At 61.6% G+C, this 228,988-nt stretch carries 208 protein-coding genes, 1 tRNA gene, 2 pseudogenes and 1 riboswitch (2 of these 212 running past the window's edge); of the genes and pseudogenes, 100 read left to right on the top strand and 111 right to left on the bottom strand.

Going from position 1 to position 228,988, the window contains the following annotated elements; genetic code table 11:
* A protein-coding gene (locus U5A08_RS27725; RefSeq protein ID WP_321849370.1) for an Hpt domain-containing protein crosses the window boundary here: on the top strand, positions 1-3,325 show its 3' portion. The gene continues 2,495 nt to the left of window position 1, outside the view; only the last 3,325 of its 5,820 coding nucleotides appear in the window; the start codon falls outside the window, past its left edge; its stop codon occupies positions 3,323-3,325.
* A complete protein-coding gene (locus tag U5A08_RS27720) occupies positions 3,318-3,773 on the top strand; it encodes a chemotaxis protein CheW (protein ID WP_247403045.1) in 456 nt (151 codons plus the stop codon). The genes U5A08_RS27725 and U5A08_RS27720 overlap by 8 nt, the downstream gene beginning before the upstream one ends.
* 141 nt (positions 3,774-3,914) lie before the next feature.
* Here U5A08_RS27720 and U5A08_RS27715 read toward each other — a convergent pair whose 3' ends face one another.
* Entirely contained in the window at positions 3,915-4,208 is a 294-nt protein-coding gene (locus tag U5A08_RS27715; RefSeq protein ID WP_321852290.1) for a HigA family addiction module antitoxin, read from the bottom strand.
* Positions 4,209-4,684: 476 nt separating this feature from the next.
* Here U5A08_RS27715 and U5A08_RS27710 point away from each other — a divergent pair, with 476 nt between their 5' ends.
* Together U5A08_RS27710 and U5A08_RS29995 are read left to right on the top strand one after the other, a co-directional pair.
* Positions 4,685-5,101, top strand: coding sequence for a hypothetical protein (locus U5A08_RS27710; RefSeq protein ID WP_321849368.1), 417 nt, complete (start codon positions 4,685-4,687; stop codon positions 5,099-5,101).
* 56 nt (positions 5,102-5,157) lie between these two features.
* Positions 5,158-5,259 (top strand): annotated as a pseudogene (locus U5A08_RS29995) (DUF6124 family protein); the annotation flags it as partial.
* Positions 5,260-5,432: 173 nt separating this feature from the next.
* On the opposite strand, the gene U5A08_RS27705 reads toward U5A08_RS29995, so the two are convergent.
* Positions 5,433-5,651 (bottom strand): hypothetical protein, encoded by a 219-nt coding sequence (locus tag U5A08_RS27705; protein WP_253399899.1) that lies wholly within the window; start codon positions 5,649-5,651, stop codon positions 5,433-5,435.
* 103 nt (positions 5,652-5,754) lie between these two features.
* Here U5A08_RS27705 and U5A08_RS27700 point away from each other — a divergent pair, with 103 nt between their 5' ends.
* The 11 genes from U5A08_RS27700 (at position 5,755) to madM (ending at position 13,935) form a co-directional block, all read left to right on the top strand.
* Positions 5,755-6,195 carry a group II truncated hemoglobin gene (locus tag U5A08_RS27700; protein WP_321849366.1) on the top strand — a complete coding sequence of 147 codons (441 nt, stop codon included), beginning with the start codon at positions 5,755-5,757 and terminating at the stop codon, positions 6,193-6,195.
* A 42-nt stretch (positions 6,196-6,237) separates the two neighbouring features.
* Positions 6,238-6,618: a rhodanese-like domain-containing protein gene (locus U5A08_RS27695; RefSeq protein WP_321852289.1), complete on the top strand. Its 381-nt coding sequence runs from the start codon at positions 6,238-6,240 to the stop codon at positions 6,616-6,618.
* A 164-nt stretch (positions 6,619-6,782) separates the two neighbouring features.
* Positions 6,783-8,453, top strand: coding sequence for a malonate decarboxylase subunit alpha (mdcA, locus tag U5A08_RS27690; protein WP_321849365.1), 1,671 nt, complete (start codon positions 6,783-6,785; stop codon positions 8,451-8,453).
* Positions 8,454-9,302 (top strand): triphosphoribosyl-dephospho-CoA synthase, encoded by an 849-nt coding sequence (locus tag U5A08_RS27685; protein WP_321849364.1) that lies wholly within the window; start codon positions 8,454-8,456, stop codon positions 9,300-9,302.
* Entirely contained in the window at positions 9,302-9,601 is a 300-nt protein-coding gene (locus U5A08_RS27680) for a malonate decarboxylase subunit delta (protein WP_253399891.1), read from the top strand. The genes U5A08_RS27685 and U5A08_RS27680 overlap by 1 nt, the downstream gene beginning before the upstream one ends.
* Positions 9,594-10,436, top strand: coding sequence for a biotin-independent malonate decarboxylase subunit beta (locus tag U5A08_RS27675; RefSeq protein WP_321849363.1), 843 nt, complete (start codon positions 9,594-9,596; stop codon positions 10,434-10,436). Before U5A08_RS27680 ends, U5A08_RS27675 begins: the two co-directional genes overlap by 8 nt.
* A complete protein-coding gene (mdcE, locus tag U5A08_RS27670) occupies positions 10,433-11,203 on the top strand; it encodes a biotin-independent malonate decarboxylase subunit gamma (protein ID WP_321849361.1) in 771 nt (256 codons plus the stop codon). Before U5A08_RS27675 ends, mdcE begins: the two co-directional genes overlap by 4 nt.
* The gene (locus tag U5A08_RS27665; RefSeq protein ID WP_321849359.1) at positions 11,197-11,793 is read left to right on the top strand and encodes a malonate decarboxylase holo-ACP synthase; all 597 of its coding nucleotides are present in this window, start codon (positions 11,197-11,199) and stop codon (positions 11,791-11,793) included. The genes mdcE and U5A08_RS27665 overlap by 7 nt, the downstream gene beginning before the upstream one ends.
* Complete coding sequence (gene mdcH / locus U5A08_RS27660) at positions 11,790-12,689, top strand: malonate decarboxylase subunit epsilon (protein ID WP_321849356.1); 900 nt, start codon at positions 11,790-11,792, stop codon at positions 12,687-12,689. Before U5A08_RS27665 ends, mdcH begins: the two co-directional genes overlap by 4 nt.
* 66 nt (positions 12,690-12,755) lie before the next feature.
* Positions 12,756-13,169, top strand: a complete 414-nt coding sequence (gene madL, locus U5A08_RS27655) for a malonate transporter subunit MadL (protein WP_064454526.1) — start codon at positions 12,756-12,758, stop codon at positions 13,167-13,169.
* A gap of 1 nt (position 13,170) precedes the next feature.
* Positions 13,171-13,935, top strand: a complete 765-nt coding sequence (gene madM / locus U5A08_RS27650; protein WP_253399880.1) for a malonate transporter subunit MadM — start codon at positions 13,171-13,173, stop codon at positions 13,933-13,935.
* A gap of 105 nt (positions 13,936-14,040) precedes the next feature.
* Here madM and U5A08_RS27645 read toward each other — a convergent pair whose 3' ends face one another.
* Positions 14,041-14,961 carry a LysR family transcriptional regulator gene (locus U5A08_RS27645; RefSeq protein WP_253399878.1) on the bottom strand — a complete coding sequence of 307 codons (921 nt, stop codon included), beginning with the start codon at positions 14,959-14,961 and terminating at the stop codon, positions 14,041-14,043.
* A gap of 144 nt (positions 14,962-15,105) precedes the next feature.
* On the opposite strand from U5A08_RS27645, the gene trhA reads away from it, so the two are divergent.
* Entirely contained in the window at positions 15,106-15,723 is a 618-nt protein-coding gene (gene trhA / locus U5A08_RS27640) for a PAQR family membrane homeostasis protein TrhA (RefSeq protein ID WP_253399876.1), read from the top strand.
* Between the two features lie 126 nt (positions 15,724-15,849).
* On the opposite strand, the gene U5A08_RS27635 is transcribed toward trhA, so the two are convergent.
* A complete protein-coding gene (locus U5A08_RS27635; RefSeq protein WP_253399874.1) occupies positions 15,850-16,752 on the bottom strand; it encodes a LysR family transcriptional regulator in 903 nt (300 codons plus the stop codon).
* Between the two features lie 107 nt (positions 16,753-16,859).
* Here U5A08_RS27635 and U5A08_RS27630 point away from each other — a divergent pair, with 107 nt between their 5' ends.
* A complete protein-coding gene (locus tag U5A08_RS27630) occupies positions 16,860-18,101 on the top strand; it encodes a D-amino acid dehydrogenase (RefSeq protein WP_321849350.1) in 1,242 nt (413 codons plus the stop codon).
* 34 nt (positions 18,102-18,135) lie between these two features.
* Positions 18,136-19,038 carry a transporter substrate-binding domain-containing protein gene (locus tag U5A08_RS27625; protein WP_253399872.1) on the top strand — a complete coding sequence of 301 codons (903 nt, stop codon included), beginning with the start codon at positions 18,136-18,138 and terminating at the stop codon, positions 19,036-19,038.
* An 18-nt stretch (positions 19,039-19,056) separates the two neighbouring features.
* Here U5A08_RS27625 and U5A08_RS27620 read toward each other — a convergent pair whose 3' ends face one another.
* Positions 19,057-19,776: a 16S rRNA (uracil(1498)-N(3))-methyltransferase gene (locus U5A08_RS27620; RefSeq protein ID WP_321849348.1), complete on the bottom strand. Its 720-nt coding sequence runs from the start codon at positions 19,774-19,776 to the stop codon at positions 19,057-19,059.
* Between the two features lie 39 nt (positions 19,777-19,815).
* A complete protein-coding gene (locus U5A08_RS27615) occupies positions 19,816-21,222 on the bottom strand; it encodes an adenosylmethionine--8-amino-7-oxononanoate transaminase (RefSeq protein ID WP_321849346.1) in 1,407 nt (468 codons plus the stop codon).
* Positions 21,223-21,492: 270 nt separating this feature from the next.
* Between U5A08_RS27615 and U5A08_RS27610 the strand changes: the two genes are divergently transcribed.
* On the top strand, positions 21,493-22,044 hold the full coding sequence (locus U5A08_RS27610) for a cytochrome b (RefSeq protein ID WP_253399869.1): 552 nt from the start codon (positions 21,493-21,495) through the stop codon (positions 22,042-22,044).
* A 32-nt stretch (positions 22,045-22,076) separates the two neighbouring features.
* Positions 22,077-22,673: a YceI family protein gene (locus tag U5A08_RS27605; RefSeq protein ID WP_247407210.1), complete on the top strand. Its 597-nt coding sequence runs from the start codon at positions 22,077-22,079 to the stop codon at positions 22,671-22,673.
* Between the two features lie 67 nt (positions 22,674-22,740).
* Here the strand turns inward: U5A08_RS27605 and rhlE2 are convergent, their stop codons facing one another.
* The 4 genes from rhlE2 to ahcY form a co-directional block, all read right to left on the bottom strand.
* Positions 22,741-24,633, bottom strand: coding sequence for an RNA helicase RhlE2 (rhlE2, locus tag U5A08_RS27600; RefSeq protein WP_321849344.1), 1,893 nt, complete (start codon positions 24,631-24,633; stop codon positions 22,741-22,743).
* A 222-nt stretch (positions 24,634-24,855) separates the two neighbouring features.
* Complete coding sequence (locus tag U5A08_RS27595; protein WP_321849343.1) at positions 24,856-25,659, bottom strand: substrate-binding periplasmic protein; 804 nt, start codon at positions 25,657-25,659, stop codon at positions 24,856-24,858.
* 232 nt (positions 25,660-25,891) lie between these two features.
* Entirely contained in the window at positions 25,892-26,737 is an 846-nt protein-coding gene (gene metF, locus U5A08_RS27590) for a methylenetetrahydrofolate reductase [NAD(P)H] (RefSeq protein ID WP_253399864.1), read from the bottom strand.
* 172 nt (positions 26,738-26,909) lie between these two features.
* Positions 26,910-28,319 (bottom strand): adenosylhomocysteinase, encoded by a 1,410-nt coding sequence (gene ahcY, locus U5A08_RS27585; RefSeq protein WP_253399863.1) that lies wholly within the window; start codon positions 28,317-28,319, stop codon positions 26,910-26,912.
* A gap of 21 nt (positions 28,320-28,340) precedes the next feature.
* Positions 28,341-28,447, bottom strand: a riboswitch (S-adenosyl-L-homocysteine riboswitch).
* Between the two features lie 198 nt (positions 28,448-28,645).
* Here ahcY and U5A08_RS27580 point away from each other — a divergent pair.
* From U5A08_RS27580 to U5A08_RS27565, 4 genes are all read left to right on the top strand, one after another.
* Positions 28,646-29,050 carry an acyl-CoA thioesterase gene (locus U5A08_RS27580; RefSeq protein ID WP_282598561.1) on the top strand — a complete coding sequence of 135 codons (405 nt, stop codon included), beginning with the start codon at positions 28,646-28,648 and terminating at the stop codon, positions 29,048-29,050.
* Between the two features lie 98 nt (positions 29,051-29,148).
* Positions 29,149-31,083 carry a patatin-like phospholipase family protein gene (locus tag U5A08_RS27575; protein WP_321849342.1) on the top strand — a complete coding sequence of 645 codons (1,935 nt, stop codon included), beginning with the start codon at positions 29,149-29,151 and terminating at the stop codon, positions 31,081-31,083.
* 71 nt (positions 31,084-31,154) lie between these two features.
* Complete coding sequence (locus U5A08_RS27570; RefSeq protein WP_253399861.1) at positions 31,155-32,042, top strand: formate/nitrite transporter family protein; 888 nt, start codon at positions 31,155-31,157, stop codon at positions 32,040-32,042.
* Between the two features lie 160 nt (positions 32,043-32,202).
* On the top strand, positions 32,203-32,589 hold the full coding sequence (locus U5A08_RS27565; protein WP_253399860.1) for an MAPEG family protein: 387 nt from the start codon (positions 32,203-32,205) through the stop codon (positions 32,587-32,589).
* Between the two features lie 53 nt (positions 32,590-32,642).
* On the opposite strand, the gene mltA is transcribed toward U5A08_RS27565, so the two are convergent.
* Complete coding sequence (gene mltA, locus U5A08_RS27560; protein ID WP_253399859.1) at positions 32,643-33,827, bottom strand: murein transglycosylase A; 1,185 nt, start codon at positions 33,825-33,827, stop codon at positions 32,643-32,645.
* Between the two features lie 130 nt (positions 33,828-33,957).
* Here mltA and U5A08_RS27555 point away from each other — a divergent pair, with 130 nt between their 5' ends.
* Positions 33,958-34,407 (top strand): c-type cytochrome, encoded by a 450-nt coding sequence (locus U5A08_RS27555; RefSeq protein WP_247398960.1) that lies wholly within the window; start codon positions 33,958-33,960, stop codon positions 34,405-34,407.
* A gap of 5 nt (positions 34,408-34,412) precedes the next feature.
* On the opposite strand, the gene U5A08_RS27550 is transcribed toward U5A08_RS27555, so the two are convergent.
* The 5 genes from U5A08_RS27550 to U5A08_RS27530 form a co-directional block, all read right to left on the bottom strand.
* A complete protein-coding gene (locus tag U5A08_RS27550; protein ID WP_253399856.1) occupies positions 34,413-34,808 on the bottom strand; it encodes a DUF1090 domain-containing protein in 396 nt (131 codons plus the stop codon).
* A 39-nt stretch (positions 34,809-34,847) separates the two neighbouring features.
* Positions 34,848-36,509: an NAD-dependent DNA ligase LigB gene (ligB, locus tag U5A08_RS27545; RefSeq protein WP_321849339.1), complete on the bottom strand. Its 1,662-nt coding sequence runs from the start codon at positions 36,507-36,509 to the stop codon at positions 34,848-34,850.
* A 99-nt stretch (positions 36,510-36,608) separates the two neighbouring features.
* On the bottom strand, positions 36,609-36,959 hold the full coding sequence (locus tag U5A08_RS27540) for a DUF1090 family protein (RefSeq protein ID WP_253399854.1): 351 nt from the start codon (positions 36,957-36,959) through the stop codon (positions 36,609-36,611).
* Between the two features lie 219 nt (positions 36,960-37,178).
* Complete coding sequence (metK, locus tag U5A08_RS27535) at positions 37,179-38,369, bottom strand: methionine adenosyltransferase (RefSeq protein ID WP_321849338.1); 1,191 nt, start codon at positions 38,367-38,369, stop codon at positions 37,179-37,181.
* Between the two features lie 19 nt (positions 38,370-38,388).
* Complete coding sequence (locus U5A08_RS27530) at positions 38,389-39,384, bottom strand: ArsR/SmtB family transcription factor (RefSeq protein ID WP_253399853.1); 996 nt, start codon at positions 39,382-39,384, stop codon at positions 38,389-38,391.
* A 259-nt stretch (positions 39,385-39,643) separates the two neighbouring features.
* On the opposite strand from U5A08_RS27530, the gene tkt reads away from it, so the two are divergent.
* The 6 genes from tkt (at position 39,644) to fba (ending at position 46,106) form a co-directional block, all read left to right on the top strand.
* On the top strand, positions 39,644-41,641 hold the full coding sequence (tkt, locus tag U5A08_RS27525) for a transketolase (protein WP_321849337.1): 1,998 nt from the start codon (positions 39,644-39,646) through the stop codon (positions 41,639-41,641).
* Between the two features lie 209 nt (positions 41,642-41,850).
* Positions 41,851-42,906, top strand: coding sequence for an erythrose-4-phosphate dehydrogenase (gene epd, locus U5A08_RS27520; protein WP_253399851.1), 1,056 nt, complete (start codon positions 41,851-41,853; stop codon positions 42,904-42,906).
* 27 nt (positions 42,907-42,933) lie between these two features.
* A complete protein-coding gene (locus tag U5A08_RS27515) occupies positions 42,934-44,097 on the top strand; it encodes a phosphoglycerate kinase (RefSeq protein WP_253399850.1) in 1,164 nt (387 codons plus the stop codon).
* 26 nt (positions 44,098-44,123) lie between these two features.
* Positions 44,124-44,351, top strand: coding sequence for a hypothetical protein (locus tag U5A08_RS27510; RefSeq protein WP_253399849.1), 228 nt, complete (start codon positions 44,124-44,126; stop codon positions 44,349-44,351).
* 60 nt (positions 44,352-44,411) lie between these two features.
* On the top strand, positions 44,412-44,744 hold the full coding sequence (locus tag U5A08_RS27505) for an MliC family protein (protein ID WP_321849334.1): 333 nt from the start codon (positions 44,412-44,414) through the stop codon (positions 44,742-44,744).
* A gap of 297 nt (positions 44,745-45,041) precedes the next feature.
* Entirely contained in the window at positions 45,042-46,106 is a 1,065-nt protein-coding gene (fba, locus tag U5A08_RS27500; RefSeq protein ID WP_247404048.1) for a class II fructose-bisphosphate aldolase, read from the top strand.
* 238 nt (positions 46,107-46,344) lie between these two features.
* Here fba and U5A08_RS27495 read toward each other — a convergent pair whose 3' ends face one another.
* A complete protein-coding gene (locus U5A08_RS27495) occupies positions 46,345-47,010 on the bottom strand; it encodes a polysaccharide lyase family 7 protein (protein ID WP_253399845.1) in 666 nt (221 codons plus the stop codon).
* Positions 47,011-47,322: 312 nt separating this feature from the next.
* Here U5A08_RS27495 and U5A08_RS27490 point away from each other — a divergent pair, with 312 nt between their 5' ends.
* Genes U5A08_RS27490 through U5A08_RS27480 form a run of 3 tightly spaced genes read left to right on the top strand, consistent with a single transcriptional unit; the run spans position 47,323 to position 50,288 of the window.
* Positions 47,323-49,428, top strand: coding sequence for a putative bifunctional diguanylate cyclase/phosphodiesterase (locus tag U5A08_RS27490; RefSeq protein ID WP_321849332.1), 2,106 nt, complete (start codon positions 47,323-47,325; stop codon positions 49,426-49,428).
* Positions 49,429-49,471: 43 nt separating this feature from the next.
* Positions 49,472-49,972 (top strand): M48 metallopeptidase family protein, encoded by a 501-nt coding sequence (locus U5A08_RS27485; protein ID WP_010207148.1) that lies wholly within the window; start codon positions 49,472-49,474, stop codon positions 49,970-49,972.
* A gap of 19 nt (positions 49,973-49,991) precedes the next feature.
* A complete protein-coding gene (locus U5A08_RS27480) occupies positions 49,992-50,288 on the top strand; it encodes a winged helix-turn-helix domain-containing protein (protein ID WP_247404038.1) in 297 nt (98 codons plus the stop codon).
* A 115-nt stretch (positions 50,289-50,403) separates the two neighbouring features.
* Here U5A08_RS27480 and U5A08_RS27475 read toward each other — a convergent pair whose 3' ends face one another.
* A complete protein-coding gene (locus U5A08_RS27475) occupies positions 50,404-50,856 on the bottom strand; it encodes a GNAT family N-acetyltransferase (RefSeq protein ID WP_253399841.1) in 453 nt (150 codons plus the stop codon).
* Between the two features lie 202 nt (positions 50,857-51,058).
* Between U5A08_RS27475 and U5A08_RS27470 the strand changes: the two genes are divergently transcribed.
* Positions 51,059-51,796 (top strand): substrate-binding periplasmic protein, encoded by a 738-nt coding sequence (locus U5A08_RS27470; RefSeq protein ID WP_253399839.1) that lies wholly within the window; start codon positions 51,059-51,061, stop codon positions 51,794-51,796.
* A 4-nt stretch (positions 51,797-51,800) separates the two neighbouring features.
* Here the strand turns inward: U5A08_RS27470 and yccS are convergent, their stop codons facing one another.
* From yccS to betI, 10 genes are all read right to left on the bottom strand, one after another.
* Entirely contained in the window at positions 51,801-53,984 is a 2,184-nt protein-coding gene (gene yccS, locus U5A08_RS27465) for a YccS family putative transporter (RefSeq protein WP_253399837.1), read from the bottom strand.
* A 162-nt stretch (positions 53,985-54,146) separates the two neighbouring features.
* On the bottom strand, positions 54,147-55,325 hold the full coding sequence (locus U5A08_RS27460) for a BaiN/RdsA family NAD(P)/FAD-dependent oxidoreductase (protein ID WP_321849329.1): 1,179 nt from the start codon (positions 55,323-55,325) through the stop codon (positions 54,147-54,149).
* Between the two features lie 97 nt (positions 55,326-55,422).
* Positions 55,423-56,760, bottom strand: coding sequence for an ATP-dependent RNA helicase DbpA (gene dbpA / locus U5A08_RS27455; RefSeq protein WP_321852288.1), 1,338 nt, complete (start codon positions 56,758-56,760; stop codon positions 55,423-55,425).
* Between the two features lie 130 nt (positions 56,761-56,890).
* Positions 56,891-58,318 (bottom strand): multidrug transporter subunit MdtD, encoded by a 1,428-nt coding sequence (gene mdtD / locus U5A08_RS27450; protein ID WP_253399833.1) that lies wholly within the window; start codon positions 58,316-58,318, stop codon positions 56,891-56,893.
* 35 nt (positions 58,319-58,353) lie between these two features.
* On the bottom strand, positions 58,354-59,244 hold the full coding sequence (locus tag U5A08_RS27445) for an alpha/beta fold hydrolase (RefSeq protein WP_321849327.1): 891 nt from the start codon (positions 59,242-59,244) through the stop codon (positions 58,354-58,356).
* Positions 59,245-59,484: 240 nt separating this feature from the next.
* Positions 59,485-60,801: a TldD/PmbA family protein gene (locus U5A08_RS27440; RefSeq protein WP_321849326.1), complete on the bottom strand. Its 1,317-nt coding sequence runs from the start codon at positions 60,799-60,801 to the stop codon at positions 59,485-59,487.
* Complete coding sequence (locus U5A08_RS27435; protein ID WP_321849324.1) at positions 60,801-62,243, bottom strand: TldD/PmbA family protein; 1,443 nt, start codon at positions 62,241-62,243, stop codon at positions 60,801-60,803. The genes U5A08_RS27440 and U5A08_RS27435 overlap by 1 nt, the downstream gene beginning before the upstream one ends.
* 203 nt (positions 62,244-62,446) lie before the next feature.
* Positions 62,447-64,150: a choline dehydrogenase gene (gene betA, locus U5A08_RS27430; protein ID WP_321849323.1), complete on the bottom strand. Its 1,704-nt coding sequence runs from the start codon at positions 64,148-64,150 to the stop codon at positions 62,447-62,449.
* A 142-nt stretch (positions 64,151-64,292) separates the two neighbouring features.
* Positions 64,293-65,765: a betaine-aldehyde dehydrogenase gene (gene betB, locus U5A08_RS27425; protein ID WP_253399823.1), complete on the bottom strand. Its 1,473-nt coding sequence runs from the start codon at positions 65,763-65,765 to the stop codon at positions 64,293-64,295.
* A gap of 110 nt (positions 65,766-65,875) precedes the next feature.
* Positions 65,876-66,469: a transcriptional regulator BetI gene (gene betI, locus U5A08_RS27420; RefSeq protein ID WP_253399821.1), complete on the bottom strand. Its 594-nt coding sequence runs from the start codon at positions 66,467-66,469 to the stop codon at positions 65,876-65,878.
* Positions 66,470-66,859: 390 nt separating this feature from the next.
* On the opposite strand from betI, the gene U5A08_RS27415 reads away from it, so the two are divergent.
* The gene (locus U5A08_RS27415) at positions 66,860-68,794 is read left to right on the top strand and encodes a BCCT family transporter (RefSeq protein WP_253400450.1); all 1,935 of its coding nucleotides are present in this window, start codon (positions 66,860-66,862) and stop codon (positions 68,792-68,794) included.
* 174 nt (positions 68,795-68,968) lie between these two features.
* Here U5A08_RS27415 and choV read toward each other — a convergent pair whose 3' ends face one another.
* The 3 genes from choV to U5A08_RS27400 all read right to left on the bottom strand — a co-directional run bounded on the left by choV (position 68,969) and on the right by U5A08_RS27400 (position 72,009).
* Positions 68,969-70,147 carry a choline ABC transporter ATP-binding protein gene (gene choV, locus U5A08_RS27410; RefSeq protein ID WP_321849320.1) on the bottom strand — a complete coding sequence of 393 codons (1,179 nt, stop codon included), beginning with the start codon at positions 70,145-70,147 and terminating at the stop codon, positions 68,969-68,971.
* On the bottom strand, positions 70,144-70,992 hold the full coding sequence (gene choW, locus U5A08_RS27405) for a choline ABC transporter permease subunit (protein WP_247397755.1): 849 nt from the start codon (positions 70,990-70,992) through the stop codon (positions 70,144-70,146). Before choW ends, choV begins: the two co-directional genes overlap by 4 nt.
* Positions 70,993-71,061: 69 nt before the next feature.
* A complete protein-coding gene (locus U5A08_RS27400; protein WP_247397752.1) occupies positions 71,062-72,009 on the bottom strand; it encodes a choline ABC transporter substrate-binding protein in 948 nt (315 codons plus the stop codon).
* A 424-nt stretch (positions 72,010-72,433) separates the two neighbouring features.
* On the opposite strand from U5A08_RS27400, the gene U5A08_RS27395 reads away from it, so the two are divergent.
* Positions 72,434-73,810, top strand: a complete 1,377-nt coding sequence (locus U5A08_RS27395) for an L-serine ammonia-lyase (protein WP_253399816.1) — start codon at positions 72,434-72,436, stop codon at positions 73,808-73,810.
* Between the two features lie 501 nt (positions 73,811-74,311).
* Positions 74,312-75,415 carry a choline metabolism transcriptional regulator GbdR gene (gene gbdR / locus U5A08_RS27390; protein ID WP_017844931.1) on the top strand — a complete coding sequence of 368 codons (1,104 nt, stop codon included), beginning with the start codon at positions 74,312-74,314 and terminating at the stop codon, positions 75,413-75,415.
* A 93-nt stretch (positions 75,416-75,508) separates the two neighbouring features.
* On the opposite strand, the gene U5A08_RS27385 is transcribed toward gbdR, so the two are convergent.
* Entirely contained in the window at positions 75,509-75,772 is a 264-nt protein-coding gene (locus U5A08_RS27385) for a hypothetical protein (protein ID WP_247397743.1), read from the bottom strand.
* 307 nt (positions 75,773-76,079) lie between these two features.
* Between U5A08_RS27385 and U5A08_RS27380 the strand changes: the two genes are divergently transcribed.
* On the top strand, positions 76,080-77,369 hold the full coding sequence (locus U5A08_RS27380; RefSeq protein WP_253399814.1) for an AAA family ATPase: 1,290 nt from the start codon (positions 76,080-76,082) through the stop codon (positions 77,367-77,369).
* On the top strand, positions 77,366-77,971 hold the full coding sequence (locus tag U5A08_RS27375) for a hypothetical protein (protein WP_321849318.1): 606 nt from the start codon (positions 77,366-77,368) through the stop codon (positions 77,969-77,971). The genes U5A08_RS27380 and U5A08_RS27375 overlap by 4 nt, the downstream gene beginning before the upstream one ends.
* A 73-nt stretch (positions 77,972-78,044) precedes the next feature.
* On the opposite strand, the gene U5A08_RS27370 is transcribed toward U5A08_RS27375, so the two are convergent.
* From U5A08_RS27370 to U5A08_RS27355, 4 genes are all read right to left on the bottom strand, one after another.
* A complete protein-coding gene (locus U5A08_RS27370) occupies positions 78,045-78,521 on the bottom strand; it encodes a thioesterase family protein (protein ID WP_321849317.1) in 477 nt (158 codons plus the stop codon).
* A gap of 13 nt (positions 78,522-78,534) precedes the next feature.
* On the bottom strand, positions 78,535-79,500 hold the full coding sequence (locus U5A08_RS27365; RefSeq protein WP_321849316.1) for an L-carnitine dehydrogenase: 966 nt from the start codon (positions 79,498-79,500) through the stop codon (positions 78,535-78,537).
* Positions 79,501-79,585: 85 nt separating this feature from the next.
* Entirely contained in the window at positions 79,586-80,473 is an 888-nt protein-coding gene (cdhC, locus tag U5A08_RS27360) for a 3-dehydrocarnitine:acetyl-CoA trimethylamine transferase CdhC (protein ID WP_253399806.1), read from the bottom strand.
* Positions 80,474-80,561: 88 nt separating this feature from the next.
* Positions 80,562-81,506 carry a choline ABC transporter substrate-binding protein gene (locus U5A08_RS27355; RefSeq protein ID WP_321849315.1) on the bottom strand — a complete coding sequence of 315 codons (945 nt, stop codon included), beginning with the start codon at positions 81,504-81,506 and terminating at the stop codon, positions 80,562-80,564.
* A 193-nt stretch (positions 81,507-81,699) separates the two neighbouring features.
* On the opposite strand from U5A08_RS27355, the gene U5A08_RS27350 reads away from it, so the two are divergent.
* Positions 81,700-82,644: a GlxA family transcriptional regulator gene (locus tag U5A08_RS27350; protein ID WP_321849314.1), complete on the top strand. Its 945-nt coding sequence runs from the start codon at positions 81,700-81,702 to the stop codon at positions 82,642-82,644.
* A gap of 75 nt (positions 82,645-82,719) precedes the next feature.
* Here the strand turns inward: U5A08_RS27350 and U5A08_RS27345 are convergent, their stop codons facing one another.
* Together U5A08_RS27345 and U5A08_RS27340 are read right to left on the bottom strand one after the other, a co-directional pair.
* On the bottom strand, positions 82,720-83,136 hold the full coding sequence (locus U5A08_RS27345) for a DUF3010 family protein (protein WP_321849312.1): 417 nt from the start codon (positions 83,134-83,136) through the stop codon (positions 82,720-82,722).
* Positions 83,137-83,177: 41 nt separating this feature from the next.
* A complete protein-coding gene (locus U5A08_RS27340) occupies positions 83,178-83,579 on the bottom strand; it encodes a lysozyme inhibitor LprI family protein (protein WP_247403253.1) in 402 nt (133 codons plus the stop codon).
* Positions 83,580-83,798: 219 nt separating this feature from the next.
* Between U5A08_RS27340 and U5A08_RS27335 the strand changes: the two genes are divergently transcribed.
* The 6 genes from U5A08_RS27335 (at position 83,799) to etfB (ending at position 91,558) form a co-directional block, all read left to right on the top strand.
* Positions 83,799-84,776 carry a dipeptidase gene (locus U5A08_RS27335; RefSeq protein WP_017849539.1) on the top strand — a complete coding sequence of 326 codons (978 nt, stop codon included), beginning with the start codon at positions 83,799-83,801 and terminating at the stop codon, positions 84,774-84,776.
* A 51-nt stretch (positions 84,777-84,827) separates the two neighbouring features.
* Complete coding sequence (locus tag U5A08_RS27330; RefSeq protein WP_027606002.1) at positions 84,828-85,358, top strand: DUF5943 domain-containing protein; 531 nt, start codon at positions 84,828-84,830, stop codon at positions 85,356-85,358.
* A 16-nt stretch (positions 85,359-85,374) separates the two neighbouring features.
* Positions 85,375-87,435, top strand: a complete 2,061-nt coding sequence (dgcA, locus tag U5A08_RS27325; protein WP_177029888.1) for a dimethylglycine demethylation protein DgcA — start codon at positions 85,375-85,377, stop codon at positions 87,433-87,435.
* A 173-nt stretch (positions 87,436-87,608) separates the two neighbouring features.
* Complete coding sequence (dgcB, locus tag U5A08_RS27320; protein ID WP_321849302.1) at positions 87,609-89,552, top strand: dimethylglycine demethylation protein DgcB; 1,944 nt, start codon at positions 87,609-87,611, stop codon at positions 89,550-89,552.
* The gene (gene etfA / locus U5A08_RS27315) at positions 89,552-90,772 is read left to right on the top strand and encodes an electron transfer flavoprotein subunit alpha (protein ID WP_321849300.1); all 1,221 of its coding nucleotides are present in this window, start codon (positions 89,552-89,554) and stop codon (positions 90,770-90,772) included. The genes dgcB and etfA overlap by 1 nt, the downstream gene beginning before the upstream one ends.
* 15 nt (positions 90,773-90,787) lie before the next feature.
* Positions 90,788-91,558: an electron transfer flavoprotein subunit beta gene (gene etfB / locus U5A08_RS27310; protein WP_321849299.1), complete on the top strand. Its 771-nt coding sequence runs from the start codon at positions 90,788-90,790 to the stop codon at positions 91,556-91,558.
* A 138-nt stretch (positions 91,559-91,696) separates the two neighbouring features.
* Here the strand turns inward: etfB and U5A08_RS27305 are convergent, their stop codons facing one another.
* The 14 genes from U5A08_RS27305 to gbcA form a co-directional block, all read right to left on the bottom strand.
* Positions 91,697-93,628: a secretin GspD/PilQ domain-containing protein gene (locus U5A08_RS27305; protein WP_321849298.1), complete on the bottom strand. Its 1,932-nt coding sequence runs from the start codon at positions 93,626-93,628 to the stop codon at positions 91,697-91,699.
* 18 nt (positions 93,629-93,646) lie between these two features.
* The gene (locus U5A08_RS27300) at positions 93,647-94,135 is read right to left on the bottom strand and encodes a hypothetical protein (protein ID WP_253399795.1); all 489 of its coding nucleotides are present in this window, start codon (positions 94,133-94,135) and stop codon (positions 93,647-93,649) included.
* Positions 94,132-94,668, bottom strand: coding sequence for a hypothetical protein (locus tag U5A08_RS27295; RefSeq protein WP_321849295.1), 537 nt, complete (start codon positions 94,666-94,668; stop codon positions 94,132-94,134). The genes U5A08_RS27300 and U5A08_RS27295 overlap by 4 nt, the downstream gene beginning before the upstream one ends.
* A gap of 6 nt (positions 94,669-94,674) precedes the next feature.
* The gene (locus tag U5A08_RS27290) at positions 94,675-95,232 is read right to left on the bottom strand and encodes a hypothetical protein (protein ID WP_321849294.1); all 558 of its coding nucleotides are present in this window, start codon (positions 95,230-95,232) and stop codon (positions 94,675-94,677) included.
* Positions 95,229-95,954, bottom strand: a complete 726-nt coding sequence (locus U5A08_RS27285) for a hypothetical protein (RefSeq protein ID WP_321849292.1) — start codon at positions 95,952-95,954, stop codon at positions 95,229-95,231. The genes U5A08_RS27290 and U5A08_RS27285 overlap by 4 nt, the downstream gene beginning before the upstream one ends.
* The gene (locus tag U5A08_RS27280; RefSeq protein ID WP_253399790.1) at positions 95,935-97,572 is read right to left on the bottom strand and encodes a GspE/PulE family protein; all 1,638 of its coding nucleotides are present in this window, start codon (positions 97,570-97,572) and stop codon (positions 95,935-95,937) included. Before U5A08_RS27280 ends, U5A08_RS27285 begins: the two co-directional genes overlap by 20 nt.
* Before the next feature lie 4 nt (positions 97,573-97,576).
* Positions 97,577-98,761, bottom strand: coding sequence for a type II secretion system F family protein (locus U5A08_RS27275; RefSeq protein WP_253399789.1), 1,185 nt, complete (start codon positions 98,759-98,761; stop codon positions 97,577-97,579).
* Entirely contained in the window at positions 98,758-99,222 is a 465-nt protein-coding gene (locus U5A08_RS27270; protein ID WP_321849285.1) for a transglycosylase SLT domain-containing protein, read from the bottom strand. Before U5A08_RS27270 ends, U5A08_RS27275 begins: the two co-directional genes overlap by 4 nt.
* Positions 99,223-99,228: 6 nt before the next feature.
* Positions 99,229-99,663, bottom strand: a complete 435-nt coding sequence (gspG, locus tag U5A08_RS27265; protein ID WP_253399786.1) for a type II secretion system major pseudopilin GspG — start codon at positions 99,661-99,663, stop codon at positions 99,229-99,231.
* Between the two features lie 219 nt (positions 99,664-99,882).
* On the bottom strand, positions 99,883-101,409 hold the full coding sequence (locus tag U5A08_RS27260) for a lytic polysaccharide monooxygenase (RefSeq protein WP_321849283.1): 1,527 nt from the start codon (positions 101,407-101,409) through the stop codon (positions 99,883-99,885).
* A 72-nt stretch (positions 101,410-101,481) separates the two neighbouring features.
* Positions 101,482-101,988, bottom strand: a complete 507-nt coding sequence (locus tag U5A08_RS27255; protein ID WP_321849281.1) for a pilus assembly FimT family protein — start codon at positions 101,986-101,988, stop codon at positions 101,482-101,484.
* The gene (locus tag U5A08_RS27250) at positions 101,975-102,355 is read right to left on the bottom strand and encodes a type II secretion system protein (RefSeq protein ID WP_253399783.1); all 381 of its coding nucleotides are present in this window, start codon (positions 102,353-102,355) and stop codon (positions 101,975-101,977) included. The genes U5A08_RS27255 and U5A08_RS27250 overlap by 14 nt, the downstream gene beginning before the upstream one ends.
* Positions 102,330-102,824 carry a prepilin-type N-terminal cleavage/methylation domain-containing protein gene (locus U5A08_RS27245; protein ID WP_253399782.1) on the bottom strand — a complete coding sequence of 165 codons (495 nt, stop codon included), beginning with the start codon at positions 102,822-102,824 and terminating at the stop codon, positions 102,330-102,332. The genes U5A08_RS27250 and U5A08_RS27245 overlap by 26 nt, the downstream gene beginning before the upstream one ends.
* Positions 102,825-103,611: 787 nt before the next feature.
* Positions 103,612-104,904: a glycine betaine monooxygenase oxygenase subunit gene (gene gbcA / locus U5A08_RS27240; RefSeq protein WP_321849276.1), complete on the bottom strand. Its 1,293-nt coding sequence runs from the start codon at positions 104,902-104,904 to the stop codon at positions 103,612-103,614.
* A 283-nt stretch (positions 104,905-105,187) separates the two neighbouring features.
* On the opposite strand from gbcA, the gene gbcB reads away from it, so the two are divergent.
* Positions 105,188-106,288, top strand: a complete 1,101-nt coding sequence (gbcB, locus tag U5A08_RS27235) for a glycine betaine monooxygenase reductase subunit (protein ID WP_247403715.1) — start codon at positions 105,188-105,190, stop codon at positions 106,286-106,288.
* Between the two features lie 35 nt (positions 106,289-106,323).
* Here gbcB and U5A08_RS27230 read toward each other — a convergent pair whose 3' ends face one another.
* A complete protein-coding gene (locus U5A08_RS27230; RefSeq protein ID WP_321849274.1) occupies positions 106,324-107,139 on the bottom strand; it encodes a nitrilase-related carbon-nitrogen hydrolase in 816 nt (271 codons plus the stop codon).
* Positions 107,136-108,587, bottom strand: a complete 1,452-nt coding sequence (locus U5A08_RS27225; protein ID WP_373423803.1) for a purine-cytosine permease family protein — start codon at positions 108,585-108,587, stop codon at positions 107,136-107,138. Before U5A08_RS27225 ends, U5A08_RS27230 begins: the two co-directional genes overlap by 4 nt.
* A gap of 272 nt (positions 108,588-108,859) precedes the next feature.
* On the opposite strand from U5A08_RS27225, the gene U5A08_RS27220 reads away from it, so the two are divergent.
* Positions 108,860-110,677: a flavin monoamine oxidase family protein gene (locus tag U5A08_RS27220; RefSeq protein WP_321849273.1), complete on the top strand. Its 1,818-nt coding sequence runs from the start codon at positions 108,860-108,862 to the stop codon at positions 110,675-110,677.
* A gap of 60 nt (positions 110,678-110,737) precedes the next feature.
* On the opposite strand, the gene U5A08_RS27215 is transcribed toward U5A08_RS27220, so the two are convergent.
* Positions 110,738-111,778 carry a threonine aldolase family protein gene (locus tag U5A08_RS27215; RefSeq protein WP_247403718.1) on the bottom strand — a complete coding sequence of 347 codons (1,041 nt, stop codon included), beginning with the start codon at positions 111,776-111,778 and terminating at the stop codon, positions 110,738-110,740.
* A gap of 90 nt (positions 111,779-111,868) precedes the next feature.
* On the opposite strand from U5A08_RS27215, the gene U5A08_RS27210 reads away from it, so the two are divergent.
* The 8 genes from U5A08_RS27210 (at position 111,869) to fdhA (ending at position 121,863) form a co-directional block, all read left to right on the top strand.
* On the top strand, positions 111,869-112,597 hold the full coding sequence (locus U5A08_RS27210) for a TraX family protein (protein WP_321849272.1): 729 nt from the start codon (positions 111,869-111,871) through the stop codon (positions 112,595-112,597).
* A 237-nt stretch (positions 112,598-112,834) separates the two neighbouring features.
* Positions 112,835-114,088, top strand: a complete 1,254-nt coding sequence (gene glyA, locus U5A08_RS27205) for a serine hydroxymethyltransferase (RefSeq protein WP_321849271.1) — start codon at positions 112,835-112,837, stop codon at positions 114,086-114,088.
* Between the two features lie 22 nt (positions 114,089-114,110).
* Positions 114,111-115,361 (top strand): sarcosine oxidase subunit beta, encoded by a 1,251-nt coding sequence (locus U5A08_RS27200; RefSeq protein WP_247403725.1) that lies wholly within the window; start codon positions 114,111-114,113, stop codon positions 115,359-115,361.
* 15 nt (positions 115,362-115,376) lie between these two features.
* Positions 115,377-115,679 carry a sarcosine oxidase subunit delta gene (locus U5A08_RS27195; RefSeq protein ID WP_253399774.1) on the top strand — a complete coding sequence of 101 codons (303 nt, stop codon included), beginning with the start codon at positions 115,377-115,379 and terminating at the stop codon, positions 115,677-115,679.
* The gene (locus U5A08_RS27190; RefSeq protein WP_321849265.1) at positions 115,676-118,693 is read left to right on the top strand and encodes a sarcosine oxidase subunit alpha; all 3,018 of its coding nucleotides are present in this window, start codon (positions 115,676-115,678) and stop codon (positions 118,691-118,693) included. Before U5A08_RS27195 ends, U5A08_RS27190 begins: the two co-directional genes overlap by 4 nt.
* 122 nt (positions 118,694-118,815) lie before the next feature.
* Positions 118,816-119,448: a sarcosine oxidase subunit gamma gene (locus U5A08_RS27185; protein WP_321849262.1), complete on the top strand. Its 633-nt coding sequence runs from the start codon at positions 118,816-118,818 to the stop codon at positions 119,446-119,448.
* A gap of 171 nt (positions 119,449-119,619) precedes the next feature.
* The gene (purU, locus tag U5A08_RS27180) at positions 119,620-120,477 is read left to right on the top strand and encodes a formyltetrahydrofolate deformylase (RefSeq protein ID WP_321849260.1); all 858 of its coding nucleotides are present in this window, start codon (positions 119,620-119,622) and stop codon (positions 120,475-120,477) included.
* A gap of 186 nt (positions 120,478-120,663) precedes the next feature.
* Positions 120,664-121,863 carry a formaldehyde dehydrogenase, glutathione-independent gene (gene fdhA, locus U5A08_RS27175; RefSeq protein WP_017847873.1) on the top strand — a complete coding sequence of 400 codons (1,200 nt, stop codon included), beginning with the start codon at positions 120,664-120,666 and terminating at the stop codon, positions 121,861-121,863.
* Positions 121,864-121,909: 46 nt separating this feature from the next.
* On the opposite strand, the gene U5A08_RS27170 is transcribed toward fdhA, so the two are convergent.
* Both U5A08_RS27170 and U5A08_RS27165 read right to left on the bottom strand, forming a co-directional pair.
* A complete protein-coding gene (locus U5A08_RS27170) occupies positions 121,910-122,326 on the bottom strand; it encodes a hypothetical protein (RefSeq protein WP_321849258.1) in 417 nt (138 codons plus the stop codon).
* Positions 122,327-123,001: 675 nt separating this feature from the next.
* Positions 123,002-123,460, bottom strand: coding sequence for an anti-sigma factor domain-containing protein (locus U5A08_RS27165; RefSeq protein WP_321849257.1), 459 nt, complete (start codon positions 123,458-123,460; stop codon positions 123,002-123,004).
* Positions 123,461-123,596: 136 nt separating this feature from the next.
* Between U5A08_RS27165 and U5A08_RS27160 the strand changes: the two genes are divergently transcribed.
* The gene (locus tag U5A08_RS27160) at positions 123,597-124,169 is read left to right on the top strand and encodes a DUF2780 domain-containing protein (protein ID WP_321849255.1); all 573 of its coding nucleotides are present in this window, start codon (positions 123,597-123,599) and stop codon (positions 124,167-124,169) included.
* A gap of 66 nt (positions 124,170-124,235) precedes the next feature.
* On the opposite strand, the gene U5A08_RS27155 is transcribed toward U5A08_RS27160, so the two are convergent.
* Both U5A08_RS27155 and U5A08_RS27150 read right to left on the bottom strand, forming a co-directional pair.
* Positions 124,236-124,712 carry a hypothetical protein gene (locus U5A08_RS27155; RefSeq protein WP_321849254.1) on the bottom strand — a complete coding sequence of 159 codons (477 nt, stop codon included), beginning with the start codon at positions 124,710-124,712 and terminating at the stop codon, positions 124,236-124,238.
* Between the two features lie 102 nt (positions 124,713-124,814).
* Entirely contained in the window at positions 124,815-125,708 is an 894-nt protein-coding gene (locus tag U5A08_RS27150; protein WP_321849253.1) for a 1-acylglycerol-3-phosphate O-acyltransferase, YihG family, read from the bottom strand.
* A 172-nt stretch (positions 125,709-125,880) separates the two neighbouring features.
* Here U5A08_RS27150 and rloA2 point away from each other — a divergent pair, with 172 nt between their 5' ends.
* From rloA2 to creD, 4 genes are read left to right on the top strand one after another with little or no spacing between them, the layout of a single operon-like run.
* Positions 125,881-126,381, top strand: coding sequence for a retropepsin-like aspartic peptidase RloA2 (gene rloA2, locus U5A08_RS27145; protein WP_253399759.1), 501 nt, complete (start codon positions 125,881-125,883; stop codon positions 126,379-126,381).
* Positions 126,382-126,390: 9 nt separating this feature from the next.
* The gene (gene creB / locus U5A08_RS27140) at positions 126,391-127,059 is read left to right on the top strand and encodes a two-component system response regulator CreB (protein WP_253399757.1); all 669 of its coding nucleotides are present in this window, start codon (positions 126,391-126,393) and stop codon (positions 127,057-127,059) included.
* Positions 127,059-128,498, top strand: a complete 1,440-nt coding sequence (creC, locus tag U5A08_RS27135) for a two-component system sensor histidine kinase CreC (protein WP_321849252.1) — start codon at positions 127,059-127,061, stop codon at positions 128,496-128,498. Before creB ends, creC begins: the two co-directional genes overlap by 1 nt.
* Before the next feature lie 51 nt (positions 128,499-128,549).
* Entirely contained in the window at positions 128,550-129,923 is a 1,374-nt protein-coding gene (creD, locus tag U5A08_RS27130) for a cell envelope integrity protein CreD (RefSeq protein WP_321849251.1), read from the top strand.
* An 84-nt stretch (positions 129,924-130,007) separates the two neighbouring features.
* On the opposite strand, the gene U5A08_RS27125 is transcribed toward creD, so the two are convergent.
* From U5A08_RS27125 to U5A08_RS27090, 8 genes are all read right to left on the bottom strand, one after another.
* Positions 130,008-130,637, bottom strand: coding sequence for a glutathione S-transferase (locus tag U5A08_RS27125; protein WP_321849250.1), 630 nt, complete (start codon positions 130,635-130,637; stop codon positions 130,008-130,010).
* Between the two features lie 157 nt (positions 130,638-130,794).
* Positions 130,795-130,977 (bottom strand): hypothetical protein, encoded by a 183-nt coding sequence (locus U5A08_RS27120; protein WP_253399749.1) that lies wholly within the window; start codon positions 130,975-130,977, stop codon positions 130,795-130,797.
* Positions 130,974-132,077 (bottom strand): PepSY-associated TM helix domain-containing protein, encoded by a 1,104-nt coding sequence (locus tag U5A08_RS27115; protein WP_253399747.1) that lies wholly within the window; start codon positions 132,075-132,077, stop codon positions 130,974-130,976. The genes U5A08_RS27120 and U5A08_RS27115 overlap by 4 nt, the downstream gene beginning before the upstream one ends.
* A 61-nt stretch (positions 132,078-132,138) precedes the next feature.
* Complete coding sequence (locus tag U5A08_RS27110; protein ID WP_321849248.1) at positions 132,139-134,565, bottom strand: TonB-dependent siderophore receptor; 2,427 nt, start codon at positions 134,563-134,565, stop codon at positions 132,139-132,141.
* 228 nt (positions 134,566-134,793) lie between these two features.
* Entirely contained in the window at positions 134,794-135,762 is a 969-nt protein-coding gene (locus U5A08_RS27105; RefSeq protein WP_321849247.1) for a FecR family protein, read from the bottom strand.
* Positions 135,759-136,277, bottom strand: a complete 519-nt coding sequence (locus U5A08_RS27100; RefSeq protein WP_253399741.1) for an RNA polymerase sigma factor — start codon at positions 136,275-136,277, stop codon at positions 135,759-135,761. The genes U5A08_RS27105 and U5A08_RS27100 overlap by 4 nt, the downstream gene beginning before the upstream one ends.
* A 97-nt stretch (positions 136,278-136,374) precedes the next feature.
* Positions 136,375-137,082: a 3'-5' exonuclease gene (locus U5A08_RS27095; protein WP_321849245.1), complete on the bottom strand. Its 708-nt coding sequence runs from the start codon at positions 137,080-137,082 to the stop codon at positions 136,375-136,377.
* Positions 137,079-139,001, bottom strand: coding sequence for a DUF294 nucleotidyltransferase-like domain-containing protein (locus U5A08_RS27090; RefSeq protein WP_321849243.1), 1,923 nt, complete (start codon positions 138,999-139,001; stop codon positions 137,079-137,081). The genes U5A08_RS27095 and U5A08_RS27090 overlap by 4 nt, the downstream gene beginning before the upstream one ends.
* Before the next feature lie 247 nt (positions 139,002-139,248).
* On the opposite strand from U5A08_RS27090, the gene U5A08_RS27085 reads away from it, so the two are divergent.
* On the top strand, positions 139,249-139,695 hold the full coding sequence (locus U5A08_RS27085) for a response regulator (RefSeq protein ID WP_321849242.1): 447 nt from the start codon (positions 139,249-139,251) through the stop codon (positions 139,693-139,695).
* Between the two features lie 156 nt (positions 139,696-139,851).
* Here U5A08_RS27085 and U5A08_RS27080 read toward each other — a convergent pair whose 3' ends face one another.
* Entirely contained in the window at positions 139,852-142,029 is a 2,178-nt protein-coding gene (locus U5A08_RS27080; RefSeq protein ID WP_253399736.1) for a malate synthase G, read from the bottom strand.
* Between the two features lie 389 nt (positions 142,030-142,418).
* Here U5A08_RS27080 and U5A08_RS27075 point away from each other — a divergent pair, with 389 nt between their 5' ends.
* Positions 142,419-142,937 carry a glycine cleavage system transcriptional repressor gene (locus tag U5A08_RS27075; protein WP_253399735.1) on the top strand — a complete coding sequence of 173 codons (519 nt, stop codon included), beginning with the start codon at positions 142,419-142,421 and terminating at the stop codon, positions 142,935-142,937.
* 222 nt (positions 142,938-143,159) lie between these two features.
* On the opposite strand, the gene rarD is transcribed toward U5A08_RS27075, so the two are convergent.
* From rarD to U5A08_RS27050, 5 genes are all read right to left on the bottom strand, one after another.
* Positions 143,160-144,044 (bottom strand): EamA family transporter RarD, encoded by an 885-nt coding sequence (gene rarD / locus U5A08_RS27070; RefSeq protein WP_321849240.1) that lies wholly within the window; start codon positions 144,042-144,044, stop codon positions 143,160-143,162.
* Positions 144,045-144,162: 118 nt separating this feature from the next.
* Positions 144,163-145,137, bottom strand: a complete 975-nt coding sequence (locus U5A08_RS27065) for a serine/threonine protein kinase (RefSeq protein WP_247403165.1) — start codon at positions 145,135-145,137, stop codon at positions 144,163-144,165.
* A gap of 168 nt (positions 145,138-145,305) precedes the next feature.
* Positions 145,306-147,204 (bottom strand): PhoX family protein, encoded by a 1,899-nt coding sequence (locus U5A08_RS27060; RefSeq protein ID WP_321849238.1) that lies wholly within the window; start codon positions 147,202-147,204, stop codon positions 145,306-145,308.
* Positions 147,205-147,294: 90 nt separating this feature from the next.
* On the bottom strand, positions 147,295-148,059 hold the full coding sequence (locus U5A08_RS27055; protein ID WP_321849236.1) for a TOBE domain-containing protein: 765 nt from the start codon (positions 148,057-148,059) through the stop codon (positions 147,295-147,297).
* Positions 148,060-148,117: 58 nt separating this feature from the next.
* On the bottom strand, positions 148,118-148,855 hold the full coding sequence (locus U5A08_RS27050; RefSeq protein WP_321849234.1) for a ComFC family protein: 738 nt from the start codon (positions 148,853-148,855) through the stop codon (positions 148,118-148,120).
* Between the two features lie 92 nt (positions 148,856-148,947).
* Here U5A08_RS27050 and bioB point away from each other — a divergent pair, with 92 nt between their 5' ends.
* From bioB to U5A08_RS27000, 10 genes are all read left to right on the top strand, one after another.
* Positions 148,948-150,003 (top strand): biotin synthase BioB, encoded by a 1,056-nt coding sequence (gene bioB / locus U5A08_RS27045; protein ID WP_247408151.1) that lies wholly within the window; start codon positions 148,948-148,950, stop codon positions 150,001-150,003.
* A 133-nt stretch (positions 150,004-150,136) separates the two neighbouring features.
* Positions 150,137-151,318, top strand: coding sequence for an 8-amino-7-oxononanoate synthase (gene bioF, locus U5A08_RS27040; protein ID WP_321849232.1), 1,182 nt, complete (start codon positions 150,137-150,139; stop codon positions 151,316-151,318).
* Entirely contained in the window at positions 151,311-152,042 is a 732-nt protein-coding gene (locus U5A08_RS27035; RefSeq protein WP_321849231.1) for an alpha/beta fold hydrolase, read from the top strand. The genes bioF and U5A08_RS27035 overlap by 8 nt, the downstream gene beginning before the upstream one ends.
* The gene (gene bioC, locus U5A08_RS27030) at positions 152,035-152,847 is read left to right on the top strand and encodes a malonyl-ACP O-methyltransferase BioC (RefSeq protein WP_321849230.1); all 813 of its coding nucleotides are present in this window, start codon (positions 152,035-152,037) and stop codon (positions 152,845-152,847) included. The genes U5A08_RS27035 and bioC overlap by 8 nt, the downstream gene beginning before the upstream one ends.
* Positions 152,844-153,524, top strand: a complete 681-nt coding sequence (gene bioD, locus U5A08_RS27025; protein ID WP_321849228.1) for a dethiobiotin synthase — start codon at positions 152,844-152,846, stop codon at positions 153,522-153,524. Before bioC ends, bioD begins: the two co-directional genes overlap by 4 nt.
* Positions 153,525-153,628: 104 nt before the next feature.
* On the top strand, positions 153,629-153,910 hold the full coding sequence (locus tag U5A08_RS27020; RefSeq protein ID WP_321849226.1) for a pyrroloquinoline quinone biosynthesis protein PqqE: 282 nt from the start codon (positions 153,629-153,631) through the stop codon (positions 153,908-153,910).
* 249 nt (positions 153,911-154,159) lie between these two features.
* Positions 154,160-155,965, top strand: coding sequence for a phenylacyl-CoA dehydrogenase (locus U5A08_RS27015; protein WP_321849225.1), 1,806 nt, complete (start codon positions 154,160-154,162; stop codon positions 155,963-155,965).
* A 204-nt stretch (positions 155,966-156,169) separates the two neighbouring features.
* On the top strand, positions 156,170-157,459 hold the full coding sequence (locus U5A08_RS27010; RefSeq protein ID WP_253399723.1) for a GGDEF domain-containing protein: 1,290 nt from the start codon (positions 156,170-156,172) through the stop codon (positions 157,457-157,459).
* A gap of 90 nt (positions 157,460-157,549) precedes the next feature.
* Entirely contained in the window at positions 157,550-159,319 is a 1,770-nt protein-coding gene (locus tag U5A08_RS27005; RefSeq protein ID WP_321849224.1) for an acyl-CoA dehydrogenase C-terminal domain-containing protein, read from the top strand.
* Between the two features lie 122 nt (positions 159,320-159,441).
* Positions 159,442-161,220 (top strand): acyl-CoA dehydrogenase C-terminal domain-containing protein, encoded by a 1,779-nt coding sequence (locus tag U5A08_RS27000; RefSeq protein WP_321849222.1) that lies wholly within the window; start codon positions 159,442-159,444, stop codon positions 161,218-161,220.
* Between the two features lie 226 nt (positions 161,221-161,446).
* Here the strand turns inward: U5A08_RS27000 and U5A08_RS26995 are convergent, their stop codons facing one another.
* Positions 161,447-162,346, bottom strand: a complete 900-nt coding sequence (locus U5A08_RS26995) for a LysR family transcriptional regulator (protein WP_321849220.1) — start codon at positions 162,344-162,346, stop codon at positions 161,447-161,449.
* Between the two features lie 209 nt (positions 162,347-162,555).
* Between U5A08_RS26995 and U5A08_RS26990 the strand changes: the two genes are divergently transcribed.
* Together U5A08_RS26990 and U5A08_RS26985 are read left to right on the top strand one after the other, a co-directional pair.
* Positions 162,556-163,824 carry an aspartate aminotransferase family protein gene (locus U5A08_RS26990; RefSeq protein ID WP_253399719.1) on the top strand — a complete coding sequence of 423 codons (1,269 nt, stop codon included), beginning with the start codon at positions 162,556-162,558 and terminating at the stop codon, positions 163,822-163,824.
* A gap of 182 nt (positions 163,825-164,006) precedes the next feature.
* Positions 164,007-164,165 (top strand): YqaE/Pmp3 family membrane protein, encoded by a 159-nt coding sequence (locus U5A08_RS26985; RefSeq protein ID WP_010207008.1) that lies wholly within the window; start codon positions 164,007-164,009, stop codon positions 164,163-164,165.
* A gap of 5 nt (positions 164,166-164,170) precedes the next feature.
* Here U5A08_RS26985 and pqqE read toward each other — a convergent pair whose 3' ends face one another.
* The 9 genes from pqqE to U5A08_RS26940 form a co-directional block, all read right to left on the bottom strand.
* On the bottom strand, positions 164,171-165,301 hold the full coding sequence (gene pqqE, locus U5A08_RS26980; protein ID WP_282598688.1) for a pyrroloquinoline quinone biosynthesis protein PqqE: 1,131 nt from the start codon (positions 165,299-165,301) through the stop codon (positions 164,171-164,173).
* A complete protein-coding gene (gene pqqD / locus U5A08_RS26975) occupies positions 165,294-165,569 on the bottom strand; it encodes a pyrroloquinoline quinone biosynthesis peptide chaperone PqqD (protein ID WP_253399718.1) in 276 nt (91 codons plus the stop codon). Before pqqD ends, pqqE begins: the two co-directional genes overlap by 8 nt.
* Complete coding sequence (gene pqqC, locus U5A08_RS26970) at positions 165,566-166,318, bottom strand: pyrroloquinoline-quinone synthase PqqC (protein ID WP_253399716.1); 753 nt, start codon at positions 166,316-166,318, stop codon at positions 165,566-165,568. Before pqqC ends, pqqD begins: the two co-directional genes overlap by 4 nt.
* Positions 166,319-166,423: 105 nt before the next feature.
* Positions 166,424-167,335, bottom strand: a complete 912-nt coding sequence (gene pqqB, locus U5A08_RS26965) for a pyrroloquinoline quinone biosynthesis protein PqqB (RefSeq protein WP_253399713.1) — start codon at positions 167,333-167,335, stop codon at positions 166,424-166,426.
* A gap of 71 nt (positions 167,336-167,406) precedes the next feature.
* Positions 167,407-167,481 carry a pyrroloquinoline quinone precursor peptide PqqA gene (gene pqqA, locus U5A08_RS26960; protein ID WP_003194766.1) on the bottom strand — a complete coding sequence of 25 codons (75 nt, stop codon included), beginning with the start codon at positions 167,479-167,481 and terminating at the stop codon, positions 167,407-167,409.
* 159 nt (positions 167,482-167,640) lie between these two features.
* Entirely contained in the window at positions 167,641-170,031 is a 2,391-nt protein-coding gene (pqqF, locus tag U5A08_RS26955; protein ID WP_321849217.1) for a pyrroloquinoline quinone biosynthesis protein PqqF, read from the bottom strand.
* Positions 170,032-170,079: 48 nt separating this feature from the next.
* Positions 170,080-170,874: a carbon-nitrogen hydrolase family protein gene (locus U5A08_RS26950; protein WP_321849216.1), complete on the bottom strand. Its 795-nt coding sequence runs from the start codon at positions 170,872-170,874 to the stop codon at positions 170,080-170,082.
* Between the two features lie 11 nt (positions 170,875-170,885).
* Entirely contained in the window at positions 170,886-172,568 is a 1,683-nt protein-coding gene (locus U5A08_RS26945) for a flavin monoamine oxidase family protein (RefSeq protein ID WP_253400449.1), read from the bottom strand.
* A gap of 165 nt (positions 172,569-172,733) precedes the next feature.
* Complete coding sequence (locus tag U5A08_RS26940) at positions 172,734-173,180, bottom strand: Lrp/AsnC family transcriptional regulator (protein WP_253399706.1); 447 nt, start codon at positions 173,178-173,180, stop codon at positions 172,734-172,736.
* A gap of 184 nt (positions 173,181-173,364) precedes the next feature.
* Between U5A08_RS26940 and U5A08_RS26935 the strand changes: the two are divergent.
* Positions 173,365-173,766: pseudogene (locus U5A08_RS26935) on the top strand (type II toxin-antitoxin system HicB family antitoxin).
* A gap of 220 nt (positions 173,767-173,986) precedes the next feature.
* Here U5A08_RS26935 and U5A08_RS26930 read toward each other — a convergent pair.
* From U5A08_RS26930 to rpsU, 6 genes are all read right to left on the bottom strand, one after another.
* Positions 173,987-174,880, bottom strand: a complete 894-nt coding sequence (locus U5A08_RS26930; protein WP_321849214.1) for a hypothetical protein — start codon at positions 174,878-174,880, stop codon at positions 173,987-173,989.
* 367 nt (positions 174,881-175,247) lie between these two features.
* A tRNA-Ile gene (locus U5A08_RS26925) sits at positions 175,248-175,324 on the bottom strand.
* A gap of 15 nt (positions 175,325-175,339) precedes the next feature.
* On the bottom strand, positions 175,340-179,083 hold the full coding sequence (locus U5A08_RS26920; protein ID WP_321849213.1) for an EAL domain-containing protein: 3,744 nt from the start codon (positions 179,081-179,083) through the stop codon (positions 175,340-175,342).
* A gap of 135 nt (positions 179,084-179,218) precedes the next feature.
* The gene (gene rpoD, locus U5A08_RS26915; RefSeq protein WP_321849212.1) at positions 179,219-181,069 is read right to left on the bottom strand and encodes an RNA polymerase sigma factor RpoD; all 1,851 of its coding nucleotides are present in this window, start codon (positions 181,067-181,069) and stop codon (positions 179,219-179,221) included.
* Between the two features lie 67 nt (positions 181,070-181,136).
* Complete coding sequence (gene dnaG, locus U5A08_RS26910) at positions 181,137-183,107, bottom strand: DNA primase (protein WP_253399672.1); 1,971 nt, start codon at positions 183,105-183,107, stop codon at positions 181,137-181,139.
* A gap of 448 nt (positions 183,108-183,555) precedes the next feature.
* Positions 183,556-183,771, bottom strand: a complete 216-nt coding sequence (gene rpsU / locus U5A08_RS26905) for a 30S ribosomal protein S21 (RefSeq protein ID WP_002551877.1) — start codon at positions 183,769-183,771, stop codon at positions 183,556-183,558.
* 203 nt (positions 183,772-183,974) lie between these two features.
* On the opposite strand from rpsU, the gene tsaD reads away from it, so the two are divergent.
* Positions 183,975-185,000 (top strand): tRNA (adenosine(37)-N6)-threonylcarbamoyltransferase complex transferase subunit TsaD, encoded by a 1,026-nt coding sequence (gene tsaD, locus U5A08_RS26900; RefSeq protein ID WP_247395853.1) that lies wholly within the window; start codon positions 183,975-183,977, stop codon positions 184,998-185,000.
* A 33-nt stretch (positions 185,001-185,033) separates the two neighbouring features.
* On the opposite strand, the gene plsY is transcribed toward tsaD, so the two are convergent.
* Positions 185,034-185,603 carry a glycerol-3-phosphate 1-O-acyltransferase PlsY gene (gene plsY, locus U5A08_RS26895; RefSeq protein WP_247395852.1) on the bottom strand — a complete coding sequence of 190 codons (570 nt, stop codon included), beginning with the start codon at positions 185,601-185,603 and terminating at the stop codon, positions 185,034-185,036.
* 72 nt (positions 185,604-185,675) lie between these two features.
* Here plsY and folB point away from each other — a divergent pair, with 72 nt between their 5' ends.
* Positions 185,676-186,029 carry a dihydroneopterin aldolase gene (folB, locus tag U5A08_RS26890; RefSeq protein WP_321849210.1) on the top strand — a complete coding sequence of 118 codons (354 nt, stop codon included), beginning with the start codon at positions 185,676-185,678 and terminating at the stop codon, positions 186,027-186,029.
* Positions 186,020-186,538 (top strand): 2-amino-4-hydroxy-6-hydroxymethyldihydropteridine diphosphokinase, encoded by a 519-nt coding sequence (folK, locus tag U5A08_RS26885; RefSeq protein ID WP_253399670.1) that lies wholly within the window; start codon positions 186,020-186,022, stop codon positions 186,536-186,538. The genes folB and folK overlap by 10 nt, the downstream gene beginning before the upstream one ends.
* Here folK and U5A08_RS26880 read toward each other — a convergent pair.
* The 11 genes from U5A08_RS26880 to U5A08_RS26830 all read right to left on the bottom strand — a co-directional run bounded on the left by U5A08_RS26880 (position 186,533) and on the right by U5A08_RS26830 (position 200,568).
* Positions 186,533-187,762, bottom strand: a complete 1,230-nt coding sequence (locus U5A08_RS26880) for a multifunctional CCA addition/repair protein (RefSeq protein ID WP_321849209.1) — start codon at positions 187,760-187,762, stop codon at positions 186,533-186,535. The two genes, folK and U5A08_RS26880, sit on opposite strands and share 6 nt — an antisense overlap.
* 63 nt (positions 187,763-187,825) lie before the next feature.
* Entirely contained in the window at positions 187,826-189,388 is a 1,563-nt protein-coding gene (locus tag U5A08_RS26875) for a SpoVR family protein (RefSeq protein ID WP_321849208.1), read from the bottom strand.
* Entirely contained in the window at positions 189,385-190,656 is a 1,272-nt protein-coding gene (locus tag U5A08_RS26870) for a YeaH/YhbH family protein (RefSeq protein ID WP_247395848.1), read from the bottom strand. The genes U5A08_RS26875 and U5A08_RS26870 overlap by 4 nt, the downstream gene beginning before the upstream one ends.
* A gap of 113 nt (positions 190,657-190,769) precedes the next feature.
* Complete coding sequence (locus tag U5A08_RS26865) at positions 190,770-192,692, bottom strand: PrkA family serine protein kinase (protein WP_321849206.1); 1,923 nt, start codon at positions 192,690-192,692, stop codon at positions 190,770-190,772.
* Positions 192,693-192,977: 285 nt separating this feature from the next.
* Positions 192,978-193,307, bottom strand: a complete 330-nt coding sequence (gene glpE, locus U5A08_RS26860; RefSeq protein WP_253399662.1) for a thiosulfate sulfurtransferase GlpE — start codon at positions 193,305-193,307, stop codon at positions 192,978-192,980.
* A 33-nt stretch (positions 193,308-193,340) separates the two neighbouring features.
* Positions 193,341-194,192: a symmetrical bis(5'-nucleosyl)-tetraphosphatase gene (locus tag U5A08_RS26855; protein ID WP_253399660.1), complete on the bottom strand. Its 852-nt coding sequence runs from the start codon at positions 194,190-194,192 to the stop codon at positions 193,341-193,343.
* Positions 194,192-194,572, bottom strand: a complete 381-nt coding sequence (gene apaG / locus U5A08_RS26850) for a Co2+/Mg2+ efflux facilitator ApaG/CorD (protein ID WP_253399658.1) — start codon at positions 194,570-194,572, stop codon at positions 194,192-194,194. The genes U5A08_RS26855 and apaG overlap by 1 nt, the downstream gene beginning before the upstream one ends.
* Positions 194,573-194,680: 108 nt before the next feature.
* Positions 194,681-195,493, bottom strand: coding sequence for a 16S rRNA (adenine(1518)-N(6)/adenine(1519)-N(6))-dimethyltransferase RsmA (gene rsmA / locus U5A08_RS26845; RefSeq protein ID WP_017847810.1), 813 nt, complete (start codon positions 195,491-195,493; stop codon positions 194,681-194,683).
* The gene (gene pdxA / locus U5A08_RS26840) at positions 195,490-196,479 is read right to left on the bottom strand and encodes a 4-hydroxythreonine-4-phosphate dehydrogenase PdxA (RefSeq protein WP_253399656.1); all 990 of its coding nucleotides are present in this window, start codon (positions 196,477-196,479) and stop codon (positions 195,490-195,492) included. The genes rsmA and pdxA overlap by 4 nt, the downstream gene beginning before the upstream one ends.
* Positions 196,476-197,816, bottom strand: a complete 1,341-nt coding sequence (locus U5A08_RS26835; RefSeq protein WP_321849203.1) for a peptidylprolyl isomerase — start codon at positions 197,814-197,816, stop codon at positions 196,476-196,478. Before U5A08_RS26835 ends, pdxA begins: the two co-directional genes overlap by 4 nt.
* Positions 197,791-200,568, bottom strand: coding sequence for an LPS-assembly protein LptD (locus tag U5A08_RS26830; RefSeq protein WP_321849202.1), 2,778 nt, complete (start codon positions 200,566-200,568; stop codon positions 197,791-197,793). The genes U5A08_RS26835 and U5A08_RS26830 overlap by 26 nt, the downstream gene beginning before the upstream one ends.
* Before the next feature lie 130 nt (positions 200,569-200,698).
* Here U5A08_RS26830 and U5A08_RS26825 point away from each other — a divergent pair, with 130 nt between their 5' ends.
* Genes U5A08_RS26825 through U5A08_RS26815 form a run of 3 tightly spaced genes read left to right on the top strand, consistent with a single transcriptional unit; the run spans position 200,699 to position 203,165 of the window.
* Entirely contained in the window at positions 200,699-201,724 is a 1,026-nt protein-coding gene (locus U5A08_RS26825) for an aminoglycoside phosphotransferase family protein (RefSeq protein ID WP_321849201.1), read from the top strand.
* Positions 201,721-202,395: an N-acetylmuramate alpha-1-phosphate uridylyltransferase MurU gene (gene murU / locus U5A08_RS26820; RefSeq protein WP_321849200.1), complete on the top strand. Its 675-nt coding sequence runs from the start codon at positions 201,721-201,723 to the stop codon at positions 202,393-202,395. Before U5A08_RS26825 ends, murU begins: the two co-directional genes overlap by 4 nt.
* 2 nt (positions 202,396-202,397) lie before the next feature.
* Positions 202,398-203,165: a TerB family tellurite resistance protein gene (locus tag U5A08_RS26815; RefSeq protein WP_321849199.1), complete on the top strand. Its 768-nt coding sequence runs from the start codon at positions 202,398-202,400 to the stop codon at positions 203,163-203,165.
* 22 nt (positions 203,166-203,187) lie between these two features.
* Here U5A08_RS26815 and U5A08_RS26810 read toward each other — a convergent pair whose 3' ends face one another.
* Positions 203,188-204,162 carry an alpha/beta hydrolase family protein gene (locus tag U5A08_RS26810; RefSeq protein WP_321849197.1) on the bottom strand — a complete coding sequence of 325 codons (975 nt, stop codon included), beginning with the start codon at positions 204,160-204,162 and terminating at the stop codon, positions 203,188-203,190.
* A gap of 77 nt (positions 204,163-204,239) precedes the next feature.
* Between U5A08_RS26810 and U5A08_RS26805 the strand changes: the two genes are divergently transcribed.
* The 14 genes from U5A08_RS26805 (at position 204,240) to U5A08_RS26740 (ending at position 219,289) form a co-directional block, all read left to right on the top strand.
* Positions 204,240-206,234: a sensor histidine kinase gene (locus U5A08_RS26805; RefSeq protein WP_321849196.1), complete on the top strand. Its 1,995-nt coding sequence runs from the start codon at positions 204,240-204,242 to the stop codon at positions 206,232-206,234.
* A gap of 18 nt (positions 206,235-206,252) precedes the next feature.
* Complete coding sequence (locus U5A08_RS26800) at positions 206,253-206,882, top strand: response regulator (RefSeq protein WP_017847801.1); 630 nt, start codon at positions 206,253-206,255, stop codon at positions 206,880-206,882.
* Between the two features lie 225 nt (positions 206,883-207,107).
* A complete protein-coding gene (locus U5A08_RS26795) occupies positions 207,108-208,220 on the top strand; it encodes an ABC transporter ATP-binding protein (RefSeq protein WP_253399630.1) in 1,113 nt (370 codons plus the stop codon).
* Between the two features lie 44 nt (positions 208,221-208,264).
* Entirely contained in the window at positions 208,265-209,305 is a 1,041-nt protein-coding gene (locus U5A08_RS26790) for an ABC transporter substrate-binding protein (protein ID WP_253399628.1), read from the top strand.
* Positions 209,306-209,454: 149 nt separating this feature from the next.
* A complete protein-coding gene (locus U5A08_RS26785) occupies positions 209,455-210,702 on the top strand; it encodes an ABC transporter permease (RefSeq protein ID WP_247401713.1) in 1,248 nt (415 codons plus the stop codon).
* A 12-nt stretch (positions 210,703-210,714) separates the two neighbouring features.
* Positions 210,715-211,539, top strand: coding sequence for an ABC transporter permease (locus U5A08_RS26780; protein WP_253399620.1), 825 nt, complete (start codon positions 210,715-210,717; stop codon positions 211,537-211,539).
* A gap of 122 nt (positions 211,540-211,661) precedes the next feature.
* Positions 211,662-212,810: an iron-containing alcohol dehydrogenase gene (locus U5A08_RS26775; RefSeq protein ID WP_321849194.1), complete on the top strand. Its 1,149-nt coding sequence runs from the start codon at positions 211,662-211,664 to the stop codon at positions 212,808-212,810.
* An 84-nt stretch (positions 212,811-212,894) separates the two neighbouring features.
* Positions 212,895-213,569 (top strand): ribulose-phosphate 3-epimerase, encoded by a 675-nt coding sequence (gene rpe, locus U5A08_RS26770; protein WP_321849191.1) that lies wholly within the window; start codon positions 212,895-212,897, stop codon positions 213,567-213,569.
* On the top strand, positions 213,566-214,384 hold the full coding sequence (locus U5A08_RS26765) for a phosphoglycolate phosphatase (protein ID WP_321849190.1): 819 nt from the start codon (positions 213,566-213,568) through the stop codon (positions 214,382-214,384). The genes rpe and U5A08_RS26765 overlap by 4 nt, the downstream gene beginning before the upstream one ends.
* A gap of 70 nt (positions 214,385-214,454) precedes the next feature.
* Positions 214,455-215,936 carry an anthranilate synthase component I gene (trpE, locus tag U5A08_RS26760; protein ID WP_247401718.1) on the top strand — a complete coding sequence of 494 codons (1,482 nt, stop codon included), beginning with the start codon at positions 214,455-214,457 and terminating at the stop codon, positions 215,934-215,936.
* 20 nt (positions 215,937-215,956) lie between these two features.
* Complete coding sequence (locus U5A08_RS26755) at positions 215,957-216,550, top strand: aminodeoxychorismate/anthranilate synthase component II (protein ID WP_253399604.1); 594 nt, start codon at positions 215,957-215,959, stop codon at positions 216,548-216,550.
* A 9-nt stretch (positions 216,551-216,559) separates the two neighbouring features.
* Entirely contained in the window at positions 216,560-217,609 is a 1,050-nt protein-coding gene (gene trpD / locus U5A08_RS26750) for an anthranilate phosphoribosyltransferase (protein WP_247401722.1), read from the top strand.
* On the top strand, positions 217,606-218,442 hold the full coding sequence (trpC, locus tag U5A08_RS26745; RefSeq protein ID WP_253399601.1) for an indole-3-glycerol phosphate synthase TrpC: 837 nt from the start codon (positions 217,606-217,608) through the stop codon (positions 218,440-218,442). The genes trpD and trpC overlap by 4 nt, the downstream gene beginning before the upstream one ends.
* A 151-nt stretch (positions 218,443-218,593) precedes the next feature.
* Positions 218,594-219,289, top strand: coding sequence for a lipoate--protein ligase family protein (locus U5A08_RS26740; protein WP_253399599.1), 696 nt, complete (start codon positions 218,594-218,596; stop codon positions 219,287-219,289).
* Here U5A08_RS26740 and crp read toward each other — a convergent pair.
* The gene (gene crp / locus U5A08_RS26735) at positions 219,286-219,930 is read right to left on the bottom strand and encodes a cAMP-activated global transcriptional regulator CRP (protein WP_321849186.1); all 645 of its coding nucleotides are present in this window, start codon (positions 219,928-219,930) and stop codon (positions 219,286-219,288) included. The genes U5A08_RS26740 and crp overlap by 4 nt on opposite strands.
* Before the next feature lie 248 nt (positions 219,931-220,178).
* On the opposite strand from crp, the gene U5A08_RS26730 reads away from it, so the two are divergent.
* Positions 220,179-220,601, top strand: a complete 423-nt coding sequence (locus U5A08_RS26730; RefSeq protein ID WP_005792019.1) for an OsmC family protein — start codon at positions 220,179-220,181, stop codon at positions 220,599-220,601.
* Positions 220,602-220,659: 58 nt separating this feature from the next.
* On the opposite strand, the gene coq7 is transcribed toward U5A08_RS26730, so the two are convergent.
* The 6 genes from coq7 to hemJ form a co-directional block, all read right to left on the bottom strand.
* On the bottom strand, positions 220,660-221,307 hold the full coding sequence (gene coq7 / locus U5A08_RS26725; protein ID WP_253399591.1) for a 2-polyprenyl-3-methyl-6-methoxy-1,4-benzoquinone monooxygenase: 648 nt from the start codon (positions 221,305-221,307) through the stop codon (positions 220,660-220,662).
* A gap of 117 nt (positions 221,308-221,424) precedes the next feature.
* Positions 221,425-221,763 carry a histidine triad nucleotide-binding protein gene (locus U5A08_RS26720; protein ID WP_010568016.1) on the bottom strand — a complete coding sequence of 113 codons (339 nt, stop codon included), beginning with the start codon at positions 221,761-221,763 and terminating at the stop codon, positions 221,425-221,427.
* Positions 221,764-221,809: 46 nt separating this feature from the next.
* Entirely contained in the window at positions 221,810-222,598 is a 789-nt protein-coding gene (locus tag U5A08_RS26715) for an SDR family NAD(P)-dependent oxidoreductase (protein ID WP_247406554.1), read from the bottom strand.
* A 63-nt stretch (positions 222,599-222,661) separates the two neighbouring features.
* Complete coding sequence (locus tag U5A08_RS26710; protein WP_321849181.1) at positions 222,662-223,612, bottom strand: DUF805 domain-containing protein; 951 nt, start codon at positions 223,610-223,612, stop codon at positions 222,662-222,664.
* A 73-nt stretch (positions 223,613-223,685) separates the two neighbouring features.
* Positions 223,686-224,648, bottom strand: coding sequence for an NAD(P)H-dependent flavin oxidoreductase (locus U5A08_RS26705; RefSeq protein ID WP_321849180.1), 963 nt, complete (start codon positions 224,646-224,648; stop codon positions 223,686-223,688).
* A gap of 24 nt (positions 224,649-224,672) precedes the next feature.
* Positions 224,673-225,101 (bottom strand): protoporphyrinogen oxidase HemJ, encoded by a 429-nt coding sequence (gene hemJ, locus U5A08_RS26700; protein WP_321849179.1) that lies wholly within the window; start codon positions 225,099-225,101, stop codon positions 224,673-224,675.
* 136 nt (positions 225,102-225,237) lie between these two features.
* Between hemJ and argC the strand changes: the two genes are divergently transcribed.
* Together argC and erpA are read left to right on the top strand one after the other, a co-directional pair.
* Positions 225,238-226,272, top strand: coding sequence for an N-acetyl-gamma-glutamyl-phosphate reductase (argC, locus tag U5A08_RS26695; protein WP_247405766.1), 1,035 nt, complete (start codon positions 225,238-225,240; stop codon positions 226,270-226,272).
* Positions 226,273-226,425: 153 nt separating this feature from the next.
* A complete protein-coding gene (gene erpA, locus U5A08_RS26690; protein WP_007906865.1) occupies positions 226,426-226,776 on the top strand; it encodes an iron-sulfur cluster insertion protein ErpA in 351 nt (116 codons plus the stop codon).
* Between the two features lie 78 nt (positions 226,777-226,854).
* Here erpA and U5A08_RS26685 read toward each other — a convergent pair whose 3' ends face one another.
* On the bottom strand, positions 226,855-227,946 hold the full coding sequence (locus tag U5A08_RS26685; RefSeq protein ID WP_321849177.1) for an anhydro-N-acetylmuramic acid kinase: 1,092 nt from the start codon (positions 227,944-227,946) through the stop codon (positions 226,855-226,857).
* Between the two features lie 3 nt (positions 227,947-227,949).
* A protein-coding gene (locus tag U5A08_RS26680) for a peptidoglycan DD-metalloendopeptidase family protein (RefSeq protein WP_321849176.1) crosses the window boundary here: on the bottom strand, positions 227,950-228,988 show its 3' portion. Its footprint extends 380 nt past the window's final position; the window shows 1,039 of its 1,419 coding nt (coding positions 381-1,419); the start codon falls outside the window, past its right edge — the gene reads right to left on this strand; its stop codon occupies positions 227,950-227,952.

Genomic DNA, 228,988 nt, shown 5'->3' with positions numbered 1-228,988 from the left:
GCTGGAGGCCGAGGATCTGTTCCAACGTGGCTTGCGCCAGTTGAACGGCGACCCGCTGGTACCGATCAAAGGTGCCGCCGACCTGATCGACCGCACCCAAAGCCTGCTCGATCATCAGCTTCAAGCCCAGCTCGACGCGCCGAGCACCGGCCTGCGGATCAAGCGTGATCCGCACCTGATCACCAACTTCCTGGCCCAGGGCATGGACATTCTGCTCGACGCCGAAAGCCTGCTGCGCCGCTGGCAACAACACCCTGGCGAACGCCAGGAACTGACCGCGTTGCTGGATGAATTGACCACGCTAGGGCAGGGCGCGCACCTCGCCGACCTGCACGCCATCGACGAACTCTGCGAAGCCTTGCTTGACCTGTACGGCGCCGTGGAAGAAAGCAGCCTGGCGGTCAGCGAGCAGTTTTTCCAGGAGGCCGAACAGGCCCACGAAGCGCTGATCAACATGCTCGACGAACTGGCTGCCGGCCAGGAAATCAGCCCGGCCCCGGCGCGCATGCAAGCCTTGCGCGAGCTGCTGGATGGCGCCCTCGACCCGTCCGCCACCGGCCTGATCAAAAGCGACGGCAGCCGTGCGCTGAGCATCTCCGAACTGGGCGCCGCGACGGCCCGGCTGGACCGGCACGCGGTGGTGGATGATGAGATCGTCGAGATCTTCCTCGAAGAAGCCGTGGATATCCTCGACAGCGCCGGGCAGTCCCTCAAACGCTGGCTGCTGGAACCCGAGGGCGTGGCGCCGTTAACCTCGTTGCAGCGCGACATGCACACCCTCAAGGGCGGCGCACGTATGGCCGAGATCGGGCCTGTTGGCGACCTGGCCTACGAGCTGGAAGGCCTTTACGAAGGCCTGGTGGACCGCCGCTACAGCTATTCCCATGAGCTGTCCCAGGTGCTGATGGCCAGCCATGAGCACTTGGCGTTGCAGTTGGACCAACTGCAACAGCATCAGCCGTTGAGCGACTCTAGCGAATTGATCGCCAGCGTCCGGGGATTGCGCCACAGCAGCCCGCCCGCGGCGCAGGCCGCTGCTGCGCAGACTTTGGGCATCGACCCGGAATTGCTGGATATCTTCCTCGAAGAAGCCGCCGACATTCTCGACAGCTCGGGGGCGGCGTTGCTGCGCTGGCAAGCTGAGCCCAACAACCGCCAGGAAGTCGAAACCCTGCTGCGCGACCTGCACACCCTCAAGGGCGGTGCGCGCATGGTCGAGATCGGCCCGATCGGCGATCTGGCCCATGAGCTGGAGTTTCTCTACGAAGGCTTGTCCTCCGGTTTGCTCGTGGCGTCCCCCGAGTTGTTCGCCTTGCTGCAAGGCTGTCACGACCGCCTGGCGCAAATGATCGACGCGGTGGCGGCGGGCTTGCCGGTGGGTTCGGTGGACAAACTCATCGAGCGCATCAAAAGCCTGGTCCACCCGAGCAAAGAGCCGGTGGTGCCGGTGGCATTAGTGACGGGCAAGGCCGAAACAGCCAGCGACCCGACCGCCGACATGGTGAAAATCTCCGCCGACCTGCTGGACGATCTGGTTAACCTGGCCGGCGAAACCTCGATCTTCCGTGGCCGGATCGAACAGCAGGTCAACGACGCGCAGGTTGCCCTCAACGAGATGGAGACCACCCTCGAGCGCATGCGCGACCAACTGCGCCGGCTCGACACCGAAACCCAGGGCCGCCTCTTCAGCCGTCAGCAGGCCGAAGCCGAGCGCCTGGACTACGAAGAATTCGACCCGCTGGAAATGGACCGCCATTCACAGTTGCAGCAACTGTCCCGCGCACTGTTCGAGTCCGCCTCCGACGTGCTCGACCTCAAGGAAACCCTTGAGCGCCGCAACCAGGATGCGCACGACCTGTTGCAGCAACAGGCGCGCATCAACACCGAATTGCAGGAAGGCCTGATGCGCACGCGCATGGTGCCCTTTGAACGCATGCTGCCGCGCCTCAAGCGCATCGTGCGCCAGGTCGCCCAGGAGTTGGGTAAGGACGTGGAATTCGTGGTCGGCAACGCCGAGGGCGAGATGGACCGCAACGTGCTGGAACGCATGGTCGCGCCGCTGGAACATATGCTGCGCAACGCCGTCGATCACGGCCTGGAATCCCGCGAGGCGCGGCTGCTGGCCGGCAAACCCGAGAAGGGCCGGGTCACCCTGGACCTGACCCACGAAGGCGGCGATATCGTCTTCGATCTGCGCGACGACGGCGCCGGCGTGCCCCTTGAGGCGGTGCGGCGCAAGGCGATCAAGCGCGGCTTGCTCGCTCCGGATCAAGAGATCAGCGACCGCGACGTGTTGCAGTTCATCCTGCAGCCGGGGTTCTCCACGGCGGAAAAGATCACCCAGATTTCCGGGCGTGGCGTGGGCATGGACGTGGTGCATGAAGAAGTGCGCCAGCTCGGCGGCTCGATGTCGATCGATTCGACGTCGGGGGCGGGCGTGCATTTTCGTATTCGCCTGCCGTTCACCGTTTCGGTCAACCGCGCGCTGATGGTGCAGTGCGCGGACGATCAATACGCGATCCCGCTCAACACCATCGAAGGCCTGGTGCGCGTGCTGCCCCATGAGCTGGAAGGGCACTATCAACTGGACCCGCCGCGGTATGAATACGCCGGCCAGCGCTATGAGCTGTTTTACCTCGGCGACCTGCTGCACACCGTCGCCCGCCCGAAACTGCTGGGCCTGTACCAGCCGTTGCCGGTGCTGCTGGTGCAGTACAACGAACGGCACGTGGCGGTGCAGGTGGACAGCATGGCGGGCACCCGGGAGATCGTGGTCAAGGGCTTGGGGCCGCAGTTTGCCGGGGTGAAGGGGCTCTCCGGGGCGACCATTCTCGGCGATGGCCGGGTGGTCTTGATCATCGACCTGCTCGCCCACATCCGCGCCCGGCAACCGGCGTTGCCGGCCCAGGTGGTGGACGTCCCGCTGCTGCTCAACGTCCCGCTGAAAAAGCGCCCGCTGCTGGTGCTGGTGGTGGACGACTCGGTCACCGTGCGCAAAGTCACCAGCCGCCTGCTCGAACGCAACGGCATGAACGTGCTCACCGCCAAAGACGGTATCGACGCCATGGCCGTGCTGGAAGAACACACCCCGGACCTGATGCTGCTGGACATCGAAATGCCGCGCATGGACGGTTTCGAAGTGGCCATCCGGGTGCGCAACGACCCACGGCTGATGCGCCTGCCGATCATCATGATCACCTCCCGCACCGGCCAGAAACACCGCGACCGCGCCATGGCCATCGGCGTCAACGACTACCTCGGCAAGCCGTATCAGGAGTCGGTGCTGCTGGAAAGTATCGCCTATTGGAGCCAGTCCCATGCTTGATCACCGCACCAGCCAACTCACCGGCCTGCTCCTGCCCCTGGCCGACCGCCACTTGGTGCTGCCCAACGTCGCCATCGCTGAACTGATCGACTTCCAGCGCGGCGAACCGGCCAGCGACGCACCGCCCTGGTATCTGCGGCAAGTGACCTGGCGGGACCGGCAATTGCCGCTGATCAGCTTCGAAGCAGCCTGCGGCGAAGCCAGCGTGACCGGCGAGCGTTCGCGCATCGTCGTGCTGAACGCCCTGGGCGGGCGGCCGTCATTGAAGTTCATTGCGATGGTGATCCAGGGGATTCCACGTTCATACAAGCTCGATAGCCAGTTGAGTTATGTGGATGTGCCACTGTGCGCGTTGGAGCTGGCGGCGGTGCAAGTGGGGGAACATGTGGCGAAGGTGCCGGATTTGATGGGGTTAGAAGCGCTGCTGGTCGAGGCTGGGCTGGCCTGAACATAAGCCTTGCGATGATCCCAATGTGGGAGGGGGCTTGCCCCCAATGGCGGTGTGTCAGTCTCAGTATCTGTAACTGAGCCACTGCCATCGGGGGCAAGCCCCCTCCCACACAGGTTAGCGCTCGTCTTCAGAGCTCAATCAAATTACCGGTTGCTCCCGATGCTCGGCCTGCCACAAGTCGCAGGCACTTTGCATCGATAACCAAAGCTGCGCGGTGCTCACGCCGGCTCGTTCCAACCTGACGGCCAGATCCGGACTGACCGGGGCATGACCATGCAATATCCTTGAGAACGTCTCACGGGCGAAGCCAAGGCGTCGTGCCATTTCGGTGATTGTGATGCCCAGGGCGGGGACCACGTCCTCAAGCAGAATTTCACCTGGGTGAGGGGGGTATGCATACCCATATCGAAACCTCTTGTCTGCCCGTGGCAAGATTCGGACGGAAAAGGCTAGAGAGGCGAGTTCCGAGCAACAACCTGAAAGACCTGTCGGAATATTCTGTGTGATGGGCCTGCTAACTACAGACAAGCCTGCTCATCACAGAAAGCTGTTTTGTCTTGAGTGTTGTGGGTGGCCTTCGGATTCTTCCTGCAAGACTTTGCGCCCTGCATGAACGTGTCGCGTGCGCTTTTCCAACCTTGTGAATGCGTTCCCAAACAGCGACTGATCACTCCCTTTTGGGAACCACTATTTAAAAGACACCACCGAACAAATGTGGGAGGGGGCTTGCCCCCGATGGCGGTGTGTCAGTCTCAGCCTCTGTAACTGAACCACCGCCATCGGGAGTAAGCTTCTGTCGGAATGGGATGTTGTTTATATAGGCAATTTCTTTACTTTGATTGGGCAGGTTTTCTGGCCTGAGTGGGATGCTAATTTCAGCGCCCCTCACTGCCAACAAGGACCGGCACATGGCCGTACCGTTAATGCCGCACCTCATGCGCGTTCTGTGCAATGGTCTACTCACTGTCTGCCTGATCTATATCGCGGGCAGTTGGATCATGTCGCCCGGGACACCGGATCTGGATGAGGTGGTGTTGAAACATTCCTTGGGCAACGGCACCTCGATCTACGGCGCACGGGATGGGCAGGGTGGTGCGACGGTGGGCTTTTCCTACAGGTACTACGTTCATAAGGACCTGGGGAGTGATCAGGAAATACTCACAGCGTTGGTGTCGGCTCATCCATTTCTGAAAACCAAAGAACCCGATGTGCAAGTAAGTGAGCATGAGGGCGTGCTTCGGTTGGATATTCAGGGGGGCGTGTATGAGTACAACAGCTACGCCCTCGAAGGTCTTGGAGCGGTCAAGGTGGTGATGGCGTTGTGATGAGCCAGCGTTCGGATTCTTCCTGCAATATTTTGCGCCCTGCATGAACGTGTCGCTCGCAGCGCGCAATCATGCTCGGAATCCAGCAAATGGCGGCGTTGGGGCAGCTGCTGGTCGACGGAGCGCTGGAGCAAGTCAGCCCTTCTCCAGCATCGTGAAGCGTTCCCAAACAGCGACTGATCACTCCCTTTTGGGAACCACTATTTAAAAGACACCACCGAACAAATGTGGGAGGGGGCTTGCCCCCGATGGCGGTGTGTCAGTCTCAGTATCTGTAACTGAGCCACTGCCATCGGGGCAAGCCCCCTCCCACACAGGTTAGCGCTCGTCTTCAGAGCTCAATCAATCCGCGCAAAACGCTCAATGACCGGTTGCTCTGGATGCTCAGCCCGACCCCTGACTGCCAACCACTGCCGTCATCGCCGATTGGCAGAGTATGTAGCTGCCAACGCATCTGCCATCTTCCTGCTCGAATATTTAAGTATTTGTTATCAATCAATAAAAAACACATTTCCGCTCTTGGCATGGCGCGTGCTAACTGCCTGGTCATGGCCCGTTCCGATAAGCGACGGCGGCGTCATCTGCCAATGGCAGTGCTGGGTGACGCATGCGCTTGCCGGCGGGATAAAGTTCCAACATTGAGTGCTGACGATATGACTGAACTATTGAGTACCGCACATAAGAACACCACCAGTACTTATCTCCAGTTAGGGGGAGAGGCGGGTATCCATAAACTGGTCGACCGTTTTTACGAACTGATGGAGGTGCTGGCCGAGGCGCGAATAGTGCGTCAGATGCACCCTCCGAGTCTCGCCGGCAGCGCCGACAGTCTATTCAAGTTCCTGAGTGGCTGGCTTGGCGGCCCGCCACTGTTCCATCAGGAACGTGGCCACCCTCGTTTGCGCATGCGACATGCGCCTTTTGCAGTCAGTGTTGTCGAGCGCGACGAATGGATGCTGTGCATGCGTCAGGCAATCAACGAGCAGGTGGATGACGCAGCCCTGAATGCGAAGCTGCAGCGCATGTTTTCCGAGATGGCAGACCACATGATTAATACCGATGGGCGCCGCGCAGGTGTTGCGGCGCCGCTTTGAACGTCGGGCCACTCTCCCAACTGGACGCTCCCAAATACCATGATTAAAACTGCCCACGATCTTGTAGTAGATGCTAAAGCCCGTATCGAAGAAGTTGCCATCGAAGACGTTGACCTGGCTATCCAGAATGCGGATGTACTGATTGATGTACGTGAAGCCGACGAGTATGCCGCAGGTCATATATCGGGCGCTGTGCATGCTTCGCGCGGAATGCTGGAATTTAAACTGACCAACGATACCGCGCTCAGTTCGCGAGACCTCAAGGTCGTGCTGTACTGCAAAACAGGTGGTCGCGCTGCGCTCGCGGCTGTATCGCTGCTTGATATGGGCTACCTGCACGTAACATCGATCACCGGAGGGTTCGACGCATGGGTGAGTGCGAAAAAGCCGATTGTGGTTCCGCATTTACCTCGCTTCGAGTAGCACCGTGGGCTGCTTTGGGGGGCATGTTGCTCCCCATTAGGCTTAACCCCGTGTTTGTTGCCGATTCATTACTCCAGCCGTAACGATCCGCCGCCCAGCTTGATTGATGCCCCCCTGAATCACTCCTAAGGTACAGCCCACGACAGCAAACCCGTGGAGCGACCATGACAACAATAATTACCCCCGACTCGCGCTGGACGCGGCGGCGCGATGAAAAGCAGCGGCGGCTCGGGCTGGTCAAGCAGTACGCGGATGGGGCCGTGCTGCCCAGCGACAAAATCGTCGAGGCCCTCGAAGCCCTGATCCTCCCCGGCGACCGCGTGGTGCTGGAAGGCAATAACCAGAAGCAGGCGGATTTCCTCTCGCGCTCCCTGGCCAAGACCGACCCGGCCAAGCTCCACGATTTGCACATGATCATGCCCAGTGTCGGCCGGTCCGAGCACCTGGATCTGTTTGAGAAGGGCATCGCACGCAAGCTCGACTTCTCCTTCGCCGGCACCCAATCCCTGCGCATCAGCCAGTTGCTGGAAGACGGCCTGCTGGAAATCGGCGCGATCCACACCTACATCGAACTCTATGCCCGGCTGGTGGTGGACCTGATCCCGAACGTCGTGCTCTCCGCCGGGTTCATGGCCGACCGCGCCGGTAACATCTACACCGGCGCCAGTACCGAAGACACCCCGGCGTTGATCGAACCCGCCGCGTTCAGCGACGGCATCGTCATCGTGCAGGTCAATCAGTTGGTGGACGACGTCACCGATTTGCCCCGCGTCGACATCCCGGCCAGTTGGGTCGACTTCGTGGTGGTGGCCGACAAGCCGTTCTACATCGAACCGCTGTTCACCCGCGACCCGCGCCACATCAAGCCGGTGCATGTGCTGATGGCGATGATGGCGATCCGTGGCATCTACGAAAAGCACAACGTGCAGTCGCTCAACCACGGCATCGGTTTCAACACTGCCGCCATCGAATTGATCCTGCCCACCTACGGCGAATCCCTGGGCCTGAAGGGCAAGATCTGCCGCAACTGGACCCTCAACCCGCACCCCACGCTGATTCCCGCCATCGAAAGCGGCTGGGTGCAAAGCGTGCATTGTTTCGGCACCGAGCTGGGCATGGAGAATTACATCGCCGCCCGCCCGGATGTGTTCTTCACCGGCCGCGACGGTTCCATGCGCTCCAACCGGATGTTCTGCCAACTCGCCGGCCAATACGCGGTGGACCTGTTTATCGGCGCCACCCTGCAAGTGGACGGCGACGGGCATTCCTCCACGGTCACCCGTGGCCGCCTCGCCGGGTTTGGCGGCGCGCCGAACATGGGCCACGACCCGCGCGGTCGCCGCCATGGCACCCCGGCTTGGCTCGATATGCGTCACGAGGACGCCCCCGAAGCACTCTTGGAGCGCGGCAAAAAGCTCGTGGTGCAAATGGTCGAGACGTTCCAGGAAGGCGGCAAACCGACCTTCGTCAACACCCTTGACGCGGTGGAAGTGGCGCGCAAAAGCGGCATGCCCCTGGCGCCGATCATGATCTACGGCGACGACGTCACCCACTTGCTCACCGAAGAAGGCATCGCCTACCTGTACAAGGCGCGCTCCCTGGAAGAGCGCCAGGCGATGATCGCCGCCGTCGCCGGGGTGACCGCCATCGGCCTGCGCCATAACCCCAAGGACACCGCACGCATGCGCCGTGAAGGCCTGATTGCCTTGCCCGAAGACCTCGGCATCCGCCGCACCGACGCCACCCGCGAGTTGTTGGCCGCCAAGAGCGTGGCTGATCTGGTGGAGTGGTCCGGTGGTTTGTACAACCCGCCCTCCAAGTTCAGGAGCTGGTAAATGCGCGCCCTCAAACTGCACGAACTCAGCCTCGCCGAACGCCTGGCGGACCTGGCCGTCGACGCGCTGATCGACGAAGCCGACCTGTCGCCCAAACCGGCCCTGGTGGACCGCCGTGGCAACGGCGCCCACCGCGACTTGCACCTGGGCCTGATGCACGCCTCGGCGCTGTCCTTGTGGCCGATGTTCAAGACAATGGCCGAAGCCGCCCTCGACATCGGCGAAGTCGGCTTGCCCCTGCGCGAAGCCCTCGGCCGCATCGGTCGCGACGGTGAGCAGGCGATGCTTGTCACCACCCACGGTGTGAACACCCATCGCGGTGCGATCTGGGCCATCGGCTTACTCACCGCCGCAGCGGCACTGGAGCGGCAATCCTGCAGCCCGAATGCCGTGACCTTAAACGCGGCAAAACTGGCCCTGCTCAACGATCGCCATGCCCCGCAACCCATGAGCCACGGCGCGCAGGTGGCGCAACGTTACGGCGCACGCGGTGCGCGTGAAGAAGCCCAACTGGGTTTCCCTTCGGTGCTGCAACGCGGCCTGCCGCAACTGCACAAAAGCCGCCAGCAACAGGCCGGTGAGCAGAACGCACGCCTGGATGCGTTGCTCGCGATCATGACCGACCTGGCCGACACCTGCGTGCTCTACCGCGCCGGCACTGCGGGCCTGCACGCCATGCAACACGGCGCGCAAGCGGTGCTCGACGCCGGCGGCAGCGCGACCCTTGCGGGGCGCCGCCACCTGCACGAACTCGATCAACAGCTATTGGCCCTGAATGCCTCCCCCGGTGGTGCCGCCGACCTGTTGGCCGCCTGCCTGTTTATCGACCGCCTCGACGGAGCGTTTTGATGGAAACTTTATCCTTTGAATTCCCCGCCGGGCAGCCGCCCAAAGGTCGCGCGCTGGTGGGGTGTGTCGGTTCGGGCGACCTCGAAGTGCTGCTGGAACCGGGCACGCCCGGCATCCTGACCATTCAGGTGCAGACCTCGGTGAATGGCGCCGAACAACGCTGGCAGCACCTGTTCGAGCGGATCTTTCTGGAGCAGACGCCGCCAGCCTTGCACATTGATATCCACGACTTCGGCGCCACCCCCGGCGTGGTGCGTCTGCGCCTGGAGCAGGGCTTCGAGGAGATCGGCCATGACTGACTTGCTCAGCAAACACAGCTTCGTCGAACTGGGCGCACGGCAGCGGGCCAAGGCCTTGTTGGACGCGGGCTCTTACCGTGAACTGATCGACCCGTTTCAGCGAGTCATGTCGCCCTGGCTCGGCCGTCAGGGCGTGGTGCCCCAGGCCGACGACGGTGTGGTGATCGCCAAAGGCAACATCGCCGGCAAGCCGGTGGTGATCGCCGCGATCGAAGGCAACTTCCAGGGCGGCAGCCTCGGTGAAGTCGGCGGCGCAAAAATCGCCGGCGCCCTTGAGCTGGCGGCCGAAGACAACCGCAACGGCATCCCGACCTGCGCCGTGCTGCTGCTGGAAACCGGCGGCGTGCGCCTGCAGGAAGCCAACCTGGGCCTGGCGGCGATTGCCGATATTCACGCCGCGATTGTCGATCTGCGCCAGTATCAGCCGGTGATCGCTGTGGTGGCGGGCAGCGTCGGTTGCTTTGGCGGCATGTCCATCGCCGCCGGGCTGTGCAGCTATCTGCTGGTGACCCGCGAAGCGCGCCTGGGCCTGAACGGTCCGCAGGTGATCGAGCAGGAAGCCGGCCTGGACGAATACGATTCGCGCGACCGGCCCTTTATCTGGAGCCTGACCGGCGGCGAGCAACGCTTCAACAGCGGCTTGGCCGACCGTTACGTGGCAGACGATGTCGAGCAGATTCAGCAGACTGTCAGCGCGTTGTTGCAGCTCGGCTTGCCCGCCCAACAACGCAGCCGCCGCGCCGACTTCTACCTGGCACGCCTGGCTGAACTGGACGCCGAACCGCAAATCGACCCGGCGACGGTTCGCGATCTGTATCAGGGAGAACGCTCATGAGAGGTTTGCAGTGGTTCAACGCATTGAGTGCCGGCGCCCAACCCGTGGAAGGGTTGCCGAACTCGCTGAAAGTCGCCGATGGCGTATTGGGTGAACACCAGGTGCGCTTTATCGCCGTGGTCCCCGACGCGCAAAACCGCTTCCCCCGCGCACGCAACGGCGAAGTCGGCTTGCTCGAAGGCTGGGGCTTGGCCAAAGCCGTGGATGAAGCCATCGCGACGGGCGACAAACGCCCACTGATCGCCATCGTCGATGTGCCGAGCCAAGCCTACGGCCGTCGCGAAGAAGCCCTCGGCATCCATCAAGCCCTGGCGGCTGCCGTCGACAGCTACGCCCGCGCCCGTCTGGCCGGGCACCCGGTGATCGGGTTGTTGGTGGGCAAGGCCATGTCCGGTGCGTTCCTCGCCCACGGTTACCAGGCCAATCGCTTGATCGCCCTGCGCGACCCCGGCGTGATGGTGCACGCCATGGGCAAGGCCTCGGCGGCGCGGGTGACCCTGCGCAGCGTCGAAGAGCTCGAAGCCCTGGCCGCCAGCGTGCCGCCGATGGCCTATGACATCGACAGTTATGCCAGCCTCGGTTTGCTCTGGGAGACCCTGTCGGTCAGCCAGATTGAACAGCCGACGAAGGACGATGTGGCGCGGGTCAGCGATTGCCTGGTCAATGCGATCAAGGATGTCGATGGCCGTGATTTGAGCGGTCGCCTCGGCGCCACCAACCGTGCTGCCTCCAGCCATGTCCGCCAACTGCTGCGGGCGCAATGGTGAACGCTCACGACTTGCTCTGGGGCATGACCCCGGCGCATGCCCCTGCCGATGCGCCGGCCTGGGTGCTGGCGGCGCTCGGTGCCGGGCAGCCGGTGGTGGTTCGCCGCGCCATTGCGCAACCGGGTCATGTGGCGGTCGGCGTGCGTGGGCGTTTGCGCGAGCAGCGTTTCGCCGCCGAAATGCCGCTGGCGCTGGTGCAACGGCGGGTGATGCCGGAAGCGTTGCGCGAGGTGATCTCGCCACGCGATTTACCGGCATTGCGCGCCCTCGCTCAACTGCGGCCAGTGCTGGCGCAGAAGGACTGGGGCGTCAGCGGCAGTGCGGGTTTTGAATTGGCCACGGGCATTGAAGCGCTGCATGACAGCAGCGATCTGGATTTGATCCTGCGTACCCCAGAGCCGCTTGAACGACGCGACGCCGGGGACTTGCTGGCGATCCTGGACGCGGCAGCCTGCGTTGTGGACCTGCAACTGCAAACCCCGTTTGGCGCCGTCGCCTTGCGCGAATGGGCGGGCTCATCACGCCGCGTGCTGCTCAAAGCCGCCAGCGGTGCGCATCTGGTGATTGATCCTTGGCAGGCGCTGATATGAGCAGCCTGCTGGTGTTTCCGGGGCAGGGCGCGCAACGCCCCGGCATGCTTGAGCATGTGCCCGCGCCGGTGCTGGACGAAGCCAGCGCGGCCTTGGGTGAAGACGTTCGCCAACTCGATTCGGCGCGGGCCTTGGCCAGTACCCGCGCCGTGCAGTTGTGTCTGTTGATCGCGGGCGTGGCCCATGCGCGTCTGCTGGAGCGCACGCCGGATTATGTGGCGGGCTTGTCCATCGGCGCTTACCCGGCGGCGGTCATTGCCGGAGCCCTGGACTTTGCCGACGCGGTCAGACTGGTCAGCCTGCGTGGCGAATTGATGCAGCAGGCTTATCCACAGGGCTACGGCATGACCGCCCTGATCGGCCCGGACTTATCCACTGTCGAAACCCTGCTGGCCGAAATCCATCGCCCCGAAACCCCGGTGTATCTGGCCAATATCAACGCCGATAACCAGACGGTGATCGCCGGCAGCGATGAAGCGATGCAGCGCGTCGCCCAGCGCGTCAAAGGCAACGGCATCGCCAAGCGTCTGGCCGTCAGCGTGCCGTCCCATTGCGCGCTGCTGCAGCGGTCGGCCCAGACGCTGGCTGAGGCGTTTGTCACGCTCAAGGCTCCGCGCATCACCTACCTGAGCAGCACACGGGCGCGGCCGATCCGCGACCCTGCGCAGTTGCGCGACGACCTGGCCTTCAACATGTGCCGCGTCGTCGACTGGCGCGGCACCGTGCAAAGCGCCTATGAGCGCGGCGTGCGCCTGCAAATCGAACTGCCCCCCGGCGCCGTACTCACCGGCTTGTCACGCCGCGTGTTCGAACAAGGCACGGTGATCGCCTGCGAAGGTGCGCGCCTGGACACCTTGCAGGCCCTGCTGGAAGAGGAGGACCGCCGCCACCGATAAAGCACTACCCAAGGCTTTCGAAGCACAACAACAAAAATTCGATCGAGCACTTTGAGGACAACAATAATGATTATTTACGGTGTGGCATTGCTGGCGATCTGCACGCTCGCGGGCGTGATCATGGGTGACATGCTTGGCGTATTGCTCGGCGTTAAATCCAACGTGGGCGGGGTGGGTATCGCGATGATCCTGCTGATCTGCGCGCGGCTGTGGATGCAAAAACGCGGCGGTATGACCAAGGACTGCGAAATGGGCGTCGGCTTCTGGGGCGCCATGTACATCCCTGTGGTAGTGGCGATGGCCGCGCAACAAAACGTGGTCACCGCCCTGCACGGCGGCCCGGTCGCGGTGCTCGCGGCCATCGGTTCGGTGGTGGTGTGTGGATGCACCATCGCGTTGATCAGCCGCACGCACAAGGGCGAACCGTTGCCCGATGAAGAGCCGCTGATCACGCCGACACCTGTCGTGGGAGGCCGCTGATATGTGGGATCTCATCGAAAAAGGCTTGGAGCATAACGGTCTGGTCACTGCATTTGCCTTCGTGGGCGTGGTGATGTGGATTTCTGTGGTGCTGTCCAAGCGTCTGACGTTCGGGCGCGTTCACGGCTCGGCGATTGCCATCGTGATCGGCCTGGTGCTGGCCTGGGTTGGCGGCACCATGACCGGCGGGCAAAAAGGCCTGGCGGATCTATCGCTGTTCTCCGGCATCGGCCTGATGGGCGGCGCGATGCTGCGCGACTTCGCCATCGTTGCCACTGCGTTTGAAGTGCAAGCCACCGAAGCGCGCAAGGCCGGGATGATCGGTGTGATTGCGCTGCTGCTGGGCACGATCCTGCCGTTTATCGTCGGTGCGAGCCTGGCCTGGGTGTTTGGTTATCGCGATGCAATCAGCATGACCACCATTGGCGCTGGCGCCGTGACGTACATCGTCGGCCCGGTGACCGGCGCGGCGATTGGCGCGACCTCGGATGTGATGGCGCTGTCGATCGCCACCGGCCTGATCAAGGCGATTCTGGTGATGGTCGGCACACCGGTCGCGGCGCGTTGGATGGGGTTGGATAACCCGCGTTCGGCGATGGTGTTCGGTGGGCTGGCCGGTACGGTGAGTGGCGTGACGGCAGGGCTGGCGGCGACGGATCGGCGCCTGGTGCCGTATGGCGCGCTGACCGCGACGTTCCACACCGGGCTTGGGTGTTTGCTCGGGCCTTCGTTGCTGTACTTTATTGTGCGTGGGTTGGTCGGCTGACTTTGGGATTTGCGGTGATTGGTCTGGCGCTATCGGGGGCAAGCCCCCTCCCACATTTGGAATGCATTTCAATGTGGGAGGGGGCTTGCCCCCGATAGCGGTCTGTCAGACTGTCACCTGCCGGTTGGCATACATCCGACACTCCGCCAACAACGCCAGCAAATTCGGGTCGCGCTCCTTGGCCTTCAAGAACACCACCCCGATATGCTGCTGCAATCGATACCTGGGTTGCAGCGGTATCAGCTTCACGCGGTTCTCATACACCGCCGCAATCCTTCCCGGCAGCAGCGCATAACCCACCCCCGAACTGACCATGCTCAGCAGCGTGAAGATGTCATTGACCTGCATCGCCACCTTCGGTTCGAACCCCGCTTGCTTGAACACGCGGTTGCCATCCTGATGAGTGGCGAAGCCCTGGGTGAGGGTGATGAACGTGGCATCGCGCACGTCGGCCAGGTCGATTTGCTGCTCGCGGTCGAAGGGCGAATCGGCGGGCGTGGCGAGGAAGATGTCGTCGGAGAACAGCGCAATCTGCGCACAGTCGGGATCGTTGGCCTGTTCGTCGAGGGAGATGAGGATCGCGTCGACTTCCATGTTTTTGAGCTTGTACAGCAGGTCGAAGTTGGAGCCGAGGATCAGGTCGATGTTGAGTTCGCTGCGGCGGATTTTCAGGCCCATGATCAGTTGCGGCACGGTTTTCACCGTCAGCGAATACAGCGAGCCGAGCTTGAAGCGTTCGGCGGAGAAGCCGGCGGCTTCGCGGGTCAGACGCACGCTGTCGATCACGTCGGCTATCAGTTTTTGCGCGCGTTCTTCGAGCACGTAGGCGCTTTCCAGCGGGGTGAGGTTGCGGCCTTCATGCTTGAACAGCGGGCAGCGCAGGGCGTTTTCCAGGGAATGGATGGCGCGGTGTACGCTGACGTTGCTGGTTTGCAGCTCGGCGGCGGCGCGGGCCAGGTTGCCGGTGCGCATGAACGCCAGGAAGATTTCCAGCTTTTTGAGGGTGAACTCTTCGTCGATCAGCATGGCCGTGGCTCTTGTTCGAATACGGCCGATTGTGCCCGCAAAACCGCGCGGCGTCGCCGGAACGTCATAAGGCCCTTGCACTCTTATGCGCAAGGCGGGACGCTTGTCAGGCAGCGGTTAACGGTTACAGGGGGTCAGTGACAGATGTACCACGGGGAACGATTCAACGCCTGGAGCCATTTGCTCGGCGCAGTCGCGGCGTGTGTGGGCGCCGTGTGGATGTTGGTGGTGGCGAGCCTGGATGGCAGCCCCTGGAAGATCGTCAGCGTGGCAATTTATGGCTTTACGCTGATGGTGCTGTACAGCGCGTCGACGGTGTATCACAGCGTGCAGGGGCGGCGAAAAGCGATCATGCAGAAGGTCGATCACTTTTCGATCTACCTGTTGATCGCCGGCAGTTACACGCCGTTTTGCCTGGTCAGTTTAAGAGGACCGTGGGGCTGGACGCTGTTCGGGATCGTGTGGGGGCTGGCGGTGATCGGCATTCTGCAGGAGATCAAGCCGCGTTCCGAGGCGCGGATTCTGTCGATCGTGATCTACGCGGTGATGGGTTGGATCGTGCTGGTGGCGGTCAAGCCGCTGATTGCCGCGCTGGGCACGGCGGGGTTTATCTGGCTGGCGGCGGGCGGCGTGTTGTACACCGTTGGCATCATCTTTTTTGCCCTGGAGGATCGCCTGCGGCATTCCCATGGGATCTGGCATTTGTTTGTGATCGGCGGCAGTTTGCTGCATTTCGTGGCGATCATGCACTACGTGCTCTAACGGGCAACGCGGTCTAAAAAATGTGGGAGGGGGCTTGCCCCCGATGGCGGTGTGTCAGTTGGCAAATAAGCTGGCTGAACCACCGCCATCGGGGGCAAGCCCCCTCCCACATGGTCCTCGGTGTTCTCACAGGCGTTCGAGCAGCTCCCGTGCACGCTCACCGAAGATCTGCAGCAGGTTGGCCAGCATGTGCGGCGGCGGTTCGTTGGCGCGGGTCAGGGCGTACAGGGTGATCGGCAGCGGCGGCGTGAGCGTGCGGATGCGGGTGGTCGCCGTCGACGCGCCGAGGGCGGTGAAGGGGTCGATGACGGTCAGGCCGGCGCCGGATTCGACCATCGCGCGGGCCAGGGCGTAGGTCTGCACCGAGAGGCTCACCCGTGGCGGCGGGTCGACTTTTTCCAGGTAGCTGTCGAGCTTTGCCGCCAAGGGGTCGGCGCTGGACAGGCCAATCAACGGCGCTCCCGCCAGTTCCGCCAACGGCAGCGGCTTGCGGGTTTGCGCCTCGGTCCAATAGCCCTTGGACGCCAACGCGACCAAGGCTCCGTTGGCCAGCACTTGGGTCGTGAGCCCCGGGTGGCCGGCGAAGTTGAGGGTCAGCGCCAGGTCGATTTCGCGCATCAACAGCTTCTGCACCAACTCGCGGCTATGGTCGCTGGACAGCTCGCAGGCAATGTCCGGGTAAGCGCGTTGCCACTGCAGAATCGCCGGTGGCAGCAACGACAGCGCCAGCGCCGGGATCGCACCGATCCGCACACTTTGCGCAGGCGCACGGCGCAGACTCTTGGCCAGGCGCCTTACGCCTTGCAGGCTTTCGCTGACTTTCTCGACTTCGTGTTCCAACGCCAGGGCTTCCGGCGTGGGCTGCAATTTGCCGCGCACGCGCAGAAACAGCGGGAAGCCCAGTTGCAACTCGGCGTGCTGCAACACTTTGCTCACCGCCGGTTGCGAGACATGCAGCAATTGCGCAGCGGCGCTGATGGAGCCGGTCTGACGGATGGCCTGGAAGATTTCGATATGACGCAAGCGCATGGCGAGTCCATAACCTTTGTTTATAGGTGGCCCATCTTTATTCATTGTCGCTGGCCTGTCACCTGCCCCTACGCTTGAGCCCTCTTATTCAACGGCGAGGAGCGGGAATGGCCAGGCAGGTTTGTATCATCGGTGGTGGGGTCATCGGCCTGACGAGCGCCTACGCGCTGGTGCGCGCCGGGCATGACGTGACGCTGATCGACGCGCGCGACACCTTGGGCTGCGAAACCAGTTTCGCCAACGGTGGGCAGTTGTCGTATCGCTACGTCGCGCCGTTGGCCGATGCCGGGGTGCCGCTGCAAGCGCTTGGCTGGCTGCTGCGCGGTGATTCGCCATTGAAGCTGCGCCCGCGCCTCGACCCGCAGCAATGGCGCTGGATGGCGGCTTTCCTCGGCGCCTGCCGGGGTTCGGTGAACCAGCGCAATGCCGCCCACTTGCTGCGTTTGGCGTCGCTGAGCCAGGCCACCTTGCAGCAATGGCGCGAGGATGACCGCCTGGACGGTTTCGACTGGCGGCGTAACGGCAAGCTGGTGACGTTTCGCAACGCCGAGACCTTCGAGCATGCGCGTCGCAAGGTCACGGACATCCTGCAACAGCAGGTGCTCTCGGCTGCCGACTGCGCCCGCCTGGAGCCGGCGCTGGCGAGCGGTGGGTTTGTCGGCGGGATCTACACGCCGAACGAGGAAGTGGCCGATTGTCACGCTTTCTGCCAACGCCTGGCGGCGCGGTTGCAAGCGTCGGGGCGTTGCCGCTTCTTGCTGGGGCGCAAGGTCACCGCGATTCGGCATGGCGCCGGTGCGGTGCAGGCGATCGAGTTGGGTGAGGATGTGATGCCGGTCGAGCAACTGGTCCTTGCCGCCGGGCATCGCAGCGCTGGGTTGGGGTTGCCGGGGTTATCGCTGCCGCTGTATCCGCTCAAGGGCTACAGCCTGAGCGTGCCGATTGGCGCGCAGCATCGGGCGCCGAATGTGAGCATCACCGACTACGATCACAAGATTGTGTACGCCCGGATTGGCGAGCAATTGCGGGTGGCGGCGATGGTCGATATCGTCGGCTTCGACGCCGGCCTTGAGCCTAAGCGGCTCGCGTTGATCAAACGCCAGGCGGTCGAGACACTCCCCCTGGCTGGCGACTATGCCCACGCGGTCGAATGGGCCGGTATGCGTCCCGCCACGCCGACCGGGGTGCCGCTGATCGGCGCCAGCGTGTATCGCAACCTGTGGCTGAACCTGGGCCATGGCGCGCTCGGTTTTACCTTGGCCTGCGGCAGCGGCCAACTGCTGGCCGAACTGATCGGCGAGCACGTTCCATCGATAGATATGCAGGGCCTGGCGCCTCGCGCCGCTTGAATCGTCATCACCCGAGAACCAACGGAGAATAACAATGAAAAAAATCCTGTTGACCGCCTGCACCCTGGGGCTTTTGTTCGGCACACCGGTTCAGGCGACAGACGCCGCACTGGACGGCACGTTGAGCAAGATCGCCAGCGCCAGGTCCATTACCTTGGGTTATCGCGATGCATCGGTGCCGTTTTCCTACGTGGGCGACCAGAGCGGCAAGCCCATGGGCTATTCGGTGGACCTGGCCAACAAGATTGTCGAACGCATCCAGCAGAAAACCGGGGGGGCGAACCTCGCGGTGAAGTACACCCTGGTGACCTCCCAAACCCGCATCCCGCTGGTGCAGAACGGCACCGTCGACCTGGAGTGCGGCTCTACCGGGGTGACCGCCGAGCGGCAGAAGCAGGTGGCGTTTTCCTACGGGTTTATCTACGTGAAAGGGCAACTGCTGACGGCGAAAGACAGCGGCATCCAAGGCTTCGCCGACCTCAAGGGCAAGAACGTGGTGACGACCGCCGGCACCACCAACGAACGCTTTCTCAAAAGTTACAACGCCGAGCACAACGGCAACCTGTCGGTGATCAGCGCCAAGGACCACGGCGAAGCCTTCAAGATGCTTGAGACCGGCCGCGCAGCCGCGTTCTATATGGACGATGCGTTGCTCTACGGTGAGCGCGCCAAGGCCAAGGATCCGCATCGTTGGGTGGTGGTGGGCGAGGAGCAGTCGCGGGAGATCTACAGTTGCATGGTGCGCAAGGACGATCCGCAGTTTCTCGCGGTGGTCAACGACACCTTGGGCGATCTGTACCGCACCGGCGAGATCGATGGGATTTACCGGCGCTGGTTTGAACAGCCGATCCCACCGAAGGGCCTGAACCTGGAGTTTCCGATGAGCGCCGAGTTGAAGGCGATCTTTGCTACGCCAGTGAGCGATCCGGTGGAATAAACCCTCTCCTCGGGTTGGTCAGAAGTCGCCCCACAGTTGTTGGGCGACCGACAGCGCGACGACCGGTGCGGTTTCGGTGCGCAACACGCGCGGGCCGAGGCGGGCGGCATGGAAGCCGGCGCCTTGGGCGGTGTCGATTTCAGGATCGGTCAAGCCGCCCTCGGGGCCGATCAGAAAGGCCAGGCTCGACGGCTTGGCATGGCTGATCATCGGCTCGGCGACCGGGTGCAGCACCAGCTTCAGGTCCGCCTCGGTCTGCTTCAGCCAATCGGCGAGTAACAGCGGCGGGTGAATCACCGGCACCGTCGAACGCCCGCATTGCTCGCAGGCACTGATCGCCACCTGGCGCCAGTGCAGCAGGCGTTTGTCGGCGCGTTCGTCCTTGAGGCGCACTTCGCAGCGCTCGCTGAAAATCGGCGTGATGGCGTTGACGCCCAGTTCGGTGGCTTTCTGGATCGCCCAATCCATCCGCTCGCCCCGGGACAGGCCCTGGCCGAGGTGAATGTGCAGCGGCGATTCGGTCTGCCCGGCGAATTGCTCGGTCAGTTGCACGCTGACGCGTTTTTTTCCGACCTCCAGCAACGTGCCGCGAAATTCCTGGCCGGAACCGTCGAACAGTTGCACGGCATCGCCTTCGCCCATGCGCAGCACGCGGCTGATGTAATGCGCCTGGGCTTCAGGCAATTCGTGATCGCCGAGGCTCAGCGGGGTGTCGGTGAAAAAGCGGGACAGTCTCATGTCTGTTCTCTGGAAAAAATACAACGCTTGAAGGGCAAATCAACCTGGATCGCGAAAGCCTGGGTGGAAGTCTTTGGGCACGGCAACGCTCACCTTGCTGTTGGTGGCGATATCGATCCCTTCGCTGGCCACTTCCGCCAAAAAGTCGATCTGCTCCGGCGTAATCACATACGGCGGCAGGAAATACACCACGCTGCCCAACGGCCGCAGCAGCGCACCGCGCTCCAGGGCGTGTTCGAACACCTTCAGGCCACGGCGTTCCTGCCACGGATAGGCGGTTTTGGTGGCTTTGTCCTGGACCATCTCGATGGCCAGCACCATACCGGTCTGGCGCACTTCCGACACGTGGGGGTGGTCCACCAGGTGTGCGGTGGCCGTGGCCATGCGCTGGGCCAGGGCCTTGTTGTTTTCGATGACGTTGTCTTCTTCGAAAATATCCAGGGTCGCCAGGGCCGCCGCGCACGCCAGCGGGTTGCCGGTGTAGCTGTGGGAATGCAGGAAGGCGCGCAGGGTGTTGTAGTCGTCGTAGAAGGCGCTGTAGACGTCTTCGGTAGTGACCACCGCCGCCAGCGGCAGGTAGCCGCCGGTGAGGGCTTTGGATAGGCACAGGAAGTCCGGGCGGATGCCGGCCTGTTCACAGGCGAACATGCTGCCGGTGCGGCCGAAACCCACCGCGATTTCGTCATGGATCAGGTGTACGCCGTAGCGGTCGCAGGCTTCGCGCAGCAGCTTGAGGTACACCGGGTGGTACATGCGCATGCCGCCGGCGCCCTGGATCAGCGGTTCGACGATCACGGCGGCGACCGTGTCGTGGTTGTCGGCGAGGGTCTGTTCCATGGCCAGGAACATGTTGCGCGAGTGTTCTTCCCAGCTCATGCCCTCGGGGCGCAGGTAGCAATCCGGGCTCGGTACTTTGATGGTGTCGAGCAGCAGCGCTTTGTAGGTTTCGGTGAACAGCGGCACGTCGCCCACCGACATCGCGGCGATGGTTTCGCCGTGGTAGCTGTTGGTCAGGGTGACGAAGCGCTTTTTGTTCGGCAGGCCACGGTTGAGCCAATAGTGAAAGCTCATCTTCAACGCGACTTCGATGCATGACGAGCCGTTATCGGCGTAGAAGCACCGGGTCAGGCCTGCGGGCGTCATCGCCACCAGGCGCTCGGACAGTTCGATCACCGGCTGGTGGCTGAAGCCGGCGAGGATCACGTGTTCCAGTTGGTCGACCTGGTCTTTGATGCGCTGGTTGATGCGCGGGTTGGCGTGGCCGAATACGTTGACCCACCAGGAGCTGACGGCGTCGAGGTAGCGCTTGCCTTCGAAGTCTTCCAGCCATACGCCTTCACCCCGCTTGATCGGGATCAGCGGCAGTTGCTGGTGGTCTTTCATCTGGGTGCAGGGATGCCACAGCACCGCGAGGTCGCGTTGCATCCACTGGTTGTTCAAGCCCATCGTCTATCTCCTCGAAGCGGTCCTGCATCTTCGCAGGCGAAACAATCGCGCAAGCCTATGCAATGGAGGCCCGTGTCACAAGCCATTGTGGGGAATTCGCGGTAAACATAGGACGGACTGTCACGTTTCTTGGGAATAGTCTTAATCCCTCGTTAACGTATCGTGCCTAGGCTTATGATCATATTTCTCGATATTTCAAAGCAAAAATTTGCGCTTTAATTCGATAGGTAAATCGTTAGTCTTGGGCACAGTTCTTACGGGATTAAGTACATGCAGCTACGTAACTCACCAGCCCGCTACGGCTGGGTCAGCATGGTGTTGCACTGGGGCGTGGCCCTGGTGGTGTTTGGTCTGTTCGCCCTGGGCTTGTGGATGGTCGGTCTCGACTACTACAGCACGTGGCGCAAAGACGCGCCGGACCTGCACAAAAGCATCGGCATTACGCTGTTCGCGGTGATGCTGGTGCGTATTGTCTGGCGCCTGATCAGCCCGGCGCCGCCGGCGCTGGCCAGCTACAGCCGCCTGACGCGAATCGGTGCTGCCTTTGGCCATGCGTTCCTTTATGTCGGCTTGTTTGCCGTGATGATTGCCGGTTACCTGATTTCCACCGCAGACGGTGTGGGTATCCCGGTGTTTGGCCTGTTTGAGATTCCTGCTTTGGTTTCCGGTTTGCCGGACCAGGCAGACACCGCAGGCGTGGTGCATCTGTACCTCGCCTGGGTGCTGGTGGTTTTCGCCGGCTTGCATGGCGTAGCCGCGTTGAAACACCACTTTATCGATCGTGATGCGACCCTCACGCGAATGCTGGGGCGCAAAGCCTGATGTTCAACCTCGACTCACAAGGAATAGAAAGCATGTTGAAAAAGACACTCGCCGCTCTGGCAATCGGTTCTGCTCTGCTGTCCGCAGGTCAGGTGATGGCCGCTGACTATGTTGTCGACAAAGAAGGCCAGCACGCCTTCGTCGATTTCAAGATCAGCCACTTGGGCTACAGCTTCATCACCGGTACGTTCAAGGACCTGGACGGCAAGTTCAGCTTCGATGCCGCCAAGCCTGAAGACAGCAAGATTGAGTTCAACGTCCGTACCGCCAGCGTGTTCACCAACCACGCCGAACGTGACAAGCACATCTCCAGCAAAGACTTCCTGGACGTTGGCAAGTTTGCCGATGCCAAGTTCGTCTCCACCAGTGTTAAAACCACCGGTAAAAATGCTGCGGGCCAAGTCACTGCCGACGTGACCGGCGACCTGACCTTTCACGGCGTGACCAAACCGATCGTTGTCAAGGCCACCTTCCTGGGTGAAGGCAAAGATCCATGGGGCGGCTACCGTGCCGGTTTTGAAGGCACCACCAGCTTCAATCGCCAGGACTTCGGCAAGCAGATGGACCTGGGCCCAGCGTCCAACAATGTTGAGCTGTACGTGACGTTTGAAGGTGTGAAAGCGAAGTAATTTTCGCCCGCTACACAAAAATGCCCCGGATCTCACGATCCGGGGCATTTTTTTGGCGCTTTGAAAATCAGCGGTTGCGGGTCAGCAGCGCTGGTTTTTCACCACGAGGACGGCCTGGCAACTGATCCAGCTGCTCGGGTGTCGGGAAGCGGTCGGCTTTCGACTCCTTGTGGATGATTTTCGGTGCCGGGCCGCCGCGCGGGTTTTGCACCGCTGGCTCGGACAACTGTGGCTGGTCGTCACGGGCTGGGCGGCGGTTGTTGCTGCGCGAGTCTTCGCGACGCGCCTGACCATCACGCGGTGCGCCGTTACGCGGGCCGCTGCGCTTGGCCGGTGGCGTACCGGTGGTGCCGCCGCTGCTGTTGCGCGGGCCGTTCTGGCGCGCGCCCTGTGGCTGGCCGCCACGGGGTGCGCCAGTGCCAGCGCCCGGAGCCGGAGCGCCTGGACGACGGCCGCGACCCTGGGCCGGTTTGGCCTGGGGCACGTAGTCGACGCGGTTACCGAAGTTATCCACATCGTCGTCGAGGAACTCGTCCGGCGCGCGGTCGGCGCTGGCGCGTGGGGTCTGGCTTGGCTGGCTCGGCTGACGCTGTTCGCGGGCCGGGGTGCCTTCACGGGGTTTCTGCTCGCGGGCCGGGCGTTCGCCACGGCCGTTGGTTGGCGCTTTTTCCTTGCCGCCCTTGTCCTTGCCCTTGTCGCGACGACCACCGCCACCACCGCCGTTCGGGCCATCGCCCTTCGGACCGCGTGGGTTGCGCGGGTTACGCACGTCCGGACGCTCCCGCACTTCAGGCTTCTCGGCCTCAACGGCGCTGGAATCGAAGCCCATCAGGTTGCCGTCGGCGATTTTCTGCTTGGTCATGCGTTCGATGCTTTTCAGCAGTTTTTCTTCGTCCGGCGCTACCAGGGAAATGGCTTCGCCCGAACGACCGGCGCGGCCGGTACGGCCGATACGGTGTACATAGTCTTCGTCGACGTTGGGCAGCTCGAAGTTGACCACGTGTGGCAGTTGGTCGATATCCAGGCCGCGTGCGGCGATATCGGTGGCCACCATGATGCGTACTTCACCGGCCTTGAAGTCGGCCAGCGCTTTGGTGCGCGCGTTCTGGCTCTTGTTGCCGTGGATGGCGACGGCGGTGAGGCCGTGCTTGTCCAGGTACTCGGCCAGGCGGTTGGCGCCGTGCTTGGTGCGGGTGAACACCAGCACCTGTTCCCAGGCACCGGCGGTGATCAGGTGCGCCAGCAGCGAACGTTTGTGGCTGGCGGCCAGGCGGAACACGCGTTGCTCGATACGCTCGACCGTGGTGTTCGGCGGCGTGACTTCGATGCGTTCCGGGTTGTGCAGCAACTTGCCGGCCAGGGCCGTGATGTCGTTGGAGAACGTTGCCGAGAACAGCAGGTTCTGACGTTTGGCCGGCAGGCGGGCGAGGACCTTTTTCACGTCATGGACAAAGCCCATGTCGAGCATGCGGTCGGCTTCGTCCAGCACGAGGATTTCTACGTGGGACAAATCGACGCTGCCTTGGCCGCACAGGTCGAGCAGACGACCCGGGCAGGCGACGAGGACGTCAACGCCACGGGACATGGCCTGAACCTGTGGGTTCATGCCGACGCCGCCGAAGATGCAGGCGCTGACGAACTTCAGGTCGCGGGCATACAGCTTGAAGCTGTCATGCACTTGGGCGGCGAGTTCGCGGGTTGGGGTCAGGACCAGTACGCGCGGTTGGCGCGGGCCATGACGCTGGGACTTGTCCGGGTGACCGTTGGGGAACAACCGCTCCAGAATCGGGAGGGCGAAGCCGCCGGTTTTACCAGTACCTGTCTGAGCCGCAACCATCAGGTCGCGACCTTGCAACACGGCGGGAATGGCCCGCTGTTGCACCGGAGTAGGCTCGGTATAGCCCGCTGCCTCGATGGCGCGGACTAAAGCCTCGGAGAGACCGAGGGAAGCAAAGGACATGAGTAATCCTGTTCTAGTTAGGGCTTGGCCCAAAGGGATAATCTTGCCGGGCGTGAATGGCGCTTAGGGGAGCGCAATCCCGTCCGGTCCTGCTGCGTCTGGCGGGCACTCCACCGGCTCGCGCGGGCTTGAAAGCTGCGCAGTAGCGGGGTTGGGTGCCTTTTTCAAGACCTCAGCGGCCGGGCGTAAGCCTAGCGGGAAGGCCGCAGTATAACAGAGCAATCACGGCGCGCTGCTTTCCTGCTGCTCAACGGTGCGTTCAGGCAGTGTAATCGGCACAGCTGCGGTTTGAATACCACCATATTTGGCGCTCAAGGCGGTGTACGCCGGCTCGTGCTTGAAACGCTTGAGTTCAGCGGCAAAGCGCTGCACCAGCAGGTCCATGCCTGCGCCACGGCGCACCGCGAGGAACTGCTGCTGGCGGCTGATCACGACGGGCGCCTGGCTGACCTTGCCTTCCAGGCCCAATGCCTTGATCACATGCTGAGCGACCCTGCGGTCAGTCACCAGCAGATCGATGCGGCCAAGCATCAATTTGCCGAAGTTCGCTTCATGAGTCGGCGCCGGCTCGCGATGGAACAGGCTGGATTCGCTGAATTGCGCGCCATACAGGTAGCCCGGCGAGGTGCCGACGGTCAGGTTGCGCAGCTCGTCGAGGGTCTGGACCGGGTGGGGCCGCTCATTGGCGTAGAACAGCACGAACTCCACTTCCGACAGCGGTTCGCTGGGGTACAGCAGCAGGGCATCGCGCTCATGGCTGTGGAAAATATCCAGCGCGCCGTCGGCGTGGCCTTGTTCGAGCATGTTCAGGCAGCGTTTCCATGGCAGGAATTGCCATTCCACATCGACGCCCAGGCGCTGGAACACGATCACCGTGGTTTCATAGTCCAGCCCGCGCATGGTGCCGTTGTCGTCGTACACATAGGGCGCCCACGGCTCGGTGACAATGCGCAGTTTCTCGCCGTAAGCGGCCAGGCTCAGGCAAGTGAAAAGTGTCGCGGTCAACAGCTTGAAAATCACGGGCATGGCCTGAGGTTACGACGCTCCTGGGTTAAAGAGAAGCTCTGGCACGGTGATTCCCGCATCTTGGAAACCTTATCGTGGTAGTAACTGCCGAGCGCCAGCGGGGCTGCGCCAGGGATGACGACGTTCCTGATTCTGCTGCGCCTTTTTGTCGCCACATTGTGGTGCAGTGTGAAGCATGTAAAACGACAAAGGCCCTCGTAGAGACGAGGGCCTTGGCACCGCCGGACAAGCGTTAGCGTGGCAGCTTCAGGTTGTTCCAGATGGCAAGGCTAGGTTCAGCCTGGTTCAGGGTATAGAAGTGCAACCCTGGCGCGCCACCTTGCAACAATTGTTCGCACATCTCACTGATAACCTGTTCGCCGAACGCCTGGATGCTTTTGACGTCGTCGCCATAGGCTTCCAGTTGTTTGCGCACCCAGCGTGGGATCTCAGCACCGCAGGCGTCGGAGAAGCGCGCCAGCTTGCTGTAGTTGGTGATCGGCATGATGCCCGGCACGATCGGGATGTTCACACCCAAGGCCCGTACACGCTCGACGAAGTAGAAGTAGCTGTCGGCGTTGAAGAAGTATTGGGTGATTGCACTGTCAGCGCCGGCGTTGGCCTTGCGCACGAAGTTCTGCAAATCGTCTTCGAAGTTGCGCGCCTGTGGGTGCATCTCCGGGTAAGCGGCCACTTCGATGTGGAAGTGATCGCCGCTTTCTTCGCGGATGAAGCTCACCAGGTCGTTGGCGTAGCGCAGCTCACCGCTGGCGATGCCCATGCCGGATGGCAAGTCACCGCGCAGGGCGACGATGCGCTTGATCCCGGCGGCCTTGTATTGGGTCAGCAGGGCGCGCAGGTCGGCCTTGCTGTCGCCCACGCACGACAAGTGCGGCGCGGCGGGAATTTTGACTTCGCTTTCCAGCTGCAACACGGTGTTGATCGTGCGGTCACGGGTCGAACCGCCGGCGCCGTAAGTGCAGGAGAAGAAGTCGGGGTGGTAGCTGGCCAACTGCTTGGCAGTCGCCATCAGTTTTTCATGCCCAGCATCGGTCTTGGTCGGGAAGAACTCGAAGCTGTAGCGACGGTCTTGGGACATGGTAATACCCTTGGAAACTCAGAAGCCGACTGTGCAACCCACCTGCCCTGTAGGAGCGAGCTTGCTCGCGAAGAACGTCAACGATAACGCGTCAAACAGGCTGTACGCGGTGCCCTTGGGTTTTTCGCGAGCAAGCTCGCTCCTACAGGTTAGAGCAGGTGGAGCTGGTTACTTAGTAGCGGTAAGCGTGCGGCTTGAACGGACCTTCGACGGTCACGCCGATGTAGTCGGCCTGGGTCTTGGTCAGTTGAGTCACCACGCCGCCGAAGCCGCGGACCATTTCCAGGGCCACTTCTTCGTCGAGTTTCTTCGGCAGCACTTCCACGGTCAGGCGCTCGGCTTTCTGGGCCGGCGACAGGTCGGCGTATTTCTGGCCGAACAGGAAGATCTGCGCCAGTACCTGGTTGGCGAACGAGCCATCCATGATGCGGCTTGGGTGGCCAGTGGCGTTACCCAGGTTCACCAGGCGGCCTTCGGCTAGCAGGATCAGGTAGTCGTCGTTCTGCGGGTCGAAATCGCCCGAGCCGGTACGGTGAACCTTGTGGACCTGTGGCTTCACTTCTTCCCATGCCCAGTTCTTGCGCATGAAAGCGGTGTCGATTTCATTGTCGAAGTGACCGATGTTGCACACCACGGCGCGCTTTTTCAGGGCCTTGAGCATGTTGGCATCGCAGACATTCACGTTACCGGTGGTGGTCACGATCAGGTCGATCTTGCCCAGCAGGGCCTTGTCGATGCTCGCTTCGCTGCCATCGTTGATGCCATCGATGAACGGCGAAACCACTTCGAAACCGTCCATGCAGGCTTGCATGGCGCAGATCGGGTCAACTTCGGAGACCTTGACGATCATGCCTTCCTGACGCAGGGACTGGGACGAACCCTTGCCCACGTCACCGTAGCCGATCACCAGGGCTTGCTTGCCCGACAGCAGGTGGTCGGTACCGCGCTTGATGGCATCGTTCAGGCTGTGACGGCAGCCGTACTTGTTGTCGTTCTTGCTCTTGGTCACCGAGTCGTTGACGTTGATGGCCGGGATTTTCAGCTCGCCCTTGGCCAGCATGTCCAGCAGGCGGTGTACGCCGGTGGTGGTTTCTTCGGTCACGCCGTGGACGCGGTCGAGGATCTGCGGGTACTTCTTGTGCAGCAACTCGGTCAGGTCGCCGCCGTCGTCGAGGATCATGTTGGCATCCCATGGCGCGCCATCTTTCAGGATGGTTTGCTCCAGGCACCACTCGTACTCTGCTTCGGTCTCGCCTTTCCAGGCGAATACCGGGATACCGGCGGCAGCGATGGCGGCGGCGGCCTGGTCTTGTGTCGAGAAGATGTTGCAGGACGACCAGCGCACTTCGGCACCCAGGGCAACCAGGGTTTCGATCAGCACGGCAGTCTGGATGGTCATGTGGATGCAGCCGAGAATCTTCGCGCCCTTGAGCGGTTGCTCAGCGGCGTACTTGCTGCGCAGGCCCATCAGGGCAGGCATTTCGGATTCGGCGATAAAGGTTTCGCGACGGCCCCAGGCAGCGAGGGACATGTCGGCGACTTTGTAGTCGTTGAAATCTGCAGGCGTAATTACAGCGCTCATGAAGAGCCTCCATTCGTAGTGTGCGAATGGGCGCCGTTGTGCGTTTAGTATCAGGCCAGGGTAACCAGGCCGGACAACGCCCCATCCGAGCCTGACAGGTTGAACCTGCTGCAGCGCCCCTCGGACAGGTGGCGGGAGAACGGTATCAACCGAAGATGACCGTTTTGAAGCGGGGGCGATTATAGCTGTGTACGCGGCACTTCCCAAGCCTTTCTGTCGGCGGGATGAAGATCTCGCATGGGGTTGATAGGCAATAGCGCATAGAGCTTGAGCCCGGGCTCTGCCATTATGTTGCCCATCATTCGGCAAGACGTTTTGGAGTGACCATGAACTTCCACACCCGCAAATGGGTAAAACCTGAAGACCTCAACCCCAACGGCACCCTGTTCGGTGGCAGCCTGCTGCGCTGGATCGACGAGGAAGCGGCCATTTACGCGATTGTTCAATTGGGCAACCAGCGGGTGGTGACCAAGTACATCTCCGAAATCAACTTCGTCAGCGCCTCGCGCCAGGGCGACATCATCGAGCTGGGCATCACCGCCACCGATTTCGGCCGCACCTCCATCACCCTGACCTGTGAAGTGCGCAACAAGATCACCCGCAAAAGCATCCTGACTGTGGAAAAAATGGTCTTCGTCAACCTCGGCGAAGACGGTTTGCCCGCGCCGCACGGCCGGACCGAGATCAAGTACGTGAAGGACCAGTTCAAGGAAGACAACCTCCCTGCGTAACCGCTCACCGGATTGATTGCTTTACCAAATCATTCCAGGTGGATCTTTCTCAGGCGTTCTCATCACTCAGGACTACATCCTGTATTGAGAGCCTGTGTATGAAAGTGTCCTCCAATCCGGCTGCCCATCAGGTGCAGCCGCCTTCGCTTCAGTCATCGCAATCCTCCCTCAGCCAAGGCGTCAACACACCCTTGGTTGAGGGGGTGGGGCCACGCAAGCTGAGCCTTTCGCGTCACAGTAACGGCCAGGTGGACGTGGTGTTGTCGCCGCCACCGCCCAGCCATCTGGTGCTCAGCGGCGGAGGTGCCAAAGGCATTGCCTATCCGGGAATGGTCCAGGCGCTGGAGGACAGCGGGAAGCTGCAAGGTATCCAGGTTATTTCCGGCTCATCCGCTGGCGCGATCTCTGCCACGTTGCTCGCCAGCGGCATGAACGCCGAGGCCTTCGGCACGCTATCGAACCGCATCGACCTGCCGAGCCTGTTGAATAGCGACAACCCGTTGACGGCCTGGCTGCAAGAGGCCAGTTCCCGTCTGGGCAAACTCATCGGGCGCTTGCCAGGCCCGGCGGGCAATATCTCCCAATTGTTGCTGAGCGTGATGCCGCGCCTGCAAACCGAGGCGCAGCCCCTGGAGCAATTGCTGCGCAACGAGTCACGCGAATCGATCCTCGCCCATATCGCCGCCACGCCAAGGGCGACCCGGCCTGACGAAGTCATGAAAATCGCTGACCGGCTCAGCGCCGGCGGGGCGCCGACGTTTCGCGATCTTGAGGTGTTGAACCGACACATCCCGGCGATCAAGCCACTGAATATCACCGGCACCGGAATGTTCGACGGTCGCCCGCAACTGGTGACGTTCAACGCCAGCCTGACCCCGGACATGGACATCGCCCGCGCCGCGCACATTTCGGCGTCGTTGCCGGTGCTTTTCAAGCGCCCTACCGAGCAGGGGCATGCCTTCCAGGAAACCGCCGAAGCCACTGCGTTCCAGGACGGTGGCTTGCTGCTCAATACGCCTGCCCCCGGGGTGATCGAGCCCTCGTTTGCAGAAAGCCCGTTGAGCCAGCACGAGTCTCTGATCGTCAAATTTGAAGCCGAAGACGCTGCAACGCCGAAAAAAAGCGGCGGTTTTTTCAGCAGCCTCGTCGACAAGCTGACCGGAACGCCCCATGCGTCCGCCGAGGCTTATCAAAATGAGCGGCTCAAGGCGTTTGCCGAGCAGACCGTGGTCCTGCCGCTGAAGACGGATAAGGGGGACTTTCGCGGCACGCTCAACGGCACCGTGAATTTCACCATGAGCGCGGAGGACAAGCAGCATCTGCAGGCACAGGCACGCAAAACCGTGGCGGCGCATTTGGAACAACGCGACACGGTGCGCGAGCGTCACACGTTTGCCTCATTGGATGACGCGGTGCTGGCGATGGACGATGCGATGTTGGCCAGTGTGCAGGAAACCTTGCAGAAAGAGCCGGCTGCGGCGGCGGTATTGATGTTCAGAAAGAGCGCGCAACAAGCATTGCAAACCCTGGACCGTGCCATTGCCAAGGTGAACCAGGCCCACGACACCCTGATCTTCACGCCAGAGCTGTCTGCCGCGCTGCGTAACCTGGATGCGCTCGCCAGCCGGCCTGAGCACGTCGAGTGGCTGGGGCGGCGCCTGAATGCAGCCGGGCAGCGCAATTTCCAGCAGTTGTTGCAGGTGGCGGCCAAGCAGGCGTCGGGCGCCGCGCCGATGTCCAAGGTCATGGCCAGTGCGGTCGCCGAAATGAAGCGGCGCGACATCGCGGTAAAGGCCGAAAACTTCACCCGCGAGGTCATCTACCCATCGCTGTACCGACCCGGCCAGACCGACGCCAACGTCGAGCTGCTGCAACGCGCTGCAGCGGATTTGGCCAAGGCGAGCACCCCCGCAGAGTTCAACCGGGTGCTCGACGGTATCATCGAGCGCTATGGTGCGCGCAACAAACCCTGGTCAAAACCGTTCCGCTCGACCACGGTGGAGATGGCCAAAGCCTGGCGCATACCGGTTTAGTTGCCACGCCACTGAACAGCCATTGCTCCAGCCTGTCGTAGCTACAGACACCTCTTGGACTCTGGAACATCATGGACACGAACGACGACGGCAAAACCCCCAACCTGTCGAAGGAAGAGCAGCACGACGTCGACAAGAACCAGCCGCCCCGTGCGGCTGTGCTGCATGAAATCATCCGCACCCAGGGCGATCAGGAGCTGGAGCGCACGGTGGCGGCATTGTGGTGGTCGGCGCTGGCGGCGGGCCTGACTATGGGCCTGTCACTGATGGGCATGGGCCTGCTCAACTCGCGCCTGCCGGACGGTGAAGGGTTCAAAGTCATCGCTAGCTTCGGCTATTGCGCGGGCTTTTTGGCGGTGATTCTCGCGCGCCAGCAGTTGTTCACTGAAAACACCCTGACCGCAGTGCTGCCGGTGATGAGCAAACCGACCCTGAATAACGCCGGGCGTCTTCTGCGACTGTGGACGGTGGTGTTGGTGGGTAACCTGTGCGGCACTTTGCTGGTGGCCTATGTGATGCTGCACCTGCCGATCTTCGATACCAAGACCGACCTGGCCTTCCTTGAAATTGGACGCAAAGTCATGGAAAACGACCCCGGTCAGATGTTCGCCAAGGGCATCGTTTCCGGCTGGATGATCGCCACCATGGTGTGGATGATCCCGTCGATGGAAAGCGCCAAGATCTGGATCATCATCCTGATCACCTACCTGATGGCGCTGGGGGATTTCACCCACATCGTGGTCGGTTCGGCGGAAGTGTCTTACCTGGTATTTGCCGGTGAACTGCCATGGAAGGATTTCTGGCTGATATTCGCCGGGCCGACCCTGGCCGGCAATATCATTGGCGGGAGCTGTATCTTTGCGCTGATCAGCCACGCGCAGATCCGCAGCGAAAGCAGCCTGCCGGGCAAGGCTACAGCGGACCCGAGGCATCCGCAGCGGATCAATAAGGATCAGTGAACGGAGGCGCTACCGTCGCCGACCGGGGTGTGCGTATTGATGAGCTACGCTTTGGTGCTTTGGGCCATGCCGTTGGGCCAATCGCCTGTGGATGCGGGCTGACCAGCATGTTCGTGATAAAACGCTAGCCGTCTTGATAAAACCAAAAAAGGAATGAGTGATGACTGTCGCTTTCTGGTGTGTATTGATCGCAATCTTTCTGCCCTACCTGTGTACAGGTGTGGCCAAATTCAGCGGCGGCAAGTTCGGGCCACGGCAGAACCATGACCCGCGTGCCTTCCTCGATACCCTGGAAGGCTTCGCCAAACGTGCCCACAACGCGCAGCTCAACAGCTTTGAAGTGACCCCGGCGTTTGCTGCCGCCGTGATCATCGCGCACCTGGCGGGCAACGCCGAACTGGTCACGATCAATGTCCTCGCGGTGTTGTTTATCACCAGTCGCCTGCTGTACATCATCTGTTACCTGGCGGACTGGGCCATCCTGCGCTCGCTGGTGTGGGCGGTGGGCATGGCGCTGATTGCGAGTTTCTTCTTCGTCTCGATCTAACGCCTGTCGCCGTGTGGGAGCCGGCTTGCTCCCACATTGTCGATCAGCGTCGGTCAGGTGCCGGCTGGGGCATCCGGCACCTGGGGTAATACGGCGCCCTTGGGCCACAACATCCAGATCTGCCCCTGTTGCTTCATATTCCCTGCCAGTTCGCCTGCTGCTTCCCCTGTGCCCCAGAACAAGTCCGCGCGCACTTCGCCGGTGATTGCGCCGCCGGTATCCTGCGCGGCGACAGGGCGCACGATCGGTGCGCCATCCGGGCGTGTGGTCGACAGCCACAACAGGCTGCCCAGCGGAATCACCTTGCGATCCACCGCTACGCTGTAGCCGGCGGTCAGCGGCACGTTCAGCGAGCCGCGTGGGCCTTCGTTGCTGTCGGGGCGGGCGCTGAAGAACACGTAGCTGGGGTTGCTCGCCAGCAATTCCGGAATGCGCTGTGGATGCGCCTTGGCCCAGGCGCTGATGGCGCCCATGGTCACGTCTTCTTTCTTCAGCTCGCCTTGTTCCACCAGCCAGCGGCCGATAGGGCGGTAGGGGTAGCCGTTCTGGTCGCCGTAGCCGATGCGCAGTTGGCGCCCGCCTGCCAGTTGAATTCGGCCCGAACCCTGGATCTGCAGGAATTGCAGGTCCATCGGGTCGGTCAGCCAGGCGATCGGCTTGGCGCTGGAACCTTGGCCGTTGATCGTGCTGGCGTCGTCATAGGGCTTGAGCACACGACCTTCCAGGCGGCCGCGCAGGCGCTTGCCCTTGAGTTCCGGGTAGATGCTTTCGAGGTTGACGATGATCAGGTCGTCCGGCACACCGTACACCGGCACATGGGCGGTAGGGGTTTCGGTCAGGCTGCCGGGGTAGACCGGCTCGTAGTAGCCGGTGATCAGGCCGTTCGGTGTGTTGTCGGCCGAGCGCAGGCCGAATACGTCCAGGCGCTCCTTGAGAAAACCGCGAACCGCCGCCGCATCCCCTGGCACTGCAGTTGCCGCCGCGCAGGTCGCGCCCCACACCGGGTCGGCCTTGAGGCGTTGGCAGGCGCTGCGCCAGGATTCAAACCCGGCCAGCAGTTCGCTATCGGACACCGCCGGCAGCGCTTCCCACGGAGCGCTCACATAGGTGGCCACCGCATGGGGTTTGATAGTTTCATCTTTGTGCGCATCCTTGCCCACATCGCAGCCGGCCAGCACTGCGATCATCGGTAGAGCCCACGCCAGACGGCGGCTCCAGGGTTTCAAAGCGATATTCATACAAGCAATTCCTGAAGCGATTGCCCGCGCGCCGACGCGTTTGGGCAACCCTTATCGTTAATAGGGCTATTGGTCTTTACGGGTGGGGCGAGGATACTGGCCGCCGTTTTCCCGTGACCTCGAAGCCACCATGACTTTTAAAAAACTGACTGTTGTACTGCTCGCCTGCCTGGCGCTGTCCGCCTGTGGCGGCGTTGATCCGAATTCGCCCCTGGGCCAGCGCAAGGCGATCTTCAAGCAAATGCTCAAGACCGGCGAAGACCTGGGTGGCATGTTGCGTGGACGTATCCCGTTCGACGGCGCGAAGTTCGCCGAAGGCGCGGTCAAGCTCGATGCGTTGTCCCATGAGCCGTGGAAGCATTTTCCGAGCGTGCGTGAGGAAGACCACACCAGCGCCAAGGACGACGTCTGGCAAAAACAGGCGCAATTCCAGCAACTGGCCCGCGACCTCGAAGCGGCCACCGGTGAATTGGTGATCGCAAGTCAGGTGCAGCCCTACAAGGCCAGTAACCTTACGCCTGCGGTGCAGAAAGTCGAAGATGCCTGCAGCGCCTGCCATAAGCAGTTCCGGGACCACTGACCGGTTTACTGGTCGAGTTCTTCCACCGCATCCTGCAGTGCTTTGCGCGACTCGGCCAGTTTGTCCTTACGTTTGTTGATCTTGTCCGCGTCGCCCTTTTTCATCGCCTTGTCGAGGTCGGCCTGACGGCGGCTGACGTCGTGCTTGGCGTCGAGTACCTTGTTTTCGCGCTCCTTTTTCAAGGCGGCGTCGGTGCAGTTGGTCGTGACTTCACTTAGGGCTTTTTCCAGGCCGGCCTGTTGTGCGCTGTCGCCATGGGCCTTGGCCTGTTCGATCTGGGTGCTGATGGCCTGGCGCTTGGCGGCGCAGCCGGTCAGTGGGGTTGCTTCTTCGGCTGCCAGCAGCGGCGTCGCCATGAAACATGCGACGGTCAGCAGGGCAAAAGGGGCTAAAAATTTCATAGGGAGCTCCAAAGTCGCAATCTAGTGGCCGGGTCAGGTTCAAAACCCGTCAATCCCAGCCACGCGTAGTGTCTCAGCCAACGCCTGGATCTGCGGGTCGCGAAAAAAAGCGCTCAGTTGCGCCGCGCGTCCCGGGCCGATGCCATCCAGGGCCAGCCAGGCTTGGGTGTCCTTGGCAACCAGCGCCTGCCAGTCGCCTTCCAGGTTATTGCGTGCCGCGGGTGGCACGCCCAGGGCTTTGAGCCATTGAGCAAAAGGCCGTTGCCGTGCGCTGCGAATACTGTCGAGCACCCGCGCACGGCTGCGATCGCCGAAGCCTTCAATGTTAGCAAGCTCTGCCGCATCCAGGGTCAACCAATCGAGGAAGCCTGCGATTAGACCGGCCTGGATCAATACGTTCCACGTCTCCCGGCCCATATGCGGCAGGCCCAGGCCCTGGTTGCCGCTCAACCAGGTCAGGCGGGCCAGCAACTGTTCTTCACAGCCGGGGTCCAGTTGCCAGCAACTCAGGGCGTGAAAGTCCCGGGCGTTGGGGACTTGGATGTCGACTCTGGTCTCGTTGCGCAGGACCACCTCGTCCAATCGCGGAATGACCTGGCCGGCGAGGCTGATGGAAACCTGGTCGCCGGGGCGGATATCCAATGTTTTCCAGCGTTGCAGGGAGCCGGTGCTGACGCGGCTGATCTGCCTGTCGTCCAGCCGCACCGGTTCGAGTTCCAGGACAGGCGTGATGCGCCCGGTGCGGCCGATGTTGAACTGCACCTTGCGTACCAGCGCCAGGGCGTTTGCTGCGGGATATTTCCAGGCGACCGCCCAGTAAGGCGCGCTGACCTGCCAGCGCTTGGCGGGTGCGCGGGTGGCCTGGTGCAGCACGACGCCATCACTGGCAAACGGCAGTGGGTGGTTGTACCAGTAGGTGCGCCAGCGGGCGGCGTCGGTGATGTTCTGGATGGGTTGGCTGTAGCGTTGGCTGTCGGTGAAGCCCCAGCCTGCCAGGGTGGCCAGGCGCTCGGTAAAGTCTGCCGGGCCATCGGGCCAGGCCCAGACAAACAGACCGATCCCGGCCGCCTCGGCGTCGTTCAATTGTCGACGGTTCATCAGGCCGGCCACCTTGCTGCGCGCATTAAGCCCGCCGAGCGTCGATTGCACGTGGTCGTCGAGACGCCAGTAAAGCTCACCTTGCAGCACAAGGTCGATGGGTTCCGGCAGTTGCTGGACGATGCCGGGGATATTTTTCGCGGAGGCAGACCAATCCTGGCCGAGCAGGCCGTCGCCCCGACTGATCACTTGGCGCAAGCGCCCCTGGCGGTAGACCAGGGTCACGGCGACACCATCGACCTTGGGCTGAATCCAGACGTCTTGGCGAGCCCGGAGCCATTCGCCGACGGCGTGTTCGTCGAGCAATTTTTCCAGGCCCGTATGGGCCACCGGGTGTGGCGAGGTGCCTCGTGAGCTGGCCAACGGCTTGTCAGCCAGCGCAGCCGGTTGGGGAAAGCACCGGTGCCAGTGAGCCAGGCGTTGGCGGGCCTGGTCGTAGAGTTCGTCGCTGATGGGCGAATGGCCGAGCCGGTGGTAGTTGTCATCCCAGAGACTGATTTGCCGGGCCAGCGGGCCGATCTGCGCGCGCGCATCATCGGGGCACTCTTCAGCCCCGGCCAGCCCGGTTAGAACACTGAGTAAAAGAACAATCAGCAGGCGCATCGGGAGCATCCTTGCTCGGTAAGGGGCGTTCAGCCTAAGGGATCTTCGCGCCCACAAAAAAGCCCCGACCGGTCGGGGCTTTTTACCGGGTGTTTCTGCTTACTTGAACAGACCACCCAAGGCTTTCACGGCATCGTTGTTTTCTGTCTTGGCCTGCTGCTTTTGCTGCTTGGCATCAACGTTGGCCTGGGACTCGGCGAGTTTGTTACAGCCTTTGTTGACCTGCTCCAGGGCGGCTTCGAAGGCCTTCACTTTCAAGGTGTCGTTTTTGGCATTGGCCGCATCGATCTTGGTTTGCAGGTCTTTGGCTTGCTGTTGGCAGTCGCCGGAGTTACCGCCACCGAGTTGGGAGCTCAGTGCGCCACTCAGTGCGCTCAGGTCGGCGGCATTTACCGGCAGGGCGAACAGGCTGAGCAGCAGGGCGGTAGGGGCGAGCGTGGAAATGCGCATGAAAACCTCAATGTTCGATTGCCTGCGCGTTGATGAGTCCCGGGCTGGCGCAGTGCAATATCCAGAATTAGGTGGAGGGCCCGGGAGGGCGCGGATTCTAGTGGGCCATTATTTGGCCTGCAAGGTTTGGATCCAAAAAATCTGAAGAACGACGCGAATCACGCGGCAATAAAAAGCCCCACCGGGCGAACCCGGCAGGGCTGTGGCTACCGCAAGCGATTACAGGCCGGCAGCGATACGCAGGTCGTCGGCGCGGTCGGTTTTTTCCCAGGTGAACGTGGTGAAGGTGTCGTCGCCGACAGTCTTCTGCGCCGGGGTACGGCCGAAGTGGCCGTAGGCCGCGGTTTCCTGGTACATCGGGTGCAGCAGGTCGAGCATGGTGGTGATTGCGTAAGGGCGCAGGTCGAAGATCTCACGCACCAGCTTGACGATCTTGTCATCGCTGATCTTGCCGGTGCCGAAGGTGTTCAGCGAGATCGACGTAGGCTGGGCCACGCCGATGGCGTAGGACACCTGAATCTCGCAACGCTCGGCCAGGCCGGCGGCGACGATGTTCTTGGCCACGTAACGACCGGCGTAGGCCGCCGAACGGTCAACCTTGGATGGATCTTTACCGGAGAACGCGCCACCGCCGTGACGGGCCATGCCGCCGTAGCTGTCGACGATGATCTTGCGCCCGGTCAGGCCGCAGTCGCCCACCGGGCCACCAATGATGAATTGGCCGGTCGGGTTGATGTGGAATTGGGTGTCCTTGCTCAGCAGTTCAGCCGGCAGCACGTGCTTGACGATCAGCTCCATCACGCCTTCGCGCAGGTCGGCGTAGGAAACGTCCGGGTTGTGCTGGGTCGACAGCACGACAGCATCGATGCCGACCACTTTGCCGCCTTCATAACGGCAGGTGACCTGGGACTTGGCGTCCGGCCGCAGCCACGGCAGCAGGCCGGATTTACGCGCTTCGGCCTGGCGCTTTACCAGCTGGTGCGAGAAGGTAATCGGGGCCGGCATCAGCACGTCGGTTTCGTTGCTGGCATAGCCGAACATCAGGCCCTGGTCGCCGGCGCCCTGGTCTTCTGGCTTGGCGCGGTCGACACCCTGGTTGATGTCCGGGGACTGCTTGCCGATGATGTTCATCACGCCGCAGGTCGCGCCGTCAAAGCCGACGTTGGAGCTGTTGTAGCCGATGTTGGTGATCACCTCACGGACGATATGCTCCAGGTCGACCCAGGCCGTGGTGGTGACTTCGCCGGCGATGATCGCCACGCCCGTTTTCACCAGAGTCTCGCACGCCACACGGGCGAACTTGTCTTCAGCAATGATGGCGTCCAGCACCGCATCAGAAATCTGGTCGGCGATTTTGTCCGGATGCCCTTCAGACACGGACTCGGAGGTGAAAAGGGAGTATTCGCTCATCTCGATGTTTTCCTGATATTTACCGATGGTGAGTGTCGCCAGCCGGTCGCTGAAAATGGCGGACCTGGATCTGGAAACCATTACGTAAACCTACATAGAGGCTTTCCCCGGGAACGAGTCCCGCAGCGGTGGCCCAACGGGCCAGATCGTCCTGTTCAAAACCCAACCAGAGATCACCGCAGGCCTCCCTGGCCCAATTCTGGTTGTGGCTGCATAAATCTGTAACCAGCAGGCTACCGCCGGGTTGCAGCAAATTCGCCATCTGCTTGAGGGCGTCGGCGGGGGCCGCGAAATGGTGCAGGACCATGTTCAGCACCACGCAATCGGCCCGCAGGCTGGTGTCATTCAGGGCGTCGGCCAACTGCAGGCTGACGTTGCCCAGGGCCTCGCGCTCGCACAACTGGCGCGCCAGTTCGAGCATCGCCGGGCTGTTGTCCAGCGCCGTGACCTGTTGAAAACGGCGCGCCAGTTCCGGCAAAAAGCCGCCATCCCCTGGCCCGACTTCCAGGGCGGTCGCTTCATGACTGAAGCTCAGCTTGTCCAGTAGCGCCAGTACACTTTCGCGATATTGGGGCAAACCGGCGATCAGGTCCTGCTGGGCGCGAAACTTTTCGGCAACCCGTGAGAAAAAGTCCTGGCTGGCCGCTGCGCGCTGCCCATGCACCTGGCCGATGCGCGACTGCACGTCGCTGGGCAGACTCAAGTTGTCCACTTCTTCCAGCAGCGCGCTGTGCAGCTTGCCGCCGAGCAGCTCGGTATGGGGCAGGGCGCGGCGGTAAAAAATTGCATTGCCTTCGCGACGGGTGGCCACCAGGTCGGCCTGGGCCAGGACCTTCAAGTGATGGCTCATGCCCGACTGGCCAATGGCGAAGATCTGCGCCAGTTCCAGCACGCCGAAGGAGTCGTTGGCCAGCGCCCGCAGTACGTTCAGGCGCAACGGATCGCCAGCGGCCTTGCATAAGGCAGCCAGTTCATCGCCATCGTCGGGACGCAGGGAGGGCATGGGTAGGTTCATAAGGCCAGCAGTCTAGTGATGGGTGGAAATCATCGCAAGGTCAATATCAAAAAGTTTTGATATTGCTCGATAAGTGGCGGTTATAAGCGAGCGCTATCCTCCTTAGACGAAGTGGCGGCCGAGTTCTGCAGGCGATTGCCGGGCAAACCGCAGGAAAAACACCCTCAAGTGACTATCTGTCATTGCCCGCAGGCGGTGGCTGAGGGAAAATGCCGGTCCTTTTTTCCGTTTCTTTTATTCAACCCTCAGGAGAACAGCGATGCCCAGCCGTCGTGAGCGTGCCAACGCCATTCGTGCCCTCAGCATGGATGCCGTGCAAAAAGCCAACAGCGGCCATCCCGGTGCCCCGATGGGCATGGCGGATATCGCCGAGGTCCTTTGGCGTGACTACCTGAAACACAACCCGAGCAACCCATCGTTCGCCGACCGTGACCGCTTCGTGCTGTCCAACGGCCATGGCTCGATGCTGATCTACTCGCTGCTGCACCTGACCGGCTACGATCTCACCATCGACGATCTGAAAAACTTCCGCCAGTTGCACAGCCGCACCCCGGGTCACCCGGAATTCGGCTACACCCCAGGCGTCGAGACCACCACCGGTCCCCTGGGCCAAGGCCTGGCCAACGCCGTCGGTTTCGCGCTGGCTGAAAAAGTCCTGGGCGCGCAGTTCAACCGCCCCGGCCACGACATCGTCGACCACCACACCTACGTATTCCTGGGTGATGGCTGCATGATGGAAGGCATTTCCCACGAGGTCGCCTCCCTGGCCGGCACCCTGGGCCTGGGCAAGCTGATTGCCTTCTACGACGACAACGGCATCTCCATCGACGGCGAAGTCGAAGGCTGGTTCACCGACGACACCCCTAAGCGTTTCGAAGCCTACAACTGGCAAGTGATCCGCAACGTCGACGGCCACGACCCGGAAGAAATCAAGACCGCCATCGACACCGCCCGCAAGAGCGAGCAGCCGACCCTGATCTGCTGCAAGACCACCATCGGTTTCGGCTCGCCGAACAAGCAAGGTAAAGAAGACTGCCACGGCGCCCCACTGGGTGACGCGGAAATCGCCCTGACCCGTGAAGCGCTGAAGTGGAACTACGGCCCGTTCGAAATCCCGGCCGACATCTACGCCGAATGGGATGCCAAGGAACAAGGCCTGGCCACCGAAGCTGAGTGGGACCAGCGTTTCGCCGCCTACTCCGCCGAATTCCCGGAGCTTGCCAATGAGCTGGTACGTCGCCTCGCCGGTGACCTGCCTGCCGACTTCTCGGAAAAAGCCTCGGCCTACATCGCCGAAGTCGCGGCCAAGGGCGAGACGATCGCCAGCCGTAAAGCCAGCCAGAACACCCTGAACGCCTTTGGCCCGCTGCTGCCTGAGTTCCTCGGCGGTTCGGCCGACCTGGCCGGTTCCAACCTGACCCTGTGGAAAGGTTGCAAAGGTGTTTCCGCCGAAGACGCCAGCGGCAACTACATGTACTACGGCGTGCGCGAATTCGGCATGAGCGCGATCATGAACGGCGTGTCCCTGCACGGCGGCCTGGTGCCTTACGGCGCGACCTTCCTGATGTTCATGGAATACGCGCGCAACGCCGTGCGCATGGCCGCGCTGATGAAGAAACGCGTGATCCACGTGTACACCCACGACTCCATCGGCCTGGGCGAAGACGGCCCGACCCACCAGCCGGTCGAGCAACTGACCAGCCTGCGTACCACGCCGAACCTGGATTGCTGGCGCCCAGCCGACGCGGTCGAATCCGCCGTGGCCTGGAAACACGCGATCGAGCGCAAGGACGGCCCTTCGGCGCTGATCTTCTCGCGGCAGAACCTGCAACATCAGGTGCGCACCGACGCGCAGATCGCCGACATCAGCCGCGGTGGCTACGTGCTCAAGGACTGCATCGGCGAGCCGGAGCTGATCCTGATCTCCACCGGTTCCGAAGTCGGCCTGACCGTTCAGGCCTACGACAAACTGACTGCCCAAGGCCGTAACGTGCGCGTGGTGTCCATGCCCTGCACCAGCGTGTTTGAAGCTCAGGACGCGGACTACAAGCAATCGGTATTGCCGTTGCAGGTCAGTGCGCGTATCGCCATCGAAGCGGCCCACGCCGACTACTGGTACAAGTACGTGGGCCTGGAAGGCCGCGTGATCGGCATGACCACCTACGGTGAGTCGGCGCCGGCGCCAGCCTTGTTCGAAGAGTTCGGTTTCACCCTGGAAAACATCCTGGGTCAGGCTGAAGAGCTGCTGGAAGACTAAAAGCGCGAACGCGGTGGCCAACTGGCTGCTGCACACAGATGTGCGGTGGCGACTGCCCATCGCACCCACTGTAGGAGCGAGCTTGCTCGCGAAGAACGAGAGAGCGCCGCGTCAAACCAGAGACGCTGCGTTATCGTTGACGATCTTCGCGAGCAAGCTCGCTCCTACATTGGTTAGATGGTTTGTGTCGCCCACACTGCGAGAACCCCATGCCCCAACCGCGTCCCTACAAAGTTGCACTCAACGGCTACGGCCGCATTGGTCGTTGCGTCTTGCGTGCTCTGTTCGAGCGAGGGCCGGCGGCCGGGTTTGAGATTGTTGCGATCAACGATTTGGCCGACATGGCCAGCATCGAATACCTGACACGCTTTGACTCCACCCACGGCCGGTTCCCCGGCGAAGTGCGGGTCGACGGCGATTGTCTGCATATCAATGGCGACTGCGTGAAAGTGTTGCGCAGTGCCACCCCCGAGGGCATCGACTGGGCGGCGCTGGGCGTCGACCTGGTGTTGGAATGCTCCGGTGCCTATAACACCCGTGCCGACGGCCAGCGTTTTCTCGACGCCGGCGCACCCCGCGTGCTGTTTTCCCAGCCGATGGCCAGCGAGGCGGATGTCGACGCCACCATCGTCTACGGCATCAACCAGGATTGCCTGACCGGCGCTGAGCGGCTGGTGTCCAACGCCTCCTGCACCACCAACTGCAGCGTGCCGCTGTTGCGCCTGCTGGATCAGGCGATCGGCGTGGACTACGTGTCGATTACCACCATCCACTCGGCCATGAACGACCAGCCGGTGATCGACGCTTATCACCACGAAGACCTGCGCCGCACGCGTTCGGCGTTTCAGTCGGTGATTCCGGTGTCCACTGGTCTGGCGCGCGGCATCGAACGACTGTTGCCGGAACTTGCCGGGAGAATTCAGGCCAAAGCCGTGCGGGTGCCGACGGTGAACGTGTCCTGTCTGGACATCACCATGCAAACCGTCAGCGACACCGATGCGGTGGAGGTCAACCGGATTCTGCGCGACGCCGCCGCCAGCGGCCCGCTCAAAGGCTTGTTGGCCTACACTGAATTGCCTCACGCCAGTTGTGATTTCAACCATGACCCGCATTCGGCGATTGTCGATGCAAGCCAGACCCGCGTTTCCGGCCCGAGGCTGGTAAACATCCTGGCCTGGTTCGACAACGAATGGGGGTTTGCCAACCGAATGCTGGACGTCGCAGAGCACTATCTGCACATAGCCTCCCCAAAATCCGTTCTCTAATTCAAAGACTCTCAGGAATTGCCACCCATGACCGTGTTGAAGATGACCGACCTCGATCTGCAAGGTAAACGCGTACTGATCCGCGAAGACCTCAACGTCCCAGTCAAGGACGGTGTTGTCACCAGCGATGCGCGAATCCTGGCCTCGCTGCCGACCATCAAGCTGGCCCTGGAAAAAGGTGCGGCCGTGATGGTTTGCTCCCACCTGGGTCGTCCGACCGAAGGTGAGTTCTCGGCTGAAAACAGCCTCAAGCCTGTGGCCGATTACCTGAGCAAGGCCCTGGGCCGCGACGTGCCGCTGGTAGCTGACTACCTGGGCGGCGTCGACGTGAAGGCCGGCGACATCGTGCTGTTCGAAAACGTGCGCTTCAACAAGGGCGAGAAAAAGAACAGTGACGAACTGGCCCAGCAATACGCCGCCCTGTGCGACGTGTTCGTGATGGACGCTTTCGGCACCGCTCACCGTGCCGAAGGCTCGACCCACGGCGTGGCCAAGTTCGCCAAGGTCGCGGCTGCTGGCCCGTTGCTGGCTGCCGAGCTGGAAGCACTGGGCAAGGCCCTGGGTGCGCCGGCCCAGCCAATGGCGGCCATCGTGGCCGGCTCCAAAGTCTCCACCAAGCTGGACGTGCTCAACAGCCTGAGCCAGATCTGCAACCAACTGATCGTCGGCGGCGGCATTGCCAACACGTTCCTGGCCGCAGCCGGCCACCCGGTGGGCAAGTCGCTGTACGAGCCGGACCTGCTGGACACCGCGCGTGCCATCGCCGCCAAGGTCAGCGTGCCGCTGCCGGTGGACGTGGTCGTGGCCAAGGAATTCGCCGAAAGCGCCGAAGCCACGGTCAAACTCATCGATGACGTAGAGGCCGATGACATGATCCTGGACATCGGCCCGCAAACCGCGGCCAACTTCGCAGAGCTGCTGAAAGCCTCCCGGACCATCCTGTGGAACGGCCCGGTCGGCGTGTTCGAGTTCGACCAGTTCGGCAACGGCACCAAAGTGCTGGCCAAGGCCATCGCCGAAAGCTCGGCATTCTCCATCGCCGGCGGCGGCGACACCCTGGCGGCCATCGATAAATATGGCGTTGCTGACCAGATCTCCTACATTTCCACCGGTGGCGGCGCGTTCCTCGAATTTGTCGAAGGCAAAGTCCTGCCTGCCGTTGAAGTCCTGGAAAGCCGAGCCAAAGGCTGAGGCAGATCAGGAAAAGGAGCATTCCCATGATCAAGTCGTTGGCACTGGTGATCGCAGCGGGCCTGTTGGCCGGCTGCGGCAGCACGCCGAGCGCGGCGCCGGCGCCTGGAAAAGCGCTGCCTGCGCAGAAAAAAAACTGCTACCAGGCCGATTGGCAAGCCGAGACCATGCCGGTGATCAACAAGCGCATGGGCAACGAACGGCTGGAGAAATACGACTCTGCGCCCAACGGTCAGGAACAGGGTTGCCCTTGACGGGTCTGATCAACTAACCGACAGCAACGCAGCCCTTGGGCCTGCGTGCGAGGATTGGCAATGAAAGGCGTTTTCGCCCTGGCAGCACTGGCCCTACTGGCCGGTTGCAGCAGCATGAACATGTTCAACAAGGCAGAGCCTGCTGACAAATGGACGACCTGGACCTGCGACAGCAAGGCCGAGGTCAACTGGCGCTTTGCCAACCCGGCCCACACCGAAGTGGACGTCCGCCTCGGCGGCTCGCCCCAGGTTTACCGCCTCAAGCAGGACGTGGCGGCGTCGGGTGTGCTGTACAGCAACGACCAGTTGGCGTTTCACACAAAAGGTGAGGAAGGCCTGGTTTACTGGGTGGCCACTGACGATCTGATCGGGCGTGGCTGCAAAGCCCAGTAAACAGAACACGGTCTCAAAATTAATGAGACCAAAATGTGGGAGGGGGCTTGCCCCCGATAGCGGTGGGTCAGCCCCCCGCGATGTCGACAGGTAAACCGCCATCGCGGGCAAGTCGAATCGTCGCACCGCCCCTCCCACATTGATCCGGTTCCAAAGTGATACAAGCGGTGAACCGGATAGTGAAAAAACGATTCAGCAAGCCAGGCATGCAAAGCCTGACCGGCAATAACTTGAATAGCAGCCGCCGCTACGGCAGGCTTGCACGATTAACGACCCTCGACCGGGAGAGACAACACAATGGCACTTATCAGCATGCGTCAAATGCTGGACCACGCAGCCGAGTTCGGCTATGGCGTCCCAGCTTTTAACGTCAACAACCTTGAGCAGATGCGCGCCATCATGGAAGCCGCTGACAAGACCGACTCCCCAGTGATCGTCCAGGCCTCGGCCGGTGCGCGCAAATATGCTGGCGCCCCGTTCCTGCGTCATCTGATCCTCGCCGCGATCGAAGAATTCCCGCACATCCCGGTGTGCATGCACCAGGACCACGGCACCAGCCCGGACGTGTGCCAGCGCTCCATCCAACTGGGCTTCAGCTCGGTGATGATGGACGGTTCCCTCGGCGAAGACGGCAAGACCCCGACCGACTACGAATACAACGTGCGCGTCACCCAACAAACCGTGGCCCTGGCTCACGCCTGCGGCGTATCGGTTGAAGGCGAGCTGGGTTGCCTGGGTTCCCTGGAAACCGGCATGGCCGGTGAAGAAGACGGCATCGGCGCCGAAGGCGTGCTGGATCACAGCCAGATGCTGACCGATCCGGAAGAAGCTGCCGACTTCGTCAAGAAGACCCAGGTCGACGCCCTGGCCATCGCCATCGGCACCAGCCACGGCGCCTACAAGTTCACCAAGCCACCGACCGGCGACGTGTTGGCCATCGACCGCATCAAGGAAATCCACAAGCGCATCCCCAACACCCACCTGGTGATGCACGGTTCTTCCTCGGTGCCGCAAGAATGGCTGGCGATCATCAACCAGTACGGCGGCGACATCAAAGAAACCTACGGCGTGCCGGTTGAAGAAATCGTCGAAGGCATCAAGTACGGCGTGCGCAAGGTCAACATCGACACCGACCTGCGCCTGGCGTCCACCGGCGCGATGCGTCGCCTGATGGCCACCAACCCGAGCGAATTCGACCCACGTAAATTCTTCGGCGCCACCGTGACGGCGATGCGCGATGTGTGTATCGCACGTTATGAAGCGTTTGGTACTGCGGGCAATGCTTCGAAGATCAAGCCGATCTCGTTGGAAGCGATGTACCAGCGGTATTTGAAAGGTGAGTTGAACGCCAAGGTAAACTGAGCCTCAGGCGTTTAAAAAAGAAGCCCGCAGCGATGCGGGCTTCTTTTTGGCTGGGATTTGATCCGCTTGCAGGTCGCGCTCGGCGAATCGTGTAGGACGAGCCCTTAACCCTCAGTCGACGCAGGACACATGTGGGAGCCGGGCTTGCCCGCGATGGCGGACTGTCAGCCCGCCCATTCGGTCACTGACCCACCGCCATCGCGGACAACGCCGACTTAAAGATCAACCAAGCCTGCGTTCACTCGTGATCGATATCCAGCTTGGCAAACGTCACCCGTGCGCCTTCCTTGCTGTCGCCACTGTTGTCCTGCACATACGTCCCCGCCTTGAAATACAGCAGCTTGCTGCCCCATGCCGCGCCAATGCGTTCGTTCCACTCATCGTCGGCGGCGTACACGCTGAGCAAGCCGGCTTTATTGAGGTTGATGGTGTACGTAAAGCTCTTCTCCAGCGGCACATTGGAGGCGACGATGATCACCCGGCTTTCATCCTCGTCCGGGCGCATGCGGACCTTGGCGACGATGTTGCCGGTCTGGGTTTTTTCCTTGAACTGGTATTCCAGCTTGATCAGCGGTTTTTGGCTGTCATAGGCGTGGATCTGGCCGATGACGATTTTCCCGGAGGAGGGCACCTGATTGACGGTCAATGTGGCGCGTAGATAATTGTCGGCTTCGGGGTAGGTCCAGTTGCGCAGGCGACCATCGGCGTAGGTTTCGCGCAGTTCGCTGCGGGGGTAAATGGCGTTTTCGGTGCGGGTGCCGGTGACGGGTGTCCAGAATTGCACGTTGCTGCCTTCGGCCTGGAAATATTGGTCGTTGAAACCATTCATCAGCTTTGGGGTGTCGATCGTCGTGGGGGGCGAGCCGACCGGAATGCTTAGGTTCCAGGTGGAAAGATCAATCATGGCGTAGGCCTTTTTGCAGATAGGTGTAGGCTTTGGCCCTTGGGCCAGACAGCATCTTTATAGGCGGTAGCCCACCGCTTGTTAATCAATGACTGGCAAGTTATTGGCGCCAAAGGAATGTCAAAAAGCCATGTTCCGCATGAAACGTGGGCTGTAGAGGTTGACCGTTAGTCGGCTTACCAGTTTTTGGCGCAATGATGGCACCCGCGTCACTTCTGATTTTTGGGAACCAAGGCTAGAGTGAGACCTCAGTGCTTGCCTGGTTTTTCTGTCAGAACTGACCGGTGCGGCACCTTAAGGAAGAGACGTAGCATGGAATGCGCTCCACACCCAGGCGATGGTGGTTCGGTTCTTCTGGTGGTCGATGACTACCCGGAAAACCTGATCAGCATGCGTGCCCTTTTGCAGCGTGATGACTGGCAGGTGGTGACCGCCGGTTCCGGCCTGGAGGCTCTGGAGCTGTTGCTCCAGCACGAAGTCGACTTGGTGCTGCTCGACGTAATGATGCCCGGCATGGACGGTTTTGAAGTCGCCCGCCTGATGCGCGGCAGCCAGCGCACGCGCATGACACCGATCATCTTTCTGAGCGCCAATGCGCAATCGCCGGCCGCCGTGCTGGAGGGGTATGCCAGCGGTGCCATCGACTACATGTTCAAACCCTTCGACCCGCATATTCTCAAGCCCAAGGTTCAGGCGTTGCTGGAGCACCAGCGCAATCGCCGGGCCTTGCAGCGCCTGAGCCATGACCTGGAATCCGCCCGCGCCTTCAACGCCTCGGTGCTGGATAACGCCGCCGAAGGCATCCTGGTGGTCAGCGAGGCGGGCGTGATCGAGTACGCCAACCCGGCGATTTCGCGTCTGCTCAATGCCACGCTCCATGAACTCAAAGGCCAGGACTTCCTGGGTTTCCTGCAAAAACCCCATGTGCCGGCCTGGCTTGAGTCGCAGATGTGCGCCAGTTACCGCTGCGGCGAAACCTGGCGCTTGCACGATGCGATCTTGCGCACCGGACGTGGTCAGCAGGTGCCGGTGGCGCTGTCCTGTGCGCCATTGCCTACCGAGCGAAAGGCCATGGTGGTGACCGTGTTGGACATGTCCGAAGTTCGCCATTTGCATCAACAACTGGAATTCCAGGCGGTGACCGACCCGCTGACCGGCTTGTTGAACCGCCGTGGTTTTTACCAGGCGGTGGAAAACTCGCTGCTGCGCAGTGATCGGACCGAGCAGTCCTTGGTCTTGCTGTACCTGGACCTCGACGGCTTCAAGCGGGTCAACGATTCGCTGGGGCATGACGCCGGTGATCGGGTGCTGCGCTGGGTCTCGGAACAGTTGCAGAGTTGCCTGCGTTCCTACGACATTCTCGGACGCATGGGCGGGGATGAGTTCACGGCGTTGCTGGAGCTGGAGTTCCCCGAGCAGGCAGCGAAGATTGCCGAGAAACTGATCGAGCGCGTGTCTGTTGGCCAGCAGGTTGACGGTTTGGAGGTGATGCTCGGGGTCAGCATCGGCATCGCGACTTTCCCGGATTGCGGCTCGGACTTGAGTGGCCTGTTGCGTGCGGCTGACATCGCCATGTATGAAGCCAAGCGTGCGGGGCGTCAGCAATATCGCTATTACGATCAGGAAATGAACGGCCGTGCGCGCTCGCGTCTGATGCTCGAAGACAGCGTGCGCAGCGCCATCCAGAACAAGGATTTCACCCTGGTGTACCAGCCCCAGGTGTCCCTGGAGGACGGCCATCTGCGCGGCGTCGAGGCATTGTTGCGCTGGCAGCACCCGAGTGTCGGCGATGTACCGCCGGGGCTGTTTTTGCCGCTGCTGGAAGAGGCGCGGCTGATCAGTCAGTTGAGCGCCTGGATCTACCACCAGGTCGCTTCCCAGCGCCAAGCGTGGCAAGCCGCGTTCGAGGATGAGCTGGTGTTGAGCGTGAGCCTGAGCGGCAGCCAGTTCAACATGCCCAACCTGGCGAGCCAACTGCAGCAGGTGCTCGACCGACATGGGTTGCAGGGGCGCCAGTTGGAAGTGGAAATCGGTGAGGACAGCCTGATGCATAACCTCGAAGAGTCCGCCAAGCAGCTCAAGTTGCTGCGCGCGGTTGGGGTGCGCATCGCCCTGGATGACTTCGGTTCCGGCCACTGTTCCCTGGCCCACCTGCGCGACCTGGAGTTCGACACGCTCAAGCTCGACCGCCAATTGATCGCGTGCCTGCCCGACTCGGCGCGGGATGCGGCGATGGCCCGCAGCATTATCGAGTTGTGCGGGCATTTCGGCGTGCTGGTGGTCGCCGAGGGCGTAGAGACGCAGGAGCAAGCCCAGTGGCTCAAGGCCAATGGTTGCGCGTTTGTCCAGGGACCGTGGGCGGCGCAGCCGTTGATGGCCGAGGCGGTGGTCGACTGGTCGCGCGCCCGTTCCGGTTGAATTCGCTACACTGGCGCCCATTCGAACCCTGTTGCAGACCTCAATGACCGCACTGAAATACCTCCAGGCTTACCCCGCAGCCCTCCAGGAGCAAGTGCGCCAACTGATCGCCAAGGACCAGTTGGGCGCCTACCTGGAACAGCGTTACCCCGAACGTCACGCCGTGCAGAGCGATAAAGCCCTGTACGCCTACGCGCTGGCTTTGAAGCAGGAGCACCTGCGCAACGCGCCGGCCATCGACAAAGTGCTGTTCGATAACCGCCTCGATCTGACCCACCGCGCCCTCGGCCTGCACACCACGATCTCGCGGGTTCAGGGCGGCAATCTGAAGTCCAAGAAAGAAATCCGCATTGCCGCGCTGTTCAAGGAGGCTGCCCCGGAGTTTCTGCGCATGATCGTGGTACACGAGCTGGCGCACTTCAAGGAATCGGACCACAACAAAGCGTTCTACAAACTCTGTGAATACATGATGCCGGGCTACCATCAGGTGGAATTCGACCTGCGTGTGTACCTCACGTATCGCGATCTGCAGGGCAAACCCTGACTTTCCAAGGCGGTTGACCATGGATGTGAGCAAGACCAAAAGCAGCTTCTACCGCCGCCTGTACGTGGCGTATTTGATCGACAGCCAGCAGGCCAGCAGCGTGCCGGCGCTGACCGAGGTGACGGGCATGCCCCGGCGCACCGCGCAGGACACGATTGCGGCGTTGGCGGATCTGGATATCGTCTGCGAGTTTGAGCAGGAAGACGGCGCGCGCAATCATGCGGGGCATTATCGGATTCGCGATTGGGGCGCGATTGATCGGGGGTGGATCGAGGCGAATCTTGCGTCGATCAAACAGGTATTGGGTTATCCCTGAGGCTTGGCGGTCGCTGGGCTGACGCTATCGCGAGCAAGCCCGCGCCCACATTTAACCGCGTACACCGTTTGGAATGCGCGCGAATGTGGCGGCGGGCTTGCTCGCGATGGAGCCGTCAGGCGCGCCGCATGCCGATGTGGGGAATATCGTCTTCAAGGTATTGCTCGCCCGCCACCAAAAAACCATACCGCGCGTAATAACCCTGCAGATGCGCCTGGGCTGACAGAAAGATCGGCGTCTCTGGCCAGATATCGTCGATCTGCTTGAGCGCTTCTTCCATCATCAGATGCCCCAGCCCGGTGCCGCGAGCCATCGGTGCCACGATCACCCGGCCAATCACCACATCCCCGGCCTGGGTCTCCGGGTCCAGCAGGCGCAGGTAGGCCACCAGTTCATCGTCTTTCCAGGCCATCAGGTGGTGGGTATCGCCTTGCAGGTCCTGCCCGTCGATGTCCTGATAGAGGCACTTTTGCTCGACGACGAAGACCTCGCTGCGCAGGCGCAGAATGGCGTACAGCTGTTCCTTGCCCAGCTCGGTGTGATGTTTGCAGACCCATTCGACTGTCATAGTGCGGTTCTCTTGGAAGTGTCTGTCCCGGATAGTAAGCGCGGTAGGTACTTCTGTCTAAATCAGCTATTTTTGTCAGTGACGTCAATCTGCCATCATTGTGTGCATTCAGCGTCGGGTTCTTTGTGTAATCTGAGCTACTGTTAGATCCTCAGGCACTGCCTGAGTCAAGGCCACCACCTGCCCGCCAAGGATTTTAAGCATGCCGCGATTCTCTCGTGCCGTTGCTTTGATTGGAATGTTGTTGATGGCCCAGCCGGCGTTCGCGCAGCGTCTGCGCCTGGTGGCGGATGCCTGGCCGCCCTTTACCGATGCCACCTTGATCAATGGCGGGCTGGCTACCGATATTGTCAGTACGGCCTTGGCCCGCGCCGGTTATGCCAGTGATTTCGAGCAGGTGCCCTGGGCCCGCGCGTTGATGGGCGTCGGCGATGGGCGCTACGACGTGTTGGTCAACGCCTGGTATGACGACGCGCGCACGCATCTGGGGCAGTTTTCCGCTGGATACCTGATCAACCGCTTGGTGTTTATCAAGCGCCGCGACGATCCCATCGAGTTCCAGAACCTTGAGCAATTGCACGACTACCCCATCGCCGTGGTGCGCGGGTATGCGTATTCAGCGGCGTTTGACCAAGACCCCCAGTTACAGAAAATCCCGGTGCATAACTTCGCCATGGCGGTGCGCATGCTCGTCGCGCGTCGGGTACGCCTGACGGTGGAGGACGAATATGTCGCCCGCTATTACCTGGCACAGGAGTCGGCGCGGGTGCGTAACTCGGTGGAGTTTTTGCCGCAGCCGTTGAGTGAAAACAGCCTGCATATTCTGGTCAGCCTGAAGAACCCCGAGCATGAGCAGATCGTTGCCAGCTTTGACCGCGAGATTGCCAAGATGAAGACCGATGGCAGCTACGCGCGGTTGATGAAGCAGCACGGGATGTAGGCGCCTACTCCGCGCTGGTGTCTTTGATCAGGTGCGCCGCCAGGGTGCGCAATGGCCCCAACTGCCGGCAAATCAACGCCAGTTGCGTCTGCACCAAACGCTGTCCTTCATCGATCTCATCGGGCATCTGTTCCAGCTCGGCGGCCAACGCTTCCTCGGCATCGCTCTGAATCGCGATCGGCTGTTTACTGGCCAGCCCCGTGGCGATTTCGTCGATGCTCGCCGCCAGGGTTTTCCCCGCGCCGTCGATCAAGTGCTCGCGCACGTCGGCCGGCAGTTGGGTTTCGCGGTGCGCGCCGAGCCCCGACAGGTAGCTGAGCAAGGTGTGGGACAGCACCAGGAAGCGGAAGCCCACATCGGCTTCCTTTCGGAAGTGCCCCGGCTCCATCAGCATATTCGCCAGGGTGGTGGACAGCGCCGCATCGGCGTTGTGTGCATTGCGTCGGGCCAGGCGATAGGCGAGGTCGTCGCGTTTGCCGGCGGCGTATTGCTGCATGATCTGGCGCAGGTAGATGCTGTTGCAGGTCAGGGTGTTGGCCAGCACTTTGTTCAGGCGCCGGCCTTGCCAGTCCGGCAGGAACAGGAACACGGTCAGGCCGGCAATCACGCTGCCGATCAAGGTGTCGAACAACCGTGGCAGGAACAGCCCGTAGCCATCGCCCACCTGATTGAAGCAGAACAGCACCATCAAGGTGATTGCCGCCGTGGCCAGGGTGTAGCGGGTGGTGCGGTTGATAAAGAACACCAGGCCTGCGGCGATGGCGAACATCGATTGCACCAGGGCGCTGGGGAACAGGTCGAACAGTGCCCAGGCCACGGTGAGGCCGATGGCTGTGCCGATGATCCGCTGGCCGAGCTTGCGCCGGGTGGCGCCGTAGTTGGGCTGGCAGACGAACAGGGTGGTGAGGATGATCCAGTAGCCCTGGGAGGCGTGGATCGCGTGCAGGGTGCCATAGCCGATGGTTAACGCCAGGGCCAGGCGTAAGGCGTGGCGGAACAGCAGCGAGGTCGGCGTGAGTTGGGTGCGCAGGCGCGTCCACATTTCTTTAAGGTTGCGCGGGGCGCGATCGAGCAGGTTGCTGTCAGTGGCGTCGGCCAGCGCGTCAGGGTTGCTGGCGTCGCCCAGCAGGCGGTCGAGGGTCGACAGGTTGGCCGCCAGCGCACGCAAGGAACGCAGCAGGCCGCGCCAGGCCGGGTTGCTCTGGATGCGCAGGTGTTCCATGGACGCGTTCAGGTCGCCCAGGGCTTCGGCGAAGCTGGCGTCATAGATGAACGGCTGGCGCAGTTGGATCGACTCGGCCAGGGCCTCGCAAGCCTTGCCTTGCTGGCGCAGCAGGCGCTGGCAGCGGAATAGCACATCGCTATGGAAGAAGGCCTCGGCCAGGGCGTTGTAGGGGTAGTGGGACGAACTGGCGCGTTCGTGGATGTCCTGGGCCAGGAAGTACAGCTTGAGGTAACGACTGACCTTCGAGCCCGGCCGCCCATTGCCGACGCGGTGCAGGATGATTTCCTTCGCCGCATTCAGTGCGGCCACCACCCGGCCGTTTTGCTGGGCCAGCTCCAGGCGTCGCGCCTCCACGTTCAACTGGCGGATCGGCTCGAACAGCGACGATTTGAGCTTGAGGTAATGCCCCAATTCGCGAAACAACCGCGCCAGGCTTTGCTGCACCGGCTGGTTGGAAAACAGCACCTGCCACAGCACCGACAGCGCCCCGTACCAGGCGGCCCCGGCCACCAGCAGCAGCGGTTCATGCCAGAAATCCGTGACGGCGCCGCCGCGCTGGTCCACGCCGATCATGGTGTAGACCGACAGGATCAAGGTGGCCGAAGCAATCGCGCCATACCGTTCGCCAAGGGCGCCGAGCATGGTCAGGCCAAAACTCGCCAGGGCCAGGGCGACCGCAAAGGCCCACGGGTAGGGGAACAGCAGCTCCACCGACAGCGCGGCAATGCTGAAACACACCAGCGTCACCGCCAGGGCATTGAGGCGGCCTTGCCAACTGTCGTCGGTCTCGGCCAGGGCGCTGGCGATAATTCCCAGGAACAGCGGGATCAGCAGCGTCATTTCATCTTGGTACCAGCACAGCGCCATGCTGCCGGTGAGGGCGATGAAGACCCGAACGCTGTAACTGAATTTATCCAGCGCCCACAGGCGCCGCATGGAGTGGTTGAACGAGGTCGATGACATGAAGGCTGGAGTCTTCCGGGACGATGCCGCTAAATTGAGCTATCAGGGACGCTGCGGCAAGGGTGGTGATCACATCACTGCACAAAATTTCTCACTGGCACACCGAAAATCAAAATGTGGGAGGGGGCTTGCCCCCTCCCACATTTTGACCGAGTACATCCTTCAGGCATATTGCGCGGCGGCGTAGCCGGAAGCCCAGGCCCACTGGAAGTTGAAACCACCGAGGTGGCCGGTCACATCCAGTACTTCACCGATAAAGTACAAGCCCGGGCTTTTCAGCGATTCCATGGTCTTGGACGACACTTCTCGCGTATCCACGCCGCCCAGCGTCACTTCGGCGGTGCGATAGCCCTCGGTGCCTGCCGGGACCAGTTGCCAGCTCGCCAGTTTTTGCGCGATGTCGGCCAGTTCGGCGTGGGTGTACTGCTTCATCGGCTTGGACACGAACCAGGTGTCCGCCAGCAGGTTGGCCATCTTCTTGGTGAAGATCTCACCCAGCAGGGTTTTCAGCTCGCTGTTGGGGCGCTCGGCCTGTTGCTGTTGCAGCCAGGCGTGGGCGTCGTGGTCGGGCAGCAGGTTGATCTCGACCGTGTCACCGGATTCCCAATAGGAGGAAATCTGCAAAATCGCCGGCCCGCTCAGGCCGCGATGGGTAAACAGGAGGTTCTCGCGAAAGCTCTGGCCGTTGCAGTTGACCAGGCAGTCCACCGAGGTGCCGGACAACTCGCCGCACAAATCCTTGAGCTGGTCGGTGATGGTGAACGGCACCAGCCCGGCGCGCGTCGGCAACAGTTCGTGGCCGAACTGCCTGGCCACCTGATAACCAAAACCGGTTGCGCCCAGCGTCGGAATCGACAAACCGCCGGTGGCGATCACCAGGGACTCGCAGCGCAGCTCGCCCAACGTGGTCTGCAACTGGTAGCCACTGTCGAGCTTGGCAATCTCTTGAATCGAAGTGTCCAGGTGCAGGCTCACGCCGGTCTGGATGCACTCATCGAGCAGCATGCCGAGGATGTCGCTGGATTTGTTATCGCAGAACAACTGGCCGAGTTTCTTCTCGTGGTACGGCACGCCGTGCTTGGCCACCAGCCCGATGAAATCCCATTGGGTGTAACGGGCCAGGGCGGACTTGCAGAAGTGCGGGTTGTGCGAGAGGAAATTGGCCGGCTCGGTGTACATATTGGTGAAATTGCAGCGGCCACCGCCGGACATCAGGATCTTCTTGCCGGCCTTGTTCGCGTGGTCGATCAGCATCACCTTGCGCCCACGCCCGGCGGCGGTCAGAGCGCACATCAAGCCTGCGGCGCCGGCGCCAATGATCACAACTTCGGTCGAGCGCAAAACGGTGTCCTCATACATGTTCTGATTTGAAATACAGTCAAATGTGGGAGGGGGCTTGCCCCCTCCCACATTGGATCTCCATGGGATGGGCGATCGTTTACAGGATCCGCACGCGCAACGAACGGCCCTTGATCTTGCCGTCATTCAAACGCTGCAGCGCCTGCTTGGCGACGCCGCGTTCCACGGCGACGAAGGCCTGGAAATCAAAGATCGCGATCTTGCCGACCTGGGCGCCGGGGATGCCGGCGTCACCGGTCAGTGCGCCGAGGATGTCGCCCGGGCGTACCTTGTCTTTACGGCCGGCGGCGATGCACAGGGTGCTCATCTGCGGCAGCAGCGGGCCACCGCTCTGCGGCTTGAGGTTGTCCAACTGGTCCCAGTTCAGCGGCGATTTCTGCAACTGCTCGATGGCTTGGGCACGGTGTGCTTCAGACGGCGCCACCAGGCTGATAGCGATCCCGGTCTCACCGGCACGGCCGGTGCGGCCGACGCGGTGGATGTGGATTTCCGAGTCGCGGGCCAGTTCGACGTTGATCACCATGTCCAGCGAATCGATGTCCAGGCCGCGGGCGGCAACGTCGGTGGCGACCAGTACCGAGGTGCTGCGGTTGGCGAACATCGCCAGCACCTGGTCACGGTCACGCTGTTCCAGGTCGCCATGCAGGCCGACGGCGGAGATGCCCTTGGAGGTCAGGTGATCGACGGTTTCCTGCACTTGCTGCTTGGTGAAGCAGAACGCCACGCACGAGGCCGGGCGGAAGTGCGCGAGGACTTTGGTGACGGCCTCCATGCGTTCTTCCGGCGAGATCTCGTAGAAACGCTGCTCGATCTGGTCATCGGAGTGGAAGGCTTCGGCCTTCACTTGCTGCGGCGCGCGCATGAATTTGGAGGCCAACTGCTTGATGCTCACCGGGTAGGTGGCCGAGAACAGCAGGGTCTGGCGGCGGGCCGGGGTCTTGCTGATGATGTCTTCGATGGCGTCGTAGAAACCCATGTCGAGCATGCGGTCGGCTTCGTCGAGGATCAGCGTGTTCAAGCCGTCGAGCACCAGCGAACCCTTGCGCAGGTGTTGCTGGATGCGGCCCGGGGTGCCGACGATGACGTGGGCGCCATGCTCCAGCGAGGCGATCTGCGGGCCGAGGGACACGCCGCCACACAGGGTCAGCACCTTGATGTTGTCTTCGGCACGGGCCAGGCGACGGATTTCCTTGGCCACCTGGTCGGCCAGCTCGCGAGTCGGGCACATCACCAGGGCCTGGCAGCCGAAGTAGCGCGGGTTGATCGGGTTCAGCAGGCCGATGCCGAACGCAGCCGTCTTGCCGCTGCCGGTCTTGGCCTGGGCAATCAGGTCCAGCCCCTTGAGGATCACCGGCAAGCTCTGCGCCTGGATCTGCGTCATCTCGGCATAACCCAGCGAGTCGAGGTTAGCCAGCATGGCGGCGGAGAGCGGCAACGTATTAAAAGCGGTGGCGATGGTGGTCACGGGACTGGCTCTGCAAAACAAAATGTCGCGCAGTGTACCAGCCCCGTGGGATTTTCCCTGCAAGTTCTCGACGAGACGCCTGCTAGTGTTCGATGTCGTGCTCGCGGTTGCCGATGCGTTTGCCGTCTTTTGGCGACAGTTGCAGGAAAATCGCCGCCGCCAGCATCGCCATGATGCCCACGGTGAGGAAGGTCAACTGGAAGGCGCCAAGTATCGTGCTCACGCCGTCATTGCCCGACTCGGCGGTAAACCCGCCGAGCAGCGCACCGGCGCAGGCCACGCCGAGGCTCAGGGACAGTTGCGCCACCACCGACAGCAAGCTGTTGCCGCTGCTGGCCTGGGCATCGTCGAGGTCGATCAGGGTGACGGTGTTCATCGCGGTGAACTGCAAGGAATTGATTGCCCCCAGTACCGCCAGCATGCCCAGCAGCAGCGGGTAGGGTGTCTGTTCGCTGACCAGGCCCATGCTCGCCAGCATCAGGCCCAGGGCCAGGGTGTTGCCGGTCAATACCACGCGGTAGCCCAGGCGTTCGATCAGCGGCCGTGCGACAGACTTGGCCAACATCGCCGCCGCCGCCAGCGGCAGCATGCTCATCCCGGCCTGGGAGGGTGAATAGCCCAAAGCCACCTGCAGCAGCAACGGCACCAGAAACGGCAAGGCGCCGCTGCCCAGGCGCGCGAACAGGTTGCCCAGGATGCCCACCGCAAAGGTGCGGGTCTTGAACAGCGCCGGCGAAAACAGCGGGTTATCGATATGCCCGGCGCGCAGCCAGTAGGCCGCCAGGCACGCCAGCCCGCCAAACAGCAGCAACATCACCCGCAGGTGCGGCAGGTGCAATTCGCCCAGGCCTTCCATGGCGATGGTGATCAGCACCATCGCCGCGCCGAACAGCAGGAAGCCGACGCCATCGAAACGCGTGCGTTCGCTGCCGCGCAGATCGGGGATGAACTTCCACACGGCGTAGCAGCCGATCATGCCCACCGGCAGGTTGATCAGGAAAATCCAGTGCCACGTCAGGTATTGCACCATCCAGCCGCCCATGGTCGGCCCGAGCAACGGGCCGAGCAGGCCGGGGATGGTGATGAAACCCATGATCCGCACCAGCTCGGAGCGCGGATAAGCGCGCAGCACCACGAGTCGGCCGACCGGCAGCATCAGCGCACCGCCCAGGCCCTGGACCACCCGCGCGCCGACCAGCATGGTCAAGCTGCTGGACAGCGCGCACAGCAGCGAGCCGATGCTGAACAGCATGATCGCGCCAAAGAAGATTTTCTTGGTGCCGAAGCGGTCGGCGATCCAGCCCGACGCCGGGATCAGCAAGGCGACGGTGAGCATGTAGGCGATCACCACCCCTTGCATGCGCAGCGGGTTCTCTGCGAGGTCCCGGGCCATGGCCGGCAGTGCCGTGTTGAGAATCGTCCCATCCAGCGATTGCATGAAGAAGGCAATCGCGACCACCCAGGGTAGCCAGCGGGCGGTCTTGGCATCGAGAGGGGCGCGATTCGGCATGGGATCCCTTTTGTTAGGAGGCTATGTGTCGGCGATTATGCGCCATTCGTCGCTCCTTTTCCCATCGAAGGTTCGTCTAAATCCGACAGCGTCGCGTGCTCGCCCACCAGGAAATCCAGCAGCGCCCGGTGGACCGCCAGCGCCGCCTCGCGGGACTCCAGGTCGAGCAAATGCCCGGTATGTTCGGCGACGGCAAAGCTGCTGCGGCCTACGTATTGCTTGAACAGTCGGGCTTCGGTGGCCGGGGTGTATTCGTCCAGCGTGCCGTTGAGGAAATGCACCGGTGTTTCGATCCGGGTGAGCTGCGGCAGGTAGTTGCCATCGCCCATCGCCAGCACCTGATGGATATGAAAGCGCGCCTGGCGGTATTCGGTGGTGGCCATGTTCGACAGGTGCCGATGGTTGTTGCGCTTGAGCCGCGGCGACAAGTATTTGCCCACCGTTTCGTTGAGCAAATGGCCGACGGCGGACTTGTCATCGGCCTCGATCAGCACGCGCACCCGCTCCACATAGTCGAGCATCGCCGGGTTGAGGTTCGGCGCCAGCGCCATCACCACCGAGCTTTCGATGGAGGGCGGGTTGTGTGCCAGGGTCAGCAGCGTGGAGATGCCGCCCCATGAGGCCGACACCAAGTGGTTGACCTGGAAACGCTCCACCAGCGCCCGCAGGATTTGTACCTCGTCGTCCTTGGTCACCAGGTCCAGGTCGGTGTTGTGCTCGCGTGAATAACCGGAGAACGGCAGGTCGAACAGCAATACATTGAAATGCTCGGCCAGGCATTTGCTGGTACGGGCAAATGAGCGGGTGGTGGACAGCGCGCCGTTGACCAACAGCACGGTCTTCTTTTCCGAATCGTTTCCTAGCTGCTCAACATGAACGTTGTAGTGCTTGAACAGCTTTTCAATGACAAAACTTCCATGGTTCATGTCAACGCTCCAGCTTGCCGTTTACCAGGCAAGGTCATACATCACGTGCGGGCACGTGGGTTGGATGGCAGGATGCCATTAACCGTTATAACGAGGTTTTTTGCAGGCGACAACCGGCCTTGGGCGGGCGGTGAGAGGGGTCTGATTTAGTTGTAGGACATATTGAAACAGGACGTCTGAAATCAACACAAAGCAATGTGGGTGGGGGCAAGCCCCCTCCCACAAGCAGACTACTGTCGGTTACAGGGTCAGGGTCAGTCGCTTGACCAACGCCCCCGGCAACAGATTGGACGCGGTATTGCGCTGGCTGTAGGTGCTGGCCGACAGCAGCAATTCGCGCTCGGCGGTCAGCGCTTCGAGTTGTGAGCCGAGCAGGCTGTAGACGCTGTCATCGAAGCGCATCGTGCTGACCGGCGCCTTGATCTCGCCGTCCTCCACCCAGAACGTGGCGAACCGCGTCATGCCGGTCAGGCGCGCCGCCGGCAGGTCGGAGTAGTTCAGGTACCACAGGTTGCTGATATACAGCCCGGTGCCCAATTGCTTGAGGATATCGGCCTGGGTCAGGCTGCCCGCCGCCATCTGCAACGCGCTGGGGGATTCGTCGCCGCTGGCGCCGTTGGCGCTGAGGCCGTATTCGGCGGCGCTGCGCGAATTGACCAGTTGGCCGGCGCCCTGGCCGGCGTTGATCAGCGTGACGTCACTGCACGGGTAGCCTTCGCTGGAGAACGCCGGGCTGAGGGAACCGCTGATGTGCTCATCCACCGTCACCAGCGTGCTCAACGCCTGCTCGCCGGCATACAGCCGCTGCAGCGAGCTGCTTTTGCTGGCGATGGCCTGGGCGGAAAAGCCGCCCCAGGTGATGAGGCTGACGATTTCTTCCAGGGCTGCCGGCGCCAGGTAGGCGCGGTACTCGCCGGGCGCCAGCGTGTGCAGTGGCCGTCCGAGGAACTCCAGCTGTTCGCGAGCCTGTTGGAAGCGGCGGGCGAACTCGGCGCTGTTCCATTCGTTGCCGGCGTAACTGGCTTTCACCGCTTCGCCGTTGGCGTGGAACAGGCTGAAGTCGAAGTTGAAACTATTGGCCTGATGCCAACCGAACGCCCCATCGGAACTGGCGAAGCCACGGCTGATCGGGCCGGCGGCGTAGAAGCCGACCAGATCGACGCCGTGTGCCGCCTGGTTGATGTCTTCCAGCACCTGGCTCAGCTCGGGCAGTGGCCGGGCCTGTTCGTTGTGGCTTTGCCAGGCGTTGTGGTTGAGCAACAGGTAAGGATCGTGGGGCAGCAACGGCAAGGTTTCGCGCAGTTGTTGCAGGCCATCGGCGAGGCGCTGGCGGTCCAGCGCCGGTTCGCCGCCGAGGGTGATGCTGAGGTCGGCATGGCGGCCGTCGTTGATCAGTTTGAGGTTGAGGCTGGCTTGTTGCACCTGGCCGGCCTGACGCACCTTGGCGTGGTTGAAACGCACGAATTCGGACGACTCTGCGGCATAGCCCAGGTGAAATTGTTCCTTGTCGGTGATGGCCTGTTTGAGCCACTCCACCAATGCCTTGAAGTTGTTCATCAGGCATCTCCCCCGAATACATCAACGTTGCTGAACACACAGGCCGGCGACGCATGGCCGACGCGGATGACCTGGTTGGGTTCACCCTTGCCGCAGTTCGGCGTGCCCAGAACCTTGAAGGTGCTGGCGTCGCCCACGGCGCTGAGGTTGCGCCAGAACTGCGCGGAAATCGCCCGGTAGTTGGGGTTTTTCACCACGCCCTTGAGCTCGCCGTTTTCAATCAACTGGCCCCACTCGCAGCCGAACTGGAATTTGTTGCGTGCATCATCGATCGACCACGAACGGTTGGTTGACATCAGGATGCCGTGTTCGATGCCGCCGATCAGTTGCGCCAGGCTCTGGTCGCCGGCTTCGATATTCAGGTTGGCCATGCGGTCGATCGGCGGGCGGTTCCAACTGCTGGCACGGCTGTTGGCGACGCCGCTCATGCCTGCGCGAAATTGCGACAACGCCCCGCCCAGCGGCCTGAGCAGCAACCCTTCACGGATCAGGAATTGCTTGCTGGCGGCGGTGCCGTCGTCGTCATGGCTGTAGCTGGCCAGTTGCTCGGGAATGTCCGGGTCGAAGGTCACGTTGAGCAGCTTGGAGCCGTATTGCAGGTGGCCGAAGTCGCTGGCCTTGACGAAACTGGTGCCGGCGTAATTGCGCTCGTCGCCCAGGATGCGGTCGAGCTCCAGCGGGTGGCCGATCGATTCGTGGATCTGCAGGATCATCTGGTCGGGCATCAGCAACAGGTCGCGCGGACCCTGGGGCGTGTTCGGCGCCAGCAGCAATTGCAAGGCTTCGTCGGCAATGCGCGGCGCGGCGCCGACGAGGCCGAAGCGGTCGATCACATCGAAGCCGCCTTGCTGGCCGAAGTTGGTGCCACCGAAGGTGCGCGACTGGCTGTCGTTGCCGTCGTAGGCGGTGACGTTGACGCCGGGGAATACAAACCGCTGGGCCTGGCGCAGCTCGGCACCGGCACTGTTGAGGTAGATCTGCTCGACGTGGGTCAAGCCGAGGCTGACTTCCCAGTTCACCAGGCGCTCGTCCTGGGGCACGGCAGCGGACTCATCGCCGAGCAACTGGTAGCAGTCGCTCAGGGACGGAAAGGCCTGGGCAAGGTTGGGTGACAGGTAGTCGGCGACATCGCTGGAAACCTGTTGATCGCGCAGGTCGAGCAGGGCATGGGGCTTGATCAGGCGCGCCTGCTGTTCGGCACGCTCAAGCGCAGCTTGCAGGCCGGGCAGGGAAATATCGTGGGTCGCGGCGTAGGCTTCGACCCCGTTGACGCGCACGGTGAGCATGGCGCCTTCGTCGTGGTTCAGGTGCGGCGGTGCGGCGACGTTCTTGCGCACCGACAGGTAGTGGCCGGATTCGCGCACGTAGCGCAGGGAGAAGAAGTCGGCGGTGGTGCGCAGGGCACTGAAATGTTTTTTGAGTGTGGCGTGGTGTTCGAACATAGGGCCTTCCTTGTGGGCGGCTCAGCGCAGGCAGACAAACAGAGTAGGCCTGGGCTGGGGCGCGGATCAAGGAGAGTGTAGGCAGGTGGGAGGTCTTGCGGTGTCAGATAGGGCCTCATCGGGGGCAAGCCCCCTCCCACATTTTGAATGTATTCACAAATCGAAGTGTGGGAGGGGGCTTGCCCCCGATGGAGGCGACACGGTTACTGCGCAGTCGGCCCCACTTCACGCATCGGCTTGCCCCGCACCGGCGCATCGCCTGCCACGTAGTAGTCGGCGGTGCTGCGCGGCAATGGCTTGCGGCCCCGGATCTTGTCGGCGATTTTCTCGGCGAGCATGATCGTCGGCGCGTTCAGGTTGCCGGTGGTGATGATCGGCATGATCGACGCATCGACCACGCGCAGGCCCTGCATGCCATGCACGCGGCCTTCGCCATCCACCACGGCCATCTCGTCGCTGCCCATCTTGCACGAGCAGGACGGGTGGAACGCGGTTTCGGCGTGCTCGCGGATGAACGTGTCCAACTGCTCATCGGTTTGCACGTCGATACCCGGGCTGATTTCGCGGCCACGGAAGGCGTCGAGTGCGGGCTGCTGCATGATTTCACGGGTCAGGCGGATGCCATCGCGAAATTCTTGCCAGTCCTGCTCGGTGGCCATGTAGTTGAAGAGGATGCTCGGGTAGTCCCGTGGGTTCTTCGACTTCAACTGCACGCGGCCACGGCTCGGCGAACGCATGGAGCCCATGTGCGCCTGGAAGCCGTGTTCTTTCACGCCGTTGCTGCCGTTGTAGTTAATCGCCACCGGCAGGAAGTGGTACTGGATGTTCGGCCAATCGAAGTCTTCACGGGTACGGATAAAACCGCCCGCTTCGAACTGGTTGCTGGCGCCGATGCCGGTGCCGTTGAACAGCCATTCGGCACCGATGGCCGGTTGGTTGTACCAGAGCAGCGACGGGTACAGCGACACCGGTTGGGTGCAGGCGTATTGCAGGTACAGCTCAAGGTGGTCCTGCAGGTTTTCGCCGACGCCGGGCAGGTCGTGGACCACCGGGATGTCGAGGCTTTCGAGCAGTTTGGCCGGGCCGACGCCGGAGCGTTGCAGCAGTTGCGGCGACGCGATGGCGCCGCTGCACACCAGCACTTCTTTGCGGGCGCGGGCTTCCACGCGCTCTTCGGCGGCGCCGATCAGGTAACGCACGCCGACCGCACGCTTGCCTTCGAACAGCACTTTGTCGGTCAGGGCGTGGGTGACGATGGTCAGGGTGGCGCGCTTTTTAGCCGTGTCCAGGTAACCGCGTGCGGTGCTGGCGCGACGGCCGTTTGGCGTGACGGTCCGGTCCATCGGGCCGAAGCCTTCCTGCTGGTAGCCGTTCAAGTCTTCGGTGCGCGGGTAACCGGCCTGTACGCCGGCTTCGACCATGGCGTGGAACAGCGGGTTGTTACCGGCCTTGGGCGTGGTCACGCTGACCGGGCCGTCGCCGCCGTGGTAGTCGTTGGGGCCTATGTCGCGGGTTTCGGCTTTACGGAAATATGGCAGGCAATCCAGGTACGTCCAGTCTTCCAGACCGGGCAGTTTCGACCAGTTGTCGTAGTCCATGGCGTTGCCACGGATGTAGCACATGCCGTTGATCAGGGACGAGCCACCCAGGCCCTTGCCGCGCCCGCATTCCATGCGGCGGCCGTCCATGTGTGGCTCTGGATCGGTCTCGTAGGCCCAGTTGTAGCGGCGGCCTTGCAGCGGGAACGCGAGGGCGGCGGGCATCTGGGTACGGAAGTCGAGACGGTAGTCAGGACCGCCGGCTTCCAGCAGCAGGACGGTGACGCCTTCGTCTTCGGTCAGACGGGTCGCCAGGGTGTTACCGGCGGAGCCGGCACCCACAATGATGTAGTCGTATTCTTGGGACATTGAATGCACCCTCTTTGAAGTGTGGTCAGGTCGGGCCTCATCGGGGGCAAGCCCCCTCCCACATTTGATCGGGTTTACACAGTCAAAAGTGGGAGGGGGCTTGCCCCCGATAGCGGCCTCACAGGCAACGCAAGGCTCGGCTTTAGAACACCGAGGCGTAATCGCCCAACTCAACCTGTACCGATTTGATGCGGGTGAAGTTGTTCAGCGAGCTGATCCCGTTCTCACGGCCCACGCCCGACTGCTTGTAGCCGCCGACCGGCATCTTCGCGTCGGACTCGCCCCAGGCGTTGATCCAGCAGATACCGGCTTCCAACTGATGAATGACGCGGTGGGCGCGGTTCAGGTCCTTGGTCACCAGGCCGGCGGCGAGGCCGAAGTCGGTGTCGTTGGCGCGGCGGATCACTTCTTCTTCCGTCTCATAGGTGAGGATGCTCATCACCGGGCCGAAGATTTCTTCACGGACGATGGTCATCTCGTCGGTGCAGTCGGTGAACACGGTCGGGGCAACAAAGGCGCCTTTGGCGAAGTCGCCCTCGGTCAGGCGTTCGCCGCCGCACAGCACGCGAGCACCTTCTGCCTTACCTTTGGCGATGTAGCCGAGCACGCTTTCCATGTGGGCGAAGCTGACCAGTGGGCCGAAGTTGGTGTTGTCATCCTGCGGGTCGCCAATGCGGATGCGCGCAACACGCTCGGCGATCTTGGCTTCGAACGCGGCTTGCAGGTGCTTGGGTACGAACACGCGGGTGCCGTTGGTGCAGACCTGACCGGAACTGTAGAAGTTGGCCATCATCGCGATGTCGGCGGCACGATCCAGGTCGGCGTCCTCGAACACGATCAGCGGCGATTTGCCGCCCAGTTCCATGGTCACTTCTTTGAGCGAGGAGCTGGAGGCGCTGGCCATGACTTTCTTGCCGGTGTCGGTGCCGCCGGTGAACGAGACTTTCTCGATGCGCGGGTGCTCGGTCAGCCAGGTGCCGACTTCACGGCCGCTGCCGGTCAAGACGTTGAACACACCGGCTGGAACGCCGGCTTCGGTGTAGATTTCGGCCAGTTTCAGGGTGGTCAGCGAGGTGACTTCGCTGGGCTTGAAGATCATCGCGTTACCGGCAGCCAGGGCCGGTGCGGATTTCCACAGGGCGATCTGGATCGGGTAGTTCCACGCGCCGATACCGGCGACCACGCCCAGCGGCTCGCGGCGGGTGTAGACGAAGGAGGTGTCGCGCAGCGGGATCTGCTCGCCTTCGATGGCCGGCACCAGGCCTGCGTAATATTCCAGCACGTCGGCGCCGGTGACGATGTCGACGTACTTGGTTTCGGAGAAGGATTTACCGGTGTCCAGGGTTTCCAGGGCGGCCAGTTCGTCGTTGCGCTCGCGCAGGATGTCGACGGCACGGCGCAGGATGCGCGAACGCTCCATGGCGGTCATGGCGGCCCAGATTTTCTGGCCTTTTTCCGCGCTGACCACGGCACGTTCAACGTCATCTTTCGTGGCGCGTTGCACTTTGGCGAGAACTTCACCGTTAGCCGGGTTGATGGCTTCGAAGGTGGCATCGCTGCCGGCATCGCTGTAGCCGCCGTCAATGTAGAGTTTTTGCAGGTCGAAACGGGCCATAAAGTCCTCGCAAGTGCATAAGTGGTTGGCGTTACCCGCCGCAAAGTGGGCCATAAGGGGGTGGCAACACTGAGCGGCAGACGTTCAGGGGTTGAGCGGGTATGTGTGCTCTAACTCACCTGCTTGGCCAATTGGAAATCCATGTATTCGTAAGCGATCCGTTGCGCCTGCTCCGTGTCGAACTCATCTCCCGACAGGGCGCCGCGCAACCACAAACCGTCGATCAAGGCCGCCAGGCCTCGGGCTGCGCTGCGTGCGTCGGGCAGCGGCAATACGCGGCGGAACTGGCAGCACAGGTTGGAATACAGACGTTGATCGTTGATCCGCTGCAACCTGTGCAAAGACGGGTGGTGCATGCTGGCGGCCCAGAAGGCCAGCCAGGTTTTCATTGCCGGTCCATTGACCTGGCTGGCATCGAAGTTGCCCCCGATGATTACCTGAATGTGTGCCCGCGGGCTGTCATCCTTCAGCGCCAGCCTGCGTTCATGGACGTTCTCGATCAGCACGTTCATCAGGTAGCGCATCGTCGCGGCGATCAGGCCGTTCTTGTCCTTGAAGTAGTGACTGATGATGCCGTTCGAAACACCGGCCAAACGGGCGATCAGCGCAATGCTGGCATCTCCCATTCCGACTTGATCGATGGCCGTCAGCGTGGCTTCGATCAGTTGTTGGCGGCGTATGGGTTGCATACCGACCTTGGGCATGGAGTACCTCTCCTCAGGCCTGCCGGCGGGCGATAACGTCCGTCGACTTGATGGCCAGTCTATTTTGTTTTGATTGAACGTTCAATCAACAAAGAATAAGCTCTGCGACAAATTGCCGCTGCCTGCCGGTATTTCCTACGGGTAAGTAGCGACATCTGACACCTGCAAAAACCCTTGAAACAGGCCATTTCAGAGCCTGAACACCGCCTCGGCGGCCTCAAGAATTTTCGGGGTGTCTTTATAACACCCGTCCGTCGACTGCCGAAAAATCGATGAGCACGGGATCACCGTTGCCTTGTGTTTCTCTCTCGCACTGCCTGGAGCATCTGCGCCATGAGTTCTGCCTCTCTAATAAAGACCCCACCGGAAAAGGTGCGGGTCAACGGTTGGGTGTTCTACACCTCCACCGCGCTGATTCTGTTGCTGACCGCCATTTTGATCATTGCCCCGCAAGAGGCCGGCCGGATGCTCGGCGTGGCGCAGGCATGGTTATCGAAAAGTTTCGGCTGGTACTACATGGTGGTGATCGCCGCCTACCTGGTATTCGTGGTCGGCCTGGCGTTTTCGTCCTACGGCAAGTTGAAACTGGGCAGTAAGGACGACACCCCGGACTTCAGCTACGGCGCCTGGGCCGGCATGCTGTTCTCGTCGGGTATCGGCATCTCGCTGCTGTACTTCGGCGCATCGGAGCCGTTGGACCATTACTTCAACCCGCCCGAAGGCGCGGCCGCCAGCAACGGCGCGGCGCGCCAGGCGCTGCAATTGACCTTCCTGCACTGGGGCCTGCACGGCTGGGCGATCTATGCCCTGGTCGGCCTGGCCGTGGCGTACTTCGCCTATCGGCACAACCAGCCGCTGGCCCTGCGCTCGGCGTTGTACCCGCTGGTGGGCGAGCGTTGGGTCAAAGGCGCGGCCGGCCACGCGGTCGACGGATTCGGCATGTTCGTGACCCTGCTGGGCCTGGTGACCAACCTCGGTATCGGCGCGATGCAGGTGTCGTCCGGCCTGGAAAACCTGTTCGGCATGCAGCACAGCAACACCAACCTGCTGATCGTGATCATCGTGATGAGCACCGTGGCGACCATCGCCGCGGTGTCGGGGGTGGAAAACGGCATTCGTCGCCTGTCCAACCTCAACATCGTGTTGTTCAGCGGTTTGCTGATCTTCGTGCTGTTGTTCGGCCCGACCTTGCACCTGCTCAACGGCCTGGTGCAGAACACCGGTGACTACCTCAACGGCATCATCCTGAAAACCTTCGACCTGTATGTGTACGCAGGCGACGCCGACAAGACCGAACGCTGGATGGGCCTGTGGACCCTGTTCTATTGGGCCTGGTGGATTTCCTGGGCGCCGTTCGTGGGCATGTTCATCGCGCGGATTTCCCGTGGTCGCACGGTGCGTGAACTGGTAGCCGGCGTGCTGCTGATCCCGCTGGGCTTCACCCTGGCGTGGTTGTCGATCTTCGGTAACTCGGCCCTGGACCTGGTGTTGAACCAGGGCGCGGTGGAGTTGGGCAAGACGGCGCTGGAACAACCGTCGATGGCCATCTACCAGTTGCTGGAGCATTACCCGGCGTCGAAAATCGTCATCGGTGTGTCGATCTTTGTCGGCTTTGTACTGTTCCTGACCCCGGCGGATTCCGGCGCGGTGATGATGGCCAATCTTTCCTGCAAAGGCGGCAACGTGGACGAAGACGCGCCGCACTGGCTGCGGATCTTCTGGTCGGCAGTGATCACCCTGGTGACCATCGGCCTGCTGTTCGCGGGTAACTTCGAAGCCATGCAAACCATGGTGGTGCTGGCGGGGCTGCCGTTCTCGGTGGTGCTGATTGTGTTTATGTTCGGTTTGCACAAAGCGATGCGCCAGGACGCGGCGACGGAGTTGGAGCAGGCGCAATTGGCCGAGCGGGGCCGTCGTGGTTTCAGCGAGCGCTTGACCGCCCTGGACCTGCAACCGAGCCAGTCCACCGTGCAGCGCTTTATGGACAAGCACGTCACGCCGGCGCTGGAACACGCGGCGACGGCATTGCGCGAGCAGGGGTTGGAGGTGCAGACGCTGTTGGGCAAATCCAAGCGTTGCATCGGTGTGCGCATCGAGATGGAAGAGGGCAACCCGTTTGTCTACGAAGTGAGCCTGGACGGCTACGCGGTGGCGTCGGACGAGCAGCCTGAGGCAGAGCGCACCCGTTACTACCGTGCCGAGGTGTACCTGCACAACGGGCCTCAGGAATACGACCTGATGGGCTTCGCCCAGGAACAGATCACCCGGGACGTGCTCGATCAGTTTGAAAGCCATCGGCAGCTCCTTGGCCGTGTCTATAGCTGATGGTTGAAGCCTGGTGGTGTCCCCACTGACACCACTGGGGCAAAAAATGTGGGAGGGGGCTTGCCCCCGATTGCAGTGTGTCAGTCAGTTCATCTGTTACTGATACACCGCCATCGGGGGCAAGCCCCCTCCCACATTTTGACCCTGTTTCTCCAATGGGTTTTGCGGTGTTTGTTAGCCCAGGTTCTTGCCCAACAGGGCATGGTAGAGCTCGCTGTCGCCAAGAATCCCCACCACCTTGTTGTTGTCATGCAACACCAGCTTGTTCCCCGTCTGGTAGCGAATCTGCAACGCATCGCGCATGCCGATGTTCGAGTCCACCAGTGTCGGCACGCGGCCCAGGCCTTCCACGGGTTGCCCCGGTGCCCAGTTCTGCAGGTTCATCACCACGCCATTCTGGCGCGCGCCCTGGATGGTGTTGCCTTCGGCGAGGTCCAGCCACGAGTCGCCGCCCGGATCGAGGCACACCGAGCCGTTGACGCGTTTGCAGTTGTCCAGTGTGCGCATCAGGCTGCGCCCGCACAGCACGTTCAGCGGGTTGGTATGCGCGACGAAGGTGCGCACATAGTCATCCGCCGGGTTCAGCACGATCTCTTCCGGCACGCTGTACTGGATGATCTTGCCGTCTTTCATGATCGCGATGCGGCTGCCGAGCTTGAGGGCTTCGTCGAGGTCGTGGCTGACGAACACGATGGTCTTGCTCAGCTTGCGTTGCAGTTCCAGCAACTCGTCCTGCAGGCCTTGGCGGATCAGCGGGTCGAGAGCGGAGAAGGGTTCGTCCATCAGCAGGATGTCGGCGTCCATCGCCAACGCGCGGGCCAGGCCGACGCGCTGCTGCATGCCGCCGGAGAGTTCGTCCGGCTTCTTGTTACGCCATTGGCTCAGGCCCACCAGTTCGAGCTTTTCGTCCACCAGCTTGCGCCGGTCTTTCTCCGGGAGGCCCTGCATTTCGAGGCCGAAGCTGATGTTCTCGCGTACCGTCAGCCAGGGCATCAGGGCGAACTTCTGGAACACCATGGCGATGCGTTTGGTGCGCATCATTTTCAGCTCGGCCGGGGTGCAGGAGGCGATGTCGATCTGGCGCCCTTCATGCTCGACGAACAACTGGCCACGGCTGACGGTGTTGAGGCCGTTGATGCAGCGCAGCAGGCTCGACTTGCCGGAGCCTGACAGGCCCATCAGCACACAGATCTCGCCTTTTTCCACATCCAGGCTGGCTTTTTCAACACCGACGATCTGGCCGGTTTTTTTCAGGATCTCGTTACGGCTCATGCCCTGGTCCAGCAGCTTGAGCGCTTCGCGTGGGTCTTTGGAGAAGATCACGTCGACATTGTCGAATCGGATAATGCTCATGCATCACCCCCTACTTTCTTGGCGTCGGGTTGTTTGCAGATGCGGTCGAGCATGATGGCCAGCAGCACAATCGCCAGGCCGGCTTCAAAGCCCAGGGCGATGTCGGCGGTGTTCAGTGCGTTGACCACCGGCTTGCCGAGGCCGTCGGCACCCACCAGGGCCGCGATCACCACCATCGACAGCGACAGCATGATGCATTGGGTAATGCCGGCCGCAATGCTCGGCATGGCGTAGGGCAGTTCAATGCGTGAGAGCAACTGACGGCGCGAGCAGCCGAAGGCCTTGCCGGCGTCCATCAACTCTTGCGGTACATCGCGGATACCCAGGTAGGTCAGGCGGATCGGCGCGGCAATCGCGAACACCACCGTGGAAATCAACCCGGGCACCACACCCAGCCCGAAGAGGGTCAGGGTAGGGATGAGGTAGACGAAGGTCGGTACGGTCTGCATCAGATCGAGCACCGGCCGCATCAGGGTGTAGAACAGCGGTTTGTGCGCGGCAACAATGCCCAGCGGCACACCGATGACCACGCAGACCAGGGTGGCGAACAGCACCTGCGCCAGGGTCTCCATGGTTTCCTGCCAGTACCCCAGGTTGAGGATCAGCAGGAAGGAGGCGATGACAAACACCGTCAGGCCCCATTTACGTTGAATAAAGTGAGCGAGTAGCGCAATCAGACCGATCAATGCCAGCGGATTGAACCAGGTCAGCGCGAACGTCACGCCGTGGATCATCGTTTCCAGTGTCGATGCGATTGCGTCGAAGTAGTTGGCGCCATGTTGGGTCAACCATTCGACGAAGGCAGCGATGTACTGGCCTAGTGGGATTTTCTGTTCAGTCAGCATGGTAGTGAATGTCCACATGCGAGGGGGGAAAACATCCCGGGGCAGCGCACCGCCCCGGGGTCAGCGGTGTTACTTGGCGAGGTAGGCTTTCACGGCGTCGAGTCCAGGTTTGCCATCAACGGTGGTGACACCGGCGAGCCAGGTGTCGAGCACTTGCGGGTTCTTCTTCAGCCAGGCCTTGGCCGCGGCGTCGGGTTTCATCTTGTCGTCCAGGACGTTACCCATCAGGGTGCTTTCCATGTTCAGCGTGAACGACAGGTTTTTCAGCAACTGACCGACGTTGCTGCATTCCTGGGTGTAGCCCTTGCGCACGTTGGTGTAGATGGTGGCCTGGCCGTAGTTGGGGCCGAACGAATCGTCACCGCCGGTCAGGTACTTCATCTTGAAGCGGGTGTTCATCGGGTGCGGTTCCCAGCCGAGGAACACGATGGCCTTGCCGCGCTTGGTGGCACGTTCGACCTGCGAGAGCATCCCGGCTTCGCTGGACTCGACCACTTTGAAACCGGCCGACTTCAAGCCAAACGCGTCTTTGTCGATCAGCGTTTGAATGGTGCGGTTGCCGTCGTTGCCGGGTTCGATGCCGTAGATTTTGCCTTCCAGCTCATCCTTGAATTTGGCGATATCGGCGAAGTCTTTCAGGCCTTTGTCATACAGCGCCTCGGGAACGGCCAGGGTGTACTTGGCGTTCTCCAGGTTGGCGCGCACGGTTTCCACGGTGCCGGCATCACGGTACTGCTTGATGTCGTTTTCCATGGTCGGCATCCAGTTGCCGAGGAAGATGTCCATGTTCTTACCGTCGGCCAGCGACTTGTAGGTCACGGGTACCGAAATCATCGTGGTGCGCGGCTTGTAGCCGAGGCCCTTGAGGATTTCGCTGGTGGTCGCGGTCGTCACGGTGATGTCGGTCCAGCCGACATCGGAGAAGTTGACGGTCTGACATTGTGCCGGTTCTGCAGCGTGCGCCAGGACTGGCAGACTCAGCATGGCGGCCAACAACAACGAGGGTGAACCTTTCATGGGGCTAGACTCCTGTGTGTTTTCTGGCGGCATTCGCCGCGCTTTATAAGTGTTGCGGTTGGAGCGTGCCTTGAAGCGGCGGCACGGTGCCTTGCAAACGAGTCGAGACTGATCATGTACCAGTGAAAATCTGACGCCTACAGGGGGCGTCGTATCCAGTACAGGCAGGGTCGCATCCAGTGTCGGTGACGTCGTTTACAGGTTTTTCCCACGGCTAAACGGCTGTTTTTGCCCATCTGCACCGCTAAAAACGCCCAAAACAGGCCATTGCTCGTGAGCGACGCTGGTGAGCATGGTTGCGTCGGTGTGAGACGCCGTGATGACGGATAAAAGCCTGATGATGCCGCCATCTGGGCCGTCTGGGCGATCTGAGCGTAGCACCTCGTTCAAGCCTGGCCCGTGCTTATCGAGGAGTTCTACGGCAATGGCTATCAGCGTTTTCGACCTGTTCAAGATCGGCATCGGGCCTTCGAGTTCTCACACCGTCGGCCCCATGCGCGCCGCAGCGTTGTTCGTTCAACGGTTGCGTGAACGTGAACTGTTGGAACAGGTGCGGCGCGTCGAAGTTCAGCTCTACGGCTCACTATCGGCCACCGGCATCGGCCACGGCAGCGATACCGCCACGATAATGGGCCTGATGGGCGAGTGGCCGGACGCAATCGATCCGGCGCAGATCGGCCTGCGTATCCATACCCTGCGCGAGACCGACACGCTGCTGCTGGACGGGCGTTTGCCGGTGCCTTTCGTGTGGGCCCGGGACATGCGCCTGCTCGACGAAAACCTGCCGTTCCACCCCAATGCCATGACCCTGGTGGTGTTCGGCGATGACGGCGAGTTGCATCGCAATACCTACTACTCGGTCGGCGGCGGTTTTGTGGTGGATGAAGCCCAGGCCCAAAGCGGCGTGGCGGATCTGGATCGCACCGAGTTGCCCTATGAGTTTTCCAGCGCGGTGGAACTGTTGCAGTTGTGCAGCAGCCACAACCTGCGTGTCGCCGAACTGATGCTGGCCAACGAAAAAGTCTGGCGCAGCGAAGATGAAATCCGCAGCGGCCTGATGACGCTCTGGCGCGCCATGCAGGCGTGTGTGGAGCAGGGCCTCAAGCACGAAGGCATCCTGCCCGGCGGCCTGAATGTGCGCCGTCGCGCCGCCAAGTTGCACCGCAGTTTGCAGGAGCTGGGCAAGCCCAACGTGATCGGCTCGACCTTGAGCGCGATGGAGTGGGTCAACCTGTACGCCCTGGCGGTCAACGAAGAAAACGCCGCCGGTGGGCGCATGGTCACCGCGCCGACCAATGGTGCGGCGGGGATCATCCCGGCGGTGCTGCACTACTTTATGAAGTTCAGCGACGACGTCACCGAAGCCAATGTGGTCGACTATCTGCTCAGCGCGGCGGCGGTGGGGATTCTGTGCAAAAAGAACGCGTCGATCTCCGGGGCTGAAGTCGGTTGCCAGGGCGAGGTCGGCTCAGCCTGCGCCATGGCGGCGGCGGGGTTGGCAGAGATTCTCGGCGCCACCCCGGAGCAACTGTGCAACGCCGCCGAAATCGGCCTGGAACACAACCTCGGCCTGACCTGCGACCCGGTGGGCGGGCTGGTGCAAGTGCCGTGTATCGAGCGCAATGCGATTGCTGCAGTGAAGGCGATCAACGCGGCGCAGATGGCCCTGCGCGGCGATGGCCAGCACTTCATCTCCCTGGACCGGGTGATCCGCACCATGCGCGATACCGGGGCGGACATGCATGACAAGTACAAGGAAACCTCGCGGGGTGGGTTGGCGGTCAGTGCGGTTGAGTGTTGAGACCGTGTCGCCGCTATCGGGGGCAAGCCCCCTCCCACATTTGAAATGCGTTCCCCTGTGGGAGGGGGCTTGCCCCCGATAGCGCCAGTCCAAACAACCCTGCTCATAAAGTGAACACTAAAACCAAAAGCGCCACCTTTTAGCGCGTCGCAAACAGATAAGTACCCCCCAAACACTTTCACCTTCGACCACCCGTCACCCGTGCTTGTGGTGACAGACGCTTGCTTCGCCCTCAAAGCGCCTACCCACAAGTGCTACCGATCTGCTCACGGCCCTTGAGCGGAGCCGCTTCTGCGTTCGATTCGGGGCATATCCCGCACTTCGCACAGGGGCTTGTCTAGACACATCAAGAGGTCGTTTTCAGGAGTTATTGAATGGCCATTCAAATTTAGGCATGGCATTTGCTCTATCCATTCAAAGCCTCTCTCCGCGCTGGAGCAGAGCGCAATAACAAGAGCCTCGCCTGAGGCCATCACCCGCTTTGTGTGAGGAGATACCGCGATGACGTCGTTCAACTCCGGGGCCCAACCCCAGAACCGTGCGCCTCAATCCATCGGCTTTTTGCTGCTGGACAATTTCACGCTGATTTCCCTGGCTTCGGCAGTGGAACCGCTGCGCATGGCCAACCAGTTGTCCGGCCGCGAGCTGTATCGCTGGACCACCCTGAGTGTCGACGGTAACCAGGTATGGGCCAGCGACGGTCTGCAAATCACGCCCGATGCCGCCATGCACAAAGCCCCGGCCCTGGACACGGTCATCGTGTGCGGCGGCGTGGGTATCCAGCGCACCGTCACCCGTGAACATGTGTCGTGGCTGCAAAGCCAGGCGCGCCAGTCGCGTCGCCTGGGCGCGGTGTGTACCGGCAGTTGGGCCTTGGCCTGCGCCGGGCTGCTCGATGGCTTCGATTGCAGCGTGCACTGGGAATGCCTGGCGTCGATGCAGGAAGCCTTCCCGCGTGTGTCGATGAGCACCCGCCTGTTCACCCTCGACCGCAACCGCTTCACCAGCTCCGGCGGCACTGCGCCGCTGGACATGATGCTGCACCTGATCAGCCGCGATCACGGCCGTGAACTGTCGGCGGCGATCTCCGAGATGTTCGTGTACGAGCGCATCCGCAATGAACAGGACCACCAGCGTGTGCCGCTCAAGCACATGCTCGGCACCAACCAGCCGAAGTTGCAGGAAATCGTCGCGCTGATGGAAGCCAACCTCGAAGAGCCGATCGACCTGGATGAGCTGGCGGTGTACGTCGCCGTGTCGCGGCGCCAACTGGAGCGGCTGTTCCAGAAATACCTGCACTGCTCGCCGTCGCGCTACTACCTCAAGCTGCGCCTGATTCGCGCACGGCAGTTGCTCAAGCAAACGCCGATGTCGATCATCGAAGTGGCGTCGGTGTGCGGGTTCGTGTCCACGCCGCACTTCTCCAAGTGCTACCGCGAATACTTCGGCATTCCGCCACGGGATGAGCGCGTCGGCTCCAACACCACCCAGCAAGTGGCGATGATGCCAATTCCGCCGGCGCTGGTGTTGTCACCGTTGTCGGGGCCGATGTCGGCGTTGAGCCAGGCGCGCAATGAGTCGACGTTTGCCAGTGTAAGGCTCTAAACCGCGTCGCCTGATCGGGGGCAAGCCCCCTCCCACATTTGACTGTATTCACAATTCGAGTGTGGAAGGGGGCTTGCCCCCGATAGCGGTCTATCAGGCGCCGGATTTCTGTTTGAACTGCATCAGCGCCGGCAACAACTGCTTATCGATCGCCTGCCGCACCGCCGGCAAAATCGTCGCGCTGCCGCTGTACATCTGCTCAACCATCTTCTTGAGCGCCTTGGCCCGTGCCTCGCTCAAACCGCGCACCGCACATTCACAGGCCTGCTCGGCGCTGGCGCCGCTGGACACCTCGAAACCCAGCGAGCGCAGTTGGTTCAGCAGGTCATCCTGGTCAATCAAATCCGCGTGCATCATGACGTTTATCCTGGTGAAGGGAGCGGGGGGATTGATTTGGATTCTGGTAGCCGTCGACCCCCATCGGCAAGGGCGGAACACGGGAATGGCTCAGATGGCTATGAGCATGTCGTTTTCAGAGCGTTTACCGATGGATGCATTTTGAGGCTGTGATGGGCAAGGGATAGCTAGTGTTATTGTTTGGCATTAGCATTGCCACAGTTCGAATGCACAGAATGCCTATAAGCTGTTTACAGTGATGGGTTTGTATCCGCTTTGTTGACACTTAACCCAGCCCAGGCTCTCAGGCAAACCAGAAGGTAATGCAATGCTAAAGCTCTTGTCTCTCAAAGGTGTCGGCCCTGCTGAAAAGTTTGGTCCGGTTGAGTTCGCACCTCGCCTCAACTTCATCACGGGTGACAATGGTCTTGGTAAAAGTTTCCTACTGGATGCTGCCTGGTGGGCTTTGACGCGGACATGGGCGCGTGGCTCAGAGGCTATTCCTAGAGAGTCGTCGAGATCGGCCAGCATTGAGTTTGCGTTCAGCAAGGTGACGACGGGGGACAAAGCCGGTGAAGTCCATTTCAAAGAGGGTGTTTGGCGTCAGCCGAAGGCGCGTCCCTCCATCCCTGGAATCGTTATTTATGCGGGAGTAGACGGCAGCTTCTCTGCTTGGGACCCGGCGCGTAACTATTGGACTGATCAACAGGCCGGGACTGAAGAAAAAATTCGGGCATTTAACTTTTCTCCAGATGAGGTATGGAACGGCGCTGTGTCCGAAAAGGGTACCAATATCTGCAATGGCTTAATTCATGATTGGGTCCGATGGCAGCGGACCGCAGGTGACTCCTCTTTCAAAGAGTTGACTGTGGCACTGGATGCACTGTCTCCATCAGGCATTGAAAAGTTGTCGCCTGGTGAGCCTTGCCATATTGGTCCTCTGGATGAAACCGAATACCCAACCTTGCGAATGCCATATGGCCTTGATGTCCCGCTGGTGCATGCCTCTGCGGGTATGCGTCGAATTGCTGCGTTAGCCTACATGATTGTCTGGACGTGGAACGGTCATAAGCGAGCGTGCAAACAGCGAAAAGTTAACCCTGCCAAAGAGATCATCTTTCTGATCGACGAAGTCGAGTGCCATTTGCATCCGCAATGGCAGCGTCGAATCGTCCCTGCCCTGCTTAAAGTGGTAGAGGAAATGACGCAAGAGAAGGTCGCTGTACAACTGATTGTGGCAACCCACTCCCCTTTGGTATTGGCATCGGCCGAGCCTGAATTTATTGAAGAAAAAGATGCAGTTTTCAATATTCATCTTGAAGGAGGGCAGGCCAGAATCACCAAAGAGGTATGGTCCAAGCAGGGCGATGTAGTGAACTGGTTGGTGTCGGACGTTTTTGGTTTGCAACAGGCCCGCTCGGTGGCAGCGGAGGAAGCTATCGAAGCCGCCGAAGCGTGGATGCGTGGTGATAAGGAAGAGTTGCCGGAAAACTTGGCAACGCAATCAGCTATTCATCAGGAACTGGTTCGTGTCTTGCCCGGCCTAGATGACTTTTGGCCGCGATGGATAATGTCTCAGGGAAAACCCGAGAAAGGGTCGAAAGGAAAAAGGTCATGACACCCGTTTTGAACCCTATTCCCGAGCCTGAAAAATTTGACGAGAAATGTCGAAAGCCAGGCGACCTCTGGTTGAAAGCAAACCCGACAGCCGAGCGGCCGAGAGACTTGTGGTCCCCTTTCAGGCATGCGCTTGCCGATGGGTTTGATGACCGATGTGGTTATGCCGCAATGTATATTCCCAGCGGTACAGTCGATCACGGCATCAGTTTCAACGAAGACCCGTTGCTCGCCTATGAATGGTCGAACTACCGATTTATTGATGGATGGATCAACAGCTCTAAAAGTAAGCAGGTGGCTGCTGATTTATTGGACCCCTTCGAAGTGCAGGAGGGGTGGTTTGAGATCAGTTTGCCGTCTCTCCAGTTGGTATTGACTGACGCGGTCCCTGCGGAATTTAGAGCGCGCGCTGAGAACACCCTGAAAAAGCTACCGCTTAGGGATGATGAGCGGATATTGAGGCCTCGACGCAAATGGCTAAGCCTTTACGAGAAGACCGGAAATTTAGATATGCTCCGTGAAATGGCTCCTCTTATTGCTGCCGCTGTTGAAAAGAAACTGGCTTTGGAAGCGGCCCATGCGCCAGCGTCGGGGAATCAGTGAACCACCGCAGCAATCACTGCGATTAAGTACGCAAATCGATAACAGCGGCGGTGGTTTTCGGGGTGGCTCCTGATTATTTCCTGGCTGGCAATCCAATCACTCGGCCGAGGAGGGCGGGGCGCGGCAGTTCGGCTTGTTCGGCGCCGATGGCCGCGAGTGTTGCCAAGGTCTTCGCGCTGAACGGGGTGGCGTGCGGCCCGGCGAGATCGACGTGCAGCAGCATCTGTTCGTTGCCGGCCAGCTCGTGTGCTTCGCCGACCCGATGCAGGCTGTGGTAGAGATGCAGGCGCTTGGCGTCATGGTTGATGAGTTGGGTACGCACCTCGACCTCGGCGCCGAGTTTCACTTCGTGCAGGTAGTTCAGGTGCAGCTCCAGGGTGAACAGCGAGTGGCCGCTGGCGGCGCGGTTTTCGCTGTCCAGGCCCAGGGTGTCCATCAGCGCGTCGGTGGCGTAGCTGAAGATCAGCAGGTAGAACGCGTCGCGCAGGTGGCCGTTGTAGTCCACCCAGTCGGGGTGGACCTGTGTGGTGTAGGTGGTCAGTGCGGGCATGCTGGGGTTTCCCTTATTCGGCGAAGGTCATGCCGTGCTTGGCTTTGGTGGTCTTCACCGCTTCCAGTACCGCCAGCAGGCAATCATCACGATAGCGCTCCAGCGCCGAAATGCTGTGTTGGCCCAACTGAGCGCTGGTGCCGTCGACCACATCGTCGATCAACTTGTCGGTCAGTTCCGGTGCCGGCAGGTAGGTCCACGGCAACTGCAACGCCGGGCCGAACTGCGCCATGAAGTGGCGCATCCCGGCATCGCCGCCGGCCAGGGTGTAGGTCAGGAACGTACCCATGAACGACCAGCGCAAGCCGGCACCAAAACGGATCGCGTCATCGATCTCGCCGGTGGTGGCGACGCCATCGTTGACCAGGTGCAGCGCCTCACGCCACAAGGCTTCGAGCAGGCGGTCGGCGATAAAGCCGGGGACTTCCTTGCGCACATGCAGCGGGCGCATGCCCAGGGATTGATACACCTTGATCGCCGCCTGGATCGCCTCGGGCGCGGTGTTTTTGCCGCCCACCACTTCCACCAGCGGCAGCAGGTACACCGGGTTGAACGGGTGGCCGACCACGCAGCGCTCCGGGTGCGTCGAGCCCTCGTAGAATTCGCTGGGCAACAGGCCCGAGGTGCTCGAACCGATCAGGGCATTGGGCTTGGCCGCCGCGCTGATTTTGCCGTGCAACTCCAGTTTCAGCTCCAGGCGTTCCGGGGCGCTTTCCTGGATGAAGTCGGCGTCTTTCACGCAGGCTTCGATGGTGCTGACAAAACGCAGGCGCTGCTGGGATGCGCCGGGGGCCAGGCCGTGTTTCTCCAGGGCGCCCCAGGCATTGGCGACGCGTTGGCGCAGCGCGGCTTCGGCGCCGGGCGCCGGGTCCCAGGCCACCACATCGAGGCCGTGGGCGAGGGCGCGGGACACCCAACCGCTGCCGATCACACCGCTGCCGAGGGCAGCGAAGGTTTTGATATCTGTAATAAAACGCATGGCGACATTCCTGAATAATGGGGTGAACCCCTGTGGGAGGGGGCAAGCCCCTCCCTCAGGTTTTGATCCGGTTTGGGTCGGGGGGTTAGCCGCGTTTTTTGAGGCCCATTTTTATGCGCCCTTCGGCTGGGGTCATGACCCGCGCGCCCAGGCGGCTGAGGATTTCACTGGCGCGTTCCACCAGTTGACCGTTGGTGGCCAGCACGCCCTTGTCCAGCCACAGGTTGTCTTCCAGGCCGACCCGCACGTTGCCGCCCAGCAGCACCGCCTGCGCCGCCATCGGCATTTGCATGCGGCCGATGCCGAAGCCGGCCCACACCGCGTCGGCGGGCAGGTTGTCGACCATGGCTTTCATGGTGGTGGTGTCGGCCGGCGCGCCCCACGGGATGCCCAGGCACAGTTGGAACAGCGGGTCGTCGAGCAGGCCTTCCTTGATCATCTGCTTGGCGAACCACAAGTGGCCGGTGTCGAAGATTTCCAGCTCGGCCTTGACGCCAAGTTCCTGGATACGTTTGGCGCCGGCCCGCAGTTGCGCCGGGGTCGACACGTAAATGGTGTCGCCATCGCCGAAGTTCAGCGTGCCGCAGTCCAGCGTGCAGATTTCCGGCAGCAGCGCTTCCACATGGGCCAGGCGGGTCAGCGGGCCGACCAGGTCGGTGTTGGGGCCGAATGCCATCGGGTTTTCGCCGCCGCCGATCTCCAGGTCGCCGCCCATGCCAGCGGTGAGGTTGACGATGATGTCGACGTCGGCCTCACGGATGCGCTCCATCACTTCGCGGTACAAGGCGACGTCGCGGCTGAACTTGCCGGTCTCGGGGTTGCGCACATGGCAATGCACCACGGTGGCGCCGGCCTTGGCGGCTTCCACGGCGGCGGCGGCGATTTGTTTGGGGGTGACCGGCACATGGGGGCTTCTGGCGCTTGTGTCGCCAGCACCGGTGAGTGCGCAGGTGATGATGACGTCATGGTTCATCGGGGAGGTTCCTTACAGGCGTGTGATTTCAAGGCGTAGGGCGCCGTTCGCGGTCAGGGACGACCGCGAAACGGTGAGTCAAATACAGTTATTTGCCGGTCAGTTGCAGGTTGGCGGCGGCCGGTTTGCCGTCGAAGGTGGTCACGCCTTCGAGCCAGCGCTGCTGGTCTTGCGGGTGGTCCTTGAGCCACTGCTTGGCGGACTCGAATGCGTCCTTGTGATCCAGCAACGGCTGCATCATTCGGCTCTCGTCGGCGGCGGTGAAGGTCAGGTTGGTCAGCAGCTTGTGGACGTTGGGGCACTGCTCGGCGTAGGTCGGCGAGGTGACGCTCCACACGGTGGCCATGCCTTCGTTCGGGCCCAGGGCGTCTTCGCTGCCGGTGAGGTAGGTCATCGCGATGTTGACGTTCATCGGGTGCGGCGCCCAGCCGAAGAACACCACGGCTTCCTTGCGACGCACCGCGCGGTCGACGGCGGCGAGCATGCCGGCTTCGCTGGACTCCACCAGCTGGAATTTGCCCAGGCCGAACTGGTTCTTGGCGATCATCGCCTTGATCTGGGTGTTGGCGCCCGAGCCTGGCTCGATACCGTAGAGCTTGCCGCCCAGTTCTTTCTCGAACTTGGCGATGTCGGCGAAGGTTTTCAGGCCTTTGTCCGCCAGATAAGTCGGCACCGCCAGCGTGGCGCGTGCGTCTTCCAGGCTCGGTTTGTCGAGGACCTTGACCTGCTTGGCGTCGACGAACGGCGCGATGGTCTGGGTCATCAGCGGGTTCCAGTAGCCGAGGAACAGGTCCAGGCGCTGGTCGCGGATACCGGCGAAGATGATTTGCTGGGACGCGCTGGTTTGTTTGGTCTTGTAGCCGAGGCCGTCGAGCAACACTTGGGTCATGGCGCTGGTGGCGATCACGTCGGTCCAGTTCACCACGCCCATGCGCACGTTCTGGCAGGAGGGCGCGTCGGCCGCGAGGACGCTGGTGCTCAAGATGGCGCTGGCGCTGAATGCGAGCACGCAGCGGCTGATCAGTCGGTTCATGGTGGTTCCCTCGGCAGGTCGTTATTGTGGGGGCCGGCGTCTTTATGCGCCGTGCGATCACGTTACGCAGCTTGAGGGGCGACAAAACGCACGGCGGCGACCGGCTCTTGCACTGCAGCGACCTGTGCTCTTGAATGGGCCGTTGAACTGGCGTATCACAGTGACCACGCTGCCGGTCCTACGAGAGCGCACCATGTCCCAGGATTTCTACTTTCTGCTGATGCCGGGGTTCTCGGCCATCGGCTTTATCTCTGCGCTCGAACCGCTGCGGGTGGCCAACCGCTTTCGTGGCGAGTTGTACCGCTGGCATGTATTGAGCGCCGATGGCGGCGCGGTGCTGGCGAGCAATGGCATGTCGGTCAACGCCGACGCGGCGCTGGAGCCGCTGAAAAAGGGCGCAACGCTGATGGTGGTCGCCGGTTTCGAACCGCTCAAATTCGCCACCCCGGCCCTCGAACACTGGCTGCGCCGCCTCGACTATGACGGCGTGACCCTTGGCGCCATCGACACCGGCGCCTGCATCCTGGCCGAAGCCGGGCTGCTCGACGGTCACCGTCTGACCCTGCACTGGGAAGCCATCGACGCGTTCAAGGAAGCGTATCCACAGCTGACGGTGACCCAGGAACTCTTCGAGATCGACCGCCGCCGCATCACCTGCGCCGGCGGCACCGCCTCCATCGACCTGATGCTCGACCTGATCAGCCAGGCCCATGGGCCCGAGTTGGCGATCCAGGTTTCCGAACAATTCGTGCTCGGGCGCATCCGCCCACGCAAAGACCACCAGCGCATGCAGATCGTCACGCGTTACGGCATCAACAACAAGAAGTTGGTGCAGGTGATCGGCGAGATGGAACAACACACCGAGCCGCCGCTGAGCACCCTGGCCCTGGCCGAGGCGATCAAAGTGACGCGACGCCAATTGGAGCGGCCGTTTCGCCTGCATCTGAACGACACACCGAGCAACTTCTACCTCGGCCTGCGCCTGGAAAAAGCCCGGCAACTGCTGCGCCAGAGCGACATGAGCGTGCTGGAGGTGAGCCTTGCCTGCGGGTTTGAGTCGCCGTCGTATTTCACCCGCCGTTATCGGGCGCGGTTTGCCAAGTGTCCGCGGGAGGATCGGCGACGGGAGGTGGTGTGAACGTAGGTCCTACACGCGACAACGATCAAATGTGGGAGGGGGCTTGCCCCCTCCCACAGTAAATTGTCGGTGTGCTTATTTTTTTACCAGGGCCGAACACGCTGCCTTGAAGGCTTCATGTTGGTATTTGTTCAGCGTCGTCGGCAGATCAAAGTTGTGCTTCTTGTTCTGCGCATTGAGGGTCTGCGGCGACAGCAGCGTCACTTCAACACCGTCGAGCAACTGAAACACCCCTTCAATCTTGAACGTGGTCGGGCCACCGGCGAATTCGCCTTTTTTGCTGCGCTTCTTGATGGCGATGCGTTCGATGGCGTTGTCCCGCACGAACGCCTTCACCTGGGCCGCGAAGGCTTTGACGTTGGCTGCTTCATCGTCGTCTTCAAGGGCGATTTTCTTGGTGGCCAGGGCAATGTGGGTCAGTGTCTGGTCGTCCAGGGAGGCAACGGCGAAGATGGCTTCGCTGCCTTTGATTTCGATGCCGCAGGTTTTCATGAATGGCCTTGGTTCAGATTGAAAGTGGCAAGGATTGTCGCCTATTCCTGCCCGATCGACTCCAAAAACTCCGACCGTTCATCACTCATCCGCGCCAGGCAATCGTTCAGCTCGATCGCATAAGGTTTGGTGCCGGTCACCGCCGGGAAGGTGTCCACTGCGCAATCGGCGTCGCGCAATTTTTCCCACTTCTGCTGGGCATCCTTCAGACGAGCGGTAATGTCCGCCAGTTGCGTCTTGTTGCTGCCATAGGTCGAACCCATGCGCTCCAACAGCCCTTGATAGTTATCCTTGAGCAGTTGTTCGGCGGTGGTTTTGTTGTAGGTGGCGCATTCCAGGGTTTGCTTGTCGTTTTCGATGCCATCGCACGGCGTGCTGTCGGTGTCTTCGGCCGCGTGGACGCCGGTTGCGATGAGTGCCAAAGCCAGGAAAATTGATTTCATTGCGCCGTCTCATATCGGTTGATACGCGAATTCTGGCCCAAGCGTAAGACAAAGAACAGCCGTCAGACAGACCTGTCATAGCGACCTTCGTCGCGGATTGACGCTTTCGGCAATTCCCCTGTCGTTTTTGCACCCGGTCCGCTCGGCCCCTCGGCATATGCTGACCCCAAAGCGCCGGCAGACGATTCGGCGCACGAATCGCCAATAAGGGGACGCCTGATGAGCCCAGCGCAATTACACGCCGACAGCATCGTTATCGACGGGCTGATCATTGCCAAGTGGAACCGCGAGCTGTTCGAGGACATGCGCAAAGGCGGCCTGACCGCTGCCAACTGCACCGTGTCGGTGTGGGAAGGGTTCCAGGCCACGATCAATAACATCGTCGCCAGCCAGACCCTGATCCGCGAGAACAGCGACCTGGTGATCCCGGTGAAAACCACCGCCGACATCCGCAAAGCCAAGGAACAGGGCAAGACCGGCATCATCTTCGGCTTCCAGAATGCCCATGCGTTTGAAGACCAACTCGGCTACGTCGAGATCTTCAAGCAGCTCGGCGTCGGTGTGGTGCAGATGTGCTACAACACCCAGAACCTGGTCGGTACCGGTTGCTACGAACGCGATGGCGGGCTGTCGGGCTTCGGTCGTGAGATCGTCGGCGAGATGAACCGCGTCGGCATCATGTGCGACCTGTCCCACGTCGGCTCCAAGACCAGCGAAGAGGTCATCCTCGAATCGAAAAAACCGGTGTGCTACTCCCACTGCCTGCCTTCCGGGCTCAAGGAGCACCCGCGCAACAAGTCCGATGAAGAGCTGAAGTTCATTGCCGACCACGGCGGTTTTGTCGGCGTGACCATGTTCGCGCCGTTCCTCGCCAAGGGCATCGATTCGACCATCGACGACTATGCCGAAGCCATCGAATACACCATGAACATCGTCGGCGAAGACGCCATCGGCATCGGCACCGATTTCACCCAGGGCCATGGCCAGGATTTCTTCGAGATGCTGACCCATGACAAGGGCTACGCCCGCCGCCTGACCAGCTTCGGCAAGATCATCAACCCCCTGGGCATCCGCACCGTGGGCGAGTTTCCCAACCTCACCGAGACTCTGCTCAAGCGCGGCCACAGCGAACGCGTGGTGCGCAAGATCATGGGCGAGAACTGGGTCAACGTCTTGAAGGACGTGTGGGGCGAATAAGCCAAACACCCACGGGCAACACCACTACGAATTTTCTGGAGTTAAGTTTCCATGGCCAAGATCGCCCCGCAATTGCCTATCGAAGTCGACAGCGAAACCGGTGTCTGGACCTCCGACGCCCTGCCAATGCTGTACGTACCGCGCCATTTCTTCGTCAACAACCACATGGGCATCGAAGAAGTCCTCGGTGCCGAGGCCTACGCCGAGATCCTCTACAAGGCCGGCTACAAATCCGCCTGGCACTGGTGTGAAAAAGAAGCCGAATGCCACGGCCTCGAAGGTGTGGCGGTGTTCGAACATTACATGAAGCGCCTGTCGCAACGCGGCTGGGGCCTGTTCAAGATCCAGGACATCGACCTCGACAAAGGCACCGCCAGCGTCAAGCTCGAGCACTCGGCGTTCGTCTACGTGTACGGCAAGGTCGGGCGCAAGGTCGACTACATGTTCACCGGTTGGTTTGCCGGCGCCATGGACCAGATTCTGCAAGCACGCGGCAGCCAGATTCGCACCGTGGCCGAACAAGTCTACGGCGGCTCCGAAGAGGGCCACGACGACGGCCTGTTCACCGTCAAGCCGTTGTAAGTCGAGGAACCCTGCCATGGCTTTCGAAGCAATGTTCGCGCCGATCCAGATCGGCAAACTGACCATCCGCAACCGCGTGCTCAGTACCGCCCACGCCGAGGTGTATGCCACCGACGGCGGCATGACCACCGACCGCTATGTGAAGTACTACGAAGAGAAAGCCAAGGGCGGGATCGGCCTGGCCATCTGCGGCGGGTCTTCCAGCGTGGCGATCGACAGCCCGCAAGGCTGGTGGAAATCGGTGAACCTGGCCGACGACCGGATCATCCCGCACTTCCAGAACCTGGCCGATGCCATGCACAAGCATGGCGCCAAGATCATGATCCAGATTACCCACATGGGCCGCCGCTCGCGCTGGGACGGCGAGCATTGGCCGACCCTGCTGTCGCCCTCGGGCATCCGCGAGCCGGTACACCGTGCGACCTGCAAGACCATCGAGCCGGAAGAAATCTGGCGCGTGATCGGCAACTACGCCAGCGCGGCAGCGCGTGCGAAAGCCGGTGGTCTGGACGGCGTGGAACTGTCGGCGGTGCACCAGCACATGATCGACCAGTTCTGGAGCCCGCGCGTCAACAAGCGCACCGACGAATGGGGCGGCAGCTTTGAAAACCGCATGCGTTTCGGCCTGGAAGTGCTCAAGGCGGTGCGTGCCGAGGTAGGCCCGGACTTCTGCGTCGGTATCCGCCTGTGCGGCGATGAATTCCACCCGGATGGTTTGTCCCACGAGGACATGAAGCAGATCGCCAAGTACTACGACGACACCGGCATGCTCGACTTTATCGGCGTGGTCGGCTCGGGTTGCGATACGCACAACACCCTGGCCAACGTCATCCCGAACATGAGTTATCCACCGGAGCCGTTCCTGCATTTGGCGGCCGGGATCAAGGAAGTGGTCAAGGCCCCGGTGCTGCACGCGCAGAACATCAAGGACCCGAACCAGGCCACGCGCATCCTCGAAGGCGGCTATGTGGACATGGTCGGCATGACCCGCGCCCACATCGCCGACCCGCACCTGATCGCCAAGATCAAGATGGGCCAGATCGACCAGATCAAGCAGTGCGTCGGCGCCAACTATTGCATCGACCGCCAGTACCAGGGCCTGGATGTGCTGTGCATCCAGAACGCCGCGACCTCCCGTGAATACATGGGCGTGCCGCACATCATCGAGAAATCCACCGGGCCCAAGCGCAAGGTGGTGGTGGTCGGTGCCGGTCCCGCCGGGATGGAAGCCGCGCGCGTTGCTGCTGAACGTGGCCACGACGTGACCCTGTTCGAGAAAAAAGCCTTTATCGGCGGGCAAATCACCACCGCGTCCAAAGCCCCGCAGCGCGATCAGATCGCCGGGATCACCCGCTGGTTCCAACTGGAACTGGCGCGCTTGAACGTCGACCTGCGCCTGGGCGTGGCGGCGGACGCGGCGACCATCCTCGACCTGCGCCCGGACGTAGTGGTGCTGGCGGTGGGCGGGCATCCGTTCCTGGAACAGAACGAACACTGGGGCGCGGCCGAAGGCCTGGTGGTCAGCAGTTGGGACGTGCTCGACGGCAAAGTCGCGCCGGGCAAGAACGTGCTGGTCTACGACACCATCTGCGAATTCACCGGCATGTCGGTGGCGGACTTCCTCGCGGACAAGGGCAGCCAGGTCGAGATCGTCACCGACGACATCAAGCCGGGCGTGGCCATCGGCGGTACGTCGTTCCCGACCTACTACCGCAGCATGTACCCCAAGGAAGTGATCATGACCGGCGACATGATGCTGGAAAAGGTCTACCGCGAAGGCGACAAGCTGGTGGCGGTGCTGGAGAACGAATACACCGGCGCCAAAGAGGAGCGGGTGGTCGATCAGGTGGTCGTCGAGAACGGCGTGCGCCCGGATGAAGAGATCTACTACGCCCTCAAGCCCGGCTCGCGCAACAAGGGCCAGATGGACATCGAAGCGCTGTTCGCGATCAAGCCGCAACCGTGCCTGAGCGAAGCGGGCGAGGGCTATTTGCTGTTCCGCATCGGTGACTGTGTGGCGCAGCGCAATACCCACGCTGCGATCTATGACGCCCTGCGCTTGTGCAAGGATTTCTGACCCGACACCGAACCAATGTGGACTCGGTCAAAAATGTGGGAGGGGGCTTGCCCCCGATAGCGGTGGGTCAGCTACAGCTGTATCAACTGACAGTCCGCCATCGGGGGCAAGCCCCCTCCCACATTTAGGGCCCGGTTTCACAGTAGATCCGTGTGGTCTGTGGGAGCTTCACCATGTTGAATACTCTTCTTCCGATTCTGCTGTTTGCGGCGCTGGGCCTTGCTGTTCTGGGCGCACTGCGGCGGGCAGCCATGTGGCGCCGTGGGCGGGCGTCGAAGGTCGACTTGATCAAAGGCCTGCTGGCCATGCCCAAGCGCTACATGGTCGACCTGCACCACGTGGTCGCCCGCGATAAATACATCGCCAACACCCACGTCGCCACGGCGCTGGGTTTTGTGCTGTCGGCGCTGCTGGCGATTCTGGTGCATGGGTTCGGCCTGCATAACCGCATCCTCGGTTATGCGCTGTTGCTGGCGTCGGTGCTGATGTTTGTCGGCGCCACGTTTGTGTATCTGCGTCGGCGCAACCCTCCAGCGCGCCTGTCGAAAGGCCCGTGGATGCGTCTGCCGAAAAGCCTGATGGCGTTCGCAGTGAGCTTCTTCCTGGTGACCTTGCCGGTGGCCGGGATTCTGCCGGCGGACTTCGGCGGTTGGTTGCTGGCCGCGTTGCTGAGCGTGGGCGTGCTGTGGGGCGTGTCGGAAATGTTCTTCGGCATGACCTGGGGCGGGCCGATGAAGCACGCCTTCGCCGGTGCCTTGCACCTGGCCTGGCACCGCCGCGCCGAGCGCTTCGGCGGTGGCCGTTCCACCGGCTTGAAGCCGTTGGACCTGAACGATAAAAGCGCGCCCCTGGGTGTGGAAAAGCCCAAGGATTTCACCTGGAACCAATTGCTCGGCTTCGACGCCTGCGTGCAGTGCGGCAAGTGCGAAGCCGCCTGCCCGGCGTTCGCCGCCGGCCAGCCGCTGAACCCGAAAAAGCTGATTCAGGACATGGTCGTCGGCCTGGCCGGCGGCACCGATGCCAAGTTCGCCGGCAGCCCGTATCCTGGAAAACCGATCGGCGAACACAGCGGCAACCCGCACCAGCCAATCGTCAACGGCCTGGTGGACGCCGACACCTTGTGGTCCTGCACCACCTGCCGCGCCTGCGTGGAAGAGTGCCCGATGATGATCGAGCACGTGGACGCCATCGTCGACATGCGCCGCCACCTCACCCTGGAAAAAGGCGCCACGCCGAACAAGGGCGCCGAAGTCCTCGAAAACCTGATCGCTACCGACAACCCCGGCGGCTTCGCACCGGGCGGTCGGCTGAACTGGGCGGCGGATTTGAACCTGCCGTTGCTCAGCGAAAAGGGCAGTTGCGAGGTACTGTTCTGGGTCGGCGACGGCGCCTTCGACATGCGCAACCAACGCACCCTGCGCGCCTTCGTCAAAGTGCTGAAAGCGGCCAAGGTCGACTTCGCCGTGCTCGGCCTGGAAGAACGCGACAGCGGCGACGTCGCCCGGCGTTTGGGCGATGAAGCGACCTTCCAACTGCTGGCCACGCGCAATATCCAGACCCTGGCCAAGTACAGCTTCACGCGCATCGTGACCTGCGACCCGCACAGTTTCCATGTGCTGAAAAACGAATACGGCGCCTTCAACGGTGACTATGTCGTACAGCACCACAGCACCTTCATGGCCGAGCTGATCGGCGACGGCGCGTTGAACCTGGGCCAGCACAAAGGCAACAGCGTGACCTATCACGACCCGTGCTACCTGGGCCGCTACAACGGCGAATACGAGGCGCCGCGCCAAGTGCTGCGTGCATTGGGTATCGAGATCAAGGAAATGCAGCGCTCGGGCTTCCGTTCACGCTGCTGTGGCGGCGGCGGTGGCGCGCCGATCACCGACATTCCCGGTAAGCAACGTATCCCCGATATGCGCATGGACGACATCCGCGAAACCGGCGCCGAGCTGGTGGCCGTGGGCTGCCCGCAATGCACCGCGATGCTCGAAGGCGTGGTCGAACCGCGTCCACTGATCAAAGACATCGCCGAGCTGGTGGCCGACGCGTTGCTCGACGACGCCGCGCCTGCCAAATCACCGATCAAACGTGAACCCGCGGAGGTGCACTGATGAGCGACATTATCCGCCGCGACCCACGCGCCGAATGGATCGCCCGTAACCGCCTGCACCCGCTGCATGCGGCGATGCAGCCAGTGCAACACAGCTGGATGGGGCCAAACGGCGTCATCCGCAAAAACGTCCACGGTGTCGGTTTTATCGGCCCCAACGGCATCAAACGCATCGACCGCAGCGGCGCCCAACAAGGCGGCGCGGCGAAGCGCACGGCGGCAGTGGACGTGCAGTTGCCGCTGCATCAGGTGGCGGCACCTGCGTTCTACATCAACGTGGTGCCGGACATGGTCGGCGGTCGCCTGAGCAGCCACGACCGTGACCTGCTCGGCCTGGCCCGGCAACTCGCCGGCAGTGACGGTGCGGTGCTGGCGGTGGTGTTTGGTGAACACAAAGAAACCGCGTTTGCCACGGCCGGTGTCGACCGCCTGCTGGTGCTGGAAGGTCACGCCTTCGACGGTTATTCACCGGAGCAACGCGTGCAGGGCCTGCGGGCTGTGGATAACCAGTTCAACCCGCGCCATTGGTTGCTGCCGGACAGCCGCAGCGGTGGCGGCGAACTCGGTCGGCGTTTTGCCGCCAGCCTCAACGAGCGCCCGGCCACGCGGGTCTGGCAGATCAAGGACGAGCAGTGCATCGGCCGTGCCGGTGCCGGTCAGCAAGATTTGGCGCGGCCGCTGCCGCGCCTGATCCTGGCCGCCGCCGAATGCGCCGATCCGGTCAGCGAGACCCGTCATGAAGTACTGCCCGTAGAGTTATCCACAACCCTGGCGCGGCGCCTGCCGCGCATCGAAGACCTCGGCGCGGTGGCGGTGGACCCGGCGGCGATTCCGATGGCTGAAGCCGAGTTTATTGTCTCCGGCGGCAACGGCGTGAAGGACTGGGCGCTGTTCCACCAGGCCGCCGCCGCCCTCGGCGCCACCGAAGGCGCCTCGCGGGTCGCGGTGGACGATGGCTTCATGGCGCGTGATCGCCAGGTCGGCGCCAGCGGCACCTGGGTCACGGCGCGGGTGTATGTGGCGGTCGGTATCTCCGGGGCGATCCAGCACCTGCAAGGCATCGGCGCCTGCGACAAGGTGGTGGCGATCAACCTCGACCCTGGCTGCGACATGATCAAGCGTGCCGACCTGTCGGTGATCGGCGACAGCGCCGCGATTCTGCAAGCCTTGATCGCTGCGGTCGAGGCCTTCCGCAACGGCGCCAAGCGCGATGCGGCTTAAGCAAAGGATAGGGTCATGAACACGCATGTAATCAGTCTGGTTTCCATCGGCGCCCACCCCACCTCCGGGCGCCCGCGCCGCGCCGAGCAGGACGCGCGTGCGGTCGAGCTGGGCCTGCAGATGGCTGGGGATAAGTTGCAGGTGCTGCATGCCGGCAACATCGCCGAGCCCACGCTGCGCAGCTACCTGGGCATGGGGCTGGCGCAATTGCATGTGCTCGAACAACCGGCCGGCGCGGATGCCTTGCCGGTGCTCAGCGAGTATCTGCGCGACGCCGGCGCCCAGGTGGTGCTCACCGGCAGCCAGGCCGAAACCGGCGAAGGTTCGGGGATGTTGCCGTTCCTGCTCGCCGAACACCTGGGCTGGCCGCTGATTGTCGGGCTGGCGCAGGTGGAGTCCATCGACAGCGGCGTGGCCCACGTGCTGCAAGCCTTGCCCCGCGGGCAGCGGCGGCGCTTGAAGGTGCGCCTGCCGTTTCTGGCCACGGTGGATAACGCCGCGCCCAAGCCTCGACAAAGCGCGTATGGCCCGGCGCAACGCGGCGAACTGGCGGCCCACGAGGTCGAGGTTGAAGAGGATGAGTTATTCACCGGCGCCGTGCTGCAACCGGCCAAGCCCCGGCCCAAGCGGCTCAAGGTGATCAAGGCCAAGAGCGGCGCGGATCGGATGAAGGCCGCCACGGCCAAGGCCAGTGGCGGCGGTGGGCAGGTGCTCAAGGGCCTCAGCCCTGAAGCGGGCGCTGAAGCCATTCTCAAGCTGTTGGTTGAGGAAGGCGTGGTTCGCTGATCTGCAAACACTGCAACACACCTGTGGGAGGGAGCTTGCTCCCGATAGCGGTGTACCAGTCGCCGAAAATATTGACTGATCTACCGCTATCGGGGGCAAGCCCCCTCCCACAGTTTGATCGTCGATCTGGCCATGAAATTAAGGGGGTGTCGGTGTCGGTGTCGGCGCGGGTTTGGGCACCAGGTCTGGCAATGGCGGCGGCAATGCCTGCCACGTTCCATCCGACGGCTGCATCGGCGTGGGAAACGCCGGGGTAGGGTCGCCCCCAGTGGGTTTGAGGATCATTTTTTCGGTGGTATCGCGCAGGATCATGCCCTCGGTCGAACTGCGCGCTTCGGTGCCGCTGTGGAAGGTGCTGATCTGGGAAATCGGCAGGTCCAGGTTGCGTTCGATCCGGGGCGTCAGCAACAGGATGATTTCGGTCTTCTGCTGGGTGTTCTGATTGGTGCCGAACAGCTTTTTGCCGATCCACGGGATCTGGCTCAACCACGGCAACCCCGAGCCTTCGTCGACGTCCGCCGTGCGGATCAGCCCCGAGACGATCTGGGTTTCATTGTTGCGTGCGGTCAGCAGGGTCTTGGTCGCGCGTGAGCCGAGTTCGAAGGTGGCCGGTACGTTTTCCGAGCCGGGAATGCGTTTGGTGATATGGCTCATTTCCACGTTCAGTTCCAGGTTCACCTCATCGCTCAGGCTGATGTTGGGCTTGACGGTAATCTGCAGGCCCACGTCCTGGTAAGACACCGACGAGGTGGTGATCTGGTTGGCGGTGGTGGTGGTCACCACGGGGATTTTGTCGCCGATATTGACCTGGGCTTCTTCGCGGTTGCGCACGCGCACCCGTGGGTTGGCCAGGGTCACGGTGTTGCCGCTGCGTTGCAGCATGTTGATGCGCGCCGAGGTGCTGCCGGCGTCCAGCAGGATGTTGTCGCTGTTAAGTCCACGCAATGCGCTGAGAGGGATGCCCGCCAGCCCGGCGGGCACATTGGCCAGGTTGCCCACCGACACACCGATGCTCTCCGGGTATTTGATGCCCAGGTTCAGTTCGTCGGTCAGGCTGACTTCCAGCACCTGGATATCGATGGTCACTTCCGACTGCGCGATATCAATGGCCTCCACCAGTTTTTCCACGGCGCTCAGCGTATCCAGGCCGTCGCGCACGATCACTGCGTTGAGGCGTTCATCCACCAGCACTTCCTTGGGCTTGAGCACCTGCTTGATCTCAGCGGCGATGACCTTGGGGTCGCCGTGGCTGAGGTAGAAGGTGCGGACCGCCAACTCGCGGTATTCACGTTCTTTGTCCGGGCGCCGGGGGTAGACCAGGATGGTGTTGGCGTTGAGGATTTTCTTGTCCAGGCCTTGGGTGGCCAGCAGCAGGTTGAGCGCGTCTTCGGCGGTGGTTTTGCTCGCGGTCATGCTGGCCGAGGCGCTGGGGTTGACGTCTTTGTCGATGACGAAGTTGACCCCCGACAGGCGCGCGATGGTCTCGAAAATCGTGCTCAGGCTTTGCGCGCTGAACTCCAGGCTCAAGGGTTTGCGCATGGCTTGCGACAGGTCCGCGCTGAGATAGTCGGCGCTCACCAGTTCGCGGGTCAGGGCGTTACGCAAGTCCAGGGCTTCTCGGTAGTTGGGTTTTTGCGCGATGATCTGGCGCACCAGATTGAGCGCTTCCACCGGGTTGGTGCGTCTCATTTCGTAGGCCCGCGCCAATTGCGGGCGCAGTTGTTTCATGGCCTGGATGCTTTGGATTTCCTGGCGCGCACCGAGGTTGCCGGGGTCGTATTTGAGGATCGTTTCCAGTGCGCGGATGGCCGCCGCATCGTCGCCGCGCATCAGCGCGGTGCTGGCCTCGCGGCTGTACTGGGCGACCAGCAATTCGAGCTTGCTGAACTGGGCGGTGCGCAATTGCACATCGTCGGGATCGTCCTTGGCTTCGGCCTGGAGTACTTCGACCGAACGCACAATGTCGCCCTGCCGGCGCAACTCATCGCTCTGCTGGATGGCGCGTTGAGTCTCACAGCCATTGAGCAGCATCAGCGCCAGGCCCAGGGACATCCGCATACGTATCGCCATGATCGTGCCCGTCCCCGGTCAGTGGGTGCTCAGGCGCAGGGTGCTGACATGCTTGAGCGGCATGTAGGTCAGCACCACGGCGCTGTCAGTGAGTTTGTCCAACCGGTAGTGGGCGTCGAGCATCTTGCCGGGCACGATGCGCCCGGGCACCGAGCAGCGGTTGCACAAGGTGTACTGGTTGCCATTGCCGCTGAGCACGACGATGTTCGATTGGTTCTGATAGCGCCACTGCGCACTGACGGTGAACGGCAGCGGTGGGGGCGCGGATGCCGAGGTGTCGACCGGTTTGGGCGGCGGCGGCGGGGTCCAGGTTTGCGCGGGGAACAGGTCGACGACCGCCACTGATGTTTCGGGGAGCGGCAGGGCGGCTGGCGCAGGCTCCATCGGTTTGCTCGCAACGGGTGTTGGCGCGTCGGCGGGGCGGTCCGGGGTGTCTTGCCAGAACAGCCAGCCGCAGCCGAGCAGGGTCAGCAGCAACACCACGCGCAAATACAGCGGCAGCTTCATTCGACCACCCCCAACACACTGACCTTGAGGCCGATGCTGAGCATGCCGCTGGTGATTTCCTTGCGCTCCAGGGTCACGTTTTCGATGCGCACGGCCGGTTCTTTCGCGAGGTCGGCCAGGGCCTCGCGCAGCAGGATGTAGGGGCCGACGAGGGGAATCTCCGCGTCCAGGCGTTGCAAGCCGGTGTCGCCCGGCGCGGAGTAGGCCAGGGTCGTCTGCTCGATGATAAAACCGCGTTGGGTGAGGATACCCAGCAGCTTCTCCAGACGGGGGGCGAAGTCTTCTGCGCTGGGCAAACGCTCGACCACCGCCGGTTCGGTGACTTGAACCTCCTGGGGGTGTTCGGCGATGCCGGCCTGCAGTTCCTGGCGGCGCAGGTCGTCGCTGCGGCCCGCCGGATAAATGATCGCCACGTCAATCGCCAGCGCCGCCGCCATCACCCCCAGCGCCAGCAAGCCCGGCACGCCCAGGCGCTGTTGCCATTGCATCAGTTGCCAGCGCAGGCGCGGCAGGTGGCGAGTGACGGCGTCCATCGGCGATTATCCCGCGCCGACGCTGAGTTTGACCTGCACCGGGTGCTGCGGGTCGTTGGTCTTGCGCGCGCTTTGTTGCAGGTTCACCTCGACGCCCGGTTGGGCCTTGAGCCGTTCGACGAAGCGAAAGGCGTCGCCCAACCCTTTGGCCTCCAGATCCAGGTGCAGCCGTTGGCTCTGTGTGTTGACCTCCAGGCGGGTCAGGGCGACCTCCCGGGACCAGGCTTGAGCCACGGCGTCCATCAGCGCGAAGGGCGTGGCCGCCTGTTGGGCAAAGCTGGCCAGCTGTTGTTTTTGCCGCGGCGACAGGTGGCTGGCGGCCTGGATCAATTGCTCCTGGCGGCGGGTCAGTTGGATGTAGTGTTGCTCCAGTTCATCGGTCTGTTGTTGCCGCTGCTCCATGCGTTGCCATTGCAGCCAGGTGTGCAAGGCGAGTACTGCGGCGACCAGCCACAGCAGGCCGACCAGCGGCCGGTAAAGGGGGTTGGGGCGCAGGAAGTCGACGCTGGGCGAGCGCGTCGGTTGCCAGGCGTCGGCGAGACGGGATCTCAACCGGGCGATCATGGACAGGCCTCTTCCAGCCATGGATGCAGTGGCCCCAGCCAGTGTTCGGTGGGGCTGTGGGTGACGACCCGAATCGCCGGCGCGTGCCGTTGCGCGAGCAGGTCGGCGGCGAACAGGTTGTCGCTCAAGGCGCTGCCGGGTTGTGTCGGCATCACGCAGACTTGATCGGCGACGCCTTGGTGCCGGTAGAGGCAACTGAGGCTTTCGGCTTCGCGGATCGCCAGCACGCAGTCGGCAGGCAATTGCCGCCAGTATTGCTGCGCGACGGCCGTCAGCAGCGGTGCGCAGGTCACCAGGGGCAACTGGCGCAGTTTGAACAGGTCACGCAGGTCTTGCAGCAGGTCCCGCGCGGTCGCCACGGCCAGGCGCTCATGGCCGAAGGCGCCGTTGGCGAGCCGCACCTGCCACTGCTCAGGGTCGAGGCCCGTCTGTTGGCTGAAGGTGGCCTCGGCGAAGCCTTGCCAATCGCTTGCGCTGTACAGGCCGGTTTGCCACGGCAGCATCAGGTAGTGCACGTGGGGAAACCCCAGCAGCAGCGTGGCCCGGTCCAAAAAGCGCATGCGGCCCCGAGGGGCCTGTTCCAACAGGTCGGCGCAGGCACTCAGCGGTTCGCCGGCCTGCTGCGCGCGCCAGACATTCGCGCCGCGCCAACGAGGGCGGGCGGCCCAGGCGGCGCCCGCGCTGTGCAGCCATACCACGTGCTCAATAAAGGGAAATGACACGATGGATCTCCTTGAGCGTGGTGTCGCCCTGGGCCGCGTGAGCCAGGGCGATATCGCGGATAAACACATGCCCGGCTTCGCGCGCCAGTTCCCGCAAGGTGGCGGCTGAGCTGCGGTTGAGCAGGCCGTCCTTGATGCTGTCGGTTACCGTCAGCACTTCCGCGAGGGCGAGGCGGCCGCGATATCCGGTGTGGCGACAGCCCTCGCAGCCTTTGCCCACGCGGTAATGGCCGCGTTTGAGCTGGGCCTCGGGCAGTTGGGCGAGCCGGGCGATGTCCTCGTCGGGCTTGGCGGCCACGCCGCAGTCCGGGCAGATGCGCCGTACCAGACGCTGGGCCACCACGCCATTGAGGGCCTCGACGAAACTGGCCGGGTCGACGTCCATGTAGGTAAAGCGCTCCAGCACACTGAACGCGCTGTTGGCATGCACCGACGACAGCACCAGATGCCCGGTCAAGGCTGCCTGTACGGCGATCCCCGCCGTCTCGCCGTCGCGGATTTCGCCCACCAGGATCGTGTCCGGGTCATGCCGCAGGATCGAGCGCAGGCCACGGGCGAAGGTCAGGCCCTTCTTGTCGTTCACCGGGATCTGCAGCACGCCGGGCAGTTCATACTCCACCGGGTCTTCGATGGTGATGATTTTCTTCTCGCCGGTATTGGTCTCCGACAAGGCCGCATACAGGGTGGTGGACTTGCCGCTGCCGGTAGGTCCCGTCACCAGCAACATGCCGTAGGGCTCGCTGGCCAGCACGCGGATGCGGGCGATGGTGTCGGCGGCCAGCCCGAGGCTTTCCAGGCTCAGGGACTCGCCGCGCTGGGATTTGTCGAGGATGCGCAGTACCGCGTCCTCGCCATGGATGCTGGGCATGATCGACACCCGGAAATCCACCTCGCGGCCCTGAATTTTCATCTTGAAGCGACCGTCCTGGGGCACCCGGCGCTCGCCGATATCCAGCTCCGACAACACCTTGATGCGTGACAGCGCCTGCTCGGCCATGTCCAGCCCGCTGGCCTGGCCCATCTGCTGCAACACGCCGTCGATGCGGTACTTGATCACCAGGCCTTGGGGCGTGGTTTCCACATGGATATCGCTGGCGCGGCTTTGCAGTGCATCGAACAGCATGGAGTTGACCAGGCGCACCACCGGGTTGTCATCGCGGGCGATGCTGCTCAGGGATATTTCCTGGGCGGTTTGGCTGACCTGGGCACTGTCGTCATCCTCACCGAACGGTTGCATCACCCGTTGGCTGGCTTCGGCCAGGGTCAGTTGGGCTTTGACCGCGCCGGGCAGGCTCATGGCCAGGGGTAAGGCGCGAAGGCTTGGGGTGGACTGAATCCAGTGGCGGTCGGCCAGGGTAAAAGGCGCGCCGAGCACCAGGCAGGGACGCTCCTGATAGTCCACGGGCAGTACGGTGTGAGTCAGTGCCTGGGGCAGTGGCAACAGGTCGAAGCGCCAATGATCGACGAGGTCCGCCGGTACGATGGGGATCAGGTTCAGGGGGGCGGCGATGGTCGACAGCTGCTCGGGTGCCTGGTGCAACACTTCCAGCAGGTAATTGGCCAAGGACATTCCGCGCTGGTCCGCCAGTGCTTGCCATTGCCGTGTCTGCTCGCTCATCGCGCTACCCCTGAATGGAACCCGCCAGCTCGAAAATCGGCATGTACAACATGAACACGATCAACCCGATCAACCCGCCCACCACCAACATCAACAGCGGCTCGAAGACCTTGCTGAACAGCTCGATGGCCCGCTCCAGTGCTTCATCGTGGAACTGCGCGATGCGCTCGCACATGGCCGCCAACTCACCGCTTTGCTCACCCACCCGTAACAGACGTTCGGCCACGGCGGTGGTCAGTTGATGGCGCGCCAGCGACGTGGACAGCGGCTGGCCGGCCTGGATGTCGGTCATGGCCTGACGCAGCGCGCCTTGACGCTCGGCAGGCAGCAACGCGCCGGACAGTTCCACCGCCGTGACCACCGGCATCCCGCCCATCAGCAGCATGCCGACGGTGCGGTAGAAGCGCGCGAGGATAAACAGCGTGCGCTGCGCACCCAGGCTGGGAATTTTCCAGAACAGCCGGGCGGCGCGGCGCTTGAACCCGGCGCTGCGCAATAACAGCACCAACCCGGCGATCGCCAGCGCCAGGCCGAGCAGCAGCTCCATGCCGCGCGTGTCCACCAGCGCGCCCCACCACACCATGAACCGTGCGGTCGCCGGCAAGTCGGCGACCGCATCGAACACCGAGGCAAAGCGCGGGATCACGAAAAACAACAGGAACAGCAGGATCAACGCACCCACGCTGAGCACCACCAGCGGGTACATCAGCGCGCCGCTGACGCGTTTTTTCACGGCTTGCAGATGGGCCTCGAAATGGTGGTAACGGCGCAGGGCGACGGCCAGTTGGCCGCTGTGTTCCGAGGACGCCACGGTGGCGATCAGCAGCGAAGGAAAAATCTCGGGTTTGAGCTGCATGGCCTTGGACAGCGAATTGCCCTCGTACATCGACCCCAGCAAGTCGCTCATGACCTGGCGATTGATCCCGGGGGGAGCCTTGTCGCGCAGGGTTTCCACCGCTTCCACCAGCACCAGCCCGGCGTCCAGCAGCACCACCAGTTCCTGGATAAACAGCCCCAGGGCGAACCGGGCGCGGCGGCTGGGCAGTTTCAATGCGCGGCGCGCCTGCAACGAGATGACCTGGGCGCCGTCGGCCTGCAGTTGCTGGCGTGCGTGGGCCAGGTCGAGGGCTTGCAGGCGCAGGCGCTGCAAGTGGCCGTCGCGGATGATGCGGGCGTCGATGTCGATCATGGGGTTTGCCTGGCGAGTTGCTGGCGCTGCTGTTGCAACGCGTCGTAGTAGCGCCATACCGCCAGGGCATAGCGTGAGCGCCGCGCTTGCCGATCCGGTCGGGTTCCGGCGTTATAGGCGCCCACGGCCTGCCAGCCATAACCCTGCTCGCGGATAAACCCGGCGAGGAGCCACGCGCCCACCATCACACTGGTACAGGGCTGCGTGAGCAGGTGCTGTTCGGTGATGCCGAACCGGGCCAGCGCGGGCAAGTGGCGGCTGTTGATTTGCATCAGACCGATGTCCTGGCTGCCATCGCGGTTGACGTTGCGCGCGCCGGGGTTAAGACCGGATTCGACCTTGGCAATGGCGTACAGCAAAAGCGGATCGACGTGGTAACGGCTGGCTGCCGATTGCCAGCAGTCGGCCCGGACGGTGCCTGCGAGGCACAGCAGGGTCAGGAGGATGCGCAGCGTGTGCATGGCGGGTCACAGGCCGAACACAATATCGGCGTTGGTGCCTTCACCGCCGGCCTTGCCGTCGCGGCCCAGGGAGATGATGTCCACCTCGTTGGGCGGCGTGCCGGGGTTTTTGTATGCGTAGGGCGTGTTCCATGGGTCCGGCGGCGCGGCTTTGGGCAGGTACGGCCCGTGCCAGTTCGGTTCGCTGGCGGGGCGTTCGGTCAGGGCGCCGAGGCCGAGGGTTTCGGCGGGGTAATGGCCGTTGTCCAGGCGGTATTGGTGCAGGGCGTCGCCCAGGGATTTCATCTGGCCCTTGGCGGTTTGCACCTTGGCCAGTTCCAGGCGGTCGAACATCTTCGGGCCGACGTAGCCGGCGAGCAGGGCGATGATCAGCAGGACGACCAGCAATTCCAGCAAGGTGAAGCCGCGTTGGGGGCTGTGGATAACGGTGCGTGTGCGCATGGAGATACCCTGTTGGGAGTGCCAAGGTACGGCGGTTGTGTATCACTCTCCCGGCCCGTTTTTTTGACGGGCACCGCCGGTAGAACTTCGTTAGAACATATGCAGTTCAGATACATCGTTAACTGTAGCGTTGCTCGATATAAGGCGCCGCAAGGCGCCCTATAACGTTTGGAACTTACGCTTATCCATTAACTGAATATGCGCAGGTACATCGACGGTTTATTGAACTTCGTCCCATGCTTGCTCCCACGCCGTGCCCGAACCAGGGGCATAGGCCCACGCCGCGCCGGCACACCAGGCGGTGTAAGGGTGAGGCTTGCATTGATAATTTTTGCCGTTGTTGGTCACGATGTCGCCGGCTTTATAAGCGGTGCCTTCCTTGTATGCCGGGTGCTCGCCGCCGCCGCCACCAGGCGTGACCGTAAAGTCAAACACCGCTTGGTTGGTTTTGCCGTTTTGGGTGTCGCGAACACTCAGCCGTGCCTTGAATATCGTCGGCTGCGTGACGGTGTAGGCTTTGCCGTTGACCGTCGCGTCGTCGGTTGGGCCAGTCATCCCGGCGACTGCCCAGTTATAGAGCAAGGGGCCATTACTGCCGGATGATGAGGTACCACTGAACGTAAAGGTTTGTCCCGACGTCAATGATGTCGGGCCGGTGATCCTCGCGACCGGCGGTGCGGGGTTGACAGGCTCGGGTCCTCCGCCAGGAATGATTGACATGGCTTTGGAAGATTTTTCGTCAGCCAGATAGACCAGATTCTTCGTGGCGTCTGTGGTGTTGTAGACAATGCTGGCGCCTTTCAATTCTCCTACCTGCACAATCGAGGCGTAGGGCTTCAGCGCTTGTACAAGCCCGGGTCCCCAAACAGTGGGGGCCGCGTTAGTTATCGGGTATTGCAGGTCTACCGTTTCGTTGTAGGACTTGCTTGATCCAAGTACCCGGAAATGGATGGTATCCCCTTGTTTCGGAGTGAATCCCTGAGGTTGGAAAAGGCCGTTGGCGTGCCACTCCGGTGTTGGGGTGGGCCCATCGTTATGGAGCGTGATATCGCTGCAATTATAAAAACCCTCGCCAGCCGGATCGATGCGCTGGAAGCGGGTGAAGAGCACCGCATCGCCGGTGCGCCCGTTAGGTATGGTGACGTTGAATTTGAAATAACCCTGCAATCCACCCACTGACGGTGGCTGCTCGCCCCAATCGGTTCGTGCGACCGTGACGGTTTCCTCGTGGAGCAACTCCAGGTCGCTCCACTTCAATGGCATTGTGGCGGGGTTGTAACTGGATTTACTGAGGTAGATCTTCACGATGCTGCTGACATGCGGTGCGGTACCGACAATACGCACTTCCGCAACACCATTTTTTGTCGTCATCGGTGTTTTGTGCCAGTTCGCCGAAGGTGTATTGAGACCCTCCATCAGCGGGTTGGCGGCCGAGCAGAGTTTTCCATTGGGTATCAGTGTCTCTACGGTTTCCTGGTTGGTGTAGTCGTACCCATCGTCTGCTTTGATCAGCTTTGCCACTTCGTTCCATTGTTGGCCGGGGTGAGTACCGCTGGTTTTATTCAGCTCATTACAACCTTTGTCGGCAGGGTTTCCGCTCCAGAAGTCCGGCTGTGTGTAGCAGTACAGTTGTCGTGCAATGGGGATATCCGTTGCAACGTGGGCCAACGCCAGCATGGGTAGTAGTGTTATACCTATCAGCGCCCATTTAAGGAGCTGTTGTATATGCCGCTGTAAGCTTTTCATGTGTGTGTACCTTCAATTCAGATAAACAAGTTCCGAACTGCTGGAACGACCAGTAGGTTGGTTCAATTGGCATCATCGGGTCGGCTGATCTCCCTTGGGACCGGTGCGGGTTGCAGGGTTACTCTGTCCAGGGCCATACAGAAACACCCACCCTTGATAACTGCTCTGTCCTGTAAAACTGTGGTTATTGACGGAAAAGTTGCCTTGCTTGAACGGCGTGCCCTGGGCGTTGCTGAACACGCCCATGATGGTTTCGCCCGGGCCTTTGACCACGCCCCACTCGGCGTTGCCGGTCAGCGGGTCGTCGTAGACCCGGCGCAGGTAGCGCTTGATGGTCGGTTGGCGGCGGTCGAGGACGAGGTCTTCGAGGGTTTTTGGAAAGGTATTGCCGGCTGCGTAATACAGGCCGATTGCCCGGCGGATTTGATTGCCGCGGGCGAGCAGTTCCCGTTCGCGCTCGCGCTGCAGCACGCTGGACCACAGGCTGCCCACTTCCATCAGCATCACGGCCACCACGGCCACCGTCACCAGCATGCCCATGAACACCGAGCCGCGCTGGGGCTGTTTACCATTGCGCATAGGTGCTCCCGTCGTTCGCGTTGCCGGGGGCGCCGCTGCGCACGTCGCCCAGGCCTTGTTCGTCGGAAGGTTGCAATTGCCAGGTGTCGCGCTTGCCGGTCAGCGGGTCGAGGGGGATTTCCCGCAGGTAGCGGCGCTCCACCAGGGTTTGCAGGGACTCGGGGTTACTGCCGTGGTCTTCGCGGTATTGGTCCAGCGCCTGGCGGATCGAGGACAGGTTATGGCGCAGCACGGTTTCCTGGGCCTTGGTGTGCTGGCGAAAATACTGGGGGGTCACCAGGGTCATGAGCGTGGCGATGATGGCCATGACCACCAGCAACTCAATCAGGGTAAAACCCCGATCACCACTGGCTGTATAACGTGCCATTCAAACTCTCCTGGGGGCTTCGGGATGAAACGTCAAATACATCTTCTCCCTCTTGTGGGTTATCGGCGGTGCTCTTGTAGCTGCGCAGTTGCCAGGTCTGCGCGGGCGACAGTTCGGGGCACTCGCAGAGAGGGTCGCGGGGGATGCGGCGCAAGAAGAAGAGTTTTTTGCCTGTGAGATCGGTCTTGTCCGTGACCCCGTCGACCAGTACTTGCAGGGTCGGTGGATAACCGCTGTCGCCGATGCTTTTTTCGATACGGCCGTCGTCGCTGGCTTCTTTGTAGGAATCAATCGCGCGGCGTATTTCCCGCAACGAATGTTGCAAGTCGAGTTCTCGGTCGCGTTTACCCATCAACGCCGTCAGCGGATAAGCAACTGTCGAAAGCGTGGCCAGCAAGGCCAGCGTCAGTAGTAATTCAATCAGCGTAAAACCATTGGCGCAGTGATGGCTGGGCGTGCCCTGCCGCATCACTGTTGTTACCTCGCTCTATTGCGCCAAGGACTGCTGCATTAACCCAGGCCAGTGGAATTAACTGCAAGGATGAGTGTAGATGAACTTTAAATATGAGTGTTTTTTGTACAGGTCGTAGATGAGCGGTCATTTACCCACACAGGCTGTGCGCCTGGCTGTGGATAAGATGTTGGTGGTTGTCCACAGGGCACGTGAATCAAGGGTTGCAGCAGCCCGTATAAAAAATGATCAGGTTAAGTGGCGGTTTTTACGGGATTTTTTCTGTCGGCAAGGGTTCGACTTGCCCCCAAAGTCTGTTGGCGCTTCTGTGGATAAGATGTTTGCTCTCGGCTGCAAGCCATATAGACAAAGGCTTTCAGTGATGTGGTCAAAAAACGCTCAATTTGCCTCTCTGGCGGGTTAAAAACCCTGAAAGCCGCGATTTATGAAGGTTTGAAGAGGTTTTCCACAGCCTGGTCAAAGTTGCCCCCAAAGTCTGTTGGTGCTTCTGTGGATAAGGTGTTCGCGTACCGCTGCAGGGCACGGTTTATATGGCTTACGCGGAGTTGTTCAAAAATTGACCAGTGGCGTCTTGAAACGGCCAAGTCGAATAAGTCACGGATTTTCTTGATTTAATTTCGACGGGCAGGCGCACTTGCCCACAATTGTTGTGGGTGGCTCTGTGGATAAGTTGTTAGGCAACGGCTGGAGGGCAGGCGGCGAGAGGGGTTTCGCGGGGTTGATCAAGTTTTGATCAGTGCGCAACCCAATGGGGGAGCGAGCAAGCCCGCTCCCCCAGGGTCGGTTATTGGGCGGCTACGCCTTTGAGGTAGGGTGCCGGCGCCGCGCCGAGGTTGCTCAGCATGCGCTCGCTGTACCAGTCGATGAAGTTCACCACGCCGAACTCATAGGTCTTGGAGTAAGGACCGGGCTGGTAAGCGGTGGAGTTGATCCCGCGCTGGTTTTCTTCGGCCAGGCGACGGTCCTGGTCGTTGGTGGCGTCCCATACTTGGCGCATGCGCTCCACGTCGTAGTCCACGCCTTCGACCGCGTCCTTGTGGACCAGCCACTTGGTGGTGACCATGGTTTCCTGGGCGCTGATCGGCCACACGGTGAACACGATGACGTGGTCGCCCATGCAGTGGTTCCACGAATGCGGCAGGTGCAGGATGCGCATCGAGCCCAGGTCCGGGTTCTTGATGCGGCCCATCAACTTCTTGCAGCCCTGTTTGCCGTCCAGGGTCATCGACACGGTGCCCTTGAGCAGCGGCATGCGCACGATGCGGTTGCGCAGGCCGAAGCTGGCGTGGGCGTAAGGGATTTTTTCGGCTTCCCAGGCCGCGGCGCTGGCGGCCACGTGGTCCTTGAAGGCCTGGTCGGCGCGCGGGTCGGTGACGTCGTCCCATTCGAGCAGGGTTTTCAACAGCTCGGGGTGCGAGGCGTTGCAGTGGTAGCACTCGCGGTTGTTTTCCAGCACCAGCTTCCAGTTGGCCTTTTCCATCAAGGTGGTTTGCACCGCCACCTTGGTGTTCTCCATGTCATAGGGTTCCATGTAGTGGTTCAGGGTCGACAGGAAGTCATCGATGGCCGGCGGGTTCTGCGCCAGGCTGATGAAAATGTAGCCGCCGGCGGTCTTCACGTTGATCGGCTTGAGGCCGTACTGCTTCATGTCGAAGTCGGCGCCCATTTCGGTGCCGGCGAACAGCAGGCGGCCGTCCAGTTCGTAGGTCCACTGGTGGTACGGGCAGACCAGCTTGGCGACCTTGCCTTTGTCGCTGGTACACAAGCGCGAACCGCGGTGGCGGCAGACGTTGTGGAACGCATGCACCACGCCTTCGGCGCCACGGATCACGATGATCGGGTTCTTGCCCACTTGCAGGGTCAGGAAGTTGCCCTTGGTGGGGATCTCGCAGGTCATGCCGGCGATCAACCACTCTTTCTGGAAGATCTCCTGCATGTCGATATCAAACAACCGCTCATCAGAGTAGAACGGCTGTGGCAGCGAGAATGTACGCTCGCGCTCTTGCAGCATCTGCGCGGTGGCCTTGCGTGCGGGTTCCAGCGGATCGCCCAAGCTTAAGGTTGCGGTGACGTCCATCGTATGTGTCCTCATGGCCATTCTGTGTGGCCGGCGAAAAGTGGCTGAACAGGTTTGCAGCAAGGCGTAAAGAAAGTGTCGTTGTTGGCAGCGAGTGTGGGGCCGCTGTTGCGGTGAACCTTATCCATGGGCGACATGGCCCAATCTGTTCCCGACGCGCAACCCTATGTCGTTGGGGGCTGGTCGCGATAAGTATGTGAATGTCGCAGATAGGTAAATGGGTGGTTCTCGCGTTACGCAGAATCGCCACTATCAAGGCCGAACCTCGGCGGTGGAGAACAGCATGTCCAGCAACTTCCTGAATCCGGTAACCACCCAGACCTGGGCCAATGGTCGGCACATCGTCCGTTGCGTCAAAGTCATCCAGGAAACCTGGGACGTGCGCACCTTCTGCTTTATGGCCGACCAGCCGATCCTGTTCTTTTTCAAGCCGGGGCAGTTCGTCACCCTGGAGCTGGAAATCGACGGTCAGCCGATCATGCGTTCCTACACCATCTCCAGCTCGCCGTCGGTGCCTTACAGCTTCTCGGTGACGATCAAGCGCGTACCCGGCGGCAAGGTCTCCAACTGGCTGCACGACACCCTGCACGAGGGCCAGGAGTTGGCGGTGCACGGGCCGGTCGGGCTGTTCAATGCCATTGATTTCAGCAATCCCAAGGTGCTGTACCTCAGCGGCGGCGTCGGCATCACCCCGGTGATGTCCATGGCACGCTGGTATTACGACACCAACGCCAACGTCGACATGACGTTTATCCACAGTGCGCGCTCACCCAAAGACATCATCTACCACCGCGAGCTGGAGCATATGGCCTCGCGAATCGACAACTTCAGCTTGCACCTGATCTGCGAAAAACACGGCCTGGGCGAGCCCTGGGCCGGGTATCGCGGCTACCTGAACCACAAGATGCTCGAATTGATGGTGCCGGACTTCCTCGAGCGCGAAGTGTTCTGCTGCGGCCCTACGCCGTACATGACGGCGGTGAAGCGCTTGCTCGAAGCCGCCGGTTTCGACATGGCGCGTTATCACGAAGAGTCGTTCGGCGCGACGCCAGCGGAGGCCCGCGCCGATGCAGTGGAACAGGCCGAACAAGCCGCCGACGCGCCGGAAGTCGACGTGGCGGATCTGCATCAGGTGGAGTTCATCGCCTCGGGCAAAAGCATTCGCGTGGCGCCGGGTGAAACCGTTCACGCCGCCGCCGCCAAGCTCGGCCTGCTGATTCCCAAGGCCTGCGGCATGGGGATTTGCGGCACATGCAAGGTGCTCAAGCTGGGCGGCGAGGTCGAGATGGACCACAACGGCGGGATTACCGAGGAAGACGAAGCCGAAGGCTACATCCTGTCGTGCTGCAGCGTGCCGAAGGGCGACGTGCGGATCGAGTTCTAAGCACGCTCATGCGCCCTGCGCGGGCGCCAGGCGTTTCAGTACAGCCCTGGGCGGCGGTCCAGATGAACGTGGTTATGCTCGCTAATGTGTTTGTTCCGGGCCTGTAGCAGCGGCAGGTCGGCGACCAGGCGCTGTTCTTGTTGATGGGAGACCCCGCCGGCCAGCGGATAGCCTTCCGCATCGACAATGACTGAGCCGCCCACCCAATTCACACCGCGCTCCTCACCGTATCGATCACACGCGGCGATAAACATCCGATTGACCGCCGCATTGGCCTGCACGCGGACGATTTCGCCTGGGCGCTCGGCGGCGGGCCGTGGGCTGTCCGGCCAATTCACTGGCGCGCACAGCAGGTCGGTACCGGCCAGGGCCGCCAGGCGGACCCACTCGGGCAGCTCGAGGTCGTAGCAGATCACCACGCCAATGCGCCCGACAGCCGTTTCCACCAGCGGCGGCGGGGCAGTGCCGGCGGTGAAGATCAGCTTTTCGCGGTCCCACAGATGCGCCTTGCGGTATACCGTCAGCCTACCGTCGGGCTCAATCAACGCGGCGCTATTGGCCACTCGGCCGGCACTCAGGCGCTCGCAGAAGCCCGCGACGACGATCAAGCCCAACTCGATAGCCAGGGCTCTCCACAGACTCAGCGTCGGGCCATCGAGCGGTTCCGACACCGCTCTGGCCTCTGCCAGGTCATTGAACGCGTAGCCGCTTTGCATGAGTTCGGGCAGCACCACCACGTGGGCACCCAGGCTGGCCGCGCCACGGATCGCCGTTTCACTCAGGCGACGGTTGTCGTCGGCGTCGCCCAGGCGCGGCGCCAACTGATGGCAGACAACGCGTATCGGGGTCATGACTCATCGCCTTCAAACAGGCGTTCGCTGGCTTCAATGGCGCGTTGCTCAACGGTCAGGTCACGCGTACACGACAGCAGGCAGTAGGCAATCGCAGAAACTGCCAGGCCTACCACGAATGCAATATCGGCCCCGTCCAAGGCCTTCGCGATGGGCCCTTGGTAAAACCCCAGGGAGATGAACGGTGTCATCGCCCCCAGGCCGAGGAAATAGGAAACAAGCCCGGCACCCGACCAGCGGCCGTAGATCCCGTCCGGGTTGAAGATGTCGCTGATTGCGTATTGCCCCTTGCGGACAACATAGAAGTCCGCGAGGTTGACGGCGGTCCACGGCACCAGGAAATACAGCATCAGCAAGACGAAGGTATTGAAACTCTCCAGGTAGCTCTGCGGGATACTCAAGGCGATGGCGAAAATCACCCCGCCCACCAGGCTGATCCCCACGATGCGCCCTTTGATGCCCGGTTTGATCGACACGAAGCCGTCAATCGCGCTGATACCGGTCAGCATGGCGCCGTAACAGTTGACCGCCATGATGCCAACCAGCGCGGGTACTGCGATCAACACGGTAAAGGTGCCAAACCCTGGAAGCAGTTGGTTGCCCACCGTCTGCACGCTGCCGATGGCGTCGGGTGAGGGCAGCGCCGAGGCGAGAAACGCCCCCAGCGACATCAGCCACAGCGCCGAACTGGCAGCCCCCAGGTACGTCCAGGTGATGACCCTGCGCGACGGCGTGTCATGGGGCAGGTAGCGCGAGTAGTCCGAGACATAGACGGCGTAGCTGATCTGGTAACCGGCAGCGGCTGAAAGCTGGATCAGAAAGGCCGACCAGGAAAAATGCGCGTCGACCACCGCCGCGTCGGCCTGCAGGTTTATCACGGCAGCGACCGTGAGGACCGCGAACACACTGATCATCACGTAGGTCAGCCAGCGTTGCACGGTGTGCAGGAGGTTGTGGCCGATCACGGCAATCACCACGGCCAGGATGATCATCAAGGCGTACCACGGGGCGCGGTTGCCGGGCAGCACGGTATTGATGGCGTCGGTCGCCAGAATCACGTTGAACACGTTAAAGCCGATGTACACGAACACCACCGCGATAAAGGGCACGATTGCCCCGCGCAGGCCGAACTGTGCCCGCGACTGGATCATCTGCGGCAAACCCATGCGCGGCCCCTGGTTGGCGTGGAATGCCATGGCGAACGTGCCCAGGCACACGCCGATGACAATCGCCAGGATCGCGTACACCAGGCTCAGCCCCAAGGCTGCGCCGGTAAACCCGGTGACCAGGGTGGTCAGTACGAAGTTACCGGTGAACCAGAACGGCGCCTGATGCCAGACCTTGCCGTGGCGTTCATTGCGCGGCACGTAGTCAATGGAGCGGGTTTCGATTTTCAGCGTGCTGGATGGCGCAGCCGCCGATCGGTTGGAGGGCGTGTTCATAGGCATCACGGTCTGTTTTTATTGAGTGAGGCTACGAAGAGTCTTGTAACTAAATAAATTATTGAATCGGTATTCGCAAATAGTCACTTCACGATTTTCTGAACTGATTGCCTAAACCCCCTCTGACATAGGACTTGCATTACGAATCAGCTTTTTATTTCTAAGCGATATAGAGACATCTCCTACAGCTCTCTACGCTGAGCAGCGCACCCGTCGTATTCGCCCTTCGCAGTTAAGCAGTAGGTGGACGTCCTCATTACATGCCAAGGATGATTGCCATGTCTGCTATTCCCTCCCGCAGTAAAGGCGCAGCGCGCTTGCTTGCCAACGATGTCACTGCACTTGTTCCAGACTTTCCTTTTCATTACGCCCGGTTTCTCGATACGGCCGCCCGGAACGGCACGCCGTTGGCGCAGGTGTCCCGCCTTGCGTATGGCAGCCAGGTATTGATCGTCGGCGCCGGAGTCGCTGGAATGGTGGCCGCCTATGAAGCCATGCGCATGGGGTTGCACCCGGTGGTGGTAGAGGCCAGTGGCCGCATCGGTGGGCGCCTGTATTCCTATGTGACGGGTGATCCGCAAGATCCGGATAACAGTGTTATCTGCGAAATGGGAGCCATGCGCTTTCCTGTTTCAGGCAAGGCGTTGATGCACTATTTCGACAAAGTTGGCATGCGGGCCAACTCGACGGATTTTCCCAATCCGGGGTCGTCTTTTACCCCCAGCACGGTCGTCGACTACCAGCAAAAACAGGTGTATTACGAAGGCGATAATCTGCCGGTTGATTACGCCGAGATCGAGCGCAAGCTATTCGAAGTATTTCTTGAACAGGACCCGATCAAGTTCACTGAGATGGAAGCGGCAATGTCCGAGGGCAGCCTTGATCAGGCCCGGATCAAAGCCTTGTGGAACGCGATCCTTGATGCGGGTTGGGACAACCTCAGTTTTTTTGCCGCGATGGTCGAGCAGGCGGGTTGGAGTCGCGAAGATATCGATCTGTTCGGCCAGATCGGCTTCGGCACTGGCGGCTGGAATACCGATTACCCGAACTGCTTCCTGGAGGTGTTACGGGTGCTGTATACCGGGCTGGATACCAACCACAAGCTGATGTATGACGGCGCCAGCGAGCTGCCAAACCGGCTGTGGACGCGTGCCCCGGATACCTTCGGCGACGCCATGGTCCATTGGCCTGCGGGCACCACCGTCCAAGGCCTGACCACTCAGGTTATCGCTCAGCCTTTGAAGCAGGAAGTGCGGCAGATCCTGCGGCGGCCGGATGGCGAGTTCGACGTGTGGGTGTTTGATCACAACCTGGGAAGCGACCGTCAATACACCTTTCCTGCCGTGGTCTATACCCCGCACAAGCGGGTCCTCGACAAGTTCCGTTATATGGATGGCGCTGCCCGCTTCAACGCGATGAATGACCTGTTATCCGGCAAGGAATGGGAAGCGGTGATGTACACCCATTACATGCAGTCGGCAAAAATCTTCGCGCAAACCAAGCGACCGTTCTGGACCGATAGGGAGGCTGATTCGCAGTACAGGATGAGTGTGACGTTGTCGGATCGAATCACCCGCGGCACCTACCTGCTGGACTATAGCGAGAGCCAGGGGCCTCACAACGGCAGTGGCCTGTTTTTGTCTTACACCTGGAATGATGACGCCCTCAAATTCCTGGGTGATCGCAGTGCGCCGCTGCCGTCCCACGTGCAGTTATGCACAACCCTGCTGGACAGCGTGTATGCCCCTCATCAGTTGAATCTGGCCGCTGAGTTCGGCATGAGCAACCCGTTTGTTGAAATCAACTGGGAAGAGCAGCCGTTTTTCCTGTGCGCATTCAAAATGAACCTGCCGGGACAGTACGAGTACCAGCGCTTGTTGTTTTCTCAGTTCATGAACGGTGTGTCGAGCGCGAACCCCGATGGCTTCATTCTTGCGGGTGACGATGTTTCGTGGACGGGAGGCTGGGCGGAAGGGGCGGTGACGACGGCCTTGAACGCGGTAAATAAACTGGCGGTGAAATTCAACGGCGGGACCCTTCTCACCAACCGTGGTCCTATTGATGAATGGCAAGCGCTTCAGCCGAAGGCCTTGTGACCCCGCGAGTTACCGCCGTCCCGCGTCGCAGGTCATGAGCCTGCGACGCGGGCCGTCGTTTCACGCGCCCATCACTTCGCGAATATCCGCCGCCAGCTCGCGCACGCGTTCTTCCTCGGTGTCCCACGCACACATGAAGCGCGCGCCGCCTTTGCCGATGAAGGTGTAGAAGCGCCAGCCCTTGGCCGTCAGCGCGGCGATGGCCGGTTCCGAGAGTTGCAGGAACACGCCGTTGGCCTGCACCGGGAACATCAATTCCACGCCGGGAATATCCGCCACCAGGCTGCTCAGCAACTGCGCGCAGTGGTTGGCGTGGCGTGCGTGTTTGAGCCAGGCGTGGTTTTCCAGCAGGCCCACCCACGGCGCGGAGAGGAAGCGCATCTTCGACGCGAGCTGGCCGGCCTGTTTGCAGCGGTAGTCGAAGTCTTCGGCCAGTGCGCGGTTGAAGAACAGGATCGCTTCGCCCACGGCCATGCCGTTTTTCGTGCCGCCAAAGCACAGCACGTCCACCCCGGCTTTCCAGGTCAGGTCGGCCGGTGAACAACCGAGGAACGCGCAGGCGTTGGCGAAGCGCGCGCCGTCCATGTGCAGGTTCAGGCCAAGTTCTTTGCAGGTGGCGCTGATGGCGCGGATTTCTTCCGGGGTGTACACGCTGCCGACTTCAGTGGCCTGGGTCAGGGTCACCACGCGGGGTTTGGGGTAGTGGATGTCCTGGCGCTTGAGGGCGATCTCGCGGATCGACTCCGGGGTCAGCTTGCCGTTTTCGGTGCGTGCGGTGAGTAGCTTGGAACCGTTGGAGAAAAACTCCGGCGCGCCACATTCGTCGGTCTCGACGTGGGCGGTTTCCGAGCAAATCACGCTATGGTAGCTCTGGCACAACGAGGACAGCGCCAGCGAGTTGGCGGCGGTGCCGTTGAAGGCGAAGAACACTTCGCAGTCGGTCTCGAACAGGTTGCGGAAACCGTCGGCGGCGCGGTGGGTCCATTCATCATCGCCATAGGCGCGTTGATGGCCGTGGTTGGCTTGTTCCATGGCGGCCCAGGCTTCCGGGCAGATGCCGGAATAGTTATCGCTGGCGAATTGTTGGCTCTTGTCGGTCATGGCCCATTCCTGTGGTCGATGTTGGTGCGCACTGTAACCAAGATTGTCGGGCGTGCGCACGCACTGTAAATGCAAAGTCACTGGGGAATTATGCACGGTACTGAAACGTTTCCTGTCGGACGTGTCCGCGATGGCGCTTTGGATTTGCTTAAGTGGCTGGCGCTGCTGAGCATGGTACTGGACCACTTGCGTTATGTCGGGTTGAGCCTGGACGGCCTGTACGTGCCGGGCCGCTTGGCGTTCCCGTGGTTTTGCCTGGCGATTGCGGCCAATCTGCATCGGATGCGTAACGTAGCAGTCACTGGCCAATGGCATTACCTGGGCTGGCTGGTGCTGTTCAGCGTGATCAGCGAGGTGCCGTACCGGCTGTTTATCGAAGACGCCGATACGTTGAACGTGTTGCCCACCTTGGCGTTGGGCCTGCTGGTTGCCCGAGGGTGGCAGCAGAAGGCGCTGGTTGATCGAGGATTGGCGCTGATTGCCCTCGCGGTGGCAGCGGTATTTTCCGCGCACTTGATGTTCGGTTTTTTTGGTGTGTTGCTGCCGTGGGCGATGCTGGTGGTGTTTCGTCGGCCATGGTATTTCAGCGTGTTGCCGGGGCTGCTGTGTGTGGCTGCCAATCAATGGCAGATTCTGCTCGATAACGGCACGCCGGTGGCGCTGATGGGGCTGAGCGCCTGCCTGCTCGCGCCGCTGCTCGGCCTGGTCCTGTTGCGACACACCCAAAACACCTCGCCACCGGCTATGCGCCGCTGGGCGTATGCCCTCTATCCCCTGCATTTCCTGCTGCTACTACTCGTCCGTCAAATCATTGCCTGATCCTCTGTGGGAGGGGGCTTGCCCCCGATAGCGGTGTGTCAGCTTGCACAGGTACTGGCTGATCCACCGCTATCGGGGGCAAGCCCCCTCCCACATTTGTTTCGTGTCGCTCATCCAATGTCGTAAACGCACCTTTGCGTGGCGTCCGTAGGCATTTGGCCTGTCGGCGCCAGCCCTACCATCGCATCAAAGGGCTCTGCATGGGCCTTAACAATACGAAAGGCTGGGAGAGACGCGATGTTCAGCAAACAAGACCAGATCCAGGGATATGACGACGCACTGCTCGCGGCCATGAATGCCGAGGAGCAGCGGCAGGAAGATCATATCGAGCTGATCGCGTCGGAGAACTACACCAGCAAACGCGTGATGCAAGCCCAGGGCAGTGGCCTGACCAACAAATATGCCGAAGGCTACCCGGGCAAGCGCTACTACGGTGGCTGCGAGCATGTGGACAAGGTCGAAGCCCTGGCCATCGAGCGCGCCAAGCAGTTGTTCGGCGCCGATTACGCCAACGTGCAGCCGCACTCCGGCTCCTCCGCCAACAGCGCGGTGTACCTGGCGCTGTTGAACGCCGGTGACACCATCCTCGGCATGAGCCTGGCCCACGGCGGTCACCTGACCCACGGCGCCAAAGTGTCGTCCTCGGGCAAGCTGTACAACGCGGTGCAATACGGCATCAACACCGACACCGGGCTGATCGACTACGACGAAGTCGAGCGCCTGGCCGTGGAGCACCAGCCGAAGATGGTGGTGGCCGGTTTCTCCGCCTACTCCAAGACCCTGGATTTCCCACGCTTCCGTCAGATCGCCGACAAGATCGGTGCGCTGCTGTTCGTCGACATGGCCCACGTCGCCGGCCTGGTGGCCGCCGGTTTGTACCCGAACCCGCTGCCCTACGCCGACGTGGTCACCACCACCACCCACAAGACCCTGCGCGGTCCGCGTGGCGGCCTGATTCTGGCGCGGGCCAACGAAACGATTGAAAAGAAACTCAACGCCGCCGTATTCCCCGGCGCCCAGGGCGGCCCGCTGATGCACGTCATCGCCGGCAAGGCGGTGTGCTTCAAGGAAGCCCAGGAGCCGGGCTTCAAGGTCTACCAGCAACAAGTGATCGACAACGCCCAGGCCATGGCCAGCGTGTTTATCAAACGCGGCTACGATGTAGTGTCGGGCGGCACCGATAACCACCTGTTCCTGGTCAGCCTGATTCGCCAGGGCCTCACCGGTAAAGAGGCGGACGCCGCCCTCGGTCGCGCGCACATCACCGTCAACAAGAACGCCGTGCCGAATGACCCGCAGTCGCCGTTCGTGACCTCGGGCCTGCGTATCGGCACGCCGGCGGTGACCACGCGCGGTTTCAAGGTGCCGCAATGCATCGAGCTGGCCGGTTGGATCTGCGACATCCTCGACAACCTCGGCGACGCCGATGTCGAGGCCGACGTGGCCAAGCGCGTGTCGGCCCTGTGCGCTGATTTCCCGGTTTATCGCTGAGCGCGGTTTTGGAGTAATGACTATGCAACGCTACTCGGGCTTCGGCCTCTTCAAGCACTCACTCAGCCACCACGAAAACTGGCAGAAGATGTGGCGCACGCCGACGCCTAAAAAGGTCTACGACGTGGTCATCGTCGGCGGTGGCGGGCATGGTCTGGCGACCGCCTACTACCTGGCCAAGGAGCACGGCATCACCAACGTGGCCGTGGTCGAGAAAGGCTGGCTGGGCGGCGGTAACACCGCACGCAACACCACCATCGTGCGTTCCAACTACTTGTGGGACGAGTCGGCGCACCTGTATGAACACGCGATGAAACTGTGGGAAGGCCTGTCCCAGGACCTGAACTACAACGTGATGTTCTCCCAGCGCGGCGTCTACAACCTGTGCCACACCCTGCAGGACATCCGCGATTCCGAGCGTCGCGTCAGCGCCAACCGCCTCAACGGCGTGGACGGCGAACTGCTCAACGCGCAACAAGTGGCAGACGAAATTCCGTACCTCGATTGCTCGAAGAACACCCGCTACCCGGTCATGGGCGCCACCGTGCAACGGCGCGGCGGCGTGGCCCGTCACGATGCGGTGGCCTGGGGCTTTGCCCGCGCCGCCGACGCCCTCGGGGTGGACTTGATCCAGCAAACCGAAGTGATCGGCTTCCGTAAGGAAAACGGCGTGTGCATCGGCGTGGAAACCAACAAGGGCTTCATCGGCGCCAAGCGCGTCGGCGTGGTCACGGCCGGTAACTCCGGGCACATGGCCTCGCTCGCCGGTTTCCGCCTGCCGATCGAATCCCACCCGCTGCAAGCGCTGGTGTCGGAGCCGATCAAGCCGATTATCGACAGCGTGATCATGTCCAACGCCGTCCACGGTTACATCAGCCAGTCCGACAAGGGCGACCTGGTGATCGGCGCCGGTATCGACGGCTACAACGGCTACGGCCAGCGCGGCTCGTACCCGGTGATCGAACACACCATCCAGGCCATCGTCGAGATGTTCCCGGTGCTCTCACGCGTGCGCATGAACCGCCAGTGGGGCGGCATCGTCGACACCACGCCGGACGCCTGCCCGATCATCTCCAAGACCCCGGTGCCGAACATGTTCTTCAACTGCGGTTGGGGCACCGGTGGCTTCAAGGCCACTCCAGGCTCAGGCAACGTATTTGCCGCGAGCCTGGCCAAGGGTGAAATGCACCCGTTGGCCGCACCTTTCTCCATCGACCGGTTCCACAACGGTGCGTTGATCGACGAACACGGCGCCGCGGCCGTCGCCCACTAACAGGAGAAATTTCCTATGTTGCATATCTTCTGTCCTCACTGTGGCGAACTGCGCTCCGAAGAGGAATTCCACGCCTCCGGCCAAGCGCACATCCCGCGCCCGCTGGACCCCAACGCCTGCACCGATGAAGCGTGGGGCGACTACATGTTCTTCCGCGACAACCCCCGTGGCCTGCACCACGAGCTGTGGATTCACGCCGCCGGTTGCCGTCAGTACTTCAACGCGACCCGCGACACCGTCACCTACGAAATTCTTGAAACCTACAAAATCGGCACCACGCCGCAATTCACCGCCAAGGCTGCTGGAGCGAAGGTATGAGCCAGATCAATCGCCTGTCCAACGGTGGCCGGATCGACCGTAACAAAGTCCTGACCTTCAGCTTCAACGGCCAGACCTACAAAGGCTTCGAAGGCGACACCCTGGCCGCCGCGCTGCTGGCCAATGGTGTCGACATCATCGGTCGCAGCTTCAAGTACTCGCGCCCACGCGGCATCTTTGCTGCGGGCGCCGAAGAGCCGAACGCGGTGTTGCAGATCGGCGCCACCGAAGCCACCCAGATTCCCAACGTGCGCGCCACGCAACAGGCGTTGTACCAGGGGTTGGTCGCCACCAGCACCAACGGCTGGCCGAGCGTGAACAACGACGTGATGGGCATTCTCGGCAAAGTCGGCGGCAAGCTGATGCCGCCGGGTTTCTACTACAAAACCTTCATGTACCCGCAGTCGTTCTGGATGACTTACGAGAAGTACATCCGCAAGGCCGCAGGCCTGGGTCGCTCGCCGACCGAAAACGACCCGGACACCTACGACAACTTCAACCGTCACTGCGATGTGCTGGTGGTGGGCGCCGGCCCGGCTGGCCTGGCTGCGGCACTGGCCGCCGCGCGCAGCGGTGCCCGCGTGATCATCGCCGATGAACAGGAAGAGTTCGGTGGCTCGTTGCTCGATTCCCGCGAAAGTCTCGACGGCAAGCCTGCGGATCAATGGGTTGCCAGCGTGATTGCCGAACTCAAAGCCCTGCCGGACGTGGTGCTGCTGCCCCGCGCCACGGTCAACGGCTACCACGACCATAACTTCCTGACCATTCACGAGCGCCTCACCGATCACCTCGGCGACCGCGCCCCGATCGGCCAGGTGCGCCAGCGTATCCACCGCGTGCGTGCCAAGCGCGTGGTGCTGGCGACCGGTGCGTGCGAGCGTCCGCTGGTGTACGGCAACAACGACGTGCCGGGCAATATGCTTGCGGGTGCGGTGTCGACTTACGTGCGCCGTTACGGCGTGGCACCGGGTCAAAAGCTGCTGCTGTCGACCAACAACGACCACGCCTACCGCGTCGCGCTGGACTGGTTAGAGGCCGGCCTGAAGGTGGTGGCCGTGGCCGATGCCCGTCACAACCCACGCGGCGCACTGGTGGAAGAAGCCCGCGCCAAAGGCATTCGTATCCTCACCGGCAGCGCCGTGATCGAAGCCCGTGGCAGCAAACACGTGACCGGAGCCCGCGTTGCCGCCATCGATGTCAAAGCGCATACCGTCACCAGCCCCGGCGAGTGGTTGGACTGCGATCTGGTCGCCAGCTCCGGCGGCTACAGCCCGGTGGTCCACCTGGCGTCGCACTTGGGCGGCAAGCCGACCTGGCGCGAAGACATCCTCGGTTTTGTACCGGGCGAGGCACCGCAAAAACGCGTGTGCGTCGGCGGTATCAACGGCGTCTACGGCCTTGGCGATTCCTTGGCGGATGGTTTTGAAGGCGGTGTGCGCGCCGCCAGCGAAGCCGGTTTTACCCCGGTGGAAGGCACGCTGCCTAAAGCCTTGAACCGCTTGGAAGAGCCAACCCTGGCACTGTTCCAGGTGCCTCACGAGAAAGCCACTGCACGGGCGCCCAAGCAATTTGTCGACCTGCAGAACGACGTCACCGCCGCCGCCATCGAGCTCGCCACCCGCGAAGGTTTCGAGTCGGTGGAACACGTCAAACGCTACACCGCGCTGGGCTTCGGCACCGACCAGGGCAAGCTGGGTAACGTCAACGGCCTGGCCATTGCCGCGCGCTCGCTGAACGTGACCATCCCGCAGATGGGCACCACCATGTTCCGCCCCAACTACACGCCGGTGACCTTCGGCGCGGTCGCGGGCCGGCACTGTGGGCATATCTTCGAGCCCGTTCGCTACACCGCGCTGCACGCCTGGCATGTGAAGAACGGTGCCGAGTTTGAAGACGTCGGCCAGTGGAAACGCCCGTGGTACTTCCCGCGCAACGGTGAAGACCTGCATGCGGCGGTCAAACGCGAATGCCTGGCGGTGCGCGACAGCGTCGGCCTGCTGGATGCGTCGACCCTCGGCAAGATCGACATTCAAGGCCCGGATGCCCGCGAGTTCCTCAACCGCATCTACAGCAACGCCTGGACCAAGCTCGACGTGGGCAAGGCGCGCTACGGCCTGATGTGCAAGGAAGACGGCATGGTCTTCGACGACGGCGTGACCGCGTGCCTGGCCGACAACCACTTCCTGATGACCACCACCACCGGCGGCGCCGCCCGCGTGCTGCAGTGGCTGGAAATCTACCAACAGACCGAATGGCCGGACCTGAAGGTCTACTTCACCTCGGTCACCGACCACTGGGCGACCATGACCCTGTCCGGCCCCAACAGCCGCAAGCTGCTGGCCGAAGTCACCGACATCGACCTGGACAAGGACGGCTTCCCGTTCATGACCTGGAAAGAAGGCCTGGTCGGCGGCGTGCCGGCGCGGGTGTTCCGCATCTCGTTTACCGGCGAGCTGTCGTATGAAGTCAACGTGCAGGCCGACTACGCCATGGGTGTGCTCGAACAGATCGTCGCGGCGGGCAAGCAGTACAACCTGACCCCGTATGGCACCGAAACCATGCACGTGCTGCGGGCGGAGAAGGGCTTCATCATCGTCGGCCAGGACACCGACGGCTCGATGACCCCGGACGACTTGAACATGGGCTGGTGTGTCGGCCGTACCAAGCCGTTCTCGTGGATCGGCTGGCGCGGGATGAACCGCGAAGACTGCGTGCGCGAAGATCGCAAGCAATTGGTCGGCCTCAAGCCGATCGACCCGACGGTGTGGTTGCCGGAAGGTGCGCAACTGGTGTTCGACGCCAAGCAGACGATCCCGATGAAGATGGTCGGCCACGTCACTTCCAGCTATGCGCATAACTCCCTGGGTTATTCGTTTGCGATGGGGGTGGTCAAGGGCGGCTTGAAGCGCATCGGCGAGCGGGTGTTTTCGCCCCAGGCCGATGGCAGCGTGATCGAGGCGGAGATTGTGTCTTCGGTGTTCTTTGACCCGAAAGGCGAACGCCAGAACATCTGACGGACCGAGTCGCCTGCATCGGGGGCAAGCCCCCTCCCACAGGGGAATGCATTCCAAATGTGGGAGGGGGCTTGCCCCCGATGAGGCCAGAACAGTCACCACAGAATTCAAACAGGTGCTCTATGACAGCAGCCAACGTATACCCACAACGCCCCACCACCGGCGCCAAGGCCGAGTCGTCGCTGCACCATGCCGACCTCGCCAGCCTGGTCGGCAAGGGCCGCAAAAATGCCGGCGTGACCGTGCGTGAAAAGAAACTCCTCGGCCACCTCACCCTGCGTGGCGACGGCCATGACGCCGCCTTCGCCGCAGGCGTCCACAAAGCCTTGGGCATCGAACTGCCCGGCGCTCTGACGGTAATCGTCAACGGCGAAACCAGCCTGCAATGGCTCGGCCCGGATGAGTGGTTGCTGGTGGTGCCGAGCGGTGAAGAATTCGCCGCCGAACAAAACCTGCGTGCCGCCCTGGGCGATCTGCACATCCAGATCGTCAACGTCAGCGGCGGTCAACAGATCCTCGAACTGCGTGGCCCGAACGTGCGCGACGTGCTGATGAAGTCCACCAGCTACGACGTACACCCCAACAACTTCCCGGTGGGCAAGGCGGTGGGCACGGTGTTCGCCAAGTCGCAACTGGTGATCCGCCATACCGCCGAAGACACCTGGGAGCTGGTGATTCGTCGCAGCTTCTCGGATTACTGGTGGTTGTGGTTGCAGGATGCCTCGGCCGAATTCGGCCTGAGCGTTCAAGCCTGATATGACCCCCACCCCCTTCACCCGCCACCCTGTAGGAGCGAGCTTGCTCGCGAAAACCTCAAGGGCACCGCGGTCATCCAGGATGCCCGCGTTATCGTTGACGATTTTCGCGAGCAAGCTCGCTCCTACAGGGGTGGGTGAGGCCGGGCTTTGCTTGAGGAGTGACCTGTCATGAGCCGCGCACCCGATACATGGATTTTGACCGCCGACTGCCCCAGCGTGCTCGGCACGGTGGACGCGGTCACCCGCTACCTGTTCGAGCAGGGTTGCTACGTCACTGAGCACCACTCGTTCGATGACCGGCTGTCAGCGCGCTTTTTTATCCGCGTGGAGTTTCGTCAGCCGGAGGGCTTTGATGAACAAGCGTTCCGCGATGGCCTGGCCGCGCGCGGGCAAGCGTTTGGGATGATCTTCGAGCTGACGGCGCCGAACTACCGGCCCAAAGTGGTGATCATGGTGTCGAAGGCCGATCACTGCCTGAACGACCTGCTGTATCGCCAGCGCATCGGCCAGTTGTCGATGGACGTGGTCGCGGTGGTGTCCAACCACGCCGATCTGAAACCGTTGGCCGACTGGCACCAGATTCCCTACTACCACTTCGCCCTCGACCCCAACGACAAACCGTCCCAGGAACGTCAGGTGTGGCAAGTGATTGAAGACACCGGCGCGGAACTGGTGATTCTTGCGCGCTACATGCAAGTGCTGTCGCCGGAGCTGTGCCGCAAGCTCGATGGCAAGGCGATCAATATCCACCACTCATTGTTGCCGGGGTTCAAGGGCGCCAAGCCGTATCACCAGGCATACAACAAGGGCGTGAAGCTGGTCGGCGCGACGGCGCATTACATCAACAACGACCTGGATGAAGGCCCGATCATCGCCCAGGGCGTGGAAGTGGTGGATCACAGTCATTACCCCGAGGACCTGATTGCCAAGGGGCGCGATATCGAAGGGCTGACCCTGGCCCGGGCGGTGGGGTATCACATTGAACGGCGGGTGTTTTTGAATGCCAATAGAACTGTGGTGCTCTGACCGACGCCATCGGGGGCAAGCCCCCTCCCACAGTTGAATGTGTTCACAAATCAAAATGTGGGAGGGGGCTTGCCCCCGATAGGGCCCTAACAAACAACACAAGAAACAGCATCTGTACCCGAGCACTCAACGCGCTGCCCACCCACGGGCAACGCGCTTCCATAAAAACAACAGCGAGGTGAAAGCATGTCTGGTAATCGTGGTGTCGTGTATCTCGGCAACGGCAAGGTCGAAGTACAGAAAATCGACTATCCCAAAATGCAGGACCCGCGTGGCAGGAAGATTGAACACGGCGTCATCCTGCGCGTGGTCTCCACCAACATCTGCGGCTCCGACCAACACATGGTGCGCGGCCGCACCACCGCCCAGACCGGCCTGGTGCTCGGTCACGAGATCACCGGTGAAGTGATCGAGAAGGGCAGCGACGTCGAGAACCTGAAAATCGGCGACCTGGTGTCCGTGCCCTTCAACGTCGCCTGCGGCCGCTGCCGCTCCTGCAAAGAGCAACACACCGGCGTGTGCCTCACCGTCAACCCGGCCCGTGCCGGTGGCGCCTACGGCTATGTCGACATGGGCGACTGGACCGGCGGCCAGGCCGAATACGTGCTGGTGCCCTACGCCGACTTCAACCTGCTGAAACTGCCGGACCGCGACAAGGCCATGGAGAAAATCCGCGACCTGACCTGCCTCTCCGACATCCTGCCCACCGGCTACCACGGCGCCGTCACCGCCGGCGTTGGCCCCGGCAGCACCGTCTACATCGCCGGTGCCGGCCCGGTCGGCCTGGCCGCTGCCGCCTCCGCGCGCCTGCTCGGCGCGGCGGTGGTGATCATCGGCGACGTCAATTCCATCCGCCTGGCCCACGCCAAGGCGCAAGGGTTTGAAGTGGTCGACCTGTCCACCGACACCCCGCTGCACGAACAAATCGCCGCCCTGCTCGGTGAGCCGGAAGTGGACTGCGCGGTCGACTGCGTGGGCTTCGAAGCCCGCGGCCACGGGCATGACGGCGTCAAGCACGAAGCCCCGGCCACCGTGCTCAACTCGCTGATGGGCGTGGTGCGCGTGGCGGGCAAGATCGGCATCCCCGGCCTGTACGTCACCGAAGACCCAGGCGCCGTCGACGCCGCCGCGAAGATGGGCAGCCTGAGCATCCGTTTTGGTCTGGGCTGGGCCAAATCCCACAGCTTCCACACCGGGCAAACGCCAGTGATGAAGTACAACCGCCAGTTGATGCAGGCGATCATGTGGGACCGTATTCACATCGCCGACATCGTCGGGGTCGAGGTGATCAGCCTGGATGACGCGCCGCGTGGGTATGGCGAGTTTGACGCGGGCGTGCCGAAGAAGTTTGTGATTGACCCGCATAAGTTGTTCAGTGCGGCGTAAATGCCAGAGCAAAAAATATGGGTGCCCCGACGGGCGCCCTTATCAATTAGAGTGGGGTCGAGAGTCTAAGGTTAGCGGTCGATTTTATAGTTTCTGGCTCGCCCTTCGCATTTGTCCCCGGTACTTCAATTGTTTTTCCGCCGTAGTTGCAGAATAGTTTTCCGTTAACCTCCTGAACAGTCTCTGCTTTTAGTTCGTACTTGTCTTCAAGGTAAGTATCGTTGGATCCGTGTACTTCACCTGTCCATTGTTTTCCGCCAGAGGAGGCTGTGTATTTAAATGCATTGGCAAATTCTCCTTCTACGGCGCCGTCGACTTTCTCAGTTGCGACGACGGGGTCAGTGTCTTTGAAACGAACTGCCGTTATGTCATTGACTTTTGGGCAGATACTGATATCTGCAGCATAAGCGCTCCCAGTAAGAGCCATGATGGCCAACATTCCCAACGTAAGTTTAGAGTTCATCTCAATGTCTCGGATTGATTTGGAAACTCGATTCTAGATAGACGGGTTGGCTGTTGATACTGTGAGATTTGACAGTTGGCTATGGCTTTTTTGCATGGGGGATATTTCTTTTTGTTTGGTTGTATCTGTTGTTGGCGTTTCAGACATGGGCTAAATAACTCCAGGCGGACGCTGACAATAGGTTAGTCATTTGAGCGTTGTGAGGCGCAGGTAGGGGTCGACCCCCTCACCGTTTTTGCCTCTGGTGTTTAAGCCTGCAAGCGCCGGCTGATCACGTCGAGCAAATCACACCCATCGCGTGGGCTACACACTTATCCGTCGCCAAACGAATTGGGTGGCAGCTATACGCAGGTTGGCGAACCGGGAATGGAGCCGGCAGACCCGAAGGTCTCCCGCGCACAGCCGCCATGAAAGCAGCTATTGCGGATGCAAAAGAACCTGCAAAAAAGCAGAAGCTTTTGCACCATTCATCGGGTCGCCAAACCCGTATCGCCATGTGGACGACCGCCGAACTATAAGCGCCATCCTTCGCCGGGAGCAAGTCGCCTGGACGCCGACGATCAAATGTGGGAGTGGGCTTGCCCGCGATAGCGGTGTGACAGTCCCTGCAACATTGACTGAAACTCCGCTATCGCGGGCAAGCCCACTCCCACAGGGTTTTGTGGTGTCTGTGGCTTAGCGAATCGCCAGTGCGCCTTGATACACCGTCGGCCCGGTCGGCTGCTTGCTCACCGATCCACCCTTGGTTTCCGAACTCACCATCAAATCCACCGGTTTGCTGATGGATTCCTGCTGGCGTGGATTCAAGCCGATGATGCCTTTGCCATCTTCCGGCAACAGGCCGAGGGATATAGGTTGGCCGCCTTCGGGAATCGCCCACAATTCCAGGCTCTGATCAGGGGCGGGCGCCGTCGAGGCGATCGGCTGCACTTCCAGGTAGTCCTTGTGGGCCATGATCTGCGCCGCCGGCTGCTGGGTGGTGGTCACCAGCGTGGCGGCGGATTTGATGGTGTCTTGGGTGTAGAGCGCGGCGCCGACGCCAGCAGCCACGACTGCGCAGGCGCCGATGAACAGGCGCGGACGGCTCCAGAATGAAGGCTTGTGATCAATCACTTGGGGTTGGATCGCAGTCATAAGTCGCTTCCTGACAAATTATGTAGTCAGTTCATGGACCGGCGTATCGCAGTTGGGTTCCGGAGCGGGTTTGGAACAAGTGACGCAAAGGCCAGTCAAACCCCTGCTTTCACCCCTACATCCTGAGGTTGTTTCGATGAAGATTTCACGCGGTTTCGCCCTTTCCTGCCTGATGACCCTGGCAGCCGGCCCGGTGTTCGCCGCCGGATTCAGCCTTGGCGATGCGGCCAATGCGATTTCCGGCATGCAGGGCGGTAACAACAAAGCCGCTGCCGTCGCGCCGTCGTCCGAGACGGCCGGTTTGCTGAGTGCCCTGACCTCACAATTGAATGTCACCCCCGAGCAAGCCGTCGGCGGCACTGGCGCCATGCTCGGCCTGGCCAAGAACCAACTGAGTGGCTCCGACTATTCGCAACTGGGCAAAAGCGTGCCGGGCCTCGATCAACTGTCGGGCAGCAATGCGTTGGGCAGCCTCGGCGCCTTGAGCGGGATGCTTGGCCAGAGCGGCGGCAGCAAGACCAGCGGCTTGGATGACCTGCTGGGTAACGTGAAGAACACCAACGACCTGAACACCGCGTTCAGCGCGCTGGGCATGGACAGCGGCATGATCGGCCAATTTGCCCCGGTGATCCTGCAATACCTGGGCGGCCAGGGTGCCAACAGTTCGCTGCTGGGCAAACTGGCCCAGGCTTGGGGCACCGGTAGCTAAGGGCGTGGTTCTTCAAAGCGGGTTCGCCCCCGCTTTGAAGTGGCCGGCAGGTTGCGGGGGGCAGGGTTACGGTTGGTACTCAAAAGTACATTTGGAAGCGTCGATCGATAAGTCGCTGCCTTGATTCCCACAGCTGGTTCCTGTCCATGATGTGCCGGGCGCCGCCATCAGGTTGTTCAACGGCAGGCGCAGTTGAACATAGGGTCTGGAAACCTTGTCTGCTGGCTCTGCGTTTTCTCTTTGCGCGGTACCGCCATAACTGCAGAGTATTTTCCCGTTGCTCATTTCTGCACCGACTAACATCAGGTTGTATTGAGGCTCAAGATACGTGTCGGTTGTGGCTGTGGACTGGCCCTCCCACATCATGCCGCCGGGCCCGGGGGCCGTGTATTTGAAACCTTCGTTGTAGCCTGAAGGGAGGGACGGGTCGGTATACGCTGCGGCGCTTATCGAGCTGACTGCGGGGCACGTGGCCATTTCTGCATGGGCAATGCTCGCTACTGTCAGTAACGCCATGCCGGCGAAGAGGACTTTGATGCTCATGATGAGGGCACTCTGCTGAGATGGGGCCTTTAGCCTAATCAGCCGCCCAAGGCGGGCGAAACTGTTAACTCTGACAGTTTTTATGCATTTTCAGACGATGCCCTATTGCTGCTCCGTATAGCGATGCAGCGTTTCGATGCGCGCATCTTTCTCCCTCCAGAGCTGGTTGACCCAGTTCTGCACGACCTGGCGAAACGCCGGGTCGTTTTCGTAATCCCCCTGCCATAACGCCGGGTCCAGTTCACGGGTGCGGATGTCGATGATCACCTTCGGCACCGCGCCGCTGATCAAGTCCCAGAACCCCGGGATCTTTGCTTGCGGATAGACCACGGTCACGTCGAGCACCGCGTCCAGTTGTTCGCCCAGCGCCGCCAATACGAACGCCACGCCACCGGCCTTGGGCTTGAGCAGGCGGGTAAACGGTGAGTGTTGCTGGGCACGCTTGGCCGCGCTGAACCGTGTGCCTTCCAGATAGTTGACCACCGTCACCGGCTGGCGTTTGAACAGCTCGCAGGCCTGGCGGGTGATCTTCAGGTCCTGGCCCGCCAGTTCCGGGTGCCTGGCCAGGAACGCCTTGCTGTAGCGCTTCATGAACGGATAATCCAGCGCCCACCAGGCCAGGCCCAGGAAGGGCACCCAGACCAGTTCTTTCTTCAGGAAGAACTTGAAGAACGGCGTGCGACGGTTGAGGGCCTGGATCAGCGCGGGAATATCGACCCAGGATTGGTGATTGCTGATCACCAGATAGGAAGTGTCACGACGCAGGTCGTCTGCACCGCGAATGTCCCATTGGGTCGGGATGCACAGCGCGAAGATCAGTTTGTCGATCTCGGCCCAGGTCTCGGCGATCCACATCACGGCCCATGATGCGTAATCGCGATAGCGACCGGGGGCCACCAGCTTGAGCAGGGCAAACACCGTCAGCGGTCCGATCAGGACCAGGGTGTTGAGCAGGAGCAGCAGTGAGACGAAACAGCCGGTGAGCAGGCGGCGCATAAGTAACTCTTGGAATCCTGTGGGCGGGCCATGATAAGAGAGCGGCGTCTAGAGGCCAAATCGCAAATCGTCCGACGAATGTTTCACAATGTGCCGGGTATGGTCGTAGAACTAACTAAGTGCTGCCGTTGCGGTCTAGAATTCGTCTACTTCTTTCCGAGGAAATCACTTCGTGAAACTGCTCCTTGCCTCGCTCGCCCTGGCGGCCTTGCCCGTCATGGCCGCCGAACCGACCCTTTACGGTCGCTACGAATACATCCAGTTGCCGGAGATCGGCGAAACCTTCAAGGCCAAGATGGACACCGGCGCGCTGACCGCCTCGCTGTCGGCCCGTGACATCGAGACCTTCACCCGTGACGGCGACGATTGGGTGCGCTTCCGCGTTGGTGGCAAGGACGCCAGCAACAAAGTCTACGAACACAAGGTGGCGCGCATCAGCAAGATCAAGAGCCGCGCCGACGAAGACGAGGACAAGGAAGACGCCACCGTGGCCAAGCGCCCGGTGATCGACCTGGAAATGTGCCTGGGCAACGTCAAGCGCACCGTCGAGGTCAACCTCACCGACCGCAGCAGCTTCAACTACCCGCTGCTGATCGGTGCCAAGGCCCTGCGTGAATTCGGCGCAGCGGTGAACCCGGCGCGTCGCTACACCGCCGACAAACCGGACTGCTGACGGACCGCCATGCCGCACATCCTGATTGTCGAAGACGAAGCGGCGATAGCCGACACGCTGGTCTTTGCCCTGCAAGGCGAAGGCTTTTCCACCACCTGGTTGAGCCTTGGTCAGGAGGCGCTGGCCCACCAGCGCCAGACCCCGGCCGACCTGATCATCCTCGACATCGGCCTGCCCGACATCAGCGGCTTTGAAACCTGCAAGCAACTGCGGCGTTTCAGTGAAGTGCCGGTGATGTTTCTCAGCGCCCGCGACAGCGAGATCGACCGCGTGGTCGGGCTGGAGATCGGTGCCGACGATTATGTGGTCAAGCCGTTCAGCCCGCGGGAAGTGGCGGCGCGGGTCAGGGCGATCCTCAAGCGCGTCGGCCCTGGCATCGTTCCGGCGTTGTTCCAGGTCGATCTGGAGCGCATGCAGATCAGCTACCGGGGCCTGGCACTGAGCCTGACCCGCCATGAGTTCCGCCTGCTGCAAAGCCTGCTGGAACAGCCCGAGCGCGTGTTCAGCCGCGAACAATTGCTGGACGCGGTCGGCGTGCCGGCCGATGCCGGTTACGAGCGCAATATCGACAGCCATATCAAAAGCCTGCGCAGCAAACTACGCCGCGTGGCGGCGCAGGCCGAACCGATCCAGACCCATCGCGGCCTGGGCTACAGCTACAGCCCGAGCCATAGCTGATGCGCCTGGGGCTGCGGATTTTCCTGGTCTACGCGCTGTTTATCGGCCTCACCGGTTACTTCGTGCTGAGCACCGTGATGAAGGAAATCCGCCCCGGCGTGCGCCAGTCCACCGAGGAAACCCTGGTGGACACCGCCAACCTGCTGGCCGAAATCCTGCGCAACGACGTCAAGAACGGCACCCTCGGCCAAAGCCACTGGCCGGAGCTGCTCAGGGCCTACGGCACCCGCCAGCCGGGCGCGACCATCTGGGGCCTGCCGAAAAACCAGGTCAACCACCGCATCTACGTGACCGACGCCAATGGCACGGTGTTGCTCGACTCCAGCGGCGAAGCCGTGGGCCAGGACTATTCCAAATGGAACGACGTGTACCTGACCCTGCGCGGCGAGTACGGCGCGCGTTCCACCCGCAGCGCGCCGGATGACCCGGCCTCGTCGGTGATGCACGTGGGCGCGCCGATTCGCGACAACGGGCAGATCATCGGCGTGGTCACGGTGGCCAAGCCGAACAGTTCGCTGCAGCCCTATATCGACCGCACCGAGCGCCGATTGCTGTGGTACGGCGCCGGCTTGGTGATCCTCGGCCTGCTGCTCGGCGCGCTGTTGTCGTGGTGGTTGAGCGTGGCACTGCGCCGGCTCACCGCGTATGCCGAGGCGGTCAGCGAGGGTCGACGCGCCGAATTGCCGCATTACCGTGGCGGCGAGCTGAAGCAGTTGTCCACCGCCGTGGAGCACATGCGCACGCAACTGGAAGGCAAGGCCTACGTCGAGCATTACGTCCACACCCTGACCCACGAATTGAAGAGCCCGCTGGCGGCGATTCGCGGCGCGGCCGAGCTGTTGCAGGGCGACATGAGCCGTGAGCAGCAACAGCGCTTTGTCGGCAATATCGACAGCGAAAGTACGCGCCTGCAGCAGTTGATCGAGCGCTTGCTGAACCTGGCGCAAGTCGAGCAACGCCAGGGGCTGGAGGCGCAGGCGAGCCTGTCGCTGGCCGCGCTGGTGGACGATGTGCTCAAGGCCCAATGCGCGCGCATCGAAAGCGCCGGGTTGCACGTCGAACAAACGATCGACGCTGAGGTGAAGGTCTTCGGCGAACCGTTCCTGCTGCGCCAGGCCCTGGGCAACCTGCTCGACAACGCCCTGGACTTCACGCCGGCGGGCGGGGTGTTGCGGTTCAGCGCGCAGACCCGGCACAACGCTGTGCAGGTCAGCCTGTTCAACCAGGCCGCGCCGATTCCCGACTACGCCTTGCCGCGCCTGAGCGAGCGTTTCTACTCGCTGCCGCGCCCGGCCAGCGGGCGCAAAAGCACCGGCCTGGGCCTCAACTTTGTCGAGGAAGTGATGAAGCTGCATGGCGGCACGCTGCAGATCGGCAATGTACCCGGTGGCGTGCAAGTGGTGCTGCATCTCCACACAGTCTCCACATTGCCCACATAAATCCCCCACATGCGCGGCTCACGCTCTGCCCATCCAAACAGGGAGAGTCCCATGAACCGCCACCTGCTTTTCAAACTGGGCGCGATTGCGCTGTTGATCCTGCTATTGCTGATTCCATTGCTGATGATCAACGGCATCATCGCCGACCGCCAATACACTCGCGACACGGTGCTGACGGACATCGCCCGCAGCTCCAGCTACAGCCAGCGCCTCACCGGCCCGGTGATGGTGGTGCCGTACCGCAAGACCGTGCGCGAGTGGAAGCTCAATGAAAAACTCAACAAGCGCTACGAGGAGACCCGTGAAGTGCGCGGTCGTCTGTATTTCCTGCCGGAGCATTTTGAGCTCGACGGGAGGGTGCAAACCGAACTGCGCGCGCGTGGCATCTACCAGGCGCGGCTGTTCCACGCCGACAACCGCATCAGCGGGCGCTTCGTCTTGCCGGAGCAATGGGGGATCAAGGAAAATTTCGCCGATTACCGCTTTGAGCCAGCGTTTCTGGCGGTGGGTATCAGCGATATTCGCGGGATCGAAAACGCACTGACACTGGAGCTGGGCCGCCAGCTCCTGGAGTTCGCGCCAGGCACCCAAGTGGAATGGCTGGGCGAGGGCGTGCATGTGGCGCTGCCGGAGCAGGACAGCAAAACCCCGGTCGCGCTGGACTTCGCCTTCGACCTGCGCCTGCAAGGCACCGAGCAACTGCAAGTGGTGCCGGTGGGCAAGACCAGCCAGGTCACACTCGCCTCCAACTGGCCGCACCCGAGCTTCATCGGCAACTTCCTGCCGGCGCAACGGGACGTCACCGACAAGGGCTTCACTGCCAACTGGCAGACCTCATTCTTCTCCACCAACCTCGAAGAAGCCCTGCGCGGCTGCCTGGCCGAACGCGGCTGTGACGACTTCAACAACCGCAGCTTCGGGGTGAACTTCATCGACCCGGTGGACCAGTACCTCAAGAGCGACCGCGCGATCAAATATGCGCTGCTGTTCATCGCGCTGACCTTTGCCGGTTTCTTCCTGTTCGAAGTGCTCAAGGGCTTGGCCGTGCATCCGATCCAGTACGCGCTGGTGGGGTTCGCCTTGGCGTTTTTCTACCTGCTGTTGCTGTCGTTGTCCGAGCACCTGGGCTTTGCCTTGGCGTACCTGATCTCCGCCAGTGCCTGTGTGTTGTTGATTGGTTTCTACGTGTGCCATGTGCTGCGCAGCGTCATCCATGGCCTGGGGTTCTCGGCAGGGTTGGCGGCGTTGTATGGCTTGTTGTACGGGCTGTTGAGTGCCGAGGACTACGCGCTGCTGATGGGCTCGCTGCTGCTGTTCGGCCTGCTGGGCACGGTGATGGTGCTGACGCGCAAACTGGATTGGTACGGCGTGGGCAAGCGCAAGGCGGCCGAGCCGTTGGCATTCGATCTGGAGGCCGTGCAATGATCGGGTTGCGTGAGGACCAGCGGGAGCGAGCGCAGTTGGTGGCGAGGATTGTGGCGTTGTTGCCCGCGCCACCTGTGCGCAGGGTTAAACCGGCGGTTGTGTCTCAAGCATCGAAGGCCGCTGGCTGACTTCGGCGTACCAGGCGGCAAGCCGGGGGTTGGCGTCGCGCCATTGCAGGTCCGGGTGACGGAAGTCCAGGTAACCCAAGGCGCAGGCCACGCTGATCGCGGCAATATCGAAGTGGCTGGCCAGTTCGGCAATCGCATCCGCTTCCAGCTCCGCCAGGGTGCGCCGGATTTTGTTGCGCTGTTCGTCGAGCCACGGCGCCCAGTGTTTTTCCGGTGGGCGCAGGGCGCTCTCGTAACGCACCAGCACGGCGGCGTCCATGATGCCGTCGGCCATCGAGGCCAGGGTCAGGCGGCGCCAGCGGGCCGAGCCGTCGCGGGGGATCAGCGGGTTGCCGACGTGCTGGTGGTCGAGGTAATCGAGGATCACCCGGCTGTCGTGCAGCACCGTGCCATCGGCCAGGCGCAGGGCCGGGATCTTGCCCACCGGGTTTTCGTTGACCAGTTGTACATCCGGGTTGACGGGTGTTGGCATGCAGAGCTGCAGGGCCACACGGTCCTGCTGGCCGGTTTCAGCCAGCAACACGCGGACTTTGCGCACGAACGGCGAAGCGGGGTTGTGGAACAGGGTCATGCTGGGAGCGGACATAGGCATTCCTCTGGATGGGCAGTCGCTAGCCTAGAGGGTTGTGCAGTGGCTGGCGAGGGGGATTTTTGGGGTTCTTGAGGGCCTCATCGGGGGCAAGCCCCCTCCCACAGTTGGAATGCATTCCCCTGTGGGAGGGGGCTTGCCCCCGATGGCGTCCTCAGCCACGCCGCCTGAACAACCCCCAACTCCCAATGACCGCAGGAATCCCCAACCCGACCCAGCTCAGCGCATCCCACCACCCATCCCCCAGCAGCGCGGCAAACAAACCGGCCGCGCTGAGCAGGCCGATCCCCAGCGGCACGCCGAACACCTTCCAGAAACTCGACTGACGCGGCCTCATGCCTTGCCTGCCTTGCGTCTGACGACCCACAGATAAACGCCGCTGCCGAGCACGATGAGGGTCAGCCCATCCAGCACTGCCCAGAGGATTTTCATCGGCATCCCGCCGTAGTCGCCGAAGTGCAGCGGCTGCGACATGCCCATCGCGTCCATGTACCACGGCCGTTTGGCGATGGCGGTGACGGCCAGCGTGCTGGCGTCGATCAGTACGGGGGTGAGCAGGTGCGCGGTCAGGTGGGTGCTGCCCTTCATGAACACGGCGTAATGGTGCTCGCTGGAAAAGCGTGTGCCGGGAAAGGCGATGAAGTCGGGCTGCATGCCGGGCGCGGCCTCAGCGGCGATCTTGAGCAGATCGCTGGCCGGTGCGCGCTGGGTCAGCGGCGGGGCGTGCTTGTACGGTTCGACCATCGCGCTGAGGCTGTCGGTGCGCCAGGCGGCGATGATCAGATCGGCACAGGCGCTGATCACGCCGGTCACGCCGACCACCAGCGCCCAGGTCAGGGTGACCACGCCGATCAGGTTATGCAGGTCGAGCCAGCGCAGGCGGGTGGACTTGTCCTGGCGCACGGTGGCGAATTTCAAGCGGCGCATGAACGGCAGGTACAGCACCGTGCCCGAGACAATCGCGAGCACAAACAGAAGGCCCATGAACGCCAGCAGCCACTTGCCCGGCAGGCCGGCGAACATGTCCACATGCAGGCGCAGCAGGAACAGGGTCAAGCCGCCGTTGGCCGATGGCATCTCGACGGCTTCGCCGGTGCGCGCATCGAGCATGAAGGTATGGGAGGCGTTGGGCTCGGTGCCGGCGGTGGCGGCCATGATTGCGATCACGCCGTTTTTGTCGTCTTCGTCCCAGGCCAGGTACTGCAGGGCTTCGCCGGGGCGATGAGCCTGGGCCTTGGCCACCAGTTGCTCAAGGTTCAGTTGTGGCGTGTCGGCAGGCATCGACTGCAGCGCGGGTTCGTTGCCCAGCAGGTGATCGATCTCGTGATGGAAAATCAACGGCAGGCCGGTGAGGGCGAGCAGCAGCAGGAACACGGTGCAGATCAGGCTGGTCCAGGTGTGGATAAAGGACCAGCGGCGGATGGTTGTGCTTTTCATTTGTTGGCCTTCAGACACGCCACAGCCGTCCCTGGGGACGGCCGGCGGTTAACGCAGTCGGTCACCACTGGTAGGTGGCACTGGCCACGACGCTGCGTTGGTCGCCGAAGTAGCAGTAGCTGCCATCGCAGGTCGACAGGTAGTCCTTGTTGAACAGGTTGGTGGCGTTCAACTTCACCGAGGCGCCTTTGAGGCTGTTGTCCAGGCGGCCGAGGTCGTAATGCACCGCGCCGTCGAACACGGTGTAGGCATTGGCCTTGCCCAGCCAGGTGTTGGCCTGGTCGCCATAGGTATTGCCGGTGTAACGGGCACCGAAGCCGATGCCGAAACCGTCGAGCACACCGCTGTGCCAGGTGTAATCGGTCCACAGCGAGGCTTGCTGATTGGGCATCAGTTGCAGGCGGTTGCCTTTGTAGGTGCCTGTTTGCACCTCGGACTTGGCCAGGGTGTAGGCGGCGATGACCTTGAGGTTCTCGGTCACGTCAGACACCGCTTCCAGCTCCAGGCCCTTGACCTTCACTTCGCCGGCCTGGTCGGTGATCGACTGGTTGCCCGAGCCGATTCGGGTCACCAGCACGTTTTTCTGGGTCAGGTCATAGACCGCCGCACTCAGTAGCGTCGTGGAGCCGGGCGGCTGGTACTTGATCCCCAGTTCCCATTGCTGGCCTTCGGTGGGTTTGTACGATTTGACCGGGTCGACGCTGGCGTTGCTCGCCGGTTGGAACGATTCGGCGTAGGACAGGTACGGCACGAAGCCCGAATCGAAGACATAGCTCAGCGCCGCGTTGCCGCTGAAATTCTTGCTGCGATCCGTGTTGGTCGCATCCAGTTTGTTGAAGTAGGTGGTGCCCTGGTGCACCCAGTCTTCGCGTCCGCCGAGGGTCAGGCGCCAGTTGTCCAGGGCCATCTGGTCTTGCGCGTAGAGGCCGGTCTGTACGGTTTTCTGGTTGTAGTCGTAATACGCATCGCCGGTCGGGCGGACCGTGGGCCCGGTGTTGACCGGGTTGAAAATGTTGATGCTCGACGCTGTACCGTAGATCGTCCGGAAGGCGGTATCGGTGCGCTGGTGATCCAGGCCGAGCAACACGGTGTGGGTCACGTCGCCGGTCGTGAAGTCAGCCTGGAAGTGGTTGTCCAGCGCAAGCTGACCGATGTTCTCGTCAACGTTGGTGGTCGAGCGGGTGATGGTGCCTGTCGCGTCAGCCGGGGAGTAGGCATAGGAACCCACGGTCAGTTGCTGGAACGACAACTCCGACTTGGTGTAGCGCAGGTTCTGCTTGAACTGCCAGGTGTCGTTGAAGCGATGCTCGAAGGCATAGCCCAGCGCGTAGTAGGTGCGGTCGTAGAACTCGTAGTCCGGATCGCCCAGGTTCTTGTGGTGGGAGATTTCGCCCAGGGCCGATTTGATCTTGGTGCCCTGGATCGGCAGGAACTGGCTGGTGGTGCCGGTATCGTCGCGGGTGAACTGCGAGAGCAGGGTCAGCTGGGTGTCGGTGTCGATGTTCCAGGTCAGGCTGGGGGCGATGTTGTAGCGCTTGTTGTCGATATGGTCGACCTGGGTGCCGGCATCCCGTACCACGCCGCTGACGCCGTAAAGGAACTGGCCTTCATCATCGATCTTGCCGGTGCTGGCGAAATTGATCTGGCGATAGTTGTCACTGCCGTATTGCACTTGAATGGCATGGTTCGATTCAGCGCTGGGACGCCGGCTGACCATGTCCAGCAGGCCACCCGGCGGTGTCTGGCCATACACCGACGACGCCGGGCCGCGCAGCAGGGCGATGCGGTCGAGGTTCCAGGTTTCGGCTTTCGGGTTGGCGTACACGCCGCGTGGCAACGGCAGACCGTCGAGGAACTGTGTGGGCTCGAAGCCACGCACGCGCATCCAGTCGTAGCGGGTGTCGCTGCCGTAGCTGGCGGACACGATGCCGGGCATGTATTTGACCGCGTCATCCAGGTTCTGCACGTTGCGGTCCTGCATCTGCTCGCGGGTGGCGACGGAGATCGAGCGCGGCGCTTCGACCAGCGCGGTGTCGGTCTTGGTGCCGGCGGCGGTACGCGTCGCCAGGTAGCCTTGCACCGGGCCCCAGGCACTTTCAGCGTCGCCCTGGGCAACGATATTGGTCTGCGGCAACGCCACGACCCCTTCCGCAATCGCCACCAGCGTGTAAGTCCCCGCGCTGCTCTGCTCCACCTGCAACCCGGTGCCGCGTAGTGCCTCGCTCAGTGCGCCTTGCGCATCGAACTGGCCCTGCACCGGCGCGGAGGTTTTGCCTGCGGCCAGTGCCGGGCTGAGGGTCAGCGCGAGGCCGGCCTGGCTGGCGATCTGGTTCAGGGTGGCGGCCAATGGCGCGGCGGGCAGGTTGTAGGCGCGCACGTTGGACGCTTGCTCGGCGGCGATCAGCACGGTGCTTGCCAGCGGGGTGCTGAGGGCAATGGCCACGGCTAACAGGCTGGGGCGCAACAAGGTGTCTAGCGTGCGGGACATGGGGCGGCTCCTGAATGGAAGTAATTCGCAATTACCCCTGTGCCGAGCGAGATTTGAAAAGTGATAGGGCTTGGGGAAAATAATTGTTGCCTGGGGCTATTCGGTGTTCTTGAGGGCCTCATCGCGGGCAAGCCCGCTCCCACATTCGACCGCGTTCAGCCAGATGTAACGCGATCAAAGGTGGGAGCGGGCTTGCCCGCGATAGCAATATCCCAGACACCGCCGGACCTAGGGCCTACCCTTCACCGTCACCCACCACGGCGTGCGCTGCTCGATCTGCACCGGCAGGGTCGGCAGCAACGCGTTCAGCGCCAGAGTGGTGTCGTGCAGCGGGAAGCTGCCGGTGATGCGCAGGTCGGCCACGCGGTTATCCACTCCCAGGTGGCCACGGCGATAACGGCTCAGTTCCTCGACCACATCGCCCAGGCGGGCGTTGTCCACCACCAGCATGCCGCGGGTCCAGGCGTCGGTGGCGGGGGGGACGGCCAGCAGCGGGCCGAGGCTGTCGCTGCGCATCAGCACTTGCTGGCCGGCTTTGAAGACCTGCGCCTGATGCAACGCCTCGGGTTGGGCGGCCACCGCCGATTGCAGCACGCTCAGGCGCGTGGCGGCGTCCTCGCGCTTGACGATAAACCGCGTGCCCAGCGCGCGCAGGCTGCCGTCGCGGGTTTGCACATAGAACGGGCGCGCATCGTTGTGGCCGGTTTCGACGAGGATTTCGCCTGCCTGCAACACGATCAGCCGGCGGTTTTCATCGAAACGCACATCGATGGCGCTGTGGGTGTTGAGGTTGATCTGCGTGCCGTCCGCCAGTGTCAGCGTGCGTTGTTCGCCGGTGGCGGTGCGTTGATCGGCCAGCCAATAGTCGAGCGGCCCATAGCGTTCAGCGGCAAACAAGGCCAGGCCGCACACCAGCGCGATACTCGCCAGGCCGCTGCCGAGTTTGCGCACGCGCTGGCGAATGCCCTCGCGTGACTGCAACAACGCCGCGCGCGCTGGGCCAGAGGCCACGCTGAAACGCTGGTCGAGCAGGCCCAGTTGGTGCCAGGCGCGGGCATGTTCGGCATCGCTGGCCAGCCACTTGGCGAATTCCTCCTGTTCCACGGCGCTGCCGTCGCCTGAGTCGAGGGACAGTTGCCAGGCAATCGCCGCATCCAGCACCCGGGCCGCCACCGGTTTGCAATTGGCCGCGCTCATAACGGCTCGCCATACAGCGCGATGTAGCACTGGCGGATGCCCTGGGCCAGGTACTGGCGCACGCGCGGCACCGACACGCCGAGGCGCCGGGCGATGTCGGCGTGGCCCAGGCCGTCGATACGGTTGTAGAGGAACGCGGCGCGGGCCTTGCTCGACAGTGTGCCGAGCAGGCGGTCGATGGCCTTGAGGTCTTCGAGGATCAGTTGCTGGTCTTCCGGCGACGGGTGTTCGCTTTCCGGGATCAGCATCAATTCGCTGAGGTAGGCCTGTTCCAGGGCGGCGCGGCGGAAGTAGTCGAACAACAAGCCCTTGGCGATCGCCACCAGAAAGGCGCGCGGCTCGCGGGGTTCGCGCAACCCGTCGCGGCCGAGCAGGCGCATGAAGGTGTCCTGGCTCAGGTCTTCGGCGCGGCTCGGGCAGGCCACGTTGCGCCGCAGCCACGCCAGCAGCCAGCCGCGATGGTCGCGATACAACGCGCCAACAAGCTCACTGTGGGGGGGCTGGACCGACGACAAGGCATCACCGAATAAACAAGTTTAAAATAACGAGAATTATTCGCGATTGTGTCAGAGGCGTGGAGCCGGCGCAATTGGCGTCTGTCGGGAGACGCTATTAAAACGAGTGCGCTTGTTTACGCCGTTTCCATTGGCTCAAACGTGCTTGCAGGGCGCGTGGCGTGTCGATGTGCTGCTGGCGCGCGCGATTGAGCAGGATGAGCATCAGTTCCGCTGTGGCCAGGGCGTCGGCGCTGGCGTGGTGGCGTTCGCCCACCTGCAGGCGGAAGTGGTCGATCCAGTCATCCAGCCCGGCTTCGCGGATCGGCGCCTCGGGGCACAGCAGCGGGGCGATATCGGCCACGTCGAGGAACGGATGGGCCAGGCGATAACCCAGGCTGTCCTTGAGCGCTCGACCCAACATGTGTTGATCGAACGGCGCATGGAAGGCCAGCAAAGGGCTGTCGCCGACGAAGTCCATGAAATCCAGCAGCGCGTCCACTGGGTCACTGCCGGCGGCGAGTGCACTGGGGCCGAGGCCATGGATCAGCACGGCGGGGTTCAGTTTTGTTTCGGCGCGTTGCAGCGTGCGCTCGAACATTTGCGAAAAGTCCACCGCGCCGTCCTCGATCACCACCGCACCGATGGACAACACTTGGTCGCGGTTCAGGTTCAGGCCGCTGGTTTCCAGGTCCAGCACCACCCAGCGCTGGCTGCGCAAGGCAACGTCGCCCAGCGTGGCAGGCAGGGGCAATTGCTCCAGGCGCTGGCGTTGCGTTGCGTCGAGATGGGGTTTGGCCGTGCGCAACCAACCAAACAGACTCACAGCTGGTACCGCACGGTCAGGCTGCTTTGCAGGCGCTGGGCCTGGCGCAGGGATTCACGCAGGATGCGCCGGTCCAGGTGGTTGAGGCTATCGGGGTCGACGCGGTTGGAATACGGCAGGTTTTCCCGCGTTTGCAACTGGTGCTGCTGCATGCGGGTTTGCTGGATAAAGTGATACGCCTCTTCATAGGCGGCGCCATCCAGCGGCTCGATCACCTCCTTGACCACCAACTGGCGCAAGCGCTCCAGGGTGTTGATAGCGTGGACGTCGTTGGCCAGGGCCAGCAGGCGCGCGCCGTCGACAAAGGGCGTCAGGCCTTGCACCTTGAGGTCGAGGGTGGCTTTTTCGCTGCCTTTGCGCGTCAGCACGAACTCGCGGAAGCGGCCCACCGGCGGGCGTTGGCGCAAGGCGTTCTCCGCCAGCATGCGCTGGAACAGGCGGTTATCCGCGACCTGATCGAGAATGCCCTGGCGCAGTTGTTCACAACCCTGCTCATCGCCCCACACTACCCGCAGGTCGAAATAGATGGTCGACCCCAGCAGGTTCTCCGGCGTCGCTTCGCGGATAAACGCCGCAAACCGTCGCGCCCATTCGGCCCGCGACAGGCACAGCTCGGGGTTGCCGGCCATGATGTTGCCTTTGCACAGGGTGAAGCCGCACTGCGCCAGGCTCTGGTTGATCTGCTGCGCGAGGGGCAGCAGGCGCGCGCGAATCTCAGCCGCTTCGGCGGCGTCCTTGGCGTCGAACAGGATGCCGTTGTCCTGATCGGTGTAGAGCGTCTGCTCGCGCCGGCCTTCGCTGCCGAAACACAACCAGGTGAACGGCACGCCGGGGTCGCCTTTGTCGGCGAGGGTCAACTCGATGACCCGGCACACGGTGTGATCGTTGAGCAGGGTAATAATGTGGGTGATCTGGGTCGACGACGCACCATGGGCCAGCATGCGTTCCACCAACTGGCCGATTTCACCGCGTATCGCCACCAGGTTTTCCACCTTGGGTGCATTGCGGATGGTGCGGGCCAGGTGGACCAGGTCCACACGCTGCAGGGAAAACAGGTCGCGCTCGGACACCACGCCGCACAGGCGATGGTCTTTGACCAGGCACACGTGGGCGATATGCCGCTCGGTCATGGCGATGGCGGCATCGAAGGCGCTGTGGTCCGGCGTGAGGAAAAACGGCGCAGGGGTCATGTGCGCGTCGATCGCGAGGGTGAAATCGCTGGTGCCGTCGGCCACCACCTGGCGCAGATCGCGCAGGGTGAAAATCCCCAGGGGCGCCTTGTGCTCATCCACGATCACAATGCTGCCGACCTGTTGCTCGTGCATCAGCGTCACCGCTTCGCGCAGCGGCGTATCCGGGCCGCACGTTACCGGGTGGCGCATGGCCAACTCGCCCAGGCGGGTATTCAAGGAGTATTGGGTGCCGAGGGTTTCCACGGCTTTTTGCTGCACTTGCTGGTTGACCTGATCGAGCAGGCTGCTCACGCCGCGCAAGGCGAAATCGCGGAACTCGCTGGACAGCGCGAACAGCTTGATAAACGCCGGCTTGTTCAGTTGCAGGCAGAAGGTGTCTTCGGCGGCCTTGTGCTCGGTGCGCGTCGCGCGTTCGCCCAGCAGTGCCGCGAGGGGGAAGCACTCGCCGGTGGCAATCTCAAAGGTGGTTTCGGCCGAATCCGGCCGCTCGCCGACAACCCGCCCCTGCTTGACGATATAGAAGTGCTCCACCGGCCCGTCCGCCGGCTTGAGGATGCTGTCGCCGGGGCCGTAAAAGCGCAATTGGCACTGCTCTACCAGGAACGCGAGGTGCGCGTTTTCCATTTGGTTGAACGGTGGGAAGCGTTGCAGGAACTGCAAGGTGCCGTGGATGTTCTGCAACACCGCAGTTTTCCCCGCCTGGTCGAATGCATCAGCTTTACTCATAACTATGACCGCGATGTTTTTGTCGTTATCGTTCTGCATGGTCGACTCCTGCACGGCGGGTGCCCATTGGACGTAAGTCTAGGTCGATGAAAACGGCGCATAACTAGGGAAAAACCTTACACGACAATCGTCTAAACCCCGTAGAACGCCCACTAGGCAAACTTTCCGACGAAGGGCACATTGTTCGGCCTTCCGCAGATGTCTGACGGGTGTGCAGGGAGATTGATGAGAGCTAGCTGAGAACCGTATGTCCGACCACGATATTTTGAGTGATGCCGAGCGCGAGGCGCTGAGCGCCGTGATGCTGGAGCCTGATTTACCGCCACAACGCGTGTTGATTGTCGACGACGACAAGGACGCGCGCGAACTGCTGGCGGAGATCCTGGGCCTGGACGGTATTCGCTGCATGACCGCCGAGAGTGGTGACGCGGCCTTGAAACTCTTGGAATCGAGCCGCTCCATTGGGTTGCTGATCACCGACCTGCGCATGGAGCCAAGCAATGGCCTCCAGTTGATTCGCAAAGTGCGCGATTCCGAGCGCGCGGCGTTGCCGATCATCGTTGTGTCCGGGAACGCCGAAGCGCCGGATGTGATCGATGCGATGCATTTGAGCGTGGTGGACTTTTTGCTCAAGCCGATTGATAGCGTGAAGTTGGCGAAGATGGTGAAGCGGGAGTTGGGGATGGTCTCCTGATTTTTGCGGTGTATGTGCTGGCCTCATCGGGGGCAAGCCCCCTCCCACAGTTGACCGCGTACATCCTGTGGGAGGGGGCTTGCCCCCGATGAGGCCATTCCGGTCACCACAAGCCTCAAAGAAAAAGCCCTGATCTCACGATCAGGGCTTTTTCATTTACAGGCCGTTTTTAGCCTTGAACTCCCGACGCCTGCGGTGCAACACCGGCTCGGTATACCCATTCGGCTGTTTGGTGCCTTCAATCACCAACTCCACCGCCGCCTGGAACGCGATATTGCTGTCGAAATCCGGCGCCAGTGGGCGATACAGTTTATCCCCGGCATTCTGACGGTCCACCACCGGCGCCATGCGCTTGAGGCTTTCCATCACCTGGTCCTGAGTGACCACGCCGTGGCGCAGCCAGTTGGCGATGTGCTGGCTGGAGATGCGCAGGGTGGCGCGGTCTTCCATCAGGCCGATGTCGTTGATGTCCGGCACTTTCGAGCAGCCGACGCCCTGGTCGATCCAGCGCACCACATAACCGAGGATGCCCTGGGCGTTGTTGTCCAGCTCGTTGCGGATTTCTTCGTCCGACCAGTTGGGGTTGCTGGCCAGCGGAATGGTCAGGATATCGTCCAGCGACGCACGCTCGCGCTTGGCCAGTTCGGCCTGGCGCGCGAACACGTCGACCTTGTGGTAGTGCAACGCGTGCAGCGCAGCCGCCGTCGGCGACGGCACCCAGGCGGTGTTGGCGCCGGCCAGTGGGTGGGCGATTTTCTGTTCGAGCATCGCCGCCATCAGGTCGGGCATGGCCCACATGCCTTTACCGATCTGCGCACGGCCTTGCAGGCCGGTAGCCAGGCCGATATCGACGTTCCAGTTTTCGTAGGCGCCGATCCATTTTTCCGTCTTCATCGCGGCCTTGCGCACCATCGCGCCGGCTTCCATGGAGGTGTGGATTTCATCACCGGTGCGGTCGAGGAAGCCGGTGTTGATAAACACCACGCGCTCGCTGGCGGCCTTGATGCAGGCCTTGAGGTTGACCGTGGTGCGGCGTTCCTCGTCCATGATCCCGACTTTGAGCGTGTTGCGCGGCAGGTTCAGCACGTCTTCGATGCGGCCGAACAGCTCGTTGGTGAACGCCGCTTCTTCCGGGCCGTGCATCTTCGGTTTCACGATGTACACGGAACCGGTGCGGCTGTTCTTGCGGCTGCTGTTGCCGTTGAGGCTGTGGATCGCCGCCAGGCTGGTGAGCAGGCCGTCGAGAATGCCTTCCGGTACTTCGTTGCCGTTTTTGTCGAGGATCGCGTCGATGGTCATCAAGTGGCCAACGTTGCGCACGAACAGCAGCGAGCGACCGTGCAGCGTCACGCCCTGGCCGTCCACGCCGGTGTAGACGCGGTCGGCGTTCATGGTGCGGGTGAAGGTCTTGCCGCCCTTGGCCACTTCTTCGGCCAGGTCGCCTTTCATCAGGCCGAGCCAGTTGCGGTAGATCACCACTTTGTCATCGGCATCGACAGCGGCGACGGAGTCTTCGCAGTCCATGATGGTGGTCAGCGCGGCTTCCATCAGCACGTCTTTGACGCCGGCCGCGTCGGTCTGGCCGACTGGGGTGCTGGCATCGATCTGGATTTCGAAATGCAGACCATTGTGCTTGAGCAGGACCGCAATCGGTTGGGCGCTGTCGCCCTGGAAGCCGATCAACTGGGCATCGTCGCGCAGGCCGCTGTTGCTGCCGCCTTTGAGACTGACCACGAGTTTGCCGTCAACGATCTTGTAGCCGGTGGAATCGACGTGGCTGCCGGCGCTGAGCGGCGCGGCTTCGTCGAGGAAGGCGCGGGCGAAGGCGATGACCTTGTCGCCGCGCACCTTGTTGTAGCCCTGGCCCTTTTCGGCGCCGTCGGCTTCGCTGATGGCGTCGGTGCCATACAGCGCGTCATACAGCGAGCCCCAGCGCGCATTGGAGGCGTTGAGGGCGAAACGGGCGTTCATCACCGGCACGACCAGCTGGGGGCCGGCCATGCGGGCGATTTCGTCATCGACGTTTTGGGTCGAGGCCTGGAAGTCTGCGGCTTCTGGCAGCAGGTATCCGATATCTTGCAGGAAGGCTTTGTAGGCCACCGGGTCATGCGCCTGGCCAGCGTGAGTCTGGTGCCAGGTGTCGATCCGCGCTTGGAAATCGTCGCGTTTGGCGAGTAGGGCTTTGTTCTTCGGTGCGAGGTCGTGGATGACCTTGTCGGCACCGGCCCAGAACTGGTCGGCAGTGACGCCGGTACCGGGAATGGCTTCGTTGTTCACGAAGTCGAACAGGACTTTGGCGACCTGCAGGCCACCGACTTGAACGTGTTCAGTCATTGCTTGCCTCACTCTACGGAGCTTATGCGCTTTTCAGCTTTTCAATTTACCAATGAAGCCTCTGGCCATTTAAACCGCAGGCACGCTGCGCCGGTACATGCCTGTGAAGGCGGCTGGGCAGGCTGTGTCGCGGAGCAAGGTTGCCGTGGCAGACATCGACCCAACGTTTATGTAGTGCGCGATTGCGCATACTACATGATGACTTGCGGTTGTGAAAATTAGACTAAATACGTCGTTTAGCGACCCACTTTGGTCGTATGGTCACAGTGGGGTATCGGATGTTCTCAAGAAAGCGATGGATTGTTCCAGATAAATATAAAAATGGTACACGATTTGTCTTCGAGGGCATCTGCGTCCACCTTGTAGATTGAATTCCAGAGGGCTTCGCCATGGACCATCTTGTACTCACTATCATTGCCGCCGACAAACCCGGCCTGGTTGAACGCATCGCGCAGAACATTGCGGCCCACGGCGGCAACTGGCTGGAGAGCCGCATGGCGCACATGGCCGGGCAGTTTGCCGGGATTCTGCGGGTCAGTGTCCCCGCCGAGAACCGTCAGGCCCTGGTGAATGCACTGGAGGACTTATCCACACACGGCATCCGCGTGTTGGTGGGCGAGAGCGGCGCGGGGCAGGCGGCGGCGTCCAAACCGATCACCATGACGCTGGTGGGCAACGACCGGCCGGGGATCGTGCGTGAGATCACCGCGCTGTTGAGCAAGCAGGGGGTGAACCTCGAACGCCTGAGCACCGACGTGCGCCCGGCGCCGATGAGCGGCGACCCACTGTTCCACGCCGATGCGTCACTGGCCGTGCCGGCGGGCCTGGCGCTGGACACCCTGCAAGCGGCCCTGGAAACCCTGGCCGACGACTTGATGGTGGAGTTGGAACTGCGCAGCGAGGAATAACCACCCACAAGGTTATGCATGGAAATCTTGCATGGGCCTGTGGATAACCTGTAGAGACCCGACGCCAGGCCACACCGGCCGTGCTTCTCCGTCATCTGAGCAAAAAATGAGCAGTTTCAAGGGCTTGTACACAAATGGCGGGGATCAGGTTGTGGATAACCTTGGGGTGAATCTCTGCAAGCCACGCGGGCTGTGGCTTGCAGAGGTTTGTACGTTATTTGATCAGCGTTTGCGCACTGTCAGCCACGCGTCCAGGCTGTAGACCGCCAGGCCGGCCCAGATAAAGGCGAAGGCGATCAGCGTGCTGGTTGCCAGTTGTTCACCAAACAGCAGCACCGCTTCGAGCAGCACCAAGGTCGGTGCCACGTACTGCAAAAAGCCCAGGGCGGTGTAGGGCAAGTGCCGTGCGGCGGCGTTGAAACACACCAGCGGAATCAGCGTCACCGGGCCGGCGGCCACCAGCCACCAGGCTTCGGACGTACTCCAGAATGCCAGTTGCGCGCTGTGTGCCGAGGGGTTGAACAGCAACCAGGCGACGGCGATCGGCACCAGCATCCAGGTTTCCACCACCAGCCCCGGCAGCGCCTTGACCGGCGCCTGCTTACGGATCAGGCCGTAGAAGCCGAAGGTCAGCGCCAGCACCAGCGACACCCACGGCAAACTGCCCACCTGCCACACCTGCTGCGCCACACCCACCGCTGCCAGCCCGACGGCGACCCATTGCAGGCGGCGCAGGCGTTCGCCGAGGAGCAGCATGCCGAGCAACACGTTCACCAGTGGGTTGATGTAGTAACCCAGGCTGGCCTCGAGCATGCGTCCGCTGTTCACCGACCACACATAGGTCAGCCAGTTAGCCGCAATCAACGCACCGCTGAGGGCCAGGATCGCCAGGCGCTGGGGGTTATCGCGCAGTTCGCGGAACCAGCCGGGGTGTTTCCAGACCATCAGCAGCAGCGTGCCGAACAGCGCTGACCACAGCACGCGATGCACGATGATTTCGGCGGCGGGGACACTGGCGATGGCTTTGAAGTAGAGCGGGAACAGACCCCAGATGACATAGGCACTCAGGCCCAGGATGTAGCCCTTGCGGGGGTTGGCGGCGTGCATTGCAGAATCCTTGCTTAGGCAGCTAACAAAGCGCGATTGTAAGGATATTTGTCCGCTCGTGGGGCCTGCAGTGCTTTATGTGGGAGGTGCTTGCTCCCTCCCACAGGAAGCCAAGCCGTCAGAACAGTTTCAGCGGTTCTTCATTTAGCGCCGACAACTGTTCGCGCAACGCCAGCACCTGATCACCCCAATACCGCTCGCTGCCGAACCACGGAAAGCTGTGGGGGAACGCCGGGTCATCCCAGCGCCGTGCGAGCCAGGCGCTGTAGTGCATCAGGCGCAAGGCGCGCAGCGGTTCGATCAGCGCCAGTTCACGCGGGTCGAAATCGTGGAATTCCTGGTAGCCGTCCATCAACTCTGACAACTGGCCCAGACATTCCTGACGGTCGCCGGCGAGCATCATCCACAGGTCCTGTACGGCGGGGCCCATGCGGCAGTCATCGAGGTCGACGATGTGGAACATCTCGTCGCGGCACATCATGTTGCCGGGGTGGCAATCGCCGTGCATGCGGATGTTCTTGTGCGGCGTGGCCTTGTACACCTCTTCCACGCGCTTGAGCAGGTCGCGGGCCACGGACTCGTAGGCCGGCAGCAGGCTTTTGGGAATGAAGTTGCCTTCGAGCAGGGTGGTGAGGGAATCGTGGCCGAAGTTCTTCACGCCCAGGGCTTCACGGTGTTCGAACGGACGGGTCGCGCCGACCGCGTGCAAGCGCCCGAGTAACTGGCCAAGGCGATAGAGCTGGTCCAGATTGCCCGGCTCCGGCGCCCGGCCGCCACGGCGCGGAAACAGGGCGAAGCGGAACCCGGCGTGTTCGAACAGGCTGGCGCCGTTATGGATCATCGGCGCGACCACCGGCACATCGCACTCGGCCAGCTCGAAGGTAAAGCTGTGTTCTTCGAGGATCGCCTCGTTGGTCCAGCGCTGTGGCCGGTAGAACTTGGCGATCAGCGGTTCGGAGTCTTCGATGCCCACCTGATACACACGGTTTTCGTAGCTGTTGAGCGCCAATACGCGCGCATCGCTGAGGAAGCCGATACTTTCGACAGCATCGAGCACCAGGTCGGGGGTGAGTGTTTCAAACGGATGGGCCATGCAAACTCCTGCGCGCAGCAGGGCGCCGCGTCCGGCCGGGTATGGTAACGCACCGGGCTTGAGATAGGGGGCGGCTGTGCTATTGCTATCGGGGGCAAGCCCCCTCCCACAGTTGAAGGTATTCACAAATCAAAATGTGGGAGGGGGCTTGCCCCCGATGGCGGTCTATCAGGCCCCGACAATCCCCCCATCATCCCGCCGAATCGCCATCACCGACGACCGCGGCTTACCATTGGGCAGATGCTCCGGCCAGGTCGAACCACCGGTTTCCCCCGGATGCTGAATCCCCACGAACAAGGTCTTCTGATCCGGCGAGAAGCTGATCCCCGTCACCTCGCACGCCACCGGCCCGACCATGAAGCGGCGGATTTCCCCGGTGCTCGGGTCGGCGCAAAGCATCTGGTTATTGCCCATGCCGGCGAAGTCGCCGCTGTTGCTGTAGTCGCCGTCGGTCAGGATCCACAGGCGCCCGGCTTTGTCGAAACCCAGGCCGTCGGGGCTGTTGAACATGTTCTGCGGGTTGATGTTGGACGAGCCGCCCTTCGGCGTACCAGCATGCACGCCGGGGTTGCCGGCGACCACAAACAGATCCCAGGTGAAATCGGCGGCGCCGTGGTCATCGGCATTGGCTTTCCAGCGCAGGATCTGGCCGTAGACGTTTTTCTCGCGTGGGTTGGGACCGCCGACCGGCTGGCCGTCTTCGCCACGCTTGGCGTTGTTGGTCAGGGTGCAATAGACCTGGCCGTCGGTGGGGCTGACCACGATCCATTCCGGGCGGTCCATGCGTGTGGCTTTCACCACACTGGCAGCCTGGCGTGCATGGATCAGCACTTCGGCCTGGCTGGCAAAACCTGTGCTGGCGTCGATGCCGTTTTTGCCGTGGGTCAGCTCGACCCACTGGCCTTTGCCCTGGGGGTGGTCGGCGTTGCCGTCGCCGGCGTCGAAGATCGCCACAAACAGCGTGCCGTGGTCGAGCAGGTCTTTGTTGGCCTTGGGGTTCTGGTGGTTGATCGGGTCGCGGCTGACGAACTTGTAGATGAACTCGCCGCGCTCGTCGTCGCCCATGTACACCACGGCGCGGCCGTCGCGGGTTTCCGCGAGGGCCGCATTTTCATGCTTGAAGCGGCCGAGGGCGGTGCGTTTGGCGGGTGTGGACTGCGGGTCGAACGGGTCGATTTCCACCACCCAGCCATGGCGATTGAGCTCATTGGGGTTCTTGGCCATATCGAAACGCGGGTCGTGCAGGTGCCAGTTGATGTCTTTGCTGGCCGCGACCACGCCGTAGCGCTTTTGCCCGGCGTCGAAGGCTTGCTGTGGGTTGCTGTTGCCGAAACAGTCGGTGAAGTTCTCTTCGCACGTCAGATAAGTGCCCCACGGCGTCTTGCCGTTGGCGCAGTTCTGGAAGGTGCCGAGGGCTTTCTTGCCGGATTTGTCGGCGCTGGTTTTCAGCCAGTCATGGCCGGCCGCCGGGCCGCTCAGGCGGATCGGCGAGTTGCCGTGGATGCGCCGGTTGTAGCGCGAGTCCTGGACGAACTGCCAGATGTCGCCCTGGCGGCGCACTTCGATCACCGACACGCCTTCGCTGGCCTGGGCCTTGCGCACGTCTTCGGCCGATTGCGGCGCGCCGCCGTGGGCGAAGAGGTAGCGGTAGTTGGTGTATTCGTTATTGATCGCCATCAGCGCGCGGTTGTCGTCGTCGGGGAAGGCGAACAGGCTCATGCCGTCGTTGTTGTCACCGAACTGCTGCTCCTGGGCCTTGGCCGTGCCGTTGCCGGACGGGTCGAACGCCGGGGCGTTCTTGTGCAGCGGCTGGCCCCAGCTGATCAGCACCGAGGCGCTGTAGCCGGGCGGCAGGGTGATGCTGTCGCTGGTGGCGGCGGCGATGCTGGCGAACCCCAGCAGCGGGCTGGCGTTGGCGGCATTCACGGCCAGCGCGCTGCGGCTCAGCAGGTTGCCGCCGAGGAACATTGCGGCACCGCACAGGGCACCGGCGCCGATGAAGCGGCGGCGGGTGAGGCCGACCATCTGTTCGAGGTCGGTGGCTTGGTGTTCTTCTAATAGGCTCATGTCAGGCTCCCTGCGGTTTTTGCAGACACCATAAGGAGCGGGCATGACGAAATTGTTGCAGTTTGACGGCGGGCGCAGCAGTGCTACCGCCTAGACGGGCGTGCCGAGCAACACATTGCTCGGGGCGAATTGCACCTGGATCGGTTGGCCTTCGGCGGCGCCCAGGGTCTTGAGCGCGTGGGGCTGGGCCAGGGCGCAAAGTACCTGGCCGTTGGGCAGGGCGATTCGCACTTCGCTGGGGCCGTCCTCGGCGTCGAGAATGGCGTCGACGCTGCCGATCAGGCAATTGTGTCCAGGTGTTTCGGGGTGCTCGCTGGCGCACACTTCCAGCCAGCCGGCCTTGATCAGGGCGACCACTTCAACGCCGGCTTCCAGCTCCAGCCGTTGCGTGCTGTCGTGGGTGATCTGCGCGGTCAGGGTCAGGCCGCCGGCCAGTTGCAGGCGGATCAGATCATTGCGGCCATGGCGCTCGATGGCGACGACCTGGCCATGCAGCTGGTTGCGCGCACTGGTGCGCAGCATCAGGCGGCCCAGCAGGTTGAAGTCGCTGGCGGCTTCGTCCGAGCCGAGCACTTCGGCCTGTAACACTTGCAGGCGCTGATAGAGGCGCAGCACGCGCTCACCTTCGGCCGTCAGCTTGGCGCCGCCGCCGCCCTTGCCGCCAACGCTGCGTTCCACCAGCGGTTTTTGCGCGAGGTTGTTCAGTTCGTCGATGGCGTCCCAGGCGGCCTTGTAGCTCAAGCCGGCGCTCTTCGCCGCGCGGGTGATCGAACCCTGCTCGGCGATATGCGCCAGCAAGGCGATGCGCTGGGGGCGGCGGATGATGTGTTGGCTGAGGGAGGTCGGCAGAGACATGGGACTACGCTTCGATGAGATGAACGGAACGTTGCGGGCAAGGCCGGGCGGAGTCAAGTCAGGCGCCCGGTTTGGGCGTGCGGGCCAGGCAGTACACGTCAACCTGCCGCGCCCCGGCGTCCGTCAACAGGCGTGCCAGGCTGTGGGCGGTTGCGCCGGTGGTGAGCACGTCGTCGACCAGCGCAAAGTGGCGGTCGTGTACCGGTATGTCGCGCGCCAGGGCGAAGGCGCCGCGCAGGTTGCGTTGGCGGGTCTTGGCGTCGAGCGCCTGTTGCGCGACGGTTTCATGGGGGCGTAACAACAGGTGTTCATCGTAGGCAATGTGCAGCTCGGCGCTAAGCCAGCGCGCCAGCATCAGCGCCTGGTTATAGCCGCGCTCGCGCAGGCGTTTGCGCGCCATGGGCACCGGCAACAGGCAGTCGGGGCGCGGCAGTTCGGTGTTGTCGAAGCGGTGTTGCAGGTGGCGTCCGAGCAAGCGGCCCAGCAGATGCCCGAGGGGCCAGCGCGCCTGATGCTTGAACCGGCTGATCAGCGTGTCGATGGGGAAGCTGTAGGTCCAGGCGGTGATGACCTGTTTAAAGGCCGGCGGGTGTTTCTGGCACTGGCCGCAGATCAGACCGTCCATCGGCAAGGGCAGGGCGCAGACCTCGCACTGCTCCATCAGCCAGGGCAGCTCGGTTTCGCAGACGTTGCACACACAATCGGCCGACTCAGTGACCTCGTCGCAGATTAAACAGTGCTGTATGTTTTTTGACCATATGTAAACTTGGTGTTTGTGTCCAGGTTGACAGTGCATGAATCTTCCTTAAATATGCCGAGCATCCGTGTCGTGTCTGTGGGTATTGCCCTTCCCGCAGCGCTTGCCAAAGCATAATCAAGGAATCGCCCATGAGCGCCCGCACCACTGCCACCCTGCGTCACGATTGGTCCTTAGCTGAAGTCAAAGCACTGTTCGTGCAACCGTTCAATGACCTGTTGTTCCAGGCGCAGACCGTGCATCGCGCGCATTTCGATGCGAACCGTGTGCAGGTGTCGACGCTGTTGTCGATCAAAACCGGCGCCTGCCCGGAAGATTGCAAATATTGTCCGCAGTCGGGCCACTACAACACCGGCCTGGAAAAAGAAAAACTGATGGAAGTGCAGAAGGTCCTCGAAGAGGCGGCCCGCGCCAAGGCCATCGGTTCGACCCGCTTCTGCATGGGCGCGGCGTGGAAACATCCGTCGGCCAAAGACATGCCTTATGTGCTGCAGATGGTCAAAGGCGTGAAGGCCATGGGCCTGGAAACCTGCATGACCCTCGGCCGTCTCGACCAGGACCAGACCGAAGCCCTGGCTCAGGCCGGCCTCGACTACTACAACCACAACCTCGATACGTCGCCGGAATTCTACGGTTCGATCATCACTACCCGCACCTATGCCGAGCGCCTGCAAACCCTGGCCTACGTGCGTGATTCGGGGATGAAGATCTGCTCCGGCGGCATTCTCGGCATGGGCGAGTCCCTCGACGACCGCGCCAACCTGCTGATCCAACTGGCCAACCTGCCGGAGCATCCGGAATCGGTGCCGATCAATATGCTGGTGAAGGTGGCCGGGACGCCGCTGGAAAACGCCGAAGACATCGACCCGTTCGACTTTATCCGCATGCTGGCGGTGGCGCGCATTCTGATGCCGCAATCCCATGTGCGCCTGTCGGCCGGCCGTGAGGCGATGAACGAACAGATGCAGGCCCTGGCGTTCTTCGCCGGCGCCAACTCGATCTTCTACGGCGACAAACTGCTGACCACCGCCAACCCGCAGGCCGACAAGGACATGCAACTGTTCTCGCGCCTGGGCATCCTGCCGGAAGCGCGTGAAGAACACGCCGATGAAGTGCACCAGGCGGCGATCGAGCAAGCGTTGGTTGAGCAGAAGAGCAGCGAGCAGTTCTACAACGCCGCAGTTTGATCCAAATGTGGGAGGGAGCTTGCTCCCGATAGCGGTGGGTCAGTTAATGCATTTCATACTGATACGCCGCCATCGGGAGCAAGCTCCCTCCCACATTTTCTGACCGAGTTGAACCTGCCAATCCGAGGCCTGCATGTCTTTCGATCTCGCCGCGCGTCTCGCTGCCCGTCGTGCCGAACACCTTTACCGCCAGCGCCCACTGCTGGACAGCCCGCAAGGCCCGGAAGTGGTGGTGGACGGTCAACCGTTACTGGCGTTCTGCAATAACGACTACCTGGGCCTGGCCAATCACCCGCAGGTGATCGAGGCCTGGCGTGCCGGTGCGTCCCGTTGGGGCGTGGGCGGTGGCGCTTCGCACTTGGTGGTCGGGCATGCCACGCCGCACCATGAACTGGAAGAAGCCCTGGCCGACCTCACCGGGCGCCCGCGCGCGTTGTTGTTTACCACCGGTTACATGGCCAACCTCGGCGCGGTCACGGCGCTGGTGGGGCAGGGCGATACGGTGCTGGAAGACCGTCTCAACCATGCCTCATTGCTGGATGCCGGCCTGTTGTCCGGGGCGCGCTTCAATCGCTACCTGCACAACGACGCCGCCAGCCTGGCCAAGCGCCTGGAGAAAGCCACCGGCAATACCCTGGTGGTCACCGATGGCGTGTTCAGCATGGACGGCAACCTGGCCGACTTGCCGGCGCTGGCCCGTGAAACGCGGGCCAAAGGCGCCTGGTTGATGGTGGACGACGCCCACGGTTTCGGCCCGTTGGGCGCGAACGGCGGCGGCATCGTCGAGCATTTCGGCTTGAGCCAGGAAGACGTGCCGGTGCTGGTCGGCACCCTGGGCAAAGCGTTCGGCACTGCGGGCGCCTTTGTCGCGGGCAGTGACGATTTGATCGAAAGCCTGATCCAGTTCGCCCGGCCCTACATCTATACCACCAGCCAACCCCCGGCCCTGGCCTGCGCCACCCTGAAAAGCCTGGAGTTGCTACGCAGCGAGCATTGGCGACGCGAGCACCTCAACAGCCTGATCCGCCAGTTCCGCCACGGCGCCGAGCAGATCGGCCTGACGCTGATGGACAGCTTTACGCCGATTCAGCCGATCCTCATCGGCGAGAGTGCCAAGGCCATGGCGTTGTCGCGGATGTTGCGCGAGCGCGGCCTGATGGTCACCGCGATCCGCCCGCCCACCGTGCCCGCCGGCAGCGCCCGTTTGCGCGTGACGCTGACGGCGGCCCACAGTGCGGCGCAGGTGCAGCTATTGTTAAACGCATTGGAAGAGTGTTTCCGCTTGTCAGGTGCCACGGAGCCCGACCATGCGTGATCGACTGATATTGCTGCCCGGCTGGGGCCTCGGCGTTTCGCCGCTGGAACCCTTGGCCGCCGCACTGCACGGCCTGAACGAACACCTGCGCGTACAGATCGAGCCGTTGCCGGCGTTGGGCTCCAGCGACCTGGATGAATGGCTCGACGAACTCGACGCGACCTTGCCGGACAACGCCTGGCTCGGTGGCTGGTCTTTGGGCGGCATGCTCGCTTCGGAGCTGGCCGCACGGCGTGGCGAGCGTTGTTGCGGGTTGCTGACCCTGGCGAGCAACCCGTGTTTCGTCGCCCATGATGGCTGGCCGAACGCGATGCCTGGCGAGACCTTCGATGCGTTCCTCGCCGGTTGCCATGCCGACTCCCAGGTCACCCTCAAGCGTTTCGGCCTGTTGTGTGCCAAAGGCGCCGCGGACCCGCGCGGGCTGGCGCGTTTGCTGGTCAGTGGGGCGCCGAATACGCCGTCGAACGTGTTGATGAGCGGCCTTGAGCTGCTGGCTCAACTGGACACCCGCGACGCCTTGATGGGCTATCGCGGCCCGCAATTGCATCTGTTCGCGGGCCTGGATGAGTTGGTGCCCGCCGAAGCCGCCAGCGACCTGCTGAGCCTGCTTCCCGATGTCGAAATCGGTCTGATTGAACAGGCCGGTCACGCTTTTCTCCTGGAGGACCCCCACGGTGTAGCGGGGGCCATCCAGGCTTTTTTGCACGAGTGCGTTGATGACTGATTTAGCCCATGCCTGCCTGCCGGGCGGGTTGCCGGACAAGCGCCAGGTGGCGGCCTCCTTTTCCCGTGCCGCCGCCAGTTACGACAGCGTGGCCGAGTTGCAGCGCGCGGTGGGGCATGAACTGCTGGCCCGTCTGCCGCCGGCCTGCTGCGCGCAACGCTGGTTGGACATGGGCTGCGGCACCGGCTATTTCAGCCGCGTGTTGGGCGATCGGCTGCCGGCGAGCCAAGGTGTGGCGCTGGATATTGCCCAAGGCATGCTCAACCATGCGCGGCCGTTGGGCGGCGCGCAGCATTTCATCGCCGGTGATGCCGAGCGCCTGCCGTTGCAGGCGGCCAGTTGCGGGCTGATCTTCTCCAGCCTGGCGGTGCAATGGTGCGCGGATTTCGCGGCGGTGCTCAGCGAAGCCTATCGCGTGCTGCAACCGGGCGGCGTGCTGGCCTTCGCCAGCTTGTGCGTGGGCACATTGGACGAGTTGCGCGAAAGCTGGCGGGCGGCGGACGGGCTGGTCCACGTCAACCGCTTCCGCACCTTCGAGGCGTATCAACAGCTGTGCGCGGCCAGCGGCTTCCAGGTGCTGAGCCTGGAGCGGCGTGCCCATGTGTTGCATTACCCGGATGTGCGCAGCCTGACCCATGAATTGAAAGCGCTCGGTGCGCACAATCTCAACCCGGGGCGGCCGGGCGGGTTGACGGGCCGTGCGCGGGTTGTTGCACTGATCGACGCTTACGAGCAGTTCCGCCAGGCCCAGGGCCTGCCGGCCACCTACCAAGTGGTGTACGCCGTGCTGGAGAAACCGCTATGAGCGCCGCTTATTTCATCACCGGCACCGATACGGATGTCGGCAAGACCACCATCGCCGCCGGCCTGCTGCATGCCGCGCGCCTGGCCGGCAAAAGCACCGCCGCCGGCAAGCCGGTGGCTTCCGGTTGCCAGGTTACCGCCAAAGGCTTGCGCAACGCCGATGCGCTGGCGCTGCTGGCCGAGTGTTCGTTGCCGTTGAGCTACGCCGAGGTCAACCCGGTGGCGTTCGAGCCGGCCATCGCGCCGCACCTGGCCGCGCGCGAGGCGGGCGTTGCGCTGACGGTGCAATCGCTGCTCAAACCCATGCAACAGATCCTCGACCGAAAAGCCGATTTCACCCTGATCGAAGGCGCAGGTGGCTGGCGTGTGCCGTTGGCCGATCAGGACAACCTGTCCGACCTGGCCATGGCGCTGCAGTTGCCGGTGATCCTGGTGGTGGGTGTGCGCCTGGGTTGCATCAACCATGCGCTGCTCACGGCCGAAGCCATCGCCCGCGACGGTCTGTCGCTGGCCGGTTGGGTGGCGAATATCATCGAGCCCAAGACCTCTCGTCTGGAAGAAAACCTCGCCACCCTGGCCGAACGCTTGCCCGCGCCGTGCCTGGGCCGGGTGCCCAAACTCAAGCACGCTGGCAGCAACGCGGTGGCCGAGTACCTGCAACTGGACCTGCTTGACTGATTTTGGCTATCGGCAAGGCATTATGCCATTAGTGTTTTTGACGGGCCTTTTGCCAGGATGTCTGTTTCAATTCAACTTCACGATTCTCTCAGCAGGTCCACGCCATGGAAATCTCTGGCAGCAGCGCGTTTTATTCAGGCTTGAGCACGATTCAGTCCGGGCAGAGCCGTGTCGACCAGGCCGCCGGCAGGATTGCCAGCGCCGCCACTACCCAGCCGTCGGCGGCCCAGAGCGACCTTCTGCAGGCCAATGACCGCGCCCAGCCGAGCAACTCGGCGAGCAATATGGTCGAAATGGCCCAAGGTAAATTTCAGGTAGAGCTGGGCGCGAAAGTCGCCAAGGCTTCCGATGAAATGCTCGGCACGTTGATCGACACTTTCGCCTGACCCCCCTATGGCAATGCGGTGTACCCGGTACACCGCTCGCGCCTACATCGCCTCTTTTTTCCGATAACCCTTGTGGCACCTCGCCGCAGGCATTCTCGTGCGCGCTGTTGAGCCGTGTCATGACAAACGGCAGCGGGACGACGCTTGACATCCCCAGGTCGTAAACGTATGTTTCAAACACCTGTTTGACCGCAACAACAAATTCCACGCGGTTGTTCATCCCAGATACATCAGCAGAGGTTTATCGCTATGCCTGACTACAAGGCCCCCTTGCGTGATATTCGCTTCGTTCGTGACGAACTGCTCGGCTATGAAGCGCACTATCAGAGCCTGCCGGCTTGCCAGGACGCTACTCCGGACATGGTTGACGCCATTCTCGAGGAAGGCGCCAAGTTCTGTGAGCAAGTACTGGCACCGTTGAACCGCGTGGGTGACATCGAAGGGTGTACCTGGAGCGAGTCAGGCGTTAAGACCCCTGCTGGTTTCAAAGAAGCCTACAAACAGTTCGTCGAAGGCGGCTGGCCGAGCCTGGCCCACGACGTGGAGCACGGTGGCCAAGGCCTGCCGGAATCCCTGGGCCTGGCGGTCAGCGAAATGGTCGGCGAAGCCAACTGGTCGTGGGGCATGTATCCAGGTCTGTCCCATGGTGCGATGAACACCATCTCCGAGCACGGCACCCCCGAGCAGCAAGACGCCTACCTGACCAAACTGGTGTCGGGCGAATGGACCGGCACCATGTGCCTGACCGAGCCACACTGCGGCACCGACCTGGGCATGCTGCGCACCAAGGCCGAACCTCAGGCCGACGGTACTTATAAAGTCTCCGGCACCAAGATCTTCATCTCGGCCGGCGAACACGACATGGCCGATAACATCGTCCACATCGTACTGGCGCGCCTGCCGGACGCACCGGCTGGCACCAAAGGTATCTCGCTGTTTATCGTGCCCAAATTCCTGCCGAACGCCGATGGCTCGATCGGTGCGCGCAACGCGGTGACCTGTGGTTCCCTGGAACACAAGATGGGCATCCACGGTAACGCCACCTGCGTGATGAACTTCGACGCGGCCACCGGTTTCCTGATCGGCCCGGCGAACAAAGGCCTGAACTGCATGTTCACCTTTATGAACACCGCTCGCCTGGGCACCGCGCTGCAAGGCCTGGCCCACGCTGAAATCGGCTTCCAGGGCGGCCTGAAATATGCGCGTGACCGCCTGCAAATGCGTTCCCTGACTGGCCCGAAAGCGCCGGACAAGGCCGCCGACCCGATCATCGTCCACCCCGACGTGCGCCGCATGCTGCTGACCATGAAAGCCTTCGCTGAAGGTAACCGTGCGATGGTGTACTTCACCGCCAAGCAAGTGGACATCGTCAAGTACGGCACCGACGACGAAGCCAAGAAACAGGCCGATGGCCTGCTGGCATTCATGACCCCGATCGCCAAGGCGTTCATGACCGAAGTCGGTTTTGAATCCGCCAACCACGGCGTGCAGATCTACGGCGGTCACGGCTTCATCGCCGAGTGGGGCATGGAGCAGAACGTGCGCGACAGCCGCATTTCGATGCTGTACGAAGGCACCACCGGCATCCAGGCGCTGGACCTGCTCGGCCGTAAAGTGCTGATGACCCAAGGCGAAGCGCTCAAGGGCTTCACCAAGATCGTGCACAAGTTCTGCCAGGCCAACGAAGCCAACGAAGCGGTCAAAGAGTTCGTGACACCGCTGGCTGCGCTGAACAAAGAGTGGGGCGAGTTGACCATGAAGGTCGGCATGGCGGCGATGAAAGACCGTGAAGAAGTCGGTGCCGCTTCGGTGGACTACCTGATGTACTCCGGTTATGCCTGCCTGGCTTACTTCTGGGCCGACATGGCGCGCCTGGCGGCCGAGAAACTGGCAGCCGGCACCAGCGAAGCGGCGTTCTACACCGCCAAGCTGCAGACCGCACGCTTCTACTTCCAGCGCATCCTGCCGCGTACCCGTACTCACGTGGTCACCATGCTGTCGGGCGCCAACAACCTGATGGACATGAAAGAAGAGGACTTCGGCCTGGCTTACTAAGCCTCACCGAGCCCACTTGAAAAACCGTCGCTCCTTCTCGGGGCGACGGTTTTTTTTGCGCGATAAAAAACACAGCGCAGCGCTCAGGGATTGCGATGGTCTGCCGTTACAGTGATGGCAATGTGATACAGGCCGGGCAGGGTATGTTTAACTGTCTGGGCTTTGGCACAGTGCCATCATTCCTGGCGGGTCGGAGTTTTACCCTTGTCACGCGCGTCCGCTTTACGTTTCAGTCATTTCCTACCTTCACTGCTGCTGTTACTGGCCGGGCTCTCGGCTGCGTATGTCAAAGATCTCAACGTCTTCTTCACCTCGCTGTTCAACGTGTTGCCGACCTTGGTGCTGTTGCTCGGCGGTTCGTATTGCGCGGTCTATCGTCGCCAGCGTGAACTGTTCCTGATGATCACGGTGTATATCGCCTACTTCCTGCTCGATACCCAGACCGACTTCTACCGCGACAACGGCCGCGTGCGCGAAGACGCCGCCGTGGTGTTCCACTTGTGTTGCCTGTTGCTGCCGCTGCTGTTCAGTCTCTATGCGCTGTGGCAGGAAAAAACCCACTTGTTCCGTGATTTTGTCGCGCGCTGTGCGGTGCTGCTGGCTATTGGCAGCGTCGCGTTGGCCCTGGAGCAAAGTTATCCCCAGGCGCTGCTGAACTGGCTCGCGGAAATTCGCTGGCCGGCGCTGCATGGCACCTGGATGAGCCTGATCCAGCTGTCATACCCGATGTTCCTGATCGGCTTTTTGACCTTGGCGGCGCAGTACTGGTACCTACCGCGTCCGTTGCACGCGGCGCAGATGGTCGGGCTGATCGGGCTGTTCTGGATGTTGCCGCAGACGTTTATCCTGCCGTTCACCCTGAACATCATGTGCAGTCAGGTGATGCTGATGATTGCCGCCGCAGTGGCTCACGAGGCGTATCAGATGGCGTTTCGCGACGAGCTGACCGGCCTGCCGGGGCGGCGCGCGCTCAACGAGCGCATGCAGCGGCTGGGACGCAACTATGTGCTGGCGATGAGCGACGTCGACCACTTCAAGCGTTTCAACGACACCCATGGTCACGACGTAGGGGACCAGGTGCTGCGCCTGGTGGCCAGCAAGCTGTCGAAGGTCAATGGCGGCGGGCGCGCCTACCGTTATGGCGGTGAAGAGTTCGCCGTGGTGTTTGCCGGCAAGACCCTGGATGAGTGCATGCCGCACCTGGAAGAAATCCGCGAGATCATCGCCAACTACGACATCAAGCTGCGCAACCCGGACCGCCCGCAGGATGACCTGCAAGGCCGCCAGCGGCGCGCGGGCAGCGGCGCGTCGAGTGTGTCGGTGACCGTCAGCATCGGCGTGGCCGAGCGCCAGGCCGAGCACCGCACGTCCGAAGAGGTGCTCAAATCCGCCGACCAGGCGCTGTATGCCGCGAAGGGCGCCGGGCGTAACTGCGTGGTCGCGGCCGGGCAAACCCGCCGTGGCGCGGTGCGCACGCAGAGTGCTGCCGGTTGAGTGATGGCGCTGTATTCAGCGGCGCTACAGTGATTGTTCGGGGCGGCGGCCGGCAGTAGGTTGAAACCATCTGCTGCCGGAGACATTGCCATGCCTGAGTACAAAGCTCCCCTGCGCGACATGCGCTTTCTGATCGACAATGTGTTTGATTTCCACACTCACTACGCCGCCCTCGGCGCGACAGACGCCAGCCCGGACATGGTCAGCGCGATCCTCGAAGAAGGTGCGAAATTTTGCGAGAACGTGCTCGCGCCACTCAACCGCAGCGGCGATGAAGAAGGCTGCCATTTCGACAAGGGTGTGGTGACCACGCCCAAGGGCTTCAAGGAAGCCTTCGCCCAGTATGTGCAAGGCGGCTGGCACGGCGTGGCGGCTGACCCGGCCTACGGTGGCCAAGGCTTGCCGCAATCCCTCGGGCTGGTGCTCAGCGAGATGATCGGCTCCAGCAACACGTCCTGGGGCATGTACCCGGGACTGACCCACGGCGCGATGTCGGCGATCCACGCCCACGGCACCGCTGAGCAGAAAGCCACCTACCTGAGCAAACTCACCGCCGGCGAATGGACCGGCACCATGTGCCTGACCGAAGCCCACTGCGGCACCGACCTGGGCCTGATCAAGACCCGCGCCGTGCCCCAGGCGGATGGCAGCTATGCGGTCAGCGGCAGCAAGATCTTCATCTCCGCCGGTGAGCACGACCTGAGCGCCAACATCATCCACCTGGTGCTGGCCAAGCTGCCGGATGCCCCGGCTGGCACCAAAGGCATCTCGCTGTTTATCGTGCCCAAGTTCCATGCGGATTCGGGCGAGCGCAACGCGGTGCATTGCGGCTCCATCGAGCACAAGATGGGGATCAAGGCCTCGGCCACCTGTGTGCTGAACTTCGACGGCGCCAAGGGCTTTTTGATCGGCGAGGCGAACAAAGGCCTCAACTGCATGTTCACCATGATGAACCACGCGCGCCTCGGCACCGGGATGCAAGGGCTGTGCAATGGCGAAGCGAGCTTTCAGGGCGCGATCAAATACGCCAACGACCGCTTGCAAATGCGCGCGCTGACCGGCGCCAAGGCTCCGGAAAAAGCCGCCGACCCGATCATCGTCCACCCCGACGTGCGGCGCATGCTGCTGACCATGAAGGCGTTCAACGAAGGCAACCGGGCGCTGACCTATTTCACCGCGCAACTGCTCGACACCGCGCACTTGAGCCGCGACGCCGGCCAGCGCCAGGAAGCCGAAGACCTGCTGGCGTTCCTTACGCCGATCTGCAAAGCCTTCATGACCGACACCGGGCTGGAGGTGACCAACCACGGCATGCAGGTGTTCGGCGGCCATGGTTTTATTCGCGAGTGGGGCATGGAGCAGTTGGTGCGCGATTGCCGGATTGCGCCGATCTACGAAGGCACCAACGGCATTCAGGCGCTCGACTTGCTGGGGCGCAAGGTGTTGGGCAGCCAGGGCAAGCTGCTGCGCGGTTTTACGCGGATTGTGCATAAGTTCTGCGAGGCGAATGCCGAGCATGCGCAGCTCAAGGCATATGTGGCGCAACTCGATCAACTGAACCAGCAATGGGGTGAGCTGACGACCAAGGTCGGCATGGCCGCGATGAAAAACCCTGACGAAGTGGGCGCTGCCGCGGTGGACTACTTGATGTACAGCGGCTACATCATCCTCGCCTATCTGTGGCTGCGCATGGCGATCGCGGCGCAGACGCATGATGATGCCGAGTTTGCCAAGGCCAAGCTGGCCACCTGCGACTTCTACTTCAAGCGCTTATTGCCACGCACCGCCACCCACCGGGCCGCCGTGGAGGCGGGCAGCGAGTGCCTGATGAGTCTGCCTGCGGAAGCATTTGGCTTGTGATGACCTAAAAATACCAAGCGGTCACAAGTGGACCCTATGTGTCTGAAAAGTTGTTCGGGTACACTCGGCGCCTGTAAAACCGACCCTATCGAATCACTTTTCACGTTCTCACGAGGTTTGCCATGGCTGATTACAAAGCGCCGCTGCGTGATATGCGCTTCGTCCTCAACGAAGTTTTTGAGGTCGCCACACTTTGGGCCCAATTGCCGGCATTGGCAGACACGGTCGACGCCGAAACCGTTGAGGCAATCCTCGAAGAGGCGGGCAAAGTCACCGCCAAATCCATCGCCCCGCTCAGCCGCAGCGGCGATGAACAGGGCTGCCGCTGGGCAGACACGGTTGTCAGCACCCCGGACGGCTTTCCACAGGCCTACACCACCTACGCCGAAGGCGGCTGGGTGGGCGTAGGCGGTGATCCGGCCTTTGGCGGCATGGGCATGCCCAAGGCGGTGTCGGCGCAGGTTGAAGAGATGATCAACTCGTCGAGCCTGGCCTTCGGCCTGTACCCGATGCTGACCTCCGGCGCCTGCGTATCGATCAACACCCACGCCAGTGAAGCGCTCAAGGCAACCTACCTGCCGAATATGTACTCCGGCAAGTGGGCCGGTTCCATGTGCCTGACCGAGGCCCATGCCGGCACCGATCTGGGCATTATCCGCACCAAGGCCGAGCCTCAGGCGGACGGTTCCTACACCATCAGCGGCACCAAGATCTTCATCACTGGCGGCGAACACGACCTCACCGAGAACATCATCCACCTGGTGCTGGCCAAACTGCCGGATGCCCCGGCCGGTCCCAAGGGCATCTCGTTGTTCCTGGTGCCGAAGTTCATGGTCAATGCCGACGGCAGCCTGGGCGCGCGTAACCCGGTGAGCTGTGGCTCCATCGAACACAAGATGGGGATTCAGGCCTCGGCGACCTGCGTGATGAACTTTGACCAAGCCGTGGGTTACCTGGTGGGTGAGCCTAACCGTGGTCTGGCGGCGATGTTCACCATGATGAACTACGAGCGCCTGGGCGTGGGTATCCAAGGCCTGGCGTCCGGTGAGCGGTCCTACCAGAACGCGATTGAATACGCGCGCGACCGTCTGCAGAGCCGTGCGCCGACCGGCGCGCAGGCCAAGGATAAAGTCGCCGACCCGATCATCGTCCACCCCGACGTGCGTCGCATGCTGCTGACCATGAAGGCGTCGAACGAAGGCGGCCGTGCATTCTCCACGTATGTGGCGATGCAGCTGGATATCGCCAAGTTCAGCGAAGATGCCGCCGCCCGCGAGCGCGCGGATAACCTGGTGGCCTTGCTGACCCCGGTGGCCAAGGCGTTTCTGAGCGATCTGGGCCTGGAAACCACGGTGCTCGGCCAACAAGTCTTTGGCGGCCACGGTTACATCCGCGAGTGGGGCCAGGAGCAATTGGTGCGTGATGTGCGCATCACCCAGATCTACGAAGGCACCAACGGCATTCAGGCTCTGGACCTGATGGGACGCAAGATCGTCGGCAGTGGCGGTGCGTTCTACACCTTGTTCGCTGATGAGATCCGCCAGTTCACCGCCACCGCAGGCGCGGAGCTGGCCGAGTTCACCACGCCGCTCAACGCCGCAGTGGATAGCCTGGATGAATTGACGGCCTGGGTGCTGGATCGCGCCAAGAGCAACCCGAATGAAATCGGTGCGGCCTCGGTGGAGTATTTGCATGCATTCGGATACATGGCCTACGCCTACATGTGGGCAATGATGGCCAAGGCGGCGCTGGGTAAAGAGGCCGAGGAAGACTTCTACGCCAGCAAGTTGGGCACTGCACGCTTCTACTTTGCCCGTCTGCTGCCGCGTATTCACTCGTTGAGTGCGTCTGTAAAAGCCGGTAGCGAATCGCTGTTTTTGTTGGATGAGTCCCTGTTCTAAGGGTGTAGAGGCTTTGTAAGCATTCTCTTACATGACGTGCTGCTAATCGTCCTCTATCGCCAAATTGGATCCACGGATAATCTACTTCACATGGACGTCGCGCAGGAAGCGCAAAGCAACAACACGGACACGTAGGATTCTGCCAGGATGGCGGAGTGAAATGGATGTCAGGGAAACAGTCTGCAAAACCCCGCCTCGGCGGGGTTTTCTTTTGCCCGCGAAAAAGTCAGGCCGGCACCTGCGGGGCATTCATCACGTCCTCCAGCAAGGTGCGCAGCAACGCCAACGTCGCTTGCTGGCGCTGCACATCGCGGCACACCAACCCGACTTTCAGTGGCACCCTGGGTTCACTCAAGGGTTTCCACAGCAGCGCCTTGCTGTTGTGTTCGTCCTGGGAGCGTCCCGGTAGCACCGTGGCCAATTTGGTATGAGGCAGGCTGTCGAGAATCCCCACCATGGTATTCAACTCCGCCTGCACCTGCGGGCGCCGCCCGAGGTTGGACAACTGGCTCTGCCAGATCTGTCTGATCTGAAACTCCTCCCCCAGCAGTAACATCGGCAACTCGGCCGCTTGTGTCAGGGAGACTTTCTTGAATTCACGCAGGGGGTGATCCTCCGGGATGACCACCTTCAGCTCATCTTCATACAGCAGCACGCCGTGCAACCCCGGCTGGCGGGGCGGCAGGTAACTGATGCCGATGTCCAGCGAGCCGTTGAGCAGGCGCCGTTCAATTTCAATCCCGGTCAGTTCGTAGATTTGCACCACCAAGTGCGGCTGGGCCTTGCGCACGCGCTCGAGCATTTGCGGCACCAGGCTGGTGTGTACGGTTTGCAGCACGCCGATGGCCAAGGTGCGCAATGCCTGGCCCTTGAAGTTGCGCAATGCCTCTACGGCTTGCTGCATGCCATCGATCAACGGCAAGGCGTGGTTGTATAACGTATGGGCTGCGAGGGTCGGCAGCAGGCGCTTGCTGCTGCGCTCGAACAGGCTCACATCGAGGTTTTGCTCCAACTGGCGGATCTGCTGTGACAGCGCCGGTTGGGAGATCGACAGACGCCCAGCGGCACGGCCTACGTGGCCTTCCTCATACACCGCGACGAAATAACGCAGTTGCTTAAAATCCATAAGTAATTCTTATCGAAAAAGCTGGAAAATCGAAATGGCCGTTGGCCCCCGAGACGCCTAGTCTAGCGCCTATCCACAAGGCTTACAGGGCCAGATCGGGCGATGATTAGCGTTTATGTTGATGGTGTTTGCATAGGCAAGGCAAAAAACCTCCAGGTAGGTTTTGCGGGGTTCACCGACCACGGCGTGGTTGCCATGGGAGGAAAAGTGTGAATCTGTTCAATTTGCGCCGCTCGGCGGCCAGTCTGGATGACCTGATCCTGGATGCTTGCGGCGAAGATTTTCCCAGTGAATGCTTGATGCCTACCGTAGCGCGCCCCCCGCAGGTTTTCGTGCGCGGCCAGGGTTCCTGGTTGTGGGACAGCGATGATCGCGCCTATCTGGACTTCAGCCAGGGCTGCGCGGCCAACAGCCTCGGCCACAGCCCGCAGGTATTGATCAGGGCCCTGGCCGACCAGGCCTATGCGCTGATCAATCCCGGTCACGGCTTGCATAACCGCCCCCAACTCAACCTCGTCGACCGCCTGTGCCACCGCACCGGCAGCGACCAGGCGTATTTGCTCAACAGCGGCGCGGAAGCCTGCGAAGCGGCGATCAAACTGGCGCGCAAGTGGGGCCAGCTGTATCGCGGTGGCGCTTATCGCATCATCAGCGCCAGCAACGGTTGCCATGGGCGCAGCTTTGCGGCGATGTCGGCTTCGGCGAGCAGCCGCGAAAACCGCTTTGAACCGCAGCTGCCGGGCTTCAGCCACGTCCCGCTCAACGATCTGGCGGCGCTGCACGCGGCCGTTGACGCGCAAACCGTTGCCATCATGCTGGAGCCGATCCAGAGCGAAGCCGGCGTTATCCTCGCGACCGAGCATTACCTCAAGGGTGTCGAGCGACTGTGCCGCGAGCTGGGTATTCTGCTGATCCTCGATGAAGTGCAAACCGGTATCGGCCGTTGCGGCACCTTGCTTGCCGAAGAACAATACGGTGTGCGCGCCGACATCATTGCGCTCGGCAAAGGCCTGGGCGGTGGTGTGCCGCTGGCGGCACTGCTGGCGCGCGGCAAAGCCTGTTGCTTCGAAGTCGGTGAGCTGGAAGGCACCCATCATGGCAATGCGCTGATGGCCTCGGCCGGGGTGGCGGTACTCGATACCGTGCTGGGGCACGGTTTCTTCGAACATGTACGAGAATCTGGTTGCTACCTCGGCGAAGGCCTTGCCCGCCTGGCTTACCGCTATGGCCACGGTCAATTGCGCGGCCACGGCCTGATGTGGGGACTGACGTTGTCGGATGATTCTGCAGACGCGGTGGTAAAAGCCGCTCTGGACGAAGGACTGATCCTCAACGCCCCGCAACCCAACTGCCTGCGCTTCACCCCGGCCCTAACGGTGAGCAAAAGCGACATCGACGAAATGCTCCTGCGCCTGACTCACGCTTTTTCCCGGGTGCGTACCGCACAGGTGCAATGCCGCAAGGGCATCGCCGTTTGACCCCTAATTCCTGAACCGTCTCGCGGTATACGCGGCGCCCCCAGCCTGTTTGTTTTGGCTGGGGGCGTTTTTTTTTGTTCAGAGAAGGATGGCCGCAGTGCCAGATCCCACTGAACCCTCACGAACGTCCAAGGTCGATTAGCTAGACGGCTCACACGAGCCGATTTTCAGGAGCTGACCCCATGGACATCATTCGCATCATCATCGCCATTCTGTTGCCGCCACTGGGTGTGTTCCTGCAAGTGGGTTTCGCCGGCGCGTTCTGGCTGAATATTCTGCTGACCTTGTGCGGTTACTTCCCAGGCATCATCCACGCGGTGTACATCATCGCCAAGCGCTGAGGCCCTCAGCCTTTTGCGATGAGCCGGGAGTTGCGCTCATTGCGAAAGGCCAGTTGCTCGATGGTCTGGGTGGCGTGTTCGGCGTCTTCCCGGGCTTGAAGGATAATGCCGTGGTGCTCGGATTTGCTGCACACCGGGTCAGCGTTGCTCGCATCGCCGGTCAGCATGAACGCCTGGCAACGGCAGCCGCCGAAGTCCTTTTCCTTTTCATCGCATGAGCGGCACGGTTCGGGCATCCAGTCGTAGCCGCGAAAGCGGTTGAAACCGAAGGAGTCGTACCAGATGTGCTGCATGCTGTGGTCACGCACATTGGGAAATTGCACCGGCATCTGTCGGGCACCGTGGCAGGGCAGGGCGGTTCCATCCGGAGTGACGGTCAGAAAGATACTGCCCCAGCCGTTCATGCAGGCTTTCGGGCGTTCTTCGTAGTAATCCGGGGTGACGAAAATCAGCTTGCACGGGTGCCCTTCGGCTTCGAGCTTGGCGCGGTATTCGTTGGTGATACGTTCGGCGCGCACCAGCTGTTCCTGGGTCGGCAACAACCCCACACGATTGAGCTGCGCCCAGCCGTAGAACTGGCAGGTGGCGAGTTCGACAAAGTCCGCCTCCAGTGCAATGCACAGCTCGATGATGCGGTCGATCTTGTCGATATTGTGCCGATGGGTGACGAAGTTCAGCACCATCGGATAGCCGTGGGCCTTCACCGCGCGAGCCATTTCGAGCTTTTGTGCGAAGGCCTTTTTCGAGCCGGCCAGCAGGTTGTTGACCTGTTCGTCGCTGGCCTGGAAGCTGATCTGGATATGGTCCAGCCCCGCCTTTTTGAAATCGCTGATCTTCTGCTCGGTCAAGCCGATGCCGGAAGTGATCAGGTTGGTGTAGAAGCCCAGTTTGCGCGCTTCGGCAATCAGTTCGGCGAGGTCCTGGCGCACCAGCGGCTCACCGCCGGAAAAGCCCAACTGCGCGGCGCCCATCTCGCGTGCTTCGCGAAACACCTTGATCCACTGCTCGGTGCTCAGCTCCTTGCCCTGCTCGGCGAAATCCAGCGGGTTGGAGCAATACGGGCACTGCAGCGGGCAGCGATAGGTCAGCTCGGCGAGCAGCCACAGCGGCAGACCGATGGCCGGTTGTTCAGGCAAGCGTGATCCAGTGCTGAGCACGGGCGACCTCCATGAATTGCTCGATGTCGTCACCGAGCTCAGGCACACCCGGGAATTGTTTATCCAGCGCGGCAATGATCGCCGTGACGTTGCGCTCACCGTCGATCAACCCGCCAATCAACGCGGCGCTGTCGTTGAGCTTGATCATGCCTTCCGGGTAGAGCAGCACATGGCCTTTTTGCGCAGGCTCGTACTGGAAGCGATAGCCCTGGCGCCAGACCGGTGTCCTGCTGCGATCAAAGCTCATAGGGTGATCCCTTTATGCCAGACCCGCTGCTCGGTCACGCTGTGATACGGCGGGCGATTCAGTTCGTAGGCCATGCTCATGGCATCGAGCATGCTCCACAGGATGTCCAGTTTGAACTGCAGAATTTCCAGCATGCGCTCCTGGCCTTCACGGGTGGTGTAGTGCTGCAGGGTGATCGCCAGGCCATGTTCGACATCGCGGCGGGCCTGGCCCAGGCGCGTGCGGAAATACTCATAGCCGGTGGGGTCGATCCACGGGTAATGCTGCGGCCAGCTGTCGAGGCGCGATTGGTGGATCTGCGGCGCGAACAGTTCGGTCAGCGAACTGCTGGCGGCTTCCTGCCAGCGCGCACGGCGGGCGAAGTTGACGTAGGCGTCCACCGCAAAGCGCACGCCGGGCAGCACCAGTTCCTGGGAGCGCAGTTGGTCCGGATCGAGGCCGACGGCCTGGCCCAGGCGCAGCCAGGCTTCGATGCCGCCGTCTTCGCCGGGGGCGCCATCATGGTCGAGCAGGCGCTGAATCCACTCGCGACGGATTTCGCGGTCCGGGCAGTTAGCCAGGATCGCGGCATCCTTCAGCGGAATGTTCACCTGATAGTAGAAACGGTTCGCGACCCAGCCCTGGATCTGCTCGCGGGTGGCGCGGCCTTCATACATCGCCACGTGGTACGGGTGATGGATATGGTAGAAGGCGCCCTTGGCCCGCAGGGCTTTTTCAAATGCATCGGTGCTCATCGGTATATCAGTCATATGGGTCTCCTGTGGGAGCGAGCTTGCTCGCGAAGGTCGTTAACGGTGACGCGTGCACCCTGAATATCTGCGGTGTTCTTGCGTTTTTCGCGAGCAAGCTCGCTCCTACAGTTCAATGCTCATGCCATCGTAAGCCACTTCGACATTGCGCCGCACCAGCTCGGCTCGCTCGGGAGAATCTTCATCGAGGATCGGGTTGGTGTTGTTGATGTGGATAAGGACCTTGCGCTGCTTCGGCAGGTGTTCCAGCACTTCGAGCATGCCGCCGGGGCCGTTCTGCGACAGGTGGCCCATCTCGCGGCCGGTGCGGGTGCCGACGCCACGGCGCTGCATTTCATCATCGTCCCACATGGTGCCGTCCACCAGCAGGCAGTCGCTGCCGGCCATGATGTCCAGCAACGGCGCGTCAACCTTGCCCAGGCCCGGGGCGTAGAACAGTTTACCGCCGGTGCGCAGGTCTTCGACGATCAGGCCGATATTGTCGCCGGGGTGCGGGTCGAAGCGGTGCGGCGAATACGGAGGTGCGGCACTGCGCAGCGGCAGCGGGGTGAAACGCAGGTTGGGGCAGGCCGGGATGGTGAAGCTGGCGTCCAGCTCGATGCGGTTCCAGGCCAGGCCGCCATTCCAATGGGTGAGCATGGTGAACAGCGGGAAACCGCTGCTGAGGTCTTCATGGACCATGTCGGTACACCACACCTGGTGCGGGCAACCTTCGCGCAGGCTCAGCAGGCCGGTGGTGTGGTCGATCTGGCTGTCCATCAGGATGATCGCGCTGATGCCGGTGTCGCGCAGGGCGCGGCCGGGTTGCATCGGCGCGAAGCCCTGCAGTTGTGCGCGGATATCCGGCGAGGCATTGCACAGCACCCAGTTCACGCCATCGTCGGAAATCGCGATGGATGACTGGGTACGCGCCTGAGCTCGCAGGCTGCCATCACGAAAGCCTGCGCAGTTCGCGCAGTTGCAGTTCCACTGCGGGAAGCCGCCGCCGGCGGCGGAACCTAGAATCTGGACAAACATGGGCGCTCCATCAAGCAAAGCTGAAAACAAAAACGCCCCGGACGGGCCGAGGCGTTGTATTACCCAGCCAATCAGCGGCTGGCGAAGTACATAGTGACTTCGAAACCGATGCGCAGATCAGTGTAAGCAGGTTTGGACCAAGTCATATTCTTACTCCTACGAAGGGATGGGACGTTTACTACCAAGTAATACATATAGTCCACCTCCAATCGGAGATGTTCAGATGTGCTCGTAGGAATATTACGCATTTTTTTAAAAGTTAGCGCTGTCTTGGTGGAAAAAGCCTATTGCAGGGGCGGCAATGATCAGCCCGCCGATTGCCAACCATCGCTAATGCGCGGGCCGTTGGCGATACAGTGCCAGCCACCTGCAGCGTCCTGTAACTGTTGGGCGGCGCGTTGCAAGTCCTCCCGGCTAAGGGCTTGGATTGCGTGTTGAAGCCGCGCGAGATAATCCGACGGATGGCCGGCCAGGCGCGCCTGCCACAACAATTCGGCGGCCTGGGCGATGGGCAGCGCCTGCGCGGTGAATTGTTGCACCAACGCCGGGTGGCCGAGGTTGTCGCTGGCGTCGATCAATGTTGGCAATTGTGCGAGGAAAGTCCGCAGGTGCTCCATGATCCCTTCAAGGGAAACACTGGGGGATTGCACGCCAAACAGCAGGCCGGTTTGCCCGTTGATTTGTCGGATACCGCTGAACACCGCGTAGCCGATTTGCAGCTCTACCCGCACACGTTGGTAGAACGGCCCTTGGAGCAGGTGCGCCAGCAGGCGCCACGCGGCTTCATCTGCCAGGGACTGCGTCGGCGTCGGGCAGAACAGCAGCAACGCTGCGTCGTGAGCAGCGGTATTAATCTCATGCCATAGACGCTGGCCGCTGAGGCTGGCGAATTCGCCTTCGAGCGTGTCCGGTTGCCCAGGCAAGCGGGCGGCAGCAGATTTGAGCGCCGCTTCGCAGTGGGCGGGCAGCCCAATGCCCATGCCTTCCCAGCGTGCGCGTGTCCACGCCATCGAGGGTGCTTGGGTGTTCGGCTGCACGCCGGCACAGCACGCGGGCAACGCCTTGAGCAACTGCCGAATGGCAATCAGCGGTGTGGCAGCAGGGTCCGACCGCAGAGCATTTTCGGGCGGGTTCAGGCTGCGTGCGAGTTCATCGAGTATCGCCGGCATGGGCTGGTGCAGACCGACCATTTTCACAAGCCAGTCATTGCCGATCGAATCGAAGGATAAGTCGACACCGGCCTGGCGGGCATTTTCGCGCAACGGCTGCAGGGCGTTTTCCAGCGCCGTTGGGAGCGGGCAATCAAGCCGCCAACGCAGGTAGAGCGCGCCTTCATCATGGTCGTCGGCCAACGCCGGGCTGAACGACAACGCCGACAGCTCTCGCCGCCCCCGGGAGCGGTCCTGGGCAAAGGTGCGCAGGCCCCGATGGGCACTGGTCTGGCCGCGAATCAGGCCGGCGCGCTCGTCCTTTACGGGTGGGCGCAGGAACGGATTGTTGGGCGGCAGTTGCCACGCATGTCGGCAGGCTTGCAGCGGCAGGGCGTCGAGCAGGGCCTTGAGGGCGGCAACGTGGTGCTCCGACAAGCACGCTTCGAGTTCTTCGCTGTCATGCCTCGCCAATGCGAGGGCGCCTTGGATCTGCTGTTGACGCACGTTGAGCAGGGCGAATTCCTCGCGCAGAGAAGTCCAGTCGCTGTGTGCGAAAAAGCTCAGCCAGTCGTACAACAGTGCTTCGATCTGCGTCGCCGCGTCGCTTTGCGCGCCGAGGGTAAAGTCGAGATCCAGTAACGCTTGCCCGCCGAAGTGGTAAAGCACGGACGCCTGCAGGGTGCTGGCCAGTTGGCGCGCTTGCAGTTCCGCGCGCAGCCCGCCCGGCGCCGAGGCGTTGAGCCAGAGACAGAGGAAATCCAGGGCTTCCTTGGGGGCGTCGACGCTGATGACGTGATGCAGATGGCCGTTGGCGCTGTGTTGGAAATGCTGCGTATGAGCGGGCAGCAGCGCCGGCGGGGCCGCCTGCGGCTGCCGCGGGCCGGCGCGCAGTTGCTCACTGAAGCGCCGCGCCAAGCGTTCCAGTTCTTCCAGCGGTTGCGGGCCGGCCAGGCTCAACGTCATTTGCCCCGACGGGTAGAAGTGTTGGTGGAAATCCCGCAACGCTTGCTGAAATGCCTGACGCTCCACCGGTAGGCTGTCGCGATTGCCCGCATGGAAGCCCCGAAGCGGATGATCGGCCGCCAGGTTTTCCAGCAGCGCGACCTGTTGTTGTGCGTTGGCGTCTTGGGACCAGGCGACAAATTCCGCGTGCAGCACTTCGCGCTCGCGCAGTTGATCGTCCAGCGCCAGGCGCGGATGGGTCAGCATATCGGCCAGGCGTTCGAGCCCGTCGGCGAAGGTCGGCAGCGGCAGTTCAAAGAAGAAATCCGTGGTGCGCTCGCGGGTGCTGGCATTGATCTGGCCACCGTGACGCTGCACGTAGGTCATCAGCCCTTCTTCGGTCGGAAAACGCTCAGTGCCAAGAAACAATAAGTGCTCCAGAAAGTGCGCCAGGCCAGGCCACGCCAACGGCACGTCATGGCTGCCGGCCGCCACCCGTAACACAGCGGCGCAGCGCTTTAAGCGCGGTGCATGGCGCAGGGTAACCCGCAGGCCGTTGGCCAGGGTCAGGTGAAGGTGATGAGGCTGGGCCGGCGCAGGCATGGGCACTTCCGATACGAGGGAAGTGCCTATGCTAGCAAACCCTCCAGATCAGGGCTTGTGCAGCGTGCCGTAGAGTTCGGGGCGACGGTCTTGCAGGTAGTCGTTGGCGGTGCGGGCATCGAGAATCGATTGGTGTTCCAGCGTGCCGACGATCAAGGCTTCATCCAGGCCGGCCTGGGCGATTCGCTGACCATCCGGTGCGGCGATGCTGCTTTGCCCGCAATACTGAATCTCGCCTTCATGCCCGCAGTAGTTGGCATAGGCCACGTAGCACTGGTTCTCAAAGGCCCGCGCCCGCACGGTGACGTCGGCGACAAAGTCGAACGGCACCATATTGGCGGTGGGCACCAGGATCAGATTGGCGCCGGCCAGGGCCAGGCGTCGGGTGTTTTCCGGGAACTCCAGGTCGTAACAGATCAGCACGCCCAGTTTCCAGCCGTTGAGTTCCACCAGCGGAAAATCATCACCCCCGGCACTGAACATCGAATGATCGAGGTCGCCAAACAGGTGCGTCTTGCGGTAGTTGCACAGGCGCTGGCCATGCGCGTCGATCAACTGCACGGCGTTATAGATCTGCCCGTCCGCGGCGCGTTCCGGGTAGCCATACAGGATCGCCAGCCCGGCACTTTGCGCCAGTTCGGCAATCGTCTGCGCCGACTCGCCATCCTGCGCTTCGGCCAATGCGCCGACAGCTTCGGCGCCGATGTTGTAGCCGGTGAGGAACATCTCCGGCAGCACCAGCACGTCGGCGCCGGACGCCTCGTGCACGAGGCGGTGCAGGCGCTTGAGGTTGCCGGCCACATCCAGCGGCAGCGGTGGGCATTGGTACAGGGCGACACGCATGGCTTGGCTCCTTAATCGGCCAGGGCAATCGGCCCGATTTCATCGAACACATCACCCGGCCCCGGGTTCTCTGGGTGAGTGTGGCCGCCGAAGTGGGTCATGATGCCCCAGACGGCGTTCAACGAGGTTTGCACGGCGCCTTCGACCCAGGCGGGTGTCCAGGATACGTCATCGCCGGCGATAAAAATCCCACGTTGCTCGGCGGGCATGTCCTTCTGCATGAAGTGCGCGTACATCCGCTGGTTGTAGCGATAGTGACCGGGCAATGCACCTTTGAAAGCCCCGAGGAAATGCGGGTCGGCTTCCCAGGACACGGTGATCGGGTCGCCGATGATGCGCGCCTTGATGTCGACCTTCGGGTAGATCTTGTTCAGCGCGTCGAGGGCCAGCTTCACGCGTTTATCGATGGGCTGCGGGAGCATTTTCAGCGCATCGCTCATCCACGAGTACGACAGGCAGATCACGCCCGGCTTGTCGTCGCCGTTGTCGAACAGGTAAGTGCCACGGGTCAGGCGATCGGTGAGGGTCATGCTCATCAGGTCGCGGCCGGTTTCCGGGTCTTTGTCTTTCCAGAACGGGCGGTCGACCATCACGAAGGTCTTCGACGATTGCATGTAGCGGGTGCGATCCAGGGCCATCCACATTTTTTGCGAGAACAGGGTTTCGTCGCATTCGATCTGGGTGGTCAGCAGCCAGCTTTGGCAGGTGGTCAGCACGGCGGCGTATTCGCGGGTATCGCCGTAGTTGTCGGTCACGGCGAAACGGCCGCCGGCCGCGTGGGCAATGCGCTTGACCCCGGCCCGTGGCGCGCCGCTGTGCAACGAACTCAGGCTGGTGCCCGCCGGCCAGTGGGCGCAGCGCTCCGGCACATGGCGCCAGATACCCATGGGCACCTGTGCCACGCCGCCGACCACCAGGTGTTGATGGTCGTCGCAGTTGGTCATCACCACGCGGAAGATTTCCAGCATGGAGTTGGGAAAGTCCGAGTCCCAGCCGCCAGTGCCGAAGCCGACCTGGCCGAACACTTCGCGGTGATGGAACGACAACTTGGCGAAGGCCTTGGAGGTGGCGACGAAGTCGTAGAAGGTGCGGTCGTCCCACAGCGGCACGAGTTTGTTCCACAGCGCTTTGAGGCGTGGTACGTCGCGGTCGCGGATGGCTTGCTGGATATCGCCGAACTGCGAGCCGGCTTCCAGGGCGTCGGCCCAGGCGTCAGCCACTTCCTGGAACAGCGCAGGCAAGTCGGATAGTTTTTGTGCGTAGTGGGTCTGGCCTTCCAGGTCGATGACCGTGCTGCCGGAAGCCGGGGTCAGCGGGTTGGGGAAGGGTTTGGTGTCCAGGCCGAGCTTGTCGACATAGTGGTAGAACGCGGTGGACGACACCGGGAAACGCATCCCGCCCAGTTCGGCGATGATGCCTTCGGCGCCTTCAAACGCCTGGGAGCGCAAGCGCCCGCCCATCTTCGAGGCCTCGTACACCACGGGCTTGAGGCCCAGCTTCATCAGCTCATAGGCGGCCACCAGGCCGGCAATCCCGGCGCCGACGATCGCCACTTCGGCGCCGTGGTTGACGGCCGGAATACTGCCCAGGCCGGCGGGGTGCTCGATCCAGTCATCAAACGCGAACGGAAAATCCGGGCCGAAGATGGTGATGGGTTTCTTACCGTCGGCGGGGTGGCGATTGGTCTTGCTGATGCTGCTGGACGGAATGCTCATGGCTGACCTTACTAGCGGCTCGCGGGACGTGCCCGCTGAGTATAGGAAAAGATGGCAGCCAGTTTAGGGAGCGTAGCGTTCGTAAATAAGACGCAAAGTGTCGTCGAATTGGATTGTTTTTAGTCAAAATGACGAGGTTGGTGGTCAGATTGGTTGTCTGCGATCGAGTTTGTTACTGAGGATGATCGACGTGGTGGTTTTTTCCACGCCATCGACGCTGCCGATCTGGTCCAGCAATTGATCGAGCTGCTCCGGCGAATCGGTGCGCAGCCATGCCACGTAATCGAACTCGCCGCTCACCGCGCACAGTTGCTGAACCTGGGCCATCGCACTGAGCCTGCGCAGCACATCCTTACCCGAACGCGCCTGCACGGTGATACCGACATACGCCTGCAAACCGCCGTCCACCACACGCTGGCCGAGACGCACGCCATAACCGGTAATCACCTGGGTTTTCTCCAGGCGTGCCAGGCGCGACGTCACCGTAGTTCGCGCAATACCCAACTGCCTGGCCAGCATGGCCACGCTCTCGCGGGCGTTGATCTGCAGCGCGGCGATCAGTTGGCGGTCGATTTCATCGAGGACAGGCAAGGGCAGCTCCGGTGCGGACGGATGGGGGGGCATATGTTACAGGCTTGCGTGGTCTTTTCATCGCCGGGAGCAAGGCTAAACTCAGAGCACTTCACGACCCACAATTTTTAGATCAGCAGGTCTTAAATGATAAGTCAGGCTGATGAAATGAATGATTTCCGAAGGATCATTCAGAGGAGGAACAATGAAATTTCCAGTAGTAGTACATAAAGATTCTGGCTCGGATTACAGCGTGACCGTCCCGGACGTACCTGGATGCTTCTCGGCGGGAGGCTCTTTTTCGTAAGCGTTGGACAATGTTCGCGAAGCCTTGGCACTGCATCTTGAAGGGGGGCTTGCTGATCAAGAAGAGCTTCCACAAGCCCAAGAGGTCGATGCTCACCTGGATAACCCGAATTTTTCCGGTGGTGTATGGGTTATAGTCGATTTTGATCTGACGCCATATTTAGGCAAGTCCGTGCGGTTCAATGCTTCTTTGCCGGAGCAGTTGTTACATCGTATTGATGAGCGCGTACAAAAAGATCATCGCTATGCTTCACGGTCAGGTTTTTTAGCGACGGCAGCGTTGCGTGAATTGTCTGCGTGATGAAAAGCCGTTTGGACCTCCGACGCCAGACTGTAGTGGTCTAATGAAACTGGACATCTATAGAGTGCTCGCCAGCTTGAGGTATCATTGCCGACACCGGAGCCGCATTTGGACCGAAGGCGAGCATCGAACACGTGAGAATGCCGGGCCAAAGAACTTTCTGCTACTCAAGCAGCTATTGCTTGAGTAGCACACTTGGCAGGCTAAATGTAAAGCTTCTCTATTTTGGGTAGTATCGATAGTAAGATTCTACGGCTTCCTTCCATAAGCCTTCGAATGTAGATTTATTTCGAGAGACAAAGTCTAAGTAGTCTTGTAGGTTTTCAGGAAGGTGTCCGATATGTACCTTCTTAATTGCCAAACTGTCTAAGTAGATGTCCCAGCGATTTCCTTTGTAATCGAATCCAACATTTGCTGCTTCATCAGGATTGGCGCAGAAGCAACTCACCATTGGGATTTCGAACGGCTTACTGTCACCCCAAAGATTGCTTAGCTCGTTTGATAACTCAGCAGGCGTTGGATGAATACCAGATTTCAACAGCTCTGGACGCCCATGCATCTCGAAATCAAATGGCGTGTATACACCCTCAGCCAGCCCCTCTACAGCTGAAATACATGAAGGTTCGATAGGCCCTACATGGACATACCATGTGTTTTCCTTTGTTTTCAAGCCTTGCGCCATTTTGATGATTTCTGTTTTAGATAAGTCTATACGCTCCGGGAATAGGCCGCGAGCGCCTAAAGATTTACCGAAACTAGGCGACTCATTAAGATATTTACTAAAGTCTAGAAAAGAAATTAAGCCCCCGGCGTTAGGTTTCTTTTTATTGAATTTTTTAAGCCGGTCAGTGTCGACAACGATTTTGATCGCTCTTTTATTATGGCTGGTGTTGTTTTTTGGCTTCTCACCTCGCCTTAGCATTACTTCTATTTGGGCTTCACTGAAGTCCGATCCATCAGGTAAACCATGTCCACTAGCATCCATGCTGTTCGTAAGCCATACGACCACCGAGTCAAGAAGGCCGTTATGCTCCGTATAATAATTACCAGCTATAAAGCCTCTGGTAAATATGCCTCTTGCAAGTGTGAGTGATGTGTAATGATTCAGCTTCATCCTTGGTCCTTATCTTGTACCGTTGTCGTAATTCTTTTGTGGTGTATCTGGATGTCATCTGCTAAAACTTTATTTTTGGCGTAATTCCCCATTGGCTCAAGCTGGCGTCTTGGAACATGGCGACAGTTTCAGTAGGTTCGTATATATACTTGGAGAGCCTAGCTATTTCAATTTGCGCCACTGTATCACTTCCATCCTAATTCATTTTTTAGCTATTGGGTTGAGGTGTCTTCCAATGCGTCGGATATCCAATTGTGAACGTCTGGGGCGTTTCATCTTGGATGGCGTAGCGCATAAGTGCTCGAGCTGTCCCTGTGGCAGTCCCCTCCAGAAACGCAAAAGCCGCGCAATGCGCGGCTTTCTTGTTTGGTGGGCCCACACGGACTTGAACCGTGGACCAAAGGATTATGAGTCCTCTGCTCTGACCAACTGAGCTATAGGCCCTTAACAGGTCGCGGATTATAGCGATGGTTTCTCCACTGTGCTATCCGAAAAATCCTGAACCTTCATACGAAGAAACGTCGTGGCAAAAAGCTCCGGTGGCAGGGGCAGGCTGACGATGTAGCCTTGCATCTGTTCGCAGCCTTCGGCGGCGAGGAAGGTTTGTTGTGCGGGGGTCTCCACGCCTTCGGCGATGATGGTGAATTGCATGCTGTGGCCCAGGGCAATGATGGCGCGCACGATCGCCACGTCGTGGGGGTCGTCGGGCAGGCCGCGGATGAAGGATTGGTCGATTTTCAGGAAGTCCAGCGGCAGGCGCTTGAGGTAGCTGAGGGATGAATAGCCGGTGCCGAAATCATCGATCGCCAGTTGTACGCCAAGGTGTTTGAGCTGGTGCAGCACGTCCAGCGCTTCTTCGGCCTGGCTCATGATGAAGTTTTCGGTGATCTCCAGTTGCAGGCAGCCCGGTTCGAGACGGTAGTCGCGCAGTAACTGTTCGATGCGTGACAGCAGGTTGGGCTGGCGCAGTTGTGCGCCGGCGAGGTTGACTGACAGCGGGCCGAAGTGCTCGAAGGCGGTTTGCCAGGCGTGCATTTGTTGGCAGGCCTGTTCCAGGACCCAATCGCCGATTTGCAGGATCATGCCGTTCTCTTCGGCCAGGGCGATGAAGTGTTCGGGCGGCACGTCGCCGAAGGTCGGGTGGTGCCAGCGGATCAGCGCTTCGGCGCCGATCAGTTGCTGGGTCTTCAGGCTCAGTTTGGGCTGGTAATACAGGCTCAACTCATCGCGCTCGATCGCCCGGCGCAGTTCGTGTTCGAGGGCCACGCGTTCTTTGGCCTGGGCGGTGAGGTCGCGGGTGTAGCCTTCCACGCGGTTGCGCCCCTTGGCTTTGGAACGGTACATCGCGGCGTCGGCGTTTTTGACCAGGGTGGCGACGTCCGTGCCGTCCTGGGGGTACAGGCTGGTGCCGATGCTGGCGCTGATAAAAAACTCGTGTTCGCCCGCCTGGAATGGCGGGGTGAAGCAGGCCAGCAGTTTATTGGCCAGGTACTGGGCGTCGCTGGCTTGTTGCAGGCCGGGCAGGAGGATGATGAATTCGTCGCCGCCCAGGCGGGCGACGGTGTCGATGTCGCGCAGTTGCTCCTTGAGGCGCACGGCGATGTTCTGGAGCAGCAGATCGCCAATCGGGTGGCCGAGGCTGTCGTTGATGTGTTTGAAGCGGTCCAGGTCGAGGAACAGCACGGCGCCCTGGTGGCCGCTCTCCTGTTGATTGGTGAGCGCGGCTTGTAGCCGGTTTTCAAACAGGGTGCGGTTGGGCAGGCCGGTCAGCGGGTCGTGATGGGCCTGGTAGTCGAGGCGCGCCTGGGCGTGTTTCAGGCTGGAGATGTCGGCAAACACCGCGACGAAGTGCGTGATCGCCTGGTCGCGGTTGCGCACGGCGCTGATGGTCAGCCAACTGGGGTAGACCTCGCCGTTCTTGCGGCGGTTGGAGATCTCGCCTTGCCAATGCCCGTGAGTGGTCAACTGGTACCACATCGCGGCATAGAACGCGCTGTCATGCAGGCCGGAGGCGAGCAGGCGCGGGGTGTGGCCAAGGGCTTCGGCTTCGCTGTAGCCGGTGATCTCGCTGAAGGCGCGGTTCACGGCGCTGATGTTTTGCCGGGTGTCGGTGATCAACACGCCTTCGGCGGTGCTTTCGAAGACGGTGGCGGCCTGTTGCAGTTTTTCCTGCATCTGTTGGCGCTCGGTGATATCCCGGGCGATGGTCAGCATGCAATCGTCATCGCCGATGGGCAGCGGGCTGCTGGACACCTCGCAGAGCCGAATCTGCCCGTCGCTGCGGCGGATATGGCAGATGAAGTCGCGGACAGACCCGTCGCGTTGCAGCAGCTCCAGCATGCGTTTACGTTCGTTGAGATCGACCCAGATGCCCAGGTCCAGGGTCGACTGGTCAAGGGAGGTTGCGGCGGGGAAGCCGGTAATACGGCTAAACCCCTCGTTGACTTCGATCAGCAGGCCGTCGCTCTGACGGCTCAGCAGTAAACCGTCGGGCGAGGCGTGGAAAGCCTTGGCGAATTTTTCTTCGGACGTTTGCAGTTGTTGCTGGGTTTCCTTGAGCTCGCTGATGTCCCGCACCACCACTACCAAGGCTTCGGTGGTGTCGAGCTGGAATGGCTCGGCGGAAATCAGCCCGGTAAAGGCTTGACCGTTGCTGCGCAGGAAGGGCATTTCCAGGTTGCGGATGCTGGTGGTCTGCACCCGTTGCAACAGGTCCGGGCCGATGCCCGGGATACCCCAGATATTCAGCTCGGTAGCGGTTTTGCCGATTACGTCCTCGGCCTTCAGGCCCACTTGGTCCTCAAACGCTTTGTTGACCTCCAGCAGGCAGCCATCGGACATCCGTGCGATCACCAGGATGTCGGGGCACTGTTGGAACACCGAGGCAAACTTTTGCTCAGACAACTGCAGCGCCTCTTCAGTGCGCTTGGCGTCGCTGATATCGATCATCAAGCCGCGCAGCACCGGTTCATGACCGTGTTCGATCAGGCTGACAATGTCGCGTACCCACAGGCACCGGCCGTCGGCGGTGATCACCCGGTAATCCACGCTGTGATCACGGTTGGCGCGGGTTTCGCGGTAGCAATAGGCTTCGGTACGCGTCAGGTCGGCGGGGTGAATGATGTTGCGCCAGAAGCCCGGAATCAGCCAATGGGCGCGGGGGTAACCGAGTAATTCTTCGGCATGCGGCGACACGTAGCTGTAGGTGAAGTCGGCAATGCTGGCCTCCCAGGCAATGGCGGACAGGCTTTCCACCAGGCCGCGATAGTGATATTCGCTGCTGCGCAACTCCTGCTCGAGGGCGACGCGCCGGGAAATTTCCGAACTGAGCCGACGATTGATCCTAATCACGATGACCAATACGGTGCTCAACAGCAGCACCGTGGGCAGGCCATACATCAGCAGATCCGTCCAGAACGTGTGGTGATCGGTGAGGCTGCCGACCCAGTGTTGCTGGATCGCTTGCGTTTCGTCCGGGCTGAGGTCGGCAAGGACCTTGTCCAGAATGCCCACCAGTATTTTGTTGTCACGAGGCACGCCCATTGCCAGTTGGTAGCGGTAGGGCGTTTCCCCGCTGACGTACAAGCCATCGAGCTTGAGCTGGCGCAGGCTCCACACGCTCGAAGCCAGGTCGCCGACCACCGCGTCCACTTCATCAGTGGCCAGCGCTTGCAGGGTCGAACTCACATTTGGCATGGCCACCAGGTTGAGGTCGGGGTGGTGCGTGCGCAGCAATTCATGGGGCGCGTAGTTTTCCACCACGGCAATCTTGAGCCCGTAGAGGTCCTTCAGGTTGCGCGGTTGCGCACCGCCTTCATGGGCGAGGATGACGATGGGGAAGTCCAGGTATGGCCGCGTGAACGCCATATAAGCCTGGCGCTCGGGGGTGGACATGATGCCCGGCAGCAGGTCGAGCTGGTTATTGCGGGCCTGTTCGAGGACGGCGCTCCAGTTCACCGGCTCGATCAGCTTGATCCTGACGCCCAGGCGGTCCTGGATCAGGCGCACGTAATCCGCCGCCAAGCCTTGGTAGCGACCATTCTCGTCGCGGTATTCGAACGGGGGCCAGGAGGCATCCACCCCCAGGCGCAGCTCCTGATGGTCCGCCAACCAGCCACGCTCATCCTCCGTGAGAGTCAAGGCGCCAGCCGTTGCGGTCCAGGTCAGCAGCGACAGCAACAGCACAGTCGGCAATCTGGGCATAACGGTCTCGTTATGGCACGGGGAATGTTTCGAGTGTAGACGGGCATTGCGAGGGTGGGGAGTTGCGCGGTGGTGAATCTGTAGAAAGAAATCGGTAGAAAGCAAAACCCCCGGCCTGGGCCGGGGGTTCTGGGATCACTCGTCGAGGAAGGAGCGCAGATGCTCGCTTCGCGTCGGGTGGCGCAACTTGCGCAGCGCCTTGGCTTCGATCTGACGAATCCGCTCACGGGTCACGTCAAACTGTTTACCGACTTCCTCAAGGGTGTGGTCGGTATTCATGTCGATGCCAAAACGCATGCGCAGTACCTTGGCTTCACGGGCAGTGAGGCCGGACAGTACGTCGCGAGTCGCTTCTTTAAGGCTCTCAACGGTGGCGACATCGATTGGCGACTGCATCGTCGAGTCTTCGATGAAGTCACCCAGGTGGGAGTCTTCGTCATCACCGATCGGGGTTTCCATGGAGATCGGCTCTTTAGCGATCTTCAATACCTTGCGGATTTTATCCTCAGGCATTTCCATGCGTTCGCCCAGCTCTTCCGGGGTCGGTTCGCGACCCATTTCCTGCAACATCTGCCGGGAAATACGGTTGAGCTTGTTGATGGTCTCGATCATGTGCACCGGAATACGGATGGTGCGGGCCTGGTCGGCGATCGAGCGAGTGATCGCCTGACGAATCCACCAGGTGGCATAGGTCGAGAACTTGTAGCCGCGACGGTATTCGAACTTGTCCACAGCCTTCATCAAGCCGATGTTGCCTTCCTGGATCAGATCGAGGAATTGCAGACCACGGTTGGTGTACTTCTTGGCGATGGAGATCACCAGACGCAAGTTCGCTTCAACCATCTCTTTCTTCGCGCGGCGGGCCTTGGCCTCACCGATCGACATGCGACGGTTGATGTCCTTGATCTCGGCAATCGTCAGACCGGTTTCGGTCTGAAGTGCAGTCAACTTTTGCTGGCAGCGGATGATATCGGGCTGCAGGCGACCAATGGCTTCAGCGTATTTCGCCTTGCCCTTGGCCAGTGCGTCGGTCCAGCTTTCGTCAACTTCGTTGCCCGGGAACTGGCGCAGGAAGTCAGTACGCGGCATGCGCGCATCACGAACGCAGAGCTGCATGATCGCCCGCTCTTGTGCGCGCAGACGCTCAAGGGCGCTGCGAACGCGTTCAACCAGGCCTTCGAATTGCTTCGGCACCAGCTTGATCGGCATGAACAGCTCAGCCAGCGCAACCAGCTCGGCAATTGCCAGCTTGTTGGAGCGACCGTGCTTTTTCAGAGCCTTGCGGGTGATTTCCATTTGATCGGAAACCGCGCCGAAACGCTGGGCAGCGATGATCGGGTCTGGACCGCTTTCGACTTCATCTTCGTCATCGGTGCTGGCTTCAGCGTCGTCCTCTTCGGCATCGTCGTCCGCTTTCACGGCTTTCGGGTCGACAGGCGGCGGCACTTCGGCAGCAGGTGGCGCAATGCCGTCGTCCGGGTCGATATAACCGCTCAGGACGTCGGACAGGCGGCCACCTTCGGTGGTGACGCGAGTGTACTCGGAGAGAATGTGGTCAACCGTGCCAGGGAAGTGCGCGATTGCGCCCATCACTTCACGGATACCCTCTTCAATACGCTTGGCGATTTCAATTTCGCCTTCGCGTGTCAGCAACTCGACGGTACCCATTTCACGCATATACATGCGCACAGGGTCAGTCGTGCGACCGATGTCGGTCTCCACCGCGGCCAACGCGGCAGCGGCTTCTTCAGCTGCTGCCTCGTCGGTATCGGAGTCGGCCAACATAAGGGCGTCCGCATCCGGAGCACTCTCGTGTACGGGGATCCCCATGTCATTAATCATGCGGATGATGTCTTCCACCTGCTCTGGATCTGAAATATCCTCAGGCAGGTGGTCGTTGACCTCTGCGTAAGTCAGATACTTCTGCTCACGACCCAGGGTGATCAACTCTTTGATACGAGACTGCTGTTGCGCTTTTCCGGACATAACACCCTATCCACTGAAGGTCTTGGCGGGCAAAAAACAAGCCGAGGATTATACCCGAGCTACGACCTCACGCGCCAGTTAAGGTCGGGTTTGATGCGGAAACATTCTGTTTTAAGAGGTCGCGCATCTGTTTTGCTATCTGAATTTGCTCTTCAGCCGATAATCCCGGCTGCCTCGCTCTCTTGATGAGTTCATCGAGGGTCTGCGTGTGCTGACCCGCAGATAACCTAGTAATGGTGTCTAAAAACTGTTGTTCAAGGTTATCGCCGTCAATTAGCCACTCCTTTTCCGCGAGTGCTTTCAACAAACGACCTTGTTCGGTGCCATGCCAGCGGGCCATCAGTTGGATGGAGTTTAGCTTAGGATTTTTCTGCACGGCCTCGATCAGTGCGATCAGTACCTGGGCATAGGTGTTGCTCTCGTTGGCAAAGTGCTCGGCACTCTCCACCTTGCCCGCCAATTGCGGATGGTGGATGAGCGTGCGCAGGGCGATCAGCGTAGGGGCTTCTACGGCCACCGGGGTGCGCGGGGCGTAGGCCTCGTCGCGATCACCACGTTTGCCGTTTTTGCTCCAGGGTTTCTTGTCCCATTTCTTGCCGCCAGCGCCGGGCTTTTTCGGTGTCCACTCCTGCTGGGGCGTGTAGGCCTCCTGCGGTTGGTGGAAGTCGGAATAGTCCGGCATGGCGTCGTAATCCATGCCTGGGTCGTAGGCCGGCGGTGCATCTTGCGGCGCGCTGTGGACCAGTTGGCTGACCGCTTCGCCGCTCAGTCCGGTGATTTCCAGCAGGCGCTGACGCATCAGGATGCGCAGGTTGGCGCCCGGCACTTTGTCGATCAGCGGCGCTGCGAGGGTGGCCATGTGCGCCTTGCCTTCGAGGGAGCGCGGGTCGGCTTCTTCGGTCAGTTGCTGGAAGAAATAGTCCGCCAGCGGTTGCGCGTGTTGATTGATGCGCGCGCGGAAGGCGTCGGTGCCTTCGGAGCGGACCAGGGTGTCCGGGTCTTCGCCTTCGGGCAGGAACAAAAAGCGTGCGCGGCGTCCGTCCTGCAGGCACGGCAGCGTGGCTTCGAGGGCGCGCCAGGCGGCGTTGCGGCCGGCCTGGTCGCCGTCGAAACAGAACAGCACGCTGGGCACTACACGGAACAGGCGCTTCAAGTGTTCTTCGCTGGTGGCGGTGCCCAGGGTCGCCACGGCATTGCGCAGGCCTTGCTGGGCGAGGGCGATCACGTCCATATAGCCTTCAACCACGATGATTTCGTCGAGGTTGCGGTTGTTCTTGCGCGCTTCGAACAGGCCGTAGAGTTCCTGGCCCTTGTGAAACACCGGGGTTTCCGGCGAGTTGAGGTACTTGGGCTTGTCGTCCCCGAGTACCCGGCCACCGAAGGCGATGATCCGGCCGCGGCTGTCGCGGATCGGGAACATCACGCGGTCGCGGAAGCGGTCGTAGCGTTTGCCGGTCTCGGCGTTTTCCACCAGCAGGCCGGCGTCGATCATGGCTTTTTGCTGGAGCGTGTCGCTGCTCAGGTGTTTGTACAGGTTGTCCCAGCCCGGCGGGGCGAAGCCCAGGCCGAAGTCGCGGGCGATTTCGCCGGTGAGGCCGCGACCCTTGAGGTAGTCGACGGCGGCCTTGCGCTGCGGATGGCTCTTGAGCGCCTGGCGATAAAAGTCGGCGGCGGCGGTCAGTAGTGGGTACAGCGGCGAATCGGTGGGTTGTCGCGGTTTGTGCGGACGGCCGCTTTCTTCGCGGGGGATTTCCATGCCGGCGGCTTTGGCCAGTTCCTCGACGGCCTGGGGGAAGTCCAGGTTGTCGTGGTCCATGATAAAGCCGAGGGCGTTGCCGCCCGCGCCGCAGCCGAAGCAGTAGTAGAACTGCTTGTCGGGGCTGACGCTGAACGACGGGGTCTTTTCCTTGTGAAACGGGCAGCAGGCGGTGTAGTTCTTGCCCGCCTTCTTCATTTGCAGGCGCGAGCTGACCACATCGACGATGTCGGTGCGGTTCAGAAGGTCGTCAATAAAGCTCTGGGGAATTAGCCCGGCCATGGCGTTCTCGTCATCACTGCGTGGGAATGAGGGCCCGTGAAGTGCTCAAGCGCACGTATCGTATGGCTCGACCATCAATCGTCTGCTTGGGCTGTCAGGAAGTGTATCTGCCGAACATTCACTGACGTTAATTTCTATTCAGTCTGTTCGGCGAAGAAATGTTGCCCCGGCGTCCGGTTTAGGCCAATGGTGGGCCTCGGAAGCGCATCGATGGGCACAGCCGACACAGTCGATCGTCTGCTTGAAGAAATAAGTGTGCTCGTCAGTAGCCTTGTTAGACTCGTCAGAAGAGACGCGCACCGCTGGCAGAAGAGCCAGTCCTGACGTGTGAAGCTGTGTCTCGGTCGCGTGTGCGGCGTCGACGATGAAGCATCAAGCGATATCCGCAAATGCCAACAGCCCGGCTGAGGGCCGGGCTTGGCAGAAGCTTGCTACGAACGTCTGTGTATTAGTACAGACGAACGGCGCGGCGCTGCTCGCGCTGAACTTTCTTGGCGTGACGCTTAACAGCGGCTGCTGCTTTACGCTTACGCTCAGAAGTTGGCTTCTCGTAAAATTCGCGGCTACGAACTTCAGCCAGAACACCGGCTTTTTCGCAGGAGCGCTTGAAACGACGCAGAGCTACGTCGAAGGGTTCGTTCTCTTTTACTTTGACGGCTGGCATCCAGAGCTACCTTCTTTCATTACCGGGAATCAACGTTCTCGTCGCAAAAAATTCGCGGCTGAGGTCGTCGGTTTTTAAGGGTTGCGGATGTTAACCCCTCATTGTCAGGAATGCAAAGCCTCTGATCGAAAACCGCTAGTCGGGAGGGGGAGTGGCGACTATTATGCGCGCCTTCGAATTCAGCCTCTACAAGGCGCAAACCCATGCTAGTACTGGGACTTGAAACCTCCTGCGACGAAACCGGTGTCGCACTTTACGACAGTGAACGCGGGCTTTTGGCCGATGCACTGTTCAGTCAGATCGACCTGCACCGTGCCTATGGTGGCGTAGTGCCGGAGCTTGCCAGCCGTGATCACGTCAAGCGCATGCTGCCGTTGATTCGCCAGGTGCTCGACGAGGCCGGCTGCGTGCCGACCGAGATCGATGCGATCGCCTACACCGCCGGCCCCGGATTGGTCGGAGCCCTGCTGGTTGGGGCTTCTTGCGCCCAGGCGCTGGCATTTGCCTGGGACATTCCGGCCCTCGGCGTACACCATATGGAAGGCCATCTGCTGGCGCCGATGCTGGAAAAAACACCGCCACAGTTCCCGTTCGTCGCTTTGTTGGTTTCGGGGGGGCATACGCAGTTGGTTCAGGTCGATGGGATCGGTCAATACACGCTGTTGGGCGAGTCCCTGGACGATGCCGCCGGCGAAGCATTCGACAAGACCGCGAAGATGATGGGCCTCAATTATCCTGGCGGTCCGGAAATCGCGCGCCTGGCTGAAAAGGGTGTCGCCGGCCGCTTCACCTTCCCGCGGCCGATGTGTGATCGCCCGGGCCTGATGTTCAGCTTCAGCGGTTTGAAAACCTCCGCCTTGAACACCTGGCAGCACAGCGTCAGCGCCGGGGACGACAGTGAGCAAGCCCGTTGCGACATCGCGCTGGCGTTCCAGCAGGCCGTGGTGGAGACTTTGACCATCAAGTGCAAGCGTGCCCTGAAACAGGCTGGCATGCAGCGCCTGGTGATTGCAGGCGGCGTCAGCGCCAACAAGGCTTTGCGCGCGTCCCTGGAAAAAATGCTCGGCGACATGAAAGGCGATGTGTTCTACGCGCGCCCTGAGTTCTGCACCGACAACGGCGCGATGATCGCTTATGCCGGCTGCCAGCGCCTGCAGGCCGGACAGCACGAAAGCCTGGCGATCAGCGTGCAGGCACGCTGGCCGATGGAGCAGTTGTCGCCGTTGTGAGCGCTCAAGGTGAGCGGGATTCATCCGCCGGATTTAAAAATGCCGTTCGCGCCCGGCAAACAGGTCGCGTAAATTGCCGCGATGGCGCCAGACGATCAGCAGGGTCAGCACGCTCATCGGCAACAGCGCCGCCGGTTCCTGCCAGGCCAGCAACGGCAGGGTGAGCGGCGTGGCGATCAGCGCGGCCAGCGAGCTGGTGCGGGTCAGGTAGAACGTCAGCAGCCAGGCGAGCACCGCCAGCAGCGCCGCCGGGGGGTAAATCCCCAGCAGCATGCCGGCCGCCGTAGCGACACCCTTGCCGCCGCGAAAACGAAAGTACAACGGAAACAGATGGCCGAGGACGGCGCACACGCCAATCCAGGCCTGCTGTTGCAGGGTAAGGCCGGCGAGGCTGGCGATCAGTACGGGCAGCAGGCCCTTGCAGGCGTCGCCCAGCAGCGTCAGGACGGCGAGCTTCTTGCCGGCCAGGCGCAACATGTTGGTGGCGCCGGCATTGCCTGAGCCACTCATTCGCGGGTCGGGATTTCCCGTCAGGCGGCTGAGCAAAATGGCGAAGGACAGCGAGCCGAGCAGGTAGGCGAGAATCGCCAGTGACCAAAACATGCTAACTATTCCGGGCGAGGACGCCCTGATTCTAACGGGGCATCGCGCCCTTGTCGTGCTGCGGAGAAGAGCTTGGACAGAGTGTTTATCGAAGGCCTGGAAGTCGACACCGTGATCGGGGCCTACGACTGGGAGCGCGGCATCAAGCAATGCCTGCGCCTGGACCTGAGTTTCGCCTGGGACAACTGCCCGGCCGCCGCGGGTGACGACCTCACTCTGGCGCTGGATTACGCCAGTGTGTCCGCGCGCATCCAGGCCTTTGCCGAACAGTCGCAATACCAGTTGGTGGAAACCTTTGCCGAGCGTCTGGCCGAAGTGCTGATGAGCGAATTCCAGATTCCCTGGCTGCACCTCAAATTGACCAAGCCGGGGGCCGTGCCGGCCGCCAAGGGCGTGGGCGTGGAGATCGAGCGCGGATGTCGCTAACTCAGGTTTACCTTGGTCTTGGCAGCAATATCGAGCGCGAGCCCCATCTGCGTGCGGGCCTGGATGCGCTGGCGGGCTTCTTGATTGACGTGCGCTGCTCGGCGGTGTTCGAGAGTCAGCCGGTGGGCATCAAGAGCGGGCCGTTCTTCAACCTGGTGGTGTCGGCTTTTACCGACCTGTCGTTGATGGAGCTGGATCGCCGGTTGAAATCCATTGAGGCCGACAATGGCCGCTATGCGCCGGATCGCAAAGGCCTGCCGCTGGATATCGATGTGCTGTTGTACGGTGACCTGGTGGGCAACTTCGATGGCCTGATCCTGCCGCGTGCAGAAATCCTGAAAAACGCCTTCGTGCTGTGGCCGCTGTCGATGATGGCGCCGGATCGTGTACACCCTGAGGTGGGCAAGACGCTGGCTGAGCTGTGGCGGGATGCGCAGATCGATCAGGTGCTGGCGCCCGTCGGATTCGAATGGCAGGGCCAGCAACTGACGCCGAGCACGCTCCTATAGGGCGTGTTGGTCCTTATAGGCTTTCAATGTCTTGAGCCGTTCGCGCTTCAGGGCCTCGCCCAGCTCGGGGCCTTTAAAGCCCTTCTCCAGCAACGGCGCCACCGCGACCTCGCGCGCGGCCTTTGCGGCGCCGCGCAAATAATCTGCCTGTGGATAACTGCGGTGCTCGAAGCCTGTGCGACCTCGGGCGTCCATTTCGCAGGCGACCACAAACTCTTCAAAGCGCTGCGGCCGCCGGTAAACGTCAAAACTCTGCAGCAACTCCAGTAATGTCGAGGCTTTCAACTCCAGCGCGCGATGACCATGGGTGTGGTATTGGCCCACCAGCAGCGCCAGTTCCTGGCAGTCCCTGGGTGCTTTGAAGCGTTCATTGACCGCTTTGATCAGCTTCAGGCCGCGCTGCTCGTGGGCAATATGCTGCGGCAACTTATCCACAGGCGTCAGGCCTTTGCCGACGTCATGCAGCAGGCAGGCCCAGCGCACCGTCAGGGGCTGATGATGCACGGCGGCCTGCCGGAGCACGCTCAAGGTGTGAACACCGGTGTCGATCTCGGGGTGATGGGCGGCGGGCTGCGGCACGCCAAACAGTGCGTCGACTTCCGGCATCAAGGTTTTCAGAGCGGCGCAATCGCGCAGCACCTGGATGAACACTTGGGGTTGATCTTCCATCAGGGCGCGGGAAATTTCTTTCCAGCTGCGCTCTGGCGTCAAGGCTTGGAGTTCACCGGATTCGCTGAGTTGACGCATCAGGTCCAGGGTTTGCGGGGCTACCGTAAAACCCAGGTGGGCGTAGCGCGCAGCAAAGCGCGCAACCCGCAATACACGTAGGGGATCTTCGGCGAATGCCGGTGAAACGTGGCGTAAAATGCGTGCTTCAAGATCGCGCTGGCCGTGATAGGGGTCGGTCAGCCTGCCGTCGTCGTCCTCTGCCATGGCGTTGATGGTCAGGTCGCGGCGGATCAGGTCTTCTTCCAGCGTGACTTCGGGGCTGGCGTGAAACACAAAGCCGCCATAGCCCCGGCCACTCTTGCGCTCGGTACGGGCGAGGGCGTATTCGTCGCCGTTTTTCGGGTCGAGGAATACCGGGAAGTCCGCGCCCACCGGTTTGTAGCCCTTGGCGAGCATTTCCTCGGTCGTTGCGCCGACGACGACGCGGTCAATATCGGTGACCTTGATGCCGAGAAGGCGATCACGCACCGCGCCGCCGACTGTGTAGATTTTCATGAAAAAGCCTCCATTAGCCGCACAGGATAACGTCTGTGTCGGGCCAATGGAGGCTTTGCCGTGTCAGAGATGAACGACGGCCAGGTCCAGGCGGCCGTAGTCGTTGTCGTTGTGATCGCTGCGCGGTGGTACGTGGTGGGTTTTCATCACCTGATCGCCCTGCAGGGTTTCCAGGTGGATATCGAACCCCCACAGCTGATGCAGGTGCTTGAGCACTTCCTCAGTGGACTCACCCAGGGGTTTGCGGTCGTGCTGCTGGTGACGCAGGGTCAGCGAGCGGTCGCCGCGCACATCGATGCTGTAGATCTGCACGTTGGGCTCGCGGTTACCCAGGTTGTATTGCGCCGCCAGGGTTTCGCGGATGGTGCGGTAGCCGGGTTCGTCGTGGATGGCCGGCACCGTGAGGTCGTCCTTGAGGTCGTCATCGAGGATGCTGAACAGCTTGAGGTCGCGAATCACCTTGGGCGACAGGTATTGCAGGATGAAACTCTCGTCCTTGAAGCTGCTCATGGCGAACTTGATGGTCGATAGCCAGTCGGTGCCGGCGATTTCCGGGAACCAGTGGCGGTCTTCTTCGGTGGGGTGTTCGCACATGCGCCGGATGTCGCGGTACATGGCAAAGCCCAGCGCATAGGGGTTGATGCCGCTGTAGTACGGGCTGTCGAAGCCGGGCTGGAACACCACGCTGGTGTGGGACGTGAGGAACTCCATCATAAAGCCGTCGGTGACCAGGCCTTCGTCGTACAGATCGTTGATCAGGGTGTAGTGCCAGAACGTTGCCCAGCCTTCGTTCATCACTTGGGTCTGGCGCTGTGGGTAAAAGTACTGGGCGATCTTGCGCACGATGCGCACGATTTCCCGTTGCCACGGCTCTAGCAGGGGCGCGTGCTTTTCCAGGAAATACAGGATGTTTTCCTGAGGTTCGGCGGGGAAGCGTGCATTGTCCTTGTCGCTGTTTTTGCCGGCGCGTTTGGGAATGGTGCGCCATAGGTCATTGATCTGCTTCTGTAGGTGTTCTTCACGCTCCTTCTGGCGCAGGCGTTCTTCTTCAGCGGAAATCGGGTAAGGGCGTTTGTAGCGATCGACGCCGTAGTTCATCAGGGCATGGCAGGAGTCGAGTAAGTCTTCCACCGCATCGATGCCGTGGCGCTCCTCGCACTGCATGATGTACTGCTTGGCAAACACCAGATAATCGATGATGGAACTGGCGTCGGTCCACGTGCGAAACAGGTAGTTGCCCTTAAAGAAACTGTTATGCCCGTAGCAGGCATGAGCCACCACCAGTGCCTGCATGCAGATGGTGTTTTCTTCCATCAGGTAGGCGATGCACGGGTCGGAGTTGATGACGATCTCGTAGGCCAGGCCCATCTGGCCGCGGCTGTACGATTTTTCAGTGCTGAGGAAGTGTTTGCCGTAGGACCAATGGTGGTAGCCCAGGGGCATGCCGACCGAGGCGTAGGCGTCCATCATCTGTTCGGCGGTGATCACTTCGATCTGGTTGGGGTAGGTGTCCAGGGCATAACCGGCCGCGATACGGCTGATTTCCCGGTCGTAGGCCTGGATCAGTTCAAAGGTCCACTCGGACCCGGTGGAAATGGGTTGGCGTTTCTGCTCTTTGGCGGTCATGTCACTAACCTGCGCTGGAAGAGTTCACGGAAGACCGGGTAGATATCGCCGGCCGAGACCAATTGCTGCTGGGCGAATGTATCGGCGAAGGCTTCGCCGATGCGCTCGTATTCGAACCACAGCGCCTGGTGCTCACGAGGGGTGATCTCGACATAAGTGTAGTACTGCACGAATGGCATGATCTGGTTGATCAAGATATCCCGGCAGATCGGCGAGTCGTCGTTCCAGTTGTCGCCGTCGGAGGCCTGCGCTGCGTAGATATTCCAATCGTTGGCCGGGTAGCGCTCAGCCATGATTTCCTGCATCAGTTTCAACGCGCTGGAGACGATGGTGCCGCCGGTTTCCCGCGAGTAGAAGAACTCTTCTTCGTCGACTTCCCGGGCGCTGGTGTGGTGGCGGATGAAGACCACATCGATCTTGTCGTAATTTCGCTTGAGGAACAGGTACAGCAGGATGAAAAAGCGCTTGGCGATGTCTTTGGTGGCCTGGGTCATGGAGCCAGACACGTCCATCAGGCAGAACATCACCGCCTTGGAGCTTGGGTTGGGTTGTTTGACCAGCAAGTTGTATTTCAAGTCGAAGGTGTCGAGGAACGGCACGCGGTGGATGCGCGCGCTGAGTTTCTCGATTTCCGCCTCGATTGCCTGGATATCGCCGAAGTTGTCTGGCTCTTCGCGCTTCATGCGCTCCAACTCTTCCTTGGCCTCTCTCAGTTTGGCGCGGCTGCTGCCGGACAGGGCGATACGCCGGGCATGAGCCGAACGCAGGGTGCGGATAATGTTGATTCGCGAAGGGTTGCCTTCATTGCTGATCCCGGCGCGCACGGTCTTGAACGTGTCGGTGCCGGTCAGGTTGCGCTTGACCAGGTTGGGCAGTTCCAGGTCTTCGAACATGAATTCGAGGAATTCTTCCTGGGTGATCTGGAACACGAACTCGTCCATGCCTTCGCCGGAGTTACCCGCCTTGCCAGGGCCCTTGCCGCCGCCACCGCCTTGGGGGCGCTGGATATGTTCGCCGGTGGTGAATTCCTTGTTGCCCGGATGCACCACCGTCTGCTTGCCGCCCCGGCCGTGGTGCAGCACCGGTTCGTCGATGTCGCGTCCGGGAATGCTGATTTGTTCGCCATGCTCCATGTCGGTGATGGAGCGGCGGCTGACGGCCTCTTCAACGGCCTTTTTGATGTGGTCACGGTAACGCCGCAGGAAACGTTGACGGTTTACCGTGCTCTTGTTCTTGCCATTGAGGCGTCGGTCGATCACATAGCTCATGGGGAGCCCTCCGGGCAGCTTCACGTTACAAGCTTCAAGCCGCGAGCTGGAAGCTTAGAGACAAGCGGTCGACTGCCAGGCCGTGGGCCTGGCATTGCACGCCTGTCGCTGCCTTACTGCGATTTGCGCACCCGCAGATACCACTCGGAGAGCAGCCGTACCTGTTTGTCGGTGTAGCCACGCTCGACCATCCGTGTGACGAAGTCGTTGTGTTTTTGCTGATCCTCCTTGCTGGCCTTGGCGTTGAAGCTGATGACCGGCAGCAGATCCTCGGTGTTGGAGAACATTTTCTTCTCGATGACCACCCGCAGCTTCTCGTAGCTGAGCCAGGTGGGGTTTTTGCCATTGTTGTTGGCGCGGGCGCGCAGCACGAAGTTGACGATTTCGTTGCGGAAATCCTTCGGATTGCTGATGCCGGCCGGTTTTTCGATCTTTTCCAGTTCCTCGTTGAGGGCCACACGGTTGAGGATTTCGCCGGTTTCGGGGTCGCGGTATTCCTGGTCCTGAATCCAGAAGTCGGCATACAGCACGTAGCGGTCGAAGATGTTCTGACCGTACTCGCTGTAGGACTCCAGGTACGCGGTCTGGATTTCCTTGCCGATAAACTCGATATAGCGCGGCGCCAGGTATTCCTTGAGGAAGCGCAGGTAGCGTTCGCGGGTTTCGGCCTGGAATTGTTCCTGTTCGATCTGCTGTTCCAGCACATAGAGCAAGTGGACCGGGTTGGCGGCGATCTCGTGAGGGTCGAAGTTAAACACTTTGGACAGGATCTTGAACGCAAAGCGCGTCGACAGGCCGTTCATGCCCTCATCCACGCCGGCGGTGTCACGGTATTCCTGGATCGACTTGGCCTTGGGATCGGTGTCCTTGAGGTTTTCGCCGTCGTACACGCGCATCTTCGAATAGATATTCGAGTTCTCCGGCTCCTTGAGGCGCGACAGCACGGTGAATTGCGCGAGCATCTTCAAGGTGTCGGGCGCGCAATGGGCTTTGGCCAGGGAGCTGTTGAACAGCAGCTTGTCGTAGATCTTGATTTCGTCGCTGACCCGCAGGCAATACGGCACCTTGACGATGTAGATCCGGTCGATGAAGGCTTCGTTGTTCTTGTTGTTGCGGAAGGTGTGCCATTCCGATTCGTTGGAGTGGGCCAGCAGAATCCCGGTGAACGGAATCGCGCCGAGGCCTTCGGTGCTGTTGTAGTTGCCTTCCTGGGTGGCGGTGAGCAGTGGGTGCAGCACTTTGATCGGGGCCTTGAACATCTCCACGAATTCCATCAGGCCCTGGTTGGCCCGGCACAGTGCGCCCGAGTAGCTGTAGGCGTCGGCGTCGTTCTGTGGGAATTCTTCCAATTTGCGGATATCGACTTTACCCACCAGCGCCGAGATGTCCTGGTTGTTCTCGTCGCCCGGCTCGGTTTTGGCCACGCCGATCTGGTTGAGGATCGACGGGTAGAGTTTGACCACGCGGAACTGGCTGATGTCACCGCCGAACTCGGACAGGCGTTTGGTGGCCCACGGCGACATGATGGTGTTGAGGTAGCGCCGTGGGATGCCGAAGTCTTCTTCGAGAATCGCGCCATCTTCCGTGGCGTTGAACAGGCCCATGGGCGATTCGAAGACCGGTGAGCCCTTGATGGCGTAGAAGGGCACTTTCTCGATCAGTTGTTTGAGTTTTTCGGCCAGGGACGATTTACCGCCGCCAACCGGGCCGAGCAGGTAGAGGATCTGTTTCTTCTCTTCCAGGCCTTGGGCCGCGTGCCGGAAGTAGGAGACGATCTGGTCGATGCACTCTTCCATGCCGTGGAAGTCTTCAAAGGCCGGGTAGCGGCGGATCACCTTGTTCGAGAAGATTCGCGACAGGCGCGAGTTATTGGAGGTGTCCACCAACTGCGGCTCGCCAATTGCCAGTAACAAGCGTTCGGCGGCAGACGCGTAGGTGCTGCGGTCGCGTTTGCACAGATCGAGATACTCTTGCAGCGTGAGTTCTTCCTGCTGTGTGGACTCGAAGCGTTGTTGGAAGTGGCTAAAGATACTCATGACGTCGTCACCTCGCTCGATACGTGGAGCCGACGCCGGATCAATCAGTCGATGCTGGCAGTCATTGACGATCGCCAATGGCCGTTTTCCCCCCAGAACACCCTGTAACGCTACCGATGACCCGCACGCCGGTGTACCGGCTCTCCCCTGATTCGGATGGCCTGCGCTTAAGGATAGTTCGGAATCTGCGAGGTAAAGGCGTGATACACAATTTGTTTGGCTGCGCCGTTCGTCAGAAGCGGCGCAAGCCCAAGCGTCACGCGGGGTAGCGGGGTGTGAAAAAAATTATTGCGAATCGCCAGCGGCAATTTCTGCAGGATAGGTCGTGCGCCACAGCTCAAAGCCGCCGTCCAGACTATAGACGTCGGAGAAGCCTTGGCTGACGAGATAGGCGGCCGCGCTCTGGCTGGAGTTGCCGTGGTAGCAGGCCACGATCACGGGCGCGTCGAGGTCGGCGGCGCGGATGAAGTCGGCGATGTTGTGGTTGTCCAGGTGTCGGGCGCCTTTGATGTGGTTCAGGGCGTAGGTCTGGGGGTCACGAATATCCACCACCACTGCGCCTTGTTCGCGCAGGGCCTGGGCTTGTTCGGGTGGGATACGTTTGAATTCGCTCATGGCGGGCTCCTTGGGCTTGGCGGCTCGCGGCGTCTAGCGCTTGGCGGCAACCGTCGGGGTAAGGGGAATAGGGGAGGGGCACTGGCAGCTCAGACGCTCGCCGGTGTCGATGTTCATCAGGGTCATGGCGCCGCCCCACACGCAGCCGGTGTCGAGGGCGAACACGCCGGGTTCATCGCATTTGCCTTCGAGGGCCGCCCAGTGACCGAAGATGATCTTCGTGTCGCGGGTCTTGCGTTCCTTGTGGGCGAACCACGGCTTGTAGCCGGGCAGCGCGGTGTCGGCGCCTTCCTTGCTCTTGAGGTCCAGCTTGCCGTCGGCGGTGCAGAAGCGCATGCGTGTGAAATAGTTGGTGATCACGCGCAGGCGGGCGACGCCCGTCAGCTCGTTGTCCCATTTCACTGGCTCATTGCCGTACATGCCGTCGAGGTAGGCGATGTACCGGTTGTCATCGGCCATGGCGCTTTCGACTTCGGCAGCGCACTTGAGGGCTTTTTTCAGCGTCCACTGCGGTGGAATACCGGCGTGGACCAGCACCATGTCGCGGTGCTCGTCGTAGTGCATGATCTTTTGCCTGCGCAGCCAGTCCAGCAGGTCGACTCGGTCCGGCGCTTCGAGGATTTCCCGCAGGGTATCGCCCTTTTTCAGACGCTCGATGTTACTGCCAGCCGCCAGCAGGTGCAGGTCGTGGTTGCCCAGTACGCACACCAGGGAATCGCGCAGGCCATATAAGTAGCGCAGGGTCTCCAGGGATTCGGGGCCACGATTGACCAGGTCGCCCACCAGCCACAGGCGATCGTTCGCCGGGTCGAAGGCCACGCGTTCGAGCAGGCACTTGAGGGGTTCCAGGCAGCCTTGCAGGTCGCCGACCGCATAGGTTGCCATCAGTGCAGGGCTCCGGGCACGGCGAGACGAAATGGCTGGATGATCGCGTCGAACAGTTTGCCGTCGGTGGCTTTCATCTGATACGAGCCTTGCATGGTGCCGACCTTGGACGTCATCACCGTGCCGCTGCTGTAGGTATGGCTGGCGCCGCTATCGATCAGCGGTTGCTGGCCGACAACGCCGGCACCACGCACTTCCTCCACTTGACCGTCACCGTCGGTGATCACCCAGTGGCGTGACAGCAGCTTGGCCGGCACCAGCCCGTTGTTTTTCACCGTGACGGTGTAGGCAAAGGCGAAACGGTTCTGTTCGGGTTGCGATTGGTCCGCCAGGAAGCGGGTAACGACGCTGACGTCGATCTGGTAGCGAGGATCGGACATGCAAGAGGCCTTAAAAGCAAAAGCGGAGGACAGCAGATGCGGATCAGTCTAGGCCAAGAGGTGTGCACTAGGCCAGACATGCTGTCTGGCCGGGTGCAGGGTCGGGCTTCAGTCCGCGACGGGCGGCGGTTGGATCGCAAGCTGGTCGGCCAGGCGCACGAACGCGGCCAGGTCCAGTTGTTCCGGGCGCAGGCTGCCGTCGACGCCGGCGGCTTCGATCTCGGCGTTGCTCAACAGCGCTTTGAGCGTATTGCGCAGGGTCTTGCGGCGCTGGTTGAAGGCTTCGCGCACGACGCGCTCCAACAGTTTGTGATCCTTGGCCGGGTGTGGGAGCACGGCGTGGGGCACCAGGCGCACGATGGCCGAATCGACCTTCGGCGGCGGGTTGAACGCGCCCGGGCCTACGTTGAACAGGTGTTCGACGCGGCAGTGGTACTGAACCATGATCGACAGACGGCCCCAATCACCGCCGCCAGGGCCGGCAGCCAGGCGCTCAACCACTTCTTTCTGCAACATGAAGTGCATGTCGCGGATGATCCCGGCGTTGTTCAGCAGGTGAAAGATCAGCGGCGTGGAGATGTTGTACGGCAGGTTGCCCACGACCCGCAGGCTGTTGGGCGCGGCATTGAGGCTGGTGAAGTCGAACTTCAGCGCATCGCCCTGGTGCAGGATGAAATTGGACTTGCCGCCAAACTGCTGGTTGAGGATCGGGATCAGGTCTTTATCGAGTTCAACCACGTCCAGTTGCGCGCCGCTGGCCAGCAGGCCTTGGGTCAGTGCGCCCTGGCCCGGGCCGATTTCCAGCAGACGGTCTTCGGGCTTGGCATGGATGGAGCGCAGGATGCGGTCAATCACGCCAGCGTCGTGCAGGAAGTTTTGCCCGAAGCGCTTGCGCGCCCGGTGTTGGTAATGCTCGGTCATATACGGGTCTCGGCCATCTGATAGGCGGTTTCCAGGGCCACGCGCAGGCTGCCGGTGTCGATCTTGCCGCTGCCTGCCAGGTCCAGGGCGGTGCCATGGTCGACGGAAGTGCGGATGATCGGCAGGCCCAGCGTCACGTTGACTGCGGCGCCGAAGCCTTTGTATTTCAGCACGGGCAGCCCTTGGTCATGGTACATCGCCAGCACTGCGTCGCAGTGCTCCAGATATTTGGGGGTAAACAGAGTGTCCGCAGGCAATGGGCCGCGCAGGTCCATGCCGTCTTGGCGCAGACGCTCCAGGGTGGGTTCGATGATGTCGATTTCTTCATGGCCCAGGTGGCCGCCTTCACCGGCGTGAGGGTTGAGCCCACAGACCAGGATGCGCGGTTGGGCGATGCCGAATTTTTGTTGCAGGTCGGCGTGCAGGATGCGCGTGACGCGCTCCAGACGCTCAACGGTAATGGCATCGGCCACATCGCGCAGCGGCAAGTGCGTGGTCACCAGGGCGACGCGTAGGCCATGCGTGGCCAGCATCATCACGACTTGGGCGGTGTGGGTCAGTTCGGCAAGGAATTCGGTATGGCCGGAAAAGGCGATACCGGATTCGTTGATCACGCCCTTGTGTACGGGGGCCGTGATCATGCCGGCGAAGTCGCCGTCGAGACAGCCTTGTCCGGCACGGGTCAGGGTTTCCAGCACAAAGGCCGCATTGGCCTTGTTCAGTTGCCCGGTGACCACCTTGGCCAGCAGCGGGGTATCCCACACGTACAGGCTGCCCGCAGGGGCTGGCAGGTCGGGCCAGTTGCCCGGCGCAACGTCCAGCAACTTGACGGACACGCCCAGTTGCGCGGCCCGCTCAAGGAGCAGGTCGCGGCTGGTAATGGCGATCAGGGGATGTGGCTGGGGTTGCGAGGCGAGCAGCAGGCACAGGTCTGGACCAATGCCGGCCGGCTCGCCGGGTGTGACTGCGAAACGCTGGGGTTTCACTGGTTTGCCTGGTTGGTGCCTGTTTGCTCGGCGCCTGGCAGTTTGTTTTCTACGTAGGCTTCGTCACGGATCTGACGCAACCAGGTTTGCAGCTCTTCGTCGTACTTGCGGTTGCGCAGCACGGTCAGGGCTTGCTGTTCGCGGGCCTGGCTGGTGTTGTCGGTGGCGCGGCGGCCAAGGACTTCCAGTACATGCCAGCCATATTGAGTCTTGAATGGTTTGGACAGCACGCCCTGCGGGGTCTTGGCCATCACTTCCTGGAACTCCGGCACCAGCGCTCTCGGGTCGATCCAGTTGAGGTCGCCACCGTTGAGGGCAGAGCCTGGGTCTTCCGAGAAACTTTTGGCCAGGGTGGCAAAGTCTTCGCCGCTTTCGATGCGGTCATAGATCTTCTGGGCCAGTTCCTTGGTTTGCGCTTCGGTGCGGACTTCGTTTGGTTTAACCAGGATGTGACGAACGTGCACTTCGTCTTTCAGCGAGGTTTCGCCGCCACGACGTTCCAGCAACTTGAGGATGATGAAGCCGCCAGGGGTGCGGGCTGGCTGGGTAATGCCGCCCACTTCCATGGCACTCAGTTCACGGTCGAACGGAGGTGGCAATTGAGCAGCTTTGCGCCAGCCCATATCGCCGCCTTCCAGGGCGTTGTCGCTGCCGGACTGGGCAATGGCCATTTGAGCAAAGTCAGCACCGGCCTTCAGGCGATCATAGATAGCCTGGGTTTTGGCGGCGGCTGCATTGAGCTGCTCGGAGTTGGCGCTGTCCGGGGTCGGGATCAGGATGTTGGCCAGGTGCAGTTCTTCGGAGAGCTGCATCTTGCCCAGGTCCGATGCGAGGAAGTTCTTTACTTCCTGCTCGGAGACCTGAACCCGCTCGGCCACACGGCGCTGACGCACACGGCTGATGATCATTTCGCGGCGGATCTGGTCACGTGCGTCCTCATAGGACAGGCCATCGTGGGCCAGGGCGGCGCGGAACTGATCGATGCTCATGTTGTTGCGTTGCGCGATGGTGCCGACGGCCTGGTTCAGTTCTTCGTCCGAAATACGGATGCCGGAACGATCACCGATCTGCAATTGCAGGTTTTCGACGATCAGGCGCTCCAGCACCTGTTGGTCCAGGACGCTGGTAGGCGGCACGCCACCGCCACGCTTGGCGATGGTTTGCTGAACTTCCTTGACCCGTTGGTCCAGTTGGCTCTGCATGATCACGTCGTTATCGACGATGGCCACGACCTTATCCAACTGTTGAACCGCGGCATGCGCCGATACGGTACCCAGGAACAGCGCGCCCAGCACGAGCGGGCGCAGACAATCAGAAAGCTTGATCTTCACGTTCACGATAACCTTGAATGCCTTTGTCGAGGAAGCTCTCTACCTTGGCGCCGGTCAGGCCGCCGAGTCCTTTGAGGACGATCTGGAAGAAGAGCCCGTGGTCACCCTTTTCGTTAAGCGGGGCGATCTGGCTGTATTCGTCGTTGGAAACCCAGTAACGGTTGATGACGCGCAGTTTCCAGCAGCAGTTGTCGTACTCGAAACCACCGAAGGCTTCCAGGGTACGGTTGCGGGCGTAGTCGTACTGCCAGCGGGTGATCATGTTCCACTGGGGAATGATCGGCCACATCATCGAGAAGTCGTGTTGTTGGATTTTGTAGTAATCCTTCACGTAGTTATCTGTACCAGGAGTGCCGTAGTCGCCGCCAAACTGCCATTTGCCGGTCAACTGGTTGTAGACCACCTGGTCGTTGCGATAGCGATAACCGAGGTTGACGACCTTGTTCGGGTTGTCTTCCGGCTGGTAGTGGAACATCGCGCTGCCGGAACGTGGAGCGTGGCTTTCCGTGTCCCAGTTGTAGTCGGCAGTGGCACGCCAGTCGCGATTGAAGCGGAACTCGTAGTCCAGGGCGATCGGCGAAACGTCGCTCTGGGCGTCGGCGCGGTCGGCTGCCACGATACCGGGCAGTTGAACCTCGCGGTCCTTGAAGTACAGGGCCTGGCCGACGCTGACGCGTTGGCGTTCGAAGCCGTTTTCTTCGATCCAGCGGCTGGTGACACCCAGGGACAGCTTGTTCTCATCGCCGATCCGGTCGGTGCCGCTGAAGCGGTTGTCACGGAACAGCGAGGCGTAGCTGAACGAGTATTCGCTGGTGTCGAAAACCGGGATGTCGCTCTGGTCTTTATTCGGTACATAAAGGTAGAACGCACGCGGCTCGAGGGTTTGGCGATAGTCTTTGCCGAACCAGTTGGTGTTGCGGTCGAAGTACAGGCCGCTGTCGACGCTGGCGATTGGCACGGCGCGATCTTGCGAACTCTTGAACGTCTGACCGGCTGCAGCCATTTGCGTCTTGCCGGTACCGTCAAGGTCGAGGTCGTACTTGGTATAGACGTACTTCAACTTCGGCGTAATAAAGCCGTAGGTCCAGTTCATCGGGTAGTCGACGGCAGGGGCGGCGTTCAAGCGAGTACCGTTTGCGCGGGTCAGGCCTGTGACATAAGTGTCCAGACGAGGCGATACTAGGCCATTCTCATCGGTAAACGAGCCGTTTTCGAGGCTACGTTCAAAGCGAACCGCTTCGGTCTCGTAGGTGAAGTTCAACCCGCCCGGATGGTACGGCAGCGCACCATTGAAAGTGATCTGCGGCAACCGATCATATGGCGTGATCTGAGAGATCGTTGCCAACTGATAAGCCTGGACGTTCACGCGCGCTTGGTAAGAATCGCCTCGATAAGCCACAGAGCCTTGCTGGTTCAGGTAGTCCCGACTCTCAACCCCTTCCTCATACGACTTCAAATCCTGGAAGTAGTAAGGATCGCTGATCTTGGTGTAATCCACCTGGGTCGTCAGTCGCGAATCCAGCCCGCCCTTATGCTGCCAATTGAGCATATAGCGCGTTTTTTCGTAATCGGTCTGCTTGCTGCGTTCGTCGCTGTCGTCGTTCAGGTACGCGCCGCCGAACTGGCCTTCGCTGGATTTGGTGAGGTAGCGGAATTCGCCTTCCATCAACAAGCCGCGCTTGGTCATGTATTGCGGGTACAACGTGGCGTCGTAGTTCGGTGCCAGGTTGAAGTAGTACGGCGTCACCAGCGTAAAGCCAGTCTCGCTGCCGGTGCTGAAGCTCGGCGGCAGGAAGCCGGATTGACGACGATCGTCGATCGGGAAATAGATGTAGGGGGTGTACAGGATCGGGATGTTCTTGATCCGCAGCGTCGCGTTGGTGGCCGTACCGAAACCGGTGGCCGGGTTCAACGTGATGTTGTTGCCCTTGAGCTGCCAGGCGTTGCTGTCTGGCTCGCAGGTGGTGTACGTACCGTCCTTGAGACGGATGATCGCGTTTTCGGCGCGCTTGGCGTACAGCGCGTTACCGCGGATGCGTGACTTGTGCATCACGTATTCGGCGTTGTCGATCTGTGCGGCGCCGGTATCGAGCTGGACCTGGGCGTGGTCGCCGACGATCAGGGCGCCGTTGTCGCGCAGACGGACATTGCCGTTCAGCTCGCCACGGTTTTCGGCCTGGTACAGGCTGGCTTCTTCAGACTCAAGCTGCATGCTGCCCTGGCGCAGGACGACGTCACCGGCCAGGGTCGCGACCTGTTGTTCCTGCTCGTAACGCGAAGCCTTGGCGCCGATGAAGGTCGGCGCATCGCTCTGCTTCGTCTTGTCGTTCATGCCAGGACGAATCGGCTCGATGTACGCGCCGGAGCAATAAGGGCCGGTTTCAGCCAGTTGGGCGGCGGTCAGCTTCTCGCGGGGCACCCAGTCCAGGTGGCTGTAGTCGGCGCTGCGCGAACGCAGGCCACGGCCCTTGGATTCGGTGACCAGTGCGGTCTTCGGCTCGGCCTCGGCGCTGCCACCAGCCTCGGCCTGCGCCGTGCTGTTGGCCGAGCTGACGGCTGCACCGTCATGCACCGGACGCGGTGGCAATGGGGCGGCGGCGGTTTTCGGCGCGCAATCCCAGGCACCCGAAGCAGAGACTGAGCAGTCATACTGTTCCGCGGCGACCACGAATGAAGTGGCGAAGGGTTGCATGGCCAGCAGACTGCCGGTTACCAGCAACGGAAATTTTCTACGAAACGCGGGGGATTTCAATGCCATCTTATTAGTCCGGGCTTCCTGCGTGCCATCTGCCCGCGGTGTGGGCCGCACGCCTCTCGATGGTCTGAAAAAGATGCGTGATAATAAAGCATGACCCGCTTGACGGCTAGCGCCGTCGGAGACCCTTGTAATGCCCGAGCAAGATCTACGTTTACAACAGCTGAAAGTCTGGCTGGATGAGCAGTTGCCGATCCTCTTCAACGCTCAGGACTGGGGCGTCGTACCCCCGGCCACATTGACCGCGGCCAGTAGCGACGCGAGTTTCAGGCGCTACTTCCGCTGGGAAGGCGGGGCGCATACTTTCGTGGTGATGGACGCTCCACCCCCCCAGGAAAACTGCAAACCTTTCGTCGATATCGCCGATTTGCTGGCGAAATCGGGAATAAATGTGCCAAAAATTTATGCAGAAGATTTGCCGCGCGGCTTTCTTTTGCTCAACGACCTGGGCAGAAAAACCTACCTGGACGTGATTGACGAGCAAAATGCCGATCAATTGTTTGCCGATGCCATCGACGCCTTGCTGGCTTTTCAGCAGTTGCCGATGCACGCGCCGCTGCCCAGCTATGACGTCGCTTTGCTGCGCCGCGAGCTGGAGCTCTTCCCTGAATGGTACGTGCGCCGACACCTGGGGATCGAATTCGACGCGCACCAGCAGGCGCTCTGGCAGCGTGTCAGCGAGCGCCTGATCGACAGCGCCCTGGCCCAGCCGAAAGTACTGGTACATCGCGACTACATGCCGCGCAACCTGATGATCAGCGCACCGAACCCCGGTGTGCTGGACTTCCAGGACGCGGTCTATGGCCCGGTGACCTACGACATCACCTGCCTGTTCAAGGACGCGTTCCTCAGTTGGCCCCAGGCCCGCGTGCGCGAATGGCAGCGCGGTTATTGGCAGCGCGCCGCAGCTCTGGGCATCCCGGTGCAGGCGGATTTCGACGACTTCCAGCGCGCCAGCGACCTGATGGGCGTGCAGCGTCACCTCAAGGTGATCGGTATCTTCGCGCGCATCTGCCACCGCGACGGCAAGCCACGCTACCTGGCCGACGTGCCGCGCTTCTTTGCTTATATAGAAGCGGTGCTGGCGGACCGCCCCGAGTTGGGCGAACTGGCTGAACTGTTGGCCAGCCTGCGCCAACCCGCCGGGGCGAGCGTATGAAGGCGATGATCCTGGCGGCCGGCAAAGGCGAGCGGATGCGTCCGCTCACCTTGCACACGCCCAAGCCGTTGGTGCAGGCGGGCGGCAAACGCCTGATCGAGTACCACCTGGAGGCGCTGGCCAGGGCCGGTTTCAGCGATATCGTGATCAACCACGCCTGGCTTGGCCAGCAGATTGAAAGCTACTTGGGCGATGGTGCGCAGTTTGGCTTGCGCATCCGCTACTCCCCCGAGGGCGAGCCACTGGAAACCGGCGGCGGGATTTTCCAGGCGCTGCCGTTGCTGGGGGATGAGCCCTTTCTGGTGGTCAATGGCGATATCTGGACCGACTACAACTTCGCCCAGCTCCAGCGTCCCCTCCAGGGCCTGGCCCACTTGGTGATGGTCGATAACCCGGCGCATCACCCCTCGGGCGGGGATTTCTACCTGGATCATGGTGTGCTTCATGATGCAGCGCCCGGTGCCGATAACCTGACCTTCAGTGGCATTTCAGTGCTCGACCCCAAATTGTTCGCGGGTTGCAGCGCCGGTGCCTTCAAGTTGGCGCCGCTGTTGCGCGCAGCGATGGCGCAAGGGCAGGTAACGGGGGAACACATGACGGGACGCTGGATTGATGTCGGCACGCTGGAGCGCCTGGCGCAAGTCGAAACCCTGCTGACAGCGGGGCGCTAAGAATGTTGTGGCCAGGGACGCTGATCGGCGCCGGGGCTGGCTTTGCCATTGCCAGTATTCCGGGGGCCTTGTTGGGAGCCTTGTTGGGGCAGGCGTTGGATCGCCGCCTGCAACTGCACAGCTGGGCACAGTTGCGTGAGCGCCTGGGCGGGCGTTCGGCGTTGCGCAATGACGAGCTGTTGTTTGTGCTGCTGGGCCGTCTGGCCAAAAGCAATGGCCGCGTGGTGGACGGGCATATCCAGCAGGCACGCCAGGAAATGCGTGCGCTGGACATGACGGAGCCGGCCCAGCGCCGCGCGATTGCGGCGTTCAATCGCGGTAAATCCGGTTCTGACCGGGTGCGTGCTTACCTGCGCGTCCTCAAGTCCCAGCCCCACGCGGCAGAAGGCGTATTGCGCGCCTGTTGGCGGATGGCTTGGGCGGATGGCCGTGCGGATGATGCCGAGCGCGACTTGATCAACCTGTGGGGCAAGTGGCTGGGCTGGACACCACAGCAGCTTCAGGCGCTGGCCGCCGATTACGCGCCGGAGCGCAAGCCGGTGGCCAGTCGTGGCGCCGCGTATCAGGAGGCGTTGCGGATTCTGGGGGTGACCAGCACCACCGAACCGTCGGTGATCAAGCACGCCTATCGCCGCCTGCTCAGCCGCCACCACCCGGACAAGATCGCCGGCACCGGCGCGAGCCCCGCGCAAGTGCTTGAGGCCACCGAGCGAACCCGCGAACTGCATAACGCCTATACGTTGATTCGCGAGCGGCGGGATTTCCGCTAGTCGCCCGTTTTGGAGCGGGCGATCAGCTGTCTTTGGGCTCGGGGCTCAACCACCCGCGAACCCGTCGATACAGCTGCTCATGCTCGGCCGCACTGTTACCGGGCACGGTCTTGAGTGACACCTGCTTGTAGCCGTCATTCTTCAAGCGTTTGGCGGCCTGGGCGCGTTCCCGTGCGGTGTTTCGGTCCTGGGCGGCGTCCTGATAGAAGACATCCGCCGTGGGCACTTTCAAGCCCGGGGCGAGTTGTTGCAGGTCCGGTTGGCGACCCACGGGGGCCTTGCCCGCCACCATCACCAGCTTCTGCACCTGGCTCGGTTGTTTCTCGCTCAGGTAACGCGCGGCCCACCAGGCGCCGCTGCCATGGCCGAGCAGCACGACACTGCGGGCGCCTTGGGTCTGGGCGAAAGCGACGGCGGCATCGATGCGTTCGAAGATGCGCTTGGCATCGGTCTTGTCCTGTTCGTCCGCGCCCGGCACCACGGCCGGGTCGGTGCCTTCGGCTTCGGCGCTGGCGGCTTGCTCGATCGGTTTGGCGGCGGTGCTGCCGTCTTTGCTGCTGGTGTCGACGGCCGCCTTGGGCGCCTCGATCACCCGTGGTGGCAAGGTGTCCAGGTTCACGTCCGGCAGTGACAGACTGAGGGTGCCCCAGCCGGCATCCGGCAATTTACGCCGCAATGGTGCAATTGCTTGCGGCGAGTCAGCATTTTCACCCGCGCCAGGTACGATAATCACCACGCCTTCGGCTTCGGCGCTGTTGGCCGGTTTCCACAGAGCCAGGAATGAATCGCTGCCGGCCTGCAACTGTTGCTGTTCTTCCCGTGGGATTTGGCGCTCGAGGGCGCGGGCTTCTTCCTGGCTACGCTCCGGCAGGGGCAGGCGTTCGAGCGGTTTTTCGGCTGCCGGCGCAGGCGCGTCGGCGGCCTGGGCAGAAAAGACGGCGGTAAAGAGGAGTGACAGGCACAATGCTGGCAGTGCCGAACGGTTTCGAGGTGGCATCGTTTATTCCCGGCCAGAAGTGATTCCAGCAGCCTAATGGGTTGGTCAGTATTTGTCAGTGATGTGAGACGTGGATCATGGGTTTTCGCTGTCTGCTGGTTATCGGCTGTATGTGCTTTGCCTTGATGGCGGGGGCGGCGCCTGCGCCTGTCGCGGCGCAAGCGCAGCTCTCTGTGCCGCAACGCGAATGGCTGGCGCAGCACCCGGAATTGCGGGTGGGCCTGGTCTTGCAGGCGCCGTATGCGCAATACGATCGGCGCCTGCAGCGGTTGTCCGGGGCCAATGTCGAGTTGATGCAATGGCTGGCCAAGGCCCTGAACATCGAGCTGACGTGGCGCAACTTCCCCACTCAGGAGCAACTGGAAGCCGCCCTGCGCGACGGCGAGGTGGACATTGCCCCCGGTCTGCAGCAAACCCCGGCCGGTTTGCGCCTGTGGTTGTTCACCGACCCGTATATGCGCGTGCCCCAGCACATCGTCGGTGTGCGTGAGGGCGGCGGTGCGGTGGAGCTGGAAAAACTCGACGAGCATTCCCGCGTTGCCGTGCGCATGCCCAGCGCCGTGGCCGATTACCTGCGCAGCACTTATCCCGGCCTTAACGTGCAAGGCGTGCCCATCGAGCGTCAGGCCTTGCAGTTGCTGGTCAGCCAGCAGGCACGTTATGCCGTGGTGGATGAGGCGCAATTGAGCCGGTTGTCGGGCGAGGCTGAGTTTTCCGGGCTGGCGGTGGTCGGCGATATCGGCCTGCCGCAATTGCTGCGGGTGGCGACCCGCCGCGACTGGCCGGAACTGTCCGGCATCATGGAAAGCGCGTTGCGCGCCATCCCTGCCCGCGATCTGGACCAGTTGCACAACCGCTGGCTGCAACCCAAATACCCGCGTCTATCCGAGTCTCCCGGCCTGTGGCAAAACCTCAGCCTGCTGCTGGGGTTGTTGCTGCTCGCCAGCCTCGCGGTGGTGTTCTGGCAGCGTCGCCAGCAACGTGTGCTGGAACACAACCTGCTCGCCGCTCGCGAAGAAAGCGCTGCGCGCGCTGCCGGAGCCGAAGCGCTGCGCCTGACGCAGTTTTCCATCGATCAAAGTACCGTCGGCATCCTCTGGGTCAATTGGGACAGCCATGTGCGCTACGCCAACCTGGCGGCGGAAACCATGCTCGGCTACGGTCCCGGCGCGCTGATCGAGCGTCCACTGGCCGATTTCGACCCGAGCCTGAGCATGGACCGCTGGCTGAACCTATGGAAACGCGCGCGTAACAGTGAAGACGGCCCGCAGCACTTCGCCGCCGACTGTCTGCGCGCAGACGGCAGCATCCTGCCGGCCGAAGTGTCGTTGAGCTTTTTGCGGTTTGCCGAAGGCGAATACCTGGTGGTCTACCTCAATGACGTCACCGAGCGTCGCCGCTATGTGGCCGCGTTGCTGCAAAGCGAAGCGCAGTTGCGTGAGCTGTCGGCGCACCTGGAAACCGTGCGCGAAGAAGAAAAGGCGCGCATCGCCCGGGAAGTACACGACGAGCTTGGGCAAATGCTCACCGTGCTCAAGCTGGAAACCTCGATGTGCGAGCTGGCCTATGCGCAACTGGACCCCGGCCTGAACGAGCGCCTGAACAGCATGAAGCGCCTGATCGCCCAACTGTTTCAATTGGTGCGCGACGTGGCCACGGCGTTGCGCCCGCCGATTCTCGACGCGGGGATCGCCTCGGCGATCGAGTGGCAGGCGCGGCGCTTCGAAGCGCGCACGCAGATTCCCTGCCTGGTACAAGTCCCGGATAACCTGCCGGCCTTGAGCGATGCCAAGGCCATCGGCCTGTTCCGTATCCTGCAGGAGGCGCTGACCAATGTGATGCGCCATGCCCAGGCGCATACTGTTGAGTTGACCCTGGCGGTGGAGGGCAAGCAATTGCGGCTGACCATCAGCGACGACGGCGTCGGTTTCGTCGAGGCCCAGGGCCGCCCGGTGTCGTTTGGCCTGGTCGGCATGCGTGAGCGTGTGCTGATCATGGGCGGGCAGTTGAGCCTGGACAGCGAGCCGGGGGAGGGCACCACCCTGAGTGTGACGGTGCCGCTGGATGCATAACGATAAGAGGAAGCCCTTGTGATCCGTGTACTGGTAGCCGAAGACCACACCATCGTGCGTGAAGGCATCAAGCAATTGATCGGCCTGGCCAAAGACCTGCTGGTGGTGGGCGAGGCGGGCAATGGCGAGCAGTTGCTGGAGACCTTGCGGCATGTGCCTTGCGAGGTGGTGTTGCTGGATATCTCGATGCCCGGCGTCAACGGCCTGGAAGCCATTGCGCGGATTCGTGCGCTGAGCAACCCGCCGGCGATCCTGGTGCTGTCGATGCACGATGAAGCGCAGATGGCCGCGCGGGCCTTGAAGGTGGGTGCGGCCGGTTATGCCACCAAGGACAGCGACCCGGCCCTGCTCTTGATGGCGATTCGCAAGGTCGCGGCCGGTGGTCGTTATATCGACCCGGACCTGGCCGATCGCATGGTCTTCGAGGTCGGCCTGACCGATTCACGGCCCTTGCATTCGCTGCTGTCGGAGCGCGAGTTCTCGGTGTTCGAGCGCCTGGCCCAGGGCGCCAACGTCAACGACATCGCCCAGCAACTGGCATTGAGCAGCAAGACCATCAGCACCCACAAGGCGCGGCTGATGCAAAAGCTCAATATCACCTCCCTGGCCGAACTGGTGAAGTACGCCATGGAACACAAGCTGCTCTGACGACATACCTGTTTGCGACCCCCTTCAAAGCGCCAGTTGCCGGTTCTTGGCGCTTGCAGCCTGGCGCTCATAGTGGCGCTGTCCTATCCCCGCCATCGCTGTAGGGCGTTCCCTACCCCCAACCTTCCATCCGGCTGATGTGATTCTCTCCTGGCCCCCGATTTCCGGGGCCCCGTCCCTGGACTACGCTTGTGCCACAGCAGTCCAAAACACAAAGGTGCGGGTATGAGCGAGGTGGATTCAAATGATGTACTGGTCAGCTTTCGTGGCGTGCAGAAGAGCTACGACGGCGAGAACCTGATCGTCAAGGACCTCAACCTGGAGATTCGCAAGGGCGAGTTCCTCACCCTGCTAGGGCCATCGGGTTCGGGTAAGACCACCAGCCTGATGATGCTTGCCGGCTTCGAGACGCCGACCGCTGGCGAAATCCAGCTGGCCGGGCGCGCGATCAACAACGTGCCGCCGCACAAGCGCGATATCGGCATGGTGTTCCAGAACTACGCGTTGTTCCCGCACATGACCGTGGCCGAGAACCTGGCGTTTCCGCTGTCGGTGCGGGGGTTGAGCAAGACCGATGTCAGCGAGCGGGTCAAACGTGTGCTGAGCATGGTCCAGCTCGACGCCTTCGCCCAGCGCTACCCGGCGCAACTCTCCGGCGGCCAGCAACAGCGTGTGGCATTGGCCCGGGCGCTGGTGTTCGAACCACAGCTGGTGCTGATGGACGAACCCCTCGGCGCCCTCGACAAGCAACTGCGCGAACACATGCAGATGGAGATCAAGCACCTGCACCAACGCCTCGGCGTGACCGTGGTGTATGTGACCCACGATCAGGGCGAAGCCTTGACCATGTCGGACCGGGTGGCCGTGTTCCACCAGGGCGAGATCCAGCAGATCGCTGCGCCGCGCACCTTGTATGAAGAGCCGAAGAACACCTTCGTCGCCAACTTCATTGGCGAAAACAACCGCCTTAACGGTCGCCTGCACAGCCACACCGGCGACCGCTGCGTGGTGGAACTGGCGCGGGGCGAGAAAGTCGAGGCGCTGGCGGTGAACGTCGGCCAGATCGGCGGCCCGGTGACCTTGTCGGTGCGGCCTGAGCGCGTCAGCCTCAATGGCTCCAGCGAACGTTGCGTGAACCGCTTCTCCGGGCGAGTAGCGGAATTCGTTTACCTGGGCGACCACGTGCGCGTGCGCCTGGAAGTCTGCGGCATGACCGATTTTTTTGTGAAACAACCGATCGCCGAGCTGGACCCGGCACTGGCGGTCGGCGACGTGGTACCGATTGGCTGGCAAGTCGAGCACGTTCGCGCACTCGACCCACTTCTAGAGGCGAAATAATCGCCCCCATGGCTTCACCAACCCTGCACGTGGAGAGAACAACAATGTTGAGATCCCTTAAGTATTCCGCTCTGGCGATCGGTTTGATCGGCGCGACCCAGGCCATGGCCGGCCCGGACCTGACGGTCGTGTCCTTTGGTGGCGCGAACAAGGCAGCACAGGTCAAGGCTTTCTATGCACCGTGGGAAAGTGCGGGCAACGGCAAAATCGTCGCTGGCGAGTACAACGGTGAGATGGCCAAGGTCAAGGCCATGGTCGACACCAAGAGCGTGTCCTGGGACCTGGTGGAAGTGGAGTCGCCGGAACTGTCCCGCGGCTGCGACGAAGACATGTTCGAACCGTTGGACCCGAAACTGTTCGGCAACACCGCGGACTACGTGAAAGGCGCCATCCAGCCATGCGGCGTGGGCTTCTTCGTGTGGTCGACCGTGCTCGCCTACAACGCCGACAAGCTGAGCAGCGCGCCGACCAGTTGGGCGGATTTCTGGGACACCAAGAAATTCCCTGGCAAACGCGGCCTGCGCAAGGGCGCCAAGTACACCCTCGAATTCGCGTTGATGGCCGACGGCGTAGCGCCGAAGGATGTGTACAAAGTGCTGGCCGGCAAAGATGGCCAGGACCGTGCGTTCAAGAAGCTCGACGAACTCAAGCCGTCGATCCAGTGGTGGGAAGCCGGCGCGCAACCGCCGCAGTACCTCGCCTCGGGTGACGTAGTGATGAGCTCGGCCTACAACGGTCGCATCGCTGCCGTACAGAAAGAGAGCAACCTGAAAGTGGTCTGGAACGGTGGCATCTACGACTTCGACGCGTGGGCTATTCCAAAAGGCCTGGCCAAGGATCGTGCAGAAGCGGCGAAGAAGTTCATCGCCTTCTCGGTGCAGCCTCAGCAGCAGAAGATCTACTCGGAAAACATCGCTTACGGCCCGGCCAACACCCAAGCCGTACCGCTGCTGGCCAAAGACGTCTTGAAAGACATGCCGACCACGCCTGAGAACATTGCCAACCAGGTGCAGATCGATGTGAGCTTCTGGGCGGATAACGGCGAGCAACTCGAGCAGCGCTTCAATTCCTGGGCTGCCAAGTAACTCCATGTGGGAGGGGGCTTGCCCCCGATAGCGGTGTATCAGTTGATAGATGTACTGACTGACATTCCGCCATCGGGAGCAAGCTCCCTCCCACAGGGGATCTGCTGCGTTTGGCAGAGTGCATTCATTTTCAAGTTTCGGAGTTAGCCATGGCCATCGCCGTTCCCTCGACCGAGGTCAACAGCCCCACCCTCAAGCAGCGCCTGGCGCGTGCCGAGCGGCTTAATCGCTGGAAGGCGCAGGCCTTGATTGCGCCACTGGTGCTGTTTTTGCTGCTGGTGTTCCTGGTGCCGATCGTTGCGCTGCTATACAAAAGTGTCGGTAACCCGGAAGTCGTGGGCGGCTTGCCGCGCACGGTGGTGGCGGTGAAGACCTGGGACGGTCGCGGCTTGCCTGGCGAACCGGTGTACCAGGCGCTCAGCGAGGACCTCGGCGAAGCGCGCAAAAACCAGACCCTCGGCGATCTGTCCAAACGCTTGAACATGGAACTGGCCGGCTATCGCAGCCTGCTGACCAAAACCGCCCGTGCGCTGCCGTTTACCGAAGCGCCGGCCTCTTATAAAGAAGCGCTGGAAACCCTCGATGAACGCTGGGGCGACCCGGCGTACTGGCAGGCGATCCGACGCAATACCAGCAGCCTGACGCCGTACTACCTGCTGGCGGCGGTCGATCACCGCATCGACGACCTCGGCGAAGTGGCCCCGGCCACGCCGGACCAGGCGATCTACCTGGACATCTTCGCCCGCACCTTCTGGATGGGCTTGGTGATCACCGTTGTCTGTCTGCTGTTGGCGTATCCGCTGGCGTACCTGCTGGCGAACCTGCCGGCACGGCAAAGCAACCTGCTGATGATTCTGGTCCTGCTGCCGTTCTGGACCTCGATCCTGGTGCGCGTGGCGGCGTGGATCGTGCTGCTGCAGTCCGGCGGCCTGATCAACAGCGCGCTGATGGGCATGGGCCTGATCGATAAGCCGTTGGAACTGGTGTTCAACCGCACCGGGGTCTACATCTCCATGGTGCATATCCTGCTGCCGTTCATGATTTTGCCGATCTACAGCGTGATGAAAGGCATCTCGCCGACCTACATGCGTGCCGCGATTTCCCTGGGCTGTCACCCATTCGCCAGCTTCTGGCGTGTGTACTTCCCGCAAACCTACGCCGGTGTGGGCGCAGGCTGCCTGCTGGTGTTCATCCTGGCGATTGGTTACTACATCACCCCGGCCTTGCTGGGCAGCCCGAACGACCAGATGGTCAGCTACTTCGTGGCCTTCTACACCAACACCAGTATCAACTGGGGCATGGCGACAGCGCTGGGCGGCTTGCTGCTGCTGGCCACCGTGGTGCTGTACTTGATCTACAACCGGCTGGTGGGCGCCAGCCGCCTGCGCCTGAGCTAAGGAGACCTTGCGATGCTGAGCCCTTATATGTCGCCCGTGGAGCGGGTGTGGTTCTACAGCTTGCGGATCCTCTGCGGCTTGATCCTGCTGTTCCTGATTCTGCCCGTGCTGGTGATCATCCCGCTGTCGTTCAACAGCGGCAGTTTCCTGGTGTACCCGCTGCAAGGCTTCTCGCTGCACTGGTACCACGACTTCTTCGCCTCGGCCGAATGGATGCGTGCGCTCAAGAACAGCGTCATCGTCGCTCCGGCGGCCACCGTGCTGGCCATGGTGTTCGGCACGTTGGCGGCGATCGGCCTGACCCGTGGGCATTTCCCCGGCAAGGCGCTGGTGATGGCCCTGGTGATTTCGCCGATGGTGGTGCCGGTGGTGATCATCGGCGTGGCCAGTTACCTGTTCTTCGCGCCGCTGGGGCTGGGTAACAGTTTCTTCTCGCTGATCGTGGTCCACGCCGTGTTGGGCGTGCCGTTTGTGATCATCACGGTGTCCGCGACCTTGCAGGGGTTTAACCATAACCTGGTGCGGGCGGCGGCCAGCCTGGGGGCATCGCCGTTGACCGCGTTTCGCCGGGTGACCTTGCCGCTGATCGCGCCGGGGGTGATTTCCGGAGCGTTGTTCGCGTTTGCCACGTCGTTCGACGAAGTGGTGGTGACGCTGTTCCTCGCCGGCCCCGAGCAAGCGACCCTGCCGCGCCAGATGTTCAGCGGTATCCGCGAAAACCTCAGCCCGACGATTGCGGCAGCGGCGACCTTGCTGATTGCCTTTTCGGTGTTGCTGCTGCTGACCCTGGAATGGCTGCGCGGCCGTAGCGAAAAACTGCGCACCGCCCAGGTCTAAATGTGGGAGGGAGCTTGCTCCCTCCCACATGGGTACTGTGACCATTCAGCTGTTGAATGGAATACAACCGATCTCCTTCAGCTACTCTTGTGCCAGCCCACAATCAACAAGAGGCCGCGCACATGAGTACTTGCTCATTCAAGATCGCCCACAAACTGCTGACTGGCGCCGGTGCCATCGAACAACTGGCCACCGAGCTGACGCGGCTGGATATCGACAACCCGCTGATCGTCACCGACGCCGCGCTGGTCAAGTCCGGCACGGTGGCGCTGGCGCTGGCGCATTTGGGCGGGCGCGCCTACGAGATCTTTGACCGGGTGCTGCCCGACCCGGAAATCGCCATTGTCGAAGATTGCATGCGCGCCTACCGCGAAGGCGGGCACGACGGCCTGATCGGCCTGGGCGGCGGCAGTGCGATCGATATCGCCAAAAGCGTGGCGGCCTATGCCGGTTATCACGGCGCGCTGGCGGACCTGTTCGGTGTCGACCAGGTACCGCGCAAGGGCCCGCCGTTGATCGCCATTCCCACGACGGCCGGCACCGGCTCGGAAGTGACCAACGTCGCGATCCTCTCCGACAAGGTCGCACAACTGAAAAAGGGCATCGTCAGCGACTTCCTGCTGCCGGACGTCGCACTCATCAGCCCGCAGATGACCCTGACCTGCCCACGCAGCGTCACCGCCGCCAGTGGCGTGGATGCGCTGGTGCATGCCATCGAGTCCTACCTGTCGCTGAATGCCTCACCGATTACCGATGCCTTGGCCATCGGCGCGATCAAGCTGATTACCAAGGCGTTGCCCAAGGCTTACGCCAACCCGGCCAACTTGCAGGCCCGCGACCACATGGCCACCGCCAGCCTGATGGCCGGGATGGCGTTCGGTAACGCCGGGGTCGGGGCGGTGCATGCGTTGGCCTACCCGCTGGGCGGGCGCTTCAATATCGCCCATGGCGTGAGCAATGCGCTGTTGCTGCCGTATGTCATGCACTGGAACAAGCTGGCGTGTGTCGAACGCATGCAGGACATTGCCCAGGCCATGGGCGTGAATATCGCTGGCCTGAGCGTCAACGCTGCCGCCGACCAGGCGGTCGAGGCGATGACGCGGCTGTGTGCCGACGTGGAGATCCCTTCGGGCCTGCGCAGTTTCGGCATCCCCGAAGACGCCCTCGCGGGCATGGCCACGGAAGCGGCGGGTATCGAGCGCCTGATGCGCAACAATCCGCGCCGGCTCAGCGCCGCCGATATCGAGAAAATCTATCGGGCAGCGTACTAGCCGTTGAGTTAGGTCACGGTGCGCAGGGCAAAGCATGAGGTATACAATGCGCGCCATCGTGATTTAGCTCAAAAAAGGTGCGTCATGCAGCCCTTCGTTATCGCTCCATCGATTCTCTCCGCCGACTTCGCCCGCCTCGGTGAGGAAGTGGACAAGGTGTTGGCCGCCGGTGCCGACTTCGTCCACTTCGACGTCATGGACAACCACTACGTCCCGAACCTGACTATCGGCCCGATGGTTTGCGCGGCGTTGCGCAAGTACGGCGTCACCGCGCCGATCGACGCGCACCTGATGGTCAGCCCGGTGGACCGCATCGTCGGTGACTTCATTGAGGCCGGCGCGACGTACATCACCTTCCACCCGGAAGCCTCGCTGCACGTCGACCGTACCCTGCAACTGATCCGCGAAGGCGGCTGCAAGGCGGGCCTGGTGTTCAACCCGGCCACCCCGCTGGACGTGCTCAAGTACGTGATGGACAAGGTCGACATGGTGTTGCTGATGAGCGTCAACCCAGGTTTCGGCGGGCAGAAGTTCATCCCCGGCACCCTCGACAAGCTGCGCGAAGCCCGCGCGCTGATCGATGCTTCGGGGCGTGACATCCGCCTGGAAATCGACGGTGGGGTCAACGTCAACAACATCCGCGAAATCGCTGCTGCCGGTGCCGACACCTTTGTGGCCGGCTCGGCGATCTTCAATGCGCCGGACTACCACGAAGTCATCGCCAAGATGCGCGCAGAACTGGCGCTGGCGCGTCCATGAGTGGCTTTGAGCGGCTGTTCCCCGGCAAACTGCCACGGCTGGTGATGTTCGATCTGGACGGTACGTTGATCGATTCGGTGCCGGACCTGGCGGCGGCGGTGGACGAGATGCTGCTCAAACTGGGGCGCAAGCCGGTCGGCATCGAGTCGGTGCGTGAATGGGTCGGCAATGGCGCGCAGGTACTGGTACGCCGCGCGCTGGCGAACCACATTGACGCCGAGGGTGTCGATGATGTCGAGGCCGAACACGCCCTGGAGTTGTTCAATGCGGCCTATGAAGACCACCACGAACTGACCGTGGTGTACCCCGGTGTGCGCGACACCCTCAAATGGCTGAGCAAGCAGGGCGTGGAAATGGCCCTGATCACCAACAAGCCGGAGCGCTTCGTCGCGCCGCTGTTGGACCAGCTGAAAATCGGCCGTTACTTCCGCTGGATCATCGGTGGCGATACGTTGCCGCAGAAGAAGCCCGACCCGGCGGCGCTGTTCTTTGTGATGAAAATGGCCAATATCCCGGCGTCCGAGTCGCTGTTTGTCGGGGATTCGCGCAGTGATGTGCTCGCGGCCAAAGCGGCGGGCGTGCAGTGCGTCGCCTTGAGTTACGGCTATAACCACGGTCGGCCGATCGCCGAAGAGTCGCCCTCGCTGGTGATTGATGACCTGCGCCGGCTAATCCCCGGTTGCTTGGGAGCTGGCGCTGAGATAACGTTGCCGGACACCGATCCGTCCCCCTCTGGAAGTGCCATCGTGGTAGTCACTCGCAAACTCTGGATGAAAGTCATCAAGGCCCTGGCCCGCTGGCGTTGGCGCGCCTGACTGATCCTCGCCGCGCGTTGCGGCACGTTTGCATACCTGACCGTTAGACCCTCATGCCACGAGGCACCTCATGATCCGCGAAGAATTCCTGCGTTTGGCCGCTGCCGGCTATAACCGTATCCCCCTGGCCTGCGAAACCCTGGCCGACTTCGATACGCCGCTGTCGATCTACCTGAAGCTGGCCGACGAGCCCAACTCGTACTTGCTCGAATCGGTACAGGGCGGCGAGAAGTGGGGCCGTTACTCGATCATCGGCCTGCCATGCCGCACGGTCATGCGGGTGTACGACCATCACGTCAGCATCACCCATGACGGCGTCGAGATCGAAAGCCATGACGTCGAAGACCCGCTGGCCTTCGTCGAAACCTTCAAGGCGCGCTACAACGTGCCGACCATCCCTGGGCTGCCGCGTTTCAATGGCGGCCTGGTCGGGTATTTCGGCTACGACTGCGTGCGTTATGTGGAAAAACGCCTGGGCAAATGCCCGAACCCCGATCCACTGGGCGTTCCGGACATTCTGCTGATGGTCTCCGACGCCGTGGTGGTGTTCGACAACCTTGCCGGCAAGATGCACGCGATCGTGCTCGCCGACCCATCCCAGGCCGACGCTTTCGAGCAAGGCCTGGCCAGCCTCGAAGCCCTGCTGGAAAAACTGCGCCAGCCGATCACCCCGCGTCGCGGTCTGGACCTGCGCCGTCCGCCGGCGGCCGACCCGGTGTTCCGCTCCAGCTTTACCCAGGATGACTACGAGCGGGCGGTCGATACCATCAAGGAATACATCCTGGCTGGCGACTGCATGCAGGTGGTGCCGTCGCAACGCATGTCCATCGACTTCAAGGCCGCGCCGATCGACCTGTACCGCGCGCTGCGTTGCTTCAATCCGACGCCGTACATGTACTTCTTCAACTTCGGCGACTTCCACGTCGTCGGCAGTTCGCCGGAAGTGCTGGTGCGCGTCGAAGACAACCTGATCACCGTGCGCCCGATTGCCGGCACTCGCCCGCGTGGCGCGACCGAGGAAGCGGACCTGGCGCTGGAAGAAGACCTGCTCAGCGATGACAAGGAAATCGCCGAGCACCTCATGCTGATCGACCTGGGCCGCAATGACACCGGGCGCGTCTCGGAAATCGGCTCGGTGAAGTTGACGGAGAAGATGGTCATCGAGCGCTATTCCAACGTGATGCACATCGTCTCCAACGTCACCGGCGAGTTGAAGGCCGGCCTGACCGCGATGGACGCGCTGCGGGCGATTCTGCCAGCGGGCACCTTGTCGGGCGCGCCGAAGATTCGGGCGATGGAGATCATCGACGAGTTGGAGCCGGTCAAGCGCGGTGTTTACGGCGGCGCCGTGGGCTATTTCGCCTGGAACGGCAACATGGACACCGCCATTGCGATTCGCACGGCGGTGATCAAGGACGGGGAGCTGCATGTGCAGGCCGGTGGCGGGATCGTCGCCGACTCGGTGCCGGCCCTCGAATGGGAAGAAACCCTGAACAAGCGCCGCGCCATGTTCCGTGCAGTGGCGTTGGCTGAACAGACCCCCCAGGGCTAAGAATTCTTGAGGTTTCCCCCATGTTGCTGATGATTGATAACTACGATTCCTTTACCTACAACGTTGTGCAGTACCTGGGCGAACTCGGTGCCGAGGTCAAGGTGGTGCGCAACGACGAACTGACCGTCGCCGAAATCGCCGCGCTGAACCCGGAGCGCATCGTGGTTTCGCCTGGCCCGTGTACGCCGACCGAAGCGGGCGTGTCCCTTGAAGCCATCAAGTATTTCGCCGGCAAGCTGCCGATCCTCGGTGTGTGCCTGGGCCACCAGTCCATCGGCCAGGCGTTTGGCGGTGAGGTGGTGCGGGCGCGCCAAGTGATGCATGGCAAGACCAGCCCGGTGTTCCATAACAACCTTGGCGTGTTCGAAGGCCTCAAGCTGCCGGTCACCGTGACGCGCTACCACTCGCTGGTGGTCAAGCGCGAAACCCTGCCCGACTGCCTGGAGCTGACCGCCTGGACCCAACTGGAAGACGGCTCGGTCGACGAGATCATGGGCCTGCGCCACAAGACACTGAATATCGAAGGGGTACAGTTTCACCCCGAGTCGATCCTGACCGAGCAGGGCTACGAGCTGTTCGCCAACTTTCTCAAGCAGAGCGGCGGCACGCGCTAAGGACTTTTCATGGATATCAAGACTGCCCTGAGCCGTATCGTCGGCCATCTGGACCTGAGCACCGCGGAAATGAGCGATGTGATGCGTGAGATCATGACCGGTCAATGCACCGACGCGCAGATCGGCGCGTTCATGATGGCGATGCGCATGAAGAGCGAGAGCATCGACGAAATCGTCGGCGCCGTGTCGGTGATGCGTGAGCTGGCAGACAAGGTCGAGCTCAAGACCCTCGACGGCGTGGTCGATGTGGTCGGCACCGGCGGCGACGGTGCGAATATTTTCAACGTGTCCACGGCGGCGTCCTTCGTGGTCGCGGCGGCGGGCTGCACCGTGGCCAAGCACGGCAACCGAGCGGTGTCCGGCAAAAGCGGCAGCGCGGATCTGCTCGAAGCGGCCGGGATCTACCTGAACCTGACACCCGTCCAAGTGGCGCGCTGCATCGACAACGTGGGCATCGGCTTCATGTTTGCCCAGTCCCACCACGGCGCGATGAAACACGCAGCCGGCCCGCGCAAGGATCTCGGCCTGCGTACCCTGTTCAATATGCTCGGCCCGCTTACGAATCCGGCCGGTGTGAAGCATCAGGTGGTGGGCGTGTTCAGCCTAGCCCTGTGCCGGCCGTTGGCAGAAGTGTTGCAGCGCATGGGCAGCAAGCATGTGCTGGTAGTGCATTCGAAAGACGGCCTGGACGAATTCAGCCTGGCGGCACCGACCTTTGTGGCGGAGCTGAAGAATGATCAGATCACCGAATATTGGGTCGAGCCCGAAGACCTCGGCATGAAGAGCCAGAGCCTGCACGGCCTGGCGGTGGAAAGCCCGGCGGCCTCCCTGGCGCTGATTCAGGACGCCTTGGGGCGTCGCAAGACCGAAAACGGCCAGAAAGCCGCAGAAATGATTGTGCTCAATGCCGGCGCGGCGCTCTATGCCGCCGATCACGCCTATAGTCTTAAAGAAGGCGTGGCCCTTGCGCATGATGCATTGCACACCGGCCTTGCCCGCGAGAAGCTCGAAGAGCTGGGAGCCTTTACTGCGGTGTTCAAGATGGAGAATGAAGGATGAGTGTGCCGACCGTTCTGGAAAAGATCCTGGCCCGCAAAGCCGAAGAAGTCGCTGAACGGCGTGCCCGCGTGAGCCTGGCCGAGTTGGAAAGCCAGGCGAAAATCGCCGATGCGCCGCGTGGCTTCGCCAAGGCCTTGATCGCCCAGGCCAAGCTCAAGCAGCCGGCCGTCATCGCTGAAATCAAGAAGGCCTCGCCGAGCAAAGGCGTGATCCGCGAAAAATTCGTACCGGCGGACATCGCTGTCAGCTATGAGAAAGGCGGGGCGACGTGCCTCTCGGTGCTGACCGATATCGATTTCTTCCAGGGCTCCGACCTGTTCCTGCAACAGGCCCGTGCGGCGTGCAAGTTGCCGGTGATCCGCAAGGACTTCATGATCGATCCGTACCAGATCGTTGAAGCCCGCGCCCTGGGCGCCGACTGCGTGCTGCTGATCGTCTCTGCGCTGGATGACGTGAAGATGGCCGAACTGGCGGCCGTGGCCAAAAGCGTCGGCCTGGATGTGCTGGTGGAAGTTCACGACGGCGATGAATTGGAACGTGCGCTGAAAACCCTCGACACGCCGTTGGTGGGAGTCAACAACCGTAACCTGCACACCTTCGAAGTCAGCCTGGAAAATACCCTCGACCTGCTGCCGCGTATCCCGCGCGACCGTCTGGTGATTACCGAAAGTGGCATCGTCAACCGCGCCGACGTGGAGCTGATGGAAATCAGCGAGGTGTATTCGTTCCTGGTGGGCGAGACCTTTATGCGCGCTGAGAACCCGGGCGCGGAACTGCAACGCCTGTTCTTCCCGGAGCGCGGTGTGGCGGTCAGCGGTTCGACCCTGGATTGACTTGAAATACGCTCAAAATGTGGGAGGGGGCTTGCCCCCGATAGCGGAGTGTCAGTCAGATGCATTTATCAACTGATACACCGCCATCGGGGGCAAGCCCCCTCCCACATTCACATTGGGTTTTGTGTTTATTCAGCGAGGTAGGTGTTCGATGATCCAGCCAGTGTCGATGAGCGTCGAAGCCGGGCTTGCTGCCGAGCAGGCCTTATTGGCTGAAGTGTGCGCGGGTGAGCGGGCGTTTGGCTTGCTGTTCTGGCAACCCAGCGACCAGGCATTGGTGATGCCGCGTCGTTTGAGCCGCTTGCCGGCGTTCGAGCTGGCTAGCCAGGTGTCGGCGCAGGCCGGTTGGCCGGTGCTGTTGCGCGAAACCGGCGGCGAACCGGTGCCGCAGTCGAGCGCCACGGTGAATATCGCCCTGGTCTACGCACCGCCGCGCAGCGAAGGCGATCAGGCGCGCATCGAAACCGGCTACCTGCGTTTGTGCCAGCCGATCTGCGACCTGCTGCTCGAATTGGGCGGCGATGCCTCCGTCGGCGAAATCGACGGCGCGTTCTGCGACGGTCGCTACAACGTCAACCTCAATGGCCGCAAAATGGTCGGCACCGCCCAGCGCTGGCGCCAAAGCGGTGGCCGTCCGGTGGGGTTGGTACACGGAGCCTTGTTGCTGGACAACGACCGCGAAGAACTGATCGCGGCGGTCAATCGTTTCAATCAAGCCTGCGGCCTGGAACAGCGCGTTCGCGCCGACAGCCATATCGCCCTGCACGAAGCCTTCCCCGCGCCGGATGCGATCAGCCGGCTGGATACTTTGTACCGGCAGATGCTGGCCGGCTTCCTGCCGGTTTAACGGGTGCCGAACACCACCATCGTCTTGCCTTTGACGTCTACCAGGTTGCGTTCTTCCAGATCCTTGAGCACGCGACCGACCATCTCCCGTGAACAACCGACAATGCGCCCGATCTCCTGGCGCGTGACTTTGATCTGCATGCCATCCGGGTGAGTCATGGCGTCGGGCTGTTTGCACAACTCCAGCAGGCAACGGGCCACGCGGCCGGTGACATCAAAGAATGCCAGGTCGCCGACTTTGCGTGTGGTGTCCCGCAGGCGCTGGGCAATCTGGCCGCTCAGTGCGTAGAGGATGTCGGGATCGTGCTGGGTCAGTTCACGAAACTTCGCGTAACTGATCTCGGCGACTTCGCTCTCGACTTTGGTCCGCACCCAGGCGCTGCGCTTCTGCTCTTTGCCGGCTTGTTCAAATAACCCCAGTTCCCCGAAGAAATCGCCGGTATTGAGGTAGGCAATGATCATCTCGCGGCCGTCTTCATCCTCGATCAGGATCGTGACCGAGCCCTTGATAATGAAGAACAGTGTTTCGGAGCGTTCGCCTGCGCAGATGATGTTGTGCTTGGCCGGGTACCGACGACTCTGGCAATGCGTCAGCAGTCTGTCGAGATTCTTGATCTTGGGTATGGGAGTAAAAGCAACCATGGTTGTATCCCGAAAAAGACTGCACAGGGTGATTGGACTTGTTTTTATCTAGATGTATCTACATTGATACACGTTGTACAAAGGATGGCAATGCGCCATTCATTTGGCGCCAGCTTACCAGACACATTGTGACTCTATTAACCGATTTACCGGGGCACCCTGACGATTGATGACGTTGCGCGGAAAAGCTGCCGGCCGCGGGCCTTGTGCTAAGCTGGCGACCCTTTTTTAGCAGTGGAGTCTGGGCGATGAAGGCACGCATCCAATGGGCGGGCGAAGCCATGTTCCTCGGTGAGTCGGGCAGTGGCCATGTTGTGGTCATGGACGGTCCGCCGGAAGCCGGTGGCCGCAACCTGGGCGTACGCCCGATGGAAATGCTCCTGCTTGGTGTAGGCGGTTGCAGCAATTTCGACGTGGTCAGCATCCTGAAAAAATCCCGTCAGGCCGTGGAAAGCTGCGAAGCCTTCCTCGAAGCCGAGCGTGCGACTGAAGATCCCAAAGTGTTCACCAAGATCCACATGCATTTCGTGGTCAAGGGCCGGGCGCTGAAAGAAGCCCAGGTCAAGCGCGCCATCGAGCTGTCGGCCGAGAAGTATTGCTCGGCGTCGATCATGCTTGGCGCGGCGGGTGTCGCGATTACCCATGATTACGAAATCATTGAGTTGGGCTGATACAGGGATTCGCCGGCAATAAAAGACAGGGCGCTTCGATAGCGCCCTTTTTTGCGGCTTAGATGCGGTAGGTGCTTTTGGTCATGACCTTGGCCATCAGGCTCATGCCAAACCTCACCGGTGCCGGGAAGCGGAAACCACCGGCATCCAGTGCGCTTTCTGCGTGGTGTTCTTCGTCGACGCGCATCTGCTCAAGAATCGCCCGGGACTTTTCGTCTCCGGCCGGTAACTGTTCCAGGTGCTCATCCAGGTGCTTGCACACTTGTTGTTCCGTAGCGGCGACAAAACCCAGGCTGACTTTGTCGCTGATCAAACCGGCCGCGGCGCCAATCCCGAACGACAGGCCATAGAACAGCGGGTTCAGCACGCTGGGATGGCTGCCCAATTGGCGGATACGTTGCTCGCACCAGGCCAGGTGGTCGATTTCTTCCTCGGCGGCATGCTCCATTGCCGCGCGCACTTGCGGCAGCTTGGCGGTCAGCGCCTGGCCCTGATACAGCGCCTGGGCACAGACTTCACCGGTATGGTTGATGCGCATCAGGCCAGCGACGTGGCGGGTGTCGGTCTCGTTCATCTGCGCATCGGGCTGCACGATGGCGGGCGACGGACGATACGGCTGGCCGCTGAATGGCAACAGCGTGCGCATGGCCGTGTCGGCTTGCAGCAACAGACGGTCAATCGGCGAGTAGTGACGTTGGGTAGTCATGCTGACCTCCGGGAAGAATCTCGGCGGCCAGTTTACCGCAAGAGAGGGCGAAGCGTTTGCGCTGAGTCAAGGGCATGGGGTCGCGTGCCGGGGCCGGCGACCCGTGTGTCAGGCGTATCAGCCCGGCGGCCAGTTCATCTGGCGCTGACCCAGCACATGCATATGGATGTGGTAAACGGTCTGTCCACCTTCTTCATTGCAGTTCATCACCACACGGAAGCCCTTCTCGCAGCCCAGTTCCAGCGCGAGGCGCTGGGCGGTGAACAGGATATGCCCGGCCAAGGTTTTGTCGTCCTCGGTCAGGTCGTTCAGGGTGCGGATCGGTTTTTTCGGGATAACCAGAAAATGTACCGGCGCTTGTGGGGCGATATCGTGGAACGCCAGGACCTGGTCATCTTCATAGATGATCTTCGCGGGTATTTCTCTGTTGATGATCTTGGTGAACAGAGTATCCAAAGCTGTTTCTCCATTGTGAATGTGCAGGGTGAGTGTACTCAGGCCGTCAGCGCGGGCAATAGGCCTTGTTGATCGCGCCGGCGATCTTGCGTGTCAGCCAGCGTGGGCTCAAGCGCGGGCTGAAAGCCAGCCAGCGATTGCGGCGGCCGGGGATGATGATGGCTTTGTTCTTTTCCAGGGCGCGCACGGTGTAGAGCGCCACTTCTTCCGGGCTCATCAAGTGCGCGCTGCGCTCGAGCTTGGCGGTGTCCATTTGTGCCGTGCCGAAGAACGCCGTGCGCGTCGGGCCGGGGCACAATACCGAGACCTTGATGCCGCAGGTTTTCAATTCTTCGCGCAAGCCTTCGGAGAAGTGCAGTACATAGGCCTTGCTGGCGTAGTAACTGCTCATCCATGGGCCGGGTTGGAATGCGGCGATCGAGGCGACATTCAGGATCTGCCCGCCGCCATGCAGGGCCATGGCATTGCCGAGGGCGTGACACATACGGGTCAGTGCGAGGATGTTGACTTCGATCAGGTCCTGCTCGGTCATCCAGTCCTGGGCCAGGAACGGCCCGCTGGTGCCCATGCCTGCGCAGTTGATCAGCAAGTCGATCTGCCGCTCGCCTTCCTCAAGTTCCAGCAGGAACCCGGACAAACGCAGCGGTTCGCCCAGGTCGCAGGCACGGAACAGCACCTCGACGCCGAAGCGTTGCGTCAATTCGATTGCAATGCTTTCCAACTGATCACGCTGGCGGGCCACCAGAATCAAGCTGCGGCCACGCCGGGCCAGCGCTTCGGCCAAGGCCAGGCCGATGCCGCTGGAGGCACCGGTGATCAGAGCGTAACGGGTCATGCCTTTCTCCATCGCAACGCCGCCGGGCCTGTGACAGAGGCATCACAGGCGGCGGGCGTTTCTTCACTGTTCTGGAGAGTCTACAGGTTCGGCCGCGTCGTCAGCACTTTGCACGTCTTCTTCATCGACGATCACGCTTTGATCGACCTCGTCATCCGAGGTGATGGAGCTGCTTTCGTAGCTGCTGTCGACATTGCTTTCGAGTTGGTCCAGGTAGCCGTTCATCCCCAAAGCCATCACGATGATGAGCATTAACGGAATAAACGCCAGCCACAGGGAGGCCAGGACTTTCACCGCCGTGGAGTTGCGCGGTGGCGGCGCGCCATACTGGTTGGCGCCGGTGTTGCCCGGCAAGACCAGCAGCAGCAGCGGAAAAATGCTGTTCACCAGTGGCACCAGGTTCAGCAGGTACAGCCAGCCCGACCAGCCCAGGTCGTGCAGACGCTGCACGCCGATTTGCACGCTGACCCAGACAATCGCCACGAACAGCGCAAAGCCCAGCAGCGAACCCAGAATGATGCCCGCCGTCGGCGAAGCGGTCGCCACGGCGAAGCCAGCAGTGGCGAGGATGCCCGAGGCAACGAGCATCGCGACGGTGAGTACCAGCGTCCAGGCCAGGTAACGCAGGCGCCCGATGCGGCCATGGATCGTGAAAACCTTGAGCTCGGCATACTCCGGCAAGTCGTCGCCCACTGCCGCGCGCGGTGGTGCATACGGGGAGGCGGCAGGGCGGGCGGAGGACTCTGTCTCGTGGGTTTCGTCGAGGCTGAAGGCCACGGGCTGTTCGGCTTCGATACGTGCGTCGACCCCGGCGTTCTTCAGCGCGGTGAGGTAGGTGTCGGCATCGGGGCGCGACAGGTCGCGTTTGAGGGCAACGGGGCGGCCGGTAAAGAGCTTCTCGATGGCCTCAACGTCGCTTTTGAACAATTCGGCGAGATTCAGTTTAGCGGTGGTGCTTTCGACACCCGGGAGCAAGGCTCCATCAAACACAATCTTGAAACGGTTGTCGCTCATGCGGGCATCCTTGTCACGTTACTGGGGGAGGGGGGGGCAGGCCCGCGTCACAGCGGCGGGGCCGGCAAGTGTATCAGCGCGGCCAGCGCAATTGTGTCGCCTTCTCACGGGCTTCGCGGTATTCGGCATCCAGGCGGGCAACGAGTTCATCGACGCCGGGTAAATCATCGATCTCGCCGACGCCCTGGCCCGCGGACCATACCGTTTTCCAGGCCTTGGCCTCGTCGCTCAACGGCTTGAGCTTGGAGCCGAAATTGACTTCGCCTTTGCCTTGCAGGGCGGCGAGGTCGAAGCCGGCGTTTTCCAGGCTTTGGCGCATAAAGCTGGCGGGCACGCCAGAGACCGCGGCAGTGTGCACGATGTCGACGGCGCGCGATGTGAGCAGCATCTCTTTATACGCATCCGGCGCGTGGCTTTCGGTGGTGCCGATAAAGCGTGTGCCGAGATACGCGAGGTCTGCGCCGAGCAACTGGGCGGCAAGGATCTCGTGCCCGTGGTTGAGGCAGCCGGCCAGCAGCAGGGTTTTATCGAAGAACTGGCGAATCTCGGCGATCAGCGCGAACGGGCTCCAGGTGCCGGCATGGCCACCGGCGCCGGCGGCCACGGCGATCAGACCGTCCACCCCGGCTTCGGCGGCTTTCTCGGCGTGACGCCGCGTGGTGACGTCGTGAAAAACCAGGCCGCCATAGCTGTGTACGGCATCGACCAACGCCTTCACCGCCCCCAGGCTGGTGATGACGATCGGCACCTTGTGCTCCACGCAGATCGCCAGGTCAGCCTCCAGCCGTGGGTTGCTGTTATGGACGATGAGGTTGACGGCATAGGGCGCGGGGTTGTCCATCTGCTCCAGGCCCGCTTCGATTTCCTCCAGCCAGGCCTTGAAACCACTGCTTTCGCGCTGGTTCAGCGCCGGGAAGCTCCCGACCACGCCATTGCGGCAGCACGCCAGGACCAATTGCGGGTTGGAAATCAGGAACATCGGCGCAGCCACGACAGGCAGGCGCAGACGTTGTTCAAGCAAAGCGGGCAGCGACATTGGAGGTACCCCGAGTCATTGAAGTCAGAACGGTTTGACCACGACCAAAATTACGATAGCCAGCAATATCAGAACCGGGACTTCATTGAACCAGCGATAAAAGACATGGCTGCGGGTGTTTTCGCCACGGGCGAAGCGTTTTACCTGCGCGCCGCACATATGGTGGTAACCGATCAGCAGAACGACCAGGGTCAGCTTGACGTGGAGCCAGGCGCCGATATGAAAGAGGCCGGGGTTGAGGGCGATCATCCAGATGCCGAAGACCAGCGTGGCAAGCATCGACGGGCCCATGATGCCGCGATACAGCTTGCGCTCCATCACGCTGAAACGCTCCTTGCTCACGGTGTCCTCGCTTTGTGCGTGGTAGACGAACAGGCGCGGCAGGTAGAACAGCCCGGCAAACCAGCACACGATGGCGACGATATGAAAGGCTTTGACCCATAGATAGAGCATTTTTAGTTATTCCCAGGTTCACGGTAACCGACGATAGTAGTGGCTCATGCGTCCTTACGTCACGTTGGCGGTTGTCGCAGAACGATGCGGCCCCTATTATCGACCACTTTCCAGTGGGTTCGTTGAGGGCAGGTTTATGGTCAAGGTCGGTATCGTCGGCGGCACGGGTTACACCGGTGTCGAATTGCTGCGTCTGTTGGCACAGCATCCGCAAGCTGAGGTGGTGGTCATCACTTCCCGATCCGAGGCCGGTCTGGCTGTGGCCGATATGTATCCGAACCTGCGAGGCCATTACGACGGCCTGGCGTTCAGCGTGCCGGACATCAAGACCCTCGGCGCCTGTGACGTGGTGTTCTTTGCCACGCCCCACGGCGTTGCCCATGCGCTGGCCGGTGAACTGCTGGCCGCCGGCACCAAGGTCATCGATCTGTCGGCGGACTTCCGTCTGCAGGACGCCGACGAGTGGGCCAAATGGTACGGCCAACCACACGGTGCGCCGCAGCTGTTGGAAGAGGCGGTGTATGGCCTGCCGGAAGTCAATCGTGAGCAGATCAAGCAAGCGCGCCTGATCGCCGTGCCGGGCTGCTATCCGACCGCGACGCAGCTGGGTTTCCTGCCATTGCTCGAAGCCGGGCTGGCGGATACTTCGCGCTTGATCGCGGACTGCAAGTCGGGTGTCAGCGGCGCCGGTCGTGGGGCCGCAGTGGGGTCGCTGTACTCCGAGACGTCGGAAAGCATGAAGGCCTATGCGGTAAAAGGGCACCGCCATCTGCCGGAAATCCGCCAGGGGTTGCGTCGCGCCGCCGGTAAGGACGTGGGGCTGACCTTCGTGCCGCACCTGACCCCGATGATCCGTGGCATTCACTCGACGCTGTACGCGACCGTGGTGGATCGCTCGGTCGATCTGCAGGCGCTGTTTGAAAAGCGCTACGCCAACGAGCCGTTCGTCGATGTGATGCCGGCCGGCAGTCATCCGGAAACCCGCAGCGTGCGCGGCGCCAATGTGTGCCGGATTGCCGTGCATCGTCCGCAGGACGGTGACCTGGTGGTGGTGCTGTCGGTGATCGATAATCTGGTCAAGGGCGCGTCGGGCCAGGCGGTGCAGAACATGAACATCCTGTTCGGCCTGGATGAGAAGCTGGGCTTGTCCCACGCAGGCATGCTGCCTTAAGGGCAGCTGTAGGCTTCAAGTTGTAAGCCGCATGCTTGGCGCTGGCGACTTGAAGCTCGCCGCTGCTCCCATAATAGTTGACCGCTTTTCTAGGAGAAGCGGATAATGCCGACCATTACGCATATGGCGGCGGTACGCCGGGAGATTATCAGCATGAGCGTTGAATCCTTCACCCCCACGGCTTTGCAATTCACCCACGGTGCTGCGCACAAGGTGAAGAGCCTGGTCGATGAAGAGGGTAATGATCGCTTGAAGCTGCGCGTATTTGTTACGGGCGGCGGTTGTTCAGGGTTTCAGTACGGTTTTACCTTCGATGAAGAAGTGGCCGATGACGACACCATCGTTGAGCGCGAGGGCGTGAGCCTGGTTGTGGACCCAATGAGTTTCCAATACTTGGCAGGCGCCGAGGTGGATTACCAGGAAGGTCTGGAGGGTTCGCGTTTCGTGATCAAGAACCCTAATGCCACCACTACGTGTGGTTGCGGGTCTTCGTTCTCGATCTGATCGGTCGCGGACACAAAAACGCCGCTTGGCTTTGATCGGCCAAGCGGCGTTTTGCTGTCTGCGGATTATGGGGGGCAGTCAGGCGGGGTAGATCGCGCCCAGGATTCGCAGCCCGCGCGCGCCGGTGACGCTGGGGCGGTTGGCGGCGATGCCTTCCAGGCAGCAATGGGCCAGCCAGGCGAAGGCCATGGCTTCGACCCAGTCTGGATCTACGCCGCAGGTGGCGGTGCTGCTGACCTGGGTCGATGGCAACAGCGCGGCCAGGCGCTTCATCAGTGTGGCGTTATGGGCGCCGCCGCCGCAGACCAGCAGGGTCTCTGTGTGGGGTTGGGCGGTTTGCAGGGACTCGACGATGGTCAGCGCCGTCAGTTCGAGCAGCGTGGCCTGGATGTCCTGAGGGGCGAAAGCGGGCAGGCGCGCCAGGTGCTGTTGCAGCCATTCCAGGTTGAACACTTCGCGCCCGGTACTTTTCGGGCCTTTGGTCGAGAAGAAGGGGTCGCCGAGCAGCGCGTTGAGCAGTCGAGGTTCAACTTTACCGCTGGCAGCCCACAGGCCATCGTGATCAAAGTGTTCACCGCGCTGTTGGTGAATCCAGGCATCCAGCAAGACATTGCCCGGGCCGCAGTCGAAGCCGGCTACGGGCTTGTCGGTCTCGATCAGACTGAGGTTGCTGAAACCTCCGACATTCAATACCGCACGATTCCCGCTGCGCTCGTCAAACAGTGCTTCATGAAAAGCTGGCACCAAGGGCGCACCCTGGCCACCCGCGGCAACGTCGCGGCTGCGGAAGTCGCTGACCACAGTGATTCCAGTCAGCTCGGTGAGCAGGGCGGGATTGCCGATCTGTACGGTGAAGCCGCGTGCCGGTTCATGGCGGATCGTCTGCCCATGGCTGCCGATCGCGCGAATGTCCTGGGGCTTGAGGTTGTGCTGGTCCAGCAGGGCATGGATGCCCTGGGCGGCGAGTGCAACCCAGTGCTGCTGGGCAATGGCTGAGCGGGCGATCTCATCCGGGCCGCTGGCGCACAGGCCGAGCAGTTCCCCGCGCAGGCTGTCAGGCATGGGGATGTAGTGAGTGGCGATCAGCTTGATCGCCACGTCGTGTTCGATCAGGGCGATATCCAGGCCATCGAGGCTGGTCCCTGACATCACGCCTATATAGAGCGGCATACCTTAACGTTTCGCCGAAGCCAGCAGGGTGGAGCGCTCCTGGTCCATGCGCGCCATCAGCGGTTGGCTTTGTTGCATGAAGCGTGCGCGTTCGGCCTTGGCGATCGGGTCGGCCATCGGCAGCTTCTGGCCCAATGGATCGACGTGTACGCCATTGACCTGGAACTCATAGTGCAAGTGTGGGCCGGTGGACAGGCCGGTGGTGCCGATGTAGCCGATCACCTGGCCCTGCTTCACGTTGCCGCCAGTCTGTACGCCCTTGGCGAACCCTTGCATGTGGCCATACAGCGTGCGGTAGGTATTGCCGTGCTGGATGATCACCGTGTTGCCGTAACCACCGCGACGTCCGGCCAGCAGTACCTTGCCGTCACCTGCCGCTTTGATGGGCGTACCGCGCGGAGCGGCATAGTCGACGCCTTTGTGGGCGCGGATTTTGTTCAGAATTGGGTGCTTGCGACCCATGGAAAAACGCGAGCTAATGCGGGCGAAATCCACAGGTGTACGGATAAAGGCCTTGCGCATGCTGTTGCCATCAGCGGTGTAGTAGCTGCTGTTGCCTTGTTTGTTGGTGTAGCGCACTGCGGTGTAGGTCTTGCCGCGGTTGGTAAACCGCGCGGAGAGGATGTTGCCGGTGCCGACCACTTTACCGTTGGCGACCTTCTGCTCGTAGATCACATCGAATTCGTCACCCTGGCGGATGTCCTGGGCGAAGTCGATGTCGTAGCCAAACACGCTGGCCATGTCCATGGTCATGCTGTGGGACAAGCCAGCACGGGCGGCCGATTGCGACAGCGAGCTGTTGATCACGCCGTGTACATAGGCGGAACGCATCACTGGTTTGGTGGTGATGCGATTGAACGCGAAGCCCTTGGCGCCCTTGGTCAGGGTGATGCTTTCCAGGTCGCTGAGGTTGCTGTGCAGGTTGTTCAACTGGCCGTCGGGGGTCAGTTCGAACTCGAGTTTTTGACCGCGCTTGAGCTGGGTGAATTGCTTGGCTTGTTTATCGCTGGCCAAGACCTCATTAACAGTGGCGGCAGGCAGG

It is taken from the genome of Pseudomonas paraveronii, from assembly GCF_963681955.1.
Taxonomy (GTDB): Bacteria; Pseudomonadota; Gammaproteobacteria; order Pseudomonadales; family Pseudomonadaceae; genus Aquipseudomonas; species Aquipseudomonas paraveronii.
Note: the sequence above shows the minus strand (reverse complement) of the source record. Positions and strands in the feature narration are given on the sequence as shown.

Bases quoted from the DNA above. Each gene is read 5' to 3' on its own strand.
- U5A08_RS27150 (WP_321849253.1), bottom strand. From the start codon at position 125,708: ATGCGCCGCCTGCTCACCGGCTGTTTCGTCTCACTGCTGCTCCTGCTC.
- U5A08_RS27110 (WP_321849248.1), bottom strand. From the start codon at position 134,565: ATGTCCCGCACGCTAGACACCTTGTTGCGCCCCAGCCTGTTAGCCGTG.
- U5A08_RS27615 (WP_321849346.1), bottom strand. From the start codon at position 21,222: ATGGGCTTGAACAACCAGTGGATGCAACGCGACCTCGCGGTGCTGTGG.
- coq7 (WP_253399591.1), bottom strand. From the start codon at position 221,307: ATGACTACCCAACGTCACTACTCGCCGATTGACCGTCTGTTGCTGCAA.
- glpE (WP_253399662.1), bottom strand. From the start codon at position 193,307: ATGAGCGAATTCAAACGTATCCCACCCGAACAAGCCCAGGCCCTGCGC.
- U5A08_RS27000 (WP_321849222.1), top strand. From the start codon at position 159,442: ATGGCTGATTACAAAGCGCCGCTGCGTGATATGCGCTTCGTCCTCAAC.
- U5A08_RS27475 (WP_253399841.1), bottom strand. From the start codon at position 50,856: ATGACAGTCGAATGGGTCTGCAAACATCACACCGAGCTGGGCAAGGAA.
- betB (WP_253399823.1), bottom strand. From the start codon at position 65,765: ATGGCCCGTTTCGACCTGCAAAAACTCTACATTGACGGCGGCTACAGC.
- U5A08_RS27645 (WP_253399878.1), bottom strand. From the start codon at position 14,961: ATGCTGATCGACGAAGAGTTCACCCTCAAAAAGCTGGAAATCTTCCTG.
- U5A08_RS27225 (WP_373423803.1), bottom strand. From the start codon at position 108,587: ATGCCTATGAACACGCCCTCCAACCGATCGGCGGCTGCGCCATCCAGC.
- ligB (WP_321849339.1), bottom strand. From the start codon at position 36,509: ATGCGCCTGCTGATTGTTCTTTTACTCAGTGTTCTAACCGGGCTGGCC.
- dgcA (WP_177029888.1), top strand. From the start codon at position 85,375: ATGGCTTTCGAAGCAATGTTCGCGCCGATCCAGATCGGCAAACTGACC.
- U5A08_RS27575 (WP_321849342.1), top strand. From the start codon at position 29,149: ATGAAAGTGTCCTCCAATCCGGCTGCCCATCAGGTGCAGCCGCCTTCG.
- U5A08_RS27280 (WP_253399790.1), bottom strand. From the start codon at position 97,572: ATGAGCGAGCAGACACGGCAATGGCAAGCACTGGCGGACCAGCGCGGA.
- U5A08_RS27090 (WP_321849243.1), bottom strand. From the start codon at position 139,001: ATGAGTAAAGCTGATGCATTCGACCAGGCGGGGAAAACTGCGGTGTTG.
- U5A08_RS27675 (WP_321849363.1), top strand. From the start codon at position 9,594: ATGACTGACTTGCTCAGCAAACACAGCTTCGTCGAACTGGGCGCACGG.
- U5A08_RS27685 (WP_321849364.1), top strand. From the start codon at position 8,454: ATGCGCGCCCTCAAACTGCACGAACTCAGCCTCGCCGAACGCCTGGCG.
- U5A08_RS26865 (WP_321849206.1), bottom strand. From the start codon at position 192,692: ATGAGTATCTTTAGCCACTTCCAACAACGCTTCGAGTCCACACAGCAG.
- U5A08_RS27565 (WP_253399860.1), top strand. From the start codon at position 32,203: ATGACTGTCGCTTTCTGGTGTGTATTGATCGCAATCTTTCTGCCCTAC.
- trpC (WP_253399601.1), top strand. From the start codon at position 217,606: ATGAGTGTGCCGACCGTTCTGGAAAAGATCCTGGCCCGCAAAGCCGAA.
- U5A08_RS26705 (WP_321849180.1), bottom strand. From the start codon at position 224,648: ATGTCGCTGCCCGCTTTGCTTGAACAACGTCTGCGCCTGCCTGTCGTG.
- bioD (WP_321849228.1), top strand. From the start codon at position 152,844: ATGAGCGCCGCTTATTTCATCACCGGCACCGATACGGATGTCGGCAAG.
- U5A08_RS27595 (WP_321849343.1), bottom strand. From the start codon at position 25,659: ATGCCCGTGATTTTCAAGCTGTTGACCGCGACACTTTTCACTTGCCTG.
- U5A08_RS27220 (WP_321849273.1), top strand. From the start codon at position 108,860: ATGTCTGCTATTCCCTCCCGCAGTAAAGGCGCAGCGCGCTTGCTTGCC.
- betA (WP_321849323.1), bottom strand. From the start codon at position 64,150: ATGTCCCAAGAATACGACTACATCATTGTGGGTGCCGGCTCCGCCGGT.
- U5A08_RS26985 (WP_010207008.1), top strand. From the start codon at position 164,007: ATGGACATCATTCGCATCATCATCGCCATTCTGTTGCCGCCACTGGGT.
- U5A08_RS27540 (WP_253399854.1), bottom strand. From the start codon at position 36,959: ATGCGCATTTCCACGCTCGCCCCTACCGCCCTGCTGCTCAGCCTGTTC.
- U5A08_RS27440 (WP_321849326.1), bottom strand. From the start codon at position 60,801: ATGAACAACTTCAAGGCATTGGTGGAGTGGCTCAAACAGGCCATCACC.
- U5A08_RS27370 (WP_321849317.1), bottom strand. From the start codon at position 78,521: ATGCCCGCACTGACCACCTACACCACACAGGTCCACCCCGACTGGGTG.
- U5A08_RS26710 (WP_321849181.1), bottom strand. From the start codon at position 223,612: ATGAGCGACAACCGTTTCAAGATTGTGTTTGATGGAGCCTTGCTCCCG.
- U5A08_RS27185 (WP_321849262.1), top strand. From the start codon at position 118,816: ATGACAGCAGCCAACGTATACCCACAACGCCCCACCACCGGCGCCAAG.
- U5A08_RS27710 (WP_321849368.1), top strand. From the start codon at position 4,685: ATGGCCGTACCGTTAATGCCGCACCTCATGCGCGTTCTGTGCAATGGT.
- trpD (WP_247401722.1), top strand. From the start codon at position 216,560: ATGGATATCAAGACTGCCCTGAGCCGTATCGTCGGCCATCTGGACCTG.
- U5A08_RS26880 (WP_321849209.1), bottom strand. From the start codon at position 187,762: ATGAAAATCTACACAGTCGGCGGCGCGGTGCGTGATCGCCTTCTCGGC.
- U5A08_RS27190 (WP_321849265.1), top strand. From the start codon at position 115,676: ATGAGCCAGATCAATCGCCTGTCCAACGGTGGCCGGATCGACCGTAAC.
- pqqD (WP_253399718.1), bottom strand. From the start codon at position 165,569: ATGAGCTTTGATCGCAGCAGGACACCGGTCTGGCGCCAGGGCTATCGC.
- U5A08_RS27345 (WP_321849312.1), bottom strand. From the start codon at position 83,136: ATGAAAACCTGCGGCATCGAAATCAAAGGCAGCGAAGCCATCTTCGCC.
- U5A08_RS26795 (WP_253399630.1), top strand. From the start codon at position 207,108: ATGAGCGAGGTGGATTCAAATGATGTACTGGTCAGCTTTCGTGGCGTG.
- U5A08_RS27080 (WP_253399736.1), bottom strand. From the start codon at position 142,029: ATGACTGAACACGTTCAAGTCGGTGGCCTGCAGGTCGCCAAAGTCCTG.
- U5A08_RS27495 (WP_253399845.1), bottom strand. From the start codon at position 47,010: ATGATTGATCTTTCCACCTGGAACCTAAGCATTCCGGTCGGCTCGCCC.
- U5A08_RS27085 (WP_321849242.1), top strand. From the start codon at position 139,249: ATGTCCGACCACGATATTTTGAGTGATGCCGAGCGCGAGGCGCTGAGC.
- U5A08_RS27020 (WP_321849226.1), top strand. From the start codon at position 153,629: ATGGAAATCTCTGGCAGCAGCGCGTTTTATTCAGGCTTGAGCACGATT.
- bioF (WP_321849232.1), top strand. From the start codon at position 150,137: ATGTCTTTCGATCTCGCCGCGCGTCTCGCTGCCCGTCGTGCCGAACAC.
- U5A08_RS27210 (WP_321849272.1), top strand. From the start codon at position 111,869: ATGCACGGTACTGAAACGTTTCCTGTCGGACGTGTCCGCGATGGCGCT.
- etfB (WP_321849299.1), top strand. From the start codon at position 90,788: ATGAACACGCATGTAATCAGTCTGGTTTCCATCGGCGCCCACCCCACC.
- plsY (WP_247395852.1), bottom strand. From the start codon at position 185,603: ATGTTTTGGTCACTGGCGATTCTCGCCTACCTGCTCGGCTCGCTGTCC.
- U5A08_RS26805 (WP_321849196.1), top strand. From the start codon at position 204,240: ATGGGTTTTCGCTGTCTGCTGGTTATCGGCTGTATGTGCTTTGCCTTG.
- rsmA (WP_017847810.1), bottom strand. From the start codon at position 195,493: ATGACCGAGCATTACCAACACCGGGCGCGCAAGCGCTTCGGGCAAAAC.
- U5A08_RS27125 (WP_321849250.1), bottom strand. From the start codon at position 130,637: ATGTCCGCTCCCAGCATGACCCTGTTCCACAACCCCGCTTCGCCGTTC.
- pqqC (WP_253399716.1), bottom strand. From the start codon at position 166,318: ATGACTGATATACCGATGAGCACCGATGCATTTGAAAAAGCCCTGCGG.
- U5A08_RS27490 (WP_321849332.1), top strand. From the start codon at position 47,323: ATGGAATGCGCTCCACACCCAGGCGATGGTGGTTCGGTTCTTCTGGTG.
- fdhA (WP_017847873.1), top strand. From the start codon at position 120,664: ATGTCTGGTAATCGTGGTGTCGTGTATCTCGGCAACGGCAAGGTCGAA.
- U5A08_RS27485 (WP_010207148.1), top strand. From the start codon at position 49,472: ATGACCGCACTGAAATACCTCCAGGCTTACCCCGCAGCCCTCCAGGAG.
- U5A08_RS27305 (WP_321849298.1), bottom strand. From the start codon at position 93,628: ATGGCGATACGTATGCGGATGTCCCTGGGCCTGGCGCTGATGCTGCTC.
- U5A08_RS27300 (WP_253399795.1), bottom strand. From the start codon at position 94,135: ATGAAGCTGCCGCTGTATTTGCGCGTGGTGTTGCTGCTGACCCTGCTC.
- U5A08_RS27165 (WP_321849257.1), bottom strand. From the start codon at position 123,460: ATGACTGCGATCCAACCCCAAGTGATTGATCACAAGCCTTCATTCTGG.
- trpE (WP_247401718.1), top strand. From the start codon at position 214,455: ATGATCCGCGAAGAATTCCTGCGTTTGGCCGCTGCCGGCTATAACCGT.
- U5A08_RS27380 (WP_253399814.1), top strand. From the start codon at position 76,080: ATGCTAAAGCTCTTGTCTCTCAAAGGTGTCGGCCCTGCTGAAAAGTTT.
- argC (WP_247405766.1), top strand. From the start codon at position 225,238: ATGGTCAAGGTCGGTATCGTCGGCGGCACGGGTTACACCGGTGTCGAA.
- U5A08_RS27720 (WP_247403045.1), top strand. From the start codon at position 3,318: ATGCTTGATCACCGCACCAGCCAACTCACCGGCCTGCTCCTGCCCCTG.
- U5A08_RS27580 (WP_282598561.1), top strand. From the start codon at position 28,646: ATGAACTTCCACACCCGCAAATGGGTAAAACCTGAAGACCTCAACCCC.
- choW (WP_247397755.1), bottom strand. From the start codon at position 70,992: ATGCTGACTGAACAGAAAATCCCACTAGGCCAGTACATCGCTGCCTTC.
- U5A08_RS27395 (WP_253399816.1), top strand. From the start codon at position 72,434: ATGGCTATCAGCGTTTTCGACCTGTTCAAGATCGGCATCGGGCCTTCG.
- U5A08_RS27055 (WP_321849236.1), bottom strand. From the start codon at position 148,059: ATGTCTCTGCCGACCTCCCTCAGCCAACACATCATCCGCCGCCCCCAG.
- dbpA (WP_321852288.1), bottom strand. From the start codon at position 56,760: ATGCTGGCTAACCTCGACTCGCTGGGTTATGCCGAGATGACGCAGATC.
- U5A08_RS27075 (WP_253399735.1), top strand. From the start codon at position 142,419: ATGGACCATCTTGTACTCACTATCATTGCCGCCGACAAACCCGGCCTG.
- yccS (WP_253399837.1), bottom strand. From the start codon at position 53,984: ATGTCATCGACCTCGTTCAACCACTCCATGCGGCGCCTGTGGGCGCTG.
- metF (WP_253399864.1), bottom strand. From the start codon at position 26,737: ATGTCCCAAGACCGTCGCTACAGCTTCGAGTTCTTCCCGACCAAGACC.
- U5A08_RS27260 (WP_321849283.1), bottom strand. From the start codon at position 101,409: ATGAAAAGCTTACAGCGGCATATACAACAGCTCCTTAAATGGGCGCTG.
- U5A08_RS27005 (WP_321849224.1), top strand. From the start codon at position 157,550: ATGCCTGAGTACAAAGCTCCCCTGCGCGACATGCGCTTTCTGATCGAC.
- crp (WP_321849186.1), bottom strand. From the start codon at position 219,930: ATGGTTGCTTTTACTCCCATACCCAAGATCAAGAATCTCGACAGACTG.
- U5A08_RS26830 (WP_321849202.1), bottom strand. From the start codon at position 200,568: ATGGCATTGAAATCCCCCGCGTTTCGTAGAAAATTTCCGTTGCTGGTA.
- creD (WP_321849251.1), top strand. From the start codon at position 128,550: ATGAACCGCCACCTGCTTTTCAAACTGGGCGCGATTGCGCTGTTGATC.
- U5A08_RS27665 (WP_321849359.1), top strand. From the start codon at position 11,197: ATGGTGAACGCTCACGACTTGCTCTGGGGCATGACCCCGGCGCATGCC.
- dnaG (WP_253399672.1), bottom strand. From the start codon at position 183,107: ATGGCCGGGCTAATTCCCCAGAGCTTTATTGACGACCTTCTGAACCGC.
- metK (WP_321849338.1), bottom strand. From the start codon at position 38,369: ATGAGCGAATACTCCCTTTTCACCTCCGAGTCCGTGTCTGAAGGGCAT.
- rpe (WP_321849191.1), top strand. From the start codon at position 212,895: ATGCAGCCCTTCGTTATCGCTCCATCGATTCTCTCCGCCGACTTCGCC.
- U5A08_RS27060 (WP_321849238.1), bottom strand. From the start codon at position 147,204: ATGAGCCTATTAGAAGAACACCAAGCCACCGACCTCGAACAGATGGTC.
- U5A08_RS27570 (WP_253399861.1), top strand. From the start codon at position 31,155: ATGGACACGAACGACGACGGCAAAACCCCCAACCTGTCGAAGGAAGAG.
- U5A08_RS27270 (WP_321849285.1), bottom strand. From the start codon at position 99,222: ATGCACACGCTGCGCATCCTCCTGACCCTGCTGTGCCTCGCAGGCACC.
- U5A08_RS27035 (WP_321849231.1), top strand. From the start codon at position 151,311: ATGCGTGATCGACTGATATTGCTGCCCGGCTGGGGCCTCGGCGTTTCG.
- glyA (WP_321849271.1), top strand. From the start codon at position 112,835: ATGTTCAGCAAACAAGACCAGATCCAGGGATATGACGACGCACTGCTC.
- U5A08_RS27510 (WP_253399849.1), top strand. From the start codon at position 44,124: ATGATCAAGTCGTTGGCACTGGTGATCGCAGCGGGCCTGTTGGCCGGC.
- rpoD (WP_321849212.1), bottom strand. From the start codon at position 181,069: ATGTCCGGAAAAGCGCAACAGCAGTCTCGTATCAAAGAGTTGATCACC.
- mdcA (WP_321849365.1), top strand. From the start codon at position 6,783: ATGACAACAATAATTACCCCCGACTCGCGCTGGACGCGGCGGCGCGAT.
- murU (WP_321849200.1), top strand. From the start codon at position 201,721: ATGAAGGCGATGATCCTGGCGGCCGGCAAAGGCGAGCGGATGCGTCCG.
- U5A08_RS27215 (WP_247403718.1), bottom strand. From the start codon at position 111,778: ATGACCGACAAGAGCCAACAATTCGCCAGCGATAACTATTCCGGCATC.
- U5A08_RS27620 (WP_321849348.1), bottom strand. From the start codon at position 19,776: ATGAGACTGTCCCGCTTTTTCACCGACACCCCGCTGAGCCTCGGCGAT.
- U5A08_RS26920 (WP_321849213.1), bottom strand. From the start codon at position 179,083: ATGCCCAGATTGCCGACTGTGCTGTTGCTGTCGCTGCTGACCTGGACC.
- U5A08_RS27200 (WP_247403725.1), top strand. From the start codon at position 114,111: ATGCAACGCTACTCGGGCTTCGGCCTCTTCAAGCACTCACTCAGCCAC.
- U5A08_RS27350 (WP_321849314.1), top strand. From the start codon at position 81,700: ATGTCCCAGGATTTCTACTTTCTGCTGATGCCGGGGTTCTCGGCCATC.
- trhA (WP_253399876.1), top strand. From the start codon at position 15,106: ATGTACCACGGGGAACGATTCAACGCCTGGAGCCATTTGCTCGGCGCA.
- bioB (WP_247408151.1), top strand. From the start codon at position 148,948: ATGAGCGCCCGCACCACTGCCACCCTGCGTCACGATTGGTCCTTAGCT.
- betI (WP_253399821.1), bottom strand. From the start codon at position 66,469: ATGCCCAAGGTCGGTATGCAACCCATACGCCGCCAACAACTGATCGAA.
- mdcH (WP_321849356.1), top strand. From the start codon at position 11,790: ATGAGCAGCCTGCTGGTGTTTCCGGGGCAGGGCGCGCAACGCCCCGGC.
- U5A08_RS26855 (WP_253399660.1), bottom strand. From the start codon at position 194,192: ATGGCAACCTATGCGGTCGGCGACCTGCAAGGCTGCCTGGAACCCCTC.
- U5A08_RS27400 (WP_247397752.1), bottom strand. From the start codon at position 72,009: ATGAAAGGTTCACCCTCGTTGTTGTTGGCCGCCATGCTGAGTCTGCCA.
- U5A08_RS26755 (WP_253399604.1), top strand. From the start codon at position 215,957: ATGTTGCTGATGATTGATAACTACGATTCCTTTACCTACAACGTTGTG.
- U5A08_RS26950 (WP_321849216.1), bottom strand. From the start codon at position 170,874: ATGCGTGTCGCCCTGTACCAATGCCCACCGCTGCCGCTGGATGTGGCC.
- U5A08_RS27050 (WP_321849234.1), bottom strand. From the start codon at position 148,855: ATGCACTGTCAACCTGGACACAAACACCAAGTTTACATATGGTCAAAA.
- mdcE (WP_321849361.1), top strand. From the start codon at position 10,433: ATGAGAGGTTTGCAGTGGTTCAACGCATTGAGTGCCGGCGCCCAACCC.
- U5A08_RS26790 (WP_253399628.1), top strand. From the start codon at position 208,265: ATGTTGAGATCCCTTAAGTATTCCGCTCTGGCGATCGGTTTGATCGGC.
- hemJ (WP_321849179.1), bottom strand. From the start codon at position 225,101: ATGCTCTATCTATGGGTCAAAGCCTTTCATATCGTCGCCATCGTGTGC.
- U5A08_RS27470 (WP_253399839.1), top strand. From the start codon at position 51,059: ATGCCGCGATTCTCTCGTGCCGTTGCTTTGATTGGAATGTTGTTGATG.
- folK (WP_253399670.1), top strand. From the start codon at position 186,020: ATGTCGCTAACTCAGGTTTACCTTGGTCTTGGCAGCAATATCGAGCGC.
- rhlE2 (WP_321849344.1), bottom strand. From the start codon at position 24,633: ATGTCCTTTGCTTCCCTCGGTCTCTCCGAGGCTTTAGTCCGCGCCATC.
- U5A08_RS26730 (WP_005792019.1), top strand. From the start codon at position 220,179: ATGAAGGCACGCATCCAATGGGCGGGCGAAGCCATGTTCCTCGGTGAG.
- U5A08_RS27155 (WP_321849254.1), bottom strand. From the start codon at position 124,712: ATGAGCATCAAAGTCCTCTTCGCCGGCATGGCGTTACTGACAGTAGCG.
- U5A08_RS27480 (WP_247404038.1), top strand. From the start codon at position 49,992: ATGGATGTGAGCAAGACCAAAAGCAGCTTCTACCGCCGCCTGTACGTG.
- U5A08_RS27555 (WP_247398960.1), top strand. From the start codon at position 33,958: ATGACTTTTAAAAAACTGACTGTTGTACTGCTCGCCTGCCTGGCGCTG.
- U5A08_RS27505 (WP_321849334.1), top strand. From the start codon at position 44,412: ATGAAAGGCGTTTTCGCCCTGGCAGCACTGGCCCTACTGGCCGGTTGC.
- U5A08_RS27680 (WP_253399891.1), top strand. From the start codon at position 9,302: ATGGAAACTTTATCCTTTGAATTCCCCGCCGGGCAGCCGCCCAAAGGT.
- U5A08_RS26785 (WP_247401713.1), top strand. From the start codon at position 209,455: ATGGCCATCGCCGTTCCCTCGACCGAGGTCAACAGCCCCACCCTCAAG.
- U5A08_RS27630 (WP_321849350.1), top strand. From the start codon at position 16,860: ATGGCCAGGCAGGTTTGTATCATCGGTGGTGGGGTCATCGGCCTGACG.
- U5A08_RS27160 (WP_321849255.1), top strand. From the start codon at position 123,597: ATGAAGATTTCACGCGGTTTCGCCCTTTCCTGCCTGATGACCCTGGCA.
- mltA (WP_253399859.1), bottom strand. From the start codon at position 33,827: ATGAATATCGCTTTGAAACCCTGGAGCCGCCGTCTGGCGTGGGCTCTA.
- cdhC (WP_253399806.1), bottom strand. From the start codon at position 80,473: ATGAACCATGACGTCATCATCACCTGCGCACTCACCGGTGCTGGCGAC.
- U5A08_RS26775 (WP_321849194.1), top strand. From the start codon at position 211,662: ATGAGTACTTGCTCATTCAAGATCGCCCACAAACTGCTGACTGGCGCC.
- U5A08_RS27515 (WP_253399850.1), top strand. From the start codon at position 42,934: ATGACCGTGTTGAAGATGACCGACCTCGATCTGCAAGGTAAACGCGTA.
- U5A08_RS27355 (WP_321849315.1), bottom strand. From the start codon at position 81,506: ATGAACCGACTGATCAGCCGCTGCGTGCTCGCATTCAGCGCCAGCGCC.
- dgcB (WP_321849302.1), top strand. From the start codon at position 87,609: ATGTTGAATACTCTTCTTCCGATTCTGCTGTTTGCGGCGCTGGGCCTT.
- U5A08_RS26875 (WP_321849208.1), bottom strand. From the start codon at position 189,388: ATGACCGCCAAAGAGCAGAAACGCCAACCCATTTCCACCGGGTCCGAG.
- etfA (WP_321849300.1), top strand. From the start codon at position 89,552: ATGAGCGACATTATCCGCCGCGACCCACGCGCCGAATGGATCGCCCGT.
- U5A08_RS27635 (WP_253399874.1), bottom strand. From the start codon at position 16,752: ATGCGCTTGCGTCATATCGAAATCTTCCAGGCCATCCGTCAGACCGGC.
- rpsU (WP_002551877.1), bottom strand. From the start codon at position 183,771: ATGCCAGCCGTCAAAGTAAAAGAGAACGAACCCTTCGACGTAGCTCTG.
- U5A08_RS27290 (WP_321849294.1), bottom strand. From the start codon at position 95,232: ATGATCGCCCGGTTGAGATCCCGTCTCGCCGACGCCTGGCAACCGACG.
- U5A08_RS26930 (WP_321849214.1), bottom strand. From the start codon at position 174,880: ATGAAGCTGAATCATTACACATCACTCACACTTGCAAGAGGCATATTT.
- U5A08_RS26765 (WP_321849190.1), top strand. From the start codon at position 213,566: ATGAGTGGCTTTGAGCGGCTGTTCCCCGGCAAACTGCCACGGCTGGTG.
- U5A08_RS27610 (WP_253399869.1), top strand. From the start codon at position 21,493: ATGCAGCTACGTAACTCACCAGCCCGCTACGGCTGGGTCAGCATGGTG.
- U5A08_RS26715 (WP_247406554.1), bottom strand. From the start codon at position 222,598: ATGACCCGTTACGCTCTGATCACCGGTGCCTCCAGCGGCATCGGCCTG.
- U5A08_RS26995 (WP_321849220.1), bottom strand. From the start codon at position 162,346: ATGGATTTTAAGCAACTGCGTTATTTCGTCGCGGTGTATGAGGAAGGC.
- U5A08_RS26825 (WP_321849201.1), top strand. From the start codon at position 200,699: ATGCCCGAGCAAGATCTACGTTTACAACAGCTGAAAGTCTGGCTGGAT.
- gbdR (WP_017844931.1), top strand. From the start codon at position 74,312: ATGACGTCGTTCAACTCCGGGGCCCAACCCCAGAACCGTGCGCCTCAA.
- U5A08_RS27245 (WP_253399782.1), bottom strand. From the start codon at position 102,824: ATGCGGCAGGGCACGCCCAGCCATCACTGCGCCAATGGTTTTACGCTG.
- gspG (WP_253399786.1), bottom strand. From the start codon at position 99,663: ATGCGCACACGCACCGTTATCCACAGCCCCCAACGCGGCTTCACCTTG.
- U5A08_RS27385 (WP_247397743.1), bottom strand. From the start codon at position 75,772: ATGATGCACGCGGATTTGATTGACCAGGATGACCTGCTGAACCAACTG.
- U5A08_RS27195 (WP_253399774.1), top strand. From the start codon at position 115,377: ATGTTGCATATCTTCTGTCCTCACTGTGGCGAACTGCGCTCCGAAGAG.
- U5A08_RS27295 (WP_321849295.1), bottom strand. From the start codon at position 94,668: ATGGACGCCGTCACTCGCCACCTGCCGCGCCTGCGCTGGCAACTGATG.
- U5A08_RS26815 (WP_321849199.1), top strand. From the start codon at position 202,398: ATGTTGTGGCCAGGGACGCTGATCGGCGCCGGGGCTGGCTTTGCCATT.
- creB (WP_253399757.1), top strand. From the start codon at position 126,391: ATGCCGCACATCCTGATTGTCGAAGACGAAGCGGCGATAGCCGACACG.
- mdtD (WP_253399833.1), bottom strand. From the start codon at position 58,318: ATGCCGAATCGCGCCCCTCTCGATGCCAAGACCGCCCGCTGGCTACCC.
- U5A08_RS27330 (WP_027606002.1), top strand. From the start codon at position 84,828: ATGGCCAAGATCGCCCCGCAATTGCCTATCGAAGTCGACAGCGAAACC.
- purU (WP_321849260.1), top strand. From the start codon at position 119,620: ATGAGCCGCGCACCCGATACATGGATTTTGACCGCCGACTGCCCCAGC.
- U5A08_RS27445 (WP_321849327.1), bottom strand. From the start codon at position 59,244: ATGAACCATGGAAGTTTTGTCATTGAAAAGCTGTTCAAGCACTACAAC.
- tkt (WP_321849337.1), top strand. From the start codon at position 39,644: ATGCCCAGCCGTCGTGAGCGTGCCAACGCCATTCGTGCCCTCAGCATG.
- U5A08_RS27550 (WP_253399856.1), bottom strand. From the start codon at position 34,808: ATGAAATTTTTAGCCCCTTTTGCCCTGCTGACCGTCGCATGTTTCATG.
- U5A08_RS27115 (WP_253399747.1), bottom strand. From the start codon at position 132,077: ATGAAAAGCACAACCATCCGCCGCTGGTCCTTTATCCACACCTGGACC.
- U5A08_RS27170 (WP_321849258.1), bottom strand. From the start codon at position 122,326: ATGAACTCTAAACTTACGTTGGGAATGTTGGCCATCATGGCTCTTACT.
- bioC (WP_321849230.1), top strand. From the start codon at position 152,035: ATGACTGATTTAGCCCATGCCTGCCTGCCGGGCGGGTTGCCGGACAAG.
- U5A08_RS27275 (WP_253399789.1), bottom strand. From the start codon at position 98,761: ATGATCGACATCGACGCCCGCATCATCCGCGACGGCCACTTGCAGCGC.
- U5A08_RS27105 (WP_321849247.1), bottom strand. From the start codon at position 135,762: ATGAGCGCGGCCAATTGCAAACCGGTGGCGGCCCGGGTGCTGGATGCG.
- U5A08_RS27340 (WP_247403253.1), bottom strand. From the start codon at position 83,579: ATGAAATCAATTTTCCTGGCTTTGGCACTCATCGCAACCGGCGTCCAC.
- U5A08_RS27375 (WP_321849318.1), top strand. From the start codon at position 77,366: ATGACACCCGTTTTGAACCCTATTCCCGAGCCTGAAAAATTTGACGAG.
- U5A08_RS27705 (WP_253399899.1), bottom strand. From the start codon at position 5,651: ATGACCAGGCAGTTAGCACGCGCCATGCCAAGAGCGGAAATGTGTTTT.
- apaG (WP_253399658.1), bottom strand. From the start codon at position 194,572: ATGTCCGATCCTCGCTACCAGATCGACGTCAGCGTCGTTACCCGCTTC.
- creC (WP_321849252.1), top strand. From the start codon at position 127,059: ATGCGCCTGGGGCTGCGGATTTTCCTGGTCTACGCGCTGTTTATCGGC.
- U5A08_RS26780 (WP_253399620.1), top strand. From the start codon at position 210,715: ATGCTGAGCCCTTATATGTCGCCCGTGGAGCGGGTGTGGTTCTACAGC.
- tsaD (WP_247395853.1), top strand. From the start codon at position 183,975: ATGCTAGTACTGGGACTTGAAACCTCCTGCGACGAAACCGGTGTCGCA.
- U5A08_RS27530 (WP_253399853.1), bottom strand. From the start codon at position 39,384: ATGAACCTACCCATGCCCTCCCTGCGTCCCGACGATGGCGATGAACTG.
- U5A08_RS26810 (WP_321849197.1), bottom strand. From the start codon at position 204,162: ATGCCACCTCGAAACCGTTCGGCACTGCCAGCATTGTGCCTGTCACTC.
- madL (WP_064454526.1), top strand. From the start codon at position 12,756: ATGATTATTTACGGTGTGGCATTGCTGGCGATCTGCACGCTCGCGGGC.
- U5A08_RS27700 (WP_321849366.1), top strand. From the start codon at position 5,755: ATGACTGAACTATTGAGTACCGCACATAAGAACACCACCAGTACTTAT.
- U5A08_RS27120 (WP_253399749.1), bottom strand. From the start codon at position 130,977: ATGAGGCCGCGTCAGTCGAGTTTCTGGAAGGTGTTCGGCGTGCCGCTG.
- madM (WP_253399880.1), top strand. From the start codon at position 13,171: ATGTGGGATCTCATCGAAAAAGGCTTGGAGCATAACGGTCTGGTCACT.
- fba (WP_247404048.1), top strand. From the start codon at position 45,042: ATGGCACTTATCAGCATGCGTCAAATGCTGGACCACGCAGCCGAGTTC.
- rarD (WP_321849240.1), bottom strand. From the start codon at position 144,044: ATGCACGCCGCCAACCCCCGCAAGGGCTACATCCTGGGCCTGAGTGCC.
- U5A08_RS26685 (WP_321849177.1), bottom strand. From the start codon at position 227,946: ATGCCGCTCTATATAGGCGTGATGTCAGGGACCAGCCTCGATGGCCTG.
- U5A08_RS27605 (WP_247407210.1), top strand. From the start codon at position 22,077: ATGTTGAAAAAGACACTCGCCGCTCTGGCAATCGGTTCTGCTCTGCTG.
- gbcA (WP_321849276.1), bottom strand. From the start codon at position 104,904: ATGGACGTCACCGCAACCTTAAGCTTGGGCGATCCGCTGGAACCCGCA.
- choV (WP_321849320.1), bottom strand. From the start codon at position 70,147: ATGAGCATTATCCGATTCGACAATGTCGACGTGATCTTCTCCAAAGAC.
- pqqF (WP_321849217.1), bottom strand. From the start codon at position 170,031: ATGCCTGCGCCGGCCCAGCCTCATCACCTTCACCTGACCCTGGCCAAC.
- U5A08_RS27335 (WP_017849539.1), top strand. From the start codon at position 83,799: ATGAGCCCAGCGCAATTACACGCCGACAGCATCGTTATCGACGGGCTG.
- U5A08_RS27255 (WP_321849281.1), bottom strand. From the start codon at position 101,988: ATGCGCAATGGTAAACAGCCCCAGCGCGGCTCGGTGTTCATGGGCATG.
- U5A08_RS27015 (WP_321849225.1), top strand. From the start codon at position 154,160: ATGCCTGACTACAAGGCCCCCTTGCGTGATATTCGCTTCGTTCGTGAC.
- U5A08_RS27250 (WP_253399783.1), bottom strand. From the start codon at position 102,355: ATGGCACGTTATACAGCCAGTGGTGATCGGGGTTTTACCCTGATTGAG.
- gbcB (WP_247403715.1), top strand. From the start codon at position 105,188: ATGTCCAGCAACTTCCTGAATCCGGTAACCACCCAGACCTGGGCCAAT.
- U5A08_RS26740 (WP_253399599.1), top strand. From the start codon at position 218,594: ATGATCCAGCCAGTGTCGATGAGCGTCGAAGCCGGGCTTGCTGCCGAG.
- U5A08_RS27625 (WP_253399872.1), top strand. From the start codon at position 18,136: ATGAAAAAAATCCTGTTGACCGCCTGCACCCTGGGGCTTTTGTTCGGC.
- U5A08_RS27365 (WP_321849316.1), bottom strand. From the start codon at position 79,500: ATGCGTTTTATTACAGATATCAAAACCTTCGCTGCCCTCGGCAGCGGT.
- U5A08_RS27065 (WP_247403165.1), bottom strand. From the start codon at position 145,137: ATGGCCCATCCGTTTGAAACACTCACCCCCGACCTGGTGCTCGATGCT.
- ahcY (WP_253399863.1), bottom strand. From the start codon at position 28,319: ATGAGCGCTGTAATTACGCCTGCAGATTTCAACGACTACAAAGTCGCC.
- U5A08_RS27230 (WP_321849274.1), bottom strand. From the start codon at position 107,139: ATGACCCCGATACGCGTTGTCTGCCATCAGTTGGCGCCGCGCCTGGGC.
- U5A08_RS26870 (WP_247395848.1), bottom strand. From the start codon at position 190,656: ATGAGCTATGTGATCGACCGACGCCTCAATGGCAAGAACAAGAGCACG.
- erpA (WP_007906865.1), top strand. From the start codon at position 226,426: ATGAGCGTTGAATCCTTCACCCCCACGGCTTTGCAATTCACCCACGGT.
- U5A08_RS27435 (WP_321849324.1), bottom strand. From the start codon at position 62,243: ATGTTCGAACACCACGCCACACTCAAAAAACATTTCAGTGCCCTGCGC.
- epd (WP_253399851.1), top strand. From the start codon at position 41,851: ATGCCCCAACCGCGTCCCTACAAAGTTGCACTCAACGGCTACGGCCGC.
- pqqB (WP_253399713.1), bottom strand. From the start codon at position 167,335: ATGTTTGTCCAGATTCTAGGTTCCGCCGCCGGCGGCGGCTTCCCGCAG.